Below are 230,686 nucleotides of genomic sequence, written 5' to 3'. Positions count from 1 at the left end.
TGACCGGTGCCCACATGGGGCCGTTCTTGTAGGTCCGCTTGTACTTGAAGTCGCCCTCGGTGGTGGCGTGGCCGGTGATGGCCTTGCCGTCGACGATGATGTCGCCGCGCGGGCTGGAGTAGCGCTCGATGGCGACCCGGCGGTTGTGCTCGTCGCTCTTGAGCTCGTCGGCCTTGACGTACTGGAGCCAGTTGTCGCGCAGCAGCAGGGTGAGCACCAGGAGGCCGCAGAAGATCGCGATACGGCGCAGGGGCTTGTTCACGGTCGGACCACCTGGGTCATCTCGGCGTCGGGGTTGGCGGCGGGGGCGGGGGCGGGCCGCCTCGCCGTGTCGCTGATGCGCAGCAGGATGCCGACGAGCGCCCAGTTGGCGATCACGGAGGAGCCGCCGTATGCCAGGAAGGGCATGGTCATACCGGTCAGCGGGATGAGGCCCATGACACCGCCGGCGACGACGAACACCTGGAGGGCGAAGGCGCCGGACAGACCCGCCGCGAGCAGCTTGCCGAAGGGGTCGCGGGCGGCGAGGGCGGTGCGGATGCCGCGCTCCACGATCAGGCCGTAGAGCAGCAGCAGGGCCATCAGCCCGGCCAGGCCCAGCTCCTCGCCGAAGGTGGCGAGGATGAAGTCGGAGTTGGCGGCGAAGCGGATCAGCTCGGAGTGGCCCTGGCCCCAGCCGGTGCCGAGGGTGCCGCCGGAGCCGAACGCCCAGAGGGCCTGCATGGCCTGCTCGGAGTGGAGGACGCCGTCCATGACCCCGGCCCGGCTCAGCTCGTACTCGCGCATGGGGTCGAGCCAGGCCTGCACACGGGTCTGGATGTGCGACTCGAAGCTGGCCACGCCGACGGCGCCGACGGCGGACATCAGCAGGCCGAAGACGATCCAGCTGGTCCGCTCGGTGGCCACGTACAGCATGATCACGAACATGCCGAAGAACAGCAGCGAGGTGCCGAGGTCGGTCTCGAAGACCAGGATGAGGATGGAGACCATCCAGACCACGAGGATCGGGCCGAGGTCGCGCCCGCGCGGCAGGTAGAGGCCCATGAAGCGGCGGCTGGCCAGGGCCAGCGCGTCCCGCTTCACCATCAGGTAGCCGGCGAAGAAGACCGCCAGCACGATCTTGGCGAACTCGCCGGGCTGGATGGAGAAGGAGCCGACCTTGATCCAGATCTTGGCGCCGAAGATGTCCTGGCCGAGGCCCGGCACCAGCGGCAGCAGCAGCAGGACCAGCGCGCCGAGCATGGAGATGTAGGTGTAGCGCTGGAGGGCCCGGTGGTCCTTGAGGAACAGCAGCACGGCGACGAACAGGGCGATGCCCATCGCGGTGTACATGAGCTGGCGGGGCGCGGCGCCGCCGGCCTGTTTGATGCTCTGGAGGAGCTCGGACTGGTCGAGCCGCCAGATGGCGACGAGTCCGAGGCCGTTGAGCAGGGTGGCCAGGGGCAGCAGCAGCGGGTCCGCGTAGGGCGCGAACCTGCGGACCACGAGGTGGGCGATACCGGCCAGCAGGCCGAGGCCCAGGCCGTAGCTCAGCAGGCCTGCGGGCACCTGGTCGTTGATCGCGAGGCCCACGTTGGCGTAGGCGAAGACCGGGATGACGACGGCGAACACCAGGAGCGCCAGCTCGGTGTTGCGGCGGCTGGGTGCGCCGATGGCGCCGATCGTGGACGTCTGGTGCGTCGGCGACTGGGAAGAACTGCTCATCGTGTGACGGGGCCTCTCACGGCTTGCCTACTGCTTACCGCACAGCGAGACGACCTTCTGCTCCTCCTCCGAGAGGCTGGGGCCGGGGCTGGGGGTGGGGGCGGCGGTCGTGGACGGGGTCGTGGACGCTTCCGGGGTGCCGGGCGTCGGGGACGCGGTGGGCGACGGTGTGGCCTTGGACGTGAAGGAGACGGGTGTGGTTCCCGTGCCGCCCGCGGCCTCCTCGCCGGACCCGGCCTTCTTCCCGCTCTGCGCCGCACGCCGCTCGGTCTGCTTGCGGCAGGCGGAGGCCTGCACCGAGAGTTCCTCGATCTTCGCGCGGGCGTCGGCCAGGTCGCCCTCGGCGATGGTCGCCTCCACGAGCTTCTGCTGGTAGGGCGGCAGGTACTTGAGTTCGATCTCGGGGTGGTCCTTCTGGACCTCCGACAGCGAGACCCAGGCGAGGTCCTGGCTGATGCCCCGGTAGAGGGCGACGTGGTCGTTGTTGGTGCCGACGTAGTACTGGGTCTGGGTCCAGCGCCAGCCGCCGTAGAGCCCGCCGCCGACGACGGCGAGGGCGAGGACGGTGTAGAAGGACCGCTTCAGCCAGACGTGGTTCCGGCGGGGTTTGACGAAGTCGTCGGGGCCGTAGTCGTCGAAGCCGCCGGAGCGGGCGTAGCCGTCGGCCTCGCCGCTGCCGGGCGGGCCGAACTCGCCGCCGCCGTGGCGGCCGAGGCCGGAGGCGCGGCCGGCCGGGGTCTGCATGATGCGGTTGTCGTGCGACTGGTGCTGGTTCTCGGCGACGGCGCCGACGACGACGGGGGTGTCGGAGAGCTGCCCGCCGTGGCCGTCCCCGGTGTCGAGGTCGAGGACGTCGGCGACGATCACCGTGATGTTGTCGGGGCCGCCGCCGCGCAGCGCGAGCTGGATCAGCTCCTGCACGGTCTCCTGCGGGCCCTGGTAGCCGGCGAGGGTGTCCTCCAGCGTCTGGTGGGAGACGACGCCGGAGAGCCCGTCGGAGCAGATCAGATAGCGGTCGCCGGCCCGGACCTCGCGGATGGACAGGTCGGGCTCGACGTGCTCGCCGCTGCCGAGGGCCCGCATCAGCAGGGAGCGCTGGGGGTGGGTGCCCGCCTCCTCCTCGGTGATGCGCCCCTCGTCGACGAGCCGCTGCACCCAGGTGTGGTCCTGGGTGATCTGGGTGAGGACGCCGTCGCGCAGCAGATAGGCGCGGGAGTCGCCGACGTGCACCAGGCCGAGCCGCTGGCCGGTCCAGAGCAGGGCGGTCAGGGTGGTGCCCATGCCCTCCAGGGAGGGGTCCTCCTCGACCATCCGGCGGAGCTGGTCGTTGGCGCGGCGCACCGCGGTGCCGAGGGAGGTGAGGATGTCGGAGCCGGGGACGTCGTCGTCGAGGGCGACGATGGTGGAGATCACCTCGGAGGAGGCGACCTCTCCGGCGGCCTGGCCGCCCATGCCGTCGGCGATGGCGAGCAGCCGGGGGCCGGCGTAGCCGGAGTCCTCGTTGCCCTCGCGGATCATGCCCTTGTGCGATCCGGCGGCGAAGCGCAGTGACAGACTCATGCGCACCTCGCCCGTCGGCTCCGCATGCAGCCGGTCGTGTCGAGCCACACTGCCCACCCTCCGGTCGGGAGCGCGCCGGGGCCGGTACCGCCGGCCGCCTCCGCGTGCTCGCTCCGCTCGCGCTCATTCATTGGTGTAGCACTACTTCCGCAGCTCGATGACGGTCTTGCCGATGCGGATCGGCGCACCCAGCGAGATCGGTGTGGGAGTCGTCAGCCGGGACCGGTCCAGATACGTGCCGTTGGTGGACCCGAGGTCCTCGACGATCCACTGCCCGTCGCGGTCCGGGTAGATCCTGGCATGGCGGCTGGAGGCGTAGTCGTCGTCGAGGACGATCGTGGAGTCGTGCGCCCGGCCCAGGGTGATGGTCTGGCCCTGGAGGGCGACGGTGGTACCCGTGAGGGTGCCCTCGGTGACGACGAGTTTGGTGGGTGTGTTGCGGCCGCGGCGGCCGCCCTGCTGCTGGCGCTGCTGCGGAGGCGCCTGGCCCTGGCGCGCGGCCTGCTGCGGTCGCGCGGCGTCGCGCCGCGCCCCGCGCTGGGTGACCCGCGTCCCGAACAGGTCGCTGCGGATGACCTGCACGGCCACGATCACGAACAGCCACAGTACGGCCAGGAAACCCAGCCGCATGACCGTGAGGGTCAGCTCTGACATTGCCCCCGGATCACCCTTCGGCTTGCCTATAGATAACGGTGGTGCTGCCCACGACGATCCGCGAGCCGTCGCGGAGCGTAGCGCGGGTGGTGTGCTGCCCGTCCACCACGATGCCGTTGGTGGAGCCGAGGTCCTGGATCGTCGAGGGCGTTCCGGGCCGGATCTCGCAGTGCCGGCGGGAGACGCCGGGGTCGTCGATCCGCACGTCGGCCTCGGTACTGCGGCCCAGCACGAGCGTGGCGCGGGAGATCTGGTGGCGGTTGCCGTTGATCTCGATCCAGTGGCGGGCGCGGCTTCCGGCCGCGGCCGGGGGGCGCTGGCCGCCCGCGGGCTGAGGGTAGCCGTAGCCGCCGGCCGGGGGGCCGGGAGGCATCGGCGGGGCGCCCGCGGGACCGGCGGGGGGCGGGTAGCCGTAGCCGCCGCCGGGGGCGCCGGGGCGGCCCTGGGGGGCGGGCGGGGCGGCGCCCGGTCCGGCCTGCTGGCTGCTGGAGGAGGCGAGGGTGCGGCTGCGCACCCGGTACAGGCCCGTGTCGAGGTCGTCGGCCTTCTCCAGATGGACCTTGATGGGTCCCATGAACGTGTAGCGCTGCTGCTTCGCGTAGTCCCGCACCATGCCGGCCAGCTCGTCGCCGAGCTGCCCGGAGTAGGGGCTGAGCCGCTCGAAGTCCGGGGTGCTCAGCTCCACGATGAAGTCGTTGGGGACGACGGTGCGGTCGCGGTTCCAGATGGTCGCGTTGTTGTCGCACTCGCGCTGAAGCGCGCCCGCGATCTCCACGGGCTGTACCTCGGACTTGAACACCTTCGCGAAGGTGCCGTTGACCAGACCTTCGAGGCGCTGCTCGAACTTCTTCAGGACTCCCATGGGGCACCTCCTCCGTCGCTGCCGTCCTGTTCACTGCCCTGCGTGCCGCTGCGTACCTGGTAGTGCTTACTGATCGTATCCACGCGCGGGTCGATCGACCGGTTCCCCTGCGGAGTCCGTGCCGAACTCCCGGGGGGACACGTGTCCGCACCTTCCCTCTGGATCGTAGAGGCGGCCGTGGTCCAGTGTCCCGCACCCGGCTGAGGAGCTGACCGGGCTCCCTGGGAGACGGGCCGGACCGGTACGAGGTTGATACCCGGACGGTCACAGGTCGGTACGTGCGCGGGGCGCCCCGCCCCGGCGGAAACGAGGTGAATCGGCAGCCACCGGCGTGCTAATGTTCTGCATGTCGGAAGGCGCCACGCCGCTGGGAACAGCGGAAACGGGCCCGAGGACAACACCCAATGCGCGGGTGGCGGAATAGGCAGACGCGCTGGATTCAGGTTCCAGTGCCCGCAAGGGCGTGGGGGTTCAACTCCCCCCTCGCGCACATAGAGAGTGCCGGTTGAGGCGCTCCGGTCGTACCGATGGAACGGGCGGCATCGTTCAGACGATGCCGCCCGTTCCGTTTTTCGTGTGCGGTGACGTCCGTCTCCCGGTCCGGTGGGCGGGGCGGTCCGGGCGGGCGGCCGTCGCCGGGCCGGGCGGGGTCCTCCGGGGCGGTCGTCTGTGAGGAAGGTCTCAGGGCCGGTCCGGGGGGTTCAGCAGGGCGCGTTCGGCCCGGGTGAGCGGCGGGTGCTCCAGCGGGGGCCGCAGGGGGCCCAGCAGGGCCGCCAGCAGCACGCCGGGCCGGGCCAGCGAGACCGGCGGCGCCTGGAGGGAGAGGACGTCGGTCAGGGCGGTGGCGGCGCGGAAGGAGCCCGCCGCCGTGCGGGAGAGCCGGCTGACGCCGCGGAGCAGGAGGCGGTCGGCGGCGGTCGGGCTCCGGCCCGTCGTGGTGGGGAAGTGGATGTCCTGCCCGGTGGCCAGGGCCCACGCGGAGCCCACGGGGCGGGCCACGGCGCGCTGGGCCCGGCGGGCGAAGCCCGGGGCCCGTCCCGCGCGCCGTCCGGCGGCGCCGTCCCGGGCGAGCAGCTCGCGCAGGGCCAGGGCGCTCTGGGCGGCCACGGTGAGCCCGTGCCCGTAGACCGGGTTGAAGGCGGCCGCCGCGTCGCCGAGCACGACCAGGCCGTCGGGCCAGTGGGCGAGCCGCTCGTAGTGGTGGCGCCGGTTGGCGGTGCCGCGGGTGAGGCTGACACCGGTGAGCGGCTCGGCGTGCGCCAGCAGATCGGCCAGGAGGGGGTGGCGCAGCGAGCGGGCGAAGGGCTCGAAGCCCGCCGGGTCGCGGGTGGGGTGCGCGCCCGGGGGGCCCATCAGGCTGACGTGCCAGCGGTCGCCCTCGATCGGGAGCATGCCGCCCGAGCCGCCCGGGCCGGGCCGGCGCGGGTCGGCCTGCACGCCGATCATGGGCCAGTCGCGGAGGGGGCCGGGGGCGCGGTAGATCCGGCTGGCGTACACCAGGCCGGAGTCGATCTCGTCCCGGGTGAGCCCGGTGACGCCCAGGCCGGTGAGCCACCGGGGGGTGCGGGAGGACCGGCCGGAGGCGTCGACGACCAGGTCGGCGCGGAGTTCCTCCTCGGTGCCGTCGGCGGCGCGGACCCGTATCCCGGTCACGGCGCGCCGGTCGCCGAGCAGCCCGACGGCGCGGGTGCGCGTCCGCACACCGACCCGGGGGTCCTCCAGCACCTGCCGTCGCACGACGAGGTCGGTCAGGTCGCGGCTGGCGCTGATCAGGTAGTGGGTGGCGCGCCGCCAGCGGCGGTACCAGCCCTCGGGGGAGTGGATGACCATGCCGGTGGTCACCGGTATGCGGTGGGCGCCCGCGGCGATCAGACGGCCGACGCTCCCCGGCAGCAGCGCCTCGACCGCCTCGGCCCCGCCGGTCTGGAGCATGTGGATGTGGACGGCCTGGGGGACACCGGTACGGGGGCCGGGGCCGTCGGGCAGCTCGTGCGCCTCGACGATCTCCACGCGGTCGGTGTGGTCCCTCACGGCCGCCGCGGCCAGCATCCCCGCCATGCTGCCGCCGATGACGACCACCCTGGCGGGACCGCCGCGCGGTGCCTCGGTCATGACGGGCTGCTTCCCTTCGGGGGCGGGGCGGTTCGCTGGCAGGGGCCTCGGCGTTCGGCGCTTGGCGCTTGGCGCTTGGCGTTTGGCGCTCGGGGCTCGGGGCTCGGGGCTCGGTTCCGGGCTCGGGTACCGGTACGGGTGGAGCTGACGCTCCATCATGAACGATGCCCGCGTGGGCGAGTGGGATTTTCGTCACGTGGACGGCCCTGCGGGCGGCGGCTGTTGCCGGAGCGCGCGAGGAGGCGCCGGAGCGCGCCGGGAAGCGGTGGTGCGGGGCGGGAAAGCGGCGGTGCGGGGCGGGAAGTGGGGGGCGGGGCGGGGAGTTCCGGTACGGGGCTCGTGTGACCCGTGCGGGGGCGCGCGGAGCGTGGAAGGCAGGCGTCCGGGCCGCCCGCGCGCCGGTGGAACGGGACCGGGGCCGTGGGCCCGGCGCGCACATGCGCGGCGGCGGGGGACGGCGGCGGTCGGCGCCCCGGCGGGCGGGGCGGAGCGGGCCCGGGCGGGGGCGAGGGCGCCGAGAGGGGGCGCCGAGGGTGCCGGGCCCGCCGGGCCGGGCGTTCCGGGGCCGTGGCGCGCGAAACGCCCGGCCGGAGGCTCCGGCCGGGCGTTTCGTGGGTTCCGGTCACCACCGGCCGGGCCGCGGGGCGGCTCGGCGGGGCGCGGGGCGCGTGGTTACGCCTGGCGCCACAGGGCCGGGACGTTCGGCGGCTCCCAGCCGGTGATCGCGGTGTGGGCCTGGAGGCAGACGTACGACGAGCCGTTGTACGTGACCGAGTTGCCCGCGGTGTAGGCGGTGCCGACCTTCCAGGTGCCGCTCGGCGGGTCGGTGGGCGTCGGGGTGGTGCTGCCGCCGCCCGGCTTGCCGTCCACGTTCAGCACGAAGTCGAAGGTGGCTTCCTTGCCGCTGCCGACCGTGCGGACGTTCATCAGGAGCGCGGGGTCGTAGATGGTGTCCGTGCTGTTGCGGGGCTCACCCGGGAAGTACGTCTGGGTGGTGAGGATCCGCTGGCCGGGAGCCTGGAGCTTGACGTGCATGTGCCGGGTGCGGCCGGGGTACAGGCCGGGCACGATGGTCGTCAGCTTGTAGGCGCCGTTGGCGTCGGTGAACTGGTGGCCGCGGAAGGTGAAGCCGACGTTGTCGTAGTTGCCGCCGTTGTCCGCCTGCCAGAAGTCCAGCAGCACGTTGGCGAGCGGCACGCAGTTGCGGCCGAAGACGAAGCCGCTGATGGTGAGCGGCGTGCCGGGCTTGCCCGCGCTGGTCAGGTTGTCGCGCAGCGGGGAGTTGGGCTTGAAGTACGGCCCCTCCATCTGCTCGCGGGTGAGGCCGCCGCCGGTGCCGCAGTAGGGCGTGGGGGTGAGCGTGCGGCCGTCGCCGGAGCGGACGGCGTCCCGGGCGAGGGCTATGCCGCCGGTGGCGAGCAGCGGGACCGCGGCGCCGGCGGCCACGGCCGCGCGGAGCAGAGTCTTGCGGCTGATGCCGTTGGGCGCGTCGGGGGAGGGAGTTGTGGGGGTCATGGTGGTTCCTCGGTCTCCTCGGTGATTGGTCCCTGGGGAAGCTGGGCGGGACGGTGCGTCACGAAGTGCGGAGCGTGTGGAACAGACAGGGGGCGCGTCCGCCGCTGCGGGGCAGGCAGTGGTCGGTGCTCGGCGGACGTGCCCCCGTCGTGATCGGTCGTCACCGTAGTGGCGGCCGGTGGCGGCCGGGGACCCCCTGTTTCGCCCCCTGCCCCGCGTTATGCGCGCCCCGGCGGGCCCTCGGAAGGGGCGCCCGCGCGTGTACCGGTGACCCCTCCCGGCGGTACCGTCGGGACGCGCCGGCGCCGGCGGACCTGACCGGCGCCGCACGGCATGGGGAGGCCGCGATGGGCGGGGCGACGACGGTGGCGGGGACGGCGGGCCGGGACGGGTCCGGGGCGGGCCCGGGGGAGGACGCGCGGCCGGACGGCGGGGCGGCGCCGGGGGCGCGGACGCTGCCGAGGGTGCCGGGGTTCGCGGCGTGGCCCGCGACCGGGTCGCCCAAGGCCGCGGGCCGGGCGCTGCGCTCCCGGGTGCCGCGCTCGGCGCACGCCGTGTTCGACGCGGACGCGGCCCGTCCCGGTGCCGTCGGGTCCGTGGAGGAGTCCAACCGGGGGCGGCTGCCCGGGCTGGTCCCGCTGCGGGTGGGCCGGATGGCGGCCACTCCCTTCGCCTTCCTGCGCGGCGCGGCCGGGCTCATGGCGTACGACCTGGCGCGCACCCCGGTGACCGGGGTCGCCGCCCAGATCTGCGGCGACGCGCACGCGGCCAACTTCGGTCTCTACGCGGACGCGCGCGGCGGTCTGGTCATCGACCTGAACGACTTCGACGAGACGGTGCGCGGCCCCTGGGAGTGGGACCTCAAGCGGCTGGCCACCTCGCTGGTGCTCGCGGGCCGCGAGAACGGCGCGGGCGAGGAGGAGTGCCGCGCGGCCGCCCGGGACACGGCGGGCGCCTACCGGCGCACCATGCGGCTGCTGGCCGGGCTGCCCGCGCTGGACGCCTGGAACGCCATCGCCGACGAGGAACTCGTCTCCCACGCCGACGCCCACGATCTGCTCGGCACCCTGGAGCGGGTCTCCGTGAAGGCCCGGGCCAACACCAGCGGGCGCTTCGCCGCCCGGTCGACCGAGGCCACCGGGGACGGCGGCCGGCGGTTCGTGGACGCCCCGCCGGTGCTGCGCCGGGTGCCGGAGGGCGAGGCGACCGCGGTGGCCGCGGCCCTGGAGCCGTATCTCGCGACGCTGTCCGAGGACCGGCTGCCGCTGCTGGCCCGCCACGCGGTGCACGACGTGGCCTTCCGGGTCGTCGGCACGGGCAGCGTGGGCACGCGCTCCTACGTCGTGCTGCTGCTGGACCACCGGGGGGAGCCGCTGGTGCTCCAGGTGAAGGAGGCCCGGCCGTCGGCGCTGCTGCCGCACCTGCCCGCCGCCGGGTTCGACGTGCCCGCCGCCGGGCACGAGGGGCGCCGGGTGGTGCTGGGGCAGAAGCGGATGCAGGTCGTCAGCGACATGCTGCTGGGCTGGACCACGGTGGCGGGACTGCCGTTCCAGGTGCGGCAGTTCCGCAACCGCAAGGGCAGCGTCGACCCGGCCGCGCTGGCCGCCGGGCAGCTGGACGACTACGGCCGGATGACGGGCGCCCTGCTGGCCCGCGCCCACGCGCACAGCGCGGACCCCCGGCTGGTCGCCGGGTACTGCGGCAAGAACGAGGAACTGGACGAGGCGGTGGCCGCCTTCGCCGTGGCCTACGCCGACCGCACGGAGGCCGACCACGCGGATCTGGTCGCGGCGGTGCGGTCGGGGAGGGTGGCGGCGGAGTCCGGGGTGTGACGGGGCGGGGCCCGCGGGGCGGCGAAGGCGGGCCCGCGGGGTGATGGCGGGCGGGCCCGGTGGCCCGGGTGCCGCGGTGCCGGGTGGCGCCCGGGCGGTGACCCGGGATCGGAGCGGCGCCGTCCGGTGCGCCGGGTGGCCCGGTGCCCTGCCGTTTCGCGCCCGGTGCCCCGGTGGCCGGCCGCTCCGCCGCCCCGCGCACGGTGACCCGGCGGTCCGGTGCCCCGTCGTCTCGCGCACGGTGGCCCGGCGGTCCGGCGACCCGGCGTACCGCGCCCGGAGGCGCGGGTTCCGCGGTGGCCCGGGGGCCGGCCCTGTGCCGCTGCCGGCGCCGTTCCGGCGGGCGCCGGGCGGTGGGGGCCCGGCGCGGCGGTTCGGTGGGCGGAAGGACCGCCTCCGTCACGGGGCGTGGGCGTGCGGCGCGTGCCCTACGCTGGTCGGGTGACGACCCCCGAAGCTGAGCAGGGCGGCGCGGCGCGTCCCGAGGAGCGGCTGGAGCGTGCCGTACGGGCCGCCGAGCAGGCACTCATCGAGTACGAGATCGCGGTGGAGACCTTCCGGGTGGAGGTCGAGAACTTCTCGCGCCTGCACGAACAGCGGCTCGGCCCGGTGTACACGCGCCTGGAGGAGCTGGAGGCGCACATCCTGGAGGCGCGGGCCGCCCGCACCGGCGACGCCGAGGACCGGCGGCTGGCCGACGAGGCGCGCGCCCGGCTGATGCCGATCCCGGGGGTCGAGGAGCTGCTGCACGGCTGGATGGACGGCGACGGGCTGTTCCCCGAGGCCGCCTCGATGCTCACCGGCCGCGAGGTGCGGTCCCCGCAGCGAGTGCGGCCCGGGGAAGAGGCCCGCCGCCTCTACCGCGAGCTGGCCCGCAAGGCCCACCCCGACCTGGCGCAGGAGGAGGACGAGCGGGCCCGCCGCGAGGAGTTCATCACCCGCGTCAACGCCGCCTACGCCCGCGGCGACGAGGCCGAGCTGAGGGAACTGGCCGAGGAGTGGGCCGCCGGACCGGCCCCCGAGCGGCGGTCCGGCCCCGCCGAGGAGCTGTACGTCCGCCTCGAATGGCTGGACCGGCGCAAGGAGATGCTGACGCTGCTGGCCAAGGAGCTGGAGGACAGCGCGATCGGCGCGATGCTGCGGCTGGCCCCGGACGACCCGGACCGGCTGCTGGAGGAGATCGGCGAGCAGCTGGCCGCCCAGGTGCGCGAGCGCGAGGCGGAGCTGGCGGGGCTCCTGGAACAGGACTGAGCGGCCCGGTGGCTCCGGTAGCGTCGGGGACATGAATTTCGGAGCCGGAGTGCCCACGATCGAGGTCACGGACCTCAAGGACGACGACTTCCTGCTGGACGTCCGCGAGGACGACGAATGGCGGGCGGGCCACGCCGCCGGGGCGCTGCACATCCCCCTGAGCGACTTCGTGGCCCGGTACGGCGAGCTGACCGATGCCGCTCCGCGGGACGGCCGGGTCCATGTGATCTGCCGCTCCGGCGGGCGCTCGGCCCAGGTCACCGTGTACCTGGGCCGGCAGGGCATCGACGCGGTGAACGTCGACGGCGGCATGCAGGTGTGGGCCGCCGCCGGGCGCCCGGTGGTGGACGAGCGGGGGCAGCCGGGTCTGGTGCTGTGACCCGCCGCTGTCCCCGGTGACCCGCCGCCGTCTCCGGCGGCCGGGCACGTCCGGTGGCCGGGCACTTCCTTTCGAGGGGTGCGCCGTCGAGCGGTGCGCCCTCGCGGGGCGCGCTTCCGGGCCCTCCGGGCGCCGCGCCCCGGGCCCGGCCGCGTGGTGACGATGTGATGACGGCCGCCCCCGGCTGTTCGCCGGGGGCTGTGCGGGGGGCCGGTCCTGAGTACCGTTCCCGTTCGAGCGCCGCGGCGAGCCGGGGCGGGGAACGCACGGCCTGGAACGGGGCGGAATTGGACGCGCAGGACACGGGCCCGGTCACCCGGGAGGAACGGCACGGGACCCCCGGCGCCGCGTCCCCCGACGCCGCGCGCGCCGAGGCCGTGACCGCCGGTCCCGGGGCGGCCGGGGAGCCCGCCGACTCCGCGTCCACGGGCGGGCGGCCCGGCCCCGCGTCCGCCGAAGCGGAGCCCACCGGCGGGGAGGCTGCCGCCGACGGCGGTGCCCGTACCGGTGGGCCGCTCCGGGCCGACGCCGACGCCGACGCCGATCCGGCCTCCGGGTCCGGTTCCGCCCTCGCACCCGGTCCCGCTCACGCGTCCGGTCCCACGCCCGCCGGGGCGGAGTACGCCGGCGTCCCGTCCGCCACCACCGGCGGGGAGGCCGCCGACGGCGGTGCCCGTACCGGTGGGCCGCTCCGGGCCGACGCCGACGCCGATCCGGTCTCCGGCCCCGGTTCCGCCCTCGCACCCGGTCCCGGCCCAGTACCCGGCTCCGATCGCGGCCCCGGTCCCGATCACGGACTCCCCTCCGTCCCCGGTCTCGACCACGGCCCCGGTCTCGCCGGGCTTTCCCCGGTCCAGCGCGCCGTGGCCCTCGTCGCGCTCGTGGCCGTCGTGGTCGGCGTCTGCGTCCATCTCGGGCTGGTCTTCCTGCACGTCGCCCCCGCCAACACGCTGAGCAAGCAGCACGGTTCGCTGGTCGGCGAGTGGATCTACCCGGAGTTCGAGCAGAACTGGCAGCTCTTCGCGCCCAATCCGCTCCAGCAGAACATCTCCGTCCAGGTCCGCGCCGAGGTGGAGACCGCCGACGGCGGCGTCCGGACCACCGGGTGGTACGACCTGTCCGCCCAGGACGGCGCGGCCATCAGGGGCAACCCGCTGCCCAGCCACACCCAGCAGAACGAACTCCGCCGCGCCTGGGACTTCTTCGTCGCCACCCATGACTCCGGCGAACGCCCGACCGGGCCGCGGGGCACCCTCTCCGAGGGCTATCTGCGCCGCATCGCCGTGCTGCGGCTGGGGCGCGAGAACGCGGCGGGACCCGGCGGCGCCCTCACCCGGATCCAGTTCCGGTCCCGCACCACCGCCGTGCCGCCGCCCGCCTGGAGCGGCGAGAAGGTCTCGGACCAGCCCCTCCTCCGGCAACTGCCCTGGTGGCCGGTGCCGGTGGGCGAGGCGGAGGGGGGCGTCACCGGATGAACCTCCCCGTCCGCCCGCTCCCTCCCGTCCGGCACGCCCTCGCCCGGGTCACCGGGGCCGCGCTCGGCCCCTACCAGAGCGCCGTGATCCGCATCGGCTTCGGCCTCACCTGGCTGCTCTTCCTGCTGCGGGAGATCCCCCACCGGCACGAGCTGTACGGACCCGACGGACCCTGGAGCCACGAGCTGGCCCAGCGGCTGATCGCGGAGAACGGCGCCTTCACGGTGCTGATGTGGTCGGACGGGCGGTTCTGGTTCGAGGCCGTCTACGCGCTGTCCGTCCTCACCTCGGTGGGACTGCTGCTGGGGTGGCGCACCCGCACCCTGTCCGTCCTCTTCATGGTGGGCGTGCTGTCGCTGCAGAACCGCAGCATCTTCATGGGGGACGGCGGCGACAACGTCCTGCACCTGATGAGCGTCTACCTGGTCCTCACCCGCTGCGGCCGGGTGTGGTCGCTGGACGCGCGCCGGGAGCGGCGGGAGGCGGCGGCCCGCGCGCGGGGCGAGTGGCCGGTGGACCGGACCGGGCCCGCGCTGTGGGGCGTGCTCGGCGCGGTGCTGGTCGCGGCGACCCTGCTCGGCGGCGTGGACGGCGACCCGGTGATCCCGGCGCTGCTCTGGGCCGTGTGGCTCGGCACCGCCCTGTGGTGGTGGGCGGCCCACTGGGCGCGCGACGGCGGGGCGCGGGCCCTTCTCGACGTCCTCGCGAACATCCTGCACAACGCCGGTCTCGTGGTGATCATGGCGGAGGCGTGCCTGGTCTACGCGACGGCCGGCTGGTACAAGATCCAGGGCTCGCGCTGGCAGGACGGCACCGCCGTCCACTATCCGCTGCACCTCCAGTACTTCTCCCCCTGGCCCGCGCTCTCCGAGGTCCTGGCGGCCAGCGGCACCATGGTCATGCTGATGACCTACGGAACGGTCGCGGTCCAGGTCGCCTTCCCGTTCACGCTGTTCAACCGGCGGCTCAAGAACGTGCTGCTGGCCGCGATGATCGCCGAGCACGCGGCGATCGCCGTGATGCTGGGGCTGCCCTTCTTCTCGCTGGCGATGATCGCCGCCGACGCCGTCTTCCTGCCGACCTCCTTCCTGCGCCGCCTGGGCGCGTGGGCGGCCCGCGCCCGGGACCGGGTCGCCGGGCGGCGCGGCCCCCGGGCCCGGGACGGGGATCCGGGCGGGGACGGCGGTCCGTCCCGGCACCCCGGCGGGCACGGCGCCCCGGAGCAGGCCCCGCCCGGACACCCGGACGGGACCGGCGGGGAACGGGACGGAACGGGCGGGCGCCCGGACGGGACCGGCGGGCGCCCGGCGGTGCCCGCGCCCCGGGGCCGGGCCGAGGAGGACGGCGGGCCGCCCCGCGTAGGCTTCCCCGCATGACCGACGCCGGAGCCGACAGCCCGTCCGATGCCCTGGCCCGCTGGCGCGCGCACGCCGGGACGGCGGTGCTGCTGGACGGCTTCCACGCCGTCAAGCACGCGCTGCGGTTCGGCGCCGAGGTGCCGGTGGCGGTCGCCGCCGACCGCGCGGGCGCCCTGGAACTCGCCGCCAAGCTGGCCCCCGACGTACGGGACGCCCTGGCGGCGCTGCTGACGCCGGTGTCCGCCGCGGAGTACGCCTCGCTGGTGCCGCGTCCGCACCCCACCGCCGTGGCCGCGCTGGCGGTGCGCCCGGCGCGGGAGGACCGGCTGCGGGCGCTCTCGCGGCTGCCCCGCACCGCGCCCGTCGTCGTCCTCGACCAGCCGCGCAACCTCGGCAACGCCGGGGCGGTGGTGCGGCTGGCCGCCGGTTTCGGGGCGACGGGGGTGATCACCACGGGCCCGCTCGATCCCTGGCACCCCACCGTGGTGCGCGGCGGGGCGGGCCTGCACTTCGCGACCGCCGTGGAGCGGCTGAGCGTGGCCGAGCTGCCGCCGGGCCCGGTGTTCGCCCTCGATCCGGAGGGCGAGGACATCCGGGGGACGAGGCTGCCGGACGACGCGCTGCTCGCCTTCGGCTCCGAGCGCAGCGGGCTCTCGCCGGAGCTGCGCGCGCGGGCCGACCGTCTGGTGGCGCTGCCGATGCGCCCCCAGGTCTCCAGCTACAACCTGGCGACCAGCGTGGCCATGGCGCTGTACCACTGGAGCGCGACCGGGGGCGCGGCCTCCGGCGGTCCCGGCGACCCGGGCGGCCCCGGCGGCACCGTGGACTCCGGCGGCCCGGCCGCCCCGGGTGGACCGGGCGGCCCCGGCGGTGGGCCCGCCGCCTCCTGACCGCCCCGGGCGTCCACCCGGCCGCCCCGGCTCAGGATTCCCGGCGGACCTCCATCACCCGGAAGCGGTTGGCGACGAAGGCCGCGTCGCACAGGGCCGCGTTGGCCGCCGGGTTGCCGCCGGAGCCGTGGAGGTCGGAGAAGGCGGCCGTCTGGTTGACGTACACCCCGCCGGTGAGGTTGAGGGAGAGCTGGGCGGCCTCCTCCAGGCAGACCTCCTGGACGGCCGCCTCGACCTCCGCGTCCGTGGTGTAGGCGCCGACCGTCATCGCGCCCTGCTCGCGGATGCCGCGCCCGAGCACCTCCAGGGCGTGGGCGGTGGAGTCGACGGCGACGGCGAAGGCGACCGGGCCGAAGCACTCGCGCGAGAAGGCGGCGGCGTCGTCGGGCTTGGCGGCGTCCAGCTTGACGATCACCGGGGTGCGCACGACCGCGTCCGGGAACTCGGGGTGGGCCACCTCGCGGGAGGGCAGGGCGACCTCGCCCAGGTCGTGGGCGGCCTCCAGACGGGCCCTGACGTCCGGGTTGACCAGGGCGCCGAGCAGGGCGTTGGCCCGGGCGTCGTCACCGAGCAGCGCGCTGACCGCGGCGGCCAGGTCGGCGGTGACCTCGTCGAAGGACTTGTGGCCCTGGTCGGTGGCGATGCCCTCGCGGGGGATCAGCAGGTTCTGCGGGGTGGTGCACATCTGGCCGCTGTACAGGGACAGGGAGAACGCGAGGTTGGACAGCATGCCCCGGTAGTCGCCGGTGGAGTCCACCAGCACCGCGTTGACCCCGGCCTTCTCCGTGTACACCTGGGCCTGGCGGGCGTTGGCCTCCAGCCAGTCGCCGAACCCGGTGGAGCCCGTGTAGTCGATGATCCGGATCTCCGGGCGGGTCGCCAGTTCCTTGGCGATGCCCTCGCCGGGGCGCTCGGCGGCCAGCGCGACGAGGTTGGGATCGAAGCCCGCGTCGGCGAGCGCCTCCCGGGCCGTCCGCACGGTGAGCGCCAGCGGCAGCACGGCGCGAGGGTGGGGCTTGACCAGGACCGCGTTGCCGGTGGCGAGGGAGGCGAAGAGGCCCGGGTAGCCGTTCCAGGTGGGGAAGGTGGTGCAGCCGACGACCATGGCGACGCCCCGGGGGACGGGGGTGAACCGCTTGTCCAGGGCGAGCGGGTCGCGCTTGCCCTGCGGCTTGGTCCACCGGGCTGCGTCGGGCGTGCGGGTCTGCTCCGCGTACGCGTGGGCGACGGCCTCCATGCCGCGGTCCTGGGCGTGCGGGCCGCCCGCCTGGAAGGCCATCATGAAGGCCTGTCCGGAGGTGTGCATGACGGCCTGGGCGAACTCCATGGTCCGGGCGCTGATCCGCCGGAGGATCTCCAGGCAGACCGCGGCGCGCAACTCGGGCCCCGCGTCCCGCCACCGCCGCTGGCCCGCCCTCATGGCGGGGAGCAGCACGTCCGGGTCCGGGTGCGGATAGGTCACGCCCAGCTCGACGCCGTACGGGGAGACCTCGCCGCCCACCCAGTCGTCCGTGCCGGGCTGGCCGAGGTCGAGGCGGGTGCCGAGCAGGGCGTCGAAGGCGGCCCTGCCCGCGGCCACGTCGAGCGTGCCGTCCTCCCCGTAGGCCTTGGGGTGCTCGGGGTGCGGCGACCAGTAGGCGCGCGTCCGGATCGTCTCCAGCGCCCGGTCGAGGGTGGGCCGGTGCCGGGCGATCAGCTCCTGCGCGGTGAGTGCGGCGGCCATGCGGGACCAACTCCTCGTCTGACGATGCTTTCCGTGGGGCCCGTGACCCGGGGGAACCCGGGCGGGACCGGGCGGACAGAGCTAGAGTAACCGAACGATCGGTCGGGACAAGGGGGTCCGCCGCATCTGTGGACAACCCCGTGCGGGAGGATCGCGCACATGACAGCACTGGACCTCAGCAGCCCCGTGGCCGTCGTCGGCGCCGGCACCATGGGCCAGGGCATCGCCCAGGTCGCGCTGGTCGCGGGCCACCCCGTGCGGCTGTACGACGCCGCTCCGGGGCGGGCCCGGGAAGCGGCCGCGGCGATCGGAGCCCGGCTCGACCGGCTCGTCGAGAAGGAGCGCCTGACCGGCGCCGACCGGGACGCCGCCCGCGCGCGGCTGAGCCCGGTCGGGGACGTCGCGGAGCTGGCCGACTGCGCCCTGGTCGTCGAGGCGGTCCTGGAGCGGCTGGACGTGAAGCAGGCGCTCTTCCGCGAGCTGGAGGGCGTGGTCCCCGCGGACTGCCTGCTCGCCACCAACACCTCCTCCCTCTCCGTCACCGCCGTCGCCGGGGCGCTGGAGCACCCCGGCCGCCTGGTCGGCCTGCACTTCTTCAACCCGGCGCCGCTGATGCCGCTGGTCGAGGTGGTCTCCGGCGCCGTCACCGACGTCGCCTCGGCCACCCGCGCGTACGAGACGGCCCGCGCCTGGGGCAAGACGCCGGTGGCCTGCGCGGACACCCCCGGCTTCCTCGTCAACCGCCTGGCCCGGCCCTTCTACTCCGAGGCGTTCGCGCTCTTCGAGGACCAGGCGGCCGACCCGGCCACCATCGACGCGGTGCTGCGCGAGTCGGGCGGGTTCCGGATGGGCGCCTTCGAGCTGACCGACCTCATCGGCCAGGACGTCAACGAGTCGGTCACGCACTCCGTGTGGCGGTCCTTCTTCCGGGACGTGCGCTTCACCCCGTCGCTGGCGCAGCGGCGGCTGGTGGAGTCCGGCCGGCTCGGCCGCAAGACCGGCCGGGGCTGGTACGAGTACGGGGAGGGCGCCGAGCGCCCCGAGCCGCACACCGCCGACCCGGCCTCCCCGCCCGCGTACGTGGTCGCGGAGGGCGGCCTCGGCCCGGCCGGGGAGCTGCTCTCCCTGATCCGCGCGGCCGGCATCGAGGTCCGCGAGGAGCCGGAGGACGAGGGCACGCGGCTGACCCTGCCCGGCGGCGGGGAGCTGGTTCTCGCGGACGGCCAGACCTCGGTGGAGTTCCAGGACGTCGTCTACTTCGACCTCGCCCTGGACTACCGCAGGGCGACCCGGATCGCCCTGTCCGCCTCCCAGGACACCTCCCCGCGCACCCTGGCCGAGGCGACGGGCCTGTTCCAGGCGCTCGGCAAGAAGGTCAGCGTCATCGGCGACGCCCCCGGCATGATCGTCGCCCGGACGGTCGCGCGGATCGTGGACCTGGCGCACGAGGCGCTCGCCAAGGGCGTGGCGACCGAGGGGGACATCGACACCGCGATGCGCCTGGGCGTCAACTACCCGCTGGGTCCGCTGGAGTGGGGCCGCAGGCTGGGCCGGCACTGGGCGTACTCGCTCCTGGAGGACCTGCACCAGCGCGAGCCCGGCGGCCGGTGCGCGCCCTCGCTCGCCCACTACCGGCACGCCCACGCCTCCGGCAAGCGGGACGGCGGAATCTCATGACCACCGCCAGACGCGACACGTACACCCCGGAGACGCTGCTCTCCGTCGCGGTGCGGGTCTTCAACGAGCGCGGCTACGACGGCACCTCCATGGAGCACCTCTCCCGGGCGGCCGGCATCTCCAAGTCGTCGATCTACCACCATGTGGCCGGCAAGGAGGAGCTGCTGCGCCGGGCCGTGAGCCGGGCCCTGGACGGTCTCTTCGGCATCCTGGACGAGGCGCCCGCGCGCGAGGGGAGCGCCGACGGGCGGCTGGAGTACGTGGTGCGGCGCATGGTGGAGGTGCTCATATCCGAGCTGCCCCATGTGACGCTGCTGCTGCGGGTGCGGGGCAACACCGACACCGAGCGGTGGGCGCTGGAGCGGCGGCGGGAGTTCGACCACCGGGTCGCGGAGCTGCTCAGGGCAGCGGCGGCGGCCGGGGAGGTGCGCGACGACGTGGAGGTGCGGCTCGCCACGCGCCTGGTCTTCGGGATGATCAACTCGGTGGTGGAGTGGTACCGGCCCGACGCCCGGGGCGCGGGGGAGCGCGAGGTGGCCGACGCGGTGGCCCGGCTGGTCTTCGAAGGGCTGCGCGGGAGGGCCTGAGCGGAGGGCCTGAGCGGGCCGTGGGCGCCGACTGCGCCCCGCCCCGGCGGCCGTCGCCGTTCCTCCCCGCCGGGCCCCGGCCCGGGTGGCCGGCGCCGTTCCCGTTCCCCGGGGGCCCGCACGGTCCCCGGGCACCTCTGTGCGGCTCCCGCGCGGAGCCCGCCGCCATCCGGGCCCGCGCGCCGTCCCGGGCCTCTTCCCGTCCCCGGGCCTCTTCCCGTCCCCGGGCCTCTCTCCGTCCCCGGGCCTCTCCCCGTCGCCAGGTCTCACTCCGGCCCCGGGCCTCTCTCCGGCTCGCCGCCGGTGGCGGGGCGCGTCCGTCAGCCCTTCGGTTCCAGGTCCTCCGTCTCGAACACCAGCAGGGTGCGGGTGCTCAGCACCTCCGGGATGGCCTGGATGCGGGTCAGCACCAGTTCGCGCAGGGCGCGGTTGTCGGGGGTGTGCACCAGCAGCAGGACGTCGAAGTCGCCGCCCAGCAGCGCGATGTGCGAGGCGCCTGGGAGCTGCCCGAGCTGCTCGCGCACGGTCCGCCAGGAGTTCTGCACGATCTTCAGGGTGATGTACGCCGAGGTGCCCTGGCCGGCCCGCTCGTGGTCGACGCGGGCGCCGAAGCCGCGGATCACGCCGTCCTCGATGAGCCGGTTGATCCGGGAGTAGGCGTTGGCGCGGGAGACGTGCACCCGCTCGGCGACCGACCGTATCGAGGCGCGGCCGTCCGCCTGGAGCATGCGCAGGATGTCCTGGTCGATGGCGTCCAGCGGGCGGGCGGGCGGCAGCCGGGCGGGCTCCTGCGGGCGCGGCGGAGACGCGCCGGACTCCTCCGGCCGGTCGGCCATTTGTTCAGACTCCATGTGCCCCCGCCTTCCCGCCGTGGACGTACTGCGCCCATCACAGGCTGTGGAGAACCGTTTGTCCACAGCCTGGGGCCGCCTGTAGCCAAAATGTGCCGACGACCGAACAATCGGTAGGTGAGGCCCGTCACACCCGTGGCGAGCCCGCAGCCGCTCCCACGAGGAGGTGCCGTCATGACGGTGATGGAGCAGCGGGGCGCGTACCGGCCCACGCCGCCGCCCGCCTGGCAGCCGCGTACCGACCCCGGGCCCCTGCTGCCGGACGCCGAGCCGTACCGGGTGCTCGGCACCGGTGCCGCCGACCGGACCGATCCCCCACTCCTGCGCGCCCTGTACGCCCGCCTGGTCCGCGGCCGGCGGTACAACGCGCAGGCCACCGCCCTGACCAAGCAGGGCAGGCTCGCCGTGTACCCCTCCAGCACCGGGCAGGAGGCCTGCGAGATCGCCGCCGCGCTGGCCCTGGAGGAGCAGGACTGGCTCTTCCCCAGCTACCGGGACACGCTCGCCGTGGTGGCCCGCGGGGTCGACCCCGTCGAGGCCCTCACCCTGCTGCGCGGCGACTGGCACACCGGCTACGACCCCTACGAGCACCGGGTCGCCCCGCTGTCCACCCCGCTGGCCACCCAGTTGCCGCACGCGGTCGGCCTCGCCCACGCGGCCCGCCTCAAGGGCGACGACGTGGTCGCGCTGGCCATGGTCGGCGACGGCGGCACCAGCGAGGGCGACTTCCACGAGGCGCTGAACTTCGCGGCCGTCTGGCGGGCGCCGGTGGTCTTCCTCGTGCAGAACAACGGCTTCGCGATCTCCGTCCCGCTCGCCAAGCAGACCGCGGCGCCCTCGCTGGCCCACAAGGCCGTCGGCTACGGCATGCCCGGCCGCCTGGTCGACGGCAACGACGCCGTCGCCGTGCACGAGGTGCTCACCGGGGCCGTGCGGCAGGCGCGCGAGGGCGGCGGCCCCACCCTGGTGGAGGCCGTCACCTACCGCGTCGAGGCGCACACCAACGCCGACGACGCCACCCGCTACCGGGGCGACGCGGAGGTGGAGACCTGGCGGCGGCACGACCCGGTCGACCTGCTGGAGCGGGAGCTGACCCGGCGCGGGCTGCTCGACGAGGAGGGCGTGCGGGCCGCCCGCGAGGACGCCGAGGCGATGGCCGCCGACCTGCGCGCCCGGATGAACGAGGACGCGGTGCTCGATCCGATGGACCTGTTCGACCACGTCTACGCCGAGCCCACCCCGCAACTGCGCGAGCAGCGAGACCGGTTGCGCGCCGAGCTGGAGGCCGCCGCCGAGGCGGGGCCGGAGGGGGGAGAGCGATGACCACCGTCGCGGCCCGGCCGGCCACCATGGCGCAGGCCCTCACCCGGGCGCTGCGCGACGCCATGGCGGCCGACCCCGGGGTCCATGTCCTGGGCGAGGACGTCGGCACCCTCGGCGGTGTCTTCCGGATCACCGACGGGCTCGCCGCCGAGTTCGGCGACGACCGCTGCACGGACACCCCGCTGGCCGAGGCCGGCATCCTGGGCGCCGCCGTCGGCATGGCCATGTACGGGCTGCGGCCGGTGGTGGAGATGCAGTTCGACGCCTTCGCCTATCCGGCGTTCGAGCAGCTCGTCAGCCATGTCGCCAAGACGCGCAACCGCACGCGCGGGGCGATGGGCCTCCCGCTGACCATCCGCATCCCCTACGGCGGCGGCATCGGCGGGGTCGAGCACCACAGCGACTCCTCCGAGGCGTACTACATGGCGACTCCGGGGCTCCATGTCGTCACGCCCGCCACCGTGGCCGACGCCTACGGCCTGCTGCGCGCCTCCATCGCCTCCGACGACCCGGTGGTCTTCCTGGAGCCCAAGCGGCTGTACTGGTCGAAGGACGCCTGGGACCCGGAGGAGCCGGCGCCGGTCGAGCCGATCGGCCGCGCGGTGGTGCGGCGGCCCGGCCGCAGCGCCACGCTGCTCACCTACGGGCCCTCGGTGGCCGTCTGCCTGGAGGCGGCCGAGGCGGCCCGCTCCGAGGGCTGGGACCTGGAGGTCGTGGACCTGCGCACCCTGGTGCCGTTCGACGACGAGACGGTGTGCGCCTCGGTGCGGCGCACCGGGCGCGCGGTCGTCGTCCACGAGGGCGGCGCCTTCGCGGGCCCGGGCGGGGAGATCGCGGCCAGGGTCACCGAGCGCTGCTTCCATAGGCTGGAGGCGCCCGTCCTGCGGGTCGCCGGGTTCGACGTGCCGTATCCGCCACCGATGCTGGAGCGCCACCACCTGCCCGGCGTGGACCGGATCCTGGACGCCGTGGGGCGGCTGCAGTGGGAGGCGGAGAGCTGATGGCACAGGTGCGGGAGTTCAGGCTGCCCGACCTCGGTGAGGGGCTCACCGAGGCGGAGATCGTGCGCTGGATGGTGGCGGTCGGCGACGTGGTCGAGGTCGACCAGCCCGTCGTGGAGGTGGAGACGGCCAAGGCGATGGTCGAGGTGCCCTGCCCCTACGCCGGCGTGGTCACCGCCCGCTTCGGCGAGGAGGGCGGCGAACTGCCCGTCGGGGCGCCGCTGCTGATGGTGGCGGTCGGCGGCCCCGTGGACGGGGGCGGTCCTTCGACTCCCGGCGCGGACGGTGCCGACGGGGCCGCCGCCACCCGGCCCGGCGGCGCCCCGGAGCCCGGCGGCGGGCCGGGCGCGGGCGGCGCCGGCGGCGTGGACCGGGACGCGGGCGCGGGCGGCGGGGCGGAGCGGCGGGCCGAGGGCTCGGGCAACGTCCTGGTCGGCTACGGCACCTCCGCGGCCCCCGCGCGGCGGCGCCGGGTGCGCCCCGTTGCCGCGGCTCCCGCCCCGGCGCCCGCCGGGGCCCGTGCCCCGGGGGCCGTGCCCGGGCGGACCGACGGCTCGGACGGGGCCGCCGCCCCGGTGCCGGACGGCCCCGTGCCGGTGATCTCCCCGCTGGTGCGGAGGCTGGCCCGGCAGAGCGGCCTGGATCTGCGCGAGCTGTCCGGCTCCGGTCCCGACGGGCTGATCCTGCGGGCCGACGTCGAGTACGCCCTGCGCGCCGCGGCGCACCGCCCGGCCGCCGCGGCGGCCCCCGCACCGGCCCCGGTGCCGGCCGGGGCCGACGGGCGGGCGGTGCCCGACGGGGTGCGCGTCCCCCTCCGGGGCGTCCGGGGCGCCGTCGCCGACAAGCTCTCCCGCAGCCGCCGGGAGATCCCGGACGCGACCTGCTGGGTGGACGCCGACGCGACCGAGCTGATGCGGGCGCGGACCGCGATGAACGCGGCGGACGGCCCCAGGATCGCCCTGGTCGCCCTGCTGGCCCGGATCTGCGTCGCCGCGCTCGCCCGCTTCCCCGAGCTGAACTCCACCGTCGACACCGGGGCCCGCGAGGTGGTCCGGTTCGACCGGGTGCATCTGGGCTTCGCCGCCCAGACCGACCGGGGCCTGGTCGTGCCCGTCGTCCGGGACGCCCACACGCGCGACGCCGAGGGGCTCACCGAGGAGTTCGCCCGGCTGACCGGGGCGGCGCGGGACGGGCGGCTGTCGCCCGCCGACCTGACCGGCGGCACCTTCACCCTCAACAACTACGGGGTGTTCGGCGTCGACGGCTCCACGCCGATCATCAACCACCCCGAGGCGGCCATGCTCGGAGTCGGCCGCATCATCCCCAAACCCTGGGTGCACGAAGGGGAGTTGGCGGTCCGGCAGGTGGTCCAGCTCTCGCTCACCTTCGACCACCGGGTGTGCGACGGCGGCACGGCGGGGGGTTTCCTCCGCTATGTGGCGGATTGCGTGGAGCAGCCGGCGGTGCTTCTGCGCACCCTGTGATCACGCGGGTGCCCCTGCGTTCCCCGGGCCCCACGGGGCACGCATACTCGGGGGGTGACCGCGTACGAGTCCCACGGGGACCCCGGGCGCGCCCCCGCGCCGGACACCGCCCCCGCCGCTCCGGGGACCGCCCCCGCCGCGCCGGGCGACCGGCGGGACGCCGCCCCGGGACCCGGTGCCGCCACCGGGCCGGAGGACGCAGGGGCGGAGGGCGCCGGGGCGGTCGCCGCTCCGGCCGGGTACGACGCCGTGGTGCTCGCCGGGGGCGCCGCCCGGCGGCTGGGGGGAGCGGACAAGCCCGGGGTACGGGTGGGCGGCCGGGCGCTGCTGGACCGGGTGCTCGACGCCTGCGCCGGGGCCCGCGCCACCGTCGTCGTCGCGGACCCCCGGCCCACCGCGCGGCCCGTGACCTGGGCCCGCGAGGAGCCCCCCGGCGGCGGCCCGCTCGCCGCGCTCGCCGCCGGGCTGCGGCACACCACGGCCCCGTACGTCGTGGTCCTCTCGGCCGATCTGCCGTTCCTGGACGCGGCGACCGTCCGGCGCCTGACGGCGCACCTCGCGGCGGGCACCGCCGACGGCGCGCTGCTCACCGACGCCGACGGCCGCGACCAGCCCCTCGTCGCCGTCTATCGCGCCCGCGCCGTCCGCCGCGTCCTCGCGGACCTCGCCGCCGGGGCGGCGGGCCTCGCGGGGCTGCCGGTGCGCCGGCTGACCGGCGCCCTCGACCTCACCCGTGTCCCCGGTGCCGCCGCGTCCTTCGACTGCGACACCTGGGACGACATCGCCATCGCCAGGGCACGCATCAGGGAGCATGGGCACGTGTTGGATGAATGGATCACCGCAGTCAAGGACGAACTGGGCCTCGACCTGGACGTCGACACCACCGTCCTGCTCGATCTCGCCCGTGACGCCGCGCACGGCGTGGCGCGGCCCGCGGCCCCGCTGACCACCTTCCTCGTCGGCTATGCCGCCGCCCTGAACGGTGGCGGGCCGGAGGCCGTCGCCGAGGCCGCCCGCAGGACCACCGCGCTCGCCCTGCGCTGGGCCGAGGAGTCCTCGGACCCGGACCGGGAGACCGGGGCCGCGGGCGCCGCCGGGACCGACGCGGTGCCCGAAGCCGCCCCCCGCACCCGGCCGGACGCCTGATGTCCGCCCCCGGCGCGCGGACCGGCGCGGAGACGGAGGACGACCTCGACGTCGAGGAGGCGCTCGCCCTCGTCCAGTCCCACCCGGGGGCCCGCCCCGGTCACCGTTCCGGCTCCCCCTCCGCCGCTCCGTCCGGCACCCGCCCCGCCGCGTCCGCCGCCGGGGACCCTCCCCCGTCCGCGGGCCCCGCGCAGGGAGCCTCCCCCGCGTCCACCGCCGGGCGCCGCCACCGCGGCACCGCCTGGCCCGAGGCCCGTGCCGTGGCCGCCCGCGCCGTCCGCCCGGGTACCCGTGCCGGGCACCGGGAGCCGGTCTCCGTGCCCCTGGACGCGGTCCTCGGCCTCACCCTGGCCGCGCCGCTCGACGCCCTCACCGACCTGCCGCCCTTCGACACCTCGGCGATGGACGGCTGGGCGGTCGCCGGGCCGGGCCCCTGGACGGTGCGGGACGAGGGTGTCCTGGCCGGTCACGCGGAGCCCGCGCCCCTCGTCGACGGCGAGGCCGTCCGCATCGCCACCGGCGCCCGGGTCCCCGCGGACGCCACCGCCGTGCTGCGCAGCGAGCACGGGCGCGGCGACACCCAGGGGCGGCTGCACCCGGTCCGCGAGGTCGTCCCCGGCCAGGACATCCGCCCGCGCGGCCAGGAGTGCCGCAGCGGCGACCGGCTGCTGCCCGCCGGCACCGTGGCGACCCCGGCGGTGCTGGGCCTCGCGGCGGCGGCCGGGTACGACACGCTGGCCGCCGTGCCGCGCCCCCGCGTCGACGTGCTCGTCCTCGGCGACGAACTGCTCGGCACGGGTCTGCCCCACGACGGGCTGATCCGCGACGCCCTCGGCCCGATGCTGCCGCCCTGGCTGCGCGCGATGGGCGCGGAGACCGGCGGGGTGGAGCGGGTGGGCGACGACCCCGAGGCCCTGCACCGGGCGATCACCGGCTCCCGCGCCGAACTGGTGGTCACCACCGGCGGGACCGCGGCCGGACCCGTCGACCACGTCCATCCGACGCTGCGCCGGATCGGCGCCGAACTGCTGGTGGACGGCGTCGCCGTGCGCCCCGGCCATCCGATGCTGCTGGCCCGCCTCCCGGACGGCCGCCATCTCGTCGGGCTGCCGGGCAACCCGCTCGCCGCCGTCTCCGGCCTGCTCACCCTGGCCGAGCCGCTGCTGCGCGCCCTCACCGCGCGGCCGGTGCCGGAGCCGTACACGCTGCCGCTGGGGGACGCCGTGCAGGGGCACCCCCGGGACACCCGGCTCGTCCCCGTCGTCCTGCGCGGCGACCGGGCCCTGCCGCTGCGCTACAACGGTCCCGCCATGCTGCGCGGTATCGCGGCGGCCGACGCGCTGGCCGTCGTCGCGCCGGGCGGCGCGCGGTCGGGGCAGGAGACGGAACTGCTCGACCTTCCCTGGGCCACCGGCGGAATCGGAGTGTGTTTCACGTGAAACTCCCGGGTCAGGACGCGATTGCCCGGCAGGCGGACGAGCATCTGGTGACCCATCGGGTGGCGCTCCCCCGGAAGATGGTGGAGCACCCCATCCGGCAGGTCGGCAAGCGGCTGCTGATGGCCCTGCTGGTCCTGGTGGCGACGGCGCTCATCGTCTACGTCGACCGCGAGGGCTACAACGACAGCTCCGACACCAGCCTCGATCTCCTCGACAGCTTCTACTACGCCACTGTCACCCTCTCCACCACCGGGTACGGCGATGTCACGCCCGTCAGCGACTCCGCCCGGCTGACCAACATCTTCGTCATCACGCCCCTGCGGGTGCTGTTCCTGATCATCCTGGTCGGCACCACGCTGGAGGCCCTCACCGAACGCACCCGGGAGGAATGGCGACTGAACCGCTGGAGGTCCACCTTGCGTGACCACACCGTCGTCATCGGCTTCGGCACGAAGGGGCGCTCGGCGCTCCGGACCGTCTGCGCGACCGGACTGCGCAAGGAGCAGGTGGTCGTCGTCGACCCCAGCGGCAAGGCGATCGAGGCGGCGAACGCCGACGGCTTCGCGGGCGTCATCGGCGACGCGACCCGCAGCGATGTGCTGCGGCGGGCCGAGGTGCAGCGGGCCCGGCAGATCATCATCGCCACCCAGCGCGACGACACGGCGGTCCTGGTGACTCTGACGGCCCGGCAGATCAACCGGGGGGCGAAGATCGTGGCGGCGGTCCGCGAGGAGGAGAACGCGCCGCTGCTGAAGCAGTCCGGCGCGGACGCGGTGATCACCAGCGCCAGCGCCGCCGGGCGGCTGCTCGGGCTCTCCGTGCTCTCCCCGGCCGCCGGCATGGTCATGGAGGACCTGATCAGCCAGGGCAGCGGGCTCGACCTCGTCGAACGGCCGGTGATAAAGGCCGAGGTCGGCAAGAGCCCGCGCGAGCTGGACGAACTGGTGGTGAGCGTGGTGCGCGGCCACCGGGTGCTCGGCTACGACGACCCGGTGGTCGGCGACCTGGAGCTGACGGACCGCCTGATCACCATCGTCCGCGCCACCCCGGCCACCCATGTCACCCCGGACACCCGGCCGCTGCCGCTCGACTGACCGCGCCGCCGGGCGCGGGGCCGCCGGAACGCGGGGAGTAGCGTCGGTGCCATGCATGCGATCACGATTCCCGAACCCGGCGGCCCCGAGGCCCTGGTCTGGGCCGAGGCCCCCGATCCGGTGCCCGGCGAGGGCGAGGTCCTGGTCGACGTGGCGGCCAGCGCCGTCAACCGCGCCGACATCATGCAGCGCCTGGGCCTCTACGACCCCCCGCCCGGCGCTTCCGTCCACCCGGGGCTGGAGTGCTCCGGCACGATCGCCGCGCTGGGCCCGGGGGTGTCCGGCTGGGCCGTCGGCGACGAGGTGTGCGCCCTGCTGTCGGGCGGCGGCTACGCCGAGCGGACCGTGGTGCCCGTCGGGCAGCTCCTGCCGGTCCCCGAGGGCCTCGGACTGACGACGGCGGCGGCCCTGCCCGAGGTGGTCTGCACCGTCTGGTCCAACGTCTTCATGGTCGCCCACCTCCGCCCCGGCGAGACGCTGCTGGTGCACGGCGGTTCCAGCGGCATCGGCACCATGGCGATCCAGCTCGCCAAGGCCGTGGGCGCGACGGTCGCGGTGACCGCGGGCACGGCGGAGAAGCTGGAGCGCTGCGCCGGACTGGGCGCCGACATCCTGATCAACTACCGTGAGCAGGACTTCGTCGCCGAGATCGAGAAGGCCACCGCCGGCGCGGGCGCCGATGTGATCCTCGACAACATGGGCGCCAAGTACCTGGACCGCAACGTCCGCGCCCTCGCCGTCAACGGGCGGCTCGCGATCATCGGTATGCAGGGCGGGCGCAAGGGCGAGCTGGACATCGGCGCGCTGCTCACCAAGCGCGCCGCGGTCAGCGCGACCTCGCTGCGGGCCCGTCCACTGGAGGAGAAGGCGGCCATCGTGGCGGCGGTGCGCGAGCACGTCTGGCCGCTGGTGGAGGGCGGCCGCGTCCGCCCGGTCGTCGACCGCGAGCTGCCGATGCGGGAGGCCGCCGAGGCCCACCGGATCGTGGAGGCGAGCGGCCACATCGGCAAGGTCCTGCTGGTCAACGCCGTCTGACCGCGTGCCCGCCCCGCCGCGAGCCCTCGCGCCGGGCGGGGCGGGCACGACACCGTTGACGCGGCCCTCGGCCTTCGGGTCCCGGCCCCGGCCCCGGCCTGCGGGTCCCGCCCCGGCCTCGGCCCCGGCCTCGGGTCCCGGCCCCGGCCCCGGCCTGCGGGTCCCGCCCCGGCCTCGGCCCCGGCCTCGGGTCCCGGCCCCGGCCCCGGCCTCGGGTCCCGGGCCTCGGGCCTCGGGCCTCGGGTCCCCGGCTCCCGGCCTCCGGTCCCTGGCCTCCGACCCCGGCTCCCGGCTCCCGGCCTCCGGTCCCTGACTCCCGGCCTTCAGCCCCCGGCTCCCGGCTCCCGGCTCCCGGCCCCGACCTCGGTCGCAGGCGCCCGACTCCGGTTCCTCGCCTCCGGCCCCCGGCGCCCGGCCCCGAACCCAGTCCCCGGCTCCCAGCCGCTGGACCCGGCCTCGGCTCCCGGTGCCCGGCCGCCACACCGGGGCGCGCCGTCCTGTCCCCCGGCGGTGCCGTCCCGTGTCCCCGGCCCGGACTAGGAACGGCGCAGGCGCAGGCCGAGGCAGGCGATGCCCAGGCCCAGGCCGATCAGCACCAGCCCGCTGCCCAGCGGCAGCAGCCGCAGGGCGGGACCGGCGGGTTGCGGAGCGGTGACCCGAGTCCCGTCCCGCGCCGAGGCCCGGGCGTCGGGGGCCGGGGTGTCCGGCGTCGGCGTGGGCGCGGCGGAGGGGGCGAGGACGGCCGCGCCGGGCGGCACGGCGCCGTCGGGACGGCCGGGACCGTCAGGGGTGTCGACGCCACCGTCGGGCAGGGGCCGCGCGCCGGGGCCGTCGGGGGAGGTTCCCGTCCCGGGGCCGTCCCGCTCCGGTTCCGGTGCCGCGGACCGTCCCGGGCGCTCCCGGCCCTCGCCCGGGGCGCTCCCCGCCCGCGAGGGCGCGGTGGCCGGGGCGGAGGGCGCGGCGGAGTCCCGCGCGGGCCGGTCGTCGCCCTCGTTGGCGGGGCCGGTGACGGGGCGGTGCGCCCCGCCGGTCCCCGGGCCGTCGTCGGAACGGCCGCCGGAGCCGTCCTCCGGGTCCGCGGGTTTCCGCCCGCCCCGGCCCTCGTGATCGTCGTGCCCCGTGCCGTCCGGTCCCGTTCCCGGGTCCCGGCCCGTGCGGCCGCCGGGGTGCCCGGGGTCCGGCCGGTCGCCCCGGTAGGCCCCATCAGCGGCATCGGCCCCGTCGGCGGCCTCGGCGAGCCCGGCGGCTCCCCCGGGTCCGGGACCGGTGACCGGCACGGCGGCCACGGCGGCGGCCCGGGGCACGGCCACGGTGGTTCGGGGCACGGCCACGGCGGTTCGGGGCACGGGCGCGTCGGCGGGCGCGGCGCCCGCCGGGAACGGCGTCAGGGCGGCGCTCAGCGCCAGCACCCCCGTCGTCAGCACCCCCGCCAGTCCCGTGGTGCGCGGTGCGCACAGCCATGGAGTCACCGCGTGACCCCCTCCCGGTCCGCAGTCGTCCAGCAGGCGGCGTCGACATCGACGCCTTCCAGCCTCACACCGTTCGGCGAGTCCGGCATTCCGGATACCCCCGTACGCGGCCGGTGACCGGCCCGGCCCTTCTCCGGGGGACCCGGCCCGGCGCGCGCCCCGGGTGCGAGAGAATGGCCGTATGGAGATGCCGAGGAACGACAGGTCGCCGGAGAAGCCCCAGATCCTGGTCGTCGGCCAGGACGGAATGGCGCTGAGCGGTGGCGGTGGTGACGGAGACGAGGAGCCCCGCGAGATCCCGGTGACGGAGCAGGTCGAGCAGCCTGCCAAGGTCATGCGGATCGGCAGCATGATCAAGCAGTTGCTCGAGGAGGTGCGTGTCGCCCCCCTGGACGAGGCGAGCCGGGCCCGGCTCAAGGAGATACACGCCAGCTCGGTGAAGGAGCTGGAGGACGGGCTGGCCCCGGAACTGGTCGAGGAGCTGGAGCGGCTCTCGCTGCCCTTCACCCACGACGCCACCCCGACCGACGCCGAGCTGCGCATCGCTCAGGCCCAGCTCGTCGGCTGGCTGGAGGGCCTGTTCCACGGCATCCAGACCACGCTGTTCGCCCAGCAGATGGCCGCGCGCGCCCAGCTGGAGCAGATGCGCCGCGCCCTGCCGCCGGGTGTCGGACACGAGGGCGGTGACGAGCCGCACCCGGGCGGCCGCTCGGGCGGCCCCTACCTCTGACCGAGACGACCCCCACCGACCCGGAAGGGCCCGGCGCCGACGGCGGCCGGGCCCTTCGTCACGTCCGGGGCACGGGCCCGGCCCGCCGGGGCCGGTACCCGGCGCACGGCCGTACGGACCGGGACCGGCGTACGGACAGGGACCGGGGCACTGCCGCGGCCGGCGTACGGGCCGTCGCGTCTACCGGCCGTCGCGCGGGCGGGCTCAGGCGGAGGGCGGGTTGCCCGTGGAGACGTTGAACAGGATCTGCGGCATCTTCTCCGGGTCCACGTCGGTGCCCGGGGCGGGGAACTGCTCGCGGACCGAGCCCTCGCCGTAGGTGTTCTCGTCGACGGACACCGTCTTCATCGTCCAGCCGGCGGCGTTGAAGCACTCCTTGACCGACTTGATGTACTTGAACGTGAAGTCCGGGAGCCTGATCTTGTCGGGGTCGTTGTACGACTCCTGCGGCTCCGTGCACTCGTCGGTGTCGATGGTCTTCGTCGTGTCCGGCCCCCGGTACCCGCTCGCCTTCGTCGGCGTGGGCGAGGCGCTGGTCGTGGCGCGGCCGGCCTCGGGGTCGTCCTTCTTGTCGTTGTTGTTCATCAGGAGCGCCCCGATCAGGGCGCCGACCGCGATCACCGCGACCCCGACGGAGCCGATGATCACGCGCTTGCCGCCCCGGCCGCCGCCCCGCGGGCCGGACGGCGGCTCGGCGGCGGTGGTGTAGGGCGGGGGCGTCGGGACGGCCTGCGCCGGCGCGTACGCCGCGGGGCCGGGCGCCGGGTAGCCGCCCTGCTGCGGATAGCCGTAGGAGGGGGCGGGCGCCGGGCCGCCGTACGGGCCCGGCGCGGGCGCCGGCTGATAGGGCGTGTGGACGGGTCCCGCGGGCGCCGCTGCCGTCCCGTCGACCGGCGGGAACACCGCGGAGCCGACGCCGGCACCGCTCGACATGGGCGCGCCGGGGACGATGCTGGGCGGGGCGGCCCGGAAGGACGCGGCCACCCGCAGGCACTCGTCGCGCATCGCCTCGGCGCTGGGGAAGCGCTCGTTGGGGTTCTTCCTCAGCGCGCGGGCGACCAGCGCGTCGACCGCCGGGGGCAGCGCCCGGTTGACGGAGGACGGAGCCACCGGCTCCTCCTGCACGTGCGCGTACGCGATGGCCAGCGGCGAGTCGGCGTCGAACGGCAGCCGCCCGGTGACGAGCTGGAAGAGCATGATGCCGACCGAGTACAGGTCGGAGCGGGCGTCCACACCGCGGCCGAGGGCCTGTTCGGGCGAGAGGTACTGCGGGGTGCCGACGACCATGCCGGTCTGGGTCATGGAGGTCACGCCGGACTGCATGGCGCGGGCGATGCCGAAGTCCATCACCTTGACCACACCGCGCTTGGTGATCATCACGTTGCCCGGCTTGATGTCCCGGTGGACCAGGCCCATCTCGTGGCTGATCTCCAGGGCGGCCAGCACGTCGGCGGTGACCCCGAGGGCCTGGTCGGCGGGCATCGCACCCTGCCGCCGCACGGCCTCGTCGAGCACCGAGCCGAGCGGCCGGCCCTCGACGTACTCCATGACGATGTACGGCGTGGTCATGCCGTCCAGATCGTCCTCGCCGGTGTCGAAGACCGAGACGATGTTGGTGTGCGTGAGCTTCGCCACGGCCTGGGCCTCGCGGCGGAAGCGCTCGCGGAACGCCGGTTCGCGGCCGAGTTCGGTGTGCAGGGTCTTGATGGCCACCTGGCGGTCCAGGACCGAGTCGTACGCGAGGTGCACCGAGGCCATGCCGCCCTCGCCGAGCAAGTCGCGGAGCTGGTAGCGGGTACCGGCGAAGGTCCGCCCCGCGTACCGGCCCTGTCCGGCGTCCTGGCTCATCTCTGCGTCCCCCATCGGCGCCGGCGCCGGTGCGGCGGCGGCCCGCGCGACTGTTGATCGAAAGTGTTATTCCCGGCCAAGTCTGCCCCAGGCCACTGACACGTCAAGCGCGGTGCCCGTTCCGTGACCGTACGCGAAAGAAGCGTCGCGGAAGCGTTACAGCCGCGGCGGGAACCCCGTGCGCGATTTGCGCGGCGGTGCGCGACCGGGGTTTCATGACCGGTCCGTCTCGTACCGGTTCCGGGCGGCCGTCCCGCACCGGAGGCTCGCGGGAAGGCTGTAGCGTGGCCGACGGAGACCGTGACAACACCGCGCGCACCGCGGGCAGAAACGACGGCGAGGACTGATGGCACAGCAGCAGCGCGCCCAGGGCCCGTCCGATCCCGAGGCCACCGGCGGCGGTATGTCTGACGCGCCGGAGAGCTGGGGGAACGGCGGACTGGTCGGTGACGGCCGGTACCGGCTGACCCGCAGGCTCGGGCGGGGCGGTATGGCCGAGGTGTTCGCCGCCGAGGACGTGCGCCTGGGGCGCACCGTGGCGGTCAAGCTGCTGCGCGCCGACCTCGCCGAGGACCCCGTCTCCAAGGCCCGCTTCACGCGTGAGGCCCAGTCGGTGGCCGGGCTCAACCACCATGCCATCGTGGCGGTCTACGACTCCGGCGAGGACATGGCCGGCGGCCAGTCCGTGCCGTACATCGTGATGGAGATCGTCGAGGGGCGGACCATCCGCGACCTCCTCATCAACGCCGAAGCCCCGGGCCCCGAGCAGGCGTTGATCATCGTCTCCGGTGTGCTGGAGGCGCTCGCCTACTCGCACCAGCACGGCATCGTGCACCGCGACATCAAGCCCGCCAACGTCATCATCACGGACAACGGCGCGGTCAAGGTGATGGACTTCGGCATCGCCCGCGCCCTGCACGGCGCGTCCACGACCATGACGCAGACCGGCATGGTCATGGGCACCCCCCAGTACCTCTCCCCGGAGCAGGCGCTCGGCAAGGCCGTCGACCACCGCTCCGACCTGTACGCCACGGGCTGTCTGCTGTACGAACTGCTCGCGCTGCGCCCCCCGTTCACCGGGGAGACCCCGCTGTCGGTGGTCTACCAGCACGTCCAGGACATCCCGACGCCGCCGTCCGAGGTGTCCGACGCGGTCCCGCCGGAGCTGGACGGGCTGGTGATGCGCTCGCTGGCCAAGGAGCCCGACGACCGCTTCCAGACCGCCGAGGAGATGCGCGGGCTGATCCAGTACGCCCTGCAGATGCTCTACGAGCAGGGCGGCCACACCGGCACCTGGAACACCGGCCCGGTGCTGTCCCACGACGGCCGGCACACCCCGGCGGGCGGCATGGCGGGCACCACCGTCCTGCCGCACGCCGACCACGGCCAGGGCACCACCCAGATCCCGCAGCCGATCCTGCCGGGCGGCTACGGCGGCGGTGACGACGGCGGCTTCGAGGGCCACGGCAACAAGGGCAGCGGCCGGGGCAAGCTCTGGATCCTGGCCGCCCTCGCGGTGGTCGCCGTGGTCGCGGGCGTCGCGCTGGCGCTGAACGGCAAGGACCCGGCCGGCGGCGGGGGGACGAAGACCACCCAGTCCCCCACGGCCACCAAGACCACCGAGGAGGAGCGGCCCAGCGAGACGCCGACCGACGAGGAGACCCGGGAGACCACCGGGCCGGGCACCGGCACCGACCGGGGCAACGGCAGCTCGGGCGGCGGCTGGACGCAGCCGTCCTACACCCCCTCGTACACGCCGACGCAGCCCTCGACCGGTGGCGAGCCCACGGGCGATCCGACGGACGAGGAGACCACCCAGGTCCCGCCGCCCGAGGAGACGCAGGGCGGCGGCGGGACCACCCCCGGCGACGGTGAGACGCCGGGCGGCGGCGGCGAGGCCACGGGCGGCGGCGGGGGCGAGACGCCCGGCACCGGCGGCAGCGGCGGCGGCGGTGTCGAGACGCCGGGCGGCGGGGAGATCGACCTCCCCTGAGCCCGTCGGCGGGCCCGGCGCGCTCCGTGCCGGGTCAGCCCGCGAAGGCCCCGCACACCGCCTCGTACTCCCGGGTCCACCACACGACCAGCGCCGAGGCGGCCGGGAACTGCGGGTCGGCGCGCGTGTCACCGCGCTCGTAGTGCCAGCGCAGCATCCAGAAGTCGTTGAGGCGCTCCCACCACACGCGGTGCACGGCCGCGGCGAGCTGCTCGGGCGTGGCGTCGGCGGCCCGCCGGTACGCGCTCGCGTAGGCCCGCACCCGGGGCAGGTCGAGGGTGCCCATCGGCCGGACGAAGAAGATCGCGGCGGCGCGCACGGCCTCCTCGGCGCGGGGCCGCACGCCCAGGCGGTCCCAGTCGACGATCGCGGCGGGGGAGTCGCCCCGGTAGAGCACGTTGAAGGGGTGGAAGTCCCCGTGCACCCAGCCGGCCGCCCCGCCGTGCGGTGGGCGGCGTTCCGCGTGCCGTTCCAGCAGCGCGCGGCGCTCCAGCAGCCGGTGGCGGGCCAGGGCGTCGAAGGGGTCGGCCGGGCTGTGGCCGCGGACCCGGGCGAGCAGGTCGTCGATGAGGGCGAAGGTGTCGGCGGGGTCGGCGGTCTCGGCGGGCGCGGGGCCCGAGGCGCTGCTGCCGGGGGCGGCGTGGGTGCGGGTGGGCGGCGGCATCACGCGCTCCAGCCCGGCGTGGACCGCGCCCAGCAGCGCGCCGAGCCGGCCGCACTGGTCGGGGGTGAGCTGTCCGCCGTGGCGGTGGCGGCCGTCGATCCAGGGGTGCAGGGCGTAGGCGTGGCCGCCGACGACGGCGACGGTGCGGCCCTCCCGGTCGGGCAGCGGCGGGGCGACCGGGACGCCGATCTCGGCGAGCCGCCGGGTGGCGCGGTGCTGGCGGACGATGGCCGCGGGGTCGGCGGTGCGGGGGTCGAAGTGGTGCTTGAGGAAGTACCGGCCGCGGGTCGTGCGCAGGCGGTAGCCGCGGTTCAGCAGCCCTTGGTCGACCGGCTCGCAGGCGAGCGCGGAACCGGCGGAGAACCGGCGGAGCAGGGCGCCCAGAGGGGGCGCGTGGGGCACGGGGGGTGGTACACATAAGCGCGGCACGCGGCAGATGCTAGGGCACGCGGAGCGCCCGTGAGCTGGGCGTTGTCACACGCGGTCACGTCCGGTCGCAATGCGTCGCGGGGGCATCAGAGTGCCACCGGAAGCGGACTTTCGCCCCATGGGACACGGGAAACCACTCCCGTCACAGGGGCCACTTCCCCCCTGCCTGGCCCCTCGCGCCCTCCGCCGGCGCCCCCGGACGGTCCGCCCGGTCCCTCGAACGGCGGTACCGGCGGGCCCCGGGCCCGTCCTCGGCCGCCCGTCCCCGGCCGCCCGGCACCGCACCGGTCCGCCCGTCCTCGGCCGCCCGGCACCGGTCCGCCCGGCACCATTCCGCACCGGGCCCGCCTCCGCGCCGTCCGCCCGGCTCCCGTCGGCCCGCCGCGCCGCGGCCGCCCGGGTGGCCCGGAGCGTTCAGCGGCGTTCCGCCCGGAGGCGGGCCACGAAGGCGGCGGCCTGCGAGCGGCGCTGCATCCCCAGCTTGGAGAGCAGGCCCGACACGTAGTTCTTGACGGTCTTCTCCGCGAGGTGCAGCCGCTCGCCGATCGCGCGGTTGGTCAGCCCCTCGCCGATCAGCTCCAGGACGCGCCGCTCCTGGTCGGTCAGACGGGCGAGCCGGTCGTCGGCGCGGGGCCCGCCCGCCCGCAGCCGCTCCAGCGCCCGCGCCGTCGCCACCGGGTCGAGCAGCGAGCGCCCGGCGGCCACGTCCCGCACCGCGGCCAGCAGCTCGTCGCCCCGGATGTCCTTGAGGACGTACCCGGAGGCCCCGGCCATGATCGCGTCGAACAGGGCCTCGTCGTCCGCGAAGGAGGTGAGCATCAGGCAGTGGACGCCGTCGTCCCGGGAGCGGATCTCCCGGCAGACCTCGACCCCGCTGCCGTCCGGCAGGCGGACGTCCAGCACGGCGACGTCGGGGCGGGCGGCGGGGATCCGGGCCAGCGCGTCGGCGGCGGTGCCCGCCTCGCCGACCACCTCGAGGTCGGCCTCGCCGGAGAGCAGCTCGTGCACGCCCCGCCGGACCACCTCGTGGTCGTCCAGGAGAAAAACCCGGATTTTTCCGTCGTCGCGCACGCGCTCAGTCTCACACACCGGCTCTTCCCGTGCCCGGGGTGGCCGGGATAACGTGCCGTTGTTCCGGCCCCCTGCGAGGCTGTGACCAGTGGCTGTTCCGGATTTCGCGGATTTACTTGGAAACCCAAGTAAAAATGCAGGTCAGGAGGGGTTTCACAGAAATGTGGCGCACTGGGTAACGTGCCTTGTGCAGGACGCTCGCCGGGGCACCTGTCACGCCTGTGTCCGACGGACCGCACCCACCCCGTGCGCCGCGGGGCACAGGTGAGCCGCACTGGCAACCCGGCGAACCCGGGGGCCGGACCGACGGAGGAGCACACGTGACCGTGGAGAGCACTGCCGCGCGCAAGCCGCGACGCAGCGCCGGAAGCAAGGCCGGCACCACCACCGGCACCAAGCGCACCACACGCACCACCGCCCGGAAGGGGTCCGAGACGCAGCTCGTGCAGCTGCTGACGCCCGAGGGCGAGCGCGTCCAGGACGCCGCGCACGCCGAGTTCGCCCAGTACGTCGAGGACATCACCCCCGACGAGCTGCGCGGCCTCTACCGTGACATGGTGCTCACCCGGCGCTTCGACGCCGAGGCCACCGCCCTGCAGCGCCAGGGCGAGCTGGGCCTGTGGGCCTCCCTGCTGGGGCAGGAGGCCGCCCAGATCGGCTCCGGACGCGCCACCCGGGAGGACGACTACGTCTTCCCGACCTACCGCGAGCACGGCGTCGCCTGGTGCCGCGGGGTGGACCCGACCAATCTCCTCGGCATGTTCCGCGGTGTGAACAACGGCGGATGGGACCCGAACGGCAACAACTTCCACCTGTACACGATCGTCATCGGCTCGCAGGCGCTGCACGCCACCGGCTACGCCATGGGCATCACCAAGGACGGCGCCGACTCGGCCGTGATCGCGTACTTCGGCGACGGCGCCTCCAGCCAGGGCGACGTCAGCGAGGCGTTCAACTTCGCCGCGGTCTACAACGCCCCCGTGGTGTTCTTCTGCCAGAACAACCAGTGGGCCATCTCCGAGTCCAACGAGAAGCAGACCCGGGTGCCGCTCTACCAGCGCGCCCAGGGCTTCGGCTTCCCCGGCGTGCGGGTCGACGGCAACGACGTGCTGGCCTCCCTCGCGGTCACCCGCTGGGCCCTGGAGCGCGCCCGGCGCGGTGAGGGCCCGGCCCTGATCGAGGCGTTCACCTACCGCATGGGCGCCCACACCACCTCCGACGACCCCACCCGCTACCGCCACGACGACGAGCGGGCGGCCTGGGAGGCCAAGGACCCGATCCTGCGCCTGCGGCGCTACCTGGAGTCCTCCGGCCACGCGGACGAGGCCTTCTTCGGGGAACTGGAGAGCGAGAGCGAGACGTTGGGCAAGCGGGTGCGCGAAGTGGTCCGCGCCATGCCCGACCCGGACCGGTTCGCCATCTTCGAGAACGTGTACGCGGACGGGCACGCGCTCGTCGACGAGGAGCGGGCCCAGTTCGCCGCCTACCAGGCGTCGTTCGCGGATGCCGAGGGGGTCTGACCATGACGACGGAAAAGATGGCGCTGGCCAAGGCGATCAACGAGTCGCTGCGCAGAGCGCTGGACGCCGACCCCAAGGTCCTGATCATGGGCGAGGACGTCGGCAAGCTCGGCGGGGTCTTCCGGGTCACCGACGGGCTGCAGAAGGACTTCGGCGAGGACCGGGTCATCGACACCCCGCTGGCCGAGTCCGGCATCGTCGGCACCGCCATCGGCCTGGCCCTGCGCGGCTACCGGCCGGTGGTGGAGATCCAGTTCGACGGTTTCGTCTTCCCGGCCTACGACCAGATCGTCACCCAGCTCGCCAAGATGCACGCCCGGTCGCTGGGCAAGGTCAGGATGCCGATCGTCATCCGCATCCCCTACGGCGGCGGCATCGGCGCGGTCGAGCACCACTCCGAGTCCCCCGAGGCGCTGTTCGCGCACGTGGCGGGCCTGAAGGTGGTCAGCCCCTCCAACGCGTCGGACGCGTACTGGATGATGCAGCAGGCCGTCGCCGGCGACGACCCGGTGATCTACTTCGAGCCCAAGCGGCGCTACTGGGACAAGGCCGAGGTCGACCGGGACGCCGTCCCGGGCCCGCTGCACACCGCCCGGGTGGTGCGCGAGGGCACCGACCTCACGCTGGCCGCCTACGGCCCGATGGTGAAACTCTGCCAGGAGGTCGCCGCCGCGGCGGCCGAGGAGGGCCGCTCCCTGGAGGTCGTCGACCTGCGGTCGGTCTCGCCGATCGACTTCGACACGATCCAGGCGTCGGTGGAGAAGACCCGGCGGCTGATCGTGGTCCACGAGGCGCCGGTGTTCTTCGGTTCGGGCGCGGAGATCGCCGCCCGCATCACCGAGCGCTCCTTCTACCACCTGGAGGCCCCGGTGCTCCGGGTCGGCGGCTACCACGCCCCGTACCCGCCGGCCCGCCTGGAGGAGGAGTACCTGCCGGACCTGGACCGGGTGCTGGACGCCGTCGACCGCTCGCTGGCGTACTGAGGAGGGGAGCGTGACGACGATGACGGACAGTTCCGTGCGTGAGTTCAAGATGCCCGACGTGGGCGAGGGCCTGACCGAGGCCGAGATCCTCAAGTGGTACGTCCAGCCCGGTGACACCGTCACCGACGGGCAGATCGTGTGCGAGGTCGAGACGGCCAAGGCCGCCGTCGAGCTGCCCATCCCCTACGACGGCGTGGTGCGCGAGCTGCACTTCCCCGAGGGCACCACGGTCGACGTCGGCACGTCGATCATCGCGGTGGCCGTCGGCGGCGCGGCGGACGCGGCCCCGGCGGCGCCCGCGGCCGAGGCGCCCGCCGGGGCGGCGCCCGCGGGGGAGGCGCCCGCGGGGGAGGCGGAGGAGCCGAAGCCCGCGGCCCGCCAGCCGGTCCTGGTGGGCTACGGCGTCTCCACCGCCGCGACCCGGCGGCGCCCCCGCAAGAGCGCGGCGGCCCCGGCGGCACCGGCCGCGGCGGCCGTCCAGGCGGAGCTGAACGGCGGCGCCCCGGTGGCTCCCGCGGCTCCCTCCGCCCCCGCCACTCCCGCCGCGCCTGCGGCTCCCGCGGCTCCGGCCGCTCCGGCCGCGCCCGCCGCCCCGGTCACCCGGGAACGCCCGCTGGCCAAGCCGCCGGTGCGCAAGCTGGCCAAGGACCTCGGCGTCGACCTCGCCTCCGTGGTGCCCTCCGGCCCGGACGGCGTCATCACCCGCGAGGACGTGCACGCGGCGGCCGCCCCGGCCGCCGCCCCGGCGCCCGCCGCTCCCGCCGGACCGGCCCCCGTGCCCGCCGCCGGACCGGCCCCCGTGCCCGCCGCCGCCCCGGCCCCGGCCGCGGCGTCCGCCGCGGAGCACGGCCCGGCGCGCGAGACCAGGGTGCCGGTCAAGGGCGTCCGCAAGGCCACGGCGGCGGCGATGGTCGGCTCGGCGTTCACGGCGCCGCACGTCACGGAGTTCGTGACGGTCGACGTGACCCGCACCATGAAGCTGGTCGAGGAGCTGAAGCGGGACAAGGAGTTCACCGGTCTGCGGGTCAACCCGCTGCTGCTGATCGCCAAGGCCCTGCTGGTGGCGATCCGCCGCAACCCGGAGATCAACGCCTCCTGGGACGAGGCGGCGCAGGAGATCGTGGTCAAGCACTACGTGAACCTGGGCATCGCCGCGGCGACCCCGCGCGGTCTGCTCGTCCCGAACATCAAGGACGCCCAGACCAGGACCCTGCCCGAGCTGGCCGGGGCGCTGGGCGAGCTGGTGGCGACGGCCCGCGAGGGGCGGACGTCCCCGGCGGCCATGCAGGGCGGCACGGTGACCATCACCAACGTCGGCGTCTTCGGCGTCGACACGGGCACCCCGATCCTCAACCCGGGCGAGTCCGCGATCCTCGCGGTGGGCGCGATCAAGCTCCAGCCGTGGGTGCACAAGGGCAAGGTGAAGCCGCGCCAGGTGACCACGCTGGCGCTCAGCTTCGACCACCGCCTGGTCGACGGGGAGCTGGGCTCCAAGGTCCTCGCGGACGTCGCGGCGGTCCTGGAGCAGCCGAAGCGCCTGCTCGCCTGGGCCTGACCGGCGACGGCGGCCCCGGAACGGCGAAGGAGCCGCGCCCCCCGCTCGGGGGCGCGGCTCCTCTCCGTCTCCGGGCGGCCTTCCGGCCGGTCCCGGCGCACCGGCGGCCGGGGCGCCGCCTCAGGACGCCCGGCGGGCGCGCAGCGTGTTGAGCAGGGCAGCGCCGCGCTCGGCGTCGTCGACGCTCACGGCGAAGTCCGTACGGCGTCCCCGGGGGCGTATCACCAGGCACTCGCCGGAGCGCAGCATCACCGTGGTGCCCAGGCCGCTGAGGCGGTAGCCCCAGCCGCCGACCTCGGAGGGGCGGCGGTCCTCCGCGCGGGCCGCCTCGATGTCGCCGGGCGCCCAGCGGCGGCGGGGCCAGGCGAGCGGGCCGAACGCCACCTCCAGGCCCCGTTCCGAGACCCGGGCCTGCACCGACGAGCACAGGGCGCAGGCCAGCGACGCCACCGCGCATCCGGCGAAGAGCGCCCAGAGGGTGTCGGCCCGCGCCAGACCGCCCGCCAGGGCCACCAGCGCGCCCGCCGCCACCGTCCCGGGGACGGCGGCCATGAGTTGCAGCCAGTGGTTGGAGGTGCGGGAGAACCAGACCAGCCGCCGGCCCTCGGGGACGTCCAGGGCCGGGGTGTCCTCCTCGGCGGGGTCGGCGCCGGCGGGCCGCCGGGTGGCCAGCAGCCAGCCGCCGGTTCCGGCGAGGGCGGCCAGCAGCAGGACGGCGAGGAGCCAGAGGCCGGGCTGGCGGGCGTCGTGCCAGTCGGCGCGGTCCAGGTTGGCCCGGACGGTGGCGGCCTGGGCGCCGACCAGGATGACGGCGACCGGCACCAGGACGGCGAGCCGGGGCCGGGCCACGGCCGCCCGGGGCCGCCGGCCCGGCCGCGCCGCCAGGGCGGCGGGGACCGCGACCGCGACGGCCGTCACCAGCCAGACCAGCGCGGGCACGAGGGCGGCGGCCCAGAGCGGCAGCGAGCCGTCCGGGGTGCTGCCGGTCAGCGTCCAGTGGGTGGCCAGCGGGTCGGGCAGCCGCCCGCGCGCCGCGAGCGGGAGTCCGGCCAGCAGGGCCGCGACCCCGGCGGTCCACACCCCCGCCGCCCAGCGGGCCGACGCCGGGCGGCGGGCGGTCCCCCGGCCGTCGGTGCGGTCTTCGCTCATGGCAACCCCCTGATCATGTCGATGAGATCCGTCCTGCTGTAGCCCAGCCGGGCCGCCTCGGCGACCAGTTCGCGCACGCGGATCAGCACGGCGGAGCCCCGTCCCGCGTCCTCGGCGACGGTCACCCCCCGGCCCCGCCGGAAGTCGAGCAGGCCCTCGTCGCGCAGTTCGCGCAGGGCCCGCAGCACGGTGTTGACGTTGACGTCCAGGGCCTCGGAGAGGTCGCGGGCCGACGGCAGCCGGTCGCCGGGGCGGCACTCCCCCTCCGCGATGGCGCGCCGGACGGCGCCGGCGACCTGCTCGTGCAGGGGCCGGGTGTCGGTCTTGTCCAGACTCAGCAGCATGGTGCCAATGACACTATCACCATGCACTCCATTCGGGGCAGGGCGAAGTGCCGCGCGGGAACGCGCGGGAACGCGCGGGTGGGGGCGGAAGGGGGCGCGGGCGCGGATACGGGTGCGGGCACGGGCGCCGGGAGGGTCCGCGCGGGGCCGCGGGCGGCGGAAAGGGCCCGTCGCGCGGTGGCGGCGGGCCCTCGGTGGTGCGGTGGGGCGTCAGCCGAGCTGGGCGAAGCCGTAGTCCATGAGCTTGGCGGCGTCCTTGGCGCGCTGGGCCGACGAGGTCGAGGCCAGCACGGTGCCGATCACGGTCCTGCCCTTGCGGGTGGCCGCGAAGACCAGGCAGTAGCCGGCCTCCGGACCCGAACCGGTCTTCACGCCGATCGCGCCGCTGTAGCTGCCGAGCAGCGTGTTGGTGTTGGTCCAGGGCGCCATGGTGCGGGTGCCGCCGGTCTTGGTGATCGTCTTGGCCGTGTACTTCTTGGTCTTGACGATCGTGCGGAACGTGGAGTTCTTCATCGCGCTGCCGGCCAGCTTGGTCAGGTCGCGCGGCGTCGAGTAGTTCTTGCCGCTGCCGATGCCGTCGAACGAGTCGAAGTTGGTGTTCTTCATGCCGAGGCTCTTGGCGGTGGTGTTCATCTTGCCGATGAAGGACTTCACCCGGGCCGCCCGCGTGCTGCCGGTGCCGAACTTGTCCGCCAGGGCGTACGCGGCGTCGCAGCCGGAGGGCAGCATCAGGCCGTAGAGGAGCTGGCGGACCGTCACCTTGTCGCCGACGATGAGGCGGGCGGACGAGGCGTTGTTCTTGACGATGTAGTCGCTGTAGGCCATCTGGATCGTGACCTTGGCGTCCAGGTTCAGGTTCTTCTGTGCCAGGACGACCTTGGCGGTCATGATCTTCGTGGTGGAGCCCGTCGAGCGCCGCGTGTCGGCGGCCTTGCTGTACAGGCCCTTGCCGTTCGCGTCGTTCATCACGAAGCCGCCCTTGGCGGCGATCGACGGCGCGGCGGCGGCCTGCGCGGGAGCCGCGGAGAGGGCCCCGGTGGCGAGCACGGCGCCGGTGGTGACGACGACGGCGGCGGAGCGGCGGAAGCGGTTGCCCTGAATGCCGTTTATCAAGTGAGGTACCCCGATTGTAGTGAAATCCTCTGGGACGCGGTCGAGTTGTGGTCGTTCGGTACGTCGCGTCTGTGCGTCATGTGAATAGCACGGATGGAGGGACGGGGGGAGCGCGGGGGGCCGGTTTCCCCTCAGAGGGTGGCCGTCCGCATGCCGGACGGCCGAACCGCTCGCATCCCTGTTGTATCTATCCTGTCGCCATGATTCCGGCCGTGAAACAGCCCCCCGCCGCCGACCGCGTCTACCAGTACGTCAAGCGCGGTGTCCTCGACCGCCGTTACGAGGGCGGCACGCTGCTCACCGAGGGCGAGCTGGCCGGGGCCGTCGGGGTCTCGCGCACCCCGGTGCGCGAGGCGCTGCTGCGGCTGGAGGCGGAGGGGCTGCTGCGGCTCTACCCCAAGAAGGGCGCCCTGGTCCTGCCGGTCTCCGCGCAGGAGATCGCGGACGTGGTGGAGACCCGGCTGCTGGTCGAGGCGCACGCGGCCCGCAAGGCCGTACCGGCCGCGCCGGAGCTGCTGGAGCGGCTGGCGGAGCTGCTGGAGCGGCAGCGGGAGCAGGCCGCCGCCGGGGACCTGGCCGCCGCCGCCGTCACCGACCGCTGCTTCCACGCCGAGATCGTCCGCAGCGGCGGCAACGAGATCCTGGCCCGCCTCTACGACCAGCTCCGCGACCGGCAGCTGCGGATGGGCGTCGCCGTGCTGCACTCCCACCCGGACCGGGTGGCCAAGACGCTCGCGGAGCACGGCGAGATCCTGGACGCGCTGCGCGCCGGTGACGCGGACGCGGCCGTCGCCGCCGTCGGCCGGCACGTGGGCTGGTTCTCCCACCTGGCGCGGGGCGAGGTCCGGTGAGCGCCGCCGGGCTCCCCGCCCCCGCCCCCGCGCTCCCGCGGGGCGGGCCGCCCGGCGGCGGGCGCGCGGTCGCGGTGTGGGGCATCGGCGTCGCCGTCTACTTCGTCGCCGTCATCTTCCGCACCTCGCTCGGCGTGGCCGGGCTCGACGCCGCCGACCGCTTCCACGTGGGTGCCTCGGCGCTCTCCGTCTTCTCCATCCTCCAGCTCCTGGTCTACGCGGGCATGCAGATACCCGTGGGCCTGCTCGTCGACCGGCTCGGCACCAAGCGGGTGCTGGGCATCGGCGCGGTGCTGTTCACCGCCGGGCAGCTCGGCTTCGCGCTCGCGCCGTCGTACGGGACGGCGCTGGCCGCGCGGGCGCTGCTCGGGTGCGGCGACGCGATGACGTTCATCAGCGTGCTGCGCCTGGGCACCCGCTGGTTCCCGGCCCGGCGCGGGCCGCTGGTCGCCCAGCTCGCCGGGCTGGCGGGCATGGCGGGCAACCTGGTCTCCACCCTGGTGCTCTCCCGGATGCTGCACGGCGTCGGCTGGACGGCGGCCTTCGCGGGCAGCGCGCTCGCCGGGGTCGTCGTCCTGGTGCTGCTGGTGCTGTTCCTGCGGGACCACCCGGAGGGCTGCGAACCGGCGCCGGTGCCGCGCCGGGGCGGCCCCTCCGTGCGGGCGCAGATCGGCGACGCCTGGCGGGAGCCGGGCACCCGGCTGGGGCTGTGGACGCACTTCACCACCCAGTTCCCGGCGACGGTGTTCCTGCTGCTGTGGGGGATGCCGTTCCTGGTGGAGGCGCAGGGGCTGTCCCGGGCCGCCGCGGGCGAGCTGCTCACCCTGATCGTGCTGTCCCACATGGCGTTCGGTCTGGTCTACGGGCAGGCCGTGGCCCGGCGCCACGGGGCGCGGCTGCCGCTGGTCCTGGGCACGGTGGGGGTGACGGCGGTGCTGTGGGCGGTGACGCTGGCCTGGCCCGGGGGCCGGGCACCGGCGGGGCTGCTGGTCGCGCTGTGCGTGGTGCTGGGGGCGTGCGGGCCGGCCTCGATGATCGGCTTCGACTTCGCCCGGCCGGCCAATCCGCCGGAGCGTCAGGGGACGGCTTCCGGGATCACCAACATGGGCGGTTTCATCGCCTCGATGGTGACGCTGTTCGCGGTCGGCGTGCTGCTGGACGCGACCGGTGACGACTACCGCGTCGCCTTCTCGTCGGTCTTCGTGCTCCAGGCCCTGGGGGTGACCCGGATCCTGCGGCTGCGGCGGGGAGCGGCCCGGCGGGAGCGGGAACGGCTGGTCGCGGCGCGGGCGGCGGCGGTCGCGGCGGCGGTGTAGCCACGCGGCGGCGGGGCGCGGTGCGGTGTGCGGGCGACGGCGCGGTGTGCGGGCGGCGCGGGTGCGGTCTGCGGGGTGCGGCGGCGGGCGGTCCCGCTGCCGTGTGCCGGGCCACGCCGTCCGGCGGGCCGTCCGGGCCGCGCCGTGGCCGGTGCCCGTGGCCTGTCCGGGGCCGTGCCGCCGGGTGCGGCGGTGGCGGGCGCCTCCCGGGGCCTCCCCGGCCGTGCGCTGCGGCGGCCGGGGAGGGGCGATGGCCCGGGATCAGGTGGTCACCGTGAAGTGGCGCAGGATGGCCTCGGTCAGCTCCGGGTCGCCCTCGGCCTTGACGCGGTCCGCGACCGCCTCCGGGGTGACCCGGCCGCAGGCCAGGCGCACGTACGTCTCCCAGTCGAGGGTGAGGGTGGCGGCCGGGCCGAGCGCGGGCGAGGTCTCCAGGGTGCCGCGCCCCTGGATGTCGACGCGGATGGTGCGCAGGAACTCCAGCGGTCCGTTCACGTCGAAGACCACCGCCGAGCTGCGCGGCGCGTCCGCGCGGTCGGCCACGACGGCCGGCAGCTCCGCGAGCAGCACGTCGCGGGTGATCAGGGCGCCCGGGGAGTCCAGGCCGCCGGGCCGGCCGAGGGCGGTCCGCAGGTCCTGCTCGTGCACCCACACCGCGAAGGCGTGCCGCCGCATGGACTCCTCCAGCGGCAGCTCGGGGCCGTGCGGCCCGCGCACCTTGGCGCCCGGGTCCCGCGACTCGTTGCGGAGCTGGCGGTTGCGCCGGATGATCATGTACTCCAGCTCGGAGGTGATCTCCGGCGCCGTGTGGTGGCGGCGCACGTCGACCTGCATCTCCATGTACCGCTGCTGCTCGTTGGTGACGTGGAACAGGTCGCGCGGGAGGGTGTGGATGGGGCGCGGGTCGCCGAGCATCTCGGAGTCCAGGCCCATCACGTGCGAGACGACGTCCCGCACCGACCATCCCGGGCAGGGAGTGCGTCGGTTCCAATCTGCTGCCACAAGCGGCTGGACCAGCTCGGATATCGCCTCGATGGAATGTGTCCAGGCGTCGGCATAGGGCTGGAGGGTGGGATGCAGACTCACGGAGCGGGACCCCTCGGCGTTCGGTACACGGGCAGGTTTCGGCGGCGGTGCCGGCGGGAGGCGGCCGCGGTCGGCGGCGGGGAGCTCCCCCGGCTCTCGACTGCGTTCGATCCGGGTGGGACCCCCAAGTTACGCTGATGTGCGGCACCCGGGCAGTGCTTTCGTGTGACGATCGTAGGCCCGAGTGGACGGCTCGAATGCCAGGACGGTGGTAGTGTGCGCGCCTCTCTGATCCAGATCGCCGTGAACGACGACGAATCGGTCGCGGACCGCCGAGCGCGGGCGGCGGCGCTGGTACGCGCCAGGGCGGGCGACGACCTCGTCGTCCTGCCCGAACTGTGGACCACCGGCGCCTTCGCCTTCGACGCGTTCGACACCGGGGCCGAGCCGCTGGCGGGCCCCACGCACGGGGCGATGGCGGAGGCGGCGCGGGCCGCGGGCGTCTGGCTGCACGCGGGCTCCATCCCGGAGCGGGCCGCGGACGGCACCCTCTTCAACACCTCGCTCCTCTTCTCCCCCTCCGGCGACCTGACCGCCTCCTACCGCAAGATCCACCGCTTCGGCTTCGACAAGGGCGAGGCCGCGCTGATGGGCGCGGGCGACACGCTGGTGACGGCGCCTCTGCCGTGGACCACGCTGGGCCTGGCGACCTGTTACGACCTCCGCTTCCCCGAACTCTTCCGCGGCCTGGTCACCGCCGGTGCCGAGACGCTCGTCGTCCCGGCGGGCTGGCCGGAGCGCCGCCGCTCCCACTGGACGCTGCTGGCCCGCGCGCGGGCGGTGGAGAACCAGGCGTTCGTCCTCGCGTGTGCAACGTCCGGCACGCACGCCGGAGTTCCGCAGTCGGGTCACTCGATCGTGGTGGACCCGTGGGGCGAGGTGCTGGCGGAGGCCGGGGCGGGCGAGGAGGTCCTCACGGTGGAGCTGGAGCCGGAGCGGGTCGCGGAGACCCGGGAGCGGTTCCCGGCCCTGAAGGACCGCGTCCTGGGCGTGGACCCGCCGCGCCGCTGACACGGGGCCCGGGTGCGGGTGTGCGGGGCGCGGGCCTCGGGCCCCGGGCCTCGGGCCTCGGGCCGGATGGCCCCGCTGGGCGTCCCCACGGGGGGCCCGGCCGGGTGGATGCGCCCCCGGAGCCGTGCGCGGACAGGTCCCCGGGGCCGGGCCTCCGAGGCCCGGCGCGAGCGCGCCCGGGAGTGCCGGTCGGACGCGCCCGGCGCCGGGCGGCACGGCGCCGGAGACCGGCGGCGGACGGCCCCGGGCAGGGCTCGCCTCCCGGGAGCGTCCCCGGAAACCGGAGCGGGGGAGGGACCGGGGGCCGAGAGACCCCGGCCCTGACTGTTCCCGGCGCCCTGACTGTTCCCGGCGCCCGGGCCGTTCCCGGCCCCCGGGCCGTTCCCGGTTCTCAGTCGTCCCCCTTCTCCCGTTCGCGTTCCGCGAGCTGGATCACGCAGACCGCCAGCGCGATCAGCAGCGCCGGGTCCGCGTCGTCCCGGACCACGTCCACGCCGTAGGTGTCGCGCAGGGTCAGCAGGCGCCGCGAGACGACGGCCAGCAGTTCGCCGTCGTACTCGACGGCGAACTCCCGGTCGAGGATCTTCCCGCTGACGTCCAGCTCGGTGCCGTCGGCCAGCTCCACCCGGAAGTGGTTGCGCAGCAGCGACAGCCGCTTGCGCCGGATGACGGCCAGCGGCCCCCCGTCCCGCTCGATCACCATCGTGTCGCGCACCGCGAACATCTTCCGGTGGATGTCGATGAGGACGCGCCCGCGGGCGTCCTTCAGTTCCCAGGTGTTCCGCAGCCGCAGGGCCTTGCCGTCGACGAGGTACACCTTGTTGCCGTCGGTGTCCTCGATCCAGTGGTCGTCGCCGATGCCGAGCAGCCGGTCGTACACGAGAAATCTCATGCCGGACGGCTTCCCCGCGCGGCCCGGCCCGTACCACCGGGCGGGGAGCACGGGGAAGCGCGCGCCGGGCACCGAGGGCGTGGGACGTGGGCACGGCTTCACGTGCACGCGTCCGCGCCCCCGGGCCGACCGGCGGCGGCTGATGGATCAACACCGGTGGCAGGGACCTGGACCTCGCGGCGCCGCGGTGACGGATCGTCGTGCGGGACCTCGCCAACACGCCACCGCTGACCTGTACTTGCGCGTAGGTGCATGAGCCGGGTCTCTCCCTGCCGGGACCCGGAGACGCCGGAGACCGTGAGCACCGGTGAGGGGGGCATCACGGTCGGGGAACGCGGATTCATCCTCCGCCGGCCCGAAGCGCGCACGTTCCCCTGGCGGGGAAGCGGCACGGCCGCGAGCAGGAAGCCGCTGCTCACCGGGATGGCGCGGGGTGGGCTCCGCGGGGCCCGGATGAGCAGGGCCGGCACCTCCACCAGCGCTCCAGCCACCGCATGGGGCGGGGATGCTCCGGTGTCCCGGCCCGTGTGGAGACGCCCGTCAAGGCCCACGGAGCCGCCCGGCGGGCGGTGGAACACCATGAGCCCCCGTGCTCGTCACCCCTGGCCGGGACGGTGGGCGTGGGGCCTTCGCGCCATCAGGTGCCCGTCGGGATGTCACTCCGGCGGCTGGTTGTACCTCTCCAGCGCCGCCTTGCTCATGGACCGGTCCACCAGCCGCAGTTCCCAGGGGCCGGTGTTCACGTCGAAGTCCTTGCCGAAGCCGACCCACCTTCCTGCCATGCGCCGTCCGGTCGGCTCGACCAGGAGCCGGATGGCCCCGTGATGGCGGGCCCCGTCGTAGTGGCCGTCTGCGGCGGTCTGCTCGACCCACGTACCGGTGACCACGTCGCGGTCGACGGTCAGGTCCAGTGTGAGCGGGCTGTCGGGGTTGCCACTCGCCCCGGGCAGGCTCTGGACGGTCAGCCGGTTCCCGTGCTGGACGATCACTACGTGGTGCTTGCCCTCGTACGAGTCGCCCCGGCTCGGAGAGAAGACTCGTAGCGGCTGAGCCACACCCCCCAAGATGTCTCCTCGCCCGTCTGCGGGGCGGGCTGCACACCTGCGGTGGCGGATGAGACACCGGTTGCGACGGTCTCCATGTCATGTGCTCCCTTCCCGTCCGCGTGGACTCGTGCCGTCGGCACCGGCAGGGTGAACCCCAGTGCCTCGACCGGACGGCCGGTGACCCGTTCCAAGGCCCTGGCGTACACGCCCCGAGGCGTCCTGCTCGTGCCGGACTCCCAGCGCTGCACCAGCCGCTTGGAGGCCCCGTTGGGCTCCCCCGATTCCGCACCCGCCCGGCGCGGGCGGAGCGACGGGCGCACCAGAGCGTCAGCCGCCCGGTACCCCGCCGGGCGGCTGTCGCCGTGAGCGAGGACGGACAGGCAGTGACTGACGACCACAGCGCCGCATGGGACGCGTACTCGGGGGAGCAGGCCCCAGCGGCGGTCGACCAACGCCAAGGGCGAGACCACGTGGTTCAACCGGACCCAGTACCCGGACCACGGCCCCGGGGCCGGTGTGCTCCGGCTCAACCCGGGAGACAGCGCACTCGGCCTCGGGTGCGGGCCCGGAGGGAACGCCGCTCATCTCGCAGCGCTCGGCATGAGGCCGGTCGGGGTCGGCCTCCCCGCCGAGCAGCCCGACACGGCACGCGAGCGGTGGCCGGGCGCGGACGGGATGGAACTCCACCGGGCCGACGCCCCGGCCTGCCTCGGAGACATGTTCACGATCTTCGACGCGGGCTACAGCGTGTTCGGCGCCGCCTGGTTCACCGGCCCCGGCCCACTGCCGCCGGTCGTTCACGCGGACCTCAAGCCGGGTGGCGTGTTCGCCCTCTCCCGGCGGCCCCCGGTTGAAGCGTCCCACGGCTGCCGGGCGTCATACATCCCGCATCCCGCGCGGGCCCGGAGAAGACCCCGCTGTCGTCAGGCGGTGGGACCACGAACCCGATGTGTGGGCGCTGATCCTCGAGCAAGGCGGCTTCGTGGACGTGTCGGCGTCCGTGCTCGCCCGCCCCCGGGGAGCGGGGGCACGGGCACCCTGTTCGTCCGGGGCGTTCAAGGAGGCCGGGGCCAGGGTACCGGTCCGAATCGACGAGAGCCCGAGACAGCCCGAGACAGCCACCCCTCCGGGATTTCCCGGAGGTCTCCGCGGTGGAGCGGATCTCACGGCTGCGCAGGACAACGGCGTCGTACGGCCGTGACCCGGTGTTCATGGGTCAATGGCAAGCTTGAAACATGAACGATGCTGTCCCGGCGCCCACCCCCGCGCCCGCACCCCGCAAGCGCGCCCGTGTCCGTGCCCCCGAGCTGATCGGCAGGGGCGGCTGGCTCAACACCGGCGGGAAGGACCTGAAGCTCGCCGACTTCCGAGGCCGCACACTGATCTTGGATTTTTGGACGTTCTGCTGTGTGAACTGCCTGCACGTCCTCGACGAGCTGCGCGAGCTGGAGGAGAGGCACCGGGACACCGTCGTGATCGTCGGCGTGCACTCGCCGAAGTTCGCGCACGAGGCCGAGCACCGGGCCGTCGTCGACGCCGTCGAGCGGTACGGCGTGGAGCACCCCGTCCTGGACGATCCCGAGCTGGCCACCTGGAAGCAGTACGCGGTGCGGGCCTGGCCGACGCTCGTCGTGATCGACCCCGAGGGCTACGTCGTCGCCCAGCACGCGGGCGAGGGCCACGCGCACGCCATCGAGCGGCTGGTGGCCGAGCTGGAGGAGGAGCACGCGGCCAAGGGCACGCTGCGGCGCGGCGACGGCCCGTACGTGGCGCCGGAGCCGCAGCCGACCACCCTGCGCTTCCCCGGCCGGGCGCTGCCGCTGCCGTCCGGGAACTTCCTGGTCAGCGACACCACCCGGCACCAGGTGGTGGAGCTGGCGGAGGACGGCGAGAGCGTGGTGCGCCGGATCGGCAGCGGGGAGCGCGGCCTCGCGGACGGCACGGCCGCCACCGCCTCCTTCAGCGAGCCGCAGGGCCTCGCCCTCCTGGAGGACGGCTCGGTGGTCGTCGCCGACACCGTGAACCACGCGCTGCGCCGCCTCGACCCGGCCACCGGCGAGGTCACCACTCTGGCCGGGACCGGCCGCCAGTGGATGCAGGGCGAGCCCTCCTCGGGCCCGGCCCGCGAGGTCAGCCTGTCCTCGCCGTGGGACGTCGCGTGGTGGCGCGGCCGGGTCTGGATCGCCATGGCCGGCGTCCACCAGCTCTGGGCGTACGACCCCGCCGGGGGCACCGTCGCCGTCACCGCGGGCACCACCAACGAGGGGCTCGTCGACGGCCCCGGCGCCGAGGCATGGTTCGCCCAGCCGTCCGGACTCGCGGCCACGCCCGAGCGGCTCTGGGTCGCCGACTCCGAGACCTCCGCCCTGCGCTGGGTGGAGCCGGACGGCACCGTGCGCACCGCCGTCGGCACCGGCCTGTTCGACTTCGGGCACCGGGACGGCGCCGCCGGGCAGGCCCTGTTCCAGCATCCGCTGGGCGTCACCGCGCTGCCGGACGGCTCGGTCGCCGTCAGCGACACCTACAACCACGCGCTGCGCCGCTACGACCCGGCGACCGGCGAGGTGACCACGCTGGCCACGGATCTGCGCGAGCCCAGCGGCGCGGTGCTGGCCGGTGACGACATCGTGGTCGTGGAGTCGGCCCGGCACCGGCTGACCCGGCTCAGGCTGCCGGAGGAGGCGGTGCGGGTGGAGGCCGTCGCCCACCGCACCCGGCGCGAGCCCACCGAGGTGGCGCCGGGCCCGCTGCGGCTGGACGTGGTCTTCGAGGCGCCCGCCGGGCAGAAGCTCGACACCCGCTACGGGCCCTCGACCCGGCTGCTGGTGTCCTCCACCCCGCCCGGTCTGCTGCGCGGCGGCGAGGGCGCGGGCACCGGGCTGTCCCGGGTCCTCGACCTCGACCCGTCCGTCCCGGAGGGGGTGCTGCACGTCTCCGCGATGGCGGCCTCCTGCGACGACGACCCGGAGAACCCGTACCCGGCCTGCCATGTGCACCAGCAGGACTGGGGTGTCCCGGTCCGGCTCACCGGGGGCGGCGTGGACCGGCTGCCGCTGGTCCTGGCGGGGCTGGACGCCTGACGGGCGCGGCGGCGCCGCCGGTCCCGGGTGCGCCGCGCCGGGGCGCGGCGCCGCTCAGACGCCGTAGCCGTCGTGGTAGCCGTCGCGGGTGTGATGGTGGGGCCGTTCCTCGACGACCGGGGTCGCCGGCGGCACGATGACGCGGCGGCGGCGCGCGATGCTGCTGAACGTCGCGACGCCGATCAGGCCGACGACCATGAAGATCACGCCGACGAGGTCGAGGTTGACCCCCTGCATGTCCCAGTCGGTCGCGAACGCGAGGATGGCTCCCACGGCGATGAGGATGATGCATCCGCCGAGGCCCATGAGTGTCGCCTCCCTGTAGGTCCGGTCTGCCCGGTTCTCCGGTCGATCCGGTGGCGATCGGGTACCCCGGGCCGGAACACCCATGCGGGGAACGGGTGTTCCGGCCGTCGGCGGACGGGGCGTCAGCCCGTCAGGAAGGCCGTGAGCGCGTTGGCGAGCAGGTGCGGGTCGTCGGCGCCGCACAGCTCCCGCGCGCTGTGCATGGAGAGGATGGCCACCCCGATGTCGACGGTGCGGATGCCGTGCCGGGCGGCGGTGATGGGGCCGATCGTGGTGCCGCAGGGCATGGAGTTGTTGGAGACGAAGGTCTGGAAGGGGACGGCCGCCTTCTCGCAGGCGGCGGCGAAGACCGCGCGGCCGGAACCGTCGGTGGCGTAGCGGTTGTTGACGTTGACCTTGAGGATGGGGCCGCCGTTGACCCGGGGGTGGTGCGTCGGGTCGTGCCGCTCGGCGTAGTTGGGGTGGACGGCGTGGCCGGTGTCGGAGGAGAGGCAGACGGTGCCGGCGAAGGCGCGGGCCCGGTCCTCGTAGGCGCCGCCGCGGGCGAACACCGAGCGCTCCAGCACCCCGCCGAGCAGGGGACCGTCGGCGCCGGTGTCCGACTGGGAGCCGTTCTCCTCGTGGTCGAAGGCGGCCAGGACCGGGATGTACGGCAGCTCGGCGCCGGAGGCGGCGACGGCGGCCAGGGCGGCGGCCCCGGCGTGCACGGAGAGCAGGTTGTCCATGCGGGGGCCGGCCACCAGCTCCCGGTCGCGCCCCAGGTACGCCGGGGGCTCCACGGAGTGGGTCATCAGGTCCCAGCCGGTGACCTCGCCGGGAGCGAGACCGGCCTCCTCCTCCAGGAAGGCGATGAGGTCGCCGTCGCGGACGGTGTCGCCGAGACCCCAGACGGGCTGGAGGTGGCGCTGCTTGTCCAGCTTGAGGCCGTCGGCGGAGACCGAGCGGTCCAGGTGGATGGCGAGCTGGGGGACTCGCAGCAGCGGGCGGTCGACGTTGACCAGGCGGGTGGAGCCGTCGCGCAGCGACAGCCGTCCGGCCAGGCCCAGGTCGCGGTCGAGCCAGGAGTTCATCAGCGGCCCGCCGTAGATCTCCACGGCGATCTGGCGCCAGCCGTGCGCGCCGGTGTCGGGGCGCGGCTTCACCCGGAGGTTGGGGGAGTCCGTGTGGGCGCCGATGACGCGGAAGGGGGTGTGCGGCGCGGCGCCCTCCGGGACGTACCAGGCCACGATCGCGCCGCCGCGCAGCACGTACTTGCCGCCGGCGGTCCCCTCCCAGGCGTCCGTCTCCGCGACCTGCCGGAAGCCGGCCTTCTCCAGCCGACCGGCGGTGTGGGCCACCGCGTGGTACGGCGTGGGGCTCGCACCCAGGAAGGTCATCAGGTCGTCCGTGTGGCCGCGGTCGAAGCGGGGGGGTTCGCTCATGGGGTTCACCTTAACGACGGATGAGCGCCCGTCCCCCGTCTGCCGGAAGCGGGTCCGGGCGGGGGTACGGAGGGGCAGTGCGGACCGGCCGCGAGGGCAGGGGAGTTGGTACGGAAGGGCAATGGAGGGAGGGATTCCGGACAGTGGAATCCATCCTTCCGGCCACTGGGACCCGGACCTCCGGTCCTGTCGGGACGGCTGCGGAGCCACCCGGCGCAGGCCCCGGCCCAGGTCGGGGGCGTGCCGGGGGCGTGCCGGGGGCGCGCCGGGGGCGGACCGGAGCCGAGGCGGACCGGGCCTGGCCAGGAGCCGTACCGGGGCCGGTCCGCCCCGGGGGTCCTGGGTCGGGGGGCGGTGGTCCGGGGCCCGCGCCGGCCGTGCGGAAGGGGCTCGGGCTCTCGGGGCCCGCCGGGTGCGGACGCCCCGCGGCACCGGGGCCGGGGCACGTCGGAGGAACGGGCGGGTTCGCCTCGGCACCGTGCCCGCCCGGCGGGGACCGGCGGCGCACCCGGTGCGGTCTCCCGGCCGGGCACGGGGACCGGCCGCCCGTTCCGGCCCCCGGGGGGCAGGAGCCGGAACGGGCACCGGAGCCGGGCCTCGGGACAGGCCCGGCGGGGCGGGGGCATGCCCGCCCGCGGGGGAGGCCCACCCGGCAGGGGGAGCCGCCCCGGTAGGGGGAGAACCATGGGCGGCCGGCCCGCTCCGGAGCGGGCCGCCCGGGAACGGACGCCGGCGGGAGCGGCCGGGAGAGCCCCGGCGGGAGGGCGCCCCGGGCGGGCTCCGGCGTCCCCTGGTGGGAAGCCGTCCCGGAGGGCTCCGGAACCGCCCCGACGGGGAGCCGTCCCGGAGCGGAACCGTTCCCGGCCGGAAGCCTCCCGTCAGGCCCCGGCGCGACCCGGCGGGTGGCCGCCGCGTGGTGCCCCGGCGGCTTCCCCGGGGAGGCGGCGGCTCCGGCCGCGGGCCCGCCCCGCGGGGTCAGAACGCCGACTCGTCCAGGTCCATCAGGTCCAGCTCGACGCCCTGCGCGACCTTGCGGGCCAGGGTGACGCCGGGCAGGACGCGGGAGGCGAAGAACTTCGCCGCCGCGATCTTGCCGGTGTAGAAGGCCCGGTCCTTGGCGGAGGCGTTCGGCAGCTTCTCGGCGGCGATGGCCGCGCCCTTGAGGAGCAGGTAGCCGATGACCACGTCGCCGGAGGCGAGCAGCAGGCGGGTGGTGTTCAGCCCGACCTTGTAGATGCTCCGGACGTCCTGCTCGGTGGCCGCGAGGTCGGTGAGCATCAGGCCGACGATGGCCTCCAGCTCCACGGCGGCCTTGGCCAGGTGCTCGCGGGCGGTGGCCAGCTCCTCGCCGCCGGTGGCCAGCGCCAGGAACTTCTTGATGTCCTCCGCGAGCCCGTTCAGCGCGGCGCCCTGGTTGCGGACGATCTTGCGGAAGAAGTAGTCCTGGCCCTGGATCGCGGTGGTGCCCTCGTACAGGGTGTCGATCTTGGCGTCGCGGATGTACTGCTCGATCGGGTACTCCTGCAGGAAGCCGGAGCCGCCGAAGGTCTGGAGCGACTGGGCGAGCTGCTCGTAGGCCTTCTCGGAGCCGTAGCCCTTGACGATGGGCAGGAGCAGGTCGTTCAGCGCGTGCTCGGCGCCGGCGTCCTCGCCCTCCGCCTCCTTGACCTGGATGTCGTCCTGCACGGAGGCGGTGTACATCACCAGGGCGCGCATGCCCTCGGCGTACGCCTTCTGCGTCATCAGCGACTGACGCACGTCGGGGTGGTGGGTGATGGTGACCTTGGGCGCGCTCTTGTCCATGAAGTCGGCCAGGTCGGGGCCCTGGACGCGCTCCTTGGCGTACTCCAGGGCGTTGAGGTAGCCGGTGGAGAGGGTGGAGATCGCCTTCGTGCCGACCATCATGCGGGCGAACTCGATGATGCGGAACATCTGGCGGATGCCGTCGTGCCGGTCGCCGATCAGCCAGCCCCGGGCGGGGTGGCGGTCGCCGAAGGTCATCTCGCAGGTGTTGGAGGCCTTCAGGCCCATCTTGTGCTCGACGTTGGTCGCGTAGACGCCGTTGCGCCCGCCCAGCTCGCCGGTCGCGGGGTCGAACTCGTACTTCGGGACCAGGAAGAGGGAGAGGCCCTTGGTGCCGGGGCCGGCGCCCTCGGGGCGGGCGAGGACGTAGTGGAGGATGTTCTCCGACATGTCGTGCTCACCGGACGTGATGAAGCGCTTGACGCCCTCGATGTGCCAGGAGCCGTCCTCCTGGGGCAGGGCCCTGGTGCGGCCGGCGCCGACGTCCGAACCGGCGTCGGGCTCGGTGAGGACCATGGTGGAGCCCCACTGGCGCTCGACGGCGATCTTCGCGATGTGCTTCTGCGCCTCGTTGCCCTCCTCGAAGAGGATGCCGGCGAAGGCGGGGCCGGAGGAGTACATCCAGATCGCCGGGTTGGCGCCGAGGATCAGCTCCGCGTAGGCCCAGATCAGGGAGCGGGGCGAGGTGGTGCCGCCGATCTCCTCGGGCAGGCCGAGCCGCCAGTACTCGGAGTCCATGAAGGCCTGGTAGCTCTTCCTGAAGGAGGCGGGGACCGGCGCGGTGCCGGTCTCCGGGTCGAAGACCGGCGGGTTGCGGTCGGCGTCGGCGAAGGACTCGGCCAGCTCGTTCTCGGAGAGGCGGGTCAGCTCCTCCAGGACGCTCCTGGCGGTGTCGGCGTCCATCTCGGTGAACGGGCCCGTGCCGTACACCTTGTCGCGGCCCAGCACCTCGAAGAGGTTGAACTCGATGTCCCGGAGATTCGGCTTGTAGTGCCCCATGGCGACGGCTCCGTTGAGAGATCGGCGAGGCACTCGCTCCTCGCTCCTGCGTTCACGTACCAACTAGTAGTCTCCGATGATGCTACCCGTCAGTAATAAGAAGCAACCCCGACTCGTCCATCTGTGACTCGTTACTCGTTACTCTGTGCGGCATGTACGGCTACGACCAGACCGCGGGCCCGCAGCAGCAGTACGCCCCGCCCCAGCAGCCGATGTCCGGCGGGTACGGGCAGCAGCAGCCGCCCCTCTACCCCGAGCCGTCCCCGCCCTCGCTGGCGGACGCCGTGCGCGCCTTCACCACCGGGCAGATGGCGGCGGAGGACTTCCAGCAGATCTTCGCCACCTCGAAGGTCTACTGCCCGCGCGGCGACAACCCCGGCTTCCTCGCCCTGCACAACACCCAGCAGCCGGTGATCCCGATGTTCACCTCGCTCAAGGAGCTGCGGCGGTACGCGGGCAAGGAGTCCAAGTACTTCGTGATCACCGGGGCCGAGGTGATCGACCTGCTGCCGACGGGCTACGGCTTCGTGCTGGACATGGAGGGGGAGCACCGGATGGTCTTCGACGCCAAGGCGGTCGAGCAGATGGTCGACTTCGCGATGCGCCGCATGTACGGCTGACCGGTGCCGCGAGGCGGAGCGGAGCCCGGAGGGAATGCCCTCCGGGCTCCTCGCGTTCCGGGTGGCAGGAAGTTCAATGTTCAACTAGAGTGGTCGCAACCGAGGAGGTACCGACATGCCCGCAGTAACCGTCGAGAACCCGTTGACGCTGCCCCGTGTGGCCGCATCCGCGGACGCCGTGGCACGTCCCGTGCTCACCGTCACCACCGCGCCCAGCGGTTTCGAGGGGGAGGGCTTCCCGGTGCGCCGCGCGTTCGCGGGCATCAACTACCGCCACCTCGACCCGTTCATCATGATGGACCAGATGGGTGAGGTGGAGTACGCGCCGGGAGAGCCCAAGGGCACCCCCTGGCACCCGCACCGCGGCTTCGAGACCGTCACGTACATCATCGACGGCACCTTCGACCACCAGGACAGCCAGGGCGGCGGCGGAACCATCACCAACGGCGACACCCAGTGGATGACCGCCGGTTCGGGCCTGCTGCACATCGAGGCCCCGCCGGAGTCGCTGGTGGTGTCCGGCGGCCTGTTCCACGGGCTCCAGCTCTGGGTGAACCTGCCGGCCAAGGACAAGATGATGGCCCCCCGCTACCAGGACATCCGCGGCGGCAGCGTCCAGCTCCTGACCTCCCACGACGGCGGCGCGCTGCTGCGCGTCATCGCCGGGGAGCTGGACGGCCACGAGGGCCCCGGCATCACCCACACGCCGATCACCATGGTCCACGCCACGCTGGCGCCGGGCGCCGGGATCACCCTGCCCTGGCGGGAGGATTTCAACGGCCTCGCCTACGTGATGGCCGGCCGCGGCTCCGTGGGCGCCGAGCGCCGTCCGGTCCGCACGGGCCAGACCGCGGTCTTCGGCGCCGGTTCCTCGCTGACCGTCCGCGCGGACGAGAAGCAGGACGCGAACACCCCCGACCTGGAGGTCGTGCTGCTCGGCGGGCGGCCGATCCGGGAGCCCATGGCCCACTACGGCCCGTTCGTCATGAACACCCGGGAGGAGCTCCAGCAGGCGTTCGAGGACTTCCAGAAGGGCCGCCTGGGCACCGTCCCGGCGGTGCACGGGATGTCCGAGGGCGGCCTGTAGGACCCGCCGCCCACGGCCGGGCCGCCCCGCTCCGGGGCGGCCCGGCCGCGCGCGTTCCCGGCCCGCCCGGCCCGCCCGGCCCGCCCGGACCGCCGCCCGGCCGCCCGGCCGCGGCTCACCCGGGCGGGCCGTCCGCGCAGGACAGCCGGGACGCCGCGTGATCGGCTGGGGGCGTGCAGACGCTTCCCGGTCCGGTACGCCGCTTCGCCGCGTGGTGCGCCGTCGCCCTGCTCGCCAGCGGTGCCGGCTACGTCGCCGTCCGGCTCTGCGTCGTCTTCCGCACCGCCGTGACCCCCGTCCTGCTCGCGCTGCTCGGCACCGCCCTGCTCGGCCCCCTGCACCGGCGGCTGGTGGCGGCCCGGGTGCAGCGCTCGCTGGCCGCCGGGCTCACCTGCGTCGCCGTGGTCGCCGTGGTGGGCGGGGCGGTCTACGTCGTCGTCGCCGCGCTCGTCGACTCCGGCGACCAGATCGTCGCCTCGCTGAAGGAGGCGGCCCGGAGCATCGCCGACCACTTCGGGGCGGCCGGCACCTCGCTGGACGACGTCGCCTCCAACGCGCGCGAACTCCTCGCCAAGTTCGGCGGCACGGCCGCCTCCGGGGTGCTCACCGGGGTGAGCGTGGTCGGCGAGATGCTCGCCATGGCCGTCCTCGCCCTGCTGCTCGTCTTCTTCTTCCTGCGCGACTCCGACCGCGCCGTCGGCACCCTCCGCGCCCTCGTCCCGGTGCGCGCCGCCGATCTCGTCGAGGCCATGGCCAGGAGGGCCTTCGGGGCCGTGGAGGGCTTCATGCGGGGCACCACCCTCATCGCCCTCATCGACGCCCTGTGCATCACCGTCGGACTGCTGGTGCTCCGGGTGCCGGGCGCGGTCGGGCTCGGCGCGCTGGTCTTCGTCGGCGCCTACATCCCCTACCTCGGCGCCTTCATCTCCGGGACCGTGGCGGTGCTCGTCGCCCTCGCCGACCGGGGGTTCGTCATCGGGCTGTGGGCCCTCGGCGTGGTGCTCGCCGTGCAACTGCTGGAGGGGCACGTGCTCCAGCCGGTGATCCAGAGCCGCACGGTGCAGATGCACCCCGCCGTCGTCCTGCTGGCGATCACCGCCGGGGCCTCGGTGGCCGGCATCCTGGGCATGCTGCTGGCCGTGCCGCTCACCGCCGCCGCCTTCGGGATCGTCCACGAACTCCGGGCGCGCTACGCCGAGGGCACGCCGCCGCCCCCGGCCGCCCCGGCGTCCGGCACCGGCGCGGCGGACTCGTAGATCGCGAACCAGATGCTCTTGCTGCCCCCGCGCGGGGCGACGCCCCACTCGTCGGCGAGCAGCTCGATCAGCAGCAGCCCGCGCCCCGAGGAGGCCATCTCCCCCGGGCTGCGCCGGTGCGGCAGGTCCGCCCCGCTGTCGGTGACCTCCACCCGGATGCGCCGTCCGCCCGGCACTCCGGTGACCTCCGCGACCAGCAGGGCGTCCGCGTCGGTGTGCACCAGGACGTTGGTCAGCGTCTCGGAGACCAGCAGCACCGCCGCGTCCCGCTGCTCCTCGTCGGTCCAGTCGTGCAGCAGGTCCCGCAGGTGCCGCCGGGCGGCGGCGATCCGCTCCGGCTCGGCCTGCGCCACGGTGAGCACGGTGCGCCGCACGGAGACCGGGACGGCGCCGCCCTCCGTGCCCCGCCGGGACAGCAGCAGGAGGGCGATGTCGTCCTCCCGGCGGTCGGCCAGCGGTCCGGGCACATGGTGCGACGGCGGCCCGTGCACCGCCTGGACCAGGGCGTCGGCCAGCGCCTCCAGATCGCCCCGGTGCCGCTCCAGGATGGCCCGCAGCCGGAGCCAGCCGGTGAACAGGTCGTGGCCGCCGGTCTCGATCAGACCGTCCGTGCACAGCATCAGGGTGTCGCCCGGCTCCAGGGCCAGCCGCGTCGTCGGATAGTCGGAGTCGGGGTCGATGCCGAGCGGCAGCCCGCCCGCCGTGGCCCGGATCAGGGCGGTGCCGTCCGCCATCAGGACGACGGGGTCCAGGTGCCCGGCCCGGGCGCTCTCCACCGTGCCCGTCACCGGGTCCACCTCGGCGTAGAAGCAGGTGGCGAAGCGGGAGTCGTCGGAGCCGGCGTCGGCCTGGGTGACCCCGTAGAAGAAGCGGGAGGCGCGGGAGAGCACCGCGTCGGGGCGGTGGCCCTCCGAGGCGTAGGCGCGCAGGGCGATGCGCAACTGGCCCATCAGCCCGGCCGCCCGCACGTCATGGCCCTGCACGTCGCCGATGACCAGGGCGAAGCGCCCGCTGGGCAGCGGGATGACGTCGTACCAGTCGCCGCCGACCTGGAGCCCCCCGCCGGTGGGCACATAGCGGGCGGCGACGCCCATGCCGGGGATCCCGGGGCCCAGCAGCGGCAGCATGGTGCGCTGGAGCCCGTCGGTCAGCTCCCGCTGGGTCTCGGCGGCGCCCGCCCGGGAGAGGGCCTGGGCCAGCATCCGGGCCACCGTGGTCAGCACCGACCGCTCGTCCGGGGTGAAGGTGACCGGATAGCTGAACGCCGCCAGCCAGGCGCCCATGGTGTGGCCCCCCGAGACCAGCGGCAGGAAGGCCCAGGACCGGCGGCCGAAGTGCTCCGCGAGCGGCCAGGTGATCGGGTAGCGGGAGCGGTAGTCCTCGGGTGAGGTGAGGTAGACGGCACGGCCGGTGCGGACCACCTCGGCGGCCGGGTAGTCCGTGTCCAGCGGCATGTGGGGGAACGGGCTGTCGTCCGGCATCTGCTGCCCGTGGTGGCCGATCACCGTGAGCCGGTCGCCGTTCATCCCGAACACCGCGAGCCCGTCCGGGGAGAACCCCGGCATCGACAGTCCCGCCGCGACCCTCAGCACCTCCTCCGTGGACCGCGCCTCGGCCAGCGCCCGGCCCGCGTCCAGCAGGAACGCCTCCCGGGAGCGCCGCCAGTCGCCGGTGACCGCGCTGCGCCCGGCCGGGGTGCCCGGCGAGGGCTCGGTGACCTCCTGGAGGGTGCCGATCAGTTCATACGCCTTGCGGACGGGGTCGAACGACGGCTTGGAGCGGCTGCGCACCACCCGGACCACACGGCTGCGCTCGTCCATGACCCGGACCCGGTTCTCGGCGAGGGTGCCCTCGGTGACGGCGAGCCGGACCACCCCGGTGATCTCGTTCCAGTCCGCGGGGTGCAGCCGGGCCCGCACCTGGGCCTCGGTGAGCACCGTCGGTTCCGCGGGCAGCCCGAGCAGACGGGCCGCCTCCGCGTCGACGGAGACCGCGCCCGTGGCGGTGTCCCAGTGCCACAGACCGGTCGCGAGAGCGGAGAGGACGGCCCCCACCTCGGGCAGGGGCTCACCAGTGCGCATTGCTCCACTCTAAGAAGGGGTGATCGGAGGCTGCCACCCGTCGCTCCCGGCCGCCGGGGTGGGGAGTCGCCCGGCGGGTGCCCGGTACGCTGGGGTTGTTTCACGTGAAACACAGACCCCGATCCGCGAAGGCTGGATGAACGACGATGCATCGGTACAGGTCCCACACCTGCGGCGAGCTCCGCTCCACTGACGTCGGCACCGACGTCCGGCTGAGTGGCTGGCTGCACAATCGGCGCGACCTGGGCGGCATCCTCTTCATCGATCTGCGCGACCACTACGGCATCACGCAGCTCGTCGCCCGCCCCGGCACGGAGTCCTACGAGGCGCTGGACAAGCTGACCAAGGAATCGACCGTTCGGGTCGACGGCAAGGTCGTCTCGCGCGGCGCCGAGAACGTCAACCCCGACCTCCCCACCGGTGAGATCGAGGTCGAGGTGGGCGAGGTCGAGCTGCTCGGCGCCGCCCAGCCGCTGCCGTTCACCATCAACACCGAGGACGGGGTCAACGAGGAGCGGCGCCTGGAGTACCGCTTCCTGGACCTGCGGCGCGAGCGCATGCACCGCAACATCATGCTGCGCACCGCGGTCATCTCCGCGATCCGCCACAAGATGGTGGCGCTCGGCTTCAACGAGATGGCGACGCCGATCCTCACCGCCACCTCCCCGGAGGGCGCCCGCGACTTCGTGGTCCCCTCCCGGCTGCACGCGGGCCGCTTCTACGCCCTGCCGCAGGCCCCGCAGCAGTTCAAGCAGCTGCTGATGATCTCGGGCTTCGACCGCTACTTCCAGATCGCGCCCTGCTTCCGCGACGAGGACGCCCGCGCCGACCGCTCGCCCGGCGAGTTCTACCAGCTCGACGTCGAGATGAGCTTCGTCGAGCAGGAGGACGTGTTCCGTCCCATCGAGCAGCTCATGACGGAGCTGTTCACGGAGTTCGGCGGCGACCGCGAGGTCACCTCGCCGTTCCCGCGGATCCCGTTCCGCGAGGCGATGCTGAAGTACGGCTCCGACAAGCCGGACCTGCGCGCCAAGCTGGAGCTCGTCGACATCACCGACATCTTCGCGGACTCCGGGTTCAAGGCGTTCGCCGGCAAGCACGTCCGGGCCCTGCCGGTGCCGGACGTCTCCGGCCAGCCGCGCAAGTTCTTCGACCAGCTCGGTGACTACGCCGTCTCCCAGGGCGCCAAGGGCCTGGCCTGGGTGCGCGTGGGCGAGGACGGCACACTGAGCGGCCCCATCGCGAAGTTCCTCACCGAGGCCGACGTCGCGGAGCTGACCGAGCGGCTGTCGCTGGCCGCCGGGCACGCGGTGTTCTTCGGCGCGGGCGACTTCGACGAGGTCTCGAAGATCATGGGCGCGGTGCGGGTCGAGGCCGCCCGGCGCGCCGGGCACTTCGAGGAGAACGTCTTCCGGTTCTGCTGGATCGTCGACTTCCCGATGTACGAGCGGGACGAGGAGACGGGCCGGATCGACTTCTCCCACAACCCGTTCTCGATGCCGCAGGGCGGTCTGGACGCCCTGGAGAACCAGGACCCGCTGGACATCCTGGCCTGGCAGTACGACATCGTCTGCAACGGTGTCGAGCTGTCCTCGGGCGCCATCCGGAACCACGAGCCGGACATCATGCTCAAGGCGTTCGCCATCGCCGGCTACGACGCGGAGACGGTGGAGCGCGAGTTCGCCGGCATGCTGCGGGCCTTCCGCTTCGGCGCCCCGCCGCACGGCGGGATCGCCCCCGGCGTCGACCGCATCGTCATGCTGCTGGCCGACGAGCCCAACATCCGCGAGACGATCGCCTTCCCGCTCAACGGCAACGCCCAGGACCTGATGATGGGCGCGCCCACGGAGCTGGACGAGACCCGGCTGCGCGAGCTGCACCTCACCATCCGCAAGCCGCAGCCCAAGTAGTCCCGACGCCGGACGGCCCGGACCCCCGCGGGGGTCCGGGCCGTCCGGCGTACCGGGGACCGTCAGGCGGCGGGCTCGCCGCCGAAGCGCTCCTTGTAGGCCGCCAGGTCGTCGTCGGTCAGCTTGGCGAAGAGGACCGGCGGCACGGTGAACGGGGTGCCGACCGGCACGGAGGTGAGGGCGCGGGCCTCCTCGGGGGTGACCCAGCTCGCCGTGTCACCGGGCAGCGAGAACGCCCGGCGCATCGCGGTGGCGGACGCGGGGATGAAGGGCTCCGAGACCACCGCGTACAGGTGGATCAGGTTCATCGCCGTCCGCAGGGTGAGCGCGGCGCCCTCCTGGTCGGTCTTGATCTCCAGCCAGGGGGCCTTCTCCTCCAGGTAGGAGTTGCCCGCGGACCACAGGGCGCGCAGCGCCGCCGCCGCCTTGCGGAACTGGAGCGCCTCCATCTGGGTCTCGTACTCGGCGAGCAGCCGGGCGATCTCCTCGCCGAGCCCGGCCTCCGCCGCGCCGGGCTCGCCGCCCGCCGGGACCTCGTCGCCGAAGCGCTTCCTGGAGAAGGAGAGCACCCGGTTGACGAAGTTGCCGAGGGTGTCGGCCAGGTCCTTGTTCACCGTGGTGGTGAAGTGCTCCCAGGTGAAGGACGAGTCGTCGGACTCCGGGGCGTTGGCGATGAGGAAGTAGCGCCAGTAGTCGGCCGGCAGGATGTCCAGCGCCTGGTCGGTGAAGACGCCGCGCTTCTGGGAGGTGGAGAACTTGCCGCCGTAGTACGTCAGCCAGTTGAAGGCCTTGACGTAGTCGACCTTCTTCCACGGCTCGCGGACGCCCAGCTCGGTCGCCGGGAACATCACGGTGTGGAAGGGGACGTTGTCCTTGGCCATGAACTCCGTGTAGCGGACGCTGTCGTCCACGTCGTACCACCAGGACTTCCAGTCCCGCGTCTCGCCGTCGGGCGCCGAGTCCGCCCACTCCTTGGTGGCGCCGATGTACTCGATGGGGGCGTCGAACCAGACGTAGAAGACCTTGCCCTCGGCCGCCAGCTCCGGCCAGGTGTCGGCGGGGACCGGGACGCCCCAGTCCAGGTCGCGGGTGATCGCGCGGTCGTGGAGCCCCTCGTTCAGCCACTTGCGGGCGATGGAGGCGGCGAGCTGCGGCCACTCCTCCTCGTGCCGGGCCACCCACTCCTCGACCTCGTGCTGGAGCTTGGACTGGAGGAGGAAGAGGTGCTTGGTCTCGCGGACCTCCAGCTCGGTGGAGCCGGAGATCGCGGAGCGCGGGTCGATCAGGTCGGTCGGGTCCAGGACCCGGGTGCAGTTCTCGCACTGGTCGCCGCGGGCCTTGTCGTAGCCGCAGTGCGGACAGGTGCCCTCCACGTAGCGGTCCGGGAGGAAACGGCCGTCCGCCGGGCTGTACACCTGGCGGATGGCGCGCTCCTCGATGAAACCGTTCTCGTTGAGGCGCCGGGCGAAGTGCTGGGTGATCTCCACGTTCTGCGTGCTGGAGCTGCGGCCGAAGTGGTCGAAGGCGAGCGCGAAGCCGTCGTAGACCGCCTTCTGGGCGTCGTGCGCCTCGGAGCAGAAGACGTCGACCGGGACGCCCCGCTCCTTCGCGGCCAGCTCGGCGGGGGTGCCGTGCTCGTCGGTCGCGCAGATGTAGAGCACCTCGTGGCCGCGCTGGCGCAGGTACCGGGAGTAGACGTCCGCCGGGAGCATGGACCCCACCATGTTGCCCAGGTGCTTGATCCCGTTGATGTACGGAAGGGCGCTGGTGATGAGGTGTCGAGCCATCGGGGGCTGCTCCCAGGTCGATATGTATGGAACCGTGAAATCGTATCCGACACGCGCGGGCCGCCCGCTTCCCTTTCACGGGGTGGAAGGCGGGCGGCCGGGGGCTGGGACGGGGTCAGGGGCGCCAGGTGCCGAGGACGCCCTCGTAGAGCTCCTTGTCGGTGAGTTCGCGGGGGGTGGGGCCCGCGTGGAAGAAGGACGCGTTGGCGGCCTTCAGCCTGCGGAGGTAGTCGAACGCCTTGTTGTCGTGGTCGCCGAAGGCGACGAAGGAGAAGAAGACCCCGGGGTGGCTCCCGGCCGCGTCGGTGAGCGCCCGGGTGGCGGGGGTCTTGGCGTCGGGGGCGCCGTCGGTCTGGAAGACCACCAGGGCGGGGGTTCCGGGGGCCTCCTCCGTGTGGCGGGCGAGGACCGCCTCCACCGCGGCGTGGTAGCTGGTGCGGCCCATCCGCCCGAGCGAGGCGTGCAGCTCGTCGACGCGGTTCTCGTGGTCGGTGAGGCTCAGCTCGCCGGTGCCGTCGACCTCCGTGGAGAAGAAGGTGACGTGCACCGTCGCCTCGGGGTCCAGGTGGGCGGCGAGGGCGAGGGTCTGCTCGGCGAGGGCCTGGGCGGAGCCGTCCTTGTAGTACGGGCGCATGGAGGCGGAGCGGTCGAGGACCAGGTGGACCTTGGCGCGGGTGCCGGTCAGCCCGTGCTTCCTGAGGGCGGCGGAGGCGGCCTTGTAGGCGGTGCTGAGGCCGGGGGCGCGGCTGCGCAGGCGCGCGGCGGTGACGGCGGGCCGGGGTGCCTCCGTCCCGGCGTCGGCGGGGGCGGGGTCCGCCTCGGCGTCGGCGGGGGCCGGGGCGGGGGTCTCGGGCCCGGCGGGGGCCCCGGCCTCCGCGGTGGCCTCCGTCCCGGGCTCGGCCGGGGCCTCGGGGGCGGTGGTGGGCGCGGCTTCCGTGGTGGCCCCGGCGGACGGCGCGGCCCCCGCCACGGTGTCCGTCTCCGGCTCGGCGGCGGTGCCCGTCCCGGATGCGGCCTCGGCGGACGGCACGCTGTCCGTCGCCTGCCCCGCCGTGGTGGCGCCGGCCCGCGGCTCGGCGCCGGCCTGGGCCCGGGTGCCGGGCGCGGTGTCGGGGGCGGTTCCGGCCCCGGGCTCCGCCGTGGCCCCGGGCTCCGCCGTGGCGGGCGTCCCGGTCCCGGCGGTGGACACGGCCTCGGCGCCGGTTCCGGACGCGGCGTCCGTCTCCGCTCCGGTGCCGGACGCGGTCTCGGAGGTGGCCTCGGCGGCGGGGTCCGTCCCCGTGCCGGTCCCGGGCGCCTCATCGGCGGCCGGTGCGGCTCCGGCGGAGGTCGCGGTCCCGGTCGCGGCGGGCTTCGGCTCGGCCTGAGCGGTCGACTCGGCGGCGGCCCCGGATGCGGTGTCGGCCCCGGTCCCGGTCCCGGACGTGGTGTCGGGAGCGGTCTCGGCCTCCGCTTCGGCCCCGGGCTCCGCCGTGGCGGGCGTCCCGGTCCCGGCGGCGGGCGCGGTGTCTGCCCCGGCGCCGGACCCGGACGCGGCCTCGGCGGCCGTCTCCGCCCCGGCCCCGGCCTCGGCGGCGGCCTTGGGCGCCGTGTCCGTCGCGGTGTCCGTGGCCGCGTCCGTCCCCGTGCCGGTCCCGGGCGCCTCATCGGCGGCCGGTGCGGCTCCGGCGGGGGCCGCGGTCCCGGTCGCGGCGGGCTTCGGCTCGGCCGGGGCGTTGTCCGGGGACTCCGCGGGCTTCGGCACCGCGATGCGGGCGAAGGCCGCGGTGACGAGTTCGTGCTCCCCGGCCTGCTCGTCGTCGGAGGCCGGACGCGGCTCGGGCAGCGCGGCCCCGGCCCCGGCGTCCGCCGGGGCCTCGGCCCGCGCCGCCGGGACGGTCGCCGCGTCGGTCGCCGCACCGGCGGCGCCGTCCGCGTCGGGGCCGGCCGGTTCCGAGGGGGCCGCGGACTGGGACGGGAGCTGCGGTGCCGACTCCGGCGTCGCACCCTCCGCCTCGGCGGCGCGTGCCTTGCGTGACCGGCCGAACGCGTTCCGCAGGAGAGTGAGAATGCCCATGTGCGCAACCCTTCGCTGAGGTGAAGCCGTCAATCCCTGGCCAGGACGGACACGTAAGGTTAGCGGCCCCGGCTTGTGATCTTGTGCAGGGTCTGCCACGAATCCGGGGATACGTCAAGGACGGAACGCGTCCGGGCACCCCCGCCCCCTCGGGCCGGGACGCGTTCACCCGGCGTTCACCCCACCGCCCGGTCCCCGCACGGCCGCGCCCCTACCGTCGCGCTGACACCCCAAGCGCATCCGAGGGCACCCAGGGAGAACACCGTGCGCAAGCCGCTGCCGTTGATCGGAACCCCGTCCGGAACCCACCCCGGTGGCCGGTCCGCCATGACCTGCCGTTTCCGGTGCGGTGACGCCTGCTTCCACGAGGTCCCCAACACCAGCTCCAACGAGTACGTCGGCGACGTCATCGCCGGTGCGCTCAGCCGCCGTTCGATGATGCGCGCCGCGGCCGTCGTCACCGTCGTCGCGGCCGGTGCCGGAGCGGCGGGCGTGGCGACGGCACCGTCGGCGCAGGCCGCGCCGGTGGCCGGAAAGGGCCCCCACCACCCGCACCCGGGGCCGCCGGCACGGGAGGCCGCGCGGGGGCTGCGCTTCACCCCCGTCGCCCCCAACACCCGGGACGCGGTCGTCGTCCCGGAGGGGCACCAGCAGGGCGTCGTGATCCGCTGGGGCGAGCCCATCCTGCGCGGGGCGCCCGCCTTCGACCCGGACCGGCAGAGCGCGCGGGCGCAGGCCGGGCAGTTCGGGTACAACAACGACTACCTCGCCCTGCTGCCGATGCGCGGGGAGCGGGGCCGCCAGCTCCTCGTCGCCAACCACGAGTACACCAACGAGGTACTCATGTTCCGGGGTTACGACCCCGGGAACCCGACCCGCGAGCAGGTCGAGATCGCCTGGGCCGCGCACGGCCTGTCCGCCGTGGTGGTCGAGGAGGACCGCCGCACCGGCCGCCTGACCCCCGTCCCCCGGCACGCCCTGAACCGCAGGGTCACCGCCACCACGCCGTTCCTGCTGACCGGCCCCGCGGCCGGGTCCGACCTGGTGCGCACCTCCGCCGACCGCTCCGGCACCCGGGTGCTGGGCACCCTCAACAACTGCTCCGGCGGCACCACCCCGTGGGGCACCACGCTGCACGGCGAGGAGAACTTCAACCAGTACTTCGCCAACGGCGGCAGCGCCACCGACAAGCGCTACGGCATCGGCAGCGGGGCCACCGAGCGCAAGTGGGAGCGTTTCGACAAGCGGTTCGACGTGTCCCGGGAGCCGAACGAGGTGCACCGCTTCGGCTACGTCGTCGAGTTCGACCCGTACGACCCCGACTCCACGCCCCGCAAGCACACCCTCCTCGGGCGCTTCAAGCACGAGGCGGCCACCGTGCGGATGACGCGGGACGGGCGCCCCGTCGTCTACACCGGCGACGACGAGCGCTTCGACTACTTCTACAAGTTCGTCGGCAGCAAGCGGATGCGGCACGGCAACGGCCGCGGCGTCCGCGAGCACAACCTGTCGCTGCTGGACGAGGGCACCCTCTACGTGGCCCGGCTGACCGGCGACTCCCCGGCCGTCGACATCGACGGCAGCGGCAGGCTGCCCCGGGACGGCGAGTTCGACGGCAGCGGCCGGTGGATCCCGCTGGTCACCGCGACCGCGCGGGGCGCCGTCTCGCACGTCGAGGGGATGACGGCCGAGGAGGTCTGCGTCTTCACGCGGCTGGCCGGGGACAGGGCCGGCGCGACCAGGATGGACCGCCCCGAGGACATCGAGCCCTCGCCGCGCAGCGGCAAGGTGTACGTCGCCCTCACCAACAACAGCAACCGCGGCAAGCCCGGGTACGCCGGTCCGGACGAGGCCAACCCGCGCAACGGCAACAAGCACGGGCACATCCTGGAGCTGACGGAGCGCTTCGGCCGGGCCGAGAGCCTCACGTTCGCCTGGTCGCTGTTCCTGGTGGCCGGTGACCCGCAGGACCCGTCGACGTACTTCGCGGGCTTCCCGAAGGAGGCCGTCAGCCCGATCTCCTGCCCGGACAACGTGGCCTTCGACGACCACGGCAACCTGTGGATCTCCACCGACGGCAACGCGCTGGGCACCCACGACGGCCTGTTCGGCGTGGCCACCCAGGGGCCGCGGCGCGGTGAGCTGAAGCAGTTCCTCACGGTGCCGACCGGGGCGGAGACCTGCGGGCCGCTGGTCCAGGACCGGCGGGTGCTGGTCGCGGTGCAGCACCCGGGCGAGCTGGACGGCGCCTCGGTGGAGCGCCCGGCCAGCACCTGGCCCGACGGACCGGGGCGGATCGTGCGCCCGTCGGTGGTGGCGGTGTGGCGCGCGGACGGCCGCGACATCGGCGTCTGACCCGGCGGCCGGGGCGGGGGCCCGGGGCACGGGGGGCCGGAGGCACGGAGGCCGGGAGAGGGGGGTCAGAGGCGGGCGCGGGTGGGCCGGGCGGGGGCCGGTCCGGGGCCCGGGGGAGCGGCGGGCGGGCGGTGACGGGGCGCCCTCCCGCGGCGGCCGGTGAGCCAGGAGGCCAGCGCCACCGTCAGCCCGAGGGCGACCAGCAGCCAGGAGGCGGTGCGCAGGGTCGCGGTGAGGGCGTCGTAGACGGCGCCCGCGGCGGGGCCGTCCACCGCGCCGGGCAGTTCGGCCAGGGTGAGCCGCCGCCCCGCGAGCACGGCGAGGGCGAGCAGCCCCCCGCCGGCGGCGGTGCCGAGACCGGTGGCCGCGACGGCGCGGCGGCGGTGGGCGGCCACCGCGATCCCGGTGGCGGCGAAGACGACGGCGGCGAGCGGCAGCCAGAAGGCGGCGACGTCGAGCACCTGGTAGCCCTTTCTGAGCCGGTCCACCTCGTGGGCCGGGAGCACGGTGAAGGCGGTGTGCCGGACGGGGATGCGGCGGGCCAGGCTCACGTGGTCCTCGGCGAGCGCGTCCCGGACGCGGGCGGTCACGGGGGCCAGGTCGAGGGTGACCGGGCGGCCCGCGGCCCGGTCGTCGCGCAGGGCGTCCAGCACGGCGTCGTGGAGGGTCCGGTTGGCGGCGTCCCAGCCCGCGCGGAAGGCGTCGGTGCGGGTGAAGGACCGCGCGGCGTCGTGCACGAAGAGGCGCACCGCCTCGTGCGCCGGTACGGCCCCGACCTGGGCGAGGACCCCCTTGCCCATGGTGTCGGCGACGGCGTCCCGGACGTCGGGGTCAGCGGCCAGCGGCGCCATCGCGGAGACGTAGCGTCCGGTGTCGGCCAGCCCGTACGCCGCCCAGCCGGCCAGCGCGCCGCACGGGGCGAGCAGGCAGGCGAGGACGGTCAGCAGGGCCGACAGGGCGCTCCGGAGACGTGGGGGCACCCCTCCAGGCAAGGCCGCCGGGGCGGCGCGGGCGAGCGGCGTGCCTGCAAGTGGCGTACGCCCCGGACCGAACGGGCGCACCGGGCGGTGACGGGGGCCGGCGGCGGGGCCCGGCGGCCGCGCGGGGGCGGGGCGCGGGTGCGGACGCGGCTTCGGGGGGCGGGCCCGGGGGCGGGCGGCGGGTGGGGGCCGGGGCCGACCGGGTCCGCGTGCCGTGCCGTCGCGGGCGGCGGAGTGTCACTCGTAGGGGTGGCGTCCCGTGCGGGATGTTGCCGCCCGGGGTCGTTCCCGGCGCGGGGCGCTCCGGTACGGGCCGTTCCGGTACGGGCGCTGGCCCGCGGACACGGGGGCCGTCACCGGCGGTGCCGTGGCGGGACCCGGTCCCGTGGGGGAGCAGGGACCGGGGCCCGGTGCCGGAGACCGGAGCGGGCCGCCGGCCGAGGTGTCGGGCGGGGTGTCGGGGTGTGCGCGGGGCGTGCGGTGTGCGCGGCGCGGCCAGGTGCCGGTGGCTCCCCGGGGCCGGTCCGGGCGGGTCCCCACGCCGTGCCCGGGGCCGGCGGCGGGTCCACACCGTGACCGGGCGGTGCGGGGGCGGACGGTGGACGGCGCCGGGCAGGGGGCGGCCGGGGTCAGGGGATGTGGTGCCCCCGGGCGTCCTCGTGGGTGTAGTAGCGGTAGAACAGCCCGAGGAAGACCGCCGCGCCCACGATCAGGGACACCACCACGCAGGTGATCATGCCCACGCCGCTCTGGGCGTAGAGGAATCCCAGGGCGCTGCCCGCGAAGGCGCCCCACAGCACCGCGTGCCCCTCGCGGGGCAGCCGCGAGGCCACCGCCCCGATCACCGCGCACAGGATGACGAACGCCAGGGCCGTCATGAAGCCGAAGAGCAGGTTGCGGCCGGTGATGGGGCCGCCGAAGCGGCGTATGGCGGCCGCCCAGTAGCCGTAGACCAGCCCGGCCGAGACGATGACCGTCCACCGGGCCACCAGGTGGGCGCGGGCGCTGAAGACGTCGGGCAGCGGGCGCGGGCGGTTCCGTACCGCCGTCGCGGGCTTCGGTGCCGCGTGAGCCATGAGAGCGCTCCTCTCCTCGACCCCCGTTCCCTCCAGAGCACACCCGCCCCGGCCGCCCGGCAAGTCAGGATGCGGGTGCCGGGGGCGCGTGGTTCGCTGGGGCCCGTGACGGGTGCCGACGACAGGCCGGTGGGCGGCGGGCGGCTGTTCGGCCGACTGGCCGGGGCCGCGCTCCGGGGGACCGCCGCGTCCCGGCGCGAACTCTTCAGCGTCCGGGGGCGCAGCGTCGCCTGGATCTTCCCGCTGCTGCTGCTCGTCGGGATCGTGGCGGGCGACCTCGCCACCGGGGCGCTGGAGATCATCTCCTGGACCGTGCTGGTCCCCGGTATCGCCGCCGCGATCTGCGGGGTGGGCGCGACCGCCGTGTTCGCGGGGCTCGCCGTCCTCGTCTTCCTCCTCGCCGACACCACCTGGCAGCACCGTTTCGAGACCGGGCTGCCCGGTCTGGTCCTCGTCGTCCTGGGCGGGGTCATCTCGGTGATGGCCTCCGCGTTCCGGGTGCGCGGCGAGAAGCGGATGCTGCACATGCGGGACATCGCGGACACCACCCGCCGGACGGTGCTGCGCCCGCTGCCGTCGGCGTGGGGCGGGCTCGACCACGCCGAGGTCTACCTCTCCTCGGACACCGAGGCCCGGGTCGGGGGCGACTTCTACGACATCCAGCCGGGCCCGCACGGCATCCGGGTGCTCCTCGGCGATGTGCAGGGCAAGGGGCTGGGGGCGGTGAGCACGGCGGCGGCGCTGCTCAGCACCTTCCGGGAGGCGGCGTACCACGAGGCGGACCTCGCCACCGTCGCCGGGCGGCTGGAGACCCGGATGTACCGGCACCGCGCGTACACGGCCGCGCTCGGCCGATCCGACGGCGACCGGTTCGCCACCGCCGTGCTGATCGGCTTCGGGCGGGGGACGCCCGATGCCGTGGAGACCGTCGTCTTCGGCCACGAACCCCCGCTGGCGGTGGGCCCCGGCGGGGTGCGGGCGCTGCCGGTGGTGGGCGGGCTGCCGCTGGGGCTCGGCGACCTCGTCCCGGGGCGGCCCGCGCCGGTGCGGCGGCTGGAGCTGGCGCCGGAGGAGACGCTGCTGATGTTCACCGACGGGGTGACCGAGGCCCGCGACGCCGAGGGCCGCTTCTACCCGCTGGCCGACGACGTCGCCCGCGCCCTCGCCGCGGACCCCGGGATGGGCACGCCGGTCCGCCTGGTCGCCCACGTCCGCGACGCCACGCTGCGGCACTGCGGGGGGCGGCTGTCGGACGACACCACGATCTTCGCCGTGCGCCGGACGATCCCCGGCGGCGCCCCGGCCGTCCCCGGCATCGGCATCGGCGCGGGCCGCACGGCGGGCCCGTGGGACGAGGGGGACGGCTCCGTCGCGGCCCGCTGACCACCGGCGGCCCGCCCGCTCCCGGCGGGAGCCCGGCGGTGTCGCCGGTCCCGGCGGTGTCGCCGGTCCTGGGCGTCCCGCCCGGTCCGGCCGGTTTCGTCGGCGGGCGTCCCCGCCGTCGTCCGGCTCCGGGCCGCGCGGGTCCGGAGTGTGCGGACGGGGCCTGTCCCGCCCGGTGCGGCTGCCCTCGCCGACGACCTCCGCGTTCCGCCGTCCGGCTCGGGGCCCCGTCGGCTCGGGGGCGCGTGTGCGGGTCCCGTTCCGCCCGGGGATTGTGCCGTGCCCGGTCCGGCTCCGGTGCCCCGGCGCGTGGCCCGGCCCGTGGCCCGGCCCGTGGCCCGGCCCCGGCCGGTGCCGGTCCTGCCCGGCACCCGGACCCCGTCCCCACGGGACCCGGCCGGCGGCCCTCGTACCGTGCGCCGTCGCCGTCGCCGTCGCCGTCGCTGTCTCCCGGGGCAGGGGCCGCACGGCACCCCGGTCCCGCCCCCGCCCCGCCCCCGGCTGCGATCCGCCCGCACCGGGCCCCCCGCCGCCCTGCCGGGAGGCCACCCTCAGGCGTGGGTTCGGCCGGTGTGGGCGGTGCGGGGCCGGTGGAGCCGTTACCGTGCAGACGTGGGTGATCTACAGGGGGGAACGCACATGCCAGGGACCGCGCTGCTCCTCGCGGCGTCGCCGGCGGGCAGGGGACGCCTGGTGGACGCCGCCTCGGTGCTCCCCGTTCTCGCGGCCGTGCCGCCCGCCGTGCTGGCGGGCACCGACACCGCGAACGTCGTCGAACTGGCCGATCCGCTGGAACCGCAGGCCGTGCTCACCCGGCTGCGGGCGGCGGCCGCCGCCCCCGGCCCGCTGACCGTCTACGTCGCCGGCCAGCTCCAGCTGGACCGCCGCCAGCGCCTGCCGCACCTCGCGCTCGCCCGCACCACCGCGGCCAACGTCCGCTACACCGCGCTCCCCTGGCACTGGATCAGGGAGGAGCTGCGGCTGCGGCCCGGCGGCTCCACCACCCTGCTGCTCGACCTGCGCGCCGACCGGGAGACCTGGGCGTGGCTGCGCGAGCACTCCTTCGACTCGGGCCCCCACCACGCCGTCTACGGGCGGATCGGGCCGCCCCCGCCCCGGCGGTCACCGGCGGCGCCGTCGTACCTGCGCGGGATCGCCGCGGTGCTGCGCGGCGGGCGGCGGCCCCCGGTGGAGCGGCTGCACGCGGAGGCGCTGGAGCGGGCCGCCGCCGAGGACGGGGCGGCCGGGACGGACCTGCTGCTCGCCGGGCCGGGGACGGTGCCCGGCGATCCGCACGCCGCCATCGCCGACGCCGTCCGGGACGGGCGGCACGCCGACGCCGACGGACTGGCCGCGCGGTACGAGGCGGACGCCGCCGGGACGCACGGGCCGCACGCCGAGGAGACGCTGCACTGGACGGAGGTCCGGGCCGACCTGGCGATGCTGGCCGGGGACCCGGTGCGCAGCTGCCGTGCCTGGCTCACGGTGGCCGGGGCCCGGCTCGACGCGGGCCAGGCGCCCGGGACGCCCGCCGTGGAGGCCGCCGCCGACCGGGCCCACCACCAGTGGGGCCGGATCGGCGACCCGGCGGCGGCCCGCGAACTGGGCGCGGCGCTGGCGGCGCTGCGCGGCCGGGTGCCCGGCCGCCACGAGGGGGCGCTGGACCATGTGCGGCGCGAACTGGGCCGGTTGGGGATCCCGGGCTGAGGCGGCGCCGGTACGGGCGCGGGAGTACGCCGCTCCCGTCCGGGCCCGGGGATCACCGGGGCCAGGGGTGCCGCGGGCGCGGGGCGACGGACGGCCGCCGCGGGCGTGGCCGGACCGGGGCGGGCGCGCCGACGGGCCCGCGCCGCTCGCGCGCGGGGAGCGCGGCTCGCGCGGGGCCGCGGCGCACGCGTACGGGGAGCGGCGCGGACGCCGACCGCCGCCGCACGCGCGACGGCGGGAGGGGCGGCCGGTGGGCACGCCGACGGTCCGCCGCGCACGCCCCGGACGGCCGGAGCACGGGCCGAGGGGCACGGGCCGGCGGGAGCAGCCGGCCGGCGGGGGGCGGGCTCCGGCGGGTCGCCCCGCCTACGCGGACGGGCCGGCGCTGCCCGAGGGGGTGGGCCAGGTCCCGGGTGCCTGCTCGGTCACCTGCTCGACCTGCCCGCCGCCGCCGGAGGGCGGTTCGGCCCGGGCTCCCGCCGGGCCCATGGTCGCGGTCAGGACCAGCGCGGCCACCGCCGCGACGGCGGCGGCGAGACCTCTGGCGTAGCGTTCGGCGCTGCGGATGCGGTCGAGCACGGGGGCGGGGTCCTTCGCGGATCGGATCACTGTGGGGGGGGGTGGTGTCCGCGGTTAAGCGGGCTTAATCCGCCGATTAACCTAGGGCGGTCGACGCCGGACGGCAAGAGGCACAAGGGAGTTGGCAGTGGGTGACCGCGACGACCGCGAGGTCATCGGACGCCGGGTGCAACGGCTGCGCGCGGAACGCGGCATGACACAGCGGCAGTTGGCGGAGCCGGCCTACACGCCCGCCTACATCTCGACCCTGGAGGCCGGCCGGGTCCGCCCGTCCGACGAGGCGCTGCGGCATCTGGCGGAGCGCCTCGGCGTCGGCTACGACGAGCTGGCCACCGGGCGCCCGGCCGGGCTCGCCACCGGACTGCGGCTGCGGCTGACCGGGGCGCACCACGCGCTCGCCTCCGGTGACGCCGCCCTGGCGGCCGGGGAGTACGCGGCGCTGCTGGCGGAGGCGGAGGCGCACGGGCTGGAGGCGGAGCGGGCCGCCGCGCTGACCGGGCTGGGCGAGTGCGCGCTGGAGACCGGTGAACCGGCCGACGCGCGCGGGTACTTCGAGCGGGCCGAGGAGTGCCTGGCCGGGGCGCCGCTGCCCGCACGGGTCCCGGCGCTCCGCGGCCGCGCGGTCGCCCACCAGCTCGCCGGTGAACTCCGTTACGCCGTGCACCTCATGGAGTCCGCCCTGGACGAGCTCAACCGGGGCGGGCTGCACGACCCGGACGCGCTGCTGCTGCTCTACTCCGGTGTCATCGGCCCCTACGTGGACCTGGGCGCCCACGCCCGCGCCGCCGAGGCGGCCGAGTTCGCCCTCGCCCTCGCGCCCCGGGCGGGCGATCCGGCTCTGGTGGCCCGCATGCACCGGTCCGTCGCCGGGACGCTGCTCGCCGAGGGGCGGCTGGCCGAGGCGGACGCCTCCCTGGCCAAGGCGGCGGAGCTGTACCGCGTGCTGCGGCTGCGCACCGAGCTGGCCAACTGCCATTGGATGCGCGGGCACGTGCACGCGCGCAACGGTGAACTGGGCCGTGCGGAGGCTGAGTTGCGCCAGGCGCTGGAGATGCTCCCGGCGGCCCGGCCGCACCACTGCCGCGGCCGGGCCGCCGTGGAGCTGGCCGACGTCCTGCGCCGGGACGGCCGCCCCGGGGAGGCGGCGGAGCTGCTGCGCTCCCTGCTGGACGGGCTGTCGCCCCGCTGCGGCACCCCGCACGCGGCGGGCGCCCACCGGCTGCTGGGCCTCCTCGCGGAGGACGCCGGGGACGGCGACGCCGCCGAGGAGCACTATGTGCGCGCGCTGGGTCTGCTGGAGCGGGGTGGTGCCGCGTCCTCCGCCGGTGAACTGGCGGTCCTGTGCCGGCTGCTGGGCGATCTGCGGCGCCGCGCGGGCCGGACGGAGGCGGCGATGGACGCCTACCGGACCGGACTCGGCCACTGCATGGCGCCGGACCGGGCCCCGCTCGGCCCGGCGCCCGCACCCCCGCCGCTCTGAGCGGCGGGGGCGGGCCGGACCGGCGGACGCGGTCGCCGGTCGCGGAGCGGGCACGGCGGGGCACGGCCGGGGCGCGGCCGGCGCCGGGTTCAGTCGCCGAAGGTGACCACGGCCCGGCCGCGCAGGGTTCCGTCGCGCAGTGCCCCGTACGCCTCCTCGATCCGGGAGAAGGGGAAGAGGTCGACGTTGTTGCGGATCCGGCCGCTCTCGGCGAGCGTCAGCACCTCCCGGACGTCGGTGATGCTGCTGCCCTGGAAGGTGAAGACCTCGCCGTCGCGGGGCAGTCCGCCGTACCAGGGAGCCTGGAGGCGGCCCATGGCGGCGCCGACGAGCCCGTAGGCGCCGCCGGGGCGGACGGCGGCGGTGCCGGTGGCGATGGTGGCGTCCACGCCGACGAAGTCCAGCACCGCGTCCGCCCCGTGCCCGTCGGTGAGGGCGCGGATCCGCCCGGCGGTCTCCTCGTCGGTGCCCACGAGCGTGTGGTGCGCGCCCAGTTCGCGGGCCACCTCCAGACGGGCCGCGTCGGTGTCGACGGCGACCACGTCGGCCCCGGTGAGCAGCCGCAGGTACTGCACGGCGAAGGCGCCGAGGCCGCCCGTGCCGATGACGACGGCCGTGCCGCCGGGGCGGACGCGGGGCAGGGCGCGGCGCACGGCGTGGTAGGAGGTGGCACCGGCGTCGGTGAGCGGACCGGCGGTGCGCGGGTCGAGGCCGTCCAGCGGCAGCAGCCCGCGCGGGTCGTCGACGAGGACGTACTCGGCGAGCCCGCCGTCCCGTCCGAAGCCGCGCCCGGCGGGGGCGTTCGGGCAGTTGTTGTCCTGGCCCCGGACGCAGAAGGAACAGGTGCCGCAGGAGGCGGGGGAGACCAGCGCCACCGCGTCGCCGGGGGCGAAGCCGGTGACTCCGGGGCCGAGTTCGGCGACGTGGCCGGCGGTCTCGTGGCCGAGGGTGAAGGGCATGCTCCAGCCGATGGCGCGGCCGGTCTCGGCGGGCATGGCCAGCATCGCGAAGTCGGAGTGGCACAGGCCGCATCCGGCCACCTTCACCAGGACCTGACCGGGTCCCGGCACCGGAACGGGGACCTCGACGACTTCGGCGGGGTGCTCCCACTCGGGGATGCGGTAGGCCTGCATGGTGCGGCTCACGGTGGTCACCGTCCTCATTCCTTGCCAACTGTGCCAAATCCGAGCGTAGTCATCGTTTCCGCAGGTAGTGCGTGGTGCCGACGTGAGAAACACGGTATGGCGAAAGGCCCCGGTCCGGGGGTATAGCGCCCCTTTCCGGCACGCTCCGGCCGGGGAGGGGGCTCGGTGCGGTGGCCGGGGCGCGGGGCGGCGGTCGCCGGGAGGGGCGCCCGGGGAGGACGGCGGGCTCCTTCGCCGGTGGCCCGATCCCGTCATCGGCGGGCGCGTCCGCCTGTGCGGCCGCCCGGCGCGGCGGCCGCCCGGTCGGGGTCCAACGGCCGGGAACCGGCGGCCTCATCGGCCGGACACACCCCTCGTGTGCCTGGCGCCCTGGCGCTCCGGCGCTCCGGTGCCCCGGCAGCCGTCGCGTTCCGTCGTCAGATGCTGGTGTGGCCCTGGCGGCGGGCCTGGGCCAGGCGGTCGGCGCCCGTCCCGACCGCCGTCCACGTGGTGTCGCCGTCGACCGGGCCGAGGGCGCCGTGGGTCAGGCCGAGGGCGTCGCCGCCGACCCGGGCCCCGGCGAGGTCGACGGTGAGGACGGTGGAGTCGTCGCCCACCGTCACCCGCACCCCCTGCCGGGCGTCCCCCGCCCCGGGCAGCGGGAGCGCGGCGACCCGGACCTCGCGGACGCCGCCGTGCGCGGTGGTGGCGCGGAACCGCCCGCAGGTCTCCGGCAGCCCGGCCAGCCAGGCCAGCGCCCGGTCCAGGTCGGCGGGGGCGCCGGAGACGATCCGGTAGTGCATCTGGCCGCCGTCCACCGGGTCGTCCAGCGCGGCCGCCGCCCGGGGCGGTTCGGAGCCGAAGAGTTCCTCCGTGTACAGGACGTCGAGCAGCCGTCGGCAGTCGGGGTTCTCCGCGGTGCCCTTGAGCAGGCCGTCCCGCCAGGTCGCGGCGCCCGTGGTGGGCTCCCAGGGCTCTCCCAGGTCGTCCGCCGTGACCAGCGCGGCCCGTGCCTGGTCCGGGCCGAGCGCGGGCGGCGACGGCGCCGCCGCGGCCGGGGACCCGGGGCCCGGCGGGACGCTCGGCGCCGGGGGCCGCGGGCGCGGCGCCGCCCCGCCGCCGGTGGCGCAGCCCGCCGCCGGCGACAGCGCCGCCGCGAGCAGGACGGCGAGCAGCGGGCGGGCGACCGGAAGATGACGTGGCAAAGGTGCCTCCTGGGGACGGCCGGTGCGACGGGCGCCGCGCGGAACGATCAAGCCCTCCCACGGCACCACCGCCACCGCCGCCCCACCAGCGAGCGGGACCGTCCGGGTGACCCGGCCGGGGTCCGTTGTCCCCGTGGCGGCACCCCGTCGCGGGCCGGCGGGGCGTCAGCGCACGACCGCCGGTCCCCGGGGGGTCGCGTTGAGGCGGCGGGCGCCCTCCTCCGCGCAGGCGACGACGTCCCCGACCCGTACGCCGAAGCGGCCCGGCAGGTAGAGGCCCGGTTCGACGCTCAGGCACATGCCCGCCGCGAGCGGCAGCTCCTCGCCCTCGGCCAGATAGGGCGGCTCGCTGGTGGTGATGCCGATGCCGTGCCCGGTGCGGTGCGGGAGGCGCCCGCCGTGCCCGGCCTCCTCGATCACCGCGCGGGCCGCCCGGTCGATCTCCTGGCAGGCCACTCCGGGCCGGATCGCGTCGACGGCCGCCTCCTGGGCGGCCCGGACGGTCGCGTGGACCCGGCGCTCCTCCTCGCCGGGCTCCCCGACGTGCACGGTGCGGGCCGTGCCGTAGCCGTAGCCGTCGCGGAGCCCCCCGAGGTCCAGGAGGACCGGGTCGCCGGGCTCGACGACCCGGTCGCCCGGCGCGTGGCCGGGGTCGGCGCCGTCCGGTCCGGCGGCCACCACCACCGGGTCCCCCTCGCCGCGGCCGTGCTCGCGCAGCAGCCGGGCCAGGTCCGCGGCCACCTCCCGTTCGCTGCGCCCGGCGAAGCGCAGCCCGAGCGCCGCCTCGTAGACGGCGTCGACGGCCGCGGCGGCCTCGGCCAGCCGGGCCATCTCGTGGGGGTCCTTCACCGCGCGCATCATCGGCAGGACGGTGCTCAGCGGGCGGAAGGTGGCCAGCGGCAGCGTCTCCTGGAGGCGGAGCAGGTGCACGGCCCAGGTCGCGTCGGAGACCGCGTAGCGGCCGTGCGGGCGCATCAGCCCGGCCGCGACGGTGTACGGGTCGTGGCCCTCCCACCAGTCGGAGACGCGGACGGCGCCCGCGCCGGGCGCGGTCTCCGCCCGGGACCGCTCCGAGGCCGGGACCAGCAGCCGGGGCTGGGAGTCGGCGGTGAGGACCAGGAGGGTGAGGGGCCCGGCGCCCGAGGCGGGCCGGTGGCCGCACAGCCACTCCAGATCGGGTCCCGGCGTGATCAGCAGCCCGGCGAGCCCGGTGGTGGCCGCCTCGTACGCGGCCCGCTCCATGCGCTCGGCGTACTCCCGTTCGGAGAACGGCTCGGGGGCGGGTGTCGGGGGGCCCATGGCTCAGTAGCGGACCGCGCGGGCGACGTCGGCGCGCACGGGGCCGGGGAGGGGGCGGGTGCTGCGGGCGGTGGCCCGGCCGTTCTTCCCGGCGGGCACGTCGTGGACGAGCACGACGACGGTGTCCAGGGGGCGTCCGCCGTCCGCGGCGGTGAAGTCGACCTGGACGGCGAAGGACTTCTCGGAACCGGCGGTGTTGCGGACGGTGACGGGCACGGTGACGCGCCCCTCGCCGTCGGTGCCGGGGGTGCCCGTGCGGGTCTCGGACCGGGCGTCGCCGCCCTGCCGGATGTCCGCCAGCCACCGTCCGGCCTCCGCCGTGGCCGAGGCGACGGCGTCCGCGCCCCGGGAGGCCAGCGAGGAGGCGGCCGACGCGGCGCGGCTCGCCGCCGACTCGGCGGGGTCGGGCGGCGGGCCGGATTCCCCGCCGTTCCCCGAGCAGCCCGCCAGGACGGCGGCGGACAGCACCGCCGCGGCGAGCGTTCGTCCGCGGTGACCGGCCATGTCGCCTCCCGGGGCCTCGCGCGCCTGGGTCGCCCGCGCGGACGCGCGGGTACTTCCAGTGAAGGCCCGGACCTTCCGGACCGCAGCCCGGGAGGTCCGGCGGGGATCAGACGTGGCCGGGGCCGCCGCTGCCGAAGGCCCCGCTGGAGCCGGGCACCCAGCGCGGCCGGTGCTGGTCGGGGGAGCGGCGGCTGGGCGAATGGTGCAGTTCGTACGGCATCAGCCGGGTGGATCCGGAGGAGACGCGGACCACGTCGGGCTCGCGCACCTCCCGTTCCTCCACGACGGCGCCGGTGGGGGGCAGATGGGGCTGGTCCTGGGCGCGCGGCCGGGTCAGCTCCCGGTCCATGACGCGCATGCCGATGCGTACGGCCCAGATCAGCGCGCAGACGACGACCAGACCGCCGATGAGGAAGGCGCCCGTCGTTCCCAGCGCGGCCGATGAGGCCGCCAGGTCATACATTGCCGTACTCATGCTCCAAGTATCCCCCGAAAGGACGCAAAGAGTCATGTATCGCCCTATTTCGCCCAGAGCGTGCGATGGCCGGGGCCCCTCCGGGCGCGGCCGGCCGGTCCGGACGCGACGGTGCCCCCCCGCGTGCGGGGCCGGGGGCGGACCCGGGGCGAGGCGGTGGGGGCCGGGCGGACGAACGCCGGGTTCAGAGGCGAGCGTGGGGCCCCGCCGGTCGGGGCGTCGGGGCGCGGGCGGCGGCCACGACGGGTACGGGACGCGCCGGGTACGGGACGCGCCGGGTACGGGTCCAAGAGGCCGGGTCCGGGTCCGAGCGGACCCGGAGCGGGGTGGTGGTGGGGGCCGAGTGGACGAACGCCGGGTACGGGGCCCTGCCGGTCGGGGCTCGGGCTGGTCGGGCACGGGCGGGCGTGGGTGGCGGCCACGACGGGTCCAGGAGGCCGAGGTCCGGGAGGTCCGGGTCCGGGTGGACCCGGCGCGGGGCTGGGCGGGCAGTCCTGCCCCACCGGCCTGGCGCTGACCGGTCCGCTCCCGCACCGGCTGATCCCGCTCGGCTCACTCCCGTCCCGTCCCACCCCGGCCCGGTGCCGACCGGCCCCGCGCGGTGGCCGGGGGCGCCGGTGCGGGTGCTGCCGGGCGCCGGCGGTGCGGACGCTGCCGCGGGCCGGAGGCGCGGGGCTCTGCCCGTGGCCCCCGGACCGCTTCCGGCGGGTGCTACGCCGCGCCGTCGGCGCGGGGGCCGGTCTCGTCGTGCCGGACGGCCTCGCCGCGGATCACGTGCGGCTCCCCGGACAACCGCTCCGGGGCCGGCCGGTCCTGTTCCTTGGCGGCGCGGGCCTCCGCCTTGAGGATGCGCGCCGACTTGCCCGCGGAGCGGGTCAGCTCGGGCAGCTTCTTGATGGCGAGGACGACTACGACGACGAGCAGGATCATCGCCAGCTCGCTCAGTCCGAACACGGTGCCCCCCTGGTGGCGTGCGGTCGGGGTCCGCGGGGTGCGGGCCCGGACGGAATGTACGGCAGAACGGGACGGACGGTCGATCCCGGGCCCGTTCGCGGTCCCGGCCCGGGGTGCGTGCCGGGACCGCGGGTGGGGCCGGTCAGAGGTCGAACTCGTGCGGCGGCAGGTCCAGGGCGTAGCAGGCCTCGCGGACCACGGCGCGCTCGTCCTGGTCGAAGTGGCCGTCGGCGCCGCCGATGACGATGCCGATCTGGACGACGGCCCGCGCCTCGGCCGGCTTCTTCTTCGCCTTGGCGACCTCCTGGAGGACGCCGACCTTGCCGAGGGCGAAGTCCGCCGTCAGCTTGTTCAGGTTGTCCTCGAAGCGGCGCCGCAGGTCGTCGGCGGGGAAGTTCTGCAGCACGTCGTTGGTCGCGATGAGCTGGGCCACCCGCTGCCGCTCGGCGGGGTCGACCGAACCGTCGGCGGCGGCGACCAGCGCGCACATCGCCATGCTCGCGTCGCGGAAGGCGCCGCTCTTGAGGTCGTTCTTCTTCGCGATGAGCTGCGTCTGCATCTGCGACGCGGATTCCTTGAAGCGGTCCCACAGGGCCATGAGAACTCCGTACGGATCGTCGGCCGGCCGGTCCACGGCGTTGGACAACGGCGTTGGTCTACAACGATGTAGAAGTTACCAGCCCGGGTTCACTCCTCCCCGGCGTCGTCCTCGTCGTCGCCCTCGAAGAAGTCCCCGATCTCGTCGACGACCTCGGCCGCCACCATCCCGCCGACCACGCCGACCGCGAGCCCCGCCGCGCCCGCCGCGACGGCGGTGCCGATGCCGGGGCCGCCGTGGGAACCGCCGTGGCCGCCCTTGTGGCCGCCCTCGTGGTGGCCCTCGCCGTGGTGGCCGTCGTGGCCGTAGACGGCGTGTGAGCCGTAGGAGGCGCGGTGCTCGACCAGCTGGCGGACCCAGCCGTCGACCAGGCCGGTCCAGTCCTGGGCGCCCGCCCCGTCGTGCGGGACGGTGAAGCGGCTGAGCGCGTCGTGGCCGTCGGAGAACAGCCCGCCGCGCTTGTCCGCCTCCAGGACCACCTCCAGGGCGCCCGGCACGGCCAGGAAGGTCAGCTCGATCTCGTTGACCTGGTGGGCGTAGTGGGGCGGCGGGGTCAGCTCGATCTCCTGGTAGAACGGGAGCTGCTGGCCGGTGCCGCCGATCCGCCCGTACTCCAGGTCGGCGGAGCGGAAGCCGAAGCCGAGCCGCCCGAACGCCTCCAGGACCGCCTCCTGCGCGGGCAGCGGGGCCACGGTGAGCGGGTCCAGGTCGCCCCGGTCGCGGGCACCGGCGACGGCCGCCTCGGTGCGCACGCCGAGCACGATGCCGAGCGCCTGCCCGTGCAGCTCGGTCACCGGGGTCTCCCAGGGCAGCGGCACCGAGAAGGGCACCGAGATCCGCTCCTCCGCGCCGAGCCGGAAGCCGCCGCCGACGGTGTGCCGGTCGAAGACGACGACGCCCTCGCTCTCCCCGTCCTCGTGCTCCGCCTCGACCCGGGCGACCAGCTCCAGCCCCAGGTGCTCGATGTCGAAGGCGGCACCGCCGCCCACCAGCTCGACCCGGCCCGACAGCGTCCCGCCCGGCAGGACGGGGCCCGGGTCGAGCACCGTGTCGACCGTGGGCCCGCCCACGCCGAGGGAACCGAGCAGCCGCTTGAACACCATCGAGGCGTTCACTCCTTCACGTTCGTGGGGGACAACGCGCGGAACACCCGGGCGGCGGGGGGAACATCGGGAATCCCCCCGGCGTTCTCCCCGGGCGAGAAGAAGCATAGGCGGGCGCGACACTCCCGCTGGTCTTTGCTCGTCCTTTACCATGGGTGGGAAACCCAGGGCGCCCGGCTGGTACCGGAGCCCGTCGACCCCGTTAAGGAGTCCCGTTCCGTAATGGAGCCCCCTAGTACCGGCCGTGCCGCGGCAGGCCCGCAGTCGACCCCGTCCCCGTGCGAGGGAAGCGGAGCGGCGCGGTGACCGAGATCCTGCTGCTCCTGCTCGCCCTTCTGCTCACCCTGGCCTGCGCGGTCTTCGTCGCGGCCGAGTTCTCCCTGACCACCGTCGAGCGCGGTGACCTGGAACGGGCCGCCGAGTCCGGCGAGCGGGGCGCCGCCGGTGCCCTGCGGGCCGTGCGCGCGCTGACCCTCCAGCTCTCCGGCGCCCAGCTCGGCATCACCGTGACCTCCCTGGTCATCGGCATGCTGGCCGAGCCCTCGCTCGCCGCGCTGCTGCGCGGCCCGCTGGCCTCGGCCGGTCTCGGCGGCGCGGCCGGCACGGTGGCGACCGTGCTCGGCGTGGCCGTGTCCACCGTCGTCCTGATGGTCGTGGGCGAGCTGGTCCCCAAGAACTGGGCGATCTCCCGGCCGCTGGCCGTCGCGAAGGTCGTCGCCGGGCCGCAGCGCGGCTTCACCGCCGCCTTCGGCCCGTTCATCCGCCACCTCAACGACACGGCGAACCGGTTCGTCCGCCGCTTCGGCCTGGAGCCCGCCGAGGAGCTGGCCTCCGCCCGCAGCCCGGAGGAACTGGTCGCCCTCGCCCGCCACTCGGCCGCCGAGGGGGCCCTGGAGGCGGACTCGGCCGAGCTGTTCGTGCGCACCCTGCACCTGAGCGAGCTGACCGCCGAGAACGTGATGACCCCCCGCGTCGACGTCAAGGCCCTGGAGGCGCACGCCACCGCCGCCGACGCCGCGAACCTCAGCCATGCCACCGGCCTGTCCCGCTTCCCCGTCTACCGGGGCAGCCTGGACGAGGTCATCGGCACCGTGCACATCCGGCACGTCCTGGCCCTGGCGCCCGAGCTGCGCGCCGGGACCCCGGTCACCGACCTGGCCACCGCGCCGCTCCTGGTGCCGGACAGCCTGCCCGCCGACCGGCTGCTGGAGCGCATGCGCGCCTCCCGCACCATGGCCGTCGTCATCGACGAGTACGGCGGCACGGCGGGCGTGGCGACCGTGGAGGACATCGTCGAGGAGGTCGTCGGCGAGGTCCGCGACGAGCACGACCCCGTCGAGACCCCCGACCTGCTGCCCGCCCCCGCCGCCGCGGACGGCCGGGCCGCCTGGGACGCCGACGGCTCCCTGCGCCTCGACCTGATCGCCCGGATCGGCCTCACCGCCCCCGACGGGCCCTACGAGACCCTGGCCGGCCTGCTCGCCACCCGGCTCAAGCGCATCCCCGCCCGGGGTGACGCGGTCGAGCTGGACGGCTGGCGGCTGGAGGTGGTCGACGTCGACCACCACCGCGCCGACCGGGTCCTGGTCACCGCCCCGGCGCCCGCGCCCGCGGAACCGGCCGGGCCGGTGGCCGCGCCGGTGGCGCCGCTGCGGCCGGAGGCCGTCCGATGACCGCCGTGAACCTGCTGATCGGCGCGCTGACGCTGCTGACCAACGCCTTCTTCGTGGGCGCCGAGTTCGCCCTGATCGCCGTGCGGCGCAGCCAGATCGAGCCGCGTGCCGCCCAGGGCGACAAGCGGGCCCGGATGACCCTGTGGGGCCTGGAGCACCTGTCGGCCGTGATGGCCACCGCCCAGCTCGGCATCACCGTCTCCTCGCTGGTGCTCGGCGCGGTCGCGGAACCGGCCATCGCGCGGCTGACGGAGCCGGTCTTCGAGGCCGTCCGGATGCCGCAGGGCCTGGTCCACCCGGTGGCCTTCGCCATCGCCCTGGCCCTGGCGACCTATCTGCACATGCTCATCGGCGAGATGATTCCGAAGAACCTCGCGCTGGCCGCCCCGGCGACCACCGCGCTGCTCCTCGGCCCGCCGCTGGTCGCCCTGACCCGGGCGCTGCGGCCGGTCGTCTTCGGCATCAACGCCTTCGCCAACAGCCTGCTGCGGCTGCTGCGCGTCGAGCCCAAGGACGAGGTCGGGGCCGTCTTCACGGACGACCAGCTCGCCCGCATGGTGGTCGACGCCAGCGAGGCCGGGCTGCTCACCCAGGGCGACGGCGAGCGGCTGCGCGACGCCCTGGAGCTGGGCACCCGTCCGGTGGGCGAGATCCTCGTCCCGATCCCCCGGATGCGCACGGTCGCCCACACGGTCACCCCGGCCGAGCTGGAGCGGGTGGCCGCCGATGCGGGCTACTCCCGCTTCCCGGTCACCGGTCCCCAGGGCACCCTGCTGGGCTACCTGCACATCAAGGACACGCTCGGCGTCACCGAGCGCGACCGGCCGTTCCCGCGCGGCGCCGTGCACGGGATCACCCGGGTGCGCATCGACACGCCGCTCGACGACACCCTCACCGCCATGCGCGCCGAGGACTGCCACCTGGCGGCGGTCACCGGGGAGACGGGCGCGGTGCTGGGCTTCGTGACGATGGAGGACGTGCTGACCGAGCTGGTGGGCCCGGCGCCGGTCACCGGCTGACCGGAGCGGCTGACCCGGCCGGCCGGTCGGCCGACCGGACCGGCGTCCCGGTCAGCCGGTCCGGCGGCCAGTCGGTCAGCCGGTCCGGCGGTCCGGTTCGGTCCGGCGGTCCGGTCCGGTCGGTCGGACCGGTCCCGGCTCCGGCCGGACGGATCCGCACACACGGCCGGGCCGTCGCTTGTCTGTGTCCGCCGCGAGAGGTTTGCGGGCCTCGCGACTAGAGTTCCGGTCGCGGGGAAACCGGAGACCCCGGGGCGGACCACGCAGCGATCCGACGGTCCGCGGAAAGGGACGCATGCCCTCGGAGAACGGGCGGGACGCCGACGGCGCCGCCCCGGTCGCCGACCGGCTCGACGACGACCGGTACCCGGCGTACACGATGGGCCGGGCGGCGGAGCTGATCGGGGCGACGCCCGGGTTCCTGCGGGCGCTCGGCGCGGCGCGGCTGATCACCCCGACGCGGTCGGAGGGCGGCCACCGCCGGTACTCCCGCGAGCAGCTCCGCCGCGCCGCCCGCGCCCGTGAGCTGGTCGACCGGGGCACGCCGATCGAGGCCGCCTGCCGCATCGTCGGCCTGGAGGACGAACTCGCCGCGCAGCGGCGGGTGAACGAGGAACTGCGCCGCTCGGCCGGGTCCGGGGAATCGGGCGGCGGGCGGCGGATGAATACCTGACGCCGGTGGCACAGCTCTCCGCCGACCGCCGGGAAAACAACCCGGAATTCCCGGCCGGTCCGTGATTTTGCCCGTGCTTTCGCCGCCGTGCGGCGCGGGGGTTCCGTGCTACTGTCGGTGAGAGTTGCAGGTGTGGTTGCCCTTTGTGTTACCGGGATTCCCGGGCAGGTGATCATCGCAGCGATGAGAAGGTCCGCACGGTGCGGGCCTCCAATACTGCCTAGGAGTAAATGTCATGGCATCCGGTACCGTGAAGTGGTTCAACGCCGAAAAGGGCTTCGGTTTCATCGCGCAGGACGGCGGCGGCGCCGACGTCTTCGCCCACTACTCGAACATCGCCACCCAGGGCTACCGTGAGCTCCAGGAGGGCCAGCGGGTCAACTTCGACGTCACGCAGGGCCAGAAGGGCCCGCAGGCGGAGAACATCGTCCCCGCGTAACACTCACGCGCTGCGCGCCCCGGCGCGCACCGCAGGCAAGGGCCCGCACCGTTCGGTGCGGGCCCTTCCGCGTGCCCGGACGCGGGTGCCGCCCGGCGGGCGGGGGTGTGCGGCCGGGCGGGGTGTGCGGGCGTCCGTCCCGGGGCCGGCGCCGGGACGGGGCCGCCACCCCCGGGCGGAGAGGCCGCTCCGGGCCGCTCCCCCGGCAGGCCCGTCCGGCACCGCTCGGGGAGGTCCTTCCCGGGCCGCTGGACGAGGCCCTTCCGCGTCCGGCGGGTCCCCCGCGTCCGGCCGGGGTGCCTGTGCCGGCCAGGGGTTTCTCGCGCGGTCGGGGGCCTCCGCGTCAGGGTCGGGAAGGGGGCGCCGGGGTCCCGGGGAGGGGGGCACGGGAGAAGCGCGGACGGGGGCGGGCGGGCGGTCGCGCCGGCCGGAGCCGGTGACGACCGCCGCCCTGGCGGACCACCGGCGGGGACGACGACCGGCCGGGACGACCACCGGCCAGGACGGGGCGGCGCGCGCAGGACGCCGGGGCGGTCACCGGCGGGACGGCTGCCGGCGGGACAGGGGTGCGGGAGCGGCCGTCGCCCGGGTCCCGACGCCCCGCCGCCCCCGTCCGGAGGGCTCCCGAGGGTGCGCCCCCGTGCGCGCGGCGTGACTTTGCCGTCTCTTTGCAACCCGGTGCCGGGCCGCCTCGTCTCTCCGCTCGATCCGTGTCCCGCCCGCCCCGCCGTACACCGGGGCGGGCGGGCCGACCGACGAAAGAGAGCGACCCGATGCGCCGAACCGTCCTCAGTGCCGTGGCCCTCGCCTGCACCGCCGTCCTGGCGGGCGCCGTACCCGCGTTCGCCGACGGGCCGACCGCGACCCCCAGCAGCCCCCCGGCCTCCGCCGCGCCCGCCTCCGACGGGCCCAGCCTCGTGCCGAGCCCGTCGGCGACCGTCTCCGCGTCCACCGACGCCTCCGCCGCGCCCGTCCCCGCGGCGACCCCGTCGGTGACCTTCTCGTCCCCGCCCGTCGGCTCCGCCGAACCGTCGCTCGTGCCGGGCAGCGAGGGCGGCCAGGTCCCGGTCGTCCCGAAGGGCGCCCCCGACACCGGTGCGACGGAGCCCGCCGGTTCCGGCGGCGGCCCGGCCGTCGCGGGAGCCGGGGCGGCGCTGCTGCTCGCGGGCGGCGCGACCGCCTTCGTCGTGCGCCGCCGGCGGGCGACGGGCGCGTGACCCCGTCCCCCGGGCGCGCCCTGGCCGCCGCGGCGCTGGCCCTGCTGCTCGCGGGCTGCGGCACCGGCGGCACGGGCGGCTCCGGCGGGCCGGACACCGGCGGCGGGCGGTCCGCGCGCCCCGGCGGCACGGCCCCGGCGGCCTCGCACACCACCGGGACGCCGACGCCCGCGGGGCCGGTGGCCCGCTCCGCTCCGGTGGGGCTGAGCATCCCGGCCATCGGCGTCGACACCCCGGTGATCCCGCTGGGCCTGGCGGCGGACGGCACGGTCGAGGTGCCGCCGGTCGCCGCGGACGACCCCGCGGGCTGGTACCGGCACTCCCCGACCCCCGGCCGTACCGGGCCGTCGGTCCTCCTCGGCCACGTCACCGTCGGCCGCTTCGGCGACGGCGTCTTCCGGCATCTGGACCGGCTGCGCCCGGGGGACCGGGCGGTGGCGCGCCTGGAGGACGGCACGGCGGCGGAGTTCACCGTCACCTCGGTGCGTACGGTGGCGCGGTCCGCCTTCCCCACCGAGGACGTCTACGGCGACGTGGACCGCCCCGAGTTGCGGCTCATCACCTGCGGCGGGCCGCGCTCGGGGGACGGCTACCGGGACAACGTGATCGTCTTCGCGAAGCTGACCGGTGTCCGCCCGCGCCCCTGACCTGCCCCCGGGCACCCGCTGCCCCCGCCGACCGACCGACCCTGGAGAGCGTTGAAACGGTCCCGTGACACGGCGGCGTCCGAGCTGTTCGCCGCCCTGTACCCGCGCCTGGCCGGCTGGTGCCGCCGTCTCGTCGACGACGACGAGACGGCCCACGAGATCGCCTCGGAGGCGTTCACCCGGCTCTGGGCCCGCTGGACCGCCGTCGAGGAGCCGCGCGGCTTCCTCTACGTGACCGCCGCCAACCTCGTCCGGGACCACTGGCGCAAGCTGGAGCGCGAGCGGCGGGCGGTGCGCCGGGTCACCGCCGAGGCCGCCGTCCGCCCGCACTCCGAGCAGGCCGACCCCTCGGTGCGGCTGCTGGTGCAGTCGCTGCCGGAACGGCTGAGGGTCCCGATCCTCCTCCACTACTACGCTGACATGCCGATCCGGGAGGTGTCCGTGCTGACCGGGCGCAAGGAAGGAACCGTCAAGTCCGATCTCCACGCCGCCCGCGAACTGCTCCGCGTCCATCTGAGGAGAAGCCTTGACCACACGCCGTGACGACGACCCGGCGCGGGAACCGGCGTGGCGGGGGCCGGGACGGGAGGCGGACCGGATGCCGGGGGCCGACGAGGGGCCGCGGGACGACGACCCGCTGCTGGTCGTGCTGCGGCCGGGCGGCGACTACCTGGGTCCGCCGCCCGGCCGCTACGAGGCGATCCGGCGGACCGCGGCCCGCCGCCGGGCGCGCCGCGCCGCCGCCGGGATCGCGGCGGCCTGCGCCGCGGCGGCCGTCATCGCGCTGCCGCTGCGCTGGGCGGGGACCGGCGAGCCCGTCCGGCCCGCGGTCCCGCTGGCCCCCGCGGACCCGGCGCCCGCGCCGCCCCCGTCGCCCACCCCGCTCCCGGCGTCGTCCTCCGCCCCGCCGGTGACCCCGTCCCCCGAGCTGACCGTGCCCGGGGCGGGCACCGCCGGACCCGCCGACGGCGCGGGGACCCCGGACGGCGCGGAGCCGACCGGCGGCGCCGGGGCCACCGGCGGGGCGGCGGCGACCGGCGGGGCGGCGGCGACCGGCGGGGCGGCGACCGGGGCGACGACCGGGGCGGAGGCCACCGTCGGCCCGGGGGCCACCCGGGCGCCCGGCGAGGGCACCCCGTCCGCCCCCGGCGGGACGGTGTCCGCCGCCCCGTCCGCCCCCTCCTCGGCCCCGGCGGGGCGTCCGCTGCCGCCCGTCACGTTCTCGCCGTCGCCGAGCGCCACTGGTACAACCGGGTGGTGATCTACCACGTCGTACCGCTCGCGGAATGGACCGCCGACCCGGGGCGACCCTACGCGCCCGCCTCCCTCGCCGACGACGGCTTCGTGCACTGCTCCCCCGACGGGGCGACCGCCCTCGCCGTCGCCGGGGCCTTCTACCGCGCGGCCCCCCGGCCCCTGGCGGTGCTGGTCGTCGACGAGCACCGCCTCACCGCGCCCTGCCGCTGGGAGGCCCCGGACCCGGCCCCGCCGCCCGGCGTCCCCGACGGCACCCGCTTCCCCCACGTCCACGGCCCCCTCGACCGCGAGGCCGTCGTCCGCGTCCTGCGGGTGCGCTGGGACGAACGGGACCGCCCGACGGAGCTGACGCCCCCGGACTGACCGGACCACCGGTGTCCGGAAGCGGGCGCCGCTCCCCGGCGGGCCCGCCGAACACGCCGTTCTCGCAACGGAGTTCGCATGTTCGCCCTCGGTGTGCCGACGGTAGCTCACCGTGTCCGGAACGGTGGGCGCAAACGCCCCTTTCCCGCCAACGGCCCCCGTTCGACCACCCCGATCCGGCCATCCGTCGCCGTGTCCCCGCCGGTGGGGCGGGGGGCGGTGGCGGGGGTGGGCCCGGGGGCGTGGGGGCGGGGGGAAGGGGGTTTCGGGGCGGGCGTCGATTTTCGGACGGAAAGACGCCCGTCTTTGCCGCCGCCACCGGGTTGGATCAACAATATTGACAGGCTTGCTGCGTAAGTCACGGCGTGATAGTGGCCATCGTGCCGCTCACGTTGAGGACCTCATGACAGGCCGGTGCCCGGCGGCCGGTGGCCGGCGTGCCCGGCTTTCCGCACGTCACTTCCATGGTCACGGTGTCTTTCTCGCGGATCTCGATGGGGGTCACCCAGTGGTAGTCCTGGTTACGGAAGGTCTCCAGCGCGATGGTGGTGATCTTGCGGTCGCCGAAGGAGATCGTCAGCACGCCCTCGTCGCCCTGGAAGTTGGCGACGACGATGTCCGTGACGCTGAAGACGCTGTTCTCGGGGACCTCGTAGGTGCCGGCGGCCGTCCGGCCGCCGGCCGTCTTCTGGTCGATGGTCGTGGAGAACTGGCCGCCGCCCGCACCGCCCGCGCCCGGACCCGCCGACGTGCCCTGCCCCTGCCCCTGCCCCTGGCCCTGGCCGCCGGGCTGGGCGCCCGGGCCGCCGCCCGAACTCGGACCCGTGCCGGTGCCCTCGCCGGTGCCGGAGCCCGTGCCGGTGCTGGCGGACGGGCCCCCGGCGGGGGTCGGCCGGGGCTGGACCGCCTTGGTGGCCGCCTCCTCGGCGGCGCTGCGCACGGTCGGGCGGACCAGCGCGAACCAGGCGAGCAGCAGGGCCAGCAGCACCGCCAGCACCGCCAGCAGCCACTTGGGGAAGACGGGGATCTGCACGAACTCCGCGTCCAGCGGCGCCCGTACCTCCTCCGGCACGGTGCCCGGGGCGGGGGACCCGCCCGCGCCGTCCGCCGGGACGTCGGCGACCTCCACCGTGAACGGCCACACCACCGGGGAGCCGAACCACACCGGCCTGCCGGTGCGCACCCGCAGCCCGGTCTCCGCCGACTCGCCCGGCTCCAGCGGCGTCCGCTCCGGGGCGAAGGCGAACTTCAGCTCCTCGCCCTGCTGTCCGGCCGTGAAGCCCACCCGCACCGGGGCGTTGCCCTGGTTGCGGACCGCCAGCCGGTACCGGCCGCGCAGCCAGCCCCGGCGGCGGCGCGGGGCGAGTTCGGCGCGCAGCTCCCGGAACTCCTCGACGTGCACGGTGGTTTCGAGGACCCGTACCGCCTCCGGGTGCTCGGCGGGCAGCACCCGCACGCCGAGCGGCACGTCCCCGGCGCGGACCTCCGGTGAACGGGGCGGGTCCAGCCGGATCGTCACCGTCTCCGAGGTGCCCGGATAGAGGGAGACGCGGGCGGGCTCGACGGTCGCCCACGCCGCGCAGTCACCGACGATCTCCAGACCGTACGCCTCGACGATGTCGCTGTCGTTGCGGACGGTCACGCCGGTCGTGGCGGTGCCGCCCGGGGCCACGGTCACCGCCGGGAGGTCGAGACCTGGAGCACCGGGGCCGGAAGAGGCTGCAGAAGGCGTCACACGGCCACGGTAGGGGGGTGCCCGAGGGCTCGACGAGGAGCGCGAGGGCAACACCGGGGCAGTCGTGATGCCCGGGAAGCGACGGAGGCGCCCGCACCGGAGCGGGGGCCGGACAGAGCCGTCTCCAGTGGATGCGGCGCGCACGGGGGGGCCGTGCCGTTCCCGCGTCACCCACGGAAACCACAGGACAGGTAACACATGCCACGCTCTCAGAGCTTTCCGGGCTCTCAGGACGCCGCTCCGGCCGTGTCCGCCACCGTTCCCCACGTCCCGGTCCAGGCCGGTTCCGCGCCCCGGACCACCGGTCCCGCACCGGCCGGGCAGGACCGCGCCCGCGCGGAGCACCACCGTGCCGACCGCCACCGTGCCGACCGCTCCCGCTCCGAACACCCCCGCGCCGACCGGCCGGAACGGGTGACCGTCGCGGTGTACGCCGCCGACCCGGTGCTGCGGGTCGGCGTCGTCCAGCAGTTGCGGTCCCGTCCCGAGGTCGACCTGCTCGCCGACGCCGACGCGGAACGCGCCCACGCCTCCCTCGTCGTGGTGGACGGCGTGGACGACGACGTCGCCGCCCTGCTCGACCAGTTGCGGTACAACACCGCCACCCGCACCGGTCTGGTGGTCGGCACCCTCGGGCCGGGCGCGCTGCAACGCGTCATCGAGTGCGGGGTGGTGGCGGTGCTGCGCCGCGCCGAGGCCGACCAGGACCGGCTGCTCCACCTGGTGCTGGCGATGGCCAACGGCGAGGGCGTCCTCCCCGGTGACCTGCTCGGCAAGCTCCTCACCCATGTCGGCGGGCTCCAGCGCTCGGCGCTCGACCCGCGCGGACTGTCCCTGCTCACCACTCGCGAGGCGGACATGCTGCGCCTGGTGTCGGAGGGCATGGACACCGCCGAGATCGCCCGCACGACCGCCTACTCCGAACGGACCGTCAAGAACGTGCTGCACGAGGTGATGACCCGGCTGCAACTGCGCAACCGGGCCCACGCCGTGGGCTACGCGCTGCGCAACGGGCTGATCTGACGGCCCCGCGGGAAGCGGGCACTGCCCGAACGCACACCGCGCGCTTCCCCGGAGACGGCCCCCGGCGCCCTGCCGCCCCCGCACCCGGGCGGGCAGGGTGGCCGGGGGCACCCCTTGGTGCCGCACCGGACAGCGAGGGGAACTGTGATGGGAACCGCTGGCCCTGGCGGGCGGCGCCGCCCGGGCGGGTTCGGCGCCGCGCTGCTGCTCCTGGTCCCGCTGCTCGGGGTGTCGGCGTCCGGGCAGAGCAGCGCCGGTCCCGGGCCCGCGCCGCGTGCCGCCGCGGTGGCCGCCCCGGACATCCGCATCGCCTTCGCCGGCACCCGGCACCGCAGCCTCGGCCGGGTCGCCGACGACACCCGCAGCGATCCGCTGTTCGGCGGGGGGCCGGCCCACTTCGACACCCAGCCGTCCGCCCTCGGCGACACCCTCGTCTTCACCAGCCGCCGCGACGAGCGGACCGCCCAGGTCTATCTGCGCGCCCCCGACGGCTCCGTCCGCCGCCTCACCAGCGGCCGTACCGCCGCGCACCCCCGGCTGACGCCCGACGGCGGGGCCGTGGTCTTCGACTCGGCCGAGCCCGGCGGGCCCGACGGCGGCGGCCAGCGCGACCTGTGGCTGGTGCGCACCGACGGCACCGGGCTGACCCGGCTCACCGACACCCCCGGCGACGAGGAGCATCCCACCGTCTCCCCGGACGGGGGCCGCCTCGCGTACTCCGGGGACGACGGCACGTACGCCGGGCGGCAGATCCTGGTGCGCCCGCTGGCCGGGGGCGAGTCCGTGCGGGTCAGCGACCCCGCGGGCGGCGCGGCCACCGAGCCGGTCTGGAACCCGGTCGACGACCCCGCGCACCGCGGCCTGATCGCCTACACCGCCACCGCCCCCGGGCAGCGGACCTCCCGGCTGCGGGTGACCGACGGGACCACCGACCAGCCGCTGCTCGCGGGCGCGCAGGCCGACTGGGACACCCACGGGGCGGCCTGGCTGCCCGACGGGAACCAGCTGCTGTTCCTCAGCCCCGACCGGACCTGCGACTGCGAGGGCGACTGGAGGCACGTGTTCCGGACGACCGCGCACTCCGCGGACACCCCGGAGGTGGTGCTCAGCGAGGACCGGGAGATCACCTCCCCCACCTGGCTCGGCCCCCTCTACGGCGGTGGCACCGTCGTCGAGCGGACCACGGCGGCCGGTCCCGACGGCCCGCACGTGGCGACCCTCCAGGACATCCGGGGCGACGGCTCCGACCCCCGCGACCTGGGGCTGACCGTCCTCACGGAGGACCCGGCCGCCGACACCAACCTCGACCCGGAGAAGAACCCGCTGTTCCGGCCCGCGCCCGGCTACGACCCCTGGCACGAGCGGCAGAGCTACACCCCCGACGGACGCCGGATCGTGGTGACCCGCTTCGAGACCGTCGACGGCAAGCGGATCGAGCGGATCTGGCTGGTGGACGCCGACGGCGCCAACCCGGCCCCCATGCCGCTCGCCGGGCGCGGGCCCGAGGACTGGGACACCGATCCCGCGTTCTCCCCGGACGGCAGGTTCCTCGCCTTCACCCGGACCTCGCCCGGCCGCTCCGACGACACCGCGGGGCCCCGCCGGGTGCTGGTCGCGGACGCCGCCACCGGGGAACTGCTCGGGGAGGTCGTCCCCCCGGCCGGACAGTTCGCCGGGGACGACGCCCAGCCCGCCTGGTCCCCCGACGGAACGGTGCTCGCCTTCACCCGCCGACAGGTGATCAACGGGAACGGCGGCAACAAGCACATCTGGACCGCGCCGGTGGACGACCTGACCCGGCAGCGCGATCTGAGCGCCGCCGTCTGCCCGGGGGAGTGCGAGGTCATCGACGACAGCCCGGCGTTCTCCCCGGACGGCCGCGGCATCGCCTTCAACCGCAAGAACGGCGCCGGCCTGGTCGACGAGCGCAACGGCATCCTGCTGGTCTCCCCGGAGGGCGACGGCTGCCGGGTCCTGCTGCCCGTCGCCGCCCGCGGCACCGACGACGGCTGCCGCCGCGAACTGCCCGAGGCCACCGGGCCCTACCAGCCCCGGGACGCGGCCTGGACGGCCGACGGCACCGGACTGGTGATCAGCGCCCGGCCCGAGCCGGAGCCCAACTCCCCCGAGGACCTGAAGCTGCTGGACATCGAGTCCGGCGCGCTGACCCGGATCACCGGCGGGCTGCCGGGACGGCAGAAGGAGCCGAGCGTCCAGCAGTGGGTGGACCTCGCGGTCCGCGCCCCCGCCACCACCGGTGAGGTCACCGTCGGGGAGACCACCACGGTCCGCGTCGAGATCGTCAACCAGGGTCCGGCCGCCTCGCCCGGCACCCGGCTGACCGTCGCCCCGCCGCCCGGAGCCCGCGTCACCGGGCTGACCCCGCCGGACGGCGTCTGCGACCCGGAGTCCCTCCAGTGCGACGTGGGCGTGGTGCCGCCGGGCGCGGCCGTGCCGGTGGACGTGACCCTGACGGGGGTCGCCCCGGGGGACGCGCCCGTCGACTGGTCGGTCACCGGCGCGGTGCTCGACCCCCGGCCGGAGGACAACGCCGGGCGGACGGTGGTGCCCGTACGGGAGGCCCCGGAGCCCACCCCGACCCCGACGGACACCCCGACCCCGACGGACACCCCGACCCCGACCGGCACCCCCGGGCCCACCCCGACGCCGACCCCGACCCCGACCCCGTCGGTCCCGGTGCCGCCCGTGCCCACGCCGTCCGTGCCCACGCCGCCCGTGCCCTCACCGCCCGTGCCCGTGCCGCCACCGCCGCCCGCGCCCCGGGCCGGACCGGGCGTGCGCGTCACGGCGCAGCCGAACCCCGGCTACGTCGGCGGACGGATCGTGGTCACCTACACCGTGCGCAACGGGCGCGACGCGCTCGCCACCGGGCTCCGGCTGCGCATCGGCCTGCCCCCGGGCGTGCCCGGCAACGGGCCGCCGCCCGGCTGCGACGCCTCCTGGGTGTGCGCCCTGCCGGACCTGCGGCCCGGCGCGAGCGCCGTGCTGACCGTGGTGCTCAGCCCCCGCAGGGCGTTCACCGGCGAGGCCACCGCGGTCCTCACCACCACCGGCACGGACGCCGACCCGCGCGACAACACCGCCCGGCAGCGGCTGCGCGTCCTCCAGCCGCGCATCGTGGCCGTGCCCGCCATCGGCAAGCCCGGCTTCGTCACCTCGGTGCGCGGCAGGGACTTCCCGCCGGGGGTGCCGGTCCGGTTCGCCTGGAAGCCGGGGATCACCGCGGCGGCGGCGCCCACCGTGCCGCTGGCCGACGGCACCTTCATCGGCCAGCTCCTGATCCTGGCCAAGGACCGGACGGGGCCGCGGACCATCACCGCCCGGGGCCCCGGGTTCTCGCCGGTGACCACGGACTTCCTGGTGGTCAGCGGCACCGTCCAGCCGCCGGACGAGGTGAACCGCCGGTGATCCACGAGGTGGACGAGGCGCTGCGGCGCCTGCTCGCGGAGTCCGGCCTGGAGGCGTCCGGCGTCGACGTCGTCTTCGACGCCCCCACCCGGGACTGGGCGGCGCGCCGCAGCGCCCCCACGGTCTGCGTCTTCCTCTACGACCTGCGGGAGGACGCGGTCCGGCGCGGCAGCGGCACCGAGGAGGTGTACGACGAGGAGGGGCACCTCGTGGCGCGGCGCTCCCCGCCGCGCTGGTTCCACCTCACCTACCTGGTCACGGCGTGGGCGGGCCGCCCGCAGGACGAGCACCGGCTGCTGTCCCAGGTGCTCGCCGGTCTCGCCGCCGCCGACACCCTGCCCGCCCGGCTGCTCACCGGCACCCTCGCGGAGCTGGGCCTGACCGTGGCGCTGGACACCGCCGGGACCGGGCTGGACGCGCCGGAGGCCGCCGACGTGTGGTCGGCGCTCGGCGGTGAGCTGAAGGCGTCGCTCGGGGTGCGGGTGCGGGCGCCGCTCGCGGGCGTCACCCGGGCCGTCGCGCCGCCGGTCACCGAGGGGCTGGTGGTCCGCGCCGCCCGGCGCGTCGACGGCACCTCCCGGGGCGGCGAGGACGGCGGTGCGGAACCGGGGCGGCGGCTGCGCTACACGGAGACCGGCGACCCGGGCGCGGAGGGCTTCACCGCCCCCAGGGACCGGGGACCCGCCCCCGCCCGCCGCCGGGGGGAGCGCCGGCCGTGACGCACACCGTGCTGCCGGGGGGCCGTGCGCGGGACGGCGCGGAGGACCGGGACCGTCCGGAGGACCGGGACGCCCGCGCCGGTACGGAGGGCGCCGCCGGTGCCCCGGACGCCCCGTTCCCGTCGGGTGCCGCCGGTGACGGCGCCGCCGTCGGCGATCCCGGGCACGGGGCCGCGTACCTCTGGGAGCGGCTGGCGGCCGTCGAGGAGCGGGTGCGGCGCGCGGTGGCCGCGCGGCGGGCCGCCGACCCCGATCCCGACGACCCCTACCGGGGCCAGTACCTCTCGCCCGCCGCCGCGGCCCGGCTGCTGGACGAGCCGGGCGGGCTCGGCCTGCCCGCCCACGACGCCCCGCACCCGCCGCCCGGTTCCGTGCTCGGCGTCCTCGCCCGGCGGTTCGGCCTCGCCCCGCTCGACCTGGACCTGCTGCTGGTCGCCCTCGCCCCCGATCTGGACGCCCGCTTCGAGCGCCTCTACGGCTACCTCCACGACGATCTGACCCGCCGCCGACCCACCACCGGGCTGGCCCTGGAGCTGTGCGGGCTCTCCGGGATCTCGCCCGCCCGCTTCCGGTTCGCCCCCGGGGCGCCGCTGGTCACGGGCGGTCTGCTGGAGGTCGCCGACCCCGGGCGGCCGCCGCTGTCCCGGGCGCTGCGGGTCCCCGACCGGGTCACCGCGCACCTGCTGGGCGACGCCCGGCCCGACGCCCGGCTCGCCGGGGTGCTCGCCGACGTGCCCGGGGACCCCACCGCCGACCCGGCCGCGGCCCGCCGGGTGGCCGACGCGGCCGGCGCGGGCGCCGGGCTGGTCCAGGTGCGCGGCCTGGGCGGCGACGCGGCGGGCCTGGCCGTCGCCGCGCTGGGCGCCGCCGGGCCGCCCCCGCTGGTGCTGGACGCGGCGGCGCTCTCCCGGCGCTCCGCCGACCTGCCGGAACTGGCCCGGGTCGTGGCGCTCGAGGCGCGGCTGACCGGCGCCGGGGTCGTCCTCGGGCCGCTGGAGGCGCTGCCCGAGCCGCCCGCCGAACGCGCCCGCGCCCTGGGCACGTTGTGCGCCGCGCTGCGCGGGCACCCCCTGGTGGTGCACGGGACCGGCGGCTGGGACCCGGTGTGGGCGGCCGACACCCCCGTCGTGCTCACCGTGCCCGCGCCCGCTCCCGAGCGGCAGGCCGAGCGCTGGCGGCACGCCCTGGAGCGGGCCGCCGACGGCCTCGCGCCCGGCGGCGCCGGGGAGACGGCCGGTGACGCCGAGGCGCTCGCCCGCGCCGTCGCCGCGCACCGGCTGGACGGGGGCCAGGTGCGCCGCGCCGCCGACGCGGCCGTCCGCACCGCCGCCCTCGCGGGCCGCCCGGTCACCCCGGAGGACCTGCGCACCGCCGTGCGGGCGCAGAACGGCGCCGGGCTCGACCGGCTCGCCCGCCGGGTGGAGCCGGGCGTCGGCTGGGACGACCTGGTCCTGCCCCCGGCCACCCACCGGCGGCTGCGCGAACTGGCGCTGCGGGCCCGCCACCGCGAGCGGGTCCTCGGGCAGTGGGGGATGCGGCCCGGCGGCGGGCGGGGGCGCGGGGTGATCGCCCTGTTCGCGGGCGGATCGGGCACCGGGAAGACCATGTCGGCCGAGGTCGTCGCGGCGGACCTGGGCATGGACCTGTACGTCGTCGACCTGTCCACGGTGGTCGACAAGTACGTGGGGGAGACCGAGAAGAACCTGGAGCGGATCTTCACCGAGGCGTCGGCGGTCAACGCGGTGCTCCTCTTCGACGAGGCCGACGCGATCTTCGGCAAGCGCGCGGAGGTCAAGGACGCGCACGACCGGCACGCCAACATCGAGTCGGCGTACCTGCTCCAGCGGATGGAGTCGTTCGACGGGATCGCGGTGCTGACCACCAATCTGCGGGCCAACCTGGACGAGGCGTTCACCCGCCGACTGGACGTGGTGGCCGACTTCCCGGTGCCCGACCCGGACCAGCGGCGCGCCCTGTGGGACCGCTGCCTGGGCGACCGGCTGCCCCGGGGCGGCGACCTCGACCTCGACTTCTGCGCGACCCGCTTCGAACTCGCCGGCGGCTCCATCCGGGCCTGCGCCCTCACCGCCGCCTATCTGGCGGCCGAGTCCGGGACGCCGCTCACCATGCGGGACCTGATGGCGGCGGTCGCACAGGAGTACCGCAAGCTGGGCCGCCTGGTCCTGGAGACGGAGTTCGGCCCCTACCTGGCGGCCGCGACGGGGGCGTGACGCGGCCGCGACGGGCCGGGCGCGGACTCCCCGCCCGGCCGCCCTGCCGGACCACCTCTCCGGCCCCTCAGCCGGCCCGGCTGTCCTGTCTGCCCGGGTTGCGCTGTCTGCCGGCTGTCCTCTCCGGCCGCCCCCGCCACCTGGACGGCCGCCTTCCCCGGCCGCCTGCCCGGCCCGGCCGCCCTGCCCGGCCACATGGCCGGCAGCCCGCCCGACCGCCCGGCGGCGCGCTCACCCTGCGGGACCTGGCGGACCGTCCGGACCGGCCGTCCCGGCCGGTCAGGCCGACCCGGCGCGGGCCGGTGCCCGGTCCGCCCGGTCCGCCAGGTCCCACCGGTCCGGCCCACCGTCCGTTCCTCCAGGACCGCCCGGCGCCGGGTCCGCCGCGTCCGCGTGCTGCCCCTCGCGCCCCGCTGCCCGCCGTGCCTCCGCCCCCGGCGCCCGCGGGTCCCCGTCCGAGGGCGCGCCCTTCCCGCGGATCACGCCGCGTTCCGCCCGCGGGGGCGCCCTCCTCGCGCATCACGCCACGGGCGTCGCCGGGTCGGATGGTCACCCCGCGCAGCGGCCCGGCGAGCCGGACCACGCGCCGGCTCCGCGTCCGCCGGAACTTCCGCTCCCGTCCGAGAGGCGTCCAGGTCCGTGCGGACAGCGCGGGGGCAGCACCGGGGGGCGGCCGGGCGGTCGCCACCGGCAGGGAGGGGCAGCGGTCTTGCCCCCGGCCGGGGCCGTCGGTCCCTGGTCCGCTCCCCGCCCGCCCCGCAGACTCGGCCTGGGCACAGGTGACCCGCCAGACCCCGTCAGAACGCTAAGGAGCGCGCATGCCGACGTACCTCACCCCGGGCGTGTACGTGGAGGAGGTGCAGTCCGGTGCCCGCCCGATCGAGGGGGTCGGCACCGCCGTCGCCGCGTTCGTCGGGTTCGCCGGGAGCGGCCCGTTCCACACGCCGACGCTGGTCACCGGCTGGGACCAGTACACGCGGCTGTTCGGCGGCTTCACCGAGGGCACCTATCTGGCCCACGCCGTCTACGGCTACTTCGCCAACGGCGGCGGAGCCGCCTACGTCGTGCGCGTCGGCGGCTCCGCCGGGGACCCCTCCGCGCCCGCGGCCGGTGCCGGTTCCCCGGCGCTCGGCGGGGCGGCCGAGCCGGTGGAACTGGGCGGGTTCCTCCTCACCGCCCGGCCCGGCGTCACCGGGGTCTCCGTGGAGATCGCGGACGCGACCGGCGAGAACCCGCCCGAGGACCGCTTCCGGGTCCTGGTCCACCGGGGCGACCGGGTCGCGGAGACGTTCGAGGTCTCCACCCGCAAGAACGTCAAGAGCTACCTCGTCACCCAGCTCCGCGCCTCCAAGCTGGTCGAGGCCGTCGAGCGCCAGGACGCCGTCCCGTCCCGGCCCGCCGGGCAGACCGTGGCGCTGCCCGACGCCCCGGCCGCGCCCGCCGCGCCCCGCTCCGGGGAACCGGCCCGCCTCGACCCGGCCGAGTACGTCGGGGACGCGGCGGCCCGCACCGGCTTCGCGGGGCTGGAGACCATCGACGAGATCACCATGGTCGCGGTGCCCGACCTGATGAGCGCCCACCAGCGCGGCGACATCGACGCCGAGGGCGTGCGCACCGTGCAGCTCGCCGTGATCTCGCACTGCGAGCAGATGGGCGACCGGGTCGCCGTCCTCGACACCCCGCCCGGCCTCTCCGCCCAGCAGGTCCGCGCCTGGCGCAACGACGAGGCCGGCTACGACTCCCGGTACGCCAGCCTCTACTACCCGTGGGTGCGGGTCTTCGACCCGGCCGCCGGCCACAACACCACCGTCCCGCCGAGCGGTCACGTCGCCGGGGTCTGGGCGCGCAGCGACGCCGAGCGCGGGGTCCACAAGGCGCCCGCCAACGAGGTGATCCGCGGCGCCGTCGACCTGGAGACCCGGCTCAGCAAGGGCGAGCAGGACCTGCTCAACCCGATCGGCGTCAACTGCGTGCGTGCCTTCCCGGGCCGGGGCATCCGGATCTGGGGCGCCCGCACCCTCTCCTCCGACCCGGCCTGGCGTTATCTGAATGTGCGCCGCCTCTTCAACTACCTGGAGGAGTCCATCCTCCTGGGCACCCAGTGGGTGGTCTTCGAGCCGAACGACGACCGGCTCTGGTCGAGCATCCGGCGCAACGTCACGGCCTTCCTCACGGAGGAGTGGCGGCGGGGCGCGCTGTTCGGCCGCACCGCCGAGGAGGCGTTCTACGTCAAGTGCGACCGCGACAACAACCCGCAGGAGTCCATCGACCAGGGCCGGGTCGTCTGCGAGATCGGCGTCTCGCCGGTCAAGCCTGCGGAGTTCGTGGTGTTCCGGCTGGCCCAGTTCTCCGACAGCACCAGCCTCATCGACGAGTGACCCGCGGGTCGCAGGGAAAGGTGACAGACAGTCATGGCAACGGGCGACGCGCTTTCCACCCATGTCTTCGGCGTGCAGCTCGGCGGCTATCTCGTCGAGTCGGTCCAGGAGATCAGCGGACTGACGGTCGAGGAGGAGGTCGTCGAGGTCAAGCAGGTCAGCGCCGAGGGCAAGCAGATCATCCGCAAGCAGCCCGGGGCGCGGCAGGCCGGTGAGATCACGATCACCCGCGGGCTCGACCAGAGCAGCGAGTTCACCAAGTGGATCAAGGAGACCCTGAACAACGGGGCCGTGAACTCCGCGCGGCAGAACCTGACCATCGAGATCAAGGACTCCGAGGGCAACACCGTCCGCCGCATCCAGCTCATGCAGGGCTGGGCCTCGCGGTGGGAGGGCCCCTCGCTGCGGGCCGGTGAGTCGTCCCCGGCCACCGAGTCCGTCACGATCGTGTTCGAGGAGATCATCGTCGAATGAGACGGCGCACGGTGACCGCGGGCAACGTGGAGGAGATCCTCCGGGCCACGGACCCCGCCCGGACGGCGGAGCCGGCCGCCCCCGCATCCCCCGCACCCCCTCCGGCCGCGTCCTCCGCCGCCGCCGGGCACCGGGAGGAGCACGGGCTGCGCACGGAGTTCGAGTTCGAGCTGCCGCGCGGATACGTGGACGAGGCGGGGACGGTGCACCGCCACGGCTCGATGCGGCTGGCCACGGCCCGCGACGAGCTGCGGCCCCAGATCGACCTGCGGGTCAAGGAGAACCCCGCGTACCTCAGCGTGGTGCTGCTCAGCCAGGTGATCACCCGGATCGGCACCGTCACCGACGTGCACGCCGGGGTGGTGGAGCGGATGTACGCCACCGACGTCGCGTTCCTCCAGGACTTCTACCGGCGCGTCAACAGCGAGGGCCACACCCGCGCGGCGGTCACCTGCCCGCACTGCTCGGGCGGTTTCGAGGTCGACCTCTCGGGTGGGCGCCTGGGGGAATCGTGACGTACGCCCTTCCCCGGCTCCGGGAGGAGATCGCGTACATCGCCTACCACTTCCACTGGCCCCGTGAGGAGATCCTCGGCCTGACCCATGGCGAGCGCCGCCAGTGGGTGGACGAGATCGCCCGGATCAACACCCGCGTGAACGAAGGCGGTTAGCACATGGCATGGCGGGAGAAGTGGCGCCGCCGGTCCTCCCGGGGGACGGCAGCCGGTCCGGCGGCACCGTCCGCCGGGACGGCCGGGGCGGACGGCTCCCCGCGGACCGGTCCGCCGGCGGCGTCGGGCGGCGGGGGCTCCTCCGTGCCCGGGGACTGGGACGGCGGCTGGCGCGCCACCGCCCCGCCGGTGCTGACCGTGGCCCGCTCCCCGCTCGGCGTCAGCGACGGCCTCGCCTTCCGCTCGCGCCTGGCCGCCTGGCAGAACCCCGCCTTCGACACCGGTCTCGGCCACGCCCTGCTGCCGACGGCGCCCACCGGACTGGTCCGCGGCGTCACCCGCCCGGCGACCCCGCGGGCCGCCCGCGACGACGGGGGACCGCTGCTGCTCCGTGCGCTGCGACCGGAGAACGACGGCGGGCCGGGTGCGGAGGGTCCGGGCCCGGGGGCGGGCGCGCCGTCCCCGGACGGGCGGGCGCCGGGCCGGGCGCGGGGAGCGGCGGTTTCACGTGAAACACGGGTGGCGCCTGACGCGCCTTCCGCGTCGGCCCCGGAGCGGGCGTCCCGCCCGCTGGTGACCCGGGGCGGGCCGGGCGGCACGGGGCCCTCCGGGACCGCGTCCGGAACCTCGCCGGTTCCGGGCACACCATCGGGCGGGCCGGGCGCGTCCGGGACCTCCGCGTCCGGGACCCCGTCGGGTCCTTCCGGGGCCGGGCGGTCCGGAGGCGGGTCCGCCGGGACCGCGCCCTCCGTCGCCAGGGCGCCCCGGCGTGGCGGTACGTCGCCGGGGCCGGGTGCGGGGCACCGGGAGGCGTCCCGGGGCACGGAGGGCGGCACGGGAACGGGGGGTCCGGGAGGCGCGCCCGGCTCCGGTGCGCCGGGCGGCCCACGGGGCGTGCGCGGTACGGCTCCGTCGGCCGACGGGCACGGTGACCAGAGCGGGGCGGGGGCGTCCGGCGGCGCGGGCGGCTCGGCCGGTCCGGGGGTGTCCGGGGGCTCGGGCGGCGGGAGCGGTTCGGCTCGTGCCGGTGCCGGTGCCGGTGCCGGTGCCGGTGCCGGTGCCGGTGTTGGTGTTGGTGTTGGTGGTACGGGCGCGAGTGCGTCCGGGGGCGGTGGCGGTGCGTCCGGCCCGGAGGGGGCGGGCGGGCCGGACGGGCGTACGGCGCCGGGGGGCACCGGGGGTCCGGAGGGCGTCCGTGGCGCGGGGGAGTCCGGCCGGGGCCCGGCGGGACGCGGTCTCGTCTCCGGCGGTACCCCCCTCGCCCGGTCCCCGCTGTCCCCTCCGTCCTCCTCGTCCCCCGCCGTGCAGCGGTCCGCGCTGCCCGGTGCCGGGGCGGTCGTGGCACCCGACGGGGCCGGGCGGGCCCGTGCGGGGGCCTCGGGACTCCCGGTGGTCCGGGCGGTGCGGGTGGTGCCGGGGTCGGAGTCGCGCCCGTCCGCACCGGGTACGGCCGACCCTGCCGTGCGCACCGCCGGACCGGGGGCGTCCGGACCGGGGGCGTCCGGGCCGGGGGCGTCCGGGCCGGGTTCCACCGGGGGCGGGACGCGCGCCGGGGGGAGTGGCGCGGCCGTTCCGGTCCGTCCCGTGGGGCCCCCGAGGACGGTCGCCCGGCGTCCGGCGGCACCCGTACGCCGTCTTCCCGTACTGCGCCCCACCACTGCTCCGGCGCCCGCCATCGCATCGGCACCCGATGGTGCTCCGGCGTCCGGGGCGGCGGCGTCCGCCACCCGGCCGGGGGCGGACGGTGCGCCGGTGGCCTCCCGGTACGGCGCCCCGCTCGGCGGCCGGGAGCCCCTCGGTACGCCGTCGGCCGGACCTTCCGCCCCGGCCGGCGCTCCCTCCGCGTCTCCCGCGCCCGGAGGGCCCGGCGGTCCCGGGGCCGGACCGGCGCTGCCCGTCGTACGGCCCGCCGCGGAGGGTGCGCGGGGGCCTTCCGGCGATGCCCCGGGAACGGCCGACGGAGGGACGGGCCCCGGCGCGTCCGGGGGCGGCACGGCCGCGGGCGCGTCCGGCGGCGGCGCTCCGGCGGCGGGGAGCCGTGGTCCTGGGGCCGCCCCCGCCCACGGGACGGGAGCCCCCGCCCACGGGACGGCGGCCTCGGGGGCGGCGCCGACCACCGTGCGGAACCGGGCCGGGGGCGGCCCGGCGCCCTCCGGCGGCACTCCCGTGCGGAGCCGCGCGGGGCTCGGCGCGCCGCTGGGGGAACTGCCGCCCACGGCGGCGCCCCTGCGCGACGGCCCCGGTGGGCCACCGGCTCCGCCCGGTCCGGCGCTGCCCGTCCTGCGGTCCCGTTCCGACGGCGCGCGGGGTCCCGCCGGTGGCGTCCCGGGCGCGTCCGACGGGGCCCGGGGCGGCTCGGGAACGGCTGCGGAGGGCCCGCGCCCCGGTGCCGGGGCGAGGGCGCGCGGAGGGCTGGGCGCGCCGCTGCCCGCGCTTCCGCCCGGCGCGGAGCCCGCCAACTCCCACGGGTCCCGGGGCTCCTACGGCTCCCATGGCTCCGGTACGGGCGCCGGTACCGCCGACCGGCGTGCGGCGGGGACCGGGGCGGCGGCCGGCCGGACACCCGGCGGCACCGTGCCGCGTCCGCCGACGACCGCTCCCGGCGGTCCCGTGCCGCGCCCGCCGACGACCGCTCCCGGCGCGTCCGGCGGGCCCACGGTCCAGCGCGCCCCGGCCCGCGGCGCCGGGGGGCCCACGGCGGGGCAGGCACCGCTGCTGGGCAGCGGCCCGGGGGCCGAGGCCGCCCGCGCCCCCACCGCCCCCACCGCCACCGCTCCCGGGGCCGGGGCACCCGGAGCCGTGCGGCCCCCCGGGGCTCCCGGCACCCCCCTGGTGACGGCGCGTCCCGCGCCCACGGCCACCGCACCCGGCGCCGCCGCCGACGGAGCCACCCCGCCCACGCCGGCGGCGGGACCCTCGCCCCGCACGGCGCCCTTTGCCACCGCGCCCCGGTACGGAGCCTCCCTGCAGTCCGCCGCCGGGCCCACGGGCACCCCGTCCCCGGCGGGCGGCGGTCACCGTCCCCGTGGGGCGGCGCGTCCCGTCGTCGTCGCGCGGGCGGTGCGCGGGGGCGTTCGTGCCCCGCGCACCGTCGCTTCGCCGTCCCTGTCGCTGCTCGCCGCCCGGCCGCTGACCCTCAACACCCGGCCCGTGGAAGGGGCGGTGCCCGCCGCCGCGCCGCGTCCGTCCGGCCGTCCGGTGGTGGCGGCGCGCTGGCCCGGCGCGTCCGATCCCGTGGGCCCCGTGGCGCCCGCGCACGGCCCGGCCCACGCGGTGCCCGGACCCGGTACGGCACCGCCGCCCTCCGCCCACGACACCGCGCCGCGTCCGCCGGCCGTGCGCGCGCCGGGCCCGTGGAGCGCGGACGCGCCGCGCCCCGGTACCGCCGCGCCGCCGCCCGTGGTGGCGCTTCCGCCCGTGCAGCGGGCCGTCGCCCCCGGGCACCACCGGGCGCACGGCCCGGCCCCCGGCGCGGTCCCGGTCGTCCGGCCCGCGGCCCCGGCGGCGCCGCCCCCGGCCCCGGCGCGGACGCTGCCGGTCGGCGTGGCCCAGGCGCCCCCGCCCCCGGCACCCGTCCGGGCCGTCCCCGCCCGGCCCCCGGCACCGGCCGGGGTAGCGGCGCGGACGCCCGTGCAGCGGGACGTCACCGGCGTACCGGCCAGGGCGGCCCCCGCACCCGCTCCGGCCCCCGCGCCGCCGCCCGCCTCCGCCGGGGCCGGGCCGGACTCGCCGCAGGACCCCGGTCTCGACCTGGACGACCTGGCGCGCCGTCTGCTCGATCCGGTGGCCCGTCTGCTCCGGACCGAACTGCGGCGCGGCCGGGACCGCACGGGCCGTCCGCACGACGGCCGCCGCTGACGGCGCCGCCGACGGGCGCACGGGCCCGGCCGCCCGGGGGCCGGCACCGCCCGGCCCGGCACCGCACGATCGCGACACGCTCGGCAGCAGGACCGCACGACTTCGGCACCGCACGGCGGCGGGACCGCACGGCGGCAGGACCGCACGGCGGCAGGACCGCACGGAACGGCAGCGCAGGACGACCACCGGCACGGCGACGGCGCCGCGCGACGGGGAACGGAGAACGGGGAACGGCCCATGACGGACAGCATCTTCGCGACGAGCGTGTTCTTCCGGCTCGCGATCGGCGGCAATGACCTGGGTGCCTTCCACACCTGCTCCGGCATGGGCGCCGAGGTCGAGATGGAGAGCTACGCCGAGGGCGGCAACAACGGGTTCACCTGGCAGCTCCCCGGGCGGGTGACGTGGTCCAACATCACGCTCACCCGGCCGGTCACCGCCGACACCGCGAAGATCGGCCGCTGGCTGGACGAGACGCTGCGGCGGGTGGAGCCCAAGGACGGCGAGATCGTGGCGCTCCGCCCGGACCTGACGCGGATCATCGGCTGGCAGGTGTTCGGGATCGTCCCGGTGCGCTGGCAGGGACCGTCCTTCGACCCCGCCGACTCCCGGGCGGCGGTGGAGACGCTGGAGATCGCCCACGAGGGCCTCCGCCCCTCCTGACCGGCGCCGCCGCGCGCCCCGCCGCCCGCGCCGGGAACCCTCCCCGGCCGCCGCCCCGAAGATCCCGCCCCCCGATCGCCCCGTTCACCCGAGACCCGACCCGTTCGACCGGAAGGAGTCCCCGCCATGTCCCCAGCGGTCCGCGCCAGCCGGGCCCGGGCTCAGCTCACCCTTCAGGAGCCCCCCGCCTCGGTCGGCGCGAAGCCCGGCGGGACCATCGCGCGGCTGGATCTCCAGTTCAACCCCTCCTCCCTGCAACTGCGCAAGACCACCGAGTGGCGCCGCTCCCCGTCCCGGATGGCGGGCCAGTCGGCGCTGCCCGAGTTCGTCGGCAGCGGTCCGCGCGAGCTGAGCCTGGAGGTGTTCCTGGACGCCACCGCCACCCACGACGACGCGGTGGAGCAGGCGGTGGAGAAGCTGATGAAGGCGTGCGTGCCGACCCCGGCCAGTCTGGGCCGCAAGAAGCCGGCCAGCCCGTGGGTGCGGTTCGAGTGGGGCACCGCGCGGACCACCGCGTTCGACGGGGTGCTCTCCAGCCTCTCGGTCACCTACACCCTGTTCGACGTGGACGGGAAGCCGCTGCGGGCCACCTGCGCGCTGTCCATCGAGGAGGCCAGCGTCGACCCGCGCGGCCAGAACCCCACCTCCGGCGCGCGCACCGCCCGCAGCACGCACACCGTGGTGGCCGGCGACAGCCTGGCGCTGCTGGCCTGGCGGGAGTACGGCGACGCGACGGTCTGGCGGGTGATCGCGGAGGCCAACGGAATCGACGACCCGATGGCGCTCGTGCCCGGCACCGAACTGGTGGTGCCGGGGCTGCGGGACGAAGGGGGCGAGGAGGAGCGGTGAGCGGTACGGAGACGACGGGCGGGCGGTCGTTCGCGGCGGACCCGGTCGTGGAGGCGCCCGGTGAACTGCCCCCGGTCTGGGCGGCGCAGCTCGTGCACTGCGTGGTGGACGAGAACGTGGGCCTGCCCGACGCGGCGGTGCTCACCTTCCGCGATCCCGACCACGAGTTCCTGCGGGCGACCGGCGTCACCATCGGCGTCCCGCTGCGGGTCTCCGTGGTGACGGCGTCCGGGCAGGGGCGGGAGCGGCTGTTCAGCGGCGAGGTGACGGCCCTGGAGCTGGACCGGGACCGCACGGGCTCCTTCACGGTGGTGCGCGCCCTGTCCAAGGCGCACCGCCTCCAGCGCGGCCGCAAGGTGGTGGCCTTCCGGAACATGACGGCGGCGGCCATCGTCCGCAAGGTGGCGGCCGGGGCCGGGCTGTCCTGCGGCACGGTGCAGGCCGCTCCGGTCACCTACCGGCAGCTCTCGCAGGCCAACGTCTCCGACTGGGACTTCCTCCAGCACCTCGCGGGGGAGAGCGGCGCCCAGGTGCGCGTGGACGACCAGGGGGTGCTCCAGTTCACCCGGCCGCGCCCGGCCTCGGGGGCGCCCGCGCCGTCCACCCCGGCGAACCGGGACCCGATGGTGCTGGAGTACGGGCGGAACCTGCTGGCGCTGAGGGCCTCGCTGTCGGCGTCGGACGGCGCCTCGCAGGTGGAGGTGCGCGGCTGGGACGTCACCACCAAGCGGCCCCTGGTCTCCCGGCAGCGCTCGGTGGACAGCGAGACGGCGGTGCCGGGGCTGGGCCCGGCGGTGTCCGCCCGGTTCGGCGCGGCGGCGAAGGTGACGGTGGCCGACACCCCGTACGGCACGCAGGCCGAGACCGCGGCGGTCGCGGACGCGGTGGCCGCCCGGGTCAGCGCGGGCTTCGCCGAGCTGGAGGCCGTGGTGGAGGGCAACCCGCGGCTGCGCGCCGGGGAGCCGGTCGCGCTCGGCAACGTCGGGCAGGCGTTCTCCGGCCGCTACACGACGACGGCGGTGCAGCACGTCCTGGAGCCGCACGGCGGCTACCGCACGACGGTCTGGGTCAGCGCCAGCCCGGACCGCTCGCTGACGGGTCTGGTCGGCGGCGCCGCCGCCGGGCCGGACCGGGGGCCCCGGATGCCGGGTCTGGCGATCGGCGTGGTGACCGACGTCCGTGAACCCGGCGGTGCCGAGCGCGGCGCGGTGCGGCTGCGGTTCCCGTGGCTCGACGACACGTACACCACGGACTGGGTGCGCACCGTGCAGTGGGGCGGCAGGGGCGGCGGGGGCGTGGTCAGCCCTGAGGTCAACGACGAGGTCCTGGTCGGCTTCGAACAGGGGCTCCTGGACAGCCCGTACGTCATCGGCGGGCTCTACAACGGTGTCGACGGGCCCTCCCCGCACGACGTGCCGCTGGTCGACTCCACCAGCGGCAGGATCAACCGCCGTTCCGTGGTGTCCCGTTCGGGCCACCGGGTGGAGCTGCTGGACGCCCCCGCGCCGGGGCCGTCCGGGCTGCGGCTGATGACCGGCGACGAACGCCTCGAAGTGCGCCTGGACGACCGGCGGGACCGGATCGAGCTGACGGTCTACGCCGGGCGGGGCCGGGCGCTGACGTCGGTCCTGCTCGACAAGGACGGCATCACGCTGGACGCGGGGCGCGGCGGGGTGACCGTGCGGGGCGCCCGGGTGGACCTCGACGCCACCGGAGCGGTCACGGTCGGCGGCCGGTCGGTGAAGGTCTCCGGCACGTCGGACGTCACCGTGGACGGCGGCCTGCTGGGCGTCCTCAAGGCCCGCCTCGTCCGGATCAACTGAGGCGGCCCCATGCCCGCGCCCACGGCCCCCGCGCCCACGGCCCCGGTGTTCACCGTGCCCGTGCCGCCGGGCCCCGCGCCCGCCGTTCCCGCGCCCGCCGTCCCGGTGTTCACCGTGCTCGTGCCGCCGGGCCCCGTGCCGCCGGGCCCCGCGCCCATGGCCCCCGCGCCCGCCGTTCCCGTCGCTGCCCGTCCGCCGTCCGCGCGCGGCGGCACCGGTGGCACGGGGGCCGGGCGCGTCCTCCCCGTCCCGCCGCTCCCGGGGCGGACCGCGCCGCCGGGCCCGGCCGCGACCGTGTCCTCGATGTCCTCGATCCATGACCGCGATCCGGGCCCCCGGGCCCGGGACCTTCCGCCAGGGCCTCTCGTCCGGATCAGGCCGGGCTCGCGGGGTCCGGCACCGCACCTCGCCGCGCTGTCGTCGGTCGCCAGGGCTCCGCCCCGACCCCCTCCTCCGCCTCGCGACGCACGGCGCCAGACCCCGCTCCCCGATCCGGCCCGATCCGGCCCGATCCAAACGAAAGACCCTAGGAGTGCCGCATGCCAGCCGCAGCCCGTACCGGTGACCCCACCAGTCACGGCGGTCTGATCACCACCCCGCCGCCCGGGGCCGCCGCGGCCGTGGCGACGGTGCTGATCGGCGGTCTGCCCGCCGCCGTCGTGGGCAGCCTGCACGTCTGCCCGCTCCCCCCGCACGCCGCCCTCGGACCCGCCGACGTGGTGCTGCCCTCCCCGGCCGCCGCCGTCGGGGGAGCCGTCCTCGTCGGCGGGCTCCCGGCCGCGCGGGCCGGTGACCGCACCGCCTGCGGGGCCACCATCCTGACCGGCGCCCAGAGTGTGCGGATCGGGGGCCTGTGATGAGCGAGCGGTTCGTCGGCCGCGGCTGGGCCTTCCCGCTGCGGGTCGGCCCGACCGGCGGCATCGCGCTGGTCGAACGGGACCGGGAGATCGCGGAGGCCATCCGCCTCGTCCTCGGCACCGCGCCCGGCGAGCGCCCCATGCGCCCCGACTTCGGCTGCGGCATCCACGACTACGTCTTCGCGCCGGGCGACGGCGCCACCGCCGGACGCGTCGCCCGCCAGGTGCGCGCCGCGCTGGAGCGGTGGGAGCCGCGCATCGCCGTGGACGACGTGGTGGTCGCCTTCGACGCCGTCGAGGCCGGCACCCTCTACATCGACGTCCACTACACCGTGCGCTCCACCAACGACCGCCGGAACCTCGTCTTCCCCTTCTATACGATCCCCTCCGACGAGGGCGCCGGGGAACGGGGCGCCGGCTGATGGCCCTTCCCTCCCCCAACCTGGACGACCGCCGCTTCCAGCAGCTCGTCGACGAGGCCAAGCGGTACGTGCAGCAGCGCGCCCCGGAGTGGACCGACCACAACGTCTCCGACCCGGGCGTCACCCTGATCGAGACCTTCGCCTACCTCGTCGACCAGCTCCTCTACCGGCTGAACCGGGTCCCGGACAAGAACTACACCGCCTTCCTCGACCTGCTCGGCATCCGCCTGTTCCCCCCGGCCGCCGCCGGGGCCGAGGTCGACTTCTGGCTCTCGGCGCCCCAGCCCGACACCGTCGTGCTGCCGCCGGGCACCGAGGTCACCACCGCGGGCGGCGAGGGCGACGACGCCGTCGTCTTCGCCACCACCGGCGAACTGCGCATCGTGCCCAGTGAACTGGTCCGGCTGGTGACCGCGCCCCGCTCCGGCGAGCAGACCGACCGGACCGGGCTGCTCGACGAGGGCCGCGACGTGCGGTGCTTCCGGGCCGCCCCGGAGCCCGGCGACGCCCTGCTGTTCGGCCTGCCGGTGGCGGTGCCGCGCTGCGTCGTCGCCGTCCGCCTGGACAGCCGTGTCGAGGGCGTCGGCGTCGACCCGCGCCAGCCCCCGCTGGTGTGGGAGGCGTGGGACGGCGGCGGCTGGCGGGCCTGCGAGACCGGCACCGACACCACCGGCGGCCTCAACCGGCCCGGCGAGATCATCGTCCATGTGCCCGCCGGGCACACCGCGTCGGTGATCGGCGGCACCCGGGCGGGCTGGCTGCGCTGCCGGGTCACCGAGCCCGAACCGGGCCAGCCCTTCTACTCCGAGTCCCCGACCGTCCGCGAGGCCGCCGTGTTCACCGTCGGCGGCACCATGTCCGCCGAGCACGCCGAGACCGTCACCGACGTGCCGCTCGGCACCTCGGAGGGGGTCGCCGGGCAGACGTTCCGGCTCGACCGGCCGCCCGTGCTGCTGGACGGCGAACCGCCGCTGGTCGAGGTCTCCTCGGCCGACGGCTGGGAACGCTGGGAGGTGGTGGAGCACTTCGGCCGCTCCGGCCCCGGCGACCGGCACGTCCGGGTCGACGCCACCACCGGCGAGTTCGCCTTCCCGCCGGTGCTGCGCGAACCGGACGGCACCCTGCGCCACCTGGGCGCCGTCCCGGCCAAGGGCGCCCGGATCCGCGTCGCCCGCTACCGCACCGGCGGCGGCCCGGCCGGCAACGTGGCCCGGGGCGCCGTCTCCGTGCTGCGCAGCTCCGTCCCGTACATCGCCCGGGTCACCAACCGGGAGGCGGCGCGCGGCGGGGTCGCCGGGGAGACCGTCGCCAACGCCAAGCTGCGGGCGCCGGACGCGCTGCGCATGCAGGAGCGGGCGGTGACCGCCGGGGACCACGAGACCATCGCCCGCCAGGCCGCGCCCTCGGTGCGCCGGGTGCGCTGCCTCCCGGCGGGCGGCGCGGGCGCGGTGCGGGTGCTGGTGGTGCCGGACGCGGTGCCCGACGAGGGCGACCGGCTCCGCTTCGAGCAGCTCATCCCCTCCGAGCAGGTGCTCCGCGCGATCACCGGGAGCCTCGACGAACGGCGGCTGATCGGCACCCGGCTCGTCGTGGAGCCGCCGGTCTACCAGGGCGTCACCGTGGTGGCCCGGCTGGTGGCCGCGCCCGGCGACACCGACCGGGTGCGCGAGGCCGCGCTCGGCGCGCTCTTCGCCCACCTCGACCCGTTGCGCGGCGGACCCGAGGGCACCGGCTGGCCGTTCGGGCGTCCGGTGCAGTACGGGGAGGTCTTCGGGGTGCTCCAGCGCGCCGCGGGCAACGCCCTGGTGGAGGACGTCCGGCTGTTCCCCGCCGACCCCGTCACCGGGCGGCGCGGCGCACCCGTCGACCGCATCGACCTGGGCGCGGGCGCCCTGGTCTTCTCCTACCAGCACCAGGTCGTGGTCACCGCCGCCGCCGGACCGGAGGAACGGGGATGAGCCGCGCCGCCGTGCCCGGGCTGCCGAGCCGCCACCCCATCGGCGGGGCGCTGCCCGCCCTGTACGCCGAGGACGACCTGGCGCAGCGGTTCACCGCCGGGCTGGACACGGTCCTCGCCCCGGTCTTCGCGACCCTCGACAACCTGCCCGCCTACCTCGATCCGCGTCTCGCCCCGGCCGACTTCCTGGTCTGGCTGGCGTCCTGGGTGGGCGCCGACGACGATCCCGGCCGCCCCCTGGCGGTGCGCCGGGAGGCGGTCGGCCGCGCGGTGGAGCTGCACCGGTGGCGCGGCACCCGGCGCGGGCTGGTCGAGGCGCTGCGGCTCTCCCTCGGCGTGGGCGCCGACGTCACCGGGGACGGGGGCGCGCTCTGGTCGGGCACGGCGGGCGCGGAGCCGCCGCCCGAGCCGGACGCGCCGCCGCTGGTCCGGGTCTGGCCGGGCCCGGGGACCGCGCCGGGGGCCGCCGTGGACGCCGACCGCGTCCACCGGATCGTCCGGGCGATGTGCCCGGTGCACACCGACTGCCGGGTGGAGGTCCTTTCCGGGCCGCCCGCCGACGAAGGGAGGTGACGCCATGCGCGCCTGTCCCGCGTGCGGGGCGTCCAACGGCCCCGGGGACGACTTCTGCGGCAACTGCGGCGCGTACCTGGGCTGGTCGGACAGCCCGCCGCCGCGCCACGGGGGGCCGGAGCCGGAACCGCCCGCGCCGGACGCCGGGCCCGGCGGGGACGCGCGCCCGCCGGGCGGGTCGTCGGGCGCGCCGGTATCGGCGCCGGACCGGGCACCGGGTGCGGACCGGGGGCCGGGTGCGGGGGAGGGCGACCCACCCGGTGCGGACGCGGGTGTCCTGCCGGGCCGGGGCGGGGGGAACGGGCCGTCGGCGTCCGGAGCGGCGCCGACGGCGGCCCCGGCCGGGCGGCCGGATACGACGCCTGCCGCGTCCACGGCTTCGCCTGCCGCGTCCACGGCTTCGCCTGCCGCGTCCACGGCTTCGCCGGACGGGGCGGCGGGGGCAACGGGTCCCGGCCGGGAGCCGGACGGGCGTCCGGGGGCGGGGCAGGACGCGATGCCGGGGCCGGACGCGGGGCCCGACCGGGACGCGGGGCCGGGCCGGGACGCGGACGTGGTCCCGGGACCCGACGGGGTCCGCGGTCCGTCCGCCGGTCCGTCCGCCGGGTCCTCCGCCGGGTCCTCCCCCCTCGCGGTCCCCGATCCGACCTCGGTTCCGGCTCCTGAACCGACCCCTGAACCGGCCCCGGGGGAGTCCGTCGGGGAGTCCCCGGGGGCGCCCCCTGTCCGACCCGTTGACCCGCCCTCAGGTCCGGCTCCCGCGTCGGTGACCGCTCCGGGTGGTCCCGCGTCCCCTCCCGGTCCCGGTGCGGCCACTGCGGGCGGCGCTCCGCCGGGGTCCGTCCCCGGGGCGCGGCCGGGGTCCGTGCCGGTTCCGGACGGGACCCGTGACCGCACGGGGAGCGGCACCGGCGGCGGGGACGCGAGCGGGCGCGGCGCCCGGGGCGGGGACGCGAGCGGGACCGGTGGCGGGGACGGGGCCGCCGTGCCCCCGTCCCGTATCCCGCCCCCGTCCACCCCGCCGTCCCGCGTCGCGTCGCTGCGTGCCCGGCTGGCGGGACGGGTCCGTCACCGGGGCGGCCCCGAGCACTCCGATCCCGGTCCCGGCTCAGGGCACCCCGAGCCCGGCCCTGGCACCGGCTCCGGCCACTCCGGCACCGCCCCCGCACGTCCCCAGCCCGGCCCCGGACGCACGGACCCCGGTCAAGGGACCCCGGTCCCCGGCGCGGGCCCGGACGCCGTCCCCGCGCCCGACGCCGTCCCCTCCCCGCCCCCCGCGCGCCGCCCCGCCCCGGAGGCGCCCTCCGTCCCGCGGAGTGGTTCCGTCCCCGGGAGGGCGGGCGCCCCGGACAGTCCCGGCCCCCGCTCCCCGTCCGCCCCCGCGCCGTCCCCGCCGTCCGCCCCCGCGCCGTCCGCTCCGGAGCCCGTGATGCCGGTGCGGCCGGCGAAGCCCGTGGCGGCCCGGCCGACCGTGCGCCCCGTGCCCGTACCGGACGAGGTGACCGGGCCGCCGTGCCCCTCGTGCGGGACGCCCAACCCGGTGGGCCGGCGGTTCTGCCGCCGCTGCGCCACCCCGCTGAACCGGGCCGCGAAGCCCGCCCCGCTGCCCTGGTGGCGGACCGTGTGGCCGTTCCGCCGCCGGGTGCGGGCGAGTTCGGGCCGGGGGGTGCGGCTGCTGGTGGTCCTGGCCGTCGTCGCGGCCCTCGCCGTGGCCGGTGTGCTGCTGGTCCCGGCCGGACGCGCGCTGTACGAGGACGTGCGGGACAAGACGAGCAAGCCCAGGGCCATCACCCCCGTGTCCGTCGAGGCCGACCAGGAGCTGCCCGGGTACCCGGCCGCCAACACCACGGACGGGCTGAGCAACCGCTACTGGGGCGTGTCCGGGCCGGGCGCGGAGGTGACGTACACCTTCGGCAAGCCGTTCCGGCTGTTCGAGCTGTCCGTCGTCAACGGCCCCTCCCGGCAGCCGCAGGAGTACCGGCGCCAGGGACGGGCGCTGGAGCTGGAGCTGGAGATCACCCGGGGCGACGGGGGGACGGAGCACCGGCGGATCACCCTCAGCGACAAGCCGGGCGCGCAGTACTTCCCCATGGGGATCAGCGACGTGCGGACGGTGCGCCTGGTCCTGGGCTCGCCCGTCGGCCTGGGCGGCGGCCGGCATCTGGCGCTGGCGGAGGTGGAGTTCTTCGAACGCGGCTGACGGGGCGGCCCCCGCGCCGGGTGCCGCCCGCCCCCGCCGCCCCGGCTCCCGTCCGCCCCGTCCGTCCCCGCCCGTGGCGCGGGCCGCCGGGAGCCCCGCCCCCGGGCCGGGTCCCCGGCGGCTTTTCACGCCACGGGGGGCGGTGCGGGGGCGCGGGGCTGAATAAGCTCTGCTGTCATGTCGAACCCTGATGAGCTGCTCGTCGCCATCTCCGCCGCGGTGGAGTCCGGACGAAGCAATCAGATGTCACTGACCGTGGTCGTCGGCGGGGCCGTCATCACCGGTCGGCTCGCCCCGGAGGCCGTGTGGCGGAAGCGGGTGGCGGAGGTCCTCAAGGACTCGGACCACCTCGGACCCTTCTCCGACGTCTTCGAACAGGGCCCGGACGAGGCCGGCCCCGGCCGCCCCCGCACCCCCGCACACCTGCACTTCCACCTCGCCCGCATCCTCCAGGGCAGCGTCGGCATCCCGGAGACGGGCGGCATGTACCGCGTCGCGATCGAGGACGTCAGCGCCTGGACCGTGGGCGACCTCCGCTACTTCGACCAGTGAGACCCCCGCCCCCGCCGGACGGTCCCTCCGGCGGGGGACGGAAGCGGGCGCGGGGCGCCGCACGGCCGCTCCGCGCCGAGCCCTGCCCCGCGCGTCCCGGGCCGTGACGCCGCCGGGCGCGGCCGCTCAGCGCTCCGGCGCCGGGGCCGGGGCGAAGGACAGGGACGGGGCCGGGGCGCCGTAGGAGAGACCGGGCCGGGGCACGGCACCGGAACCGGGCGTCACGGGCTGCCCGGCGGGCGGCTCCGGGCCGGTGGACCACGACCCGTAGGGGTTCTGCGACCCGTAGGGGTCCCGCGGGACGTAGGGGGACGGGCGGTAGACCGGCGGGCCGGTCCCGGCCGGGTCGTCCGCGCCGACCAGGGAGACCGCCCAGACCACGCCCACCGCGGCCAGGGCGCACATGGTGATCCTGGCGACCGTCCGCTGCCGCCCCAGCTCCTCGACGACCGGGTTCGGCGCGGCCGGGACCGGCCGCGGGCCCTTCCGGCCGCCCGGTGCCACCACCAGGCCCACCGGTGCCCCGACGTCCACCCCGAGCCCCGCCAGGTGGCGCCGCAGCGCGCCCGCCCCCGCGCGGTCCCGGACCGCGCCCCGGACCAGGTCCTCCAGGCGGCCCCGGGGAAGGAACGGGGAGTCCAGCAGGGGGCCCTGGCCCCAGCCGAGCACCCAGCGCCCCCGCCCGGCGCCGGTCAGGGCCTGCCCGGTCAGGGCGTACAGGGTCTCGGCGAGGCGGCCGCCGGGCAGGGCCCCGTCGGGGAGCTGACGCGCCAGCCGGTTCCGCTCACCCCGTTCCAGCAGACCGAGGACGGTTCCGAGGGTGGGCCCCGGGACGTCCCCGCGCCCGCCGGCCCCGTCGTCGGCCCCGCCGGCCCCGCCGACGACCCCGATGATCCCGCCCACCGGGCCGGTCCCGCCGGCCCGGCCGGTCCCGCGGTTTCCACCGGCCCGTCCGGTCGCGGTCCCGGCGGTCCCCCCGGTCCGTCCCACCGCCCCGGCCTCCCCGGCGCGGGCCGCCGCCTCCAGCAGCAGCCGGGCCCGTCCGACGGCCAGCGCCTCGGCGGCGACGCCGCCCCACGCCGCCAGCGGCAGTGTGGTGCCGGGACCGCCCGCCCTCCTCAGCAGCTCGCGCTGCACCCGCAGCGCCGGCCCGGGACCGGTGAGCAGCGGCCCCGGCACGACGGCCGGCCGGGCCGGGCCGGGCGGCCGGGACTCGATCAGCGCCAGCCGCCGGGCCAGCGGCGGATGGGAGTCCAGCGGCGACCGCTCCGGTTCCGCCGGCCGCGCGCGCAGTCGGGCGGCCCGCTGCCGGATCAGGGGGTGGTCCAGCATGGCGCCGAACGCCTCGAACACGTTCTCGGGGGCGTATCCGAGGCGCTGCACCGGCCGCAGGTACTCCTCGACGAACCCGGCCCACAGGACGCCGAGCGCGTACACGGAGCGCAGCGCCCCGGCGGTCGCCGCCGGTCCGGCCTCCGCGACCGCCCCGGCGTCCGCCTCCAGCTCCTGGCGCCGCCGCACGGCGAGCGACAGCCTCAGGTAGACCCAGGCGTAGGCGCCGATCACCGCCTGGAAGAAGCGGGCGTAGCCGATCCGCGACTGGTCGGCGCGGGCGGTCATCCGCAGCCGGAACAGCGTGGAGTGCAGCGACGCCGCGCCCCGGTAGGTGACCGCGCCGAAGCGGGTGTGGCGGCCCGCGTAGTGGCCCAGTTCGTGGCAGAGCACCGCCCGCAGCTCCAGCGGCTCCAGCCGCAGCAGGGGCACCCCGAGGTACAGGGTGCGCCGCCCGACGGCGAAGCCGAGCATCCGCGCCTCCTCCGACACGGACGCGTTGACCTCGGGCGTCAGATAGATCCGGCTGGGCGGCCGGGTCCGCAGCCGCCCGGCCAGCTCCTCGGTGAGCGCCCACAGCGCGGGCGCCTCGGCGCGGCGCAGCGGGACGGCGCCGGGCGGGTGGTCCTCGGCGCGGCTCACCGTGGCGATCCCGTGGACGAGGGCGAAGACCGCGGGGAGGCTGCCGCCGATCACCAGGGCCCAGGAGCTGGCCCGCGCCGGTGCCTCGACGATCAGCCACAGCGCCCCCAGGACCAGCGCCGTGTCGGCCGCGAGCAGGCCGAACGCGACCACGTAGAACCCGGCGAGCAGCCCCACCGCGAGCAGCCCGCGCCACCAGCCCACGAGGGCGGTCACGACCCCTCCGTCAGCCGCCGGGCCAGCGCCGCCCGCGCCCGCCGGGCCCGCTCCGGGTCGGCGAGCAGGGCGGCGCGCAGCCAGTCCTCGGTGCCGCGCAGGGCCGCGGTGACCGGGTCGTCGTCCGGCGGGCCGGACAGGGGGCGCAGGCGGCCCGGGGCGAGGGGCTCGGGGGCGCCGAGGAACGCGTCGCGGCCGGGGCCGGTCTCGTCGGCGGTCACGTCCAGTGCCTCCCTCAGCGTGCCGCGGGCCTTGGACACGTTGGCGGCGACGCCGCCCCTGGTCATGCGCAGGGCCTCGGCGATCTCCGCCTGGGACCAGCCGTGCAGGCAGTACAGGACCATGGTGATCCGCTGCCGGGGCGGCAGGGCGGCGAGCAGCCGCAGCACCTCGCGGGCCTCCGCGCTCTGCTCCGGGCCCGCGAGGACCGGCACCGGCAGGTCCGGCAGCCGCTCCCGGCCCCGGCGCCGCTTGCGGGCGGTCTTCCACAGCCGCTGGACGGCGGCCCGGTACACCCACGCCTCGGGCAGCTCGTAGCCGCCGACCCGCTCCCAGACCCGGTAGGCCTCGACGAACGCCTCCTGGAGCGCGTCCTCTGCGTCCTCGCGGCTGCCGCAGAGCATGATCAGCCGGGCCAGCAGGCCGCCGTGCGAGGCGGCGAAGAACGCCTCGAAGTCCCGCGGCCGCACGGCCGGTCCGGCGGTCACCGGGACTCCGTCCCGGGACCGGCCGTCCGCGTGGTCACCGTGCCGCCGCCGTCGGCCCGGGTGACCTCGACGACGGCGCCGGGGCCCGCCGCCCGCACCAGGGCCGCCAGCGCGTGCGCCCGGGCCCGCTCCCGCACCGGCCAGGTCCACAGTGCCGCCAGCGCGTACACCAGCCGGGCGCCCACGACCACCACGGCCACCATCTCAGGCTCGACCATTTCCGTGTCCCTCCTCGGGCTCACCACATTGACACCCGGATACAGCCACGGACAGCCAAGTGGTTTACCTCTGCCCGGAATTGATTCCGGCCTGACCGTGCGCCGCCCCCGGAGGCGGGGCGTCCGCCCGGCGCCGCCGGGGGCGGCGGGGGAGCGGGGGCCGGACGGCCGGGGTGCGGTGCGCGCCCTCCCGCGCGCCGGGCGCCCGCTCCCCGGCCCGGCCGGTCCCGCGCGGTCCGCCTCGCGCGTCCGGGAGTGCGGGGCAAGGGAGTTGCAAGGGCCGTGCAAGGAATCCGGCGCGGCCCGGGGGCACGCCTCTGTCATCCGTTGTACGCCGACACGAGCGATGGGGGATCGCGTGTCCGTCCGAACGACGAAATCCGCACTGATAGAGCAGGGCCACTGGCTGACCGTGCGGGACTGCAAGCGGGTCCTGGTGGTCGTGCACACGGTGACCTTCGCCCAACGACTGCGGGAGGTCTTCGAGTTGCTGGAGACCGACCTGCGCGTCCAGCTCGTCTTCACGGTCGCCCCGCACGCCTTCGGGGGCGGCACCACCGAGTACCTGAGGAGCCTGGGCATCATCACGGTGCCCTGGGAGGAGGCCCTGCGGGCCGAGTTCGACCTCGCCCTCGCGGCGGGCTCGCGCGGGGTGCACGAGCTGCGGGCGCCGGTCGTCCGCATCTCGCACGGGGCGGGGCAGATCAAGCTGCTCACCGATGTCACCACGCTCTCCCCGGGGGAGCGGAGGGCGCCGGGCATGCTCAGCCGCCAGCACCTCCTGCACGAGGGGCGGCTGGTCCCGGCCGCGCTCGTCTACGCCCACGACCGGGACCTGGAGGAACTGGCCCTGTCCTGCCCGGAGGCGCTGCCGGTGGCCCATGTGCTGGGCGACCCCTGCGTCGACCGGATCACCGCCGGGCGCCCGGCCCGCGAGGAGTACCGCCGTGCCCTGGGCATCGAGGACGGGCAGCGGCTCGTGGCCGTCACGTCCACCTGGGGTCCGGCGTCCACGTTCGGCCGGCTCGACTCCCTGCTGCCGCAACTGCTCGGAGGGCTGCCGGGCGACGGGTACCGGGTGGCGATGCTGCTGCACCCCAACGTCTTCGCCGGGCACGGCGTCCGTCAGGTGCACGGCTGGCTGTCCGCCTGCCGGGAGCGGGGGATCGCGGTCGTCCCGCCGGAGGCCGACTGGCAGTCCGTGCTGATCGCGGCCGACTGGATCATCGGCGACCACGGCTCGCTGACCGCGTACGGGACGCTCACGGGCGCGGCGGTGCTGCTGACCGCCGGGCCGCGCAGGGAGGTGTCCGACCGCTCCCCGGCCGCCCTGCTCTCCGCCGCGGCCCCGGTGCTCTCCCCGGTCCGTCCGCTGGCCGAGCAACTGGAGTACGCGGCACGGCTGCACCGCCCCGGGCGGTACGACCACGTCGCGGCCTCGCTGTCCTCGGTGCCGGGCCAGTTCCACCGGCGGATGCGGTCCGTCCTCTACCGCCTGCTGGGCCTGGGCGAGCCCGCCCATCCGTCGCCCGTCGCGCCGCCCCCGCCGCCGCCCGCCCTGGCGCGGTGGCAGCACGCGGCCGGTGCCGGGAGCTCCCGGTGACCCCCGGTGCGGCGCTCCCGGGCCCGCCCGCGGCGTGGACCACGGTGTGCCTGCCGGCGGCGGGGCACGGGGGGACGGCGCCCGGGGACGGCCGGGGTGCCCCGTACGGCGGGGGCGGGCTCCCGTACGGCGTGGAGGGGGCCGTCCGCGGCGCCCCGTACGGGAGGGGGGACCACGTCCCCTGCGGGGAGCCGGGGACCACCGGTGCCCCGTACGGGGGCCGGGCCGACGTCCCGCACGGGGGCCGGACCGACGTCCCGCACGGGGGCTGGGCCGACGTCCCGTACGGGCGGCCGGGCGACGGCCCGTACGAGGACCGGGGCACCGGCCCCTGCGCGGGGCCGGACGGCGGCGCGCGGGGCCTTCTGCGCGGCGGGAGGCCCGGCGGCGCGCACGGCGGTCCGGACGCCGGGTTCCGCGAGGACCCGAGGGGTGACGCCTACGGCCCCCGGGACGGCTGTCCGTGCGGTGGCCGGTGGGGTGGTGTGTGCCGGGGGCCGGGCGGTGAGGCGTGCGGGTTCCCGGGGGGCTGCCGGTGCGGTGGGTCCCGTGGCGGACCGTCCGGCCTCCGGGGCTGTCGCCGGGGCGGCGGGGACCGGCCGCGCCGTGGACGGGGGCTGTGCCCGTGCCCGGACCGGCGCGTCGGCGGCCGTCGCGCCGGCGGGCCGGGGCTGCTGCTGGTCTGGCGGTCGGACGCGGCCCTCGGGCCCGCCCTGCTCCGCTCCCGCCCGCTGCCCCCGCCCGGGGCGCGGCCGGTGCCCCCGCACCCCCTGCCCTGCCCGTACGGGCCCGGCGCGCCGCCCTGCGACGAGCACCTGTGGGTGGACGCGCACGGCCCCCGGGCGGCGGAGCTCGCCGTCCACGCCGACGTCCTCGTGAGCCGCGTACCGCTGCCGCCCCGGGAGGCCCGGCGGCTGGTGCGCGAACTGCTCGCCGGGCACCCCGGATGCCTCGCCGCCGCCGTCCCCGACACGGCCGGGGGGTGCGCCGCCGGGGTGCGGGCCCCGGGCGGCGCCGTGGCGGCCCCGGTGCGGCTGGAGCGGGACGGGCCGGTACCGCCGCAGGCGGTCGGGTCGGTGCTGCACGCCTGGGCCGTGTCCGGCCGGCCGCCCGGCGCGCTGCGGTCCGTCTCGGCGGTGGCCCGCCGCTGAGACGGGGCGGGGGCGGGGCCCGGGAGGAACGCCCGCCCGGGGCGTCCGGGGCGTCCGGGGCGCCCGGGGCGCACCGGGGCGCACCGGGGCGGGCGGGGGCGGGGCGGACGCGGTGGCTCACCCCCGCCGCGGCCGTCCGTCCAGCCGCCCCGCCTCCTCCGGGCTCAGCCGCCGCAGGAGGTCCCGGGCGGCGCCGAAGCACCGCTCCGCCTCCGCGAGGTCGCCCCGTGCCTCGGCCGCCCCGCCGAGCCACTCCAGGCAGCGCGCCTCCCAGTGCTCGGAGCGGGCCTCCCCGGACCGGAACCGGCCGAGCGAGTCCTCCAGCAGCCGCACCCCCTCGGCCGGTTGCCCGGCGCGCTCCAGGACATGGCCGAGGAGGGCCCGGACCCGGGCCGCCTCGTACGTCTCCCCCAGTTCCTCCAGTTCGGCCGCCGCCCGCCCCAACTGGTCGGCGGCGGTGGGGAGGTCGCCCGCGGCGACCGCGGTCTCGCCCAGCCGCCGCCGGGTGAGCGCGGCGCCCCGCCGGTAGCCGATCGACTCCCTGAGCCGCAGGGCCTCCTCGAACCGGGCCCGCGCCTCCTCCAGCCGTCCGTCCAGCAGGCCGACGTGGCCCAGCCCGCTCAGCGCCTGCGCCTGCTGGCGGGGGTCGCCGTCGGCCGCGGCGAGGTCCAGCGCCCGCCGGTACCAGTCGGCGGCCTCCGCGTACCGGGCGGCGTCGCGCAGGCCGATCGCGCCGGAGGTGAGCATGCGGCCCTCGCCCTCCCGCGATCCGGCGCGGCGGGCGGCGTCGAGGCCCAGCCGGTGCGCCTCGATCCACGGCTCGGTCGGCCGCAGCCGCAGGAAGAGCGGCCACATGAGGTCCGCCAGCCGCCAGCACTCGGTGTCCATGCCGTTCCGGGAGGTGAGGCGCACCGCGCCCAGCAGGCCGTTGCGGTGGGTGTCCAGCCAGGCGAGGGCCTGTTCGGGGCCGTCGAGCGGGGTCGGGGCGGGCAGGTCCGGGGGGAGGTCGTGGCCCGGCAGCCGGTGGCTGGGGGTGAGCAGGCGCTCCGCCGACGCCGTGGTGGCCAGGCACCAGCCGACGAAGCGGCGCAGCGTCTCCTCCCGCCGGGCGGGCGTCTCCCGCTCCTCGCCCAGTCGGCGGGCGTGCGGGCGGACGAGGTCGTGGAACCGGTAGGTGCCGGGGCCGGTCTCCTCCAGAAGGCTGGCCTCCACCAGGGCGTGCACGGCGTGGTCGGCGGACTGCCCGGGGTCGCGCGGGTCCGCGCCGCCGTCGCCGTCCGGTCCCGGCGGGCCGTCCGGGCGCGGGCCGCCGCCGTCGCCGCCGAGGGCGGTGAGCAGCGCCAGGTCGTGGCGGTCGGCGGGCAGCAGCCCCATCCGCCGGTACAGGGCGCGGCTCTCCTCCGGGAGGGCGTCGTACGAGAGGTCGAGGGCCGTGCCCATCACGGCCTCCCCGTCGACGCGCAGCGCGTCCACGGCGCCCCGGCCCCGGGAGAGGCGGTCGGCGAGGGCGGAGACGGAGTGGTGCGGGCGCAGGGCCAGCTGGGCGGAGGCCAGGGCCACGGCGAGCGGCAGCCGGCCGCAGAGCCGGACGACCTCGCGGGCGGCGGTCGGCTCGCGCGCCACCCGGGGGCCGCCGCCGACGGCGAGGAGTTCCACGGCGGACTCGGGGGAGAGCCCGGCCAGCCGGTGGGCGGCGGCGCCGTCGGCCTGGAGTCCGGTCAGGCTCCGTCTGCTGGTGACCAGGGTGAGCCCGGCCGGGGCGCCGAGCAGCAGCGGACGGACCTGGGCGGCGGTGAAGGCGTTGTCCAGCAGGACCGCCAGCCGCAGTTCGGCGGTGAGGGAGCGCCACAGCGCGCTGCGCCGGCTCGTCCCGGGCGGGACGGCGGAGGCGCCCAGCGCGATCAGGAAGGACTCCAGGACGGCGGATGCGGGGACCGGCCCGTCCTCCCCGTCGCCGGGCTGGCCGCCGAGGTCGGCGTAGAGCTGGCCGTCGGGGAAGCGGTCGGCCCGGCCGTGCAGCCAGTGGGTGGCGAAGGTGGTCTTGCCGACGCCCGGGAGTCCGCTGATCACCAGCACCTGCGGCGCGTGCGCCGGATGCCGGTCGCGCAGGGTGTCCAGGACCCGCCGGTCGGCCTCCCGGCCGAGGAACCGCACGGGCAGCGGGGGAAGTTGGCGGGGGACGGGGGGACTCCGCCGGGCGGCGGGCGTGGGGGCCGCGGTGTGGAAGTGGATGCCGCCGTGGACGTCCCGGGCCTGGACGCTGGGGCCGTGGAGCGTGGCGTCGCCGTCGATGGAGTTGGTGACGGCCCCCGGCGGGGACGGCGTGAGCCGGGGCGGGGGTGGCGCCGATGACACGGGCGGGGGCTGAGGAGCGGGGGCGTTCGCGGGCGGTACGGGGATGCCGTCGGACGGTAGGGGGCCTCTGCCGGGCGGCAGGCCACCACCGTCCGGGGGTAAGCGGAGGCTGCCGGGGGGTGGATCGCCGCCGTCGGGAGGCAGGGGACCCGCACCGGGCGGTAAGGGGCCTCCGGAGGGCGGGAGATCACCGCTGCTCCGGGGTAAGTGGACGCCGCTGTGCGGTGGATCGCCGCCGTCGGGAGGCAAGGGCCCCGCACCGGGCGGCGGATCGTCGAGTCCGTGGCGCAAGTGACCTTCCCCGGAGGCCGCGTCGGCCCCGCCCGGCGGTAAGTGTCCGTCCCCGCCGGGCAGGCGGCCGCTGTCGTGGGGCGCGGTCGCGCCGGAGGGTGCCGTGGGCGGCGGGGGGAGGATCCCGGGCGCGTGGCGGTGGGCCCACGCGGTCAGCGCGTCCCGGGTGGGGGCGTCCCGCCCGGCCAGGGCGTGGAGCCGCCGGGCCAGTTCGCGCGCGGTGGCCGCCGCGTCCCGTCCGCCCGCGGGGTGGAGGGGGCCGAGCCGGGCCACCACCGGGTCCGCGCGGGCCGCGACACCGGCCACCACCGCCAGATCGCGCCATGCGGGGAGTGCCGGGGCGGTGCCGTCGCCGGCGAGGGTCGACAGCAGCGCCTCCAGTCCGTCCGAGGAGAAAGTGCCCATGTACGCGACTCCCTTCCATCGTCGGGATGTCCCTCCCCGCCCCGGGCCGGGCACGAACGCATGCGGTTACTAATCGGTCAATTTTGATCTGATGGTGACGCAAGGTGTTCGTGGATGTGGGAATCGTGACACTCTTGAACACTTGACAATCGCAGACCCTTCCGGCGGGGAGGACGCTGGTGGAGTTCGAGATCAGGCTTTCGGGACCGGTGGAGCTCCGCGCGGCGGGCCGCCGCGGTGATCTCCGTTCGACGAAGACGCGGGTGGCGCTGGCCGCCCTCGCCTGGGACGCGGGCCGCACGGTGAGCGTGGACACCCTGATCCATCGGATCTGGGACGACCATCCGCCGGGCAAGGCCAGGCAGGCCCTGCACGTCCACATCTCGCGGCTGCGGAGCGCGCTGGCAGTGGCCGGGGAGGAGGCGCCCGCGATCGTCAGCCGCCGCAACTCGTACTCCCTGGAGGCCGATCCGGAGCGGGTCGACCTCCGCCACTACACCACCTGCGTGGAGCGGGCCCGCTCCCTCCGGAACGGCGGGCAGGCGCGGGCCGCCCAGCGCCTGCTGGACCGGGCGGACGGCCTCTGGCGCGGCGAACCGCTCGCGGGGATCGGCGGCGCCTGGGCCGAGCACCTGCGGGCCGTCCTGGGCGAGACCGCCCTGGTGGCCGCGATGACCCGGGCCGAACTCCTCCTCGACGAGGGCCGGTTCATCGAGGCGGTGCCCGTCCTGCTCCCGGCGGCCGAGGCGCACCCGGTCGACGAGGCGCTCGCCGAACGGCTCGCCGTCGCCCTCTACGGCAGCCGCCGCACGGCCGAGGCGACCCGGCTGCTCCAGCGGACCCGGCAGCGCGTCGTCCGCGACATCGGGCTCGACGCCGGGCGCGGACTGCACCGGGTGCACCAGGGCATCCTGGCCGGTGTCGCGCCGGCCGACCTGCTGCCGCGCGCCGCCGTCCCCGTCGAGGCCGCGCCGCCGGGACCCGCGCGGGTGGTGCCGGACAACCTGCCGCGCGACGTCCCCTGGTCCGGGCGGCGCGAGGAGCTGCGGCGGCTGACCGCCGCGCTCTGCGAGGGGCGGGGCGCCTCGGACGTGGTCACCGTCGAGGTGATCCACGGCATGGGCGGCGTCGGCAAGACCGCCCTCGCCGTCCACCTGGCGCACCGGCTGCGCGGCAGGTTCCCGGACGGCTGCGTCTTCCTCCACCTGGGCGGCGGCTCCACCGGCCGGGCCCGGCCCGCCCCGGACCGCGTCCTCACCGATCTGCTGCGGCTGCTCGGCGTGGGCGCCGACCAGCTCCCCGGCGACCTCGACGGGCTGGTCGCCCTGTGGCGCTCGATGGCGCGCGACCGCCGCATGCTGGTGATCCTGGACGACGCGACCTCCTCCGCCCAGATCCGCCCCCTGCTCCCGGGGGCCTCCCCGACGGCGGTCGTCGTGACCAGCCGCCGCAGGCTGCCCGGACTGCCCGGGGTGCGCCCGCTCTCGCTCGACGTGCTGCCCCCCGAGGACGCGGCGGCCCTCTTCGCGCGGCGGCTGGGCGCCGAGCGCGGCGCCGACCCCGCCGACGTGGCGGAGATCGTCCGCGTCTGCGGCCATCTGCCGCTCGCCGTGGAGATCGCCGCGAGCCGGCTGCTCACCCACGCCTCGTGGGGCACGGCCGACCTGCTGCGCCGCCTCGGAGGCGGACGGCTCGCCCAACTGCGCGACATCGAAAGGACGCTGACCCGCGTCTTCGAGGTCTCCTACGAAGCGCTCGACCCCGAGCAGCGGCTGGCGTTCCGGCGCATCGGACTGCACCGGGGCGTGGAGTTCGGCGCCGGGGCGATCGCCGCGCTCACCGGATTTCCCCCGGAGAAGGCCGAACGGATAGCCGAGGAACTCCTCGCGCACCATCTGCTCTCCGAACCCGTTCCGCACCGGTACACGATTCACGATCTCCTGCGCGACTACGCGCGTTCACTCGTCGAAGCCGGAACGGTCGATTCCCCGGACGAGGTCCGAAGATCCGTGCAACGGCTGGCGTTCCACTACGTCCACATCGCGGACCACGCCGACCGGCTCGCCTATCCGTTCCGGTCGCGCACGGATGTCGGCTGGGGCGATCCCCCCTCCGGGGCGGACCCGGACATCACGGACGCGCGTTCGGCGGAGGGCTGGCTGCTGACGGAGTCGGCCAATCTCCTGGACGCGCTGGACTGGTTCGTCCACCACGGCACGGAACGCCAACTGGCGCTGGCGGTGCATGTCCTGGCCATTTCCATGGATATGGAGGGGCATCCCGAGCCGTCCGAACCGCTCCTGCGACGCGCCGTCACCCACTGGATCACCGCAGGTGACAGCGGGGCTGCCGTACGGGCCCTGCTGGATCTCTGCGTGGTGTACAGCCGCGGCTCGCGCTTCGGGGACGCGAGCACCGCCGCGCGCGAGGCGCTCGACATCGCACGGTCCCTGCGCGAGCGGGAGTTGGAGACCGAGTGCATTCACCAACTCTCGATCTCCCTGTGGAACACCGGCCAGTACGCGCTGGCGCGGTCCCTCCAGAAGGATTCGCTGAATTCTCTTATGCGAACGAATGATCTGCTGCGGATCGCGCGCTGCAGAAATCTGCTCGGGGTCATCCAGTTGAAGTTGGGAGAGGAATCGGAGGCAATTGTCAATTTCAACGCCGCCCTTGCCGACTTCACGAATCTGGGGGACGAGCGGGGAATGTACAGATCCCTCAACAACATCGCCGAGTTCTATCGCCGGCGGGGGCGCCTGGAGGCGGCGGAGGTCTTCTACCGGCAGGCGATCCTTTTGGCCGACCATATGGGGGCTCCGGGGGACAAGGCCACACTCCAGATGAATCTGGCGGCCGTCACGGACGGGTTGGGCCGGGCCGACGAAGCCCTCGCCCTCTACGAGCAGGCGCTGCCCGTGCTGAGGGCCGTCCGCGATCAGCGCGGAGAGGCCATCGCCCTCACCAGGATGGGCCGGGTGCACCGGGCGGCCGGGCGCACCGAGGAGGCGCTGCGCGGGCATCTGGCCGCACTGGAGATCATCCGCGCCATCCATGCGACGGGCGAGGAGATCGAGGTCCTCTACGAGCTGGCCCTGGCCGAGTGGGACGTGGGCCGCACGGCCCGGGCCGCCGCCTGCCTGGAGTCGAGCCTGGAACTGAGCAGGGGTGTCGGCGCGAGTGCCGAGGAGGACCGCGCGGCGAGGGCGCTGGCGCAACTGCGGGGCAGCGCGACGGCGTAGCGCCCTCGCCCGTGCGGGTGGAGGTCCCTCGACCGCGGGCGGGACCGGGGCGGATCCGCTCCGGAGGGCACGGGCCGGTCGGCGCGCCGGGTCGTCGGAGTGCCGCACCGGATTGAGTTGCGTCGGTGCATGTGCATTTGAAAGGCTGATCGCGCCGGAGCCGCATTGTCGCCGCGTCGGCCATTGCAGACCCACGCCTGGGCTCGTGTGAGCTGTCTTCAGGCTTGAGCGAAAGAGCGCAAAGTGTCGCGTTTCTCAAGGATCTTGATCGCCTCCGCGTTCACGTGCATGACCTACGCAGTAGCGAACGGAATCTTCCATTCCGCCGGAGGAATGGTCTAGTCGCCCCAGCGTCCGGTACGTCCCCGTCCACCCGTACCCGGCATCACCGCCGCCCCCAGCGGCCAGGTGCCGGGTCTCCTCGCGTGGATGTGGCCGGTCGGGGGGCTGCCCCGGGGCGGGTGGGTCTGGGAGCATGGCGGTCCGATCCGTTCGCATCCGCTGGGCGACTGGGGGCACAGACGTGGATCCGATCTCGGCGAGCGTTCTCGTGGCGGCGGCGACCGGTGCGGGGGGTGAGGCGGGGCGGAGGCTCTGGGAGGCCCTGAGCGGGCTGGTGCGCCGGACCCCCGGAGGCGACCCCGCCGGATCGCCGGTCCCGGCCCCGGGTGAGGGCGAACTCGACGCCCTGGGCAGGAGTCCCGAGGACGAGGAGCGGGCCCGCCTTCTCGGCGAGGCCCTTCGGCAACGCGCCGCCCAGGACCCGGAGTTCCGGGCGCGGCTCGTCCACTGGGAGCAGCGGGCGCAGGCGCTGAGCACCGGCACGGGCGACGTCTGGAACGTCATCGGGGGCGGCACGCAGCAGGGCCCGGTCGTGCAGGGCCGTGACTTCTCCGGGATCACCTTCAACAGCCCGGACGGGCGGTAGCGGCCCCTTCCGCACCCGCCCCCCACACGGTCCCGCACCCGGGTCGCGGGGAGCGCGCGCACCGGGCGGGGCCGCGCCGCCGCCCGGCCGGGAGGGATGAGAGCATCGGTCGACACCCGACGGGGACGACCGTCCGGCCGCGCCGGAGGCCGTCCCGCCGTCCGTCCCGGCCCGCCCGCTCGTCCCGAACCGTCCTTCCGAGGAGCGCACTTGACGGACTCCCTGGCCGCACGACCGCCCGCGTCCGCGGACGCCGACGGGTCCGCCGCCCGCCGGTGGCTGCGCCGCTGGCACCCGGCGCCCTCGCCCCGCGTCTCCCTGGTCGCGCTGGCCCACGCGGGAGGCTCCGCCACCGCCTGGCACCCGCTCTCCCAGGCCCTGGCGCCCGACGTCGAGACCCTGTCCGTGCAGTACCCCGGGCGGCTGGACCGCATCGGGGAGCGGTCCGTCCCGGACATCCCGGCCCTCGCGGACCACGTGGTCGCCGCACTGGCGGACGTGACCGGCCCGTTGGCCCTGATCGGGCACAGCATGGGCTCCACCGTCGCCTTCGAGACCGCCCGGCGGCTGGAGGCGGCCGGCAGGCCGCCGGTGGCGCTGGTCGTCTCCGCCCGGACCGCGCCGTCGGCCGGGCCGTTCCGGCACCTGGAGCACGACGACGAGTCACTCATCGAGGAGTTGAGGGTGCTCGGCGGCAGCGAGGTGCTGCTGGAGAACAGGGAACTGCTGAGGCTCGCGCTGCCGCCGCTGCGCAGCGACTTCGCCGCGCTGGCGGCCTACCGCCACGAGCCCGGCCCCCCGCTGTCCTGCCCGGTCACCGCCCTGGTGGGCGACCGGGACCCGCGCGTCGGCCCGGGCGAGATGCGTGGCTGGGCGGACCACACCGACGCGGGGTTCGCCCTGCACGTCCTGCCCGGCGGTCACTTCTACCTTCAGGACCAACTGGACGCGGTGGCAGGGCTGGTACGCGAATCCCTGGCCGCACACCTGGACTGACCGGGGTCACCGGCGTCCCCGGGCCCGGTCCCGCCGGCGCGGGGGCGACGTGGCCCGACTCCGACGACCCGACGACCCGACGACCCGACGACCCGGTGGCCCGGTGCCGCGACGGCCGGACGATCCGGCTCCGGTGGCACGGCGGCTCGGACCCGGTGGCCGGACAGCCCGAACAGCCGGACAGCCCGAACAGCCGGACGGCCGGACAGCCGGGCGGCCCGGCCGCGTGGCCGGGTGACGGACGGCCCGCTGACCCGACGGCCCGGTGTTCCGGTGTTCCGGTGGCGCGACGGCCGGACGACCCGGCTCCGGTGGCACGGCGGCTCGGGCCCGGTGGCCGGACGGCCCGAACAACCGGACAGCCCGAACAGCCGGACGGCCGGACAGCTGGACGACCCGGCCGCGTGGCCGGGTGCCGGGCGGCCCGCTGACCCGACGCCCCGGCCCTGCGGACCGCGGTCCCTCCGGCCGACGGGTGGTGCCCGGCTCGGGCCTGCCCGACCGTGCGTCCCCGGAGCCGTCCCGCCGACCGCCCGTCCCGCCGATCCCTCGTCCCGCCGGGCCCGTGACGACCGCCGCCGCTGGGCGGTCCCCCCGGCCGCACCGCCACCGACGACCGCACCGCATCGCACCGGTCCCCCACCGACGAGGCCCTCACGAACGAGGCCCCCGCCAATGAGCCCCCACGCGGCGGGCCCGCGAAGCGGTGTCCTCCGCCGCGCCGGACTCCCGAGGTCCCCGTCGCGCCGGGGACCTCCACGGACGCCCCTCGCGGAACGGTGGGACCTTCACCGGCGCCCCTTCCGTCCCGCGTCCCGGCCTGCCCCACCCCTCCTCACTCCGGTCCGCTCCGGCGAAAGAAACCGTCTTCCTTTCCCTCCCCGCTCCGGCGATCCGGAAATCCGTATTCGGTGTCCAGTCGATTTCGGCCCGGACGGAATGGTCCCGTCCCGTCCCCGCTCGCCGTCCCGGAGAATGCGTTTCATTCTCCGCCGGAGGATGACATATCTCCTCGGGCGTGGAATTCGCCGGCAGGACGGACACGGCCGCCGGGCTCCTTCCGCCCCGGCACGGGTCACGGGGCTCCGGACCCCGTGACCCGTGCCGGTCCGAGGGAAGCGGACCTCGCCCGACGTGGGCCGATGCCCCCGGAGGTCGGCCCCGGCGGGCGTGCCCCTGCGGCGGCCCCCGCCCGCCCCCGGCGTCCGCCCCCTGTTCCGGGCCGCCCGGAAACGGGACGGAATTCCCGGCCCCCTTTCCCGGGAGGCCGGGCGTCGGACAATGCCGATTGTCCACCGGGAAGCTCCTGTATCATTGGGGCGTCACTTTGCGTCACGGAACAGCAGCCCGAACGGGAACGAAATGGCCGACCTGATCACCAGCACGGGGAATCCCGTGGTCAAGCGAATGCGGCAGTTGTCGGAGCGCAAGCACCGGCGGCGCGAGGGCGCGTTCGTCGTGGAGGGCGTCCAGCCGGTCTGGCAGGCCGTCGAGGCGGGGGCCGGGATCGAGGTGCTGGTGGTCGCCCCGGAGCTGCTGCGCTACGAGCCGGCCCTGCGCATGGTGCGGGAGCGGGAGGAGCGGGGCGTCCGGGTGGTCCGGGTCGGCGCCGGTCTCTTCACCCGCCTCTCGGAGCGGGACGGCCCCTCCGGGCTCGCCGCCATCGTGCGCGGAAGGCTGCGGGAGCTGGACGAGATCACGGTGCGCCCGGACAGCCGGATGGTGGTGCTGTACGAGGTCGCGAACCCGGGGAACCTGGGCACCATCGTCCGTACCGCCGACGCCACCGACACCGCCGCCGTCATCCTGATCGGCAAGGCCACCGACCCCTTCGACCCGGCCGCCGTGAAGGCCAGCATGGGCGCGCTGTTCAACGTTCCGGTGGCCCACGCGGAGACGGCGGACGCGTTCTTCTCCTGGGCCGCGGACCGCGGCGTCACCGTGGCCACCACCTCGGCGGCGGCCGAGAGCAACTTCTGGACCATCGGGTATCCGACCCCGCTCGCCATCCTGCTCGGCGCGGAGGGGCCGGGGCTGCCCCCGGAGGTGCTGGAGCGGGGCGACATCCGGCTCCACATCCCCATGGTGGGCACCGCGGAGTCCCTCAACCTCGCCGTCTCGGCCGGGGTGCTGCTCTACGAGGCGTGGCGCGGCGCGGGCGGCCCGCAGGGCGCGCCGGCGGGCGGCCCGCGGGGCTGAGCGCGGCCCCGCGCGGGTCCCGGGGGCGGTCCCGGCGTCCGGTTGAATGACCCCGCCGTTTGAATGACACCGCCGGGCGGCCCGCGCGGACAGTGAGTGAGAGGTCCCGATGAACATCCAGCCGATCGGTGTGCACCACCCGAAGATCAAGCACGTGCAGTCCGTCCAGAACAACTCGGCGCCCAACCCGCAGAAGCTGTTCGTCGCCGAGGGCCTCTGGGCGCACAACCTGCTGCTGGCCAACGACACCCACGTCGACACCTTCTTCTGGTGCCCCGAGGCGGCGTACGGGGACGAGGCGCGCAAGCGGGCCGAGGAGATCGCCGCGCGGGCCCGCGTCTCCTACGAGGTGTCGCTGAAGACCTTCACCCGGATCTCGGAGCGGGACAAGCCCGACGGGCTGCTGTCCCTCGCACGGCTGCCGCAGTGGGACCCGGAGGCGATCCGGTTCGGGAAGTCGGCCCTGGTCATGGTGGCCGACGGCATGGAGATCCCGGGGAACCTCGGGACGCTGATCCGCACCCTGGACGCGTGCCGGGCGGACTGCCTGGTGCTGACCAACCGCCGCACCCGGCTCACCCACCCCAAGGTGTTCCGGGCGAGCCAGGGCATGGTCCTCACCCTGCCGATCGTCGAGTTCGACTCCCCCGAGGAGGCGGTCGACTGGCTGAAGCGCAAGCGCTTCGACGTGTACCTCGCGGACACGGAGAACGCCCGGAGCTACCGCTCCTACCCCTACGAGGACCGCCGTACCGCCTTCGTCCTCGGCGCCGAGCGCTACGGGATCCCCAAGGCCTGGTACGACGCCGGGTTCAAGCGGGTCTTCATCCCCATGATGGGCTCGGCCGACTCGCTGAACGTGTCGATCTCGGCCGCCGTCATGCTGTTCGAGGCGCGGGCCCAGAAGGAGGGCTGGTAGCCCCCGGCCCTGCCCGGCCACCCTGCCCCTGCCCCCCGCCCTGCCCCCGGTCACGCCGCCCCGGCTCCCGGTCAGGCCGCCCCGGCCCCTGGTCAGGCCGCCCCGGCCCCGGTCGTCCCGTCTCCGCCCCGGCTCCCCGGCTCCGGCGCGGCCCGTGACGCCCCCCGGCCCGTCGGTCGCCCACCGCCCGCCGAACTGCCCACCGCCCGTGCCCCGGTGGGAGGGACCGCCGCACGGCGAACGGGCCCGGACCTCCGGAAAGGGGGCCGGACCCGCGCGTCAGGACCGTTGGGGGCGGCAGGGCGGCAGGGCGCCGCCGTCCCCCGGCGTACCGTCAGAACAGCCCCTTGTACCCCTTCCAGCCCGTGGCGATCTTCGTGCGGCTGCCGAAGGACCCCTTGCCGTTGCCGTTGTTGCGCCAGAGGACGCCGGAGGTGTCGCGGCAGACGATGTCCGCCCTGCCGTCGCCCGTGATGTCGCCCACGCCCACGATCGCGTTGTACGAGGCCCCCCACTTGGAGAAGACCTTCACCCGGGGCTTGAACGTGCCCTTCCCGGTGCCGTCGTGGCGCCACAGGGTGTTCGACGCGTCCTGCACCAGCAGGTCGCCGTGGCCGTCGCCGGTGAGATCGCCGGCGCCCACGATCTTCTTGTGGCCCTTCCACTTGGAGGCGACCTTGACCCGGGCGGAGAGCTTGCCCGCGCTCGTCCCCTTGAAGAGGTAGAGGTCGCCGGTCGACGCCTGGCGGGCGAGCAGGTCGGGCCGGCCGTCCCCGGTGATGTCGCCGGGCGAGGTCAGCAGGTCGTACTGGTTCCAGCCGCTGCCCAGCGAGGTGTACGGGGTGGAGGGGGTCACCGCCGCCCCGCACGCGGGCCGGTAGCCGCGCAGGGTGCCCCCCGCGAACCGGACGAGCACGTCGTTGCAGCGGTCGCCGTCCAGGTCGCCGAAGGGCACCGCCTTCACCGTGGCCGGCCAGCCGGAGCCGGACCGCTTCCCGGTGAACGTCCCCCTGCCCGTGCCGTACTGGTACGTCAGCCCGCCCGTGCCGTTCAGCGTCAGCACCTCGCCGAAGCCGTCCGAGCCGATGAAGTCGCGGTGGGCCGGGGCGGCGCCGGTGACCTTGAGGGTGCCCGACCTCGTCAGGGCCGCGCCCCGGCCGTCGGCCGGGGTGACGGTCAGCTTCCAGGTGTGGGTGCCGTTGGGGACCAGTCGTCCGGCGGTGTTCCGGCCGTTCCAGGACGGGGTCACCACACCGCGCGCCGGACCGCCGGTGAGGGTGCGCACGGTCCTCCCGGACCGGTCGGCGACCACCAGCTTCCAGGAGGCCGCGGGCTTGTTCAGCCACCACTTCGGGCTCCACGGCGCGGTCCCGCCCCGGACGTCCGCCGAGGCGGCGACCACCGCGTCGCGCTGGACGAGGGCGGAGACGGGGACCCCGCCGGGGGTCAGGCGGACGGAGCCGTCGTCGCGGAGCTGGGCGATCACCCCGGTGTAGGGGTCGACCTCCCAGTCGGAGCCCTCGGCCTTCGCCACGACGCGCGTCACGGGGGTGGCGCCGCGGACGTCGACCACCTTCACGTTCCCGCCGTCGGACGTCGCGACGAAGCCGTCACCGAGCCGGGCGGCGACCCGCCGGCCGCCGGGCTGGAAGACCACGTTGCGGCGGGTGACGGTGTCGTAGACGCCCTGGCCCTCGTTGTTGATCGCGCAGGCCCAGAGCACCCAGCGGCCCACGGCCCGGACGTCGTCGAGCAGGCAGCCGCGTCCCAGGTACACCGACGGGCCCGGCCGTCCGGTCAGCACGTCGACGGAGTCGACGCCGCCCCCGGCCCGCAGCCACAGCGTGGTGCCCCAGAGCGCCGCCACGGACCCGGTCGTCGTGTACACGGTGCGTCCGGTGTCGAGGTCGACGACCCGGGTCTCCGCCGTGCCGGTGGAGGCGTTGGCGCGGCCGGTCAGCGCGGCGAACCGGCCACTGGCCGCGGTGGCCGTCAGATAGGTGCGGGAGCCGTCGATCCGGGTGCCGGGCATCTTCTGGGAGGGCCCGAGGACCCGGGGCTGCGCGCCGGCGTCCACGCCGTGGCCGGAGACGACCGTCCTGCCGTCGCCGGTGTCGAGCAGGACCGGTCCCCTCGCCGGGTAGTTCTCCAGCGGGACCCGGCCGCGGTCGGCGCGCGTCCCGGTCGCGGCGGACCCGGCCGCCCCGGTGTCCCGGGTGTGCAGATACGTCCAGTCGCCGACCGGGTCGTTCTCCACCGTGGTCAGCCGGCCCTGGGCGAGGGTGAACCGGGAGACGGCGCGGACGGTCCGGCGGGGGTGCGCGTCGGCGATCCGGCGCACCGTCACCCCGCCGCCCCGGGCGGCCTCGACGAGGTGCACGCCCCAGCGATCCGTGTCGGGACCGCCCGCCACCAGGAGCCCGCCGGCGGGGGTCGCCACGGCCCGCCGCGACGTCCTGGCCAGCAGGGTGCGCGGCGCGGAGCCGTCCAGGGGGACGGCCTCGACGCGGGAGACCGCGCGGTCGGTGGAGTTCCGGCCCAGCTCCGCGACGTTGCGGGAGACGATGACCGAGCCGCCGACCAGGCCCAGCACCTGGGTGACGTCACCGACGGGCACGGACCGCACGGGGGCGGCCGGGTCGGCGCGGGAGGCGGCGTACAGGGTGCCGTCGTAGAACCACACCAGGTGGGTGGGGCCGAGCGCGACGAGGTGGTACCAGCTCGGCACCTGGTACGGCAGGCGGACGACGCGGCCCCGGTCGGCGTCGAGCCATCCGGTGACCTGGCTGCCGCCCGCCTCGTAGCGCACCACCTGGCCGTGCGCGTCGGCCGCGCCGATGGCGGGCCACAGGGTGGCGCCGGCCGGCACGCCCTCCACCGCGCGGTCGGCGACGGAGCCGTCCTCGCGCGCGTCCAGCAGGTGCCAGGAGCGGCCCGTGCCGGGCGTCCCGGACGTGGTGACGACGGTCGACCCGAGCGTGCTGAAGTAGGAGTGCCCGTCCGGGAGTCCGACGACGGTGACCTCGCCGGAGGCCATGTCGCGCAGGGTCACGGTCCGGGCGGCGGGGTCGTGGTGGGCGACCACGTCCGAGCCCGCCCCGGTGGCCGGGTCGGCGTACCCGTCCCCGCCGTCCGGGTCGACGACCGTGTCGGCGCCGTCGTACGTCGTCCACAGCCGGCCGCGCCCCCGCTCGTGGCGCAGGAACCCGGAGGGCCCCGCGCTGAGCAGGTCCGTGGCGGGGACCATGGCCGTGGCGGCCGGGACGATCGCGTCACCGGCGGCGGCCGCGTGCGCGGAGCCCGCCGGGAGGGTGCCGAGGCCGAGGGCGAGCGTGAGGGAGACAGCGGTGGCGGTGGCGCCTCGTAGAAGGGCACGTCTGCCCATGCGGGGACCTCTCCGGGACGGTGGACGAAGCCGTGGAGGACCGCGCGCACACCGTCGGACGGCGGGCCGCGGAGCGGCGGCACCGCGCGGGACGTACCGGCACCCCCCCCAGGCGAGTGGCCGGATCCTAGCACCCCGCACCCGTCTGACCTGCGGCTGGTGCGCCGGGGCGGGCCGCCGGGAGGCCGGAACCGGCCCGTCCGCGGGGGCGGTGCGGAAGGGGCGCGGGGCGGGGCATGACGGGGCGTGACCGGGGCGCCCGCAGGGGCTCGGGGAGGGGAGCCGCGCGCTTCCCGGCACGGCCGCCGTCCGGCAGGCCCCGGTCCTTCCTCCGGTCCGGCACGCGCCGGTGCCCTCCGTCCCGCCCCGGCCACCGCCCTCCGCCCCGGCCCGCCCCGTCGGGCGCCGTCGGGTGCCCAGCGCCGTCCGGCCCGCGTCCGGCCGTCAGCCGTCCCCCGCCTCCTCCGGGAGGAACGTCACCTGCGGTGCCCCCGTCCGGGGATGGACGGCGACCTCCGCCGCGACCCCGTACACCTCGGCCAGCAGCCGGGGGGTGAGCACCTCGGCGGGCGGGCCGGAGGCGGTGACCTCGCCCCCGGACAGCACGTAGAGGCGGTCGCAGTAGTACGCGGCCAGGTTGAGGTCGTGCAGCGCCAGCAGCACCGTCGCGGGCAGCCGGCGCAGCGTGCCCAGGACGGACAACTGGTGCCGGATGTCCAGGTGGTTGGTGGGTTCGTCGAGCACGAGGAGGGCGGGCCGCTGGGCGAGGGCGCGGGCGATGAGGACGCGCTGGCGCTCGCCGCCGGAGAGCCGGTCGAAGGGCCGGTCGGCCAGGTGGACCGCGTCCACGGCGGTGAGCGCGGAGCGGACGAACGCGGCGTCCTCGGGGGTGTCGCCGTCGAGCAGCCGCTTGTGCGGGGTCCGGCCCATCGCGACGACCTCGCGGACGGCGAGGTCGAAGTCGGCGGCCGGTTCCTGCACCACCGCCGCGACGGTCCGGGCCAGCCGCCGCACCGGCAGCGACCAGGCGTCCTCCCCGTCGACCAGGACCCGGCCGGAGCCGGGCCGCAGCACCCGGTAGACGGTGCGCAGCAGGCTGGACTTGCCGCTGCCGTTGGGACCCACCAGGCCGATGGTCTCGCCCGGCCGGGCGGTCAGGCTGACGTCCCGCACCAGGGCGCGCGCCCCGGCGGTCAGGGTGACGCCGTCGAGGGAGAGCCCGGCCGCGCTCATGCCGCCCCCCGGCCGGTGCCGCGCCGGGCGTCCCTGCGCATCAGCCACAGGAAGAACGGGCCCCCGCACAGCGCCGTGAGCACCCCTACGGGGATCTCCAGCGGGGCGGCGACGGTGCGCGCCGCGATGTCCGCCCAGACGAGGAAGACCGCCCCGCCGAGCGCCGCCGTCGGCAGCACCCGGCGGTGGTCGCCGCCGACGAACAGCCGCACGATGTGCGGCATCATCAGGCCGACGAACCCGATCGGCCCGGTCGCCGCCACCAGGACGCCGGTGACCAGGGAGAGCAGGACGAACATCCGGGCGCGGAACCGGCCCACGTCCAGCCCCATGGTGGTGGCCGCCTCCTCCCCGGCCAGCAGCAGGTTCAGCCGCCGGGCCTGCGCCATGAGCACCCCGAGCCCGAGCAGCAGGGCCGCGCAGGGCAGCCACAGGGTGTCCCAGGCGACCCCGCCGAGCCCGCCGAGGGTCCACGCGAGCACCGCGCGGGCCTCGTTGCCCCGGTCGGTGGTGAGCAGCAGCAGGTCGAGGACCGCGGTGAGCACCGCCGCGACGGCCACCCCGGACAGCACCAGGCGGGCGGAGGTGATCCGCCCGCCGGTGCGCGCGGTGGCGTAGACGAGGACCAGCGCGGCGAGCGCGCCGAGGAACGCGGCCAGCGGCAGGGAGACCGGGCCGAACAGGGTGACACCGAAGACGATCACGGTGACCGCGCCGAGGGAGGCGCCCGAGGAGACGCCCAGCAGATAGGGCTCGGCGAGCGGATTGCGCACCAGGGCCTGCAACGCGGTGCCGACCACCGCGAGCCCGGCGCCGGTCACCGCGCCGAGCAGCACCCGCGGCGCCCGGACGTCCAGCACGATGGTCTCCCGCGCCCGCGGCCAGTCCGGTTCCCCCGGGGCGGCGCCGAGCGCGTGCGCCACGATGCCCCACACCTGGCCCGGCGGGACCCGCACGGAGCCGACCGCCAGGCCCGCCGTGAGGGAGACGAGGAGCAGGGCGCCGAGCACGAGCAGGGCGACGGCCGGGGCGGTACGGCGCGCGGCGGGCTCGGCGGGCTCGGCGGGGTCCTGGGCGGGCCCGGTGCCGGGGGCCTCGGCGGCTCCGGTGCCGAGGTTCTCGGCGGTCCCGGTCCCGGTCCGGGTGCCGGTGCCGGTGGGCCCCGGTGGGGATCCGCCAGGCCCCGGCGGGGGACCGGTGGGCTCCTGTGGGGGACCGGTGGGGTCGGGGGCCGGTTCCGCGCGGTCGGGGTCCGGGGCGGCGCGGTCCGGGTCCGGCCCGGAGGGGTCCGCGTTCCGCCCGGGGGTCCGCCGCCGTCCTCCCCCCGGGGCCCGGGCCCCGGGGGCGGCGCGGGTCACCGGAAGCTCTCGGGGTGCAGCCCGCGGGCCAGGTCCTCGACCGCGTGCGCCGAGCGGATGCCGACCAGGGTGGCGGTCAGCGGCAGGACGACGAACCGCTTGTCCCGGATCGCGGGCACGTCGGCGAGCGCGGGCTGGGACAGCAGGAACCGCTTCTTCCGCTCGACGCTCCCGGCGCTGTCGTCGGCGTAGTCGTAGATGGCGATGACCTCGGGGGCGCGCGCCACGACCTGCTCCCAGGAGACGTCGCCGAAGACGTCGTCGAGGTCGGCGAAGACGTTCCGGCCGCCGGCCAGCCGGATCAGTTCGGTGCCCAGGCTCCGGCCGCCCGCGGTGAAGGCGGTCTTGTCGCCGCTGTCGTACACGAAGACGGGCACCTCGGGCTCGCCGCGCACGGCGGTGACGGCCCCCTCGACGCGGTCCTCCAGGTCGGCGACCAGCTTCCCGGCCCGGTCCGGGACGCCGAAGACGGTGCCGATGGTGCGGATCTCGTCGTAGGTGTCCCGCATCGTCACCCGCTTCCCGCCGCAGTACTCGCGGTTGAGGTGGGTGTTGATCCCGGCGTCGGCGAAGGCCTTGCGGGACCGGCCCTGGCTCTCGTCGAAGGCGCTGGCGTAGCCGCCGTAGACGAGGTCGGGATCGGCCTCCAGCACGGTCTCGAACGACGGCTCCCGCGCGGCCAGTTCCGGGACGGCCGCGTACTCCTCGGCCAACTCGGGCAGGACGGCGGAGTCGGGGAAGGCCGTGCCGACCATGCGGTCCGCCAGGCCGAGGGAGAGCATGAGCTCCGCCGGGTGCTGATGGATGGTGACCACCCGGGACGGCGGCCGGTCGTACGTGGTGCGCACACCGCAGTTGTCGACGGTGACGGGGAACCCGGCGGCGGGCCGGGCCGCCGGCTTCCCGTCGCCGTCGTCGGCCGGTCCGCATCCGGCGAGCAGGGCGACGGCCGCGGTGAGGGCGGCGGCCGCGGCACGCGCCGGGCGGCGCCGACGGGCGGGGGTGGAAGAGGACAGGGGGGCATGGGGCATGCCGTCGTACACGTAGAGCCTCCTGGGGAGTCCGCGCTCCTCGGAATGGGCCCGCGACGGACCAGTGTCCTGACTCCCGGGTCGACGCCCCTTCGCACACGACGGTGTGCGGAGCGGACGCGCTCCCCGGTCACAGTGGCGGGACCGTGCCGGACTCGCACCGGCTTCCTGACTCCCGTCGCGGCGATGACCTGGCGATAGTACGTTTCCCGCGTTCGGCGCCGACAGGGTGGTCGGGCCGGGGCCCGGCCCGGCCGCGCGCGGGGGCGGCCGGCGAGGGGCCCGGGGCGTGCGCGCCGGGGCCGTGCCCGGCCCCGCCGGGCAGCGGGCCCGGGGCCCGGCCGGGGAGCGGTGCGGGACCGGCCGTCGGGCTCGGGGGCGGGGTGCGGGTCCGGAGCCGGGACGCGGGCGCGGGGGTGCCGGGACGCGAGTGGGCGGGGGTGGCCGGTGGTCCCGTTCCGGCCCACGTGCCCGCGCCCGGTGCGGCGGCTCCGCGCTTCCGGCGGCGGCCGGCCCCGCGCCGGTCCCGGTCCGGCGACGGCCTGGACACGTGCGGGCCCGGACCCACCGTGCCCGGACCCACCGTGCCCGGGACCCCGCGCGGGCCCCCACCCGGCGACGCGCGGCCCCCGTGAGGGCCCGGACCCACGGTGCCTCAGGTGCCGCGCGATTCCGGAGCCGTGATGCCCCGGCCGCCGCGCGGTTCCGGCGGCAGCCTGGTCCCGCGGGCCGGGCGGCAGGCGGCTCGGCCCCTGGTCCCGCGGGCCGGGCGGCGGCCCGGAAACCCGGGGCGGCGGCCCGGAAACCCGGGGCGGCGGCCAGGGGCCCCGGGTGTCGGGCAGCGCACCCGGGCCCGGCCTCCCGCCCCGGGGGCCGGTGGCGGACCTGCCCCCGGCCCCTGCCCCCGGCCCCCTGCCCCCGGGTGCCGGGTGCCGGGTGCCGGGTGCCGGGCGGTGGCCGGAACCCCGGACCCGGCAACGGCCCCGGCTACCCGCTGTGGTCCTCCCACCAGGCCCTCAGCCAGGTGACCGCTGCGGCGCCGAGCGCCCCGGTGGCTCCCAGGAGCGCCCGCTGGCAGAGCCGCCGCCAGAGGGGCGGCGGGGCCGGTGGCGGGGGCTGTTCCCGCACCGGGGCACCGTGATCGTTCATCTGCGTGTTCCTCCCGCGTGTGTCGGAGTTCTCCGTGGGCCGGCCCGGACCCCAGCGTGCCGGGGCGCGGGCGCCGCCGGGAATCCCCTCCGCGTTGACACCCGAGGTCGGCAGCGGGCCGACCGTTGCCGTTCGTGGATGGCAACGGAAGCTCGCCGCCGGAAGCCCCAACGGACGTGATACTGGGCCCTGTTGAGGGGACGGTGGGTGGAGCATGGGCACACGGGACGCGGTGGGCGCGGCGCGCTTGGCACCGCTCGGGGAGGACCTCGTACCGGAGAAGCGGGCCTTCGTCGAGGACCTGCGGATGATCTTCCTCCGGCTGGGGGTGAGCGTCCGGCGGTACGCCGCGCGGCGGCACGTGGACCCCAGCACCCTGACCCGCTACCTGAAGGGCGACCGCCTCCCGGGGTGGGACTTCGTCGCCACCCTCGTCGCCGACCTCCGGGAGGAGGGGATGGCCCTCACGCCCGAGGCGGAGCAGCGGCTGCGGGAACTGCACCGCGAGGCGCTGCGGTCCAACAGGCCGGCCGGGAAGCGGCAGAAGCTGGAGGACCAGCTCGCCCGGGCCGACGAGGAGGCCCGGCGCAAGCAGGCGCACGCCCAGGCCCTGGAGGAGGCGCTGCACGACCGCGTGCGGCGGCTGTCCGAGGCGGAGGCCCGCAGCCGCGCCCTCGCCGTCGAACTCGACCGGCGGACACAGGCGCACCGGGCCGAGATCGACGTGTGGCAGGGCGAGTACGAGGAACTGGGCCGCGAGTGCCGGGACCTCCGCCAGGAGATCACCTACCTGGAGGAGGTGCTGGCCGTCACCCGCGCCGAGCTGATCGCCGCGGAGAACCAGTGCTGCGTCCTGGAATCGCAGCTGGAGACCGTGCAGGAGCTCTGGGAGGAGGCGGCGGTCGTCCCGTCGCTGATGGCGGCGCTGGAGGCCACCGACCGCACCGCCTCGGTGCCGGAACTGGTCAGTGTCGTCGGCGACCTGGAGTCGCGGACCCAGCGCGCCATGGCCAGCGAACTGGTCACCTCCGTCAGCAGGACCCGGCCGGTCCAGGAGGTCGGCGCCCTGCTGGCGGGCCTGGACGGGGCGGGACTGGGGGCGCACGCCCAGGCGGCGCTGCCCGTCCTGGTGCTCACCCGCCCGGTCGACGAACTCGGCCGGCTCGCGGCGGAACTGGAACGCTCCCGGCTGCACGACCTCGGCGCCCGGCTGCTGGGGGCGTCGGTCCGGCTGCACACCCCGCGCGACACCGCCGCGTTCGTGGCCGCCCTGCACCGAGAGCACCTCCCCGAGCACGTCGCCGTGGTGCTCGGCGCGTTCCTCGCCACGCGCGAGGTGGCTCAGGTGCTGGAGGCGGTGGAGCTGGTGCTGACCGGACCGGGGGCCGCCGTGCTGCCGCTGGCCCTGCGCGCGGCGGCGGCCGAACGCCCGGTGTCGGACATCGTGGAGATCAGCCGCGGGCTCGGCGAGAACGGCCGGCACGGCCTCACCCACGTCCTCCAGGCGGAGACCGTCTCCGTCCGCCCGGCCACCGACGTCACGGAGCTGATCGACACCCTCTCGTCCCGGGGGCTGCTGCGGGACGCCGACTTCGTGTTCGACAACGCCCAGTCGTGCAGCAGCGGCCATCTGGTGGCCCTGGTCTCCGCCTTACGCGTGGTGCGCAATCACACGGCCGCCGCGGCGGTGCTCGAACGCGCCGCGCTGACCCGCGCGCCCGCCGACGTGGCCACCCTGATCAACGACCTGCACGCGACCGGCAACGGCGTGCTCGCGTGCGACGTGCTGGTCGTCTCGGCCGCCGCCCGGACCCGGGACGACTTCCTCGCGCTGCTGCGCGCCCTCGACGGGAGGCACCACGAGGTTGCCTGGGTGCTGGGGCACGCGGCCGGGACGACCGGCCCCGGGGACGCGGCGCTCCTCTTCCGGACGCTGAACGACGTGGCGCTGCCCGCGCGCGCGGAGACGGTGCTGGCCTTCACCCTGGAGAACCGGCCCACCGGGCACGCCGGGCGGTTCCTCGCCATCCTGCACCAGGGCGGCGCCCCCGAACTCGCGCCGGACGCGCTGCTGGTGCGCGCCCGCACGATGCCGACGGCGATGGTCGCCCGGCTGGTCCTGGCGCTCGCCTCGGCGTACCTCCCGGAGCAGCTCGACGCGGTGCTCCGCGGGGGCGGGGCGGAGCGGGACGGCGGCGAGATCGCCATCCTGCTCCGGCAGATGGCCCTGGCGGACAGCCCGTTCGCCCCCCTGCGGGACTTCGTCTTCGACCGCCTGACGGAGGTGTGCCTCTCCCTGCTGCCGGCCGAGACCGTCGCCGGCCACGTCCTCGCCCTGGAGGAGGCCAGCCTCGACGCCCACGCGGCGACCCTCGTCCAGCGCGCGGGGGCCCGGTACCGGGGCGCGTTCACCTCGGAGCTGAAGCGGCTGCGCACGAAGGACGAGCAGAAGGTGTTCTCCCGCCGCTTCTGGCTGCCGGAACGCACCGGGGACCCCCGCCCGGGAGCCCCCCGCGGCTCCCTCCCCCACCGCCGGGGCCAGCACCGAAGCCCCCGGGGCCACCGCTGATCACCGGGTGCCGGTGCCCCGGGGCGCAGATGTCCCCGGTGCCCCGGGCGGCCCCGCATCCCGTCGCCCGGGCCACTGACGCCGCACCGCCACGCGGCCCGTCGGCCCCGCCTGCCGGGATGAGCCGTGCTCCCGTTGTCGGACGTGCTGGTTAACGTGTCACCACCGTTGGAGCCGGAGGGGGATTCATGCGTACACGGATCGATGTCGTCCACTGCGCGGGCTGGGATCCGCAGGCGCGGATGCCCGTGGGGACGATGACCGAGGACCGGGCGCGCGAGCGCGACCGGGCGGGAGAGCCGTACGCGGTGCTGCTCGGCGGCGGGCGCTGCTTCAGGTGAGCTGGAGGGACCACTACCTCGGAGTGTTCCTCTTCGACGAACAGGAACGACGCGTCCGCACCTATGACTACCGGGAGTTGGCGGCGGGCCTGCTGCACCTGCGCCGTTATGAGGAGTGGCGCCACCTGTCCCCGGACGAGCCGGAGTTCGAGGAGAAGGCTGGCATTTCACCCTCACCCCCAGAACCGACGGCGAGTACGCGAGCGCCGGACTGCGCCTCGGCGGCCGCCTGGAAACGGGGCCGGACCTTCCGGAACGGCACCGGACTCTGCTCCGTGCGCGGTTCGGCGGCTGGACGGCGTATGCCGACGGCCGGATGCTGGGATTCGCGGCCGATGACGCCCTGTCCCTCATGCTCGCCGCCCATGAGGAACGGCCCGAATCCCCGGCCGGAGCGTGGTCCGTCCCGAGAGGGGCCCGCCCTCGGCACCTGGAGGCCCTGTTCACCCCGGGCAGCCGCTTCGCCGACGATGAATGCGGCGTGGCGACCGTCACCGCTCCGAAGACGGCCGGTGTCCTGCGGCTGCCCACCGGCTCGGTCATAGCGGCGGACCCCGGCACTCTGCGCGAGGGCGACGAACCCTTCACCGTGCCGGTGCCGCCCGGCGGGTATCCCGTGGTGCTCGCCACCATGACGTGGGACGAGGCGGGCCGGGGGGAGACCACCGCCGCCATGCTGCGGGTTCTCGACAGGCCCGCCGTGAGCTGGGAACTCGCCGTCCGGCCCGGTCAGGACACACGATTGCTGGGCGAGCGTGAGTTCTACGGCTTCGGAGTGGACAGCGGCACGGGCTCGTTCCTGGACGCGGCGGGACGTGGTGCCCTGAGCTGTGCAAGGAGGGCGTCGAACTGGGGGAGACGGCCGATCCCGGCACGGGAGCCAAGCTGGTCGCCTACCCCAGTGGCATGGGCGACGGCTCGTACCCGGTCTGGATCGGGCGTACGGAGGAAGGAGAGGTGACCTGCATGGTGGCCGACATGCTCATTCTCCGCGACGCCCAGCCCCTGCCGCCGACAGCACCCGACCCCACCGCCTTCCTGTCCCCGGTCCCGGAGAGTGATGATCCCCGGCCCCGGCCCGGCAACGTGGAGGAGGCGTCGGATTTCATCTCCGCGATCACCGCAAGAATGGTCGAGTTCAAGGAGATCCGCATGCGGGGATAGCGAGCGGAGGCACTCCCGCACCGGTGCCCTCGGGCTCGCCGGCACCGCCTCCGCTCGGCCTGAAGGACCCCGGAGTGGGGTTGGTCGCCGCGGTCCTGCGCGTCGCGCGTCCCCCGGCGCGACCCGACCGCGTCGGGCCGGTTTGCGTCCCGGGCCTTCCTCGCCGCGGTTGCGATGGGCACCCCTCCACCGGTCTGGAAAACAAGAGAACCCCCAGGCAGCCGACCTGGGGGTTACGCATGGAGCGGGTGATCGGGTGTGATCGAGGGTGGGGGTATGCGGCGTCTGTCCCCTGCTGCGCAGGAGGATCTGCGGTTGCGGGTGGTGAGCGCGCTGGAGTCGGGGCGGGTTCGGACTTACGGCCAGGCGGCGGAAATGTTCGGGGTCTCCAGGCGGTCGGTGGGCACGTGGTGGCGGGCCAGCCGCACCGGCGGGAGGCAGGCACTGCTCACGTCGGTGCGTGAACCCAGGACGGGCAAGAGTGAGTTGATTGACGAGTCCGCCCGTGGCGCGGTGCTTCAGACGATGCGGGATCACACCCCGGCCGGTCTCGGTCAGAGCAGGGTGATGTGGATCCGCGCCTCGGTGCGGACCCTCATCCGGTTGGTGTGCGGGGTGTCGATGACCAAGCGGGGCGTGGGCAAGTGGCTGCGCCGGCACGGCTTCACCCCGCAGCGGCCCGCCCGCCGCTCCTACCGGCAGAGAGACGACGAGGTCGGCCGGTGGCTGGAGGAGGAGCATCCGGTGATCCGGGCCCGGGCGAGCGGGGAGAAGGTCGAGCTGGGTTTGGGCCGATCAGTGCGGTCTGCGCTCGGACGCCACCCCACCGGGACGCTCGTGGGCCCGGCGGAGCAGACCCCTCTGGTGCTGGTGAACAGCCGCCGCTTCAGGGGCAACATCATGTCTGCCGTCGCCTCCCGCGGGGCGCTGTGGTTCACCGTCTTCACCGGCAGATTCACCGCGAAGGTGTTCTGTCAGTTCCTCGACCGCCTCGCCCGGCGTGCCGGCCGCAAGGGTCCCGAACTGAATCCCGACGAGTTGTTGAACGCGGATCTGAAGCATCACGTCCACGCGGCCGGCGCCACCTCAGCCGGCGATCTCGCCCACGAGACCCGCCGCTTCCTGCACCGACGCCAGAAGCAACCCCACGTCATCTGCGGCTACTTCGCCGCCCGTCACGTCCGCTACACGATCCAGTAGGAATCCCATCAGTTCCGGCTCAATATCTTGCCGCCAGTGCCTTCCTGACATTCCGCAACATTGCTGCTCACGAAGACGAGGTGATGTGGTCCGAGCGGGAGACGCTGGAGCACTTGGCGACCCTGAGCGTTCTCGCCCGCTGGGTCGAGGAATGCACAGTGGAGTCCGCTGAAAACGCCGAGCGCGTCGAACTGCACCTGATGCCCGGCTACTCCACGTGGTAGCCGACCGGTACCCGGTCCATCGCAGCAAGGCCGTCCGGGCCTGGCTCCCGCCACCTGACATTGGCCGGGCTCGGGATGCCACATCGACGTGGCACCGTCACGCTGCGAGCTCCGTCGCGTTGAAACAGGCGTGAACTCGATCCTCTCGTCTGCCGAGCGCCCGCTCTCGGCCGAACATGTCCTCAGCCTTCGGCCACTGCGCGTCGCGCACGCGTGGTTGGGCCGTGGATGTCACTGCGGCCGACCTTGCGCCAGTCGCGGCTCCGGTTGATGCGGCGCGCCGGCTGTGGGCCGGCTGCGGCGACCTCGGAGGTACCGAGGCCAACAGGGGACTGGCGCGGATGCTGGAGGATCGGTCTGTGGACTTCGGTGCCGCGGGCCATATCCTGCTGGGCGCGGATGCCGTGGAAGTGCAGTCGGGTGTGCGGCCGTTCGGCGACTCCCTGCACATCATCGGGCCCGAGTGCATCGACGGTTTGCAGAGCTTGAAGGTCGTAGCGGACGCGAGGGACCGACTGTCATACGACCATCTGCAGCGTTCCGTTATCCGCCTTGAGATCTACTGCAGCCCCGAGGGAGCGTGCTCGTCGCGCCTATGACGTCGCCGATCGATATCTCAACCCTTCCACGACGCAGGATCGCTTGATCCGCTGTCCGAACATCCTCAACTTGATGCGGGAAGACTGGGAGAAGGGTGACTTCGATCCTAGGCGGGGCATGACGACAGGGATCCATGGGGAGCGCTTCTCCATGGCGGATGTGACCTCGACCCTTGCCTGCCTGTCGGTCGATTCCCGACCGATCGCGGCGAACCTTGCTGCCACGGGGGAATGCCCCTGCTTTGGCAAGTCCTTGGTGTTGCGGGGCCGAACGTTATTGACGCAAGCCAGTGCGAGGACTCGGTTCGAAGGATGTCCAGGATGTCGTTGACGGCGCCGAATACGATCGCGGCAGTTTTTCCATTCTTCCTCATGGGCTTCTTCGGTGCTCATGAACCAATTCTTCGGGCGCCCTTGGGCTGCGTGACGCTAGTGGACGCTACTTGACAGAACTCTACATAGGCCCCTCGGCCGGTGGGGCATCCTGCGAGTTCGCTGTCCCAGCCGTGTGCAACGAGGCGGCGAGGATCCGACAAACCTCAACTCGCTGCCTCTGGTCGCAGCCCTCCAGAAGTCGCTCCAGGCGGCGAAGCACTGCCAGGTCTCGCCCGCAACGTGCGATCACACCCAGGACCACGCAAGCTGGCACTACCAGCACCAACGCAGACAAGGTCATGAGTCGTAGCCCTTCTTGATGTAGTCCACGACATCCCAAGTCTTGTTGCCATACAGGCATGAACCGTGGCGATTCAAGATCACTGTGCGATCGCCGAGGTGAGCCGAGTGAGGAGAGAGCAACTCGAAAGCATTCTTCCGTGGCATGCCGTCAGCGATGCCGTGGGCCAAGAAGTTTGCACAGAGTGTCTCCACGGTGTCGCCGCAGCACCACTCGATGACAAGATCGCCGGAGTGATGCGTGTAGCAGTTGGCGAATCCGTGCGGCTCTGCTGTTCTGTTCACCAACCGTGGACAACGCAGAATTCGACTCATCAACAGATCGCGCACCCGTAGGTCCGCGCTGCCTTCCGAGTTGGCCCACTCCTCGGCCTCCTGCCTTTCGTCGCGAGAGATGCCGCCAGGGCCACGCTTCCAAAGAAGCACTTCATCCTCGCGCGCAGACGGCAGACGCATGCAACCGTGATCGGAGCGGGTCACGGTGACTTGCGCCGGGCCGAGGGCGTCGTGGAGAACCACGCGGTCCCCGTTCCCTCGGATGCGAAGCCCGGGGACTCCGCGGATGCCTCCGTAGATGTGATCGAACCGCGGCAGGAGCTCACGCAGAACCTCGTCCGCCATGTCGGACTCCAGGGTCAGTTCCAAGCTCTGATCATCTGGCCGCGCTTCACGCACTCCAAGAAGAGCACCGTTGAGTTGACGGTCCTTGAAGCTGCTCGCCAACACATGGGCCATGTGCGCTTCTAGACGGCGCTGATGAGGATCGGCGGCGTCTGCGACAGAGGATCCGAGATGGACGTTGGCCTGCCGGGCGAGCCTGGAAGCAGTCGAGAGCGTGAGTGACGTCTGGTTGCGGATCTTCTTGGCCAGACGGTTGGTGTTGCCTGAGCTGGACATACGTAGGCCCTCCTTGTTTGCCGCCCGGCGACGACAAGAAGAGACAGATCGGATGTCCTAAGGCGTACTGACTGCTAACTGCGGGTGACTCTCAAGAGCCCACTGCTCGCTCCGACGCCGGGACCGGATGTAGCGAGACACGCTGCCGCAGCAGCGCCGCACACAATGTACACCAGGATCTTGCACTCCATCCGGAGAATGGACGGCCTTTCGGCGCAGGGCACGGCACCCTCAAATTGATCTAAAGGAAAAACAAACCCCAGGTCGCTGACCTGGGGTTTCATTATGGAGCGGGTGACGAGAATCGAACTCGCGCTCTCAGCTTGGGAAGCTGATGTTCTACCATTAAACTACACCCGCGTTGCACTGCGGAGCCGGTCGAGCCGGTGTCCGGATGCTCGCTCACTGTACCCCATCGCAGGCCCCCGGCGTTTCGCCTCGTGGGGCCTGAAGGTGTTTCAGGGGGTGATCCGGCTGCGCCGGGGGCGGCTCGGGGCGTACCGTGGGGCCGCGTCCGGCAGGTGCCCGCGAGGGGCGGAGTGCCGCCTGGAGCACAGTCTCTTTCATCCCGTAATGTGGCTTTCGTCGTCAGGGTAGTCCAGCCAGACGCGGCTCTTGGGGAAGGGACTTGAAGGACTTGATGGAGCGCACCCTCGTCCGCTGTGCCGATGGGCACGTGTTCACCGCCAGCTCGTTCCCGATGCAGCAGGCCGAGCGACTCGGCCCCGGCCGGCTCGTCCGATGTCCGCGGTGTGCGCGGCTGCGGAGTGCCGTGCCGGTGGGAGCGCGCAAGCGGTAGCGCACGCGCGCAGGCGCGGGCACGTCCCACGGGGACCCGGCGCGTGGGGTGGCGGCTGGTTGTCGCCGCTCCGCGCGCTTTGCGTATCCTCGGTGCGTGCTTCTCTCAGACAAGGACATCCGGGCCGAGATCGACGCCGGGCGGGTCCGTATCGATCCCTTCGACGACTCGATGGTGCAGCCGTCCAGCATCGACGTGCGCCTCGACCGCTACTTCCGGGTGTTCGAGAACCACCGGTACCCGCACATCGACCCCTCGGTCGAGCAGGCGGACCTCACCCGGCTCGTGGAGCCGGAGGGGGACGAGCCCTTCATCCTCCACCCCGGTGAGTTCGTGCTGGCCAGCACGTTCGAAGTGATCACGCTGCCCGACGACCTCGCCTCGCGGCTGGAGGGGAAGAGCTCCCTCGGCCGCCTCGGGCTCGTCACGCACTCCACCGCCGGCTTCATCGACCCCGGCTTCTCCGGGCACGTGACGCTGGAGCTGAGCAACCTCGCGACGCTGCCCATCAAGCTGTGGCCGGGCATGAAGATCGGGCAGCTCTGCCTGTTCCGGCTGACCTCGCCGGCCGAGCACCCCTACGGCAGCGAGCGGTACGGATCGCGGTACCAGGGGCAGCGGGGACCGACGGCCTCCCGCTCCTTCCTCAACTTCCACCGGACCCAGGTGTGAGCGGGGCACACGGATGAGCGAGGCGCGCGGATGAGCGGCACACGGGAGAACCTGAGCTACGAGCAGTTCGGCACCGCCGTCCGCGAGCTGGCGCAGGCGGTCGCCGACGACGGCTACGAACCCGACGTCGTCCTCTCCATCGCGCGCGGCGGCGTCTTCGTGGCCGGCGGGCTGGCGTACGCGCTGGACTGCAAGAACATCCACCTGGTCAACGTGGAGTTCTACACCGGGGTCGGCACCACGCTGGAGATGCCGGTCATGCTCGCGCCGGTGCCGAACGTCATCGACTTCTCCGACAAGAAGGTCCTCATCACCGACGACGTCGCCGACACCGGCAAGACGCTCAAGCTGGTGCGGGACTTCTGTCTGGACACGGTCGCCGAGGTGCGCAGCGCGGTGATCTACGAGAAGTCCCACTCGCTCGTCCGCTGCGAGTACGTCTGGAAGCGCACCGACGACTGGATCAACTTCCCGTGGAGCGTCCTGCCTCCGGTGCGCAAGTCCGGCGAGGCGGCCAAGGGGAGCAAGGAAGCGCTCTGACGTGTGACGATTCGCACGCCATGCCCGAGGCCCCCGGTGATCGGTGGATTCCGGGGCCTCGGCCCGGAGACGTGAGTATCCCTCTGCTGTTCCGTGATCAGCGGCATCGTTCACCGTCGGTGATGTCGCCCGGTGATGTCGGCTCGACGGGCCGTGCGCCGACGGCCGACCCGCTTGCGCGCTTTCGACCGCTGGCCGGGTGACGTATCCGAGGCGAAGCATGTCCGTATGCGCCAAATCCCACCATCGCTTTTAACTTAAAGCTCATGAGAGATCACTTTCTGTCACCATTGATGCGGCGGCTGTCGGCGTTGACGGCCGCCGTGGCCGTCTCGGTAACGGTTGCGGCGGGCGCCGCCTCGGCCGATGGGGGGACCTTCCTCGGCCGTCTGCATACCGTGCGTAACATTGCCTCCACGGTCCCCGCGAACGGCGACGTGAACCCCTACGGCACGGCCGTGGTCGAGCGCGACGCCGGGAAGCTCCGCCGGGGCAACGTGTTGGTCAGTAACTTCAACAACAGCCGGAATCAGCAGGGCACGGGCACCACCCTGGTCCAGATCGGCCCGCGCGGCACCGCCAGGCTGTTCGCCCGGATCGACCCGGCCCACCTGCCCGGCGAATGCCCCGGCGGTGTGGGGCTCACCACCGCCCTGAGCATCCTGCCCGGCGGGTGGGTCGTGGTGGGCAGCCTGCCGACCACCGACGGCACCTCTGCCACCGCCCGGGCGGGCTGCCTGCTGGTGCTGGACAGCCACGGCAAGGTCCGCAGGACGTTCGCCGGAGGCGGCATCAACGGACCGTGGGACATGACCGCCACGAGCCACGGCGACCGTACCGACCTGTTCGTCACCAACGTGCTCAACGGCACCGTGGCAGGCGGCGGCAGCGAAGTGGACCGGGGCACCGTCCTGCGCATCACCCTTGAGCGGCACGGCAACCAGCCGCCGAAGCGGGTGAGGACCACCACCATCGGATCGGGCTTCGCCCAGAAGACCGACCCCGCCGCCCTGGTGATCGGCCCGACCGGCGTCGGCCTCGCCAAGGACGGCTCGCTCTATGTCGCCGACACGGTCGAGAACCGGATCACCGTCATCCCGCGCGCGCTGACCCGGAAGACCAGCGCCGGCACCGGCCGGGTCGTCAGCAGCGACCGCAAGCTCAACGGCCCCCTCGGCCTCGCCATCGCCCCCAACGGCCACATCCTGACCGTCAACAGCGGTGACGGCAACATCGTCGAGACCACACGAACGGGTCGCCAAGTGGCATTCCGGCAACTCGACGCGAGCGGTACCCCGCCCGGCGCGGGCGCGCTGTTCGGCCTTGCGGTGGACTTGGACCGGGACGCCGTGTACTTCGTCGACGACGCCACCAACTCCCTCAACGTCCTGCACTGATCTACGGCAGGCGCGGAGGTCCCGGGTCTCTCCGGGGCCTCTCACCTGCACGCACCCGGCAGGATGCGAACCCGCGGCGTCCGCTTCGGGAGCGGGGCCGGGCGGTCACGGGGCCGACCCGCGGGATTCCCCGATTGGAGCGGTACGGCCCTCCCGTCCGCTCAGTGCCCGCGAATCCCCGTGGTTCCCCGCCCGTTCCGGTACGAGAGCGGCACGGCCCGTGGAGCGCGCCATTCCCGCGCCTACTGGAAAACGTCGTGGCGCGAGTCGCCGTGGGTTCAAATCCCCCGCCCGCCGCCCGGGTTGAGGGCTCCCGGAGACCGCCCCGCCGTCGCGCGCCGGGGCCCTTCCGCGGTCCCGTCCCGGGGCCCTTCCCGCGGTCCCGTCCCAGGGGGCCTCAGCCCCCGCCGGGCCCCACGGCTCAGAACGTGCCGAGCTTCACGATCGACAGCAGCGCGACGAGCTGGATCGCGGACGCGCCCAGCGCCCTCGGCCAGGGCAGGTCGTGGGAGCGGCCGACCATCAGGGTGAGCAGCGCGCCGCCCGCGATCCAGGTCGCCCAGCCGAGCAGCTGTACGAAGGGCGCGTCGCCCCCGGCGAACATCGCGACGACCAGGCGCGGCGCGTCCGTGATGGACATGATCAGCATGGAGAGGCCGACGGTCGGCTGCCACGCCCCGTCGCCGCCGAGCTGGCGGGCCAGGGTGTGGGTGACCACGCCGAGCACGAAGGCGCTCAGCACCAGCGCGACGGCGGTGATCAGGACGATCGGCACGGCGTTGGAGAGGGTGGCGTTGATCGCCTCCTCGCGGGCCCCGTCGAAGCCGAAGACCGCCAGCAGGCCGTAGAGGAAGGTGACGACGAGGGCGGGGACCCACATCGTGTAGTCCCGCATCCTCAGGAAGGTCTGGTTCGGGGCGACGACGATGCCCTTGAGCAGCTCCTTCCAGCGCAGCGGGGGGCCGGCCGGACCGGGCGGCGGGGCCGCCGCGCCCGCGCGGTAGGTCTCGCCCTGGCTGTAGGGGTCCTCCCCGAGCGCGAACGCCTGCGTGTGGCCGGGGTTGTTGGCCGCGTAGGGGTCGTACGGGGGCTGGGGCGCGGGGGCGCCGTGGCCGCCGTGCGGTCCCTGCGGGCCCGGGGGGTAGCCCCCGTCACCGAAGTACTCCGGCTCCCCGTGTCCTCCCGCGTGCCCACCCCCGTGCCCCCCGGCGTGCGCCTGCGGCCAGGGTGAACCGCCGGGGGCGCCGCCCCCGTACGGCTGCTGGGGGTACGGGGGCCGGGGCGCGGCGGGGCCGCCGTACGACGGTCCCCGCGGCGCCTGCTGCCCGTACGGAGGGTGTTGCGGTCGCGCGTGAGGAGCGCCGTCGTCCCGGCCGCGTCCGTTCCTGAATCCAGCCACGCCCTCGAACGTACCCGGTCCCGCCGCACCGCGTACCGGAGCCCTCCGCCCCGGCCGGGCTTTGCGGCCGAGCTGTGACATCCCCTACGGGCCTTCCCCGAGGCGGCCCGGGCGCCCGCCCGCGCGTCCCCCAGGGGGTGGGGGAGCACGCTGCCCGGGAGGGGGACAACGGAACCCTCGCCCCCGTGCGGCCGGGCATCCCCGGCCGCATGCCGCGGGCATCCCCGGCGCCGTTCCGGCGGGCACCCCGGCCCCCGTGGGCGGCGTCCGGGGACGGCGGCGCCCCCGGGTCGGGGGACCCGGGGGCGCCGGCCGTCGGTGCCGGGCGGGGTGCCGGGCGCGGGCGGCTACTTCACCGGCTCGGGCTCCGGCGCGCTCTCCGTCTCCGCCTCGCCCGCGGGGTCGGCCGGGGTCCTGACCGACTCCAGGAGCAGCTGGGCGACGTCCACGACCTGGATGGACTCCTTCGCCTTGCCGTCGTTCTTCTTGCCGTTGACCGAGTCGGTCAGCATGACCAGGCAGAACGGGCAGGCGGTGGAGACGATGTCGGGGTTGACCGACAGGGCCTCGTCGACGCGCTCGTCGTTGACGCGCTTGCCGATCCGCTCCTCCATCCACATCCGCGCGCCGCCCGCGCCGCAACAGAAGCCGCGTTCCTTGTGGCGGTGCATCTCCTCGTTGCGGATGCCCGGGACGGCGGCGATGATCTCGCGCGGCGGAGTGTAGATCTTGTTGTGGCGGCCCAGGTAGCAGGGGTCGTGGTAGGTGATGATGCCCTCGACCGGGGTCACCGGGACCAGCTTGCCCTCGTCGACGAGGTGCTGGAGCAGCTGGGTGTGGTGGACGACCTCGTAGTCGCCGCCGAGCTGCGGGTACTCGTTGCCCAGGGTGTTGAGGCAGTGCGGGCAGGTGGCGACGATCTTCTTCGCGGAGCGGGGCTTGCGGGACTCCTCGGTGACCCTGCCGTCCTCGTCGGTCTCCTCGCCGAAGGCGGCGTTGAGGGTCATCACGTTCTCCATGCCGAGCTCCTGGAAGAGGGGCTCGTTGCCCAGGCGGCGGGCGGAGTCGCCGGTGCACTTCTCGTCGCCGCCCATGACGGCGAACGAGACGCCCGCGATGTGCAGCAGCTCGGCGAAGGCCTTGGTGGTCTTCTTGGCGCGGTCCTCCAGGGAGCCCGCGCAGCCCACCCAGTACAGGTACTCGACCTCGGTGAGGTCCTCGATGTCCTTGCCGACGACCGGGACCTCGAAGTCGACCTCCTTGAGCCAGGCGAGCCGCTGCTTCTTGGCCAGGCCCCAGGGGTTGCCCTTCTTCTCCAGGTTCTTGAGCATCGTCCCGGCCTCGGAGGGGAACGAGGACTCGATCATCACCTGGTAGCGGCGCATGTCGACGATGTGGTCGACGTGCTCGATGTCCACGGGGCACTGCTCGACGCAGGCGCCGCAGGTGGTGCACGACCACAGCACGTCGGGGTCGATCACGCCGCCGGTCGCGAAGCCGGACTCGGAGAGCTCGCCGAGGGGGCCGACCAGCGGGCGCTCGGCCTCGGCGAGGGCCGCGGCGGGCACCTCGGCCAACTGCTCCCGGCTCGCCCGCTCCTCGCCCTCCGCGGTCCTGCCGCCGCCCGCCAGCAGGTACGGCGCCTTGGCGTGCGCGTGGTCGCGCAGCGACATGATGAGCAGCTTGGGGGAGAGCGGCTTGCCGGTGTTCCAGGCGGGGCACTGCGACTGGCAGCGCCCGCACTCGGTGCAGGTGGAGAAGTCCAGCAGGCCCTTCCAGGAGAACTGCTCGACCTGGGAGACGCCGAAGACGTCGTCCTCGCCGGGGTCGGTGAAGTCGATCGGCCTGCCGCCGGAGGTCATCGGCTGGAGCGCGCCCAGGGCGGTGCCGCCCTCGGCGTCGCGCTTGAACCAGATGTTGGGGAAGGCCAGGAACCGGTGCCAGGCGACGCCCATGTTGGTGGTGAGCGAGACCGTGATCATCCAGATCATAGTGGTGCTCAGCTTCACCATCGCGGTCAGGTAGACCAGGCTCTGCAGGGTGCCGAGGCCGAGCCCCTTCAGGGCCAGGACCAGCGGGTACGAGGCGAAGTAGGCGGCCTCGTAGTGGTCCACGCCGTGGAGCGCGCCCTCCAGGCCGCGCAGGGCGTAGATCGCGAGGCCGATGACGAGGATGACGTACTCGACGAAGTACGCCTGGCCCATCTTCGAACCGGCGAACCGCGACTTGCGGCCGGGCCGCGAGGGCAGGCTCAGCAGGCGGATCACGATGAGCACGGTGATGCCGAGCACCGTCATCGCGCCGATGAACTCGATGTACATCTCGTACGGCAGGAAGCCGCCGAGGACCGGCAGCGTCCAGTCGGCCTTGAAGAGCTGGCCGTAGGCGGTGAGGACCGTCGGCGGCAGGGTCAGGAAGCCGATCGCGACGAACCAGTGGGCGACGCCGACGACGCCCCACCGGTTCATGCGCGTGTGGCCGAGGAACTCCCGGACCAGGGTCACGCTGCGCTGGTACGGATTGTCCGTCCGGGTGCCGGCGGGCACGGGCTGGCCCAGCCGGAAGTACCGGACGAACTGGCCGATCGCGCGCGCGAGCAGCGCGACGCCGACCACGGTCAGGACCAGCGACACGATGATCGCGGCGAGTTGCATGAGGGCTCCTCGGGCCTGCGAGGCGGTTCTGCAGCGGCTCTGCTGACTCCGCTGGTGATGGTGGTCGAGATTACTGAGCGGTAACTTACCCGGCTGGTCCGAGACTACCCGCAATCTCCTGCCGCACTGTAGCCAGGAGTCCCGTGATCTGTGTCGCCGAGGCGCCCGCGGCGGGCGTCGGGGGCGCCGTCCGGGGCGGGTGGCCGGCGTGCCGGGCGGGTCCGCGGGCGGCGCCACGCCGCTCCGGACAGGCAGTTCGTCGCACATCATGATATTCGCCCCCTTTGTGCATATTTTGGGGCGGTGCTCTACGGGATCAGCGCCGCCATCGCCTCCTTCCTGCTCGCCGCCCTGCTGGCCGGGGCGCTGCGGGGCCCCGCCCTGCGCCTCGGTCTCCTCGACCGGCGCCGACGGCGGCCGGTGCCGCTGCTCGGCGGTGCGGCCGTCGTCCTCGTCACCGGACTGGTGGCGTGGGCCGGTGACGTCAGCGGCCTGGTGCCCCTCGGCACCGGCGTCGGGCGGCTGCTGGCGGCCGGGGCGGCCGTCGCCTCGCTCGGGCTGGCCGCCGACCTCTGGCGGCTGCGGCGGCGCTGGCTGTGCGCCGGCGCGGCCCTGGCCGCCGCCTGGGTGATGCCGTACGGGGAGACGGGCGTGGCCGGCGGCGCTCTGGCGGCGCTCTGGGTGGCGGCGGTCGCCACCGCCTTCCGGGGGCTGGACCACGGCGACGGTTCGGCCGGGACGGTGGCCGTGGTGACCGCCTTCGGCGTGGCTGCCTGCGCGGCGGCGGAGCTGATGGACGGGCTCGCGGTGCTGCTGAGCGTCCTCGGGGCGGCGCTGACCGGCTTCCTGCTGCACAACTGGCATCCCGCGCGGATCGCCCTCGGGGCGTGCGGCTCGCTCTTCGCCGGGTTCCTGCTCGCCTCGGCGGCGGTGTTCGCGGCGGCGGGGCACGGTCCCGGCGGCGGCGCCGGGGTGCTGTTCGCGCTGACCGCCACGGTGAGCGCCGACGCCGTCCTCGTCCTCCTCTCCCGGCGGCTGGCCGGGCGCCCCCTGCTGCGCGGCGCCCCCGACCACCTGCCCCACCGGCTGCGGCGGCTCGGGCTCACCCCGCGCGGCGCGGTCGCCGTCCTCGGGGCGGCGGCGTCCGGCGGGGTGCTCGCCGGGGTCCTGGCGCACACCGGCCGGGCGGACGGCGCGGTCGTGCCGTGGGCCGTGGCGGGGGTCGCGGCGCTGGGCGTGCTGGGGCTGCTGCGGGTACGGGTGTACGGGGCGCGGCGGCCGGGGACCCCGGTGTACGCCACCGTCGTCGGCGTTCCGGCCGGGACCGGGAGCGGGGCCGGGGCAGGGGCCGGGAGCGGTGCCGGAGCCTCGGTCGGGGCTGCGGCCGGGACCGGGGTCGGGGAGGGCTCCGGGAAGGTGCCCGGGGCGTCCGGAGGGGTGGCCCGGGGGGCGGTCGCCCGGTCCCTCCGGCGGGCGAATTTCCCGGTTCGTCAGGGCGGACCCCGGGAAGAGGCCCAGGTCAGCACGTCATTGCGTGTAAGGAACGGATAAGAGTTGAGCCCCCTGCGCTCACCTCTGTTGACCGGTCGCCGGGTCTCGTGCACACTTGAGCCTGTTCCACTCAAGTCAACTGGAGGAATTCACCATGGCACGTGCGGTCGGCATCGACCTGGGCACCACCAACTCGGTCGTCAGCGTTCTGGAGGGCGGCGAGCCCACCGTCATCACCAACGCCGAGGGCGCCAGGACCACGCCGTCCGTCGTCGCCTTCGCCAAGAACGGTGAGGTGCTCGTCGGAGAGGTCGCCAAGCGCCAGGCGGTCACGAACGTCGACAGGACCATCCGGTCGGTCAAGCGCCACATGGGCACCGACTGGAAGATCCACCTGGACGGCAAGGACTTCAACCCCCAGCAGATGAGCGCCTTCGTGCTCCAGAAGCTGAAGCGGGACGCCGAGGCCTACCTGGGCGAGAAGGTGACGGACGCCGTCATCACCGTCCCGGCGTACTTCAACGACGCCGAGCGCCAGGCCACCAAGGAGGCCGGCGAGATCGCGGGCCTGAACGTCCTGCGCATCGTCAACGAGCCGACCGCCGCCGCGCTGGCGTACGGCCTGGACAAGGACGAGCAGGTCATCCTGGTCTTCGACCTCGGCGGCGGCACCTTCGACGTCTCGCTGCTGGAGATCGGCGACGGCGTCGTCGAGGTGAAGGCCACCAACGGCGACAACAACCTCGGCGGCGACGACTGGGACCAGCGCGTCGTCGACTACCTGGTGAAGCAGTTCCACTCCGGCCACGGCGTGGACCTCTCCAAGGACAAGATGGCCCTCCAGCGCCTGCGCGAGGCGGCGGAGAAGGCCAAGATCGAGCTGTCCTCGTCCACCGAGACCACGATCAACCTGCCCTACATCACGGCCTCCGCCGAGGGCCCGCTGCACCTGGACGAGAAGCTCACCCGCGCCCAGTTCCAGCAGCTCACGGCCGACCTCCTGGAGCGCTGCAAGACGCCGTTCCACAACGTCATCAAGGACGCCGGCATCCAGCTCTCCGAGATCGACCACGTGGTCCTGGTCGGCGGCTCCACCCGCATGCCCGCCGTGGCCGAGCTGGTCAAGGAGATGACCGGCGGCAAGGAGGCCAACAAGGGCGTCAACCCGGACGAGGTCGTCTCGATCGGTGCCGCGCTCCAGGCCGGTGTGCTCAAGGGCGAGGTCAAGGACGTCCTGCTGCTCGACGTCACCCCGCTGTCCCTCGGCATCGAGACCAAGGGCGGCATCATGACCAAGCTGATCGAGCGGAACACCACGATCCCGACCAAGCGCTCGGAGATCTTCACCACCGCCGAGGACAACCAGCCCTCCGTCCAGATCCAGGTCTACCAGGGCGAGCGCGAGATCGCGGCGTACAACAAGAAGCTCGGGATGTTCGAGCTGACCGGTCTGCCGCCGGCGCCGCGCGGCGTCCCGCAGATCGAGGTCTCCTTCGACATCGACGCCAACGGCATCATGCACGTGACCGCCAAGGACCTGGGCACGGGCAAGGAGCAGAAGATGACCGTCACCGGCGGCTCCTCGCTGCCGAAGGACGAGGTCGACCGGATGCGCCAGGAGGCCGAGCAGTACGCGGAGGAGGACCACCGCCGCCGTGAGGCCGCCGAGAGCCGCAACCAGGGCGAGCAGCTCGTCTACCAGACGGAGAAGTTCCTCAAGGACAACGAGGACAAGGTCCCCGGCGAGGTGAAGACCGAGGTCGAGACCGCCCTGTCGGAGCTGAAGGAGAAGCTCAAGGGCGAGGACTCGGCCGCGATCCGCACCGCCACCGAGAAGGTCGCCGCCGTCTCCCAGAAGCTCGGCCAGGCCCTCTACGCCGACGCAGGTGCGCAGGCCGCGGGCGGTGCCCCCGGCGCCGGTGACAAGGCGGCCGACGACGACGTCGTCGACGCCGAGATCGTGGACGACGAGCGCAAGGACGGTGCGGCGTGACGGAGGAGACCCCGGGCTTCGACGAGAAGTCCGACGTCCCTTCCGGCGCCGCCCCTGACGCCGCCGAGCCGAAGGCCGCCTCCGACGAGGAGACGGCCCCGGCCGGGGACGCTAGCGAGACCGCGGGCCTGGTGGCCCGGCTGGACCAGGCACGCACGGCGCTCGGCGAGCGCACGGCGGACCTCCAGCGCCTCCAGGCCGAGTACCAGAACTACCGTCGCCGGGTCGAGCGGGACCGCGTCGCCGTCAAGGAGGTCGCCGTGGCGAACCTCCTGGGCGAACTGCTGCCCGTCCTGGACGACATCGGCCGCGCACGGGACCACGGCGAACTGGTCGGCGGGTTCAAGTCCGTCGCCGAGTCGCTGGAGACCGTGGTCGCCAAGATGGGCCTCCAGCAGTTCGGCAAGGAGGGCGAGCCCTTCGACCCGACGATCCACGAGGCCCTGATGCACTCCTACGCCCCGGACGTCACGGAGACGACGTGCGTGGCGATCCTGCAGCCCGGGTACCGCATCGGTGAGCGCACCATCCGCCCCGCGCGGGTGGGGGTGGCCGAGCCGCAGCCCGGAGCGCAGGCGGCCAAGTCCGAGGAGAACGGCGAGCCGGGTTCCGACGCCGCGGAGAGCAAGGGGAACGGTGGCCCGGACGAGGGCTGAGCCGGACACCAGGAGGAAGGAGGGACGTCGGGGATGAGTACCAAGGACTTCATCGAGAAGGACTACTACAAGGTTCTCGGCGTCCCCAAGGACGCCACCGAGGCCGAGATCAAGAAGGCGTACCGGAAGCTCGCCCGCGAGTTCCACCCGGACGCCAACAAGGGCAACGCCCGCGCGGAGGAGCGGTTCAAGGAGATCTCCGAGGCGAACGACGTCCTCGGCGACCCCAAGAAGCGCAAGGAGTACGACGAGGCCCGCACCCTGTTCGGCAACGGCGGCTTCCGCCCCGGGCCGGGCGCGGGCGGCGGCAACTTCAACTTCGACCTGGGCGACCTCTTCGGGGGCGCCCAGGGCGGGGGCGGGGCCGGCGGCTTCGGCGGCGGGATCGGTGACGTCTTCGGGGGCCTGTTCAACCGGGGCGGTGCCGGGCCCGGCGCCCGCACCCAGCCGCGGCGCGGCCAGGACGTGGAGTCGGAGGTCACCCTCAGCTTCACCGAGGCCATCGAGGGGGCGACGGTGCCGCTGCGCATGTCGTCCCAGCAGCCCTGCAAGGCCTGTTCGGGCACCGGCGACAAGAACGGCACCCCCCGGGTGTGCCCGACCTGCGTCGGCACCGGGCAGGTCGCCCGCGGCTCGGGCGGCGGCTTCTCGCTGACCGACCCGTGTCCGGACTGCAAGGGCCGCGGCCTGATCGCGGAGAACCCCTGCGACATCTGCAAGGGCTCCGGGCGGGCCAAGTCCTCCCGGACGATGCAGGTCCGCATCCCCGCGGGGGTGTCGGACGGGCAGCGCATCCGGCTGCGCGGCAAGGGCGCGCCGGGGGAGCGGGGCGGTCCGGCGGGCGACCTGTACGTGGTCGTCCACGTCAAGGAGCACCCCGTCTTCGGCCGCCGGGACGACAACCTCACCGTCACCGTGCCCGTCACGTTCACCGAGGCGGCGCTCGGCGGCGAGGTGCGCGTGCCCACCCTGGGCGGGCCGCCGGTCACCCTGAAGCTGCCGGCGGGCACGCCCAACGGCCGGACGATGCGTGCCCGGGGCAAGGGCGCGGTCCGCAAGGACGGTTCGCGCGGCGATCTCCTCGTCACCGTCGAGGTGAGTGTTCCGACGGACCTGACGGGGAAGGCTCGTGACGCGCTGGAGGCGTATCGCGAGGCGAGCGCGGACGAGGATCCGCGCGCGGAGCTGTTCCAGGCCGCGAAGGGAGCATGAGGAGATGGACGGTCGTCGGCGTAATCCGTATGAACTGACCGAGGACACCCCGGTCTACGTCATCTCGGTGGCGGCCCAGCTCTCCGGCCTGCACCCGCAGACCCTGCGCCAGTACGACCGCCTCGGTCTGGTCTCCCCGGACCGGGCGGCCGGGCGCGGCCGGCGCTACTCGGCCCGCGACATCGAACTGCTCCGCCAGGTGCAGCAGTTGTCGCAGGACGAGGGGATCAACCTGGCCGGCATCAAGCGCATCATCGAACTGGAGAACCAGGTCGCCGCGTTGCAGGCGCGGGTGGCGGAGCTGGCGGACGCCGTGGAGGGCGCCGCGACCGCGATGCGGCAGCGCGAGGCGGCGGTGCACGCCTCCTACCGCCGGGACCTGGTGCCGTACCAGGAGGTCCAGCAGACCAGCGCGCTGGTCGTGTGGCGGCCCAGGAGGCAGACCCAGCAGCCGGACTGACGCCGCGCCGCCGGCGTGCTGCCGCGGCTTCGTGGGCCCGACGATCCGATCACGGACCGTCGGGCCCTTCGCGCGCGGGGGCCCGGCCGGCCCGAGGCCCACCGGACCGCGACGGCGCCTGCCGCGCATGGGGCGGGCGGCGTTCCGGACCGCCGGGTACGTCGCCCTCTTCGCCGACGCCGGTTCCGCCACCGTCCAGCGGCGGGCGTCGTTGGGGAGCCTCGGCGGCCGTCAGTACGACGTCGTCCACATCGAGCCGCTGACCCCCGACGCGCCCCTCCCGCCGGTCCCGTGGGGACCAGGCGGCCTTCGAGCGGGACGCGGGTGAGAGGGCGCGGGCCCTGGCCGTGCCCGGTCCGGCGGGAGCTGGGTGCGGGGTGCCCGCGGCGGGTCCGGCACGGGCGGTGGAGCTGGAGCGCTCGGCCGGGATACGCCTCTACGCCCGCAGGGGCGACGCGGCCGGGACGGTGCGCCCCGGTACATGACCGTGCCCCTGATGGCCGACTCCGCCGACCGGCTGGCCGCGCTGGCGGTGGGGGGCGCGGTCGGTGGCCGTGGCGGGACGGGTGTGGCGTCCCCGGAACGGCTGAGTCGGGCCCGCAGCCGCCCGGCGCGGTGCGGGCGGGGATCCCGCTCCGGCCGACGGCCCGCTCGCAGGACTGCGAAGGACACCGCGGGGGGCAGGGTACGAAATCGGTGAACACTTCGCCCCGGAGTGTTCACCGATTTCAGGTACCTGCCGGAGGACGGGCCTTCCTCCCTCCGGCCCGCGATGCCCGTGGCCCTCAGCCGCTCCTCCTCGGACCGATCACCCACGGTGCCCGCGACGACGGCCGGTGGTCCGGCGGGCACGGGGCGGGCGGCCGGGAGGGGACCTGGGCCTGCCAGACGACGCGGGACGCCTGGACCCGGTTGTCCACGCCCAGTTTGGCGTACACCCCGCGGATGTGGTCCTTGACCGTGTGGGGGCTGATCCCCAGGGTCCTGGCCACACCGGGGTTCGAGGCGCCCTCCGCCAGCAGCCGTACGATCTCGTGCTCGCGGGAGCTCAGCCGGTCGAGCAGGGTGCGCGCCGCCGCCACCGCGTCCGCCGTGTGACCGGGGTGGACGTACTGGTCGACCAGGAACCGCGCGGCGGCGGGGCCGAGCACGACGGTCCCGGCGGCGGCCGCCCGCACCGCCCACGGCAGGTGCCGCATGGCGTGGCGGCGCAGCAGGGTCCCCCGGGCCCCGTGGCGCAGCAGCATCCGCGTGGAGTGTTCGGACAGTCCGCCGGTGAGGACCACATGGGCCGGGGCCGGGAGGCCCGCGGGTTCCGGGGCCGCGGAGGCTCTGGACAACCGGAGGACGTCCAGGGCCTGTTCGGGGCGGCTGTGGCTGCTGACCAGCACGTCCGGGCGGTGCGTCCGCAGCAGGTGCGGGGTGGCCGCCGCCGTCTCGCCGACGACCCGTGCCCTGCCGTCCTCCTCCAGGGCGCGCCTGACCCCGGCCCGTTCCAGCGGTTCAGAGCCGAGAACGCTCACGCGTATCACGATGGTCGGTCCCTCCCGGTCACTCCGTCGACAGCTCGCGGCGGCGCCCCGGCATCGGTCCGGGCGGGTGCCCCGGGCGGGTGCGCGGGCGGGAACGGGCCCGGCGCCGCCGGTGGTCAGCATGCAGGGTCCGCCCACCGCCCCAACACCTTCAGCTTGTTGCAACGAGGAGAAGGGGAGGACGTACAAAGAAGCCCGTTTCGGCATATGTCCGTTGCCCGCCGGGGTGAAGCCGTGTTGCGGACCCCGTCCCGGCCGCGCATAGTTGCGCTGCGGAAGGAGCCGGAACCGGGGGTGGGATGGGCGATGGCCGAGCGCGGAACGGAGCAGCATCCCCACGGTGCCGACCGGCTGTGCCGGGCCGGGGACCATGTGTACTCCCGTGCCGTGCGGCGTGGGCGGGTCCCGCGGGCCGACGCGGAGCCGGTGCCCTGTCTGCTGGAACTGGCGCTGCTGCACCCCGACCCGGACGACATGGACTGGCTGGTGCCGACGTCGCCGCAGGAGGTGATGACCCGGCTGCTGCGCGAGGTGTACGACGAGGTCAGCGCCAGCCAGCGGCGGGTGGGTTCGGCGGTGGAGGCGTTCGAGGCGTACGCGGGGCTGGGCGGGGCACTACGGACGCCGGCCGCAGCGGAGGGCACGGCGATCAGGGTGCTGGACGGGCTCTCCCGCATCCAGGCCGCGATGGACGAGGCGACCAGGGTCTGCACGACGGAGGTGCTGACGGTGCAGCCCGGCGGCATCCGGCGGGAGGCCGAGCTGTCCGAGGGACTGCACCGGGCGCTGGCGCTGCGCGGCCGGGGGGTGCGGATGCGGGACCTGTACACCCATGTGGCCCGGCACGGTCAGGGGCTGCTCAACTACCTGGAGCTGATGGGCGACACGGTGGAGGCCCGCACCCTGGACGAGGTCCTGGACCGGCTCATCCTCTTCGACCGCACGGTGGCCTTCATCCCCGCCAACGCCGACTGCACGATGGCGCTGGAGCTGCGGCACCCGGCGCTGATCTCCTACCTGGCCACCGTCTTCGAGCGGATGTGGCGGCTGGCGATCCCGCTGACCACGCCGCTCCCGGACACCGGGATCGAGGGCATCTCCCACCGCGAGCGGTCCATCGCGGCGCTGCTGGCCGAGGGCCACCAGGACGCGGTGATCGCGGAGCGGCTGGGGATCAGCGTCCGGACGGCCCGCACCCACATCGCCCGTCTCTCGGAGACGCTGGGCGCGGCCAGCAGGACCCAGCTCGGTGTGCGGATCGCCCAGGTGGGCCTGGACGGTCCGCATCCGGCGGCTCCGATCGTCACGGCGCCCCGGGCGCCTGTTCCAGAATCCCCGACCGTCCTATGAGGTAGCCGAGCCGGGCCCGGCTCTCACTGCCGAGGGTGGCCGCGAGCTTGGCGATGTGGACGCGGGCGGTCCGGACGTTCATGCCGAGGCGGTCGGCGATCACGGTGTCGGTGTGGCCCTCGACGAGGAGGCTGGCGATGGCGCGCTGGCGCGGAGTGACGCCGTTGAGCGTGGCCCGCCGCACGGGCCGGGGGTGCATGGGGACGGCCAACTGCCAGAGCCGGTCGAAGGTGTTGGTGAAGTAGGCGATGAGGGCCGGGTGGCGGACCTCCAGCGCGGTGGAGCGGTCCGAGCCGGCGGGGATGAAGGCGACGGTGCCGTCCACGACGATCAGCCGCTCGGTGACCTCGTCGAGGGTGCGCGCCTGGACGTCACCCGTGAGGCGCTCGTAGCGGGCGAGGACGTGCGGCGCGTGACGGTGCGTGTGCTGATAGAGGGTGCGGATGCGGCCGCCGCGGTCCAGGAACGCCTGGTCCCGGGCCAGGGACCGTTCGCTGTCCTGGACGGGCGGGGCGTTGGAGCCGAGGTAGGGCTGGATGGTCAGGGCCTGCTCGGTGGCCTGGGACAGCGCCTCGGTGATGGCCCGGCTGATCCGCTCCTTGCCCGAGACCGGCAGCAGGGTGGTGGCGCCCGCCCCCGTGTCGGACATCTCGTCCAGGAGCGGGCCGAACTCCTCCACCAGTCGCTCCTCGCGGCGCCGTTCGTCGGCGATGCGCCGGCCCGAGGCGCGCAGCAGGCCGTGCAGCGCGGCGACCGGAGGGGCCGGTTCGAGCATGCCGGGGCGCAGGGGCGCCGGGTGGAGCAGACCGGACGTGAGCAGACAGGGGGCCGCGCCGGCGTCCGGTACCGCCAGGTGCCCGTCCTTCAGTGCCTCCGGTACAGCCGCATGCCCGCGGCGCACACCTCTTCGGGTCCGTGAGCCGGATGTGGGCCTGTCATCGGTTCCCCTCCTCGGTCGTGGTGGGTCCGCCGTGCGGTGGCCGCGGGTGTGCGGCGCCCGCCGCCGCGGGTGGCGGCGGGTACGGCGGTGCGGGAGCGGGCGGTGCGGACGGTTCCGCGGGGCCGCTCCGGAATGATCGTCTCTCCGCGGCCCGCGGGGTGGCGGGCGACGGTGTGCCGGTACGGGGCGGTGCGGCCGGGGCGCGTGGCGGGGACGGCTCGTGGCCCGCCGGTGGCGGCCGGGGTGGTGGGGCGCGGGACGGCGCGCGGGCGGGGGCGACCGGGCGGGCCGTGGCCGGGCGCGCGCGGTGGCGGGGCCGTCGCCACGCCGGGAACGGGGCGGGGCGCTTCGCGCGGCGCGGCGCGGCGCGGCGGTGCGGAGGGCGTGGCCGGTGTCGCACGGCCCGTCCGGTGCGTCGCGGTGGGCCTCGGCGGTCACGCGGGGCGCTCCTCCCGGGGCTCAGTCGTCCTTTCTGAGGATTCCGGACTGGGCTATCAGATAGCCGAGTTGGGCCCGGCTGCCGCTGCCCAGGAGATGGGCCAGCTTGGCGATGTGGGCGCGGCAGGTGCGGACGTTCATCCCCAGGCGGCGGGCGATGGCCTCGTCCACGTAGCCCTCGACGAGGAGCTTGGCGATGGAGTGCTGGATCTCGGTGATGCCGCCCGAGTCGGCCTCGTAGGGCGCTCCGGCGCTGAGCGGCACGGCCCGGTTCCAGATGAACTCGAAGACGCGGACGAGGTACTGGACGAGTCCGGGGTGGCGCAGCTCCAGGGCGACCTGTCGGTCCTCGCGGACGGGGATGAACGCCACGGTCTCGTCGCAGATGATGAGGCGTTCCACCAGCTCGTCGATGGTGCGGTACTCCACCTTCCCGTCCGTGAACTGGTCGGCGTAGGCCAGCCGGTCGGGGCTGTAGCGGGCGGTGTGCTGGTAGAGCGTCCGGATGCGCACACCGCGTTCGATCAGCGGCCTGTCCCGTTCCAGCCCCTCCATCAGGCGTTTCTCGGGGCGGCGGTGGCTGCTGGGCTGCACGCTCAGCACCTCGGTGTGGCACTGCGCCGTGGCGAGGTCGAGGGCCGCGTTGATGCGGTCCAGTCCCTCCAGGACCGTGATGGAGTGGGCGGGACTGCTCCCCTGGGCACTGATGCCCATGAACGGTTCGAACAGCTCCGCCAGGGCGATGGACCGCTGGTGGTGCTCGTGGATCTGACGCTCGATCGGATGGAGCCGCTGGGCGAGGGCGATCGAGGGTGGAACGGGACGCATCCATTCGTCGTCATCCGGGTCGAGGCGCAGCAATGCCTGGTCCACCAGGCACGGAGCGGCCTCGACGTCGGCTCTGAGCACGCGGCCGGCCCTGAGGGCGTCTGCGTAGAGGCGGCTGCCCTGCGGGCAGAGCTTGGACGGCGAATGGGGATGCTCCGGATTCGTCCCTTTTGGCACTGAATATCCACCCCCCAGGGTCCTGAACATGCAGGAACATGATGCACTGATTGTGTGGCCATGATGTGCCTGAATGAGCCATCGTCTTATCGGACGGGGGAATGAGGGACCATCAAGTGAGGACGAAGCCGACTATGCGTATGAGAATGCTTCGCTCGGTGTTGGTTGCCACCTTCTCCGCCATCGTGGCCTTCGGTGTGCCGGCCGGCCTCTCGAGCGGGGCGAGTGGTGAGCACGGAGCGGACGGTGCTCACTCCGTGGCGACCGCTATCAAGGGCGGTGGGCCGGTGGCCCTTCCGGCCGACACCGTGTGGGACTGATCGCGATGACCACTCCACCCGACGACCGTTCCTTCCGGCGAGAGATGGCCACCGCGTACCGCTCGGGCTGGCACTTCATCGACCTGGTCACCGCGATCCCCCACCCCGGTGACTCGCTCATGGTGACCGTCTTCGGCGAGCCGGTCGTCGTCACCCTGGACGAGGACGGCGACGTGCGGGCCTACCGGTGCCTGCGACGGCCCCGGGGTGCGCCGCAGCCGGTGCGGTGCGCCATCCGGTACGGAATGATCTTCGTGAACCTCGACCAGCGGGACCAGAGTCTCCCCCAGCCCGAGACCTCCGGTACGAGGGCCACCACAGCCACCCCCCGCAGTGCCTGACGCGATTCCCCCGTCGCAACACATCGCTCAGGTGCTTCCCCCCGCAGCGGCGTCACCGTGACCTGAACACGGTGACGCCGCTGTTGTTTTCGGACGGCTTCGCCCGCTCCGGGTCCTTCGGCCCCCTCCCCGCCCGGTCCCCCGGCGGCCCCTGCCGGGCTCCTCCGTGCCCCCGCGCCGGGCCCCGCCGCCGGCATCCGTCCCGGCAATGGCCGGAAAACCCCTCGCGCCCGGCGCTCCTCCCGCTCGCGCCCGCGCGTTCCGTCGGCGCTCCCGGCCCGCGCCCGTTCCGGACCGCCCGCGCCCTCCCCCTCCGCCGTGCGGCCCGTCCGCCACGGGCCCCGCCCTCTTCGTCCCCGCGTCCGGCGGGTACCCCTCCCTCGCGGTCCGGCCGCGGCACCGCCCCCCCCGGTGCCGCGGCGCGGCCGTGTTCCGGAACGGTTCCGGTGTCGTTGGGCAGGGGACCGTGCCGGAACGGCCTTGAGTGGAATAGACTCAAGTTTGTGCACGCTGGCTGAGTCAGCACTGGGAGACGCAGCCGAGCCCGAGGACACAGGAGGAGAACCGGACCGTGGACGCCGAGCTGACCAACCGGAGCCGGGACGCGATCAACGCGGCCAGCAGCCGGGCCGTGACCGAGGGTCACCCCGACCTCACCCCCGCCCACCTGCTCCTGGCTCTGCTCCAGGGGCAGGACAACGAGAACATCACCGATCTGCTCGCCGCCGCCGAGGCCGATCTCGCGGCCGTGCGCTCCGGCGCCGAGCGCATCCTCGCCGGGCTGCCCAGCGTGACCGGGTCCACGGTCGCCCCGCCGCAGCCCAGCCGCGAGATGCTCGCCGTGGTCGCGGACGCGCAGGCCCGCGCCCGGGAGCTGGGCGACGAGTACCTCTCCACCGAGCACCTGCTCATCGGCATCGCGGCCAAGGGCGGCGCGGCCGGTGAGGTGCTCCAGGAGCAGGGCGCCGGAGCGAAGCGGCTCCAGGAGGCATTCCGTACGACGAGAGGGGGGCGCCGCGTGACCACCGCCGATCCCGAGGGGCAGTACAAGGCGCTGGAGAAGTTCGGCACCGATCTCACCGCCGCCGCCCGCGAGGGCCGGCTCGACCCGGTCATCGGACGCGACCAGGAGATCCGGCGCGTGGTGCAGGTGCTCAGCCGCCGCACCAAGAACAACCCCGTCCTCATCGGCGAGCCCGGCGTGGGCAAGACCGCCGTCGTCGAAGGGCTCGCCCAGCGCATCGTCAAGGGCGACGTGCCGGAGTCGCTGCGCAACAAGCGGCTCGTCTCCCTGGACCTCGGCGCCATGGTCGCGGGCGCCAAGTACCGCGGCGAGTTCGAGGAGCGGCTGAAGACCGTCCTCGCCGAGATCAGGGACTCCGACGGGCAGGTCGTCACCTTCATCGACGAGCTGCACACCGTCGTCGGCGCCGGCGCGGGCGGCGACTCCGCCATGGACGCCGGGAACATGCTCAAGCCGATGCTCGCCCGCGGCGAGCTGCGCATGGTCGGCGCGACCACCCTCGACGAGTACCGGGAGCGGATCGAGAAGGACCCCGCCCTGGAGCGCCGCTTCCAGCAGGTGCTGGTGGCGGAGCCGAGCGTGGAGGACTCCATCGCCATCCTGCGCGGACTCAAGGGCCGCTACGAGGCCCACCACAAGGTGCAGATCGCGGACAGCGCGCTGGTGGCCGCCGCGACCCTCTCCGACCGCTACATCACCTCCCGCTTCCTGCCCGACAAGGCCATCGACCTGGTCGACGAGTCCGCGTCCCGGCTGCGCATGGAGATCGACTCCTCGCCGGTGGAGATCGACGAACTCCAGCGCGCCGTCGACCGGTTGAGGATGGAGGAGCTGGCCCTCGGCAGGGAGACCGACCCGGCCTCCCGCGAGCGCCTGGAACGGCTGCGCCGCGATCTCGCCGACAAGGAGGAGGAGTTGCGCGGCCTCACGGCCCGCTGGGAGAAGGAGAAGCAGTCCCTCAACCGCGTCGGCGAGCTGAAGGAACGGCTCGACGGACTGCGCGGCCAGGCCGAACGCGCCCAGCGCGACGGCGACTTCGACACCGCCTCCAAGCTGCTCTACGGCGAGATCCCGGCCCTGGAGCGCGACCTGGAGGCCGCCTCCGAGGCCGAGGAGGAGGCCGCCCGGGACACCATGGTCAAGGAGGAGGTCGGCCCGGACGACATCGCCGACGTCGTCGCCTCCTGGACCGGCATCCCCGCCGGACGGCTGATGGAGGGCGAGACCCAGAAGCTGCTGCGGATGGAGGACGAGCTGGGCAGGCGCCTCATCGGCCAGGGCGAGGCCGTCCGGGCCGTCTCCGACGCGGTGCGGCGCAGCCGCGCCGGGATCGCCGACCCCGACCGGCCCACCGGGTCCTTCCTCTTCCTCGGCCCGACCGGCGTCGGCAAGACCGAACTGGCCAAGGCGCTCGCCGACTTCCTCTTCGACGACGAGCGGGCCATGGTCCGCGTCGACATGTCGGAGTACGGCGAGAAGCACAGCGTGGCCCGGCTGGTCGGCGCCCCGCCCGGCTACGTCGGCTACGAGGAGGGCGGCCAGCTCACCGAGGCGGTGCGGCGGCGCCCGTACACCGTGGTGCTGCTGGACGAGGTGGAGAAGGCCCACCCGGAGGTCTTCGACATCCTCCTCCAGGTCCTCGACGACGGCCGGCTCACCGACGGCCAGGGCCGCACGGTCGACTTCCGCAACACCATCCTCGTCCTCACCTCCAACCTGGGCAGCCAGTACCTGGTCGACCCGGTGGCCGGGGAGGCGGAGAAGCGGGAGCAGGTGCTGGAGGTCGTCCGCGCCTCCTTCAAGCCGGAGTTCCTGAACCGGCTGGACGACCTCGTGGTCTTCTCCGCGCTCAGCAAGGAGGAGCTGGGCCGGATCGCGCGGCTCCAGACCGAGGCCCTGGCCCGGCGGCTCGCGGACCGGCGGCTCACCCTGGAGGTCACCGACGGGGCCCTGGAGTGGCTCGCCGACGAGGGCAACGACCCGGCCTACGGCGCCCGGCCGCTGCGCCGCCTGGTGCAGACCGCCATCGGCGACCGGCTCGCCCGGGAGATCCTCGCCGGGGAGATCAAGGACGGCGACACGGTCCGCGTCGACCGTTTCGGCGACGAGCTGATCGTGGGCCCGGCCGGGGGCAAGACCCTGTAGCCCGCTCCCCCGGGCGCGCGGCCCGTGCGCCCGGCCGGGTGCCGGCGCCCCTCGCGGGGACACCCGCGCGGGGCGTCCGGTGTCCGGCGCGGGCGGCCGGATCGAGCCTTCCTGCCCCGGCGGGCGTGCGGCGGGCTTGCCACCCCCCTCCCCGCATGGGGGAGGATGGCCTGATCCGTACGAAGGGAAAATCACGGTGAGCATCGACCCGTCCTCGATTCCGAACTTCGGGGGCAAGCCCGACCCGCAGCCCCAAGGACCGGCGGGCCCCGTCGTCCCGGATCAGGATCTCGTGAAGCAGCTCCTGGAACAGATGGAGCTGAAGTACGTCGTCGACGACGAGGGCGACCTCGCGGCGCCGTGGGAGCAGTTCCGCACCTACTTCATGTTCCGCGGCGAGGACGACCAGCAGGTCTTCTCGGTGCGGACGTTCTTCGACCGCCCCCACACGATCGACGTGAAGCCGCAGCTCCTGGAGTCCATCGACGACTGGAACCGGCGCACCCTGTGGCCCAAGGTCTACACCCACACCCATGACGACGGCACCGTCCGCCTCATCGGTGAGGCGCAGATGCTCATCGGCATGGGCGTCAGCCTGGAGCACTTCATCTCCTCGACCGTGAGCTGGGTGCGCGCGGCCATCGAGTTCGACCGGTGGCTGGTGGAGCAGCTCGGCCTGGAGCAGGACATCGAGGGCTCCGGCCCCGACGCGGCCGACGGGGACGACGCCTAGGGACTCCGCACCACCACCGGGAGCCCGGTACGGACGCCGGCCACCCGGGCCGACGCCCGCACCGGGCTCCCGTGTGTCTCCGGGGCGCCCGTGCCGGTGGGGCCGGCGTCAGGACGACAGGCGCTTGAGGCGGGTCACCGCCTCCTCCAGGATCTCCGTGCGCTTGCAGAAGGCGAAGCGGACGAAGGGGGCGCCCGCCTCGCGGTGGTCGTAGAAGACCGCGTTGGGGATGGCGACGACGCCCGCGCGCTCGGGCAGGGCGCGGCAGAAGGCGAAGCCGTCGCTCTCGCCCAGGGGGCGGATGTCGGTGGTGACGAAGTAGGTGCCGCTGGGGCGGAAGACGCCGAAGCCCGCCTCCGTCAGCCCCGTGACCAGCAGGTCCCGCTTGGCCCGCAGGTCCTCGCGCAGATCGGTGAAGTAGGCGTCGGGCAGGGCCAGCGCCTCGGCCACGGCGTACTGGAAGGGGCCCGACGCCACGAACGTGAGGTACTGCTTGGCCGAGCGGACCGCCGTGACGAGGGCGGGGGTGCCGGTGACCCAGCCGACCTTCCAGCCGGTGAAGGAGAAGGTCTTCCCGGCGGAGGAGATGGTCAGCGTGCGCTCGCGCATCCCCGGCAGGCCCGCCAGCGGGACGTGCCCGGGGCCGTCCAGGACCAGGTGCTCGTAGACCTCGTCGGTGACCACCAGCAGGTCGCGCTCGACGGCCAGCTCCGCGACGGCGGCCAGTTCCTCGCGGGTGAGGACGGTGCCGGTCGGGTTGTGCGGGGTGTTGAGCAGCAGCAGCCGGGTGCGGTCGGTGACCGCGTCGCGCAGTTCGTCCAGGTCGAGCCGGAAGGCGCCGTCGCGCGGGCGCAGCGTCACGGGCACACGGGTGCCGCCCGCCATGGCGATGCTCGCCGCGTACGAGTCGTAGTAGGGCTCCAGGGCCACGACCTCGTCGCCGGGCTCGACCAGGGCGAGCAGGGCGGCGGCGATGGCCTCGGTGGCCCCGGCGGTGACCAGCACCTCGGTGCCGGGGTCGTAGGAGAGGCCGTAGCGGGCGAGCTGGTGGGCGGCGACGGCCTCGCGCAGCTCGGGGACGCCGGGCCCCGGCGGGTACTGGTTGCCGCGCCCGTCGCGCAGGGCCCGTACGGCCGCTTCGCGGATCTCCTCCGGGCCGTCGGTGTCGGGGAAGCCCTGGCCCAGGTTGATCGCCCCGGTGCTCGCGGCCAGGGCGGACATCTCGGCGAAGATCGTCGTGCCGAACTCCGCGAGCCGGCGGTTGAGGAGCGGGCGGTCGCTGCGGTTCATGGCGGTCATGGCCGCCATCCTGCGCCGAAGCCCTCCGGTCCTCAACCCGCCCGTGCGGCGGGGGTGTCCGGGGGCCGCCGCGCCCGGTGCCGCGCGAGGTCCCGATCGCCTGGGCCCGCCGTGCGCGCGCCGTCCCCCGAGCTGCTTCCGCGCAGGTCAGGAGGTGTTTCGTCGCGGGTACCCTCAGAAGTTGCTCAACTCGGCTTTGAGCGGTGCGCGGGGAGGGCATCCCCGGGGCACGCAACGCGTGCGGGGCGCCCACGGGGGGCCGCTTCGGGGGAATCGGAAGGAGGATGGTGCCATGTTCCTCGGCTTCATCCTGGCGGCGATCGTCATTCTGGTGGTGTTCGGTGTCCTGTCCACGGTGCGCGGCAGGGCGTCCGCCGCGCGGGCACGGCGGGGCGGCGGTGGGCGGCGGGGAAGCCGCGTCTTGCGGTCGCGCGGTTCCCACGGCGATGCCGGCGGGGGCGGGGGATCCGACGGCGGGTCGGGCGACAGCTGGTGGGCCGGCGGCTCGGGCGACTCGTCCGGGGGCGGGCACCACGGCGGTTCGTCCTGCGGGGGAGGCTCGTCCTGCGGGGGCGGATGCGGGGGCGGCGGCGACTGACGCGGGACGGAGCCGACCGACACGGGGCGGTCGGCTCCGCCGCGCGGGCGGGTCGCACGGGGGACACGCCCGCCCGTCCGCAGCCGTACGGGACCGTGCGGGGCCGCTGCCGCTGCCGCTGCCGCAGCCCTGCCGGGCCGTTTGCCGCAGGCATGTCGGGGCGGGTCGCACGGGGCCGTACCGGCTCCGTACCGGGTATCCGGGGTGACCCACCGCCCCGGCGGTCCGGCGCGGTGGTCCCGGGGCCGGGTGCGGCCACCCGGCCCCGACCGGCGGACACGCGGGGCCATGGCCGGGCGGGCCACATCAGGTGAACCGGGCGGCCGCAGGCCATGCCCGGCGGTCCGGGCCGTGGCAGCCCGTGCCGGGCGCGTCCGGCGTCCGGCGGGGGCGGCGGCCACGGCACCTGGTCATACCCCGTGGACAGGCGGGGACATGCGCGGCGGACGCACCGGGTGAGCCGGGCGTCCATGCTCCGTCCGCGACGGTCACGGGCCGCCGTACCGGGTGGGCCGCGTCCGACGGGGGCGGCGGTCACGCGCGGCCGTGCCGGACGGCCGCACCGGGTGAGCCGGGCGGCCACGGTCCGTGCCCGGAGGGTCACGTGCCGCCGGGCGGGACCCGTCGTATCCGGCCATCTCCCGCCCGGGTCCGCCGACTCCGCGCCGCGCTCCGCCCGCGCCCGTGGCGTGGCCGGAAACGTCCGCCGGGAACGCCACCCGGCGGGCGCTCGCGCCGGGACGGCGCGCACCGTCGGAACAGGGGGCGCGCGAAGGTTGAACAAGTGAGCTGGGGAGCCCTCTGACGGATGGAAACCCTATGAAGTTGGGTAAAAACACTGTGGCGGTCCCGCAGTTCGTGATTCGCTCTCATCTATCAACCCAGCCCATCCGACGACCTGTTGACCTCTTCTGACCGGTCGAACGGGCTGACCGGGCCGCGCCCTCGGTGACAGGCGCGCCGGCCCGCTTCCTCTCCATGCGTGCCTGCGGAGCCGTTCCATGCTCACGACCCTGAAGACCTCCTACACCGATACCCGTGCCGCCGATCTCGCCTGGGCCCTCGGGCGTGAGCCACTGCCCGCGCTGGCCAGTCTCGACCTCGAACTGCGCGGCGCGAAACTTCAGTTGAGACTGCTCGGGGCGTCCCATCAAGTCCTGCTGGAGGAGGAGAGGGGCACGTGCTCGGAGACGGTGGCGTGCATTCCGGGCAGCAGCACCCCCCTCCCGCTGGGCGTGGCCAAGCGGGTGGGCGACTGGGAGTACGAGTTCGCCGCCCGGGTGGAGATGCTCACACCGGGCTCCTTCGCGGGCCGCGCCCAGGAGCTGCTGGCCCTGGTCTCCGACCATCCGCACGGCCTGATCGGGGTGTTCCCGGGCAGTCCGCACGCCTTCACGGCGCTGCTGGCGCACCGGCATGAGGGGCATGTGCACTGGCGCACCTGGCACGCCTATCCGCAGGACGGACAGCTGGTGGCGACCCGGACCAGAGTGGGGGTGCGGCTGCCGTCGGCGGCCTGGCACCGGCCGTCCGGGGTGGCGGCGGGATAAACCCGACGATGCCGGTGGACCGCAGCTCTACACGTGTGGGTGACGAAGTGCGACGGTGTCGTGACGTAACGTCACTGCGTGATCGAATCGCACGCGTCCGCCCCGCCCGGCTCCCGGGCCGCCGGGCCCGGTGACCGGGCCGACGGCGACACCGCCGCCGGCGCGGGCGCGTGCGGCGCCGGGACGGGGGACGGCCCGGCGGGTGAGGACGCGGCTGCGCCGGGAGCGGGAGCGGGTGCGGGTGCGGCCGGTGCCGGGGCGCCGGGTGTGGTGGCGGCCGGGACGGGCGGGGCCGAGGCGGGGGAGGTCGGCGCCGGGGCGGGCGAGGCAGGCGCCGGGGCGGTGCCGTGGCTGCCCGTGCGGCCGGGCACCGGGCGGTTCCTGGTGCTCGCCGGGGTGTTCGTCTGCGCCGCCTGCGGCCTGGTGTACGAGCTCGAACTCGTCGCCCTCGCCTCGTACTTGATCGGCGACTCGGTCACCCAGGCGTCCATCGTGCTGTCCGTCATGGTCTTCGCCATGGGGATCGGCTCCCTGGCCGCCAAGCGGCTGCGGAGGTACGCGGCGGCCGGGTTCGGCGCCGTCGAGGCGGTGCTGGCCCTGGTCGGCGGCTCCAGCGCGATGGCCCTCTACGCGGTCTTCGCCTGGACCGGTGGCTGGGGCGGGCTCTGGGCCGACGGACCGCGGGTGCTGCTGGTCGCCTTCTCGCTCGCCATCGGCCTGCTGATCGGCGCCGAGGTGCCGCTGCTGATGGAGCTGATCCAGCGCATCCGGCGGCAGGACGCGGGCGGCGCGGTCGCGGACCTGTTCGCGGCGGACTACGTCGGCGCGCTCGTCGGCGGCCTCGCCTTCCCCTTCGTACTGCTGCCCTTCCTGGGCCAGCTCACCGGGGCGCTGGTCACCGGCACGGTCAACGCGGCCGTCGGCGCCGCCCTGGTCCTCGGCCTGTTCCGGCGGGACCTGAGCCGCCGGGCGCGCGGGCTGCTGATCGCCGTCAACGTCGTCGTCCTCGCCGTGCTGGCCTGCGCCACCGTGCTCGCCGACGACTTCGAGCACGCCGCGCGGCGGGCGATGTTCGGGCCGGACGTCCGGGTGGCCCTGCGCACCGGGCTCCAGGAGGTCGTCCTGGCGGGCGGCACGGGCGGGCGGCCCCTCGACCTGTTCCTCGACGGCCGGTCCCGTGCCGGGGGCGGCGACGAGCGGCGCTTCCACGAGGCGCTGGTCCAGCCCGCCATGGCGGGCCCGCACGCCCGGGTGCTGATCCTCGGCGGCGGTGACGGCCTCGCCGCCCGGGAGGTGCTGCGCCACCGCGACGTGCGGCGGGTCGACCTCGTCGAGGCCGATCCGGGACTGGTGCGGCTGGCCCGGCGGGACCCGGGGCTGTCGGCGCTCAACGAGCACGCCCTCGACGACCCCCGGCTGCGCGTCGCCGGTCCCGACGCCTTCGGCCGGCTGCGCGCGACCGCCACCGGCAGCTATGACGTGGTGGTCTCGGACCTGCCGGACCCGGGCGTCACCGAGGGCACGAAGCTGTACTCGCAGGAGTTCTACGGGATCGTCCGGCGGGTGCTCGCCCCCGGCGGGCGGCTGGCCGTGCACGCGGGGCCGGTGCTGCCCCGCCCCCGGGCGTTCTGGACGGTCGACGCGACGCTCCGCGCGGCGGGGCTGCGCGCCACCGCGTACCGCCTCGCCGGCCCCGCCGCGGCGGCCCCCGGCGCGCCGGGGGACTGGGGGTTCCTGCTGGCCGCCGAGGGCGGCCGGGCTCCCGCGCTGCGCCTCCCTGCGGACGTGCGGCCGTTCACGCTCGCCCCGGGCTCCCTGGCCGCCGCCGCTGCCTCGGCCGCGGCGACCAGGGTGCCGGGGCTGCCGCCGTCGACACTGGTGCACCCGCGCCACTGACGGCACGGGGGAGCGGCGGGGCGGCCCCGGCGGCGCGGCGGACGGCGCGGGGAGCCTGGACGGCGCCCCGGAGAAGCGGGGCGCGGCGGGGGCGGTGGGGCGCGGTGGGGCCGACGACCTGGCGCTGACGGGGGGTGGGCCGGGCGCCCGGTGGGTAGGGTGCCGTGACATGGAGCACGAGGTGTTCGTTCCGGTTCCGGCCGAGCGGCTCAGGGACGCGCTGGCCGACCCCCTACGGGTCGCGCGGGCGGTCCCGGGGCTCCAGCAGGACGCCGGCGCCGAGCCCGTCGCGGGACGGCTGAAGGTGCGGGTCGGCGGCCGCTCCATCACCTACCGGGGCTCCCTGCGGGTCTTCGCGCGGGGCGACGGCGCGTACGCCGCGGAGGGCGGGGCCACCGAGTCGCGCGGCAGCGGCACCGTCGGCCTCGCCCTCACCCTGCGCGTCCGGGACGCCGACGGGGGCAGCGTGCTCACCGTCGGCGGCACGGCGACGGCGGACGGACGCGTCACGGAACTCCCCGCCGACGCGGTGGCCTCGGCCGTGACCCGGCTCCTGGAACGCTTCGCGGCGAACCTGGGCAGGGGGGCGGCCGGGGACGCGGACACGGCACGGGGCGCGTCCGGCGGGAAAGCGGTAGGGGGCGGCTCCGGGGCCGCCGGGCAGGGGGCGTCCGGGGGACCGGCGCCCACCGGGGCGGAATCCGGCGAGCCGGACGGCCCGGGTGCCGGGGATGCCGCCGCCGGCTCGGACGCCGACTCCGGGTCCCGTCCCGCCACCGACGGTGGGACCGGATCGCCCACGGGCGACACCCCCGCCGCCCGGACCGGGGACGGTTCCGGGAACGGCCCGGAGGCCGACTCGGGGGACGGCCCGGAGACCGATTCCGGGGCTTCCTCCGAGGGCTCCGGCCCCGATGCCGAGCCCACCCCCGACTCGGACTCCGATTCCGATTCCGACTCCACCGGGCGGCCCTCCGTCTTCGACACCGAGGTGCCCCCGTCCTCCCCCGGCCGCGGGGGCGCCGGCACGTCCGGGGCCCCCGGTACTCCGGACGCCCCCGTCCCGCCCGCCGAGGCCGCGCACGCCCGGCGGACGATGATCGGCCGCAGCGCCGAGGAGGTCGACCACGCGCCGCCCCGGGGCCGCTACGCGCCCGTCCCCGCCCCCGAGGCGACCGGTGCCGCGAGTCCCCTGCGCTGGGCGGCCCCGGCGGCCGCGCTCGCCGTGGTCTCGGCGGTCGTGGTCGGCCGGGCGCTGCGCAAGCGCCGCTGAGCCGGTCCGCGCACACCGCGGCGGCACCGTCGCGCCCCCGGCGGCGAACCGGCTCCGGGGCCCGCACGGAGCCCCCGGGCGGGACGGCTTCACCGGACCCCGGTCCACTCCGCCCCGTTCCCGCCCGCCCCGGCAGGCCCCCGGCAGCGACGGGCATCCGTGCGGCGGCCGGGGGCGCCCTGATCACCCCAGTAGGGTCGGGGCGTGAGCAACGAACCCATCACGCTGACCGCGGGCGACGCGGAGGTGACCGTGCTGCCGGGCGACGGCGGCCGGATCGGCGGGCTCCGCGTCGGCGGCACCGAACTGCTCCGCCAGGGCGAGCGCTACGGCTGCTTCCCGATGGCCCCCTGGTGCGGCCGGATCCGCGAGGGCCGTTTCCAGGACGGCGCCGTGGTCCACCGGATGCCGCTGAACGCCCCGCCGCACGCCATCCACGGCACCGCCCGCGACGGCGCCTGGCGCACCGCCCGCGTCACCGCCGACGAGGCCGTCCTCACCCACGACCTCACCGACCCCTGGCCGTACACCGGCCGGGTCACCCAGGTGATCGCCCTGGACCGGGACTCCCTGACGCTGACCATGTCCGTGGAGACGTACGAGTCCTCGTTCCCCGCGCAGCTCGGCTGGCACCCCTGGTTCCGCCGCGCCCTGGACGGCGCGGACGTGCGGCTCTCCTTCGACCCGGCGTGGCAGGAGGAGCGCGGCCCCGACCACCTGCCCACCGGCAGGCGCGTCGAGCCCGGGCCGGGTCCCTGGGACGACTGCTTCGGCATGCCCGACGGCGTCGACGTGACCCTGACCTGGCCCGGCCGGCTGGAGCTGCGGGTGACCAGTCCCGAGCGGTGGGCCGTCGTCTACGACGAGCAGGAGGCCGCCGTCTGCGTGGAGCCGCAGACCGGGCCGCCCAACGGGCTGAACACCCTTCCGCGCCTGGTCACACCGCTGGAGCCGCTGGAGGCCGCGACGACCTGGCGCTGGCGGCGGCTCTAAGCTGGCCACCATGACAGACGTTCGCGGCGCACTGCTGCAGCAGATCAAGGACAAGGCCGTGGTGCACGGCAGGGTGACCCTCTCCTCGGGCCTGGAAGCCGACTACTACGTCGACCTGCGCCGCATCACCCTCGACGGAGAGGCCGCCCCGCTGGTCGGCCAGGTGCTCCTCGACCTGACCGCCGACCTGGACTTCGACGCCGTCGGCGGGCTGACGCTGGGCGCCGACCCGGTCGCCGGGAGCATGCTGCACGCCGCCGCCGCGCGGGGCCGCCGGCTGGACGCCTTCGTGGTCCGCAAGACCGCCAAGACGCACGGCATGCAGCGCCGGGTCGAGGGTCCCGGGATCAAGGGCCGCCGGGTGGTCGTCGTCGAGGACACCTCCACCACCGGCGGCTCGCCGCTCACCGCCGTCGAGGCCGTGCGCGAGGCCGGTGCCGAGGTCGTCGCCGTCGTCACGATCGTCGACCGGGCGACGGGCGCCGCCGAGAAGATCGAGCGGGGCGCCGGGGTGCCCTACCGGTACGCGTTCGGCAAGGACGAGCTGGGGCTGGACTGACGCCCCGTGCCCGCATCCGGCGGGCGTCCGTGGACGCCCGCTCGGAGTATCCCCCTCCGTCTGGGAGGATGGGGCCGACGATGACGTCGCACCCAAGGTTCAGGTCAGGGCCGTAAAGAAACGTACCGAGTCGCGTCGACTCAGGTGTACGTGCCCACCCGCACATACAAGGAGCGGACACATGCCCATCGCAACTCCCGAGGTCTACAACGAGATGCTGGACCGGGCGAAGGCCGGCAGGTTCGCCTACCCGGCCATCAACGTGACCTCCTCCCAGACGCTCCACGCGGCGCTGCGCGGCTTCGCCGAGGCGGAGAGCGACGGCATCGTCCAGATCTCCACCGGCGGCGCCGAGTTCCTGGGCGGCCAGCACAACAAGGACATGGTGACCGGCGCCGTCGCGCTGGCCGAGTTCGCGCACATCGTCGCCGCGAAGTACGACGTCACCATCGCCCTGCACACCGACCACTGCCCGAAGGACAAGCTCGACGGGTACGTGCGCCCGCTGCTGGCCGTCTCCGAGGAGCGGGTGAAGGCCGGCCGCGACCCGCTGTTCCAGTCCCACATGTGGGACGGCTCGGCGGAGACGCTGACCGACAACCTGGCCCTCGCCCAGGAGCTGCTGGAGCGCGCCCGCGCCGCGAAGATCATCCTTGAGGTCGAGATCACCCCGACCGGCGGCGAGGAGGACGGCGTCTCGCACGAGATCAACGACTCGCTGTACACCACGGTCGACGACGCGGTCCGCACCGTCGAGGCGCTCGGTCTCGGCGAGAAGGGCCGCTACCTGCTGGCCGCCTCCTTCGGCAACGTGCACGGCGTGTACAAGCCGGGCAACGTGGTGCTCCGCCCCGAGCTGCTCAAGGAGCTGAACGAGGGCGTCGCCGCGAAGTACGGCCGCCCGGCCGGCAGCAAGCCGTTCGACTTCGTCTTCCACGGCGGCTCCGGCTCCTCCGCGGAGGAGATCGCGACGGCGCTGGAGAACGGCGTGGTCAAGATGAACATCGACACCGACACCCAGTACGCCTTCACGCGTCCGGTCGTCGGCCACGTGTTCACCAACTACGACGGCGTCCTGAAGGTCGACGGCGAGGTCGGCGACAAGAAGACCTACGACCCGCGCACCTGGGGCAAGCTGGCCGAGGCGGGCATGGCGGCCCGCGTCGTCGAGGCCTGCGGCCACCTGCGCTCGGCGGGCACCCGGATCAAGTAGTCCGCGCACCGCACGGGGCCCGGCACCGCACCGCGCGGCGCCGGGCCCCGTCGCGTCCCGGGCGGGACCGCGTGCCCGGCGCGCCGCCGGATGGCGCAGACTGGGCCCCATGGCCATTCACGAGAACCTCCTCGGGGGACCGCCCCCGACCCTCCTGCCCGACGACCCCGGCCCGCGCGAGCTGCTGGCCTCCGGCACCGACGCCGCCGAGGTCGCGGCGCAGTACCCCACCTCCTCGCTGGCCTGGGCCCGGCTCGCCGACGAGGCGTTCGAGCGGGGCGCCGCCGTCGAGTCGTACGCCTACGCCCGCACCGGCTACCACCGCGGCCTGGACTCCCTGCGCCGCAGCGGCTGGAAGGGGCACGGCCCGGTGCCGTGGGAGCACGAGCCGAACCGCGGCTTCCTGCGCGCCCTGCACGCACTCGCGCGCGCCGCGCGGGCGATCGGGGAGACCGAGGAGCACGAGCGCTGCGCCGGATTCCTGCGCGACTCCTCGGCCGAGGCGGCCGACGTCCTGGGCTGAGGCGCGCACCGCGGGGCCCGCGGGGAGCGGGCCTTGCGGTTTCCTGCGAGGATTGCCGAGTATGCCGGTGGGGACCGGGGCCCCGTGCCGGTAACGGCAGGGCGGACCGCTACCCGAAAGCACGCAGGAGACAGCGATGTCCCACGAGGCCCCGAACCTCGACTTCGAGGGCAGCACGCCGTACGAGGACTACGTCAAGGCGGACGTGCTCACCCATCTCCAGCACACCCTCTCCGACGATCCCGGGGAGATGGTCTTCCTGGTCACGACCCAGGTCATGGAGCTGTGGTTCACCGTCATCGTCCACGAGTGGGAGACCGCGGCCCGCGCCCTGCGCGAGGACCGGGTGGACGGGGCGACGGACGCGCTGAGGCGCTCGGCGCACGAGCTGGAGGCGCTGAACGCCTCCTGGAAGCCGCTCGCGCGGCTCACCCCGGCGCAGTTCAACTCCTACCGCGGGGCCCTCGGCGAGGGGTCCGGCTTCCAGTCGGCCATGTACCGCCGGATGGAGTTCCTGCTCGGCGACAAGTCCGCGTCCATGCTCGTCCCGCACCGGGGCTCGCCCCGCGTCCACGACGAGCTGGAGAAGGCGCTGCACCAGCCGGGCCTGTACGACGAGGTGGTCCGCCACCTCGCCCGGCAGGGCCACGCGATCCCGGACGCCGTGCTGTCCCGCGACGTCACCCGCAGGTACGAGCCGTCGCCCGAGGTGGAGGCGGCCTGGACGGAGATCTACGCCGGTGACGCCGGGGCCGACGCGGCCCGGCTGGGCGAGGCCCTGACCGACGTGGCCGAACTGGTCTGGCGGTGGCGCAACGACCATCTGGTCGCCACCCGCCGCGCGATGGGCTCCAAGACCGGCACCGGCGGCTCCGCCGGGGTCTCCTGGCTGGAGAAGCGGGCCCGCAACCAGGTGTTCCCCGAGCTGTGGACGGCGAGGTCCCATGTCTGAGCTGCTGAGCGAGGCGGAGGCGCGGGACGCCGCCGACGGGCTCGCCGGGCTGCGCGACCGCTTCGTGCTGGACGGCGCGGTCTATCTGGACGGCAACTCCCTGGGCGCCCTGCCCGCGCATGTCCCCGCCCGGATGGAGGACGTGATCCGCCGCCAGTGGGGCGGACTGCGCATCCGCTCCTGGACGGAGGGCGGCTGGTGGACCGCGCCCGAGCGGGTCGGCGACCGGATCGCCCCGCTGGTCGGCGCGGCGGCCGGGCAGACCGTGGTGGGCGACTCCACCAGCGTGAACGTCTTCAAGGCGCTGGTCGCCGCCGTGCGCATGGCCCGGGAGGACGGGGGCGGCCGGGACGAGATCCTCGTCGACGCCACCACCTTCCCCACCGACGGCTACATCGCCGCCTCGGCGGCCCGGCTGACGGACTGCCGGCTGCGGCCGGTCGCCCCGGCCGAGGTGCCGTCGGCGCTGGGCGGGCGCACCGCCGCGGTGCTGCTCAACCACGTCGACTACCGCACCGGGCGGCTGCACGACCTGCCCGCGCTCACGGCCGCCGCGCACGCCGCGGGGGCGTACACCGTGTGGGACCTGTGCCACAGCGCGGGCGCCCTGCCGGTGGGGCTGGACGCGCACGGAGTGGACCTGGCGGTCGGCTGCACCTACAAGTACCTGAACGGCGGGCCCGGTTCGCCCGCCTTCCTGTACGTCCGCCGGGACCTCCAGGACCGCTTCGACTCCCCGCTGCCCGGCTGGAACTCGCACGCCGAGCCGTTCGGGATGCGGCCCGGGTACGAGCCCGCGGAGGGCGCCCTGCGCGGCCGGGTCGGCACGCCGGACATCCTCTCGCTGCTCGCCCTGGAGGCGGCGCTGGAGGTGTGGGACGGGGTGTCCGTGGCGGCGGTGCGGGCCAAGTCCCTCGCCCTGACGGACTTCTTCCTGCGCTGCGTCGGGGAGTACGTGCCCGCGGGGCGGGTCGAGTCCGTCACCCCCGGGGCGCACGCCGAGCGCGGCAGCCAGGTGGCGCTGCGCTGCCCGTCGGACGCGGGCGGCGTGATGCGGCGGCTGATCGGGCGCGGCGTGGTGGGGGACCACCGCGCGCCCGACATCCTCCGCTTCGGCTTCACCCCGCTGTACGTGGGCTTCGCGGACGCGGAGCGGGCCGCGCGGGTGCTGGCGGAGGTGGTGGAGGTGGCGGACTGAGCGGCGCGGGGCCGCGTCCGCCGGGGCGGTGAGCCGCGGCGCGGGGCGTACCCGGCGGGGGCGGGCCGCGCCTACCCGGCGGGGGCGGGCCGCGCCGCCGGGTACGCGCGCCGGGCGGCTCACGGGGCCGTGCCGGGCGGCTCACCGTGCCGCGCGGTGCGGCGCGTTCGCCGCGGGCGGGTGCCCGGTCCGCCGTCGGAGCGGGCGGCGCCGGAGCGGGGGACGCCGCCGCTCCGGGTGCGGCGCCCCGCGCTCGTCCCGAGTCCCTGACGCCCGTCCGTCCCGAGTCCGCCGAGCCCCCCGCGCGGCCCGCGTCCGGGTCCGTCCGGCGCCTGTCCTGCTCGGGGGCCGGGGCGGCGGGCTCAGGCCCGCGTGGGGCGGCGGACCCGGCGCGGGGCCGTGGCGCGGGGACCGTGGCGCGGGGGTGTGCCCGCCCTCGTGCGGAGGGCGGTCCGGGGCGTTCCGGCCACCCCTCACCCTGCGTGACATCCGTGTGTTCGCGCACGTCATCGGCCTGATACCGTCCCGCCATCGGCCGAGTCCCCCACCACGGTCCGTCAACACCGTTCCCCCGCTGAGAGGTTGACCATGCCGGACGCCGCAGAACCGGGTACCGCCGCCGCGCGGGACGCCGCGGAGGAGAGGGCAGCCCTCTCCCGCCCGCCCGTCGACCCCGACCTCACCTGCGCGTACGGCGGTCATCCGGACCAGGTGATCGACCTCTACGCGCCGCGCGGCACGGTCGGCGCGGGCGGTCCGGCGCCCGTGGTGGCGGTGCTGCACGGCGGCGCGTGGCGGGCCCCGTACGACCGGCGGCACGTCAGCCCCTTCGCCGGGTTCCTGGCCGGCCGGGGCTTCGCCGTGGCCAGCGTCGAGTACCGGCGCGGCGCGGAGGGGGCGGCGGGCGGCGGCCCGGTCGCCGGACGCTGGCCCGACACCTTCGACGACGTCGCCGCCGCCCTGGACGCCCTGCCCGCGCTGGTCCGGGAGCACCTGCCCGCGGCCGATCCGCGCCGCACGGTGCTCACCGGGCACTCGGCGGGCGCCCACCTGGCCCTCTGGGCCGCCGCCCGGCACGTACTGCCCGCCGACGCGCCCTGGCGCACCGACCGCCCGGCGCCCCTGCGCGGGGTGGTGGCACTGGCCCCGATCGCGGACTTCGAGGTCGCCTCCAAGCTCGGCGTGTGCGGTGGAGCGGTGCGCCAACTGCTGGGCGGGGAGGCACTGTTCGAGCAGCGGAGGCCCTGTGCCGACCCCGCGCTGCTGCTGCCCACCGGCATCGCGACCACCCTCGTCCAGGGCCGGGCCGACGTGGTCGTGCCGCAGGCGGTGGCGGAGGCGTACGCCGACGCCGCGGCGCGGGCCGGCGAGGTGGTGGGCGTGACCCTGCTGGAGGACGTGGGCCACTTCCCGCTGATCGACCCGGCGGCGGACGCCTGCGCGGTGGTGGCCGAGGAGATCGCCCAACTCGCCTGGTGACACAGGCCGTCGGGGCTCCGGCGAAGCGGCCCCGTACCCCCCGTAGTACCTGAGAGCTACGCGGCGGGTGAGTCCCCCGGCGGGACGCCGGTTACCCCGCCCGCTCCCTAACGTCCCTTCCACGGGGCCCGGTCGGCGGGTCCCCGGGAGGGGGCGGTCATGGGACGGGGCGGCGCGGCGCGGTGGCGGCGACGGTGGCCGGGGGTGCGGCGCGGCGCGTCGGCCGTGCTGATCGCCGGTGCCCTGGTGGTGCCGCTGTCCGCCGCCGCGCGGCCCGGGGTGCCCGCCCCGGCCCCGGCCGCGCCCGCCGCCCCGACGGCGGCCACCCTGGAGCGGACCTACGCCGCGCACCGGGCCAACGCCGCCGAGGCGTCCCGGATGGCGGCCGGACACGGCGACCGCCGCCGCGCGGCGGCGGACCGGGCGCTGGCCGCGCCCTCCCGGCACCTGCTCGCCTTCGACGGCCGGGGCGCGGGGCTGGTCACGGAGGTGCTCGGCGACCTGGCCCGCGCCGACCGCGTCGCCGTCCTGGTCCCCGGCGCCGACACCGGCCTCGACAGCTACGGCCGGTTCCGCGCCGCCGCCCTCGCCCTGCACCGGCGACTGGCCGCCGACGCCCCCGACGGGGTCCGCACGGCGGTGGTGGCCTGGCTCGGCTACGCCACCCCCGGCACGGTCAGCGCCGCCGTCGTCACCACCGGCCGCGCCGACGAGGCCGCCCCCGCGCTGCGCGCCCTCGTCGGCACCCTGCGCGGGGTGACCCGGCCCGGCACCCCGATCGCGCTGCTCTGCCACTCCTACGGCTCGGTCGTCTGCGGCCGGGCCGCACCCGGCCTGGACGTCGGCGACATCGTCCTCGTCGGCAGCCCCGGCACCGGCGCGGACACCGCCGCCGGGCTGGGCGGGCGGGCCCGCATCTGGGCGGCCCGGAGCGGCGGCGACTGGACGCGGCACGTGCCGCACACCCGTGCCGCCCTGTTCGGCGCCACCGTCGGCTTCGGCGCCGACCCGGTCTCCCCGGGGTTCGGCGCCCGGGTCTTCGACGCGGGCCACGGCGGCCACGGCGACTACTTCGCCCCCGGCTCCCGCTCCCTCGCCAACCTCGCCCGCATCACCCTCGGCACGTTCCCGGAGGCCCCCGATGCCTGACACCCGCCGTCCGACCCGTTTCACCCGCCCGTCCCCCGCTTCCGCTTCCGCGTCCGTGCCCGGGTGCGCGGCGCCCGGCGGGGGAGCGGGCGCCGCCGTCCCCCGGTCCGGCCCCGTGGCGCGTGCCGTCGGCGGGGTGCGGGGCCGGGTGGGGCGGGCCGCCGGGCGGATCGGCGCCGCCACGCCCCCCTCCCGGGACCGGGCCGTGGACGCGTTGCGGGCCTGCGCCGTGCTCGGGGTCGTCCTCGGCCACTGGCTGGTGACCGCGCTGGTCGCCGACGGCGGGGACCTCCGTACGGCCAGTCCGCTGGGGTCCATGCCATGGCTCTCCCCGGTCTCCTGGACCTTCCAGACCCTCGCCGTCTTCTTCCTGGTCGGCGGCCATGTCGCCACCCGCGGGTACGCGGCGGCACGGGCCCGGGGCACCGGCTACGGGCGGTGGCTGCGGGCCCGGCTGGCGCGGCTGTTCCGCCCGGCCGGGGTGCTGCTCGCGCTGTGGACGGCGGTGGCCGCGGCGCTGCTGCTGAGCGGCGCCGCGTATCCGACGGTCCGCACGCTGGTGAAGCTGGCGCTCTCCCCCCTGTGGTTCCTGCTGGTCTTCGCGGCGCTCACGGCGGCGACCCCGCTGCTGGCCCGGCTGCACCCGCTGTGGCCGCTGGCCGTCGTCCTCCACGTCGATCTGGTGCGCTTCGGGCTCGGAGGTCCCGAGGGGCTCGGCTGGATCAACCTCGCCGCGGGCTGGCTGGTGCCGTACACCCTGGGCGCCGCCTGGACCCGGGGGGAGCTGGAGCGGCGCTCCACCGGTCTGCTGCTGCTGGGCGGCGGCGCCGCGGCGACCGCGGGGCTGGTGGCCTGGGCGGGCTACCCGGCGGCCATGGTCGGGGTGCCGGGCGCCGCCGTCTCCAACCTGAACCCGCCGACGCTCGCCGCCGTCACCTTCGGCCTCGCCCAGTGCGGACTGGCGCTGCTGCTGCGCGAGCGGCTGGGCCGGGCGATGCGCCGCCCCGTGGCCTGGGCGGCGGTGGCGCTGCTCAACCTGTCCGCGATGACGGTCTTCCTGTGGCACCAGACGGCCCTGATGGCGACCACCGTCACCGGGCTCCCCGCGGGCCCCCTGCCCGGACTGCACACCCCGCCCGACGGCCCCGGCTGGATCGCCGCCCGGCTGCTCTGGCTGCCGGTGTTCGCGCTGGTCCTGGCCGTCTGCGGGAGCGCCTTCCGCCGTGCCGGGCACGGCCCCGGCCGCCGCGCGCCGCGCCCCGGCCCGGGGCGCTCCGGGCGGGCGGCCCGCGACGAGACGGCCCTTAGGGTGGCGGCGTGAGGGGATGGGGAAGTACGCGGGCCCGCGCGTGGGCCGGGCGCCGGCTGCGGATGCTGCGCGACGACCTGGGGACGGTGCGGACGGACCCGCTGCCGCCGTCCGTCTGGCTGCGCTGGGTCCCGCACGGCGTCGTCTGCCTGGCCGCCCTGGGGGTGCTCATCGGCGACACGGCCCAGCTCAGGGAGCACGGCGGGCTGGACGGCGGCACCGCCGCCCTGTTCGCCCTCGCCGAGGCCGGCGCCATGGTGCTGGCGCTGCGGCGGCCGGTCCCGGCGTGGTGGCTGTCGCTCGGGTCGATGGCACTGGCGGCCTGGCTGGTCAGGGGCGGCACGGAGGCCGGCGGCACCCTCTTCACCTGGCCCTGGACGGCCGCCGGGCTGATCGCGCACCTCTTCGTGCTGCTGCTGCTCTCGCTGCGGGTGCCCGCCCGGGCGGCCCTGGAGGCGCTGGCGCTGACGGTGCTGGTCACCTGGTTCTACACGGGGGTGCTGGCCACCGGCGCCTACCAGCCGACCGGGGCGCTGTCCGTCGCCCTGTCCGCGGTCGTCGTCGTCCTCGCCACCGCGCTGCGCGGGCGCCGCGAGGCCCGTTCGGCGCTCGCCCGGCAGACCACGCTCACCGCGGAGGAGCGCGCGCGGCGCACCCTGCTGGAGGAGCGCAGCCGGATCGCGCGCGAGCTGCACGACGTGGTCGCCCACCACATGTCGGTGATCTCCATCCAGGCCCAGGTCGCCCCCCATCTGGTGACGGACCCGCCCGAGGAGCTGCGGGAGAACCTGGAGGGCATCCGGCGCAACGCGGTGGAGGCGCTCACCGAACTGCGCCGGGTCCTCGGTGTCCTGCGCTCGGAGGAGACCGGCGCCGCCGGGGACCCGCTCGCGTCCGCGCCGGGCGGGGGAGGGCGGGGGACCACGGCGGACACCGCCGGGCCCCATGCCCCGCAGCCCACCCTGGACCGGCTCGACGCCCTGCTGGAGAATGTCCGGGCGGCCGGGCTGGACGTCACCTCCACCACCGCCGGGGAGCGCCGCCCGCTGCCGCCGGGGGTGGAGCTGTCGGCGTACCGGATCGTGCAGGAGGCGCTGAGCAACACCCTGCGGCACGCGCCCGGCGCCACCGCCCGGCTGCACCTCGCGTACCGCCGGGACGGGCTGGAGGTGGAGGTGGCCAACACCCGTGCCGCGCGGCGGCCGGCCCCGACTCCGGGGGCGGGGCACGGGCTGCTGGGCATGCGGGAGCGGGTGGCGATGCTGGGGGGCCGGATGACGGCCGGCCCGAGGGATGACGGAGGCTACGGGGTGACGGTGTTCCTGCCGGGCACCGGGGCGTACGAGGGGGAAGCGTGAGCATCCGGGTACTGATCGCGGACGACCAGCAGATGGTCCGGCAGGGCTTCACCGTGCTGCTCGGCGCCGAGGACGGCATCGAGGTCGTCGGCCAGGCGGTGGACGGGCTGGAGGCGGTCGGCCTGGCCGGGCGGCTCTCGCCGGACGTCGTCCTGATGGACATCCGCATGCCCGGCATGGACGGCATCGAGGCGACCCGCCGGATCACCGCCGCCGCCCCCGGGACCGGGGTGCTGGTGCTGACCACCTTCGACCTCGACGAGTACGTCTACGAGGCGCTGCGCGCGGGCGCCTCCGGGTTCCTGCTGAAGGACGCGTCGGCGGCGCAACTGGCGGAGGCGGTGCGGGTGGTGGCGGCCGGTGACGCGCTGCTGGCGCCCGCCGTCACCCGGCGGCTGATCGCCGAGTTCGCCCGGCTGGACGGCGGCCCCGGGGCCCCGCCGACGCGGCGGGTGGGGGAGCTGACGGAGCGGGAGACGGAGGTGCTGGTGCTGATCGCCCGGGGGCTGTCCAACGCGGAGATCGCCGGGCGGCTGGTGGTCGCCGAGCAGACGGTGAAGACGCACGTGGGCCGCATCCTGGTGAAGCTGGGGCTGCGGGACCGCACCCAGGCGGCCGTCTTCGCGTACGAGTCGGGAGTGGTGCGCCCGGCGGGCCCCTGACCGGCACCGGCGGGCACCCCGGGCGGGAGGTCCGGCGGGCGCCCCGGGCAAGTGGCCCGGCGGGCGCCCTGGACACGTGGTCCGATGGGCGCCGCCGCCGGCTCGGGCGCCGGGTGGCGGCGGTACGGCTTCGCTCCGGGGCGCGGGACTTCGGCGCGGGCTCCGGGGGCGGGGTCCGGGTGGACGGCGCGGTACGGCGGTACGGCTTCGGCGGGGCGGGACTTCGGCGCGGGTCCCGGGAACGCCGGTCCGGCGGCGCGCCTTTCGGCGGCGCGGGCCCCGGCCGCGTGGCTCCGGCGGGCGGCGGAGGGATCCGCTCCTGCTCCGGCGCGGCTCCGGCGGGCGGCGGCGCGGCTCCGCCCGGCCCCTGCCCCGGCGCGGGTCCGCCGGGGCGGGGCGCGGTGGTGGAACGGGCCCCGGGCGCGGGCGCGTAGTACCTGAGACGGATGCCGCGGAACCCCCCTCGCAGGGGACGACGCCGCCCCCGTCCCCGCATACCGTGGGGAAGGTGACCGACACGACGCAGACGAGGACCGCGCCCCCGGGGGAGGCCAGGTACCGGGGCCCCGAGCACCGGCTGGCGGTGAACACCCTGGAAGGGATGCGCGGGGTGCTGATGACGGACGCCTTCGCCCACCGCCCGCTGGCCCCCCTGGCCGAGGACGGCGCGCTGCTCCGCCGCCTGCCCGCCGGGATGCGCGGGGGCGCGAGGCACCTCCCGTTCGGCCTCGTGTGCCTGCTGGCGCTGCTGGTCCTCTGGCTCGGCGTGGTGGCGGACGGCCCCTACGGCGGGTTCTCCCTGCTGCTGCTGGGCGGTCTGCTGTGCGGGGTGCCGGTGCTGATGACGGCCGTCCGCCCGGTCGGCGCGTTCTGGCTGTCGGTCGCGGCGGCACCGCTGGCCACGCTGGTCGGGACCACGGAGGGCGAATGGCCGTGGCTGCCCGGCACGTTCACCTCCCATCTGCTGGTGCTGGTGATCGTGGCGCTGCGGACCGACCCCCGCACCATCGCCTGGATGTGGGCGGCGACCGCGGTCTACGGCCTGTTGGTGCAGTCCGCGCTGGGCGGCGGCCATCCCTCCGCCAACACCGCCTCGATGCTGGTCCTGTCGGCGCTGGTGCTGCTGGCCGTCTCCCTCTGGCACATCCGCCGCAGGGCCCGCGAGGAGGTGACCGCGCAGCAGTCCGTCACCGAGCACGAGCGGTCCCGGCGCACCCTGCTGGAGGAGCGCACCACCATCGCCCGGGAGCTGCACGACGTGGTCGCGCACCACATGTCCGTCGTCGCCGTCCAGGCCGAGGCCGCGCCCTACCGGGTGCAGGACCCGCCGGAGGAGCTGGAGCGGGCGTTCGCCGTCATCCGGGAGAACGCGGTGGCCGCCCTGACCGAGCTGCGCCGGGTCCTCGGGGTGGTCCGCGCCGAGGAGTACGAGGTCCCCGACGCCCCGCAGCCCACGCTGGCCGACCTGGAGGCCCTGCTCGCCAACGTGGCCGCCGCCGGTCTCGCCGTCGACCGGGCGGTGACCGGCGCGGTGCGCGAACTGCCGCCGGGGGTGGAGCTGTCGGCGTACCGGATCGTGCAGGAGGCGCTGAGCAACACCCTGCGGCACGCGCCCGGCGCCGGTGCCCGGGTCGAACTCTCCTACGTCCTCGGCGGCCTGGGCCTGCGGATCGTCAACGGCCCCGCCCCGGGGGGCCGTCCGTCCCGGCCGTCGCCCGGCGCGGGCCACGGGATCACCGGCATGCGGGAGCGGGTGGCGATGCTGAACGGCGAGATGACGGCAGGCCCCGCCGACGACGGCGGGTACGAGGTGGCGGTGTTCCTGCCGGTCACCGCGGTCCCGGCGGAGGCGGCGTGAGCATCCGGGTCCTGGTCGCCGACGACCAGATGATGGTCCGCGAGGGGTTCTCGGTCCTGCTGAACGCGATGCCGGACATCGAGGTCGCCGGGGAGGCGGTCAACGGACGGGACGCGGTGGACAAGGTCCGCGCGCTCGCCCCGGACGTGGTCCTGATGGACATCCGCATGCCCGAGCTGAACGGCATCGGGGCGACCCGGGAGATCGTCGCCGCCGGCACCGCGACCAAGGTCCTCGTGCTGACCACGTTCGACCTCGACGAGTACGTCTACCAGGCGCTGCGCGCGGGCGCCTCGGGCTTCCTGCTCAAGGACGCGTCGGCGCGCCAGCTCGCGGAGGGCGTCCGGGTGGTGGCGGCCGGGGAGTCCCTCCTCGCGCCGTCCGTGACCCGGCGGCTGATCACCGAGTTCGCCCGGCTGTCCGACGCCCCGCGCCCCCTGGCCGCGGCGCGGGCGGCGTACGGCGGGCTGACCGAGCGGGAGACGGAGGTGCTGGTGCTGATCGCCCAGGGCCTGTCCAACGCGGAGATCGCCGGGCTGCTGGTGGTCGCGGAGTCCACCGTCAAGACCCATGTCAGCCGCGTCCTGGTCAAGCTGGGCCTGCGCGACCGCACCCAGGCCGCGGTCTTCGCCTACGAGGCCCGCCTGGTCACCCCCCGCTGACCACCCCGGGTCCGCTCCGCCCCGGGTCCGCCCCGGCTTGTGCCCGCTCTGGCTCGGGTCCGCTCCGGCTCGTACCCGCCCCGCTCCGCCTTGGATCGGGTCCGCCCCCTGCTCAGCCCTGGTCAGGCTCTCCGGGCCTGGCCTCGGGCCCTCCGGCCCCTTCCGGGCCTCCGGCCCCTTCCGGGCCCCCGGCCCTTCCGGGCCCCTCGGGCTCCCCGGCCCCCTCCGGCCCCCGGGCCCCCCGGGCCCCCCCCGGGCCCCCCGGGCCCCCCGGGCCCCTCCGGTCCTGGCCTCCGGCCCCGGGTCGCCTGGTCGGCGCCTCGGCCCGGTCCGCTTCCGATCCAGGTCCAGCCCCCGGGGCGCGGCGGCGCGGCCTTCCCGCGCCCCGGGGCCCACTCACCCGCCCCGGAAGGCCGGGGCGGCGGGATCCCCGCGTCCGGGTTCGCCGGGCTCCGGGCAGGAGCCCGGCATCCTGCGCCTCGGCCCGGTCCGGCCTTCGCTCCCGGCCCGGTTCCGTGGGCGGCCTGCGTCCCAGCCCGGGCTCGGTCCGTCCCGCCCCCGCTCGGTCCGTCCCGGCCCCGGCTCGGTCCGTCCCGCCCCGGCCCCCGCCCCGGCCCCCGGCCCGGCCCGCCCCGGCCCCCGCCCCACCGCCGGCGGCAGGACGTACGGCCCCCCGCGTCCGGGTTCGTCCGGCTCTGGGCAGGGGCCCGGGTCAGGGCTTATGGTCCGTTTCATGACGGCTGAAAGCGATCTTGCGTTCGACCCGTGGGACCCCGGCTTCGTCGCCGACCCCTACCCCGCCTTCGCCGAGCTGCGGGAGCGGGGCCGGGTGCACTACTACGCGCCGACGGACCAGTGGCTCGTCCCGCACCACGCCGACGTCTCGGCGCTGCTGCGGGACCGGCGGCTGGGGCGGACGTATCTGCACCGCTTCAACCACGAGGAGTTCGGCCGCACCCCGCCCCCGCCCGAGCAGGAGCCGTTCCACACGCTCAACGACCACGGCATGCTCGACCTGGAGCCGCCGGACCACACCCGTATCCGGCGGCTGGTGACCAAGGCGTTCACCCCGCGCACGGTGGAGCGGCTGCGGCCGTACGTCCGGCGGCTCGCGGACGACCTCGTGGACCGCCTGGTCGAGGCCGGGGGCGGCGACCTCCAGCGCGACCTGGCCGAGCCGCTGCCGGTCGCCGTGATCGCCGAGATGCTCGGCATCCCCGAGGCGGACCGGGCCCCGCTGCGCCCCTGGTCGGCCGACATCTGCGGGATGTACGAGCTGAACCCGTCCGGGGACGCGGCGGCCAGGGCGGTGCGCGCCTCCGTCGAGTTCTCCGACTACCTGCGCGCCCTGATCGCCGAGCGCCGCCGCACGCCCGGCGACGACCTCGTCTCCGGTCTGATCGCCGCCCACGACGAGGACGACGACCGGCTCACCGAGCAGGAGATGATCTCGACCTGCGTCCTGCTGCTGAACGCGGGCCACGAGGCCACGGTGAACGGCACGGTCAACGGCTGGTGGTCGCTGTTCCGGAACCCGGACCAGCTCGCCGCCCTGCGCGCCGACCACTCCCTCGTCCCGAGCGCCGTCGAGGAGCTGCTGCGCTACGACACCCCGCTCCAGCTCTTCGAGCGCTGGGTGCTGGACGACATCGAGATCGACGGGACGACGATCCCCCGCGGCGCGGAGATCGCGATGCTGTTCGGCTCCGCCAACCACGACCCCGCCGCCTTCGCCGACCCGGGCCGCCTCGACCTGACCCGCCGGGACAACCCGCACATCTCCTTCAGCGCGGGCATCCACTACTGCATCGGCGCCCCGCTCGCCCGGATCGAACTGGCCGCCTCGATGACCGCCCTGCTGGAGCGGGCGCCCGGGCTGCGGCCGGTGGGGGAGCCCCGGCGGCGGCCGAACTTCGTGATGCGGGGGCTGGAGGCGCTGAACGTGGAGGTGTGACGCGCCCCCGGCCCGACCGCCCCGTACACCCGCCCGCGCGCCCCCGCCGCGCACACCCGCCCGCGCGCCCTCGCCGCGCACCCGCTCGCCCGGCCCCGACCGCCGCGCGCACCTCCCGCGCACGGCGCCGCCGCGGCCCCCGTCCTGTCGAGCGGGGGCCGCGGCGGCTTGCCGGGCACGTCAGCGGGCCGGCAGCGTCAGCGCCCACGCGTCCTCGCGTGCCGACCAGGTGCGGGTCAGCACCGGCCCCGAGACCACCGCGTCAGCGCGGTAGCGGAAGTGCGCGCCCGAGACGGTGACCGTGCGGCCGGCCGCCGTCAGCGGCGCCGCCTCCGCGCCCGCCGGCCGCACCTCCACCTCGGCCCGCCCGCCGGTGCCCGGCAGCACCGACACCGACTCGACCGGCCGGTCCAGGTCGACCAGCGTCACCCCGTCGACCTCCACCCGCAGCCGCACCGGACCGCCCGGACCGGCCGGGGCCGGCCGGGACGGCGCCAGGGTGCGCACCAGCGACCGGCAGCCGCGCAGCCACGGACGCGCGTGCTCCGCCGGGTCCGGCGGCACCGGAGCCCCGGCCGGCGGGATGCGGACCGAGCCCAGCACCACCCCGTCGCTGTCGTCGACGAGCAGGTCCAGCCGCCGCGCCGCCCCGTCCAGGACCGCGCGGGCCGCCGCCACCGCGCCCGTCGGCAGGCCCAGCGCCCGGGTCAGGCCGAGCGCCGGGCCCACCGGCACCACCGCCAGGGCGCACCCGGCCAGCTCCCGCTGCCGGTGCAGCAGGCCGACGGCCCGCAGCAGGGCGGCGTCGTCCCCGATCACCACCGGCCGCCGCGAACCGCGCCGCCGCAGGGCCCGCGCGAACTCCTCCGGGCCGTCCGGAAGGCACACCTTCGTTCCCGCCGCGCCCGCGCTGAGCACGTCCTTCGCTATCCGTACGGACTCCCCGTCCATCCGTCGGGCGACGGGATCGATGACCACCAGGAGCTGATCGGGCGTCGTGGAAGTCGCCACCTCGGCCATGCCTCGCTTCCTCGGGTAGCATCTTTGTGCAACAGCCCCTTGCGCTCTTGCGCCAGGGGCTTCGTCTATTCCGGGGCATCCGGTCCGACGGTTGGCGACCGACGACGGTCGCGGTGTACGCGGCGGAAACCCTCCGTGCACGCTCTCGACCTTGGACATGCCCCGCCCGGAAGGGGTGTACGCGCGTGCCCGCACTTGTGCTGCTCGGTGCTCAGTGGGGTGACGAGGGCAAGGGGAAGGCCACGGACCTGCTCGGCGGGTCGGTCGACTACGTGGTCCGTTACCAGGGAGGTAACAACGCAGGCCACACGGTGGTCGTGGGCGACCAGAAGTATGCCCTGCACCTGCTTCCTTCCGGCATCCTCTCCCCCGGCTGCACGCCGGTCATCGGAAACGGGGTCGTGGTCGACCCCTCGGTCCTGCTCTCCGAGCTGAGTGGTCTCAACGAGCGCGGCGTCGACACGTCCAAGCTGCTGATCAGTGGGAACGCCCACATCATCACGCCGTACAACGTGACCGTCGACAAGGTGACGGAACGCTTCCTCGGCAAGCGCAGGATCGGCACCACCGGCCGGGGCATCGGCCCGACCTACGCCGACAAGATCAACCGCGTCGGCATCCGCGTCCAGGACCTCTACGACGAGTCGATCCTCACCCAGAAGGTGGAGGCGGCGCTCGACGTCAAGAACCAGATGCTCACGAAGCTCTACAACCGGCGCGCCATCGCCGTCGACCAGGTGGTCGGCGAGCTGCTGGAGTACGCGGACAAGCTGCGCCCCTATGTGACGGACACCGTCCTGGTCCTCAACCAGGCGCTGGACGACGACAAGGTCGTCCTCTTCGAGGGCGGCCAGGGCACGCTGCTGGACATCGACCACGGCACGTACCCGTTCGTCACCTCCTCCAACCCGACCGCCGGCGGCGCCTGCACCGGTGCGGGCGTCGGCCCGACCCGGATCAGTCGGGTCATCGGCATCCTGAAGGCGTACACCACGCGCGTCGGCGCCGGACCGTTCCCGACGGAGCTGTTCGACGAGGACGGCGAGGCGCTGCGCCGGATCGGCGGCGAGCGCGGGGTCACCACCGGCCGCGACCGCCGCTGCGGCTGGTTCGACGCGGTCATCGCCCGCTACGCGACCCGTGTGAACGGCCTGACCGACTTCTTCCTCACCAAGCTGGACGTCCTCACCGGCTGGGAGCAGATCCCGGTCTGCGTGGCGTACGAGATCGACGGCCGCCGGGTCGAGGAGCTGCCGTACTCGCAGACCGACTTCCACCACGCGAAGCCGGTCTACGAGATGCTCCCGGGCTGGAGCGAGGACATCACCGGCGCGAAGTCCTTCTCCGACCTGCCGAAGAACGCCCAGGCGTACGTCAAGGCGCTGGAGGAGATGTCCGGCGCCCCGATCTCCGCGATCGGCGTGGGCCCGGGCCGGGACGAGACGATCGAGATCAACTCGTTCCTGTAGCCCCGGCCGGTCGTCCTGTCCGTCCGCCCCCGTCCGCCCCGCGCGGCCGGGGGCGGACGGCGTCGGGGCCCGGCGCGGTGGAGCCACGCCGGGGGCCCGGGGCTCAGACGCCCATGGAGGCCAGCTCGATCGCGGACCGGTAGGACGCCGCGACCGTGACCACGCACGGGCGGTACGTGCGGTTCTCCCGCACCACGAGGAAGTACTCGCGGAGGTTCTCCCAGTAGTCCACGAGGTAGCCCAGGCCCGGGACGAAGCCCGGCGGGCGGGGCACGAGGGCGAACGCCTCGCTGCACCGCAGGATCTCGCCGGTGGCCGTCGACAGGACGTCGGCGACGTCCGCGTTCATGTCCCAGCCGGCCGCCAGGGCCGGGGTCCAGATCGCCCCGGCCACCTCGCGGAGCCGTTCCCGCTCCTGGGGCGTCGGGTCGCCCAGGACCCGCGCCGCCACCGGCGCGGGCGCCGCGCCCGGTGCCGCGCCGCCCGGTCCGCCCGCGGCGACGGCCGGTGCCACCGCCGCGCAGACCAGTGCCGCCGCCACGGCCGTCGCGCACACGGCCCGCCGTATCGTCCGTCCTCCGGTCACCGTCATCAACGGTCCCTCCCCGAACCCGCTCCGGTGCCTGCCCGCCCGGTGCCGCGACTCTGCCACGGGCCCGGTGATCCGGACAACGGCGACAACTCGCCACCGGGGGTGGGAAAGCGCCGGGAAAGCGCCGTTCCGGGGACGTGCCCCGGGCCCGGCGCGGGGCGTCGGCCGCCGGTCAGCTCAGGACGATCATCGACCCCTGGGCCAGGCTCCGGGTCGCCGCCGCGTGCAGGCCGAGCCACACATGGCGCTCCCGGGCGAAGGGGCTCGGGTCGTCCGGGGCGGGGGCGGCCGGTTCCTCCAGCTCCGTGGGGCCCAGCGGCGGCCGGGGCGCGGCCGGGGGGTTGGCGGGATCGATGCCGAGCACCGGGGCGACCGTCTGCAGCTCCCGCAGCAGGGCGTGCGAGGAGCCCAGCGGGCCGCCGCCCGCGAGGAGTTCGTCGTCGGCCAGCGGGTGCGGGAAGTCGACGGGGATGTACGCGCCCGCGTGGTCGTAGTGCCAGACCAGATGCGACTGCTGGGCCGTCGGCTCGAACATCTCCAGCAACTGCTCGTAGTCGCCGCCCAGTTCGTCGACCGGGGTGACCGGCAGCCCGCAGATCCCCAGCAGGTGGGCCCGGCGCAGCAGGTGCAGCGCGTCGTAGTCGAAGCCGGCGACGGGGGCGACCTCGCCGGACAGGCCCGGCATGTACGGGTGGACCGGCACCGGTGGCAGCCCGGCCTCGGCCAGCACCTTGTCGTACTGCGCGAGTTCCTCGGCGAACGGGTTGTCCGGGGTGTGGCACAGGATGTCGACGAGCGGTACCAGCCACAGGTCACAGGCCAAAGAGGGCTCCTCACACAGGACGGTGGTCAGGGCAGCGTAGTCGGTGCGGATGACGGGTGCGCCCGCCTCGCGCCCGCCCGGTGCCCGTCCCGGGCCCGCCCGCCGCCCGCCCCGTACCGGCCCGGTGTCCGGCTCTGTGTCCGGCCGGGTCCCGCCCCGGGCCCGCACGGGGGCCGGAGGGGGTGCGTCCGGTGTCCGCCCGGCACCGGGCGCCCGGCCCGCGGACCGGCCCGGTGCGGCGCCGTCACCGGCCGGTGAGCCGCTCGATCAGCGCGATGGAGTGCGCGTTGTAGGCGTCGACGAGGGAGCGGGCGGCCGGGTAGTCGCGGCGGGTGAGGGTGTCGACGAGTTCGGTGTGCCCGGACCAGAGGGTGCCGCGCAGATCGCCGAGGCGGCGCAGGTGCTGCACCGTGCACACCCAGCTCTGCACCCGCAGCCGGTGCAGGAAGTCGGAGAGGTACGGGTTGCCGAACAGGGCGCCCAGCTCGCGCCAGTACCGCAGGTCGTAGCCGATCAGCACGGTGAGGTCACCGGCGGCGGCGGCGCGCTGGGCCTCCTCGCCCCGGCGGCGCACCGCGGCGAGGGCGGCGACGGGCCGCTGCTCCTCGGCGCCGGGCCCGGACGGGCGGCGCTCCAGGGCGAGGAACATCCCGTCGGTGACGAGCCCCCGGGCCCGCACCATGCCCCGGAAGTCCTCGACCGAGTACTCGTGGACCCGGAAGCCCCGGTGGTGGTCGGCGTCCAGGAGGCCCTGCGCGGACAGGTCGACCAGGGCCTCCCGCACCGGGGTCGCGGACACCCCGTACTGGTCCGCGATCTCCCGGACGGTGAACGCCTGCCCGGGCTGGAGCCGTCCGGCCAGCACCTCGTCGCGGAGCGCGTCGGCGAGCTGCTGGCGCAGGGTGCTGCGCGTCACGGCGCTGCCGCTGGTGCCGGGCATGGTCGTGCGGTCTCCTCGTCGCGTGCGGCGGCGGGACGCGGGACCGCGTCCCGCCGGTACGGGCACGCCACCTTACGCGCTCGCACCGCGGCCCCCGGGCGCGGTGGACCGGGGGCGCGGTGCGGCGCGGGGCGGGCGGGGAGCGGGGACGGCCCTCAGACGGTGTAGCCGTCCGCCACGGACAGCGCCGTGTCCAGCACCGCCAGGCCCTCCTTCAGCTCGGCCTCGGTGATGGTGCACGGCGGCACCACATGGGTGCGGTTCATGTTCACGAAGGGCCACAGGCCGTGGCTCTTGGCGGTGGCGGCGAACGCGGCCATCGGGGTGTTGTCCGGGCCGGTGGCGTTGTAGGGGACCAGCGGTTCGCGGGTGGCGCGGTCGCGGACCAGCTCCAGCGCCCAGAACATGCCGACCCCGCGCACCTCGCCCACGCTGGGGTGCCGCTCGGCCAGGGCGCGCAGCGCCGGGCCGAGGACCTCGGAGCCGAGCCGGGCCGCGTTGCGCACCACGCCCTCGTCCTCCATCACGTTGATGGTGGCGACGGCGGCGGCGCAGGCCAGCGGGTGCCCGGAGTAGGTGAGGCCGCCGGGGTAGGGGCGCTCGGCGAAGGTCGCGGCGATCCGGTCGGAGATCGCGACGCCGCCCAGCGGCACGTAGCCGGAGTTCACGCCCTTGGCGAAGGTCATCAGATCGGGCACCACGTCGTACAGGCCGGCCGCGAACCACTCGCCGGTCCGGCCGAACCCGGCCATGACCTCGTCCAGGATCAGGACGATGCCGTGGGCGTCGCAGATCGCGCGGACCCCGGCGAGGTAGCCGGGCGGCGGGGTCATGATGCCCGCGGTGCCCGGGACGGTCTCCAGGATCACCGCCGCGACGGTGCCGGGGCCCTCGAAGGCGATGGTCGTCTCCAGGTGCTCCAGCGCCCGCGCGCACTCCTCCTCCTCGGTCCGCGCGTAGAAGCGGGTGCGGTACAGGTAGGGCGTCCAGAAGCGGACGACCCCGGCGGTGCCCCCGTCGGACGGCCAGCGGCGCGGGTCGCCGGTGATGTTGACGGCCTGCTGGGTGCCGCCGTGGTAGGAGCGGTACGCCGAGAGCACCTTGGGGCGGCCGGTGTGCAGCCGCGCCATGCGCACCGCGTGCTCCACGGCGTCGGCGCCGCCGTTGGTGAAGAAGATCCTGTCCAGGTCGCCGGGGGTGCGCTCGGCGATCAGCCGCGCCGCCTCCGAGCGCGCCCCGACGGCGAAGGCCGGGGCGAAGGTCGTCATCCGGGCCGCCTGCTCCTGGATCGCGGCGACGACCCGGGGGTGCTGGTAGCCGATGTTGGTGAAGACGAGCCCGCTGGCGAAGTCGAGGTAGCGCCTGCCGTCGTAGTCCCAGAAGTACGACCCCTCGGCGCCGGCGACGGCGAGCGGGTCGATGAGGTCCTGGGCGGACCAGGAGTGGAAGACGTGCGCGCGGTCCGCGGCCTTCACGGCGGCGCCGGCCTGGGGGTTGGGCTGGAGGGTCATGCGGCCGAGGGTAGAGGCCCGCGCCGCGCGGGGGTACCGGCGTCCGGTACGGGGTGCCGGGCGTTCCGCGACAGACTGCCGACGGGCCCGGCGGCGGCCCCGGAGGCCGCGCGGCACACGGCGCCGGGCCTGTTACGGAACCGTGGACGGGACCGTCCCGCTCCGTGACCGCCCCGGCCTATCCTTCGGTCTGTTGCTCAGGCTCGGGGGAAGGCGACGGGGACATGCGCGAGCTCGGGGACGGGGACCCGCAGCACATCGGGGCGTACCGGCTGCTGGGGCGGCTGGGCGCGGGCGGCATGGGGGACGTCTACCTGGCCCGGTCGGACCGGGGCCGCACGGTCGCCGTCAAGCTCGTCCGCGGGGAGCTGGCCGCGCTGGAGGAGTTCCGGGAGCGGTTCCGCCAGGAGGTGCGGTCCGCGCGCCGGGTCGGCGGGTACTGGACGGCGCCGGTGCTGGACGCGGACACCGAGGCCGCCGTGCCGTGGGTCGCCACCGGCTACGTCGCCGGGCCGAGCCTCCAGCGGGTCGTCGGCCACGACCACGGGGCGCTGCCCGAGCGGTCGGTGCGGACGCTGGCGGCGGGGCTCGCCTTCGCCCTCAAGGACATCCACGCGGCCGGGATCGTGCACCGCGACCTCAAGCCGTCCAACGTGCTCGTCACCATCGACGGCCCCCGGGTCATCGACTTCGGCATCGCGCGGGCCCTGGAGACGGTGGCCGACGACGGGCTGACCCGGACCGGCGCGCTGGTCGGCTCGCCCGGGTTCATGGCGCCGGAGCAGGTGCGGGGGGACCGGATCACCCCGGCGTGCGACGTGTTCTGCCTGGGGTCGGTGCTGGCCTTCGCGGCCACCGGGAGGACGCCGTTCGGCTCCGCCGACAGCGGCGGGCACGCGCTGATGTTCCGCATCGCCCGGGAGGAGCCCGACCTCACGGGCGTCCCCGAGGGCCTCGCCGACCTCGTCCGCGACTGCCTGCGCAAGGACCCGGCGGCCCGTCCCGGCCTGGACGCGGTCCTGGCCCGCACCGGCGCCCTGGACACCGTGGCCGACGGGCGCTCCCGGGACCCGTGGCTGCCCGGCACCCTGGTCGCCCAGCTCGGCCGCCACGCGGTGCGGCTGCTGGACACGGAGAACCCGGAGGGACCGGGGGAGCCCGGGTCCCCGGTCCGGGGCGAGGGGGACCGACCCGGGCGGACCCTGGTGGCGGACCTCGGGGCCCCGGACCGCCCCGCGGGGGCCCCGACGGCGCCCCTGCCCCCGCCGGACGGCCCGGCCCCGCCGGACGGCCCGGCCACGCGGTTCGCGGGTCCGACCCCGCCGCCCGGTCAGGCGACCGGGCACCCGGCCGCCGCCCACCCCGGCTACGGGCCCCCGCCCGCGCCGCCGCACGACGCCGCGCCCGGGTACGCCGGCCCCGGGTACGCCGCCCCGGCCTGGAACGCGGGCCCGCCCGCGCCGTACGGAGCACCCGCCCCCTACGGGCAGGCCCCCTACGGCGCTCCCCCGCAGCCCCCCGCGGCGCACCCGCCGTACGGCGCGACGCCGCCCTACGGGCCCACCCCGCCGTACGGGCCCCTTCCGCCGTACGGTCCCGCCCCGGAGACCCGGCGCCGGGGGCCCTCGACGGTGCTGCTGGTCGTGATCGCCCTGGTGGTGGCGCTCGGCGCCGGGGGCGCGGTGTACGCCGTGATGACCGGGAAGGTCGACCGGGCGGATGACGGCCCGCCCCCGGCGCCGACCGCGGAGCCCACCCGGGGCCCGACGGCCGGTGCCGGGACGCGGACCACCGCGCCCCCGGAATCGCCCCCGCCGTCCTCCCCGGCCGCGGGCACCGTCCCGGACGGCTACCTCGGCACCTGGACCGCCGCCATCAGCAACGACTCCGGTGAGCACGGGCGCAGCCTCACCATCCGGCAGGGCGGGGTGGGGGACACGGTGCTCTCCCTCGTCGCCGACGGCCCCGCGGGCGGCGGCACCTACCGCTGCGTCTTCGAGGCGGAGCTGAGCACCGCGCCCGACGGCGGCGGCACCCTCCACATCGGCCCGTCCCGGGTCACCTCGGGCCCCGCCTCCTCCTGCAACCCCGGCCCCGCCACCGAGGTGACCCTGCTGCCCGACGGGGGGCTCCGGCGGTCCGGCCCCGACGGCGAGGCCCTCACCTACCGGCGCGAGTGACCCGGCGGGGGCGGGCGCCGTGCCTCAGCCGGCCGGGGGCTCGGGGCAGGTGCGGTCGAACCAGTCGATGAACTCCCGGACGGTGCCGATCCGCGCCACCCGGGCGTGCAGGGCCTTCTGGTCGTGCCCGGCCAGGAACCAGCCGGTGGGGACCGGTTCGCCGCAGCCGCAGTAGCAGGCGCGGGCGCCGTGCGGGGAGTCGAAGTAGGTGACCGGGTTGCGGACCACGCCGACGGGCGGCGCGCCGCCGACGTAGGCGTCGTGGACCGGGTCGCCCGCCGCCAGCCAGCGGCCCTCGATGGCCTTGCGCCCCCCGGCCACGGGGACCAGGCGGTCGATCTCGACGGCCAGGCGGACCAGCCCCTCGGCCGAGAACAGGGCGTACTGCTCGCGCTCGGCGCGCTCGCCCAGGACCCAGCAGCCGCGGTTGGCGCGGAACAGCGCCGCCTCGCCCATGTTCTCGTCCCAGCCCACGTGGTCGCGGCCGAGCTGGTCCTCCCGCGGGTCGACGTAGCGCATCCGCCCGAGCGTGATGTGGATCATGTCCTGCCCCCGAATCCGTCGTGCCGCGCACCCGTGCGCCCGCGGACACTCCCGCGCCGCCGCACCGTGCGTCCGGGGCGCCCTGCCCCGCCGGCACGGGAAGCATGGCAGGCGCCGGGCGATACTGTCCACCCCTAGGAGGCAAGGGTATTGGGCGTACGGGCCGAGGGGAGGGGCCGAGCCAGCGCACGGTGCGCGGGACCCGCGCCGTAGGACGGACCGGGCGGCCTCCCGGCGCCAGGACCCGGGGTCCGGGGGCCCGGGCCCGAGGGCCGGGGCGCGGGGGCCGGGGCGCGGGGGTGCGTGCCGAGGCCGGGGCCGGGGGCCGGGGTGAGGAGGGCACGGCCGCGGCGGGCCGGGGTACGGCGCGAGGCGGCCCGCCCCGGGGGAAGGTGCGGTGCCCGCGGCCGGGCCGGGCCACGACAGCGGTACGGGTCCGGAGGCCCGGCGCGAGCCTCCGTCCGCCGTCGTGGACGCCGAGCCCGGAGGCGATGACCCGGGGGCGCGGCCGAACCGAGCCTCATCGGGGCCGGGCCGGGCCGGGACGGGACGGGGCCGGGACGGGCCGGGACGGGACGGGGCCGGGACGGGACGGGACGGGGCCGGGCGGGGGCCGGGGTCGCGAACGGCGGGCCGGTACGCCGGGCGGCCCCTGGCCCCCGGCCCCCGGCGCCGGGCAACCCGGGCACGGGGGTGGTGCCGGACCTGCGGGGCCCGGCTCCGCGCGGTGGCCGGACGCGGCGGGCCGGTCGTCCGGCGCGGGGTGACCCCGGGCCGGAGGCGGCCACCCGGTGCGGGGCGGTGGCCCCGGGAGGGGGCGGCCCCCGCGCGGGCTCCGGTCAGCGCGGTTCCGGGGGGCGCTGGCGCGGCATGTTGGGGCGGGGGCCGCTCCCCGGGAGCGAGAAGCGGCCCGCGGTCCCGGCGCCGCCGGGCTCCTGGCGGGCGGCGGCCACCGGCGGCGCCTGGAGCGCGAGCGGGGCCGGGCCGGAGCGCAGGCCCGCCATCCAGTCCGCCGTCTCCACCCGCACCAGCTCCGCCACGTCCTCCGAGAAGCGCCGCAGCACCAGCAGGCACCGGTCCGCGGCCTCGCTCGCCGTGCCGTCCGCGGGCCCCAGCACCTCCCGCACGCTCTCCGAGGCCCAGTCGAACTGGAGCGACCGCAGCCGCCGCTGCACCGCCTGCGCCGTCGCCACGTCCCGTATCCACCCGGCCGTGACCCCGAAGTACCGGTCCCCGGCCATGCACGCCGCCCCCAGCAGCAGCGCCAGATACCCCCAGGGCGCCGTCCCGCCCGCGATCCCCGTCATGTCCAGCAGCGGCAGCGCGGCCCCGCCGACCGTCCCCGCCGCCGCCCCGCAGCGCAGCAGCCGCGCGCCCCGCCGCTTGCCCGTGCGGTCCGCCAGATACCAGGCCGCCGTCTCCAGCGCGCCCCGCTCCACCCACCGGTACAGCTCGTCCAGCCGCTCGGCGGGCATGGACCAGTCCCCGAGCGGAAGGGCCCGCCCGGCCAGGTCACCGCCCGGCCCGTCCTGCGGCGGCCCCTCGGGCTGCTTCTCCGGCTGACCCACCCGGCCACTCCCTACTGATCGCCGTCCGTGAAGACCCCGCGGCGCTCCTGTGGCACCCGGGGACGACGCGCCGCACCCTTCCTACCGCCCAACGGGTGGCGGAAACGCGGTCGTGAACGGCTTTCCGCCCGCGAGGGCGCCGTGATCAGGTATAGGGCGCGGGACGGACTCACTCGAAAGAGTGCTGGGGCGAGGGCCGCCCGGAGCACGTAGGCTCGTGCCGAACGGCAAAACCCGCCGCGCTACGGCGGTGGGGACAGCGGCGATGGGAGCTGAACGTGATCCCCGGTGGTGGCCAGCCCAACATGCAGCAGTTGCTCCAGCAGGCCCAGAAGATGCAGCAGGACCTCTCCCGGGCCCAGGAGGAGCTGGCGAGGACCGAGGTCGACGGGCAGGCGGGCGGCGGCCTGGTGAAGGCCACCGTCACCGGCTCCGGCGAGCTGCGCGGCCTCGTGATCGCCCCGGAGGCGGTGGACCCGGAGGACACCGAGACCCTCGCGGACCTCGTCGTGGCCGCCGTCCAGGCCGCCGGCGAGAACGCCCGCGCCCTCCAGCAGCAGAAGCTGGGCCCGCTGGCCCAGGGCCTCGGCGGCGGCATCCCCGGCCTCCCCTTCTGACCCGGCCGCCCCGCCCGCCCCGGGCGGACGGCACTCCCGCCCCACCCCTCCCGGTACGGGGCGAAGCCCTCTACCGTACGTAGTGCGAGAACCGGAAAGGACGGCAGTCCGTTGTACGAAGGCGTGGTCCAGGACCTCATCGACGAACTGGGGCGGCTGCCCGGCGTCGGTCCCAAGAGCGCGCAGCGGATCGCCTTCCACATCCTCCAGGCGGAGCCGGCCGACGTGCGGCGCCTCGCCCACGCCCTGACGGAGGTCAAGGCCAGGGTCCGCTTCTGCGCCACCTGCGGCAACGTCGCGCAGGAGGAGCGGTGCGGCATCTGCCGCGACCCGCGCCGGGACACGTCGGTCATCTGCGTCGTGGAGGAGCCCAAGGACGTCGTCGCCATCGAGCGCACCCGCGAGTTCCGCGGCCGGTACCACGTGCTCGGCGGCGCGATCAGCCCCATCGACGGTGTCGGCCCGGACGACCTGCGCATCCGGGAACTCCTCGCCCGCCTCGCCGACGGCGCGGTCACCGAGCTGATCCTGGCCACGGACCCGAACCTGGAGGGCGAGGCCACGGCCACCTACCTCGCCCGCATGATCAAGCCCATGGGCCTCAAGGTCACCCGCCTGGCCAGCGGCCTCCCAGTGGGTGGCGACCTGGAGTACGCGGACGAGGTGACCCTCGGCCGTGCCTTCGAGGGGAGACGACTCCTAGATGTCTGACGCCACGCTGCACGCGACCCACCAGAACCCCGACGACTTCGCCGTCCAGATCGCGGACCAGGTCGAGAGCTTCCTGGTCGCCGTCACGGAGGTCGCCAAGGGCGACGAACCGGACTCGGCGGTGCCCTTCCTCCTCCTGGAGGTCTCCCAGCTCCTGCTGGCCGGCGGCCGGCTCGGCGCCCACGAGGACATCGTCCCCGAGGAGCGCTACGAGCCCGACCTGGGCCCGGAGCAGGACGTGGACGCGCTCCGCGAGAACCTGGCGCGCATCCTCGAACCGGTCGACGTCTACTCCGAGGTCTTCGACCCCTACGAGCCGCGCCGGGCCCCCGTGCCCGCCCGCATCTCCCACGACCTCACCGAGGTCATGACCGACCTGCGCCACGGCATGGCCCACTACCGGGCCGGCCGCACCACGGAGGCCCTGTGGTGGTGGCAGTTCTCCTACTTCTCCAACTGGGGCTCCATCGCCTCGGCGGCCCTGCGCGCCCTCCAGTCCGTCGTCGCCCACGTCCGCCTCAACCAGCCGCTGGAGGAGCTGGACGGCCTCGACACCGACCAGGACCCGGCCGACGAGCTGCTGGAGTCGGAGGCGGGCCGCGTCATGGTCGAGGAGATCGCCGGACCGCTGGGACTGCGGCCCGTCGTCTGAGCCCCGCCCGGCAGCCCACCGGGCCCCGCCCGGCCGTCCGTTCGGCCGCCCGGCCGGGGGCCGCGACCGGGTGACGCCCTGCGCCGACCGGGCCGGAATTCGCTTGTGAACGTGTGACACACGGCACTTTTCCGAGTGGGCCGGTGGCTCCTGGGCATGAGCCACCCCGGGCACCCCGGTCTCACCATGCGATACCGCAGGGGGGAACGGTGGACGCTCGGTAAAATGAGCCGACCGCAGTACGGGTACGTACGTGCGGAAAGAGACGGATGAGCGAGGAGCGCACGTGGGCCTTGTCGTGCAGAAGTACGGAGGCTCCTCCGTAGCCGATGCCGAGGGCATCAAGCGCGTCGCCAAGCGGATCGTGGAAGCGAAGAAGAGCGGCAACCAGGTGGTCGCCGTCGTTTCCGCGATGGGCGACACGACGGACGAGCTGATCGATCTCGCGGAGCAGGTTTCCCCGATCCCTGCCGGGCGCGAGCTCGACATGCTGCTGACCGCCGGGGAGCGGATCTCCATGGCCCTGCTGGCCATGGCCATCAAGAACCTGGGCCACGAGGCGCAGTCGTTCACCGGCAGCCAGGCGGGGGTCATCACCGACTCCGTCCACAACAAGGCCCGCATCATCGATGTGACGCCGGGCCGCATCCGCACCTCGGTGGACGAGGGCAACGTCGCCATCGTGGCCGGCTTCCAGGGCGTCAGCCAGGACAGCAAGGACATCACCACGCTGGGCCGGGGCGGCTCCGACACCACGGCCGTCGCCCTCGCCGCCGCGCTCGACGCGGACGTCTGCGAGATCTACACCGATGTCGACGGCGTCTTCACCGCCGACCCGCGCGTGGTGAAGAAGGCGAAGAAGATCGACTGGATCTCCTTCGAGGACATGCTGGAGCTCGCCGCCTCCGGCTCCAAGGTGCTGCTCCACCGCTGCGTGGAGTACGCCCGCCGGTACGACATCCCGATCCACGTGCGCTCCAGCTTCAGCGGGCTGCCGGGCACCTGGGTCAGCAGCGAGCCGATCAAGCGAGGGGACAAGCAGGTGGAGCAGGCCATCATCTCCGGTGTCGCGCACGACACCTCAGAGGCCAAGGTCACGGTCGTCGGCGTGCCGGACAAGCCGGGCGAGGCCGCCGTCATCTTCCGCACCATCGCGGACGCCCAGGTCAACATCGACATGGTGGTGCAGAACGTGTCCGCCGCCTCCACCGGGCTGACGGACATCTCCTTCACCCTGCCGAAGGCCGAGGGTCCCAAGGCCATCGAGGCGCTGGAGAGGAACCGTTCCAGCATCGGCTTCGACTCGCTGCGCTACGACGACCAGATCGGCAAGATCTCCCTGGTCGGCGCGGGGATGAAGACCAACCCCGGGGTCACCGCCGACTTCTTCACCTCGCTGGCCGACGCGGGCGTGAACATCGAGCTGATCTCGACCTCCGAGATCCGCATCTCGGTCGTCACCCGCAAGGACTCGGTCCTCGACGCCGTGCGCGCCGTGCACACCGCCTTCGGTCTCGACGCCGAGAGCGACGAGGCCGTCGTCTACGGGGGCACCGGACGCTGATGGCCGCCACCGGGCGGACCGGGCGCGCCGGGCGGCCGACCCTGGCCGTCGTCGGCGCGACCGGTGCCGTCGGCACGGTCATGCTCCAGATCCTGTCCCAGCACGCGGACATCTGGGGCGACATCCGCCTGATCGCCTCGCCGCGCTCGGCCGGCCGCAAGCTGGCCGTGCGCGGGGAGGAGGTCGAGGTGGTCGCGCTCACCGAGGAGGCCTTCGACGGGGTCGACGTCGCCATGTTCGACGTCCCCGACGAGGTGGCCGCCCGCTGGGCGCCGGTCGCCGCCGCCCGGGGCGTGGTGGTGGTCGACAACTCGGGAGCCTTCCGGATGGACCCGGAGGTGCCCCTCGTGGTGCCCGAGGTCAACGCGCACGCGGCGCGCATCCGGCCGCGCGGCATCCTCTCCACCCCCAACTGCACGACCCTATCCGTCATCGTCGCGCTGGGCGCGCTGCACGCCGAGTACGGGCTGCGCGAACTGGTGGTCTCCGCGTTCCAGGCGGTGAGCGGGGCGGGCCGGGACGGCGTGGACACCCTGCGGCGCCAGCTCTCCCTGGTGGCCGGCACGGAGCTGGGCACCCGCCCCGGCGACCTGCGGCGGGCGGTCGGCGACGACACCGGGCCGTTCCCGGAGCCGGTGGTGCTGAACGTGGTGCCGTGGGCCGGGACCGCGCGCGAGGACGGCTGGTCCTCGGAGGAGATGAAGGTCCGCGACGAGTCCCGCAAGATCCTCGGGCTGCCGAGGCTGCCCGTCGCCGTCACCTGTGTGCGGGTCCCGGTGGTGACCGCGCACTCCGCGACCGTGCACGCCCGCTTCGAGGGCGAGGTGACGGTCGATAAGGCCCGGGAGATCCTGGCCACCGCGCCCGGCGTGGTCCTCTTCGACGATCCGGCCGCGGGGGAGTTCCCCACCCCCGCCGACGTGGTCGGCACCGACCCGACCTGGGTGGGCCGGGTGCGCCGGGCCCTGGACGACCCGACCGCGCTGGAGTTCTTCGTCTGCGGGGACAACCTGCGCAAGGGCGCAGCGCTGAACACCGCGCAGATCGCGGAACTGGTCGCCGCCGAGTTCCCCTGACGGGCCGCGCGCCCCCCGGCCGGGCCGGACATCCGTCGGCCGACAGGGCCGGACATCCCTCCGCCGGGCGGGCCGGACGCCCGTCCGCGGGGGGAAGCGCCCGGTCGTCCCGGTGTTCGTTTGTAAGATCCGTGAACGAGTCGTGATCCGGACGTCATCCCGCAGCACTTGTCGCCGGTACCGGTGGCATCGGAGGATTTTCCTTCCCGCCCCCGCAACCGTGCGAAGGACGGCGGGCGTCTTTGCCGTCACCCCTTCGGGGCGCCGGGCGCGGGCCGGCGCGGGGAGGCCGGGCGCGCGTGGGGACGCGCACCCATGAACACAGGGGAAGAACGGGACGTATGAGTGCTCTTGGCGCACTGTCGGACGGACGGCTGCCCGGCGGCCGGCGGGGGAACGCGGCGCCCGGCACGGACAACGGGGCGCCCGGCACGTACAACCCTCACGGGGATGCGTGTGTCCAACTGGCGTGGCAGAGGTACTCGACTTCACCGCGACGACGCGCGCGAGCGCGCTGCGGGCACCCGTACGGCAGCTCCGGCCCGCTCGTCCCCGTCCGTCCGGCGCGCCGGCCGGTGGCATGCCGGTGATCGCGCCGATGCCCGCGACCCGCCCGGCCGGCCTGCCCAACCAGCGCGACGGCGCCGAGGACACGGTGGCGGCGGGCACGACCGTCGACCACCTCACCGAGACCTACCGCGCCCACTACCGGTCGCTGCTCGGTCTGGCCGCGCTACTCCTCGACGACACCGCCTCCTGCGAGGACGTCGTCCAGGAGGCGTTCATACGCGTCCACTCGGCGCGCAAACGGGTCCGCGACCCCGAGAAGACCCTGGCGTACCTGCGCCAGACCGTCGTCAACCTCTCCCGCTCGGCGCTGCGCCGCCGCATCCTCGGCCTCAAGCTGCTCTCCAAGCCGATGCCGGACATGGCGAGCGCGGAGGAGGGAGCGTACGACCAGCTGGAGCGCGACTCGCTGATCAAGGCCATGAAGGGCCTCCAGCGACGGCAGCGCGAGGTGCTGGTCCTGCGGTACTTCGCCGACATGACCGAGTCCCAGGTCGCCGACACGCTCGGCATATCCATCGGCTCGGTCAAGGCGTACGGCTCCCGGGGCATAGCGGCCCTGCGGGTGGCCATGGAGGCGCCGGTATGAGCGCCGAGGACGTACGGCCGCGGCCCGGCGGGGAGGACGCGCGGGGGGCGGACGGCCCGGCCCGGGAGGGGCGCGGGGACCGCGGGGACCGCGGGGGCCGTGGCGGGGACGGGGACGGCGGTGCCCGCGAGGGGCACGGACCGGCCGGGGCCGCCGCGGCGCACGGGCGAGAGCCGAAGCACACGCACGCTGGGAACGGAACTGTGAACGACGGCCCCGACGAACAGGGCCCCGGGCCCCGCCGGGACACCCCCGACGGGAACACCCCCGCCACGGCCGGTCGGGGCACCGACGGCGCGGCGGGCGCGGGCGCGGGCCCGGCCACCGGGGCCGCCGCCCCGCCCGGAGCCGGCGACGGCTCCCGCCGCGACCGGAGCGGCCCGGACGGCGCCCGCCCGGAGGCGGACGGCGGCGCGGACTCCCCGCAGGACGCGGGTACGGGCGCGGCCCCGGACCAGGACACGGGCCCGGCCCCGGACCAGGACACGGACAGGGACGCCGACGAGGGCACGGACGGCGCGCGGACGGGTGCCGGGAGCGGTGCGGGGCGGGACACCGGCGCGGTGTCCGGCGGCCTGGGCGTCGACGGTTCCCGCACCGCCGGGGGCGTTGCCACGGAGGGTGCGGCCGGTGGCGGTGCGGCTCGGGACGGAGCCGGTGCGGCGGGGCCGGACAGCGGGAGCGGTGCGGGCGGCGCGGGGCGGGGCACCGGCGCGGTGTCCGGCGGCGCGGGTGCCGACGGTTCCCGCACCGCCGGTTCCGGTACCGCGCACGGCGCGGGTACCGCGCACGGCGCGGGTACCGCGCACGGCGCCCGAACCGGCAAGGGCACCGGGACCGGCTCGGGCGCGGGTCGCCCGGGGGCCGTCCCGCCGCGCGCCGTCGGCGGGGCGGAGCCCGGCCGGGAGGCCCCCGGCCCCTTCGCGGCCGACGAACTGGTGCTGCGCAGGATGCTGCGCTCGGCGGTCGAGGACATCGAGCCCGCCGACGGCACCCTGGAGCAGCTGCGCCGCGCGGTGCCCGCCCGGCGGGCCCGCAGGCGCCAGGCGCTGGTCGGCGCGGCCGCCGCCGCCCTCCTCCTGGGCACCGCGGTGCCCGCCCTGGTGCACGTCACGCACTCCGTCGGCGCCGACGCCGATCCCTCCGTCGCGGGCAGCGCCTCGCGGGCCCAGGACGGCACCGGCCGGAGCACGTCCCCGGCGGGCGGCCAGGGCGGCATCGCCGGATCGGCCGGGGCCACCGAGCCCGGCCGGGAGCCGAGCGAGCCGGCCACGGCCCCGCCGAAGCACGCGGAGCCCGGCGCCACGGCCGGGGAGACCACCGGCGCCGAGCCCTCCGCCGGCACCACGGCCCCCGTCCCCGCCTGCTCGGGCGCGGACTTCGGCCCGGTCCTCGCGAGCAGCGCCGAACCGGACTCCACGGGCGCGGTCTACGGCTCGTTCACGGTCACCAACGTCGCCTCCCCGGCCTGTGTGGTCGGCGGCCCCGGCAGCGTCGCCTCCGTACCGCTGGGCGTCGCCGAGGCGGCCCGGGTCGGCACGGCGCGGCACGCGGCCGGGGACGCGGCGGCGGGGCTGCCCGATCCGTCGCTGGAGGCGGCCTCCGCGACGCTGGAGCGGGGGGAGTCGTACGAGGTGCGGTTCGCCTGGGTGCCCTCGGAGACCTGCCCCACCCCCGGCGGCGGCAGCACGGGCGGTTCCACGGGGGCCCCCACCGGCGTCCCCACCCCGGAGCCGTCGCCCAGCGAGGACACCACCACCGGGGGCGAGGGTCCCGCCACCGGGGCGCCCGCCGAGGAGGGCGTGACGCCCCAGTTGTTCGCCGAGGAGGGGCCGGCCGAGGGCGGTGTGACGGTGGCCTACGTCCCGGAGGGCGGCGGGGAGTCGGCGGCGGTCACCGTCGACAACGCCTGCGCGGGCACCGTGTACTGGACGGGGATGCTCCCGGCGGGCTGACCCCGACCGGGACCGAACGGGGCGGGTTGCGGCCCCGCCCCGTCGGCAGGGACCGCGGGGGACGCGAGGGAGCCGGGGCGGTGCGCCCGCGGCGGGCGGGGCCGGGAACGCCGGGCCCGCCGGACCGGGCACCGGAGGTGGCCCCGCCCCGGGACCGGGCGCCGGGCGGCCCCCTCCGGGCAGGCGCCGGGGCAGCGGCCCCGGGTCAGACCGCGGACGCCGTGGCGGGCCGGGCATCGCCGTCGGCCGGCGCGGCACTTCCGCTCCCGGCGCCCCCGCCGTCCGTGCCCCTGCCGTCCGTGTCCCCGCCGTCCGTGTCCCCGTCGCCGGGGGCTCCGGTCCCGGGGTCCCCGCCGTCCGGCGGGAGCAGGCCCAGCTCCGCGTCCCGGGTCAGCTCGACCTCGCGGCGCAGCAGCCGGAACCACATGAAGACGACGAAGCCCACGAAGGCGAACCACTCGGCGGTGTAGCCGAGGTTCTGGAACGCCTTCAGGTCCAGCCCGGTGTTCTGCGGGGCGCTGACCGGCACGGTCCGCATCCCCGCGTCGCCCTCGTTGAGGGTGACCCAGGCGTCGTGGACGTCGTACGGGACGAGGTTGACCAGGGACGCCGCGCTGATGGCGCCGGTCTGCCCGGCGGGCCAGCCGGAGCGCGGGCTCACCCCGTTGTCGCCGGGCGACTCGGGGGCCTGGAGGGCGCCGGTGACGGTGACCTCGCCCGGGGGCGGCGCGGGGGCCTTCGCCGGGTCGGGGTCGCCGGGCAGCCAGCCCCGCACCACGGGCAGGGCCTCGCCGCCGCCGGTGCGCAGCAGCGTCAGCACGTAGTAGCCGCGCCGGTCGTCCAGCGTCCGGTCCGGCACGAGCAGTTGCTCGCCGTACCGCCCGCGCGCGGTGGTCTGCTTGCCGACGGTGGCCTTGTCCACGGGGAGCAGCTCCGCCAGCGGCCGGGCGGCCTCGTCGCGGTCGGTGACGGCCCGCGCGGTGGCGCTCTCGTGGCTCTGCACCCGGTCCTCGAACCGGCCGAGCTGCCAGGAGCCCATGAAGACGCAGAACGGGATGGCGAGGAGGACGAAGACGTTGATCCCCCACCAGCGGGGCGTCAGCAGGAACCGGTACACGCCCCCACGGTACGGTGCCGCCGCCGCGCCCCGGCGGCCGGGCCGCGCATGGGCCGCCCCTTTGTCCACAGGCTGGGGACGGACGGGGAGAAGTGGGACGCGGCCCCGGGGCGGCGGGTCCCGACCGGGCGGCCGGCGGCTTCCGGCGGCGGGCGGACGGCACCCGCCCGGTATCGGGTTGGATGGGGGCATGACTGACGCTGAGGCCATGCCCGACTGGGAGAAGCGGTTCCGGGCACCGCGCGTCTCCCTGCCCGACTGGGCGGAGGACGCCCCCGGCCGCTCGCTGTTCGTGTCGAACGCGACCGGGACCTACGAGCTGTACGCCTGGGACCGGGCGACCGGTGACCGGCGCCAGGTCACCGACCGCCCCAACGGGACGACGGACGGCGAGCTCTCCCCGGACGGGGAGTGGATCTGGTGGTTCGACGACACCGACGGCGACGAGTTCGGCGTCTGGCGCCGCCAGCCCTTCACCGGCGGCGAGGACCGGACGGCGGTCCCCGGGCTCGCCCCCTCCTACCCGGCCGGGCTGGCCCTCGGACGGGACGGGCGCACCGCCGTGATCGGCCGCTCCACGGACGAGGAGGGCTCGACGGTCCACCTCGCGCGGGAGGGCGCGGACCCGGTCGAGATCTACCGGCACCGCGAGTCCGCGGGCGTCGGCGACCTGTCGTACGACGGCACCCTGATCGCCGTCGAGCACACCGAGCACGGCGACTCCATGCACTTCGCGCTGCGCGTGCTGCGCCCCGACGGGTCGGTCGTGGCGGAGCTGGACGACACCCGGGGCGGCACCGAGGAGCTGGGTCTGGAGGTGCTCGGCTTCGCCCCCGCCGACGGCGACACCCGGCTGCTCATCGGCCATCAGCGCCGGGGCCGCTGGGAGCCCCTGGTGTGGGACGTCGCGACGGGCGAGCAGACCGACCTCGCCCTGGAACTGCCCGGCGACGTGAGCGCCGAGTGGTACCCGGACGGCCGCGGTCTGCTGATCGTGCACGGCTACGAGGCCCGCAGCGAGCTGTTCCGCTACGACCTGGCCGAGCGCGGGCTGGTGGAGATCCCCACCCCGCCCGGCACGGTCTCCGGCGCCACCGCCCGCCCCGACGGCACCGTGGAGTACCTGTGGTCGTCGGCGGCCGAGCCGTCGGCGGTGCGCTCCACCACCGGCCGGGTGGTCCTGGACCCGCCCGGCCCGCGGTCGCCCGGCTCGGTGCCGGTGGAGGACGTGTGGGTGGAGGGCCCGGGCGGCCGGGTCCACGCCCTGGTGCAGCGCCCGGCGGGCGCGAGCGGTCCGCTGCCGACCGTCTTCGACATCCACGGCGGCCCCACCTGGCACGACAGCGACGCCTTCGCGGCGGGCCCGGCCGCCTGGGTGGACCACGGCTACGCGGTGGTCCGGGTCAACTACCGGGGCTCCACCGGCTACGGCCGGGCCTGGACCGACGCGCTCAAGCACCGGGTGGGCCTGATCGAGCTGGAGGACATCGCGGCGGTGCGGGAGTGGGCCGTCTCCTCCGGTCTCGCCGACCCGGCCCGGCTGGTCCTCACCGGCGGCTCCTGGGGCGGCTACCTGACCCTCCTCGGCCTGGGCACCCTGCCCGGGGCGTGGGCGCTGGGCATCGCGGCGGTCCCGGTCGCCGACTACGTCACGGCGTACGAGGACGAGATGGAGGGGCTGAAGGCCCTCGACCGCACCCTGCTCGGCGGCACCCCCGAGGAGGTGCCCGAGCGCTTCGCGGCCTCCTCGCCCCTGACCTACGTCGACGACGTCCGGGCCCCGGTGTACATCTCGGCGGGCGTCAACGACCCGCGCTGCCCGATCCGCCAGATCGACAACTACGTACGGCGGCTGGAGGAGCGGGGCGCCGTCCACGAGGTCTACCGCTACGACGCGGGACACGGGTCCCTGGTGGTCGACGAGCGGATCAAGCAGCTCCGCCTGGAGCTGGACTTCGCGGCCCGCCACCTGCCGCCTGCCACCGACCCCGTGGCGCGGTAGCCCCGTAGCCCCGTAGCCCCGTGGCCCCGTAGCGCCGTGGCCCCGTGGCCCCGTCGGCGGGGCCCACGCTTCCCGGCGGCTCCTTCCCGGCGTCGCCGTGGTGGGGGCAGCGCCGCCCGGGGGCGCCGCGCCGACGCCGACCCGACGGCCGGCCCGGGCCGCCGGGGCCCGGCCCGGCCCCGGCCCGGCCCGCCGCCGGCCTCGTGGCGCCGTAGGGCCTCGGCGGGCCTCCCTGTTTCCGGCGCCCCTTCCCGGCGGCGGATGCGGCGTGCCGCGCCGGGGCGGGACCCCGGCGGCCGGCGCCCCGGGGCGACCCGGTCTCCGAGCCGAAAGGGCCGGGGGCCGAGGGGTGTTCCGGCGGAGGCCGGGGCGGTGGGGGCGAGGGCGCCAGGACTCTGGGCGCATGGTTCGGCGGCGGGTCGGAGCACCCGCCCGCCCCGGCGGGCCGAGTGCCTCCCCGGCGAGCCAGGCCCCGCCCCGTCGGATCGGGCGCGCCCCGATGGGCCGGGCTCCGCCCCGATGGGCCGGGCTCCGCCTCCGACGGGCCAGGCTCCGCCCCGGCGGGTGAGGTACCGCCCCGGGACGAGGTCCCACCCTGTTGGGTCGGGTCGGGCGGAATCCGGATGGGTCACGTCCCGCTCCGGCGGACCGGGCTTCGCCCCGACGGGCCAGGTCCCACTCCGGCGGGTCAGGTCCCCCGGCGGGCCAGGTCCCACTCCGACGGGTCAGGCCCCCCGGCGGGCCAGGCCCCGCCCCGGCGGATCGGGCGGTGCCCCCGGCGGGTGAGGCATCGCCCGGGGCGAGGCGTCCACCCGGCCGGTCAGGCCGTGGCGCGTCGGGAGCGGCGTCCCAGCAGTTCCGCCAGGCCCTGGCGGGTGGCGGCCAGCACCACCCGGTCCCGGTCCCGCAGGACATAGGTGTCCGGCAGGTCCCACACCAGCCCGGCCGGGCGCTCGCCCCCGGCGCCCGCGCCGCCGGTTCCCGGCCCCCGCCCGTCGGTCACCTCCAGCGCCAGCACCCGCCAGGCGCCCGGCCGGAAGGCCTCCGCCACCGTCCGCCCCTCCAGCTGCGGATGCCCGGCCACCTCCACGGCCGCGAACAGCAGCACCCGCCGCTCGACCGGGATCGCCCCGAGGATCTGGCGCCCGGCCATCGCCCCGGCGAAGGCGGGCGCCGCCAGATGGGACACGCTGCGGCTCCGGGTGAGGGCGCCCGGGTGCGCGGCCCGCAGGGTGCGGTAGACGGCGCTGGCGAAGTCGTCGTCGTACAGCCGCAGCACCACCCGCAGATCGGACCGGACGGACCGGGCGTACAGCACCGCCTCCAGGTTGGTGGTGTCGGCGCTGGTGAGGGCGAGCAGGGCGTGCGCGCGGTGGATCCTGGCGGCCTCCAGGACGCCCTCCTGGGTGACGTCGCCGAGCACCACCGGCACCCGCAGCCGCCGGGCGGTCGCCATGCCGCGCGCCTCGGGGTCGCCCTCGACGCACACCACCGGGATGTCCAGCTCGCGCAGCCGGGTCAGCACCCGGGTGCCGATCTTGCCGAGGCCCAGCAGGACCACGTGCCCGCCGAGCCCGCGCGGCGGCTTGCGCAGGGCGGAGGCGCTGCGGAAGGTGCCGAGCGCCTCCAGCACGGCGGCCAGCAGCACCGGCAGGAGCAGCAGGCCGAGGAAGCCGGAGAGGAGCTGGAGGATCTGCCGCCCGCGCTCGGCGTCGTGCGCGGGGTCGTTGATGGCGAAGAGGTCGAGCAGCGTCACATAGACGGCGTGCAGCGGATGGTCGCCGGTGACCACCATCAGCGCCACGGCGAGCGCCACCACGCAGGCCCCGAGCCCGGCCAGCGACCAGCGCAGCCGCCGGGAGAACAGCGAGGCGAAGGTCGGCACCCCGGCACGGGCCGAGGGCTGCGGCGGCCCGGAGTACGCCAGTTGCTCCAGGACGACCGTGGCGCGCCCGGTGGCCGCCGCCACCGCCGCCGCGTCGGGCAGCAGCCGCGGCCCGTCCTCGCCGCTGCCCTCGGAGCCGTCGGCGCCCGCGGGGTCGTTGCTGGTGGCGGAGAGCAGCGCGAGGGTGCACAGCCCGGGGTCGGCCACCTCGCCCGGCCCCGGCGGCCGCCGTTCGACGGCGCGCAGCAGCAGCCCGTCCGTCTCGACGACCTTGCTGGTGCCGACGAGCGCGGTCGCCGCCAGCGCGGGCGCGGCGGTGTCGGCGTCGGACAGCACCGTGGTGGACGCCTCCAGCCCGTCCGGGCCGCGGGGGCGCCCGCCCGGGGCGAGGTCGGCGCTCTGGTCGAGGAGGTCCTCGATGTGACGGCCGAGCCGCCGGTTGTAGAGCCGCAGCACCAGCCGCAGCCGGGGGTTGAGCCGGCGGGCGGTCAGGGCGGCGCGGATGTTGGTCTCGTCGTCCTCGTAGACCAGGGCCAGGGCGGCGGCCCGGCGCACCCCGGCCTCCAGGAGGACCTCCTCGGTCGGGCCGGGGGCCTCCAGCTCCCGGCCGACGACGGGCACGGGTTCGGGCCCGCCGTTCGCGCGGCCGACGGCCGCGCTGACGCGGTCCCGCAGGGCGGCCGAGGCGGCGCGGGCCCGTCCGGCCATCGGGCGGCGCGGCCGGGGCCCCGCGGGCGGGACGACCAGGGTCACCTGCTCCGCGTAGACGCCGCGCAGTTCGGCGGCCAGCCGGTGGGCCAGGCCGTCGTCGCCGCACACCACCAGGTGCGTGTCGGTGCCGTCCGCCGAGCCGGGCGGCGGGCTCTGGTTCGGAACGCTCCCCATGGCCCGAAGGACCCCCGCCGGGCGCCCCGCGGTTCCCTTCCGGCGGCGGACGGGCCCGGACGGACGCCCCGGCGGCGGGGCGGCGCACAACAGGGGGGAACATTGCCGGGAAACGGCAGTGACGCGGCCGGGTCGGCCGTGTGACGATCGGTTTCACCGGAGCTCAGCGACGGGCGGGAGGGGGACGGCACATGGCCTGGTTTCTCGGACTGGGCATCGCGGGGGTGGTGCTGCTCGCGTTGTCGCTGGTCTTCGGCGGGATCCTGGAGGGCCTGTTCGACGGCATCCTGGACGGGCTCCTGGAGGGCTGGCTGTCGCTGCCGGTGGTCGCCGGTTTCACGGCGATGACGGGCTTCGGCGGGGCCATCGCCCTGGGCTCCGGCTGGGCGGGGCCGGTGGGCGCGGCCGGGATCGGCGCGGTCTGCGGCGTGGGCACGGGCTGGCTGGCGTACCGGCTCAGCCGGATGCTGATGCGCGACCAGACGTCCGTGACCCCGACCAAGGACCATCTGCTCGGCACCTCGGGCCGGGTGGTCACGGCCATCCCCGCCGACGGGTACGGCGAGGTGCTGCTGACCCTCGCGGGCCAGCCGCTGAAGTGCGCGGCGCGCAGCGACCGGCCGGTGCCCCGGGGGACCGAGGTGTGGGTCGAGGCGGTCCCGAGTTCCACCTCGGTCGTGGTGCGCCCGGTGGAACGCTGAGGCCCCCGCCGAGCGTCCTCGCCCACAGCAGGGCCGTACCGGCGTCCCCGCCGGTTCCGGCCGACGTGTCCCGGGGGACCGGGGCGGCCGCGGTGCGCTCCGGGGGTCCGGGGCGGTCGCGGCGGCCCGGGTGATCCGGGCGTCCTCAACTTCATCGGGTCCGGCTTCGTCCCCCTCCGTCCTCGTCCTCCGTGACCGCCTCCCATGGCTTTGTCCGGTGGCTTCGTCTTCAATGGGGCCGAAGCGGACCGGTGGCGACCGCTTCGGCGCCGCCGGTCATCGCAACGTTCCGCATTTCCGTCCTTCTCTGTGATACGGGGGCATGGTCATCATGAGTCCAGTCGTCATCGCGGTCCTGGGAGTCGTCGTACTCCTGGTACTGCTCGCGCTGGTGGTCGTCAGCCGGTACAAGGTCGCCGGTCCGAGCGAGGCGTTCATCGTCACGGGGCGGCGCGGCAAGAAGTCCACCGATCCGGAGACCGGCCGGGTCTTCACCGACAACAGCGGCCAGAAGGTCGTGGTCGGCGGCGGCGTCTTCGTCGTGCCGTTCGTGCAGCAGCGCTTCACCCTGGACCTGTCCTCGCGGCACATCCCGGTCGCGGTGCGCGGCGCGGTGACCCTGCGCGGGGTCAAGGCCAACCTGGACGGTGTCGCCATCGTCAAGGTCGGCGGCACCGAGGACGCCATCAGGGCGGCGGCGCAGCGGTTCCTGATGCAGCAGGACGGCATCGTCGGCTTCACCCAGGAGGTGCTGTCGGGCGCGCTGCGCGCGATCGTCGGCCGGATGTCCGTGGAGGACGTCATCCGGGACCGCGCGGCCTTCGCCGGCCAGGTCGCGGAGGAGGCGGAGGCCAGCCTGTCCGGGCAGGGCCTGGTGCTGGACGCCTTCCAGATCCAGGACATCACCACCGAGGGCTCCTACCTGGAGGACCTGGGCCGTCCCGAGGCGGCGCGCGCCAAGCAGGAGGCCGACATCGCGGAGGCCGTGGCCCGGAGGGCGGCCGAGCAGGCCCGGCTGAAGGCGGAGGAGGAGATCGCGGTCGCGCAGCGCACCCTCTACCTGAAGCAGGCCGAGATCAAGGCGGAGACCGACCAGGCCGCCGCCCGCGCCAACGCCGCCGGTCCGCTCGCCGAGGCCGCCCGCCAGCAGGACATCCTCGCCGAGCAGGAGAAGGTGGCCGAGCACCAGGCCGCGCTCAAGGACCGCCAGCTCGACACCGAGGTCCGCAAGCCCGCCGACGCCCAGCGGTACGCCGCCGAGCAGGAGGCGGAGGCCCGCCGGGTGGCCCGGGTGAAGCAGGCCGAGGCCGAGCGGTCCGCCGAGATCGCCGCCGCCCAGGCCGAGGCCGAGCGGGCCCGGCTGACCGGTGAGGGCGAGAAGCAGCGCCGCGGCGCGCTGGCCGAGGCGGAGGCCATCGAGGGTCTCAAGCAGGGTGAGGCCGAGCGGGCCCGGCGTGCGGCCATCGCGGAGGCCGTGCGGCTGGAGGGCGAGGCGGAGGCCGCGGCGATCAGCGCCACGGGCGCGGCCGAGGCCGAGGCGATGCAGAAGAAGGCGGACGCCTTCGCGCAGTACGGCGACGCGGCCGTGCTGCAGATGCTGGTCGAGGTGCTGCCGCAGGTGGTGGCCAAGGCGGCCGAGCCGCTGGCGGCCGTGGACCGGATGACGGTCATCTCCACGGACGGCGCGAGCCGGATCTCCCGCACGGTGGCCGACAACGTGGCCCAGGGCATGGAGCTGCTGACCTCCACCACCGGCGTCGACCTGGCGTCCCTGCTGAAGAACCTCGCGGTGAAGAACGGCGCCGCCGTGGAGCCCGGCGCGGACGACGGTCCGGACCGCCCGGACTCCGTCAACGGCAAGGTGGAGATCACCGGCTGACCGGCCGTCCTCCCCACCGGGCGGGCCCGGTCAGATCTCCTGGCCGGGCCAGCCCAGCAGCCGCGCCCCGATGACCGCCGTCTGGAGGGTGTAGCGGTGCACCGGGTCGGCGGGGTCGGCGCCGGTGAGCTGGTGGACCCGGTCCAGCCGGTAGGTGAGCGCCCGTACGCTGAGCGAGAGCCGCCGGGCGGCCTCGGCGGCGGTGCAGCCGGAGGCGAAGTACGCCTCCAGGGTCCCCAGCAGCGGTTCGGCCCCGCCGCGCGCGTCGACCAGCGGGCCCAGCACGCTCAGCACCAGATCGGCCATGGCCTGCCGGTCGCGGGTGAGGACGGGGTAGACCAGCAGGTCGGCGGCGCGGACCACGGGTTCGTCGAGTTCGAGGCGGTCGGCCAGCTCCAGGGTGCTCAGCGCCTCCTCGTAGCTGTGCACGACGCCGCCCGCGCCGGGCTGGGGCCGGCCTATCGCCACCCGGCTGCCGTCGGTCGCCGCGTACGCCTGCTTGGCGAAGAACGCGAGGATCTCGTCCTGGTCGCCGGGGGCCATGCAGATGAGCTGCCCGTTCTTGGTGGTGATCAGGATGCGCCGGTCGCCGAAGCGGGCGATGAGCGCGCTCTCCACGAGCCGGGTGACGGGCGCCGTGTCGTCGTACACCTCGGGGCCCTGGGCCACGGCCACGGCGTGGGCGCTGGAGAGCACCAGCCCGAACCGCTCGGCGCGTTCCGCCAGCCGCCCCAGGTCGCTGCGGCCGTACAGCAGATCGTCGATGAACTCCCGCCGGGCGGCCTCCTCCTGGCGCACGGCGAGCCGCTGGGCGCGCTCGTAGCCCTCCGCGAAGGCGTCGACGGCCTGGGCGACGGCGGCCAGCACGCTGTCGGTGGTGCCCGCGCCGTCCGCCCCGGGGGGCCAGCAGGCGCGGGTGGCGTCCAGGTGCTCGCGGACGAGGGTGCGCAGGCTGTGCCCCTCCTCGGCGGCCCGCTCGCCGCGCTGCCGCCGGTCCGCCAGCTCGGTGCGGTGGAGCCGGCGCCCCGTCTCCGCGACCCCGGCGAGCATGGCCGCGTACCCGGTCAGATGGGCCGTCTCCCGCTGCACCGTCGTCCCCCGTTCCGTTCCCCGCCGCCCGCCCCGTGCGAAGTCGGCAACGGGAGGGTAGCCAAGGCTGCCGGAAACCGGCAACGCGGGTGGGGCGGAGGGTGTGGGAGGGGGCGTGCGGGAGCGGTGGGGTGGGCGCGTACCGGGCGGGGCTCGTGCGCGCGGCGGGGAGCCGCGGGCGGGTGGGGCGGCCGGAGCGGGGCGCTTGGTCGTGCGCGGCGGGCGTTGCCGGCAGGTGTGGCGCGGGGCCGTGTGCGGCGAGGTGTCCCTGTTCGGTGGGCGGCCGTGCGGCCGGAGGGCCGGGGCGGGGCGCGGACCCTGGGGTGGCCGGGGCCGGGGCCGGGGCCGGGGGCGGGGGCTGGGCCTGGGCCGGGACCCGGGGCGGGACCGTGGGGCGGACGGGACGCGCGAAGGGCCGGCCCGGTGGGGTGACACCGGACCGGCCCTTCGGACGGTTCCCTGCGGTGCGCGGCCCAGGGGGCCGTGCCGGGCCCTCGCGGGCCCGTCGCGCGGCGGGATCGTGCGCCCCGCCGGGCGGTCAGTCCGTGCCGGACTCCATGGCGGCGCGGTCGAGCAGCTCGTCGTCGCCGGAGACCTGGCCGCGGGAGGCGATGGCCTCCGCGCCGCCCTCCGGCAGGGTGCCGATCAGCCCGGTGGCGGCGGCCTGGGCGGCGCCGATGGCGGGGCCGCCGGAGCCGATCAGACCGAGGCCGACGTACTGCTCCAGCTTGGCGCGGGAGTCGGCGATGTCCAGGTTGCGCATGGTGAGCTGGCCGATCCGGTCCACCGGGCCGAACGCCGAGTCCTCGGTGCGCTCCATGGAGAGCTTGTCCGGGTGGTAGCTGAAGGCCGGGCCCGTGGTGTCGAGGATCGAGTAGTCCTCGCCGCGCCGCAGCCGGAGGGTGACCTCGCCGGTGACGGCGGAGCCGACCCACCGCTGGAGCGACTCGCGGATCATCAGCGCCTGCGGGTCCAGCCAGCGGCCCTCGTACATCAGCCGTCCGAGCCGGCGGCCCTCGCTGTGGTACTGGGCGAGGGTGTCCTCGTTGTGGATGGCGTTGACGAGGCGCTCGTAGGCGGCGTGCAGCAGGGCCATGCCGGGGGCCTCGTAGATGCCGCGGCTCTTGGCCTCGATGATGCGGTTCTCGATCTGGTCGGACATGCCCAGGCCGTGGCGTCCGCCGATGGCGTTGGCCTCCATCACCAGGTCGACGGCGGAGGCGAACTCCTTGCCGTTGACGGTGACGGGGCGGCCCTGGTCGAAGCCGATGGTGACGTCCTCGGCGGCGATCTCCACCGACGGGTCCCAGAAGCGGACGCCCATGATGGGCTCGACCGTCTCCACACCCGTGTCCAGGTGCTCCAGGGTCTTCGCCTCGTGGGTGGCGCCCCAGATGTTGGCGTCGGTGGAGTACGCCTTCTCGGTGCTGTCCCGGTAGGGGAGGGCGTGGGCGAGCAGCCACTCCGACATCTCCTTGCGGCCGCCCAGCTCGGTCACGAAGTCCGCGTCCAGCCAGGGCTTGTAGATCCGCAGGTGGGGGTTGGCGAGCAGACCGTAGCGGTAGAACCGCTCGATGTCGTTGCCCTTGAACGTCGATCCGTCGCCCCAGATCTGCACGTCGTCCTCGAGCATCGCCCGGACCAGCAGGGTGCCGGTGACGGCCCGGCCGAGGGGCGTGGTGTTGAAGTAGGCGCGCCCGCCGGAGCGGATGTGGAACGCCCCGCAGGTGAGCGCGGCGAGTCCCTCCTCGACCAGGGCGGCGCGGCAGTCGACCAGGCGCGCGATCTCGGCGCCGTACGCCTCGGCGCGGCCGGGCACCGAGGCGATGTCGGGCTCGTCGTACTGACCGATGTCAGCGGTGTAGGTGCACGGTACGGCGCCCTTGTCGCGCATCCACGCGACCGCGACGGAGGTGTCGAGGCCGCCGGAGAAGGCGATACCGACGCGCTCACCGGTGGGCAGGGAGGTGAGGACCTTGGACATGGGAAAAGTATGCATCACAACGCATGGTCATGCAACCCCCTGCGTGGGGCCCTTCGCTTCCCGGTGTCCGGGAGCGTACGGGGCGGGCGATGGCGTCGCCGGCCTCCCCCGGTCCACCGCCGCCCTCACCGTCCTTGTCACCTCTCGCAGCCGCCAGCCGCCAGCCGCCAGCCGCCAGCCGCCAGCCGCCAGCCGCCAGCCGCCAGCCGCCAGCCGCCAGCCGCCGCCGCCCTCGCCGGTAGTCGCCGTCGCGGCCGTCGTGCGTGGCGGCCGTGCGCACGCGGGTGGCCATGTGTCCGTCGTCGAGCGCCCGGAAGGCGAACGACCGCGGGGTCCGGGTGGCGGGCGAGGCCTGGGGCGGGGTGTTGATGCGGTGGGCGCCCGTCTCCGTCGTGCGCCGGAGCCGCCGGACCCGGCCCTCGGTCCCGCGCGGGCGCCCGACCGCGGCCCCGGCGCGCTCGACCGGGCCTCGGCGCCGTCACCGCGGCCGGCCGTCGTGAGGCCCATGCCCCTGGGGCGTATGCGTGCGGGATCCGCGACGGTCGGCGAAAAGAGGCGCGAGGGCTTGCGGGTGATACCCAGGGGGGGTATACATGACTCATCACCGATACCCCCCAGGGGTACGAACCGCAATCGTCTGGAGAACCCCATGTCCTGCTGCACCCCCGACGGCTCCTGCTCGACCGGCACCGCCACCGCCACGATCGGCACCGGCACCACCACCGTCTACGCCGTCGCGGGCATGACCTGCGGGCACTGCGAGGCCACGCTCACGAAGGAGATCGGCGCGGTGGAGGGAGTGCTGGCGGTCGAGGTCGACCTCGCGGCCGGCCACGTCGCGGTCACCACGGCGGGCGCCCCCGACGACGCGCTGCTGACGGACGTCGTCGCCGACGCCGGCTACGAGCTGACCGGCCGCGCGGCCTGAGCACCGCCCCCGGCCGGACCCGGCCGCGGGCCCGGCCGCCCCCTCCCCGCCCCCCCTCCCGTGCGTCCCGATGAATCCGAGGAGACCGTGATGACCACGACCGTTCCCGAAACGACCCAGGTCGAGCTGGCGATCGGAGGGATGACCTGCGCGTCCTGCGCGGCGCGGATCGAGAAGCGGCTGAACCGCCTGGACGGGGTGTCCGCGTCGGTCAACTACGCCACGGAGAAGGCGCGGGTGATCGTGGAGGACGGGGCGCCGGTCTCGGTGCCGGAGCTGGTCTCGGTGGTGGAGGCCACCGGGTACACCGCCCGCGAGGCGGCCCGCGTCCTGCCCGGCGGTTCGCCTCCCGCCCCGGCCTCCGCCCCGGCCCCCGCCGCGGGTGAGCCGTCCGGCGCCGCCGCCGGTGGGGGGACTCCCGGTGCCCCCGCCGCGGCGGGCGCGGAGACGGCGGCGGACGACGGCCTGCGGTCGCTGCGCCAGCGCCTGGTGACGGCGGCGGTGCTGTCGGTGCCGGTGATCCTGCTGGCGATGGTCCCGGCCTGGCAGTTCACGTACTGGCAGTGGGCGTCGCTGGTCCTGGCGGCCCCGGTGGTGACGTACGCGGCGTGGCCCTTCCACCGGGCGGCGTTCCTGAACGCCCGGCACGGGGCGGCGACGATGGACACCCTGATCTCGGTCGGGACCTCGGCCGCGTTCGCCTGGTCGGTCTGGGCCCTGTTCCTCGGCACGGCCGGCACCCCCGGGATGACCCACCCGTTCGAGCTGACCCTCGCCCGCAGCGACGGCAGCGGCAACATCTACCTGGAGGCCGCGGCCGGGGTCACCACCTTCCTGCTCGCCGGCCGCTACTTCGAGACGCGCTCCAAGCGCCGCGCCGGAGCCGCGCTGCGGACCCTGATGGAACTCGGCGCCCGCGAGGTGAACGTGCTCCGAGAGGGCCGCGAGGTCCGCGTCCCGGTCGGCGAACTCGCCCTCGGCGACCGGTTCGTGGTCCGCCCCGGGGAGAAGGTCGCCACCGACGGCACCGTCGTCGAGGGCACCTCGGCGATCGACGCCTCGATGCTGACCGGCGAGTCCGTGCCCGTCGAGGTCACCGTCGGGGACACCGTGACGGGGGCCACCGTCAACGCGGGCGGACGCCTCGTCGTCGAGGCCACCCGGGTCGGCGCCGACACCCAGCTCGCCCGTATCGCCCGGCTGGTCGAGGACGCGCAGAACGGCAAGGCCGCCGCCCAGCGCCTGGCCGACCGGATCTCCGGCGTCTTCGTCCCCGTCGTGATCGGCCTCGCCCTGGCCACCCTCGGCTTCTGGCTCGGCAACGGCGCGGGCTGGGCCGCCGCCTTCACCGCCGCCGTCGCCGTCCTGATCATCGCCTGCCCCTGCGCCCTGGGCCTCGCCACGCCCACCGCGCTGATGGCCGGCACCGGCCGCGGCGCCCAGCTCGGCATCCTCATCAAGGGCCCGGAGGTCCTGGAGACCACCCGCCGCGTCGACACCGTCGTCCTGGACAAGACCGGCACCATCACCACCGGCCGGATGAGCCTCCTCGCCCTGCACACCACCCCGGACACCGACGAGGACGAGGTGCTGCGGCTGGCCGGAGCCCTGGAGCACGCCTCCGAGCACCCCGTCGCCCGCGCCGTCGCCGAGGCCGCGCGGACCCGCCACGGCGACCTCCCCGAGGTCGAGGACTTCGCCAACCTGCCCGGCCTGGGCGTGCAGGGCGTCGTCGACGGCCACGCGGTGCTGGCCGGCCGCGAGCGGCTGCTCGCCGACTGGGCGATCGAGCTGCCCGAGGACCTGGCCCGCGCCAAGGCGGCGGCCGAGACCGCCGGACGCACCGCCATCACCGTCGCCTGGGACGGACGGGCCCGCGCGGTCCTGGAGATCGCCGACGCCGTCAAGGACACCAGCGCCCAGGCCGTCGCCCGGCTGCGGGCCCTCGGCCTCACCCCGATCCTGCTCACCGGGGACAACGCCGCCGTCGCCCGCACCGTGGCCCGCGAGGTCGGCATCGACCCCGAGCACGTCATCGCGGAGGTCATGCCGCAGGACAAGGCCGACGTCGTCAAGAGGCTCCAGGCGGAGGGCCGTTCGGTGGCCATGGCCGGGGACGGTGTCAACGACGCCGCCGCCCTCGCCCAGGCCGACCTCGGCCTCGCGATGGGCACCGGCACCGACGCGGCCATCGAGGCCGCCGACCTGACCCTCGTCGCCGGCGACCTCAACACCGCCGCCGACGCGATCCGCCTCGCCCGCGCCACCCTCAG

General features: G+C 75.6%; 178 protein-coding genes, 2 tRNA genes, 2 pseudogenes and 1 riboswitch (2 of these 183 running past the window's edge). Of the genes and pseudogenes, 117 read left to right on the top strand and 65 right to left on the bottom strand.

What is annotated here, in order from left to right; all coding sequences use genetic code 11:
• The 5 genes from ACZ7LB_RS05055 to ACZ7LB_RS05035 form a co-directional block, all read right to left on the bottom strand.
• Positions 1-262, bottom strand: the beginning of a protein-coding gene (locus ACZ7LB_RS05055) for a penicillin-binding transpeptidase domain-containing protein (protein ID WP_471465434.1). 1,211 nt of this gene lie to the left of the window's left edge; the window shows 262 of its 1,473 coding nt (coding positions 1-262); the start codon lies at positions 260-262; the stop codon falls past the left edge of the window.
• On the bottom strand, positions 259-1,704 hold the full coding sequence (locus ACZ7LB_RS05050; protein ID WP_471465433.1) for an FtsW/RodA/SpoVE family cell cycle protein: 1,446 nt from the start codon (positions 1,702-1,704) through the stop codon (positions 259-261). The genes ACZ7LB_RS05055 and ACZ7LB_RS05050 overlap by 4 nt, the downstream gene beginning before the upstream one ends.
• A 27-nt stretch (positions 1,705-1,731) precedes the next feature.
• Positions 1,732-3,264 (bottom strand): Stp1/IreP family PP2C-type Ser/Thr phosphatase, encoded by a 1,533-nt coding sequence (locus tag ACZ7LB_RS05045; RefSeq protein WP_471465432.1) that lies wholly within the window; start codon positions 3,262-3,264, stop codon positions 1,732-1,734.
• A 141-nt stretch (positions 3,265-3,405) separates the two neighbouring features.
• Positions 3,406-3,918, bottom strand: coding sequence for an FHA domain-containing protein FhaB/FipA (locus ACZ7LB_RS05040; RefSeq protein WP_161226540.1), 513 nt, complete (start codon positions 3,916-3,918; stop codon positions 3,406-3,408).
• Between the two features lie 10 nt (positions 3,919-3,928).
• Positions 3,929-4,780 (bottom strand): FhaA domain-containing protein, encoded by an 852-nt coding sequence (locus ACZ7LB_RS05035; RefSeq protein WP_471465431.1) that lies wholly within the window; start codon positions 4,778-4,780, stop codon positions 3,929-3,931.
• Between the two features lie 406 nt (positions 4,781-5,186).
• On the opposite strand from ACZ7LB_RS05035, the gene ACZ7LB_RS05030 reads away from it, so the two are divergent.
• Positions 5,187-5,270, top strand: a tRNA-Leu gene (locus ACZ7LB_RS05030).
• Positions 5,271-5,461: 191 nt separating this feature from the next.
• Here ACZ7LB_RS05030 and ACZ7LB_RS05025 read toward each other — a convergent pair.
• A complete protein-coding gene (locus ACZ7LB_RS05025; protein WP_471465430.1) occupies positions 5,462-6,892 on the bottom strand; it encodes an FAD-dependent oxidoreductase in 1,431 nt (476 codons plus the stop codon).
• A gap of 672 nt (positions 6,893-7,564) precedes the next feature.
• Positions 7,565-8,407: a dioxygenase family protein gene (locus ACZ7LB_RS05020; RefSeq protein ID WP_471465429.1), complete on the bottom strand. Its 843-nt coding sequence runs from the start codon at positions 8,405-8,407 to the stop codon at positions 7,565-7,567.
• A 347-nt stretch (positions 8,408-8,754) separates the two neighbouring features.
• On the opposite strand from ACZ7LB_RS05020, the gene ACZ7LB_RS05015 reads away from it, so the two are divergent.
• From ACZ7LB_RS05015 to ACZ7LB_RS04990, 6 genes are all read left to right on the top strand, one after another.
• Positions 8,755-10,239 (top strand): DUF2252 domain-containing protein, encoded by a 1,485-nt coding sequence (locus tag ACZ7LB_RS05015; protein WP_471465428.1) that lies wholly within the window; start codon positions 8,755-8,757, stop codon positions 10,237-10,239.
• A gap of 441 nt (positions 10,240-10,680) precedes the next feature.
• Positions 10,681-11,490, top strand: a complete 810-nt coding sequence (locus tag ACZ7LB_RS05010; protein ID WP_471465427.1) for a hypothetical protein — start codon at positions 10,681-10,683, stop codon at positions 11,488-11,490.
• A gap of 49 nt (positions 11,491-11,539) precedes the next feature.
• Positions 11,540-11,869, top strand: a complete 330-nt coding sequence (locus ACZ7LB_RS05005; RefSeq protein WP_471465609.1) for a rhodanese-like domain-containing protein — start codon at positions 11,540-11,542, stop codon at positions 11,867-11,869.
• 287 nt (positions 11,870-12,156) lie between these two features.
• A complete protein-coding gene (locus ACZ7LB_RS05000) occupies positions 12,157-13,344 on the top strand; it encodes a DUF5819 family protein (RefSeq protein ID WP_471465426.1) in 1,188 nt (395 codons plus the stop codon).
• Positions 13,341-14,720, top strand: a complete 1,380-nt coding sequence (locus ACZ7LB_RS04995) for an HTTM domain-containing protein (protein WP_471465425.1) — start codon at positions 13,341-13,343, stop codon at positions 14,718-14,720. Before ACZ7LB_RS05000 ends, ACZ7LB_RS04995 begins: the two co-directional genes overlap by 4 nt.
• Positions 14,717-15,592 carry a TrmH family RNA methyltransferase gene (locus tag ACZ7LB_RS04990; protein ID WP_471465424.1) on the top strand — a complete coding sequence of 292 codons (876 nt, stop codon included), beginning with the start codon at positions 14,717-14,719 and terminating at the stop codon, positions 15,590-15,592. The genes ACZ7LB_RS04995 and ACZ7LB_RS04990 overlap by 4 nt, the downstream gene beginning before the upstream one ends.
• 31 nt (positions 15,593-15,623) lie before the next feature.
• Here ACZ7LB_RS04990 and paaN read toward each other — a convergent pair whose 3' ends face one another.
• Positions 15,624-17,315 (bottom strand): phenylacetic acid degradation protein PaaN, encoded by a 1,692-nt coding sequence (gene paaN / locus ACZ7LB_RS04985; protein WP_471465423.1) that lies wholly within the window; start codon positions 17,313-17,315, stop codon positions 15,624-15,626.
• A gap of 159 nt (positions 17,316-17,474) precedes the next feature.
• Here paaN and ACZ7LB_RS04980 point away from each other — a divergent pair, with 159 nt between their 5' ends.
• Together ACZ7LB_RS04980 and ACZ7LB_RS04975 are read left to right on the top strand one after the other, a co-directional pair.
• Positions 17,475-18,992 (top strand): 3-hydroxyacyl-CoA dehydrogenase, encoded by a 1,518-nt coding sequence (locus ACZ7LB_RS04980; RefSeq protein WP_471465422.1) that lies wholly within the window; start codon positions 17,475-17,477, stop codon positions 18,990-18,992.
• Positions 18,989-19,579 (top strand): TetR/AcrR family transcriptional regulator, encoded by a 591-nt coding sequence (locus ACZ7LB_RS04975; RefSeq protein WP_471465421.1) that lies wholly within the window; start codon positions 18,989-18,991, stop codon positions 19,577-19,579. The genes ACZ7LB_RS04980 and ACZ7LB_RS04975 overlap by 4 nt, the downstream gene beginning before the upstream one ends.
• A 320-nt stretch (positions 19,580-19,899) precedes the next feature.
• On the opposite strand, the gene ACZ7LB_RS04970 is transcribed toward ACZ7LB_RS04975, so the two are convergent.
• On the bottom strand, positions 19,900-20,430 hold the full coding sequence (locus tag ACZ7LB_RS04970) for an Lrp/AsnC family transcriptional regulator (RefSeq protein ID WP_471465420.1): 531 nt from the start codon (positions 20,428-20,430) through the stop codon (positions 19,900-19,902).
• Positions 20,431-20,604: 174 nt separating this feature from the next.
• On the opposite strand from ACZ7LB_RS04970, the gene pdhA (ACZ7LB_RS04965) reads away from it, so the two are divergent.
• From pdhA (ACZ7LB_RS04965) to ACZ7LB_RS04935, 7 genes are all read left to right on the top strand, one after another.
• Positions 20,605-21,753, top strand: coding sequence for a pyruvate dehydrogenase (acetyl-transferring) E1 component subunit alpha (pdhA, locus tag ACZ7LB_RS04965; protein WP_471465419.1), 1,149 nt, complete (start codon positions 20,605-20,607; stop codon positions 21,751-21,753).
• A complete protein-coding gene (locus ACZ7LB_RS04960; protein ID WP_471465418.1) occupies positions 21,750-22,754 on the top strand; it encodes an alpha-ketoacid dehydrogenase subunit beta in 1,005 nt (334 codons plus the stop codon). Before pdhA (ACZ7LB_RS04965) ends, ACZ7LB_RS04960 begins: the two co-directional genes overlap by 4 nt.
• Positions 22,754-24,238 (top strand): dihydrolipoamide acetyltransferase family protein, encoded by a 1,485-nt coding sequence (locus tag ACZ7LB_RS04955; RefSeq protein ID WP_471465417.1) that lies wholly within the window; start codon positions 22,754-22,756, stop codon positions 24,236-24,238. The genes ACZ7LB_RS04960 and ACZ7LB_RS04955 overlap by 1 nt, the downstream gene beginning before the upstream one ends.
• A gap of 252 nt (positions 24,239-24,490) precedes the next feature.
• Positions 24,491-25,384 carry an NTP transferase domain-containing protein gene (locus ACZ7LB_RS04950; RefSeq protein WP_471465608.1) on the top strand — a complete coding sequence of 298 codons (894 nt, stop codon included), beginning with the start codon at positions 24,491-24,493 and terminating at the stop codon, positions 25,382-25,384.
• Positions 25,384-26,823 carry a molybdopterin molybdotransferase MoeA gene (locus tag ACZ7LB_RS04945; protein ID WP_471465416.1) on the top strand — a complete coding sequence of 480 codons (1,440 nt, stop codon included), beginning with the start codon at positions 25,384-25,386 and terminating at the stop codon, positions 26,821-26,823. Before ACZ7LB_RS04950 ends, ACZ7LB_RS04945 begins: the two co-directional genes overlap by 1 nt.
• Positions 26,820-27,917, top strand: a complete 1,098-nt coding sequence (locus ACZ7LB_RS04940) for a potassium channel family protein (RefSeq protein ID WP_471465415.1) — start codon at positions 26,820-26,822, stop codon at positions 27,915-27,917. Before ACZ7LB_RS04945 ends, ACZ7LB_RS04940 begins: the two co-directional genes overlap by 4 nt.
• Positions 27,918-27,968: 51 nt before the next feature.
• Entirely contained in the window at positions 27,969-28,952 is a 984-nt protein-coding gene (locus ACZ7LB_RS04935) for an NAD(P)H-quinone oxidoreductase (RefSeq protein WP_471465414.1), read from the top strand.
• A 536-nt stretch (positions 28,953-29,488) separates the two neighbouring features.
• Here ACZ7LB_RS04935 and ACZ7LB_RS04930 read toward each other — a convergent pair.
• The gene (locus tag ACZ7LB_RS04930) at positions 29,489-30,421 is read right to left on the bottom strand and encodes a hypothetical protein (protein WP_471465413.1); all 933 of its coding nucleotides are present in this window, start codon (positions 30,419-30,421) and stop codon (positions 29,489-29,491) included.
• A gap of 181 nt (positions 30,422-30,602) precedes the next feature.
• Here ACZ7LB_RS04930 and ACZ7LB_RS04925 point away from each other — a divergent pair, with 181 nt between their 5' ends.
• Entirely contained in the window at positions 30,603-31,151 is a 549-nt protein-coding gene (locus ACZ7LB_RS04925; protein WP_471465412.1) for a bacterial proteasome activator family protein, read from the top strand.
• A 204-nt stretch (positions 31,152-31,355) separates the two neighbouring features.
• Here ACZ7LB_RS04925 and ACZ7LB_RS04920 read toward each other — a convergent pair whose 3' ends face one another.
• Positions 31,356-32,999 (bottom strand): protein kinase domain-containing protein, encoded by a 1,644-nt coding sequence (locus tag ACZ7LB_RS04920; protein WP_471465411.1) that lies wholly within the window; start codon positions 32,997-32,999, stop codon positions 31,356-31,358.
• A gap of 346 nt (positions 33,000-33,345) precedes the next feature.
• Here ACZ7LB_RS04920 and ACZ7LB_RS04915 point away from each other — a divergent pair, with 346 nt between their 5' ends.
• On the top strand, positions 33,346-34,992 hold the full coding sequence (locus tag ACZ7LB_RS04915; RefSeq protein ID WP_471465410.1) for a protein kinase domain-containing protein: 1,647 nt from the start codon (positions 33,346-33,348) through the stop codon (positions 34,990-34,992).
• Between the two features lie 34 nt (positions 34,993-35,026).
• Here ACZ7LB_RS04915 and ACZ7LB_RS04910 read toward each other — a convergent pair whose 3' ends face one another.
• Both ACZ7LB_RS04910 and ACZ7LB_RS04905 read right to left on the bottom strand, forming a co-directional pair.
• On the bottom strand, positions 35,027-36,058 hold the full coding sequence (locus ACZ7LB_RS04910) for a phosphotransferase (protein ID WP_471465409.1): 1,032 nt from the start codon (positions 36,056-36,058) through the stop codon (positions 35,027-35,029).
• Positions 36,059-36,499: 441 nt separating this feature from the next.
• A complete protein-coding gene (locus tag ACZ7LB_RS04905; RefSeq protein ID WP_471465408.1) occupies positions 36,500-37,156 on the bottom strand; it encodes a response regulator in 657 nt (218 codons plus the stop codon).
• A gap of 320 nt (positions 37,157-37,476) precedes the next feature.
• Here ACZ7LB_RS04905 and pdhA (ACZ7LB_RS04900) point away from each other — a divergent pair, with 320 nt between their 5' ends.
• The 3 genes from pdhA (ACZ7LB_RS04900) to ACZ7LB_RS04890 are packed head-to-tail and all read left to right on the top strand — an operon-like array spanning position 37,477 to position 41,214.
• The gene (pdhA, locus tag ACZ7LB_RS04900; RefSeq protein WP_471465407.1) at positions 37,477-38,676 is read left to right on the top strand and encodes a pyruvate dehydrogenase (acetyl-transferring) E1 component subunit alpha; all 1,200 of its coding nucleotides are present in this window, start codon (positions 37,477-37,479) and stop codon (positions 38,674-38,676) included.
• Positions 38,677-38,693: 17 nt separating this feature from the next.
• Positions 38,694-39,659 carry an alpha-ketoacid dehydrogenase subunit beta gene (locus tag ACZ7LB_RS04895; RefSeq protein WP_471465607.1) on the top strand — a complete coding sequence of 322 codons (966 nt, stop codon included), beginning with the start codon at positions 38,694-38,696 and terminating at the stop codon, positions 39,657-39,659.
• 19 nt (positions 39,660-39,678) lie between these two features.
• Positions 39,679-41,214 carry a dihydrolipoamide acetyltransferase family protein gene (locus tag ACZ7LB_RS04890; protein WP_471465606.1) on the top strand — a complete coding sequence of 512 codons (1,536 nt, stop codon included), beginning with the start codon at positions 39,679-39,681 and terminating at the stop codon, positions 41,212-41,214.
• 120 nt (positions 41,215-41,334) lie between these two features.
• On the opposite strand, the gene ACZ7LB_RS04885 is transcribed toward ACZ7LB_RS04890, so the two are convergent.
• From ACZ7LB_RS04885 to ACZ7LB_RS04875, 3 genes are all read right to left on the bottom strand, one after another.
• Positions 41,335-42,363, bottom strand: coding sequence for a DUF1648 domain-containing protein (locus tag ACZ7LB_RS04885; RefSeq protein ID WP_471465406.1), 1,029 nt, complete (start codon positions 42,361-42,363; stop codon positions 41,335-41,337).
• A complete protein-coding gene (locus ACZ7LB_RS04880; protein ID WP_265292052.1) occupies positions 42,360-42,707 on the bottom strand; it encodes a GntR family transcriptional regulator in 348 nt (115 codons plus the stop codon). Before ACZ7LB_RS04880 ends, ACZ7LB_RS04885 begins: the two co-directional genes overlap by 4 nt.
• A 210-nt stretch (positions 42,708-42,917) precedes the next feature.
• Positions 42,918-43,820: a D-alanyl-D-alanine carboxypeptidase family protein gene (locus tag ACZ7LB_RS04875; RefSeq protein WP_471465405.1), complete on the bottom strand. Its 903-nt coding sequence runs from the start codon at positions 43,818-43,820 to the stop codon at positions 42,918-42,920.
• 200 nt (positions 43,821-44,020) lie between these two features.
• Here ACZ7LB_RS04875 and ACZ7LB_RS04870 point away from each other — a divergent pair, with 200 nt between their 5' ends.
• Both ACZ7LB_RS04870 and ACZ7LB_RS04865 read left to right on the top strand, forming a co-directional pair.
• Positions 44,021-44,671, top strand: coding sequence for a GntR family transcriptional regulator (locus tag ACZ7LB_RS04870; protein ID WP_471465404.1), 651 nt, complete (start codon positions 44,021-44,023; stop codon positions 44,669-44,671).
• Positions 44,668-45,987: an MFS transporter gene (locus ACZ7LB_RS04865; RefSeq protein WP_471465403.1), complete on the top strand. Its 1,320-nt coding sequence runs from the start codon at positions 44,668-44,670 to the stop codon at positions 45,985-45,987. Before ACZ7LB_RS04870 ends, ACZ7LB_RS04865 begins: the two co-directional genes overlap by 4 nt.
• A 261-nt stretch (positions 45,988-46,248) precedes the next feature.
• Here ACZ7LB_RS04865 and ACZ7LB_RS04860 read toward each other — a convergent pair whose 3' ends face one another.
• Positions 46,249-47,073: a maleylpyruvate isomerase family mycothiol-dependent enzyme gene (locus ACZ7LB_RS04860; protein ID WP_471465402.1), complete on the bottom strand. Its 825-nt coding sequence runs from the start codon at positions 47,071-47,073 to the stop codon at positions 46,249-46,251.
• A 216-nt stretch (positions 47,074-47,289) separates the two neighbouring features.
• On the opposite strand from ACZ7LB_RS04860, the gene ACZ7LB_RS04855 reads away from it, so the two are divergent.
• Positions 47,290-48,084 (top strand): carbon-nitrogen family hydrolase, encoded by a 795-nt coding sequence (locus tag ACZ7LB_RS04855; protein WP_471465401.1) that lies wholly within the window; start codon positions 47,290-47,292, stop codon positions 48,082-48,084.
• A 391-nt stretch (positions 48,085-48,475) separates the two neighbouring features.
• On the opposite strand, the gene ACZ7LB_RS04850 is transcribed toward ACZ7LB_RS04855, so the two are convergent.
• A complete protein-coding gene (locus ACZ7LB_RS04850; protein WP_471465400.1) occupies positions 48,476-48,976 on the bottom strand; it encodes an LURP-one-related/scramblase family protein in 501 nt (166 codons plus the stop codon).
• 656 nt (positions 48,977-49,632) lie between these two features.
• A pseudogene (locus ACZ7LB_RS04845) lies at positions 49,633-50,345 on the bottom strand (XRE family transcriptional regulator).
• 912 nt (positions 50,346-51,257) lie between these two features.
• Here ACZ7LB_RS04845 and ACZ7LB_RS04840 point away from each other — a divergent pair.
• Complete coding sequence (locus ACZ7LB_RS04840; protein ID WP_471465399.1) at positions 51,258-53,102, top strand: NHL domain-containing thioredoxin family protein; 1,845 nt, start codon at positions 51,258-51,260, stop codon at positions 53,100-53,102.
• Between the two features lie 54 nt (positions 53,103-53,156).
• Here the strand turns inward: ACZ7LB_RS04840 and ACZ7LB_RS04835 are convergent, their stop codons facing one another.
• From ACZ7LB_RS04835 to ACZ7LB_RS04825, 3 genes are all read right to left on the bottom strand, one after another.
• On the bottom strand, positions 53,157-53,408 hold the full coding sequence (locus ACZ7LB_RS04835) for a DUF6458 family protein (RefSeq protein WP_471465398.1): 252 nt from the start codon (positions 53,406-53,408) through the stop codon (positions 53,157-53,159).
• Between the two features lie 122 nt (positions 53,409-53,530).
• Positions 53,531-54,829 carry a M18 family aminopeptidase gene (locus tag ACZ7LB_RS04830; protein WP_471465397.1) on the bottom strand — a complete coding sequence of 433 codons (1,299 nt, stop codon included), beginning with the start codon at positions 54,827-54,829 and terminating at the stop codon, positions 53,531-53,533.
• A gap of 975 nt (positions 54,830-55,804) precedes the next feature.
• Complete coding sequence (locus tag ACZ7LB_RS04825) at positions 55,805-57,631, bottom strand: acyl-CoA dehydrogenase (protein ID WP_471465605.1); 1,827 nt, start codon at positions 57,629-57,631, stop codon at positions 55,805-55,807.
• 152 nt (positions 57,632-57,783) lie between these two features.
• Here ACZ7LB_RS04825 and ACZ7LB_RS04820 point away from each other — a divergent pair, with 152 nt between their 5' ends.
• The 3 genes from ACZ7LB_RS04820 to ACZ7LB_RS04810 all read left to right on the top strand — a co-directional run bounded on the left by ACZ7LB_RS04820 (position 57,784) and on the right by ACZ7LB_RS04810 (position 60,594).
• A complete protein-coding gene (locus ACZ7LB_RS04820) occupies positions 57,784-58,251 on the top strand; it encodes an SseB family protein (RefSeq protein ID WP_161227450.1) in 468 nt (155 codons plus the stop codon).
• Between the two features lie 115 nt (positions 58,252-58,366).
• Positions 58,367-59,338 carry a pirin family protein gene (locus ACZ7LB_RS04815; protein WP_471465396.1) on the top strand — a complete coding sequence of 324 codons (972 nt, stop codon included), beginning with the start codon at positions 58,367-58,369 and terminating at the stop codon, positions 59,336-59,338.
• A 173-nt stretch (positions 59,339-59,511) separates the two neighbouring features.
• Complete coding sequence (locus ACZ7LB_RS04810) at positions 59,512-60,594, top strand: AI-2E family transporter (RefSeq protein WP_471465395.1); 1,083 nt, start codon at positions 59,512-59,514, stop codon at positions 60,592-60,594.
• Here the strand turns inward: ACZ7LB_RS04810 and ACZ7LB_RS04805 are convergent.
• On the bottom strand, positions 60,528-62,675 hold the full coding sequence (locus tag ACZ7LB_RS04805) for an ATP-binding SpoIIE family protein phosphatase (protein ID WP_471465394.1): 2,148 nt from the start codon (positions 62,673-62,675) through the stop codon (positions 60,528-60,530). The genes ACZ7LB_RS04810 and ACZ7LB_RS04805 overlap by 67 nt on opposite strands.
• Before the next feature lie 146 nt (positions 62,676-62,821).
• Between ACZ7LB_RS04805 and aspS the strand changes: the two genes are divergently transcribed.
• Entirely contained in the window at positions 62,822-64,585 is a 1,764-nt protein-coding gene (gene aspS / locus ACZ7LB_RS04800; protein ID WP_471465393.1) for an aspartate--tRNA ligase, read from the top strand.
• A 62-nt stretch (positions 64,586-64,647) separates the two neighbouring features.
• Here aspS and metG read toward each other — a convergent pair whose 3' ends face one another.
• On the bottom strand, positions 64,648-66,372 hold the full coding sequence (gene metG / locus ACZ7LB_RS04795) for a methionine--tRNA ligase (protein ID WP_471465392.1): 1,725 nt from the start codon (positions 66,370-66,372) through the stop codon (positions 64,648-64,650).
• Positions 66,373-66,487: 115 nt separating this feature from the next.
• Positions 66,488-68,428, bottom strand: a complete 1,941-nt coding sequence (locus tag ACZ7LB_RS04790) for a VWA domain-containing protein (RefSeq protein WP_471465391.1) — start codon at positions 68,426-68,428, stop codon at positions 66,488-66,490.
• 264 nt (positions 68,429-68,692) lie between these two features.
• Between ACZ7LB_RS04790 and ACZ7LB_RS04785 the strand changes: the two genes are divergently transcribed.
• A complete protein-coding gene (locus tag ACZ7LB_RS04785) occupies positions 68,693-70,783 on the top strand; it encodes a PhoX family protein (RefSeq protein WP_471465390.1) in 2,091 nt (696 codons plus the stop codon).
• A 65-nt stretch (positions 70,784-70,848) separates the two neighbouring features.
• Here the strand turns inward: ACZ7LB_RS04785 and ACZ7LB_RS04780 are convergent, their stop codons facing one another.
• Positions 70,849-71,763, bottom strand: coding sequence for a hypothetical protein (locus ACZ7LB_RS04780; RefSeq protein WP_471465389.1), 915 nt, complete (start codon positions 71,761-71,763; stop codon positions 70,849-70,851).
• 629 nt (positions 71,764-72,392) lie between these two features.
• Positions 72,393-72,839 (bottom strand): hypothetical protein, encoded by a 447-nt coding sequence (locus tag ACZ7LB_RS04775; RefSeq protein WP_471465388.1) that lies wholly within the window; start codon positions 72,837-72,839, stop codon positions 72,393-72,395.
• Between the two features lie 105 nt (positions 72,840-72,944).
• Here ACZ7LB_RS04775 and ACZ7LB_RS04770 point away from each other — a divergent pair, with 105 nt between their 5' ends.
• Positions 72,945-74,222: a PP2C family protein-serine/threonine phosphatase gene (locus ACZ7LB_RS04770; RefSeq protein ID WP_471465387.1), complete on the top strand. Its 1,278-nt coding sequence runs from the start codon at positions 72,945-72,947 to the stop codon at positions 74,220-74,222.
• Between the two features lie 639 nt (positions 74,223-74,861).
• Entirely contained in the window at positions 74,862-75,929 is a 1,068-nt protein-coding gene (locus ACZ7LB_RS04765; RefSeq protein ID WP_471465386.1) for a hypothetical protein, read from the top strand.
• A gap of 366 nt (positions 75,930-76,295) precedes the next feature.
• Here ACZ7LB_RS04765 and ACZ7LB_RS04760 read toward each other — a convergent pair whose 3' ends face one another.
• Positions 76,296-76,508, bottom strand: a complete 213-nt coding sequence (locus ACZ7LB_RS04760; protein ID WP_471465385.1) for a hypothetical protein — start codon at positions 76,506-76,508, stop codon at positions 76,296-76,298.
• Between the two features lie 127 nt (positions 76,509-76,635).
• Between ACZ7LB_RS04760 and ACZ7LB_RS04755 the strand changes: the two genes are divergently transcribed.
• Positions 76,636-77,988, top strand: coding sequence for a helix-turn-helix domain-containing protein (locus ACZ7LB_RS04755; RefSeq protein WP_471465384.1), 1,353 nt, complete (start codon positions 76,636-76,638; stop codon positions 77,986-77,988).
• 89 nt (positions 77,989-78,077) lie between these two features.
• On the opposite strand, the gene ACZ7LB_RS04750 is transcribed toward ACZ7LB_RS04755, so the two are convergent.
• From ACZ7LB_RS04750 to ACZ7LB_RS04715, 8 genes are all read right to left on the bottom strand, one after another.
• Positions 78,078-79,142: an alcohol dehydrogenase catalytic domain-containing protein gene (locus tag ACZ7LB_RS04750; RefSeq protein WP_471465383.1), complete on the bottom strand. Its 1,065-nt coding sequence runs from the start codon at positions 79,140-79,142 to the stop codon at positions 78,078-78,080.
• A gap of 407 nt (positions 79,143-79,549) precedes the next feature.
• A complete protein-coding gene (locus tag ACZ7LB_RS04745) occupies positions 79,550-80,317 on the bottom strand; it encodes a hypothetical protein (RefSeq protein ID WP_471465382.1) in 768 nt (255 codons plus the stop codon).
• 165 nt (positions 80,318-80,482) lie between these two features.
• Positions 80,483-81,616: a M24 family metallopeptidase gene (locus ACZ7LB_RS04740; RefSeq protein WP_471465381.1), complete on the bottom strand. Its 1,134-nt coding sequence runs from the start codon at positions 81,614-81,616 to the stop codon at positions 80,483-80,485.
• 3 nt (positions 81,617-81,619) lie between these two features.
• Positions 81,620-82,120 carry a hypothetical protein gene (locus tag ACZ7LB_RS04735; protein WP_471465380.1) on the bottom strand — a complete coding sequence of 167 codons (501 nt, stop codon included), beginning with the start codon at positions 82,118-82,120 and terminating at the stop codon, positions 81,620-81,622.
• 106 nt (positions 82,121-82,226) lie between these two features.
• Positions 82,227-82,595: a DUF6479 family protein gene (locus ACZ7LB_RS04730; RefSeq protein WP_161226023.1), complete on the bottom strand. Its 369-nt coding sequence runs from the start codon at positions 82,593-82,595 to the stop codon at positions 82,227-82,229.
• 711 nt (positions 82,596-83,306) lie between these two features.
• Entirely contained in the window at positions 83,307-83,549 is a 243-nt protein-coding gene (locus tag ACZ7LB_RS04725) for a twin-arginine translocase TatA/TatE family subunit (protein ID WP_471465379.1), read from the bottom strand.
• Between the two features lie 142 nt (positions 83,550-83,691).
• Entirely contained in the window at positions 83,692-84,147 is a 456-nt protein-coding gene (locus ACZ7LB_RS04720) for a tellurite resistance TerB family protein (RefSeq protein WP_161226039.1), read from the bottom strand.
• A gap of 89 nt (positions 84,148-84,236) precedes the next feature.
• Positions 84,237-85,250: a sporulation protein gene (locus tag ACZ7LB_RS04715; RefSeq protein WP_471465604.1), complete on the bottom strand. Its 1,014-nt coding sequence runs from the start codon at positions 85,248-85,250 to the stop codon at positions 84,237-84,239.
• 302 nt (positions 85,251-85,552) lie between these two features.
• Here ACZ7LB_RS04715 and ACZ7LB_RS04710 point away from each other — a divergent pair, with 302 nt between their 5' ends.
• The 9 genes from ACZ7LB_RS04710 to ACZ7LB_RS04670 all read left to right on the top strand — a co-directional run bounded on the left by ACZ7LB_RS04710 (position 85,553) and on the right by ACZ7LB_RS04670 (position 92,538).
• Positions 85,553-86,923, top strand: a complete 1,371-nt coding sequence (locus tag ACZ7LB_RS04710; RefSeq protein WP_471465378.1) for a hemolysin family protein — start codon at positions 85,553-85,555, stop codon at positions 86,921-86,923.
• Complete coding sequence (locus tag ACZ7LB_RS04705; RefSeq protein WP_471465377.1) at positions 86,920-87,942, top strand: hemolysin family protein; 1,023 nt, start codon at positions 86,920-86,922, stop codon at positions 87,940-87,942. Before ACZ7LB_RS04710 ends, ACZ7LB_RS04705 begins: the two co-directional genes overlap by 4 nt.
• A 295-nt stretch (positions 87,943-88,237) precedes the next feature.
• Positions 88,238-88,615 carry a MerR family transcriptional regulator gene (locus tag ACZ7LB_RS04700; protein ID WP_471465376.1) on the top strand — a complete coding sequence of 126 codons (378 nt, stop codon included), beginning with the start codon at positions 88,238-88,240 and terminating at the stop codon, positions 88,613-88,615.
• Between the two features lie 235 nt (positions 88,616-88,850).
• On the top strand, positions 88,851-89,054 hold the full coding sequence (locus tag ACZ7LB_RS04695; RefSeq protein ID WP_471465375.1) for a cold-shock protein: 204 nt from the start codon (positions 88,851-88,853) through the stop codon (positions 89,052-89,054).
• Positions 89,055-89,827: 773 nt separating this feature from the next.
• Positions 89,828-90,271 carry a sortase-dependent protein gene (locus tag ACZ7LB_RS04690; protein ID WP_471465374.1) on the top strand — a complete coding sequence of 148 codons (444 nt, stop codon included), beginning with the start codon at positions 89,828-89,830 and terminating at the stop codon, positions 90,269-90,271.
• Positions 90,268-90,918: a class F sortase gene (locus ACZ7LB_RS04685; RefSeq protein ID WP_471465373.1), complete on the top strand. Its 651-nt coding sequence runs from the start codon at positions 90,268-90,270 to the stop codon at positions 90,916-90,918. The genes ACZ7LB_RS04690 and ACZ7LB_RS04685 overlap by 4 nt, the downstream gene beginning before the upstream one ends.
• Positions 90,919-90,969: 51 nt before the next feature.
• The gene (locus tag ACZ7LB_RS04680; protein ID WP_161226016.1) at positions 90,970-91,461 is read left to right on the top strand and encodes an RNA polymerase sigma factor; all 492 of its coding nucleotides are present in this window, start codon (positions 90,970-90,972) and stop codon (positions 91,459-91,461) included.
• Positions 91,445-92,179, top strand: coding sequence for a hypothetical protein (locus tag ACZ7LB_RS04675; protein WP_471465372.1), 735 nt, complete (start codon positions 91,445-91,447; stop codon positions 92,177-92,179). Before ACZ7LB_RS04680 ends, ACZ7LB_RS04675 begins: the two co-directional genes overlap by 17 nt.
• Positions 92,176-92,538, top strand: coding sequence for a DUF952 domain-containing protein (locus ACZ7LB_RS04670; protein WP_471465371.1), 363 nt, complete (start codon positions 92,176-92,178; stop codon positions 92,536-92,538). The genes ACZ7LB_RS04675 and ACZ7LB_RS04670 overlap by 4 nt, the downstream gene beginning before the upstream one ends.
• Before the next feature lie 358 nt (positions 92,539-92,896).
• Here ACZ7LB_RS04670 and ACZ7LB_RS04665 read toward each other — a convergent pair whose 3' ends face one another.
• Positions 92,897-94,273, bottom strand: a complete 1,377-nt coding sequence (locus ACZ7LB_RS04665) for a COG1470 family protein (protein WP_471465370.1) — start codon at positions 94,271-94,273, stop codon at positions 92,897-92,899.
• Between the two features lie 246 nt (positions 94,274-94,519).
• Between ACZ7LB_RS04665 and ACZ7LB_RS04660 the strand changes: the two genes are divergently transcribed.
• The 18 genes from ACZ7LB_RS04660 to ACZ7LB_RS04575 all read left to right on the top strand — a co-directional run bounded on the left by ACZ7LB_RS04660 (position 94,520) and on the right by ACZ7LB_RS04575 (position 118,951).
• Positions 94,520-95,296 (top strand): helix-turn-helix transcriptional regulator, encoded by a 777-nt coding sequence (locus ACZ7LB_RS04660; RefSeq protein WP_471465369.1) that lies wholly within the window; start codon positions 94,520-94,522, stop codon positions 95,294-95,296.
• Positions 95,297-95,443: 147 nt separating this feature from the next.
• Positions 95,444-98,725 carry a hypothetical protein gene (locus ACZ7LB_RS04655; protein ID WP_471465368.1) on the top strand — a complete coding sequence of 1,094 codons (3,282 nt, stop codon included), beginning with the start codon at positions 95,444-95,446 and terminating at the stop codon, positions 98,723-98,725.
• The gene (locus ACZ7LB_RS04650; protein ID WP_471465367.1) at positions 98,722-99,444 is read left to right on the top strand and encodes a Pvc16 family protein; all 723 of its coding nucleotides are present in this window, start codon (positions 98,722-98,724) and stop codon (positions 99,442-99,444) included. Before ACZ7LB_RS04655 ends, ACZ7LB_RS04650 begins: the two co-directional genes overlap by 4 nt.
• A gap of 191 nt (positions 99,445-99,635) precedes the next feature.
• Complete coding sequence (locus ACZ7LB_RS04645; protein WP_471465603.1) at positions 99,636-101,675, top strand: ATP-binding protein; 2,040 nt, start codon at positions 99,636-99,638, stop codon at positions 101,673-101,675.
• Between the two features lie 818 nt (positions 101,676-102,493).
• The gene (locus tag ACZ7LB_RS04640; RefSeq protein ID WP_471465366.1) at positions 102,494-104,053 is read left to right on the top strand and encodes a phage tail sheath family protein; all 1,560 of its coding nucleotides are present in this window, start codon (positions 102,494-102,496) and stop codon (positions 104,051-104,053) included.
• A gap of 33 nt (positions 104,054-104,086) precedes the next feature.
• Positions 104,087-104,527, top strand: a complete 441-nt coding sequence (locus tag ACZ7LB_RS04635; RefSeq protein WP_161226010.1) for a phage tail protein — start codon at positions 104,087-104,089, stop codon at positions 104,525-104,527.
• A complete protein-coding gene (locus ACZ7LB_RS04630) occupies positions 104,524-105,042 on the top strand; it encodes a hypothetical protein (protein WP_471465365.1) in 519 nt (172 codons plus the stop codon). The genes ACZ7LB_RS04635 and ACZ7LB_RS04630 overlap by 4 nt, the downstream gene beginning before the upstream one ends.
• The gene (locus ACZ7LB_RS04625; protein WP_265292015.1) at positions 105,039-105,197 is read left to right on the top strand and encodes a DUF6760 family protein; all 159 of its coding nucleotides are present in this window, start codon (positions 105,039-105,041) and stop codon (positions 105,195-105,197) included. The genes ACZ7LB_RS04630 and ACZ7LB_RS04625 overlap by 4 nt, the downstream gene beginning before the upstream one ends.
• A 3,630-nt stretch (positions 105,198-108,827) precedes the next feature.
• A complete protein-coding gene (locus tag ACZ7LB_RS04620) occupies positions 108,828-109,055 on the top strand; it encodes a hypothetical protein (protein WP_471465364.1) in 228 nt (75 codons plus the stop codon).
• Positions 109,056-109,292: 237 nt separating this feature from the next.
• Complete coding sequence (locus ACZ7LB_RS04615) at positions 109,293-109,718, top strand: phage tail protein (protein ID WP_161226008.1); 426 nt, start codon at positions 109,293-109,295, stop codon at positions 109,716-109,718.
• 126 nt (positions 109,719-109,844) lie between these two features.
• Positions 109,845-110,567: a CIS tube protein gene (locus tag ACZ7LB_RS04610; RefSeq protein WP_471465363.1), complete on the top strand. Its 723-nt coding sequence runs from the start codon at positions 109,845-109,847 to the stop codon at positions 110,565-110,567.
• A complete protein-coding gene (locus ACZ7LB_RS04605) occupies positions 110,564-112,390 on the top strand; it encodes a VgrG-related protein (RefSeq protein WP_471465362.1) in 1,827 nt (608 codons plus the stop codon). Before ACZ7LB_RS04610 ends, ACZ7LB_RS04605 begins: the two co-directional genes overlap by 4 nt.
• A 539-nt stretch (positions 112,391-112,929) precedes the next feature.
• Positions 112,930-113,247, top strand: a complete 318-nt coding sequence (locus tag ACZ7LB_RS04600) for a PAAR domain-containing protein (RefSeq protein ID WP_161226005.1) — start codon at positions 112,930-112,932, stop codon at positions 113,245-113,247.
• Positions 113,247-113,669, top strand: coding sequence for a GPW/gp25 family protein (locus ACZ7LB_RS04595; protein WP_471465361.1), 423 nt, complete (start codon positions 113,247-113,249; stop codon positions 113,667-113,669). Before ACZ7LB_RS04600 ends, ACZ7LB_RS04595 begins: the two co-directional genes overlap by 1 nt.
• Positions 113,669-115,627, top strand: coding sequence for a putative baseplate assembly protein (locus ACZ7LB_RS04590; RefSeq protein ID WP_471465360.1), 1,959 nt, complete (start codon positions 113,669-113,671; stop codon positions 115,625-115,627). The genes ACZ7LB_RS04595 and ACZ7LB_RS04590 overlap by 1 nt, the downstream gene beginning before the upstream one ends.
• A complete protein-coding gene (locus ACZ7LB_RS04585; protein WP_471465359.1) occupies positions 115,624-116,199 on the top strand; it encodes a phage tail protein in 576 nt (191 codons plus the stop codon). Before ACZ7LB_RS04590 ends, ACZ7LB_RS04585 begins: the two co-directional genes overlap by 4 nt.
• A gap of 1,480 nt (positions 116,200-117,679) precedes the next feature.
• The gene (locus ACZ7LB_RS04580; RefSeq protein WP_471465358.1) at positions 117,680-118,399 is read left to right on the top strand and encodes a zinc ribbon domain-containing protein; all 720 of its coding nucleotides are present in this window, start codon (positions 117,680-117,682) and stop codon (positions 118,397-118,399) included.
• Positions 118,400-118,576: 177 nt separating this feature from the next.
• Positions 118,577-118,951 (top strand): hypothetical protein, encoded by a 375-nt coding sequence (locus ACZ7LB_RS04575; protein ID WP_161226000.1) that lies wholly within the window; start codon positions 118,577-118,579, stop codon positions 118,949-118,951.
• Positions 118,952-119,077: 126 nt separating this feature from the next.
• Here the strand turns inward: ACZ7LB_RS04575 and ACZ7LB_RS04570 are convergent, their stop codons facing one another.
• From ACZ7LB_RS04570 to ACZ7LB_RS04560, 3 genes are read right to left on the bottom strand one after another with little or no spacing between them, the layout of a single operon-like run.
• Positions 119,078-121,141, bottom strand: a complete 2,064-nt coding sequence (locus ACZ7LB_RS04570; RefSeq protein ID WP_471465357.1) for a M48 family metalloprotease — start codon at positions 121,139-121,141, stop codon at positions 119,078-119,080.
• Entirely contained in the window at positions 121,138-121,848 is a 711-nt protein-coding gene (locus ACZ7LB_RS04565) for an RNA polymerase sigma factor (protein WP_471465356.1), read from the bottom strand. Before ACZ7LB_RS04565 ends, ACZ7LB_RS04570 begins: the two co-directional genes overlap by 4 nt.
• Positions 121,845-122,066, bottom strand: a complete 222-nt coding sequence (locus ACZ7LB_RS04560) for a hypothetical protein (RefSeq protein ID WP_471465355.1) — start codon at positions 122,064-122,066, stop codon at positions 121,845-121,847. Before ACZ7LB_RS04560 ends, ACZ7LB_RS04565 begins: the two co-directional genes overlap by 4 nt.
• 346 nt (positions 122,067-122,412) lie before the next feature.
• Here ACZ7LB_RS04560 and ACZ7LB_RS04555 point away from each other — a divergent pair, with 346 nt between their 5' ends.
• Positions 122,413-123,669 (top strand): hypothetical protein, encoded by a 1,257-nt coding sequence (locus tag ACZ7LB_RS04555; RefSeq protein ID WP_471465354.1) that lies wholly within the window; start codon positions 122,413-122,415, stop codon positions 123,667-123,669.
• Positions 123,670-124,424: 755 nt separating this feature from the next.
• On the top strand, positions 124,425-124,820 hold the full coding sequence (locus ACZ7LB_RS04550; protein ID WP_471465353.1) for a hypothetical protein: 396 nt from the start codon (positions 124,425-124,427) through the stop codon (positions 124,818-124,820).
• 117 nt (positions 124,821-124,937) lie between these two features.
• Here ACZ7LB_RS04550 and ACZ7LB_RS04545 read toward each other — a convergent pair whose 3' ends face one another.
• Complete coding sequence (locus tag ACZ7LB_RS04545) at positions 124,938-127,175, bottom strand: tetratricopeptide repeat protein (protein ID WP_471465352.1); 2,238 nt, start codon at positions 127,173-127,175, stop codon at positions 124,938-124,940.
• Positions 127,176-128,050: 875 nt separating this feature from the next.
• Here ACZ7LB_RS04545 and ACZ7LB_RS04540 point away from each other — a divergent pair.
• From ACZ7LB_RS04540 to ACZ7LB_RS04520, 5 genes are all read left to right on the top strand, one after another.
• A complete protein-coding gene (locus tag ACZ7LB_RS04540; protein WP_471465351.1) occupies positions 128,051-131,113 on the top strand; it encodes an AfsR/SARP family transcriptional regulator in 3,063 nt (1,020 codons plus the stop codon).
• A 523-nt stretch (positions 131,114-131,636) separates the two neighbouring features.
• Positions 131,637-132,041 carry a hypothetical protein gene (locus ACZ7LB_RS04535; protein WP_471465350.1) on the top strand — a complete coding sequence of 135 codons (405 nt, stop codon included), beginning with the start codon at positions 131,637-131,639 and terminating at the stop codon, positions 132,039-132,041.
• Between the two features lie 210 nt (positions 132,042-132,251).
• Entirely contained in the window at positions 132,252-133,037 is a 786-nt protein-coding gene (locus ACZ7LB_RS04530) for a thioesterase II family protein (RefSeq protein ID WP_471465349.1), read from the top strand.
• A 1,362-nt stretch (positions 133,038-134,399) separates the two neighbouring features.
• A complete protein-coding gene (locus ACZ7LB_RS04525; RefSeq protein WP_471465348.1) occupies positions 134,400-135,236 on the top strand; it encodes a TrmH family RNA methyltransferase in 837 nt (278 codons plus the stop codon).
• 109 nt (positions 135,237-135,345) lie between these two features.
• Positions 135,346-136,155 (top strand): TrmH family RNA methyltransferase, encoded by an 810-nt coding sequence (locus ACZ7LB_RS04520; RefSeq protein WP_471465347.1) that lies wholly within the window; start codon positions 135,346-135,348, stop codon positions 136,153-136,155.
• 334 nt (positions 136,156-136,489) lie between these two features.
• Here the strand turns inward: ACZ7LB_RS04520 and ACZ7LB_RS04515 are convergent, their stop codons facing one another.
• The 5 genes from ACZ7LB_RS04515 to ACZ7LB_RS04495 form a co-directional block, all read right to left on the bottom strand.
• A complete protein-coding gene (locus ACZ7LB_RS04515; RefSeq protein WP_471465346.1) occupies positions 136,490-139,540 on the bottom strand; it encodes an FG-GAP-like repeat-containing protein in 3,051 nt (1,016 codons plus the stop codon).
• 444 nt (positions 139,541-139,984) lie between these two features.
• Complete coding sequence (locus ACZ7LB_RS04510; RefSeq protein WP_471465345.1) at positions 139,985-140,773, bottom strand: ABC transporter ATP-binding protein; 789 nt, start codon at positions 140,771-140,773, stop codon at positions 139,985-139,987.
• Positions 140,770-142,131: a FecCD family ABC transporter permease gene (locus ACZ7LB_RS04505; RefSeq protein WP_471465344.1), complete on the bottom strand. Its 1,362-nt coding sequence runs from the start codon at positions 142,129-142,131 to the stop codon at positions 140,770-140,772. The genes ACZ7LB_RS04510 and ACZ7LB_RS04505 overlap by 4 nt, the downstream gene beginning before the upstream one ends.
• Positions 142,128-143,174 carry an ABC transporter substrate-binding protein gene (locus ACZ7LB_RS04500; protein ID WP_471465343.1) on the bottom strand — a complete coding sequence of 349 codons (1,047 nt, stop codon included), beginning with the start codon at positions 143,172-143,174 and terminating at the stop codon, positions 142,128-142,130. The genes ACZ7LB_RS04505 and ACZ7LB_RS04500 overlap by 4 nt, the downstream gene beginning before the upstream one ends.
• Before the next feature lie 30 nt (positions 143,175-143,204).
• A riboswitch (cobalamin riboswitch) is annotated at positions 143,205-143,372 on the bottom strand.
• Between the two features lie 777 nt (positions 143,373-144,149).
• Complete coding sequence (locus tag ACZ7LB_RS04495; RefSeq protein ID WP_471465342.1) at positions 144,150-144,311, bottom strand: hypothetical protein; 162 nt, start codon at positions 144,309-144,311, stop codon at positions 144,150-144,152.
• Between the two features lie 214 nt (positions 144,312-144,525).
• Here ACZ7LB_RS04495 and ACZ7LB_RS04490 point away from each other — a divergent pair, with 214 nt between their 5' ends.
• The 7 genes from ACZ7LB_RS04490 (at position 144,526) to ACZ7LB_RS04460 (ending at position 150,408) form a co-directional block, all read left to right on the top strand.
• On the top strand, positions 144,526-146,880 hold the full coding sequence (locus ACZ7LB_RS04490) for a hypothetical protein (RefSeq protein ID WP_471465341.1): 2,355 nt from the start codon (positions 144,526-144,528) through the stop codon (positions 146,878-146,880).
• 188 nt (positions 146,881-147,068) lie between these two features.
• A complete protein-coding gene (locus ACZ7LB_RS04485) occupies positions 147,069-147,221 on the top strand; it encodes a hypothetical protein (RefSeq protein ID WP_471465340.1) in 153 nt (50 codons plus the stop codon).
• Positions 147,222-147,537: 316 nt separating this feature from the next.
• Complete coding sequence (locus tag ACZ7LB_RS04480) at positions 147,538-148,182, top strand: DUF4241 domain-containing protein (protein ID WP_471465339.1); 645 nt, start codon at positions 147,538-147,540, stop codon at positions 148,180-148,182.
• The gene (locus ACZ7LB_RS04475; protein ID WP_471465338.1) at positions 148,128-148,385 is read left to right on the top strand and encodes a hypothetical protein; all 258 of its coding nucleotides are present in this window, start codon (positions 148,128-148,130) and stop codon (positions 148,383-148,385) included. The genes ACZ7LB_RS04480 and ACZ7LB_RS04475 overlap by 55 nt, the downstream gene beginning before the upstream one ends.
• Positions 148,386-148,661: 276 nt before the next feature.
• The gene (locus ACZ7LB_RS04470) at positions 148,662-149,585 is read left to right on the top strand and encodes a winged helix-turn-helix domain-containing protein (RefSeq protein WP_471465337.1); all 924 of its coding nucleotides are present in this window, start codon (positions 148,662-148,664) and stop codon (positions 149,583-149,585) included.
• A complete protein-coding gene (locus ACZ7LB_RS04465) occupies positions 149,540-149,809 on the top strand; it encodes a TIGR02391 family protein (protein ID WP_471465602.1) in 270 nt (89 codons plus the stop codon). The genes ACZ7LB_RS04470 and ACZ7LB_RS04465 overlap by 46 nt, the downstream gene beginning before the upstream one ends.
• Positions 149,810-150,033: 224 nt before the next feature.
• A complete protein-coding gene (locus tag ACZ7LB_RS04460; protein WP_471465336.1) occupies positions 150,034-150,408 on the top strand; it encodes a hypothetical protein in 375 nt (124 codons plus the stop codon).
• Positions 150,409-151,080: 672 nt separating this feature from the next.
• Here the strand turns inward: ACZ7LB_RS04460 and ACZ7LB_RS04455 are convergent.
• Both ACZ7LB_RS04455 and ACZ7LB_RS04450 read right to left on the bottom strand, forming a co-directional pair.
• Positions 151,081-151,980, bottom strand: a complete 900-nt coding sequence (locus ACZ7LB_RS04455) for a hypothetical protein (protein WP_471465335.1) — start codon at positions 151,978-151,980, stop codon at positions 151,081-151,083.
• Between the two features lie 286 nt (positions 151,981-152,266).
• A tRNA-Gly gene (locus tag ACZ7LB_RS04450) sits at positions 152,267-152,340 on the bottom strand.
• Between the two features lie 535 nt (positions 152,341-152,875).
• Here ACZ7LB_RS04450 and dcd point away from each other — a divergent pair.
• The 3 genes from dcd to ACZ7LB_RS04435 all read left to right on the top strand — a co-directional run bounded on the left by dcd (position 152,876) and on the right by ACZ7LB_RS04435 (position 155,388).
• Entirely contained in the window at positions 152,876-153,451 is a 576-nt protein-coding gene (gene dcd / locus ACZ7LB_RS04445; protein WP_471465334.1) for a dCTP deaminase, read from the top strand.
• Between the two features lie 30 nt (positions 153,452-153,481).
• The gene (locus tag ACZ7LB_RS04440; protein WP_471465333.1) at positions 153,482-153,991 is read left to right on the top strand and encodes a phosphoribosyltransferase; all 510 of its coding nucleotides are present in this window, start codon (positions 153,482-153,484) and stop codon (positions 153,989-153,991) included.
• Positions 153,992-154,389: 398 nt separating this feature from the next.
• On the top strand, positions 154,390-155,388 hold the full coding sequence (locus ACZ7LB_RS04435) for an NHL repeat-containing protein (protein ID WP_471465332.1): 999 nt from the start codon (positions 154,390-154,392) through the stop codon (positions 155,386-155,388).
• A gap of 421 nt (positions 155,389-155,809) precedes the next feature.
• On the opposite strand, the gene ACZ7LB_RS04430 is transcribed toward ACZ7LB_RS04435, so the two are convergent.
• Both ACZ7LB_RS04430 and ACZ7LB_RS04425 read right to left on the bottom strand, forming a co-directional pair.
• A complete protein-coding gene (locus tag ACZ7LB_RS04430) occupies positions 155,810-156,868 on the bottom strand; it encodes a Yip1 family protein (RefSeq protein WP_471465331.1) in 1,059 nt (352 codons plus the stop codon).
• Positions 156,869-157,134: 266 nt separating this feature from the next.
• The gene (locus ACZ7LB_RS04425; RefSeq protein ID WP_471465330.1) at positions 157,135-159,441 is read right to left on the bottom strand and encodes a (Fe-S)-binding protein; all 2,307 of its coding nucleotides are present in this window, start codon (positions 159,439-159,441) and stop codon (positions 157,135-157,137) included.
• A 303-nt stretch (positions 159,442-159,744) separates the two neighbouring features.
• On the opposite strand from ACZ7LB_RS04425, the gene ACZ7LB_RS04420 reads away from it, so the two are divergent.
• From ACZ7LB_RS04420 to ACZ7LB_RS04400, 5 genes are all read left to right on the top strand, one after another.
• Positions 159,745-160,992 (top strand): MraY family glycosyltransferase, encoded by a 1,248-nt coding sequence (locus ACZ7LB_RS04420; RefSeq protein ID WP_471465329.1) that lies wholly within the window; start codon positions 159,745-159,747, stop codon positions 160,990-160,992.
• 94 nt (positions 160,993-161,086) lie between these two features.
• Complete coding sequence (dnaK, locus tag ACZ7LB_RS04415) at positions 161,087-162,925, top strand: molecular chaperone DnaK (RefSeq protein ID WP_471465328.1); 1,839 nt, start codon at positions 161,087-161,089, stop codon at positions 162,923-162,925.
• Positions 162,922-163,581, top strand: a complete 660-nt coding sequence (gene grpE, locus ACZ7LB_RS04410) for a nucleotide exchange factor GrpE (protein WP_161229534.1) — start codon at positions 162,922-162,924, stop codon at positions 163,579-163,581. Before dnaK ends, grpE begins: the two co-directional genes overlap by 4 nt.
• A gap of 33 nt (positions 163,582-163,614) precedes the next feature.
• Positions 163,615-164,793 carry a molecular chaperone DnaJ gene (dnaJ, locus tag ACZ7LB_RS04405; protein WP_471465327.1) on the top strand — a complete coding sequence of 393 codons (1,179 nt, stop codon included), beginning with the start codon at positions 163,615-163,617 and terminating at the stop codon, positions 164,791-164,793.
• A 4-nt stretch (positions 164,794-164,797) separates the two neighbouring features.
• Complete coding sequence (locus ACZ7LB_RS04400; protein ID WP_471465326.1) at positions 164,798-165,253, top strand: heat shock protein transcriptional repressor HspR; 456 nt, start codon at positions 164,798-164,800, stop codon at positions 165,251-165,253.
• Positions 165,254-166,038: 785 nt separating this feature from the next.
• Here ACZ7LB_RS04400 and ACZ7LB_RS04395 read toward each other — a convergent pair.
• Positions 166,039-166,776 (bottom strand): LuxR C-terminal-related transcriptional regulator, encoded by a 738-nt coding sequence (locus ACZ7LB_RS04395; RefSeq protein ID WP_471465325.1) that lies wholly within the window; start codon positions 166,774-166,776, stop codon positions 166,039-166,041.
• Between the two features lie 315 nt (positions 166,777-167,091).
• Here ACZ7LB_RS04395 and ACZ7LB_RS04390 point away from each other — a divergent pair, with 315 nt between their 5' ends.
• The gene (locus ACZ7LB_RS04390; RefSeq protein WP_471465601.1) at positions 167,092-168,135 is read left to right on the top strand and encodes a helix-turn-helix transcriptional regulator; all 1,044 of its coding nucleotides are present in this window, start codon (positions 167,092-167,094) and stop codon (positions 168,133-168,135) included.
• On the opposite strand, the pseudogene ACZ7LB_RS04385 reads toward ACZ7LB_RS04390, so the two are convergent.
• Both ACZ7LB_RS04385 and ACZ7LB_RS04380 read right to left on the bottom strand, forming a co-directional pair.
• Positions 168,089-169,074 (bottom strand): annotated as a pseudogene (locus ACZ7LB_RS04385) (helix-turn-helix transcriptional regulator). The gene ACZ7LB_RS04390 and the pseudogene ACZ7LB_RS04385 overlap by 47 nt on opposite strands.
• A gap of 460 nt (positions 169,075-169,534) precedes the next feature.
• Complete coding sequence (locus tag ACZ7LB_RS04380; RefSeq protein ID WP_471465324.1) at positions 169,535-170,548, bottom strand: helix-turn-helix transcriptional regulator; 1,014 nt, start codon at positions 170,546-170,548, stop codon at positions 169,535-169,537.
• Between the two features lie 295 nt (positions 170,549-170,843).
• Here ACZ7LB_RS04380 and ACZ7LB_RS04375 point away from each other — a divergent pair, with 295 nt between their 5' ends.
• The 3 genes from ACZ7LB_RS04375 (at position 170,844) to ACZ7LB_RS04365 (ending at position 175,081) form a co-directional block, all read left to right on the top strand.
• Positions 170,844-171,179 (top strand): hypothetical protein, encoded by a 336-nt coding sequence (locus ACZ7LB_RS04375; RefSeq protein ID WP_471465323.1) that lies wholly within the window; start codon positions 170,844-170,846, stop codon positions 171,177-171,179.
• Positions 171,180-171,750: 571 nt separating this feature from the next.
• Positions 171,751-174,348, top strand: a complete 2,598-nt coding sequence (clpB, locus tag ACZ7LB_RS04370; protein ID WP_471465322.1) for an ATP-dependent chaperone ClpB — start codon at positions 171,751-171,753, stop codon at positions 174,346-174,348.
• Positions 174,349-174,544: 196 nt separating this feature from the next.
• On the top strand, positions 174,545-175,081 hold the full coding sequence (locus tag ACZ7LB_RS04365) for a YbjN domain-containing protein (RefSeq protein WP_471465321.1): 537 nt from the start codon (positions 174,545-174,547) through the stop codon (positions 175,079-175,081).
• Between the two features lie 108 nt (positions 175,082-175,189).
• Here the strand turns inward: ACZ7LB_RS04365 and ACZ7LB_RS04360 are convergent, their stop codons facing one another.
• A complete protein-coding gene (locus ACZ7LB_RS04360) occupies positions 175,190-176,380 on the bottom strand; it encodes a pyridoxal phosphate-dependent aminotransferase (protein WP_471465320.1) in 1,191 nt (396 codons plus the stop codon).
• Positions 176,381-177,979: 1,599 nt separating this feature from the next.
• On the opposite strand from ACZ7LB_RS04360, the gene ACZ7LB_RS04355 reads away from it, so the two are divergent.
• From ACZ7LB_RS04355 to ACZ7LB_RS04275, 17 genes are all read left to right on the top strand, one after another.
• Positions 177,980-178,528, top strand: a complete 549-nt coding sequence (locus ACZ7LB_RS04355) for a DUF2617 family protein (protein WP_471465319.1) — start codon at positions 177,980-177,982, stop codon at positions 178,526-178,528.
• Positions 178,529-178,870: 342 nt separating this feature from the next.
• Positions 178,871-180,424 (top strand): polyamine aminopropyltransferase, encoded by a 1,554-nt coding sequence (locus ACZ7LB_RS04350; RefSeq protein WP_471465600.1) that lies wholly within the window; start codon positions 178,871-178,873, stop codon positions 180,422-180,424.
• A 169-nt stretch (positions 180,425-180,593) separates the two neighbouring features.
• Positions 180,594-181,697, top strand: coding sequence for an SRPBCC family protein (locus ACZ7LB_RS04345; protein ID WP_471465318.1), 1,104 nt, complete (start codon positions 180,594-180,596; stop codon positions 181,695-181,697).
• A gap of 204 nt (positions 181,698-181,901) precedes the next feature.
• Positions 181,902-182,690 (top strand): aldose epimerase family protein, encoded by a 789-nt coding sequence (locus ACZ7LB_RS04340; protein ID WP_471465317.1) that lies wholly within the window; start codon positions 181,902-181,904, stop codon positions 182,688-182,690.
• Between the two features lie 10 nt (positions 182,691-182,700).
• Positions 182,701-183,249 (top strand): orotate phosphoribosyltransferase, encoded by a 549-nt coding sequence (gene pyrE, locus ACZ7LB_RS04335; protein WP_471465316.1) that lies wholly within the window; start codon positions 182,701-182,703, stop codon positions 183,247-183,249.
• Positions 183,250-183,430: 181 nt separating this feature from the next.
• Positions 183,431-184,462, top strand: a complete 1,032-nt coding sequence (fbaA, locus tag ACZ7LB_RS04330; protein ID WP_161229519.1) for a class II fructose-bisphosphate aldolase — start codon at positions 183,431-183,433, stop codon at positions 184,460-184,462.
• Positions 184,463-184,571: 109 nt separating this feature from the next.
• Positions 184,572-184,985, top strand: coding sequence for a DUF3151 domain-containing protein (locus ACZ7LB_RS04325; protein ID WP_471465315.1), 414 nt, complete (start codon positions 184,572-184,574; stop codon positions 184,983-184,985).
• 136 nt (positions 184,986-185,121) lie between these two features.
• Positions 185,122-185,937 (top strand): tryptophan 2,3-dioxygenase family protein, encoded by an 816-nt coding sequence (locus ACZ7LB_RS04320; RefSeq protein WP_471465314.1) that lies wholly within the window; start codon positions 185,122-185,124, stop codon positions 185,935-185,937.
• Positions 185,930-187,135 (top strand): kynureninase, encoded by a 1,206-nt coding sequence (kynU, locus tag ACZ7LB_RS04315; protein WP_471465313.1) that lies wholly within the window; start codon positions 185,930-185,932, stop codon positions 187,133-187,135. Before ACZ7LB_RS04320 ends, kynU begins: the two co-directional genes overlap by 8 nt.
• A gap of 588 nt (positions 187,136-187,723) precedes the next feature.
• Positions 187,724-188,614 (top strand): alpha/beta hydrolase, encoded by an 891-nt coding sequence (locus tag ACZ7LB_RS04310; RefSeq protein WP_471465312.1) that lies wholly within the window; start codon positions 187,724-187,726, stop codon positions 188,612-188,614.
• 159 nt (positions 188,615-188,773) lie between these two features.
• Positions 188,774-189,763, top strand: a complete 990-nt coding sequence (locus tag ACZ7LB_RS04305; RefSeq protein ID WP_471465311.1) for an alpha/beta hydrolase — start codon at positions 188,774-188,776, stop codon at positions 189,761-189,763.
• 115 nt (positions 189,764-189,878) lie between these two features.
• Complete coding sequence (locus ACZ7LB_RS04300; protein WP_471465310.1) at positions 189,879-191,084, top strand: acyltransferase family protein; 1,206 nt, start codon at positions 189,879-189,881, stop codon at positions 191,082-191,084.
• Positions 191,085-191,134: 50 nt separating this feature from the next.
• The gene (locus tag ACZ7LB_RS04295) at positions 191,135-192,430 is read left to right on the top strand and encodes a sensor histidine kinase (RefSeq protein WP_471465599.1); all 1,296 of its coding nucleotides are present in this window, start codon (positions 191,135-191,137) and stop codon (positions 192,428-192,430) included.
• On the top strand, positions 192,427-193,092 hold the full coding sequence (locus ACZ7LB_RS04290; RefSeq protein WP_471465309.1) for a response regulator: 666 nt from the start codon (positions 192,427-192,429) through the stop codon (positions 193,090-193,092). Before ACZ7LB_RS04295 ends, ACZ7LB_RS04290 begins: the two co-directional genes overlap by 4 nt.
• Before the next feature lie 508 nt (positions 193,093-193,600).
• On the top strand, positions 193,601-194,950 hold the full coding sequence (locus ACZ7LB_RS04285) for a sensor histidine kinase (RefSeq protein WP_471465308.1): 1,350 nt from the start codon (positions 193,601-193,603) through the stop codon (positions 194,948-194,950).
• Positions 194,947-195,612: a response regulator gene (locus ACZ7LB_RS04280; RefSeq protein WP_471465307.1), complete on the top strand. Its 666-nt coding sequence runs from the start codon at positions 194,947-194,949 to the stop codon at positions 195,610-195,612. Before ACZ7LB_RS04285 ends, ACZ7LB_RS04280 begins: the two co-directional genes overlap by 4 nt.
• A gap of 733 nt (positions 195,613-196,345) precedes the next feature.
• Entirely contained in the window at positions 196,346-197,566 is a 1,221-nt protein-coding gene (locus ACZ7LB_RS04275) for a cytochrome P450 (protein WP_471465306.1), read from the top strand.
• A 180-nt stretch (positions 197,567-197,746) separates the two neighbouring features.
• Here ACZ7LB_RS04275 and ACZ7LB_RS04270 read toward each other — a convergent pair whose 3' ends face one another.
• On the bottom strand, positions 197,747-198,586 hold the full coding sequence (locus ACZ7LB_RS04270) for a diacylglycerol kinase family protein (protein WP_471465305.1): 840 nt from the start codon (positions 198,584-198,586) through the stop codon (positions 197,747-197,749).
• 185 nt (positions 198,587-198,771) lie between these two features.
• Between ACZ7LB_RS04270 and ACZ7LB_RS04265 the strand changes: the two genes are divergently transcribed.
• A complete protein-coding gene (locus ACZ7LB_RS04265) occupies positions 198,772-200,055 on the top strand; it encodes an adenylosuccinate synthase (RefSeq protein ID WP_161229507.1) in 1,284 nt (427 codons plus the stop codon).
• Positions 200,056-200,158: 103 nt separating this feature from the next.
• On the opposite strand, the gene ACZ7LB_RS04260 is transcribed toward ACZ7LB_RS04265, so the two are convergent.
• The 4 genes from ACZ7LB_RS04260 to ACZ7LB_RS04245 form a co-directional block, all read right to left on the bottom strand.
• Positions 200,159-200,647 (bottom strand): hypothetical protein, encoded by a 489-nt coding sequence (locus ACZ7LB_RS04260; RefSeq protein ID WP_471465304.1) that lies wholly within the window; start codon positions 200,645-200,647, stop codon positions 200,159-200,161.
• A 172-nt stretch (positions 200,648-200,819) separates the two neighbouring features.
• Positions 200,820-201,470 carry a hypothetical protein gene (locus ACZ7LB_RS04255; protein ID WP_471465303.1) on the bottom strand — a complete coding sequence of 217 codons (651 nt, stop codon included), beginning with the start codon at positions 201,468-201,470 and terminating at the stop codon, positions 200,820-200,822.
• Positions 201,471-201,714: 244 nt separating this feature from the next.
• The gene (locus ACZ7LB_RS04250) at positions 201,715-202,410 is read right to left on the bottom strand and encodes a GntR family transcriptional regulator (protein WP_471465302.1); all 696 of its coding nucleotides are present in this window, start codon (positions 202,408-202,410) and stop codon (positions 201,715-201,717) included.
• 155 nt (positions 202,411-202,565) lie between these two features.
• Complete coding sequence (locus ACZ7LB_RS04245; protein WP_471465301.1) at positions 202,566-203,921, bottom strand: aminotransferase class III-fold pyridoxal phosphate-dependent enzyme; 1,356 nt, start codon at positions 203,919-203,921, stop codon at positions 202,566-202,568.
• Between the two features lie 224 nt (positions 203,922-204,145).
• On the opposite strand from ACZ7LB_RS04245, the gene ACZ7LB_RS04240 reads away from it, so the two are divergent.
• On the top strand, positions 204,146-206,101 hold the full coding sequence (locus ACZ7LB_RS04240) for a serine/threonine-protein kinase (RefSeq protein WP_471465300.1): 1,956 nt from the start codon (positions 204,146-204,148) through the stop codon (positions 206,099-206,101).
• Positions 206,102-206,125: 24 nt separating this feature from the next.
• On the opposite strand, the gene ACZ7LB_RS04235 is transcribed toward ACZ7LB_RS04240, so the two are convergent.
• On the bottom strand, positions 206,126-206,644 hold the full coding sequence (locus ACZ7LB_RS04235) for a hypothetical protein (RefSeq protein WP_471465299.1): 519 nt from the start codon (positions 206,642-206,644) through the stop codon (positions 206,126-206,128).
• Positions 206,645-207,483: 839 nt separating this feature from the next.
• Positions 207,484-208,212 carry an SLATT domain-containing protein gene (locus ACZ7LB_RS04230; RefSeq protein ID WP_471465298.1) on the bottom strand — a complete coding sequence of 243 codons (729 nt, stop codon included), beginning with the start codon at positions 208,210-208,212 and terminating at the stop codon, positions 207,484-207,486.
• Positions 208,213-208,490: 278 nt separating this feature from the next.
• Here ACZ7LB_RS04230 and ACZ7LB_RS04225 point away from each other — a divergent pair, with 278 nt between their 5' ends.
• The 7 genes from ACZ7LB_RS04225 (at position 208,491) to ACZ7LB_RS04195 (ending at position 215,943) form a co-directional block, all read left to right on the top strand.
• Positions 208,491-208,829: a YbaB/EbfC family nucleoid-associated protein gene (locus ACZ7LB_RS04225; protein WP_161229500.1), complete on the top strand. Its 339-nt coding sequence runs from the start codon at positions 208,491-208,493 to the stop codon at positions 208,827-208,829.
• Positions 208,830-208,940: 111 nt separating this feature from the next.
• The gene (gene recR, locus ACZ7LB_RS04220; RefSeq protein ID WP_471465297.1) at positions 208,941-209,540 is read left to right on the top strand and encodes a recombination mediator RecR; all 600 of its coding nucleotides are present in this window, start codon (positions 208,941-208,943) and stop codon (positions 209,538-209,540) included.
• Positions 209,533-210,192, top strand: coding sequence for a DUF5063 domain-containing protein (locus tag ACZ7LB_RS04215; protein ID WP_161229498.1), 660 nt, complete (start codon positions 209,533-209,535; stop codon positions 210,190-210,192). The genes recR and ACZ7LB_RS04215 overlap by 8 nt, the downstream gene beginning before the upstream one ends.
• A gap of 286 nt (positions 210,193-210,478) precedes the next feature.
• Complete coding sequence (locus tag ACZ7LB_RS04210) at positions 210,479-211,756, top strand: aspartate kinase (protein ID WP_161229497.1); 1,278 nt, start codon at positions 210,479-210,481, stop codon at positions 211,754-211,756.
• Complete coding sequence (locus ACZ7LB_RS04205) at positions 211,756-212,832, top strand: aspartate-semialdehyde dehydrogenase (protein ID WP_471465296.1); 1,077 nt, start codon at positions 211,756-211,758, stop codon at positions 212,830-212,832. The genes ACZ7LB_RS04210 and ACZ7LB_RS04205 overlap by 1 nt, the downstream gene beginning before the upstream one ends.
• A 580-nt stretch (positions 212,833-213,412) precedes the next feature.
• Positions 213,413-213,988: a SigE family RNA polymerase sigma factor gene (locus ACZ7LB_RS04200; protein WP_321162670.1), complete on the top strand. Its 576-nt coding sequence runs from the start codon at positions 213,413-213,415 to the stop codon at positions 213,986-213,988.
• A gap of 203 nt (positions 213,989-214,191) precedes the next feature.
• Positions 214,192-215,943 carry a hypothetical protein gene (locus tag ACZ7LB_RS04195; RefSeq protein WP_471465295.1) on the top strand — a complete coding sequence of 584 codons (1,752 nt, stop codon included), beginning with the start codon at positions 214,192-214,194 and terminating at the stop codon, positions 215,941-215,943.
• 205 nt (positions 215,944-216,148) lie between these two features.
• Here ACZ7LB_RS04195 and ACZ7LB_RS04190 read toward each other — a convergent pair whose 3' ends face one another.
• A complete protein-coding gene (locus ACZ7LB_RS04190; protein ID WP_471465294.1) occupies positions 216,149-217,060 on the bottom strand; it encodes an SURF1 family protein in 912 nt (303 codons plus the stop codon).
• Positions 217,061-217,250: 190 nt separating this feature from the next.
• On the opposite strand from ACZ7LB_RS04190, the gene ACZ7LB_RS04185 reads away from it, so the two are divergent.
• Entirely contained in the window at positions 217,251-219,062 is a 1,812-nt protein-coding gene (locus ACZ7LB_RS04185; RefSeq protein ID WP_471465293.1) for a S9 family peptidase, read from the top strand.
• An 820-nt stretch (positions 219,063-219,882) separates the two neighbouring features.
• Here ACZ7LB_RS04185 and ACZ7LB_RS04180 read toward each other — a convergent pair.
• Positions 219,883-221,832 carry an NAD-binding protein gene (locus ACZ7LB_RS04180; protein WP_471465292.1) on the bottom strand — a complete coding sequence of 650 codons (1,950 nt, stop codon included), beginning with the start codon at positions 221,830-221,832 and terminating at the stop codon, positions 219,883-219,885.
• A 191-nt stretch (positions 221,833-222,023) separates the two neighbouring features.
• Between ACZ7LB_RS04180 and ACZ7LB_RS04175 the strand changes: the two genes are divergently transcribed.
• Both ACZ7LB_RS04175 and ACZ7LB_RS04170 read left to right on the top strand, forming a co-directional pair.
• Positions 222,024-222,533, top strand: coding sequence for a hypothetical protein (locus tag ACZ7LB_RS04175; RefSeq protein ID WP_471465291.1), 510 nt, complete (start codon positions 222,024-222,026; stop codon positions 222,531-222,533).
• A 331-nt stretch (positions 222,534-222,864) separates the two neighbouring features.
• Positions 222,865-224,412 (top strand): flotillin family protein, encoded by a 1,548-nt coding sequence (locus tag ACZ7LB_RS04170; RefSeq protein WP_471465290.1) that lies wholly within the window; start codon positions 222,865-222,867, stop codon positions 224,410-224,412.
• Positions 224,413-224,442: 30 nt separating this feature from the next.
• Here the strand turns inward: ACZ7LB_RS04170 and ACZ7LB_RS04165 are convergent, their stop codons facing one another.
• Both ACZ7LB_RS04165 and argG read right to left on the bottom strand, forming a co-directional pair.
• Entirely contained in the window at positions 224,443-225,462 is a 1,020-nt protein-coding gene (locus tag ACZ7LB_RS04165) for a PucR family transcriptional regulator (RefSeq protein ID WP_471465598.1), read from the bottom strand.
• 577 nt (positions 225,463-226,039) lie between these two features.
• Positions 226,040-227,485: an argininosuccinate synthase gene (gene argG / locus ACZ7LB_RS04160; protein WP_471465289.1), complete on the bottom strand. Its 1,446-nt coding sequence runs from the start codon at positions 227,483-227,485 to the stop codon at positions 226,040-226,042.
• A 649-nt stretch (positions 227,486-228,134) separates the two neighbouring features.
• On the opposite strand from argG, the gene ACZ7LB_RS04155 reads away from it, so the two are divergent.
• Both ACZ7LB_RS04155 and ACZ7LB_RS04150 read left to right on the top strand, forming a co-directional pair.
• On the top strand, positions 228,135-228,413 hold the full coding sequence (locus ACZ7LB_RS04155; protein ID WP_471465288.1) for a heavy-metal-associated domain-containing protein: 279 nt from the start codon (positions 228,135-228,137) through the stop codon (positions 228,411-228,413).
• Between the two features lie 90 nt (positions 228,414-228,503).
• On the top strand, positions 228,504-230,686 hold the 5' portion of the coding sequence (locus tag ACZ7LB_RS04150; RefSeq protein ID WP_471465287.1) for a heavy metal translocating P-type ATPase. The gene runs 178 nt beyond the window's last position; the window shows 2,183 of its 2,361 coding nt (coding positions 1-2,183); it begins with the start codon at positions 228,504-228,506; its stop codon lies beyond the right edge, outside the window.

The sequence above is a fragment of the Streptomyces sp. NPDC107521 genome (assembly GCF_055598485.1).
This window is presented reverse-complemented; position numbering and strand designations above follow the sequence as displayed.

Coding starts and splice junctions, on each gene's coding strand:
- ACZ7LB_RS05050 (WP_471465433.1), bottom strand. CDS start 1,704: ATGAGCAGTTCTTCCCAGTCGCCGACGCACCAGACGTCCACGATCGGC.
- ACZ7LB_RS05045 (WP_471465432.1), bottom strand. CDS start 3,264: ATGAGTCTGTCACTGCGCTTCGCCGCCGGATCGCACAAGGGCATGATC.
- ACZ7LB_RS05040 (WP_161226540.1), bottom strand. CDS start 3,918: ATGTCAGAGCTGACCCTCACGGTCATGCGGCTGGGTTTCCTGGCCGTA.
- ACZ7LB_RS05035 (WP_471465431.1), bottom strand. CDS start 4,780: ATGGGAGTCCTGAAGAAGTTCGAGCAGCGCCTCGAAGGTCTGGTCAAC.
- ACZ7LB_RS05025 (WP_471465430.1), bottom strand. CDS start 6,892: ATGACCGAGGCACCGCGCGGCGGTCCCGCCAGGGTGGTCGTCATCGGC.
- ACZ7LB_RS05020 (WP_471465429.1), bottom strand. CDS start 8,407: ATGACCCCCACAACTCCCTCCCCCGACGCGCCCAACGGCATCAGCCGC.
- ACZ7LB_RS05015 (WP_471465428.1), top strand. CDS start 8,755: ATGGGCGGGGCGACGACGGTGGCGGGGACGGCGGGCCGGGACGGGTCC.
- ACZ7LB_RS04995 (WP_471465425.1), top strand. CDS start 13,341: ATGAACCTCCCCGTCCGCCCGCTCCCTCCCGTCCGGCACGCCCTCGCC.
- ACZ7LB_RS04990 (WP_471465424.1), top strand. CDS start 14,717: ATGACCGACGCCGGAGCCGACAGCCCGTCCGATGCCCTGGCCCGCTGG.
- paaN (WP_471465423.1), bottom strand. CDS start 17,315: ATGGCCGCCGCACTCACCGCGCAGGAGCTGATCGCCCGGCACCGGCCC.
- ACZ7LB_RS04980 (WP_471465422.1), top strand. CDS start 17,475: ATGACAGCACTGGACCTCAGCAGCCCCGTGGCCGTCGTCGGCGCCGGC.
- ACZ7LB_RS04975 (WP_471465421.1), top strand. CDS start 18,989: ATGACCACCGCCAGACGCGACACGTACACCCCGGAGACGCTGCTCTCC.
- ACZ7LB_RS04970 (WP_471465420.1), bottom strand. CDS start 20,430: ATGGAGTCTGAACAAATGGCCGACCGGCCGGAGGAGTCCGGCGCGTCT.
- pdhA (WP_471465419.1), top strand. CDS start 20,605: ATGACGGTGATGGAGCAGCGGGGCGCGTACCGGCCCACGCCGCCGCCC.
- ACZ7LB_RS04960 (WP_471465418.1), top strand. CDS start 21,750: ATGACCACCGTCGCGGCCCGGCCGGCCACCATGGCGCAGGCCCTCACC.
- ACZ7LB_RS04955 (WP_471465417.1), top strand. CDS start 22,754: ATGGCACAGGTGCGGGAGTTCAGGCTGCCCGACCTCGGTGAGGGGCTC.
- ACZ7LB_RS04945 (WP_471465416.1), top strand. CDS start 25,384: ATGTCCGCCCCCGGCGCGCGGACCGGCGCGGAGACGGAGGACGACCTC.
- ACZ7LB_RS04935 (WP_471465414.1), top strand. CDS start 27,969: ATGCATGCGATCACGATTCCCGAACCCGGCGGCCCCGAGGCCCTGGTC.
- ACZ7LB_RS04925 (WP_471465412.1), top strand. CDS start 30,603: ATGGAGATGCCGAGGAACGACAGGTCGCCGGAGAAGCCCCAGATCCTG.
- ACZ7LB_RS04920 (WP_471465411.1), bottom strand. CDS start 32,999: ATGAGCCAGGACGCCGGACAGGGCCGGTACGCGGGGCGGACCTTCGCC.
- ACZ7LB_RS04915 (WP_471465410.1), top strand. CDS start 33,346: ATGGCACAGCAGCAGCGCGCCCAGGGCCCGTCCGATCCCGAGGCCACC.
- ACZ7LB_RS04895 (WP_471465607.1), top strand. CDS start 38,694: ATGGCGCTGGCCAAGGCGATCAACGAGTCGCTGCGCAGAGCGCTGGAC.
- ACZ7LB_RS04890 (WP_471465606.1), top strand. CDS start 39,679: ATGACGGACAGTTCCGTGCGTGAGTTCAAGATGCCCGACGTGGGCGAG.
- ACZ7LB_RS04885 (WP_471465406.1), bottom strand. CDS start 42,363: ATGAGCGAAGACCGCACCGACGGCCGGGGGACCGCCCGCCGCCCGGCG.
- ACZ7LB_RS04880 (WP_265292052.1), bottom strand. CDS start 42,707: ATGCTGCTGAGTCTGGACAAGACCGACACCCGGCCCCTGCACGAGCAG.
- ACZ7LB_RS04870 (WP_471465404.1), top strand. CDS start 44,021: ATGATTCCGGCCGTGAAACAGCCCCCCGCCGCCGACCGCGTCTACCAG.
- ACZ7LB_RS04850 (WP_471465400.1), bottom strand. CDS start 48,976: ATGAGATTTCTCGTGTACGACCGGCTGCTCGGCATCGGCGACGACCAC.
- ACZ7LB_RS04840 (WP_471465399.1), top strand. CDS start 51,258: ATGAACGATGCTGTCCCGGCGCCCACCCCCGCGCCCGCACCCCGCAAG.
- ACZ7LB_RS04835 (WP_471465398.1), bottom strand. CDS start 53,408: ATGGGCCTCGGCGGATGCATCATCCTCATCGCCGTGGGAGCCATCCTC.
- ACZ7LB_RS04830 (WP_471465397.1), bottom strand. CDS start 54,829: ATGAGCGAACCCCCCCGCTTCGACCGCGGCCACACGGACGACCTGATG.
- ACZ7LB_RS04825 (WP_471465605.1), bottom strand. CDS start 57,631: ATGGGGCACTACAAGCCGAATCTCCGGGACATCGAGTTCAACCTCTTC.
- ACZ7LB_RS04820 (WP_161227450.1), top strand. CDS start 57,784: ATGTACGGCTACGACCAGACCGCGGGCCCGCAGCAGCAGTACGCCCCG.
- ACZ7LB_RS04815 (WP_471465396.1), top strand. CDS start 58,367: ATGCCCGCAGTAACCGTCGAGAACCCGTTGACGCTGCCCCGTGTGGCC.
- ACZ7LB_RS04805 (WP_471465394.1), bottom strand. CDS start 62,675: ATGCGCACTGGTGAGCCCCTGCCCGAGGTGGGGGCCGTCCTCTCCGCT.
- aspS (WP_471465393.1), top strand. CDS start 62,822: ATGCATCGGTACAGGTCCCACACCTGCGGCGAGCTCCGCTCCACTGAC.
- metG (WP_471465392.1), bottom strand. CDS start 66,372: ATGGCTCGACACCTCATCACCAGCGCCCTTCCGTACATCAACGGGATC.
- ACZ7LB_RS04790 (WP_471465391.1), bottom strand. CDS start 68,428: ATGGGCATTCTCACTCTCCTGCGGAACGCGTTCGGCCGGTCACGCAAG.
- ACZ7LB_RS04775 (WP_471465388.1), bottom strand. CDS start 72,839: ATGGCTCACGCGGCACCGAAGCCCGCGACGGCGGTACGGAACCGCCCG.
- ACZ7LB_RS04765 (WP_471465386.1), top strand. CDS start 74,862: ATGCCAGGGACCGCGCTGCTCCTCGCGGCGTCGCCGGCGGGCAGGGGA.
- ACZ7LB_RS04740 (WP_471465381.1), bottom strand. CDS start 81,616: ATGGGCCCCCCGACACCCGCCCCCGAGCCGTTCTCCGAACGGGAGTAC.
- ACZ7LB_RS04735 (WP_471465380.1), bottom strand. CDS start 82,120: ATGGCCGGTCACCGCGGACGAACGCTCGCCGCGGCGGTGCTGTCCGCC.
- ACZ7LB_RS04730 (WP_161226023.1), bottom strand. CDS start 82,595: ATGAGTACGGCAATGTATGACCTGGCGGCCTCATCGGCCGCGCTGGGA.
- ACZ7LB_RS04720 (WP_161226039.1), bottom strand. CDS start 84,147: ATGGCCCTGTGGGACCGCTTCAAGGAATCCGCGTCGCAGATGCAGACG.
- ACZ7LB_RS04715 (WP_471465604.1), bottom strand. CDS start 85,250: ATGGTGTTCAAGCGGCTGCTCGGTTCCCTCGGCGTGGGCGGGCCCACG.
- ACZ7LB_RS04705 (WP_471465377.1), top strand. CDS start 86,920: ATGACCGCCGTGAACCTGCTGATCGGCGCGCTGACGCTGCTGACCAAC.
- ACZ7LB_RS04700 (WP_471465376.1), top strand. CDS start 88,238: ATGCCCTCGGAGAACGGGCGGGACGCCGACGGCGCCGCCCCGGTCGCC.
- ACZ7LB_RS04695 (WP_471465375.1), top strand. CDS start 88,851: ATGGCATCCGGTACCGTGAAGTGGTTCAACGCCGAAAAGGGCTTCGGT.
- ACZ7LB_RS04690 (WP_471465374.1), top strand. CDS start 89,828: ATGCGCCGAACCGTCCTCAGTGCCGTGGCCCTCGCCTGCACCGCCGTC.
- ACZ7LB_RS04655 (WP_471465368.1), top strand. CDS start 95,444: ATGGGAACCGCTGGCCCTGGCGGGCGGCGCCGCCCGGGCGGGTTCGGC.
- ACZ7LB_RS04640 (WP_471465366.1), top strand. CDS start 102,494: ATGCCGACGTACCTCACCCCGGGCGTGTACGTGGAGGAGGTGCAGTCC.
- ACZ7LB_RS04635 (WP_161226010.1), top strand. CDS start 104,087: ATGGCAACGGGCGACGCGCTTTCCACCCATGTCTTCGGCGTGCAGCTC.
- ACZ7LB_RS04630 (WP_471465365.1), top strand. CDS start 104,524: ATGAGACGGCGCACGGTGACCGCGGGCAACGTGGAGGAGATCCTCCGG.
- ACZ7LB_RS04615 (WP_161226008.1), top strand. CDS start 109,293: ATGACGGACAGCATCTTCGCGACGAGCGTGTTCTTCCGGCTCGCGATC.
- ACZ7LB_RS04610 (WP_471465363.1), top strand. CDS start 109,845: ATGTCCCCAGCGGTCCGCGCCAGCCGGGCCCGGGCTCAGCTCACCCTT.
- ACZ7LB_RS04600 (WP_161226005.1), top strand. CDS start 112,930: ATGCCAGCCGCAGCCCGTACCGGTGACCCCACCAGTCACGGCGGTCTG.
- ACZ7LB_RS04595 (WP_471465361.1), top strand. CDS start 113,247: ATGAGCGAGCGGTTCGTCGGCCGCGGCTGGGCCTTCCCGCTGCGGGTC.
- ACZ7LB_RS04590 (WP_471465360.1), top strand. CDS start 113,669: ATGGCCCTTCCCTCCCCCAACCTGGACGACCGCCGCTTCCAGCAGCTC.
- ACZ7LB_RS04585 (WP_471465359.1), top strand. CDS start 115,624: ATGAGCCGCGCCGCCGTGCCCGGGCTGCCGAGCCGCCACCCCATCGGC.
- ACZ7LB_RS04575 (WP_161226000.1), top strand. CDS start 118,577: ATGTCGAACCCTGATGAGCTGCTCGTCGCCATCTCCGCCGCGGTGGAG.
- ACZ7LB_RS04560 (WP_471465355.1), bottom strand. CDS start 122,066: ATGGTCGAGCCTGAGATGGTGGCCGTGGTGGTCGTGGGCGCCCGGCTG.
- ACZ7LB_RS04555 (WP_471465354.1), top strand. CDS start 122,413: ATGGGGGATCGCGTGTCCGTCCGAACGACGAAATCCGCACTGATAGAG.
- ACZ7LB_RS04525 (WP_471465348.1), top strand. CDS start 134,400: ATGGCCGACCTGATCACCAGCACGGGGAATCCCGTGGTCAAGCGAATG.
- ACZ7LB_RS04520 (WP_471465347.1), top strand. CDS start 135,346: ATGAACATCCAGCCGATCGGTGTGCACCACCCGAAGATCAAGCACGTG.
- ACZ7LB_RS04515 (WP_471465346.1), bottom strand. CDS start 139,540: ATGGGCAGACGTGCCCTTCTACGAGGCGCCACCGCCACCGCTGTCTCC.
- ACZ7LB_RS04510 (WP_471465345.1), bottom strand. CDS start 140,773: ATGAGCGCGGCCGGGCTCTCCCTCGACGGCGTCACCCTGACCGCCGGG.
- ACZ7LB_RS04495 (WP_471465342.1), bottom strand. CDS start 144,311: ATGAACGATCACGGTGCCCCGGTGCGGGAACAGCCCCCGCCACCGGCC.
- ACZ7LB_RS04490 (WP_471465341.1), top strand. CDS start 144,526: ATGGGCACACGGGACGCGGTGGGCGCGGCGCGCTTGGCACCGCTCGGG.
- ACZ7LB_RS04485 (WP_471465340.1), top strand. CDS start 147,069: ATGCGTACACGGATCGATGTCGTCCACTGCGCGGGCTGGGATCCGCAG.
- ACZ7LB_RS04480 (WP_471465339.1), top strand. CDS start 147,538: ATGCTGGGATTCGCGGCCGATGACGCCCTGTCCCTCATGCTCGCCGCC.
- ACZ7LB_RS04475 (WP_471465338.1), top strand. CDS start 148,128: ATGGGCGACGGCTCGTACCCGGTCTGGATCGGGCGTACGGAGGAAGGA.
- ACZ7LB_RS04470 (WP_471465337.1), top strand. CDS start 148,662: ATGCGGCGTCTGTCCCCTGCTGCGCAGGAGGATCTGCGGTTGCGGGTG.
- ACZ7LB_RS04455 (WP_471465335.1), bottom strand. CDS start 151,980: ATGTCCAGCTCAGGCAACACCAACCGTCTGGCCAAGAAGATCCGCAAC.
- ACZ7LB_RS04440 (WP_471465333.1), top strand. CDS start 153,482: ATGAGCGGCACACGGGAGAACCTGAGCTACGAGCAGTTCGGCACCGCC.
- ACZ7LB_RS04430 (WP_471465331.1), bottom strand. CDS start 156,868: ATGTCACAGCTCGGCCGCAAAGCCCGGCCGGGGCGGAGGGCTCCGGTA.
- ACZ7LB_RS04425 (WP_471465330.1), bottom strand. CDS start 159,441: ATGCAACTCGCCGCGATCATCGTGTCGCTGGTCCTGACCGTGGTCGGC.
- dnaK (WP_471465328.1), top strand. CDS start 161,087: ATGGCACGTGCGGTCGGCATCGACCTGGGCACCACCAACTCGGTCGTC.
- dnaJ (WP_471465327.1), top strand. CDS start 163,615: ATGAGTACCAAGGACTTCATCGAGAAGGACTACTACAAGGTTCTCGGC.
- ACZ7LB_RS04400 (WP_471465326.1), top strand. CDS start 164,798: ATGGACGGTCGTCGGCGTAATCCGTATGAACTGACCGAGGACACCCCG.
- ACZ7LB_RS04390 (WP_471465601.1), top strand. CDS start 167,092: ATGGCCGAGCGCGGAACGGAGCAGCATCCCCACGGTGCCGACCGGCTG.
- ACZ7LB_RS04380 (WP_471465324.1), bottom strand. CDS start 170,548: ATGTTCAGGACCCTGGGGGGTGGATATTCAGTGCCAAAAGGGACGAAT.
- ACZ7LB_RS04375 (WP_471465323.1), top strand. CDS start 170,844: ATGACCACTCCACCCGACGACCGTTCCTTCCGGCGAGAGATGGCCACC.
- ACZ7LB_RS04360 (WP_471465320.1), bottom strand. CDS start 176,380: ATGACCGCCATGAACCGCAGCGACCGCCCGCTCCTCAACCGCCGGCTC.
- ACZ7LB_RS04355 (WP_471465319.1), top strand. CDS start 177,980: ATGCTCACGACCCTGAAGACCTCCTACACCGATACCCGTGCCGCCGAT.
- ACZ7LB_RS04345 (WP_471465318.1), top strand. CDS start 180,594: ATGGAGCACGAGGTGTTCGTTCCGGTTCCGGCCGAGCGGCTCAGGGAC.
- pyrE (WP_471465316.1), top strand. CDS start 182,701: ATGACAGACGTTCGCGGCGCACTGCTGCAGCAGATCAAGGACAAGGCC.
- fbaA (WP_161229519.1), top strand. CDS start 183,431: ATGCCCATCGCAACTCCCGAGGTCTACAACGAGATGCTGGACCGGGCG.
- ACZ7LB_RS04325 (WP_471465315.1), top strand. CDS start 184,572: ATGGCCATTCACGAGAACCTCCTCGGGGGACCGCCCCCGACCCTCCTG.
- ACZ7LB_RS04320 (WP_471465314.1), top strand. CDS start 185,122: ATGTCCCACGAGGCCCCGAACCTCGACTTCGAGGGCAGCACGCCGTAC.
- kynU (WP_471465313.1), top strand. CDS start 185,930: ATGTCTGAGCTGCTGAGCGAGGCGGAGGCGCGGGACGCCGCCGACGGG.
- ACZ7LB_RS04310 (WP_471465312.1), top strand. CDS start 187,724: ATGCCGGACGCCGCAGAACCGGGTACCGCCGCCGCGCGGGACGCCGCG.
- ACZ7LB_RS04305 (WP_471465311.1), top strand. CDS start 188,774: ATGGGACGGGGCGGCGCGGCGCGGTGGCGGCGACGGTGGCCGGGGGTG.
- ACZ7LB_RS04295 (WP_471465599.1), top strand. CDS start 191,135: ATGCTGCGCGACGACCTGGGGACGGTGCGGACGGACCCGCTGCCGCCG.
- ACZ7LB_RS04275 (WP_471465306.1), top strand. CDS start 196,346: ATGACGGCTGAAAGCGATCTTGCGTTCGACCCGTGGGACCCCGGCTTC.
- ACZ7LB_RS04270 (WP_471465305.1), bottom strand. CDS start 198,586: ATGGCCGAGGTGGCGACTTCCACGACGCCCGATCAGCTCCTGGTGGTC.
- ACZ7LB_RS04260 (WP_471465304.1), bottom strand. CDS start 200,647: ATGACGGTGACCGGAGGACGGACGATACGGCGGGCCGTGTGCGCGACG.
- ACZ7LB_RS04250 (WP_471465302.1), bottom strand. CDS start 202,410: ATGCCCGGCACCAGCGGCAGCGCCGTGACGCGCAGCACCCTGCGCCAG.
- ACZ7LB_RS04245 (WP_471465301.1), bottom strand. CDS start 203,921: ATGACCCTCCAGCCCAACCCCCAGGCCGGCGCCGCCGTGAAGGCCGCG.
- ACZ7LB_RS04240 (WP_471465300.1), top strand. CDS start 204,146: ATGCGCGAGCTCGGGGACGGGGACCCGCAGCACATCGGGGCGTACCGG.
- ACZ7LB_RS04235 (WP_471465299.1), bottom strand. CDS start 206,644: ATGATCCACATCACGCTCGGGCGGATGCGCTACGTCGACCCGCGGGAG.
- ACZ7LB_RS04215 (WP_161229498.1), top strand. CDS start 209,533: ATGTCTGACGCCACGCTGCACGCGACCCACCAGAACCCCGACGACTTC.
- ACZ7LB_RS04205 (WP_471465296.1), top strand. CDS start 211,756: ATGGCCGCCACCGGGCGGACCGGGCGCGCCGGGCGGCCGACCCTGGCC.
- ACZ7LB_RS04200 (WP_321162670.1), top strand. CDS start 213,413: ATGCCGGTGATCGCGCCGATGCCCGCGACCCGCCCGGCCGGCCTGCCC.
- ACZ7LB_RS04185 (WP_471465293.1), top strand. CDS start 217,251: ATGACTGACGCTGAGGCCATGCCCGACTGGGAGAAGCGGTTCCGGGCA.
- ACZ7LB_RS04180 (WP_471465292.1), bottom strand. CDS start 221,832: ATGGGGAGCGTTCCGAACCAGAGCCCGCCGCCCGGCTCGGCGGACGGC.
- ACZ7LB_RS04175 (WP_471465291.1), top strand. CDS start 222,024: ATGGCCTGGTTTCTCGGACTGGGCATCGCGGGGGTGGTGCTGCTCGCG.
- ACZ7LB_RS04170 (WP_471465290.1), top strand. CDS start 222,865: ATGAGTCCAGTCGTCATCGCGGTCCTGGGAGTCGTCGTACTCCTGGTA.
- ACZ7LB_RS04165 (WP_471465598.1), bottom strand. CDS start 225,462: ATGCTCGCCGGGGTCGCGGAGACGGGGCGCCGGCTCCACCGCACCGAG.
- argG (WP_471465289.1), bottom strand. CDS start 227,485: ATGTCCAAGGTCCTCACCTCCCTGCCCACCGGTGAGCGCGTCGGTATC.
- ACZ7LB_RS04155 (WP_471465288.1), top strand. CDS start 228,135: ATGTCCTGCTGCACCCCCGACGGCTCCTGCTCGACCGGCACCGCCACC.